Raw genomic sequence first — 230,686 nt, forward strand, 5'->3', positions numbered from 1 at the left:
GTTCAGACGTGTGCTCTTCCGATCTATGTAAGTATTTTTTCAGGTATTGTCCTTAAAGCAGCTGCTACTGAATTCCGCTGTCTAAAAACATTCATTCTTATCCTGCCGATACTTTTTATACCGAACGACAAATCTAATTCATTTGTCGCTTCAAATTTCTCTTTTTGCTTATCAGTCAAAAGAGAATAAATCAGCCGTTGACATACATCAGGCGTAAGTTTTTCAAAATGCGAATGGAATACCTCGCCGTCAATTCTTAACATTGGAGGTGCACCGACAGTAAGATGCAAATCAGAAGCATTTTTTTGAATTATAAGTTTCAATAACTCGTCCATACTTAACATAGTCGTTTTACTCCTTAATTAGTGTCTTTTGAAAAAGTCCTTAAAAATATCATTATTCTGCATCTGCAAAAGTAATTCTCATCATTTCTTCAACAGTTGTTACACCCGCAAGAACTTTCCTTAGTGCTGCTGCCCGAAGAGTAGTCATGCCATTTTCAACTGCTGCCTGTTTGATTACATGAGTAGATGCTCTGTCTAAAATTAATTCCCTTATTTTATCAGTGATTTCCATTACTTCATAACACGCTAAACGCCCGCGGTAACCGGTATTGGAACAATTATCACAACCTCTGCCTTTAAAAAGTTGTATTTTTTTGGCATCCCCAACTTCTTTCCGTGACATAGCGGACGAAATAAGCACATCTGCCGGAAGCTCATATGATTCTTTACAATCCGGACATATCACACGAACCAACCGCTGTGCTACCACCATAATAACAGTTGATGTCGTTAGAAACGGTTCTATTCCCATATTGTTAAGACGCGTAACAGCACCGGGCGCGTCATTTGTGTGAAGTGTCGAGAAAACAAGATGACCCGTTAATGCAGCATTGATTGCTATTTCTGCAGTTTCGGTATCACGAATTTCACCGACCATTATGATATCAGGATCCTGACGTAAAAATGATTTTAATCCGGCTGCAAATGTAAGTCCTATATCCGGTCTTGCCTGAACCTGATTTATTCCTTCCAAAACATATTCAACCGGGTCCTCGATGGTGGATATATTAACATCCGGCTGATTTAACTGGGCAAGCGTAGAATAAAGAGTAGTTGATTTACCTGAACCTGTCGGACCCGTTACCAGAACAATTCCATAAGGAATGTTCATATTTTTTTGATAAACGGCAAGCGTGTCCGGCTCATAACCGAGTTTCGATAAATCAAGACACAACGATGACGCATCCAAAATACGCATAACAATCTTCTCACCGAAAGCAGTCGGAAGAACCGATACACGCAAATCCACTTCTTTATTCAAAACTTTTATTTTTATTCTTCCATCCTGAGGAAGCCGTCTTTCTGCAATATCAAGACTTGACATTATTTTCAAACGGGATGCTATCGCATTTTGTGTTCTTTTAGGAGGTGCTGCAACCTCATGCAGCACACCGTCAATTCTATATCTTACACGAAGTGATTTTTCATATGGTTCAATATGTATATCGGAAGCTTTTGCTTTTACTGCACCGGATAATAACAAGTTAACTATTTTTATTACCGGAGCATCTTCACCTTCTGCCTCAAGTGATGTAATATCTTTTCCTGCGTCAACTTCCTTTACAATATCAACATTTGCATCAACACCCTGAACTTCCATATCCTTTACTATGTCATCCATTGATGCTTTACTACCATAGTATTTTTCTATAGCTGCTTTTATCTCTGCTTCAGAGGCAATTACCACATTTATTTCACAGCCGGTCATAAGCCGTAAATCATCGGTTGCAAAAACATTTAGCGGGTCTGCCATTGCAATTGTAAGTACATTGTTTTCTTTTGCAATCGGAATAAGATTCTGGTGTCTTACTACTGATTCAGAAACAGATTTTACAATGTCTTCGGCGATTTGACCATATTCGGAGAGTGAAACATAAGATACACCGCACTGTTTACCTAAAAACGCTAAAAGAACATCCTCAGTTATATAACCTAACGACATCAGAATAACACCAAGTTTTCCACCACGTCTTTTTTGTTCTTCGGTGGCATCCTGAAGCTGCTGGGGCGTAATTATCCCTACATCCACCAGGAGGTCACCAAGTTTCTTTTTTAAAGCCATGTTTTTTACAGCCATAAATTCCTCTAATTGATACTCCTCGAATTATAAAGGATTTTTCGTATTTTGTCAAGCACTTTTAACTTACAGAATCCTCAATAATGGAATATTTTTTTTGGTTGCTATTTTCACTGCTTCATCATATTCTACGGTTTTTTTCTCTAAATATTTCAATTTTGCAATTTTATAAACACCTTCTTTCTTTCTTTTTAATATCCAACGCGATACCGGAACTCTTCTAATGCCTAATGTTGTCGTTTCAGAAAAAATAATATCGGCAATTTTTAATTCATTTTCTTCTGTTGTAATTGCGGATAATATTATTCCCGGACGGCCCTTTTTTGAATAGATATTTGAAAACCATACATCACATGCACCGTTTTGCAAAAGCTTATTCTGAACATATGGAAAAATACGGGCATCCATATCGTCAATATTAGTTTCAAGAACTATTTTTTTATCATCCGAAAAGTACTTTTTTTCAGATTCACCTATGTAAATTCTTAAAACATTGGGCTTTTCAAAATCCAATTGTCCCGCTCCCGTGCCCGTTTGCAATATTCTCATTTCCGGTATTGGTCCATATTTTTCAGCTAATACTGAAATAATCGCAGCACCTGTTGGTGTTACAAGCTCATTTATCGTACTTGTTGAATATACAGGAATCCCTTTTATAATTTCAATTGTCGCAGGCGCAGGCACTCCCAGGTTCAACGGTGATGAATAAACTTTTTCTATTTTTAACGCTTCTAATCCGATAGCTGTGCCAAAAATATCAATAATCGTATCTACTTCTGCAATCTGATGAAAGTGAACAGAATCAATTAACGTTGAATGTACTTTTGACTCTGCATAGGCAAGTTTTGAGTAGATTTTTAAACCTTGTTGTTTGATATTTTCAGGAATTTTTGAATTTTTTATTATCTTTTTAACTTTTGAAAACTCTCTTATCTGTTCACCACCGGTCAAGTGTAAAAACTTTGCATGAACTCCATTTTTTTGAATATTGGAAAACTTCATGGAATATTTAGCAATTGGTATTTTTCTTAACAGGCTTATAAGATGTTTTTCATTAACCCCTGCATCAACAAGAGATGATAAAATCATATCACCTGAAATTCCGGACGAACAATTAAAATATGCTATTTTCATAAGTTAATACACAAATTTCGAAAACCTATTACACATATACTACCGCCTGGTCTTAACCTACCTACCGTCAGGCAGGTCTGTTTAATATTGTCTTTAATCGTTGTAATCAGGAATTGTTGGATTTTTCAACAATTTCTCATTTTATTTATAATATTTGCAATAATCCCCGCTCCAAAACCATTATCTATATTAACAACGCAAACGTTAGGAGAACAGGAATTTAACATTGTTAAAAGTGCAGAATAACCGCCTTTACCTGTGCCATAACCGGTAGATGTCGGAACACCTATAACAACTTTTGATACAAGACCGCCTACAACTGAAGATAAAGCACCTTCCATTCCGGCGCATACAACAACACAAGATGCTTCTATTATTATTTTTTCATGTTTGAAAAGCCGGTGAATTCCTGCAACACCAACATCGTATATCCTTTCAACCCTATTGCCAAGCAATTCAGCAACCACAGCAGACTCTTCTGCAACAGAAACATCTGATGTTCCCGCTGTTATCACTGCAATATAACCGTTACCGGATATTTTTACCGGGTTTACTGCTAAAATCTTCGCTTTTTCATAATATTTAAGATTATTTTTTGCAAACTTTTTCTTTATTTTCAAAGCCAATTTTTTTTCAATCTTTGTCACTATTAAAGGGTTCCGGCTTTTTACAAGTTTATTTATAATTTTCACAATCTGTTCTTCTGTCTTCCCCAGCGAATAAACTGCTTCAGGAAAACCCTGCCTGTGAAATCGTTCAGTATCCAGCATAAAATCACATTTCATATTTTCACCAATTCTCCAATTCAAGATTTGCTGACGGTTTTATTTCTTCTCCACATCCGCATTTCTTTATTTTAAAATATCCTGCTGAAGCAATCATAGCTGCATTATCTGTACATAAAACTATTTCAGGTATAAATAATTTTATATTCTCTGCCTTGCATTTTTCAACAAAAGTTGAACGTAATTGCGAATTAGAAGAAACGCCTCCGCCTAAAACTATTTTTTTAATATTGTATTTCACAGATGCCATAATTGTTTTTTTTACAAGAACATCAACACACGCCTGCTGAAATGAAGCACAAATATCAAGAATCTGCCGGTTCCGTTTTTTTATGTCAATTTTATTTGCAAAAATATAATTTATAATTGCAGTCTTGAGCCCTGAAAAAGAAAAATCCCAAGAATCATGCATATATGGTCTAGGAAATTTTATTTTTTCCGGATTTCCCTGTTTTGATAATCTATCTATTATAGGTCCTCCAGGGTAACCCAACTTCATAAATTTTGCAATTTTATCAAAAACTTCACCCACAGCATCATCACGGGTCCTGCCTAAAATTTCATATTTCCCCATATCTTTAACAAGAATCAAGTCAGTATGCCCTCCGGAAACGACAAGGGCAATGAACGGTGGAACAAGTGCTGATTCCTGCTTTCTATGTCTATCTGTTTTTATGAAACTGGCAAAAATATGCCCTTCAATATGATTTACACCGACAATCGGAACTTTTAATATATCTGAAACTACCTGCGCAGTTGTTGTACCAATAAGCAGTGAACCAATAAGTCCCGGACCTTTCGTAACACTAACAGCATCAATCTTTTTTATTTTTCTTAAAGCTTCTTCAATTACCACATTTATATTTTCAAGATGCTGCCGTGACGCAAGTTCAGGAACAACTCCACCGTATTTCTTATGAATCTTTATCTGTGACGATACAACATTTGTCAAAATAAATCTTCCGTCTTTTACAACAGCAGCCGACGTTTCATCACAAGAAGTTTCAATCCCAAGAATATTCATAAAGTAAAGTTTATAGAGTTTTAGAGTTATAGGGTTTTAGGGTTTTAACTCTATAACCCAATAACCCTATAACCATTATTTAACGGTTCCCTCGTTCTTAACATATTCCGAAACAGTTAAAAAAGAAATACCTGCTTTTTTAAATTCAGGAATAACTTTATAAAGTGCTAACGGAAGATTTTTTGTATGTATGTGTCCTATTGCTACACATCCGTCATTTTTCTCTACTTTTTTCTTTAGTAAATAAAGTTGTTTTAAAATGTATTCGAGATTGTCCTCGTTATCCAAAAAAACCTCGTTTCTTCGTGAGATTATATTCATATTAACAGCAACTTTATATGCGACAGATTTATTTGACGTACTTGAATCGACAAAAATAAGATTTTTTTGTTTTATAACGTTCAAAAATTCTGTAATTTTACTTTTATCTTGTGTAAAAGCACTTCCCATATGATTATTTACGCCTGTTACACCTTCAACATTTTTAAGATTTCTTAATACCATATTTTCTATTTCTTTAGCAGACATATTCAGTAAAATTGCTGCCTTGCCGGGATTTACAGTTGGGTATCTTTCGGGTTCCATCGGCTGATGCAAAAAATATTCCTGATTGTTTTTTTTCAACTCGCTAACAAGATAAGCAGAATATCTTTCATAAGGAAGAATACTGTATGTAAGAGGAATATTCAACTTTAAAAAGCTTTCTAACTCATCTTTTTTATATCCTATATCATCAATTAAAATTGCTGCTTTTAATTTTACAGGTTTAGCCGGCAAAAATAAAATCTTATTTAAAATAATCCCGTTTTTTAAAATCAAAAGTAAATTATTTTTCCCGTCGAAATCAGTATTTACACCATAATATTCTTCAAGCCCAACTTTCACTTTTACAACTATATCAGCTATCTTTTTTGTATCAGTTTTTATATCTTTATTAACTTCAATCCACTTTGCGACTTTTGATTCTTTTTCAATACGGAGATTCCGTACTACTTCTTCGTTAGTTACCCCGGAATCTGTTAATATTTTGTTAATTTTAATGTCAATTTGGTTTGACAATGTAGAAAGATCTTCCGGTCTACTACGGAAATAGAATATAATTATAATACATATAATTACAAGAATCAAAAGTCGCCAGAGTTTTTTCATTCTTTATTTACCGATTAGAATATCTCTTACTTGTAAAATCTGTATCCCTCTCTCAAGAATTTCATCTTTTGCTTTTACATTTTGAACAATTGCAGTTGATGTTACAACATTGTAAGCGTCGGGCTTACCCGCTGCAGGTGAAACAGATTTTTTATCTTTATCTTTATCCTTTTCTTTACCTTTATCTTTAGCATTTGCAATTTCATCATCTAATTCCTGTTTCTGAAGTGCAATTTCTGTCTCGCGTGTAACATCGATAACTATATCAGGAGTTATTCCACCCGTTTTTTTCACTGGATCTCTATGAATACTTCTCCCGGATGGCGTATAATATTTTTGAGTTGTTAGTCTAAGCGATGCTCCACCTTCAAGCGGAAGAAGCGATTGGACAGAACCCTTACCGAATGACTGCATTCCTATAATAACTGCTCTCTTGTGATCTTGCATACAACCGGCAACTATTTCAGCCCCGGATGCAGAACCCTTATTAACTAAAACAACCATAGGAACATTTGCATAAGGAGCAGTTGAATCGCTGCGGTAATCCTGTCTCGGGAACTTTCTGCCCTGGGTAAAAACAATCAATTTATTTTCACCGACAAATCTTTTACAGATATCGACAGCAGTATTCAGCAACCCGCCCGGGTCATTTCTCAAATCAAAAACAATTGACTTCATACCTTGCTTCGTTAGCTCAGAAAGCGCAATGTCTAATTCTTCGGTTGTTTTTGCGTTCATTTCAGTAACCCTAAAATAACCTATGGTATCAGTAAGCATCTTCGCTCCTACAACCGTTACAACCGGAATATCTTCTCTCGTCAATGTTAAATCAAACGGTTCTTTATCTTTACGAAATAAAGTTATCGTTACCTTGGTGCCGGGGAGACCCCGCAATTTTTCAACTGCCTTATCTGTTGAAAGATCTTTGGCATCTTCGCCGTTAATTTTTATAATTTTATCTTCCGGTAAAATACCCATTCTCCACGCCGGTGTCCCTGGTATAGGTGTAACTACTGTAATCCAACCGTCATTTGATTCGGATATTCTGATTCCTAAACCCCCAAAATGACCTTCTGTATGAACTTTCATCTCTTTTGCTTCAGTAGGTTCCATGAACTGAGAAAAAGGGTCAAGTGTCCTCATCATTCCGTCAGCAGCACCGTAAATAAGCTTTTTCATATCCGGCTCATCTACATAACTTTCTCTTACATATACCAGTATCTGTGATAAAATCTTTATCTGGTTATAGACGTCATCAGAAGCTGCTTTGACCATGTCATACTTTAATAATGATACTCCTATTATTAAAAATAACACCAAAACTAAAAATCCTTTCTTTTTCTTAAACATTTTACCTCCTGTAAATTTTTACTTCAAAGCCTGTATGAAACTAATTGTCGGTCGGAGAATTTATGGGCTAATATATTTTAACCCTCATGCTGTCATTGCGAGCCCGCCAACGGTTCAGTGGCGGGCGTGGCAATCTCTATTTAAAAACTACGAGATTGCTTCACCTTCGGTTCGCAATGACACCAGTAATAATCTATATTTTAACTTCAACAACAACCTCTATTCTTAACCTTTAGTTTTGTGACCGGCTATTTTTACTTCAACCAGCTAAGCGGGTCCTGGGGTACACCATCTCGCCTTAATTCAAAATATAGCGATGCATCCTGCGTATAAACTGAAATCCCTACGATACCTATGACTTCACCTTTTTGTATTTCCTGTTCTTCTTTAACCATTATTTTATCAAGATTACCGTATATGGAATAAAACCCTCCTAAATGGTCAATAATTACCATTTTCCCATATGACTTAAACTCACCGGCAAAAACTACTTTTCCTTTATCTATTGCAATTATATTCTGACCAAGTATTGATTTTATTCTTATCCCGTTGTTAATTACCCAAGTATCCAGTTCCGGATGTTTTTGTTTGCCAAAAATTGATGAAACATTTTTTCTTAAATCAGATGTTTCACCTTCTATAGGCCAGGATATTAAACCTTTCTTTTTCGACATTTTAATCCTGGATAACCGTTCTTCTTCTTTTTGTTTTTCTGTTTCTTTAGCTTTTTTTTCTAAAAGATCTATTAATTCAGAAAGCATCGTTTCAGAGTCTCTTAAGCTGCCAATTTCCTGTTCATAAAAAATGCGTTTCTTAACAACAGTTGAAAGAAGCTGTTTTTTATCATTTTTTTGTCTTGAATATGTTTGTTCTGAAATACCTTTCTTTAATTCAAGATTTTTCAGTTCTTCCATCCCGCTTTCAAGTTTAATTTTAAGTGATTCATATTTGTTTACATTTTTTGCTGTTTGAAGATAAACGAACGATTTTTGTCTTGCTAAAAGCTGCAAGAATTTATAACGTTTTACCAAATCAGCCGATGAATTCGAAGAAAGCAATATCCTTGCCGAATATTCATCAGTAACCGGTCTTCCTACTCCCTGGATATATGCAAACCTTATCTCGTTTCTTAGCGTATCTTTCCACTTAATCATTTCTTTCTTTGTTATTTCTAACTTAATTTTTAAACCGTCTATAGATTTTTGCTGTTGAGCAATCAATATTTTTGTTTTTTGTAATTCAATTTTTGTTGATTCAAGGTTTCTTAGAATATTTTCAAGTTGTGATTCTATTGACGCTTCCTTTTTTTTTATAATTTTTACATTATCTTCTTTTTTAGAAATTTCTGTTTTAACCCCGGTCAGCTCTTTTTTACTCTTTTTTATTTTCTGTTTATATTCTTTTATCTGTTTATCATAATTATCAGCATAAGTATAACAAATACAAGAAAAAGCAATTATACTGAAATAAATAATCCCCGCTAAAACCTTCATGAATTGATTTTCAGTTTGCCGTTTTAAGCCTATTATTTTCTTTTTATTGTTTTTTTGAAAAAACATTTTTTGGTATTCTCAATGCTAAGCTTGCAACTATTACAATTATTAAAATTAATATAATTTCATATCTCGAAAAGAAAACCGGTGCCTTAAAATTTGGAACAAATAAATGTTTATAAATTATATTTAAGATATAAAAACCAATTCCTCCCCCGACAATTCCGTCATATATTCCGTGAATATATTCTTTTTTATTTGTCGACAAAAATACAGCAACAAATGAAATAATAATAAATAAGCTGAAAATAAGATTTCCAAACCTGCTTAAGTTTCTAAATACTTTATTTATCGCTAGCAGATTTTCAGCTTCAACTGAAGTGTAATATATTTCTTCTATACCGTCTATTAATTTGACTTCTTCTGCTACCCTTTTAATTGTCTCGGGATCTTTTTTCGTTAAATAAATATCGACTGTTGCGGGAAGCGGGTTTTCGTCAAGAATTTTAATTTGTTTGGCAAATTCCTGGTTTTTCTTAAACTCTTCAATCGCTTCTGCTTTGGAGGTATATTTTATTTTTTCTATTGTTTCAATATCGCTTATCTTTTTTAAAAGTTCGTCCTTTTGATTATCATTTTCTACATTATCGCTTATGAATGCAACAATTTCAACCCGTTCTTCAAGTAATGTAAGATAAGAAAACAGATTCTTTAAAACAAGTGAAAAAAATCCATAAAAAATCAAACTGACTAATATAAAAATAATTCCCAGTAACGATAGTTTTTTAATATATTTCATGATAATTTGTTCCTTTCAAGCTCTGAAATACACAATTCGGCTGTTTTTTTTGCCTTATTTTTTAAATCTTCCAATATTTCAAACGTTTTATTTATACCATTCTTTTTGCCTGATATTTCGTTTAGCGTATATTTATAAATATCTCCGGACGTAAACTCATTTATTTTCGCGGAGTTTTCATACCCAATCAGACTAAGGAAATTTGTAATTTTCGAATATCTTGATATAGGGACAAATGGTATCCCATACTTTGATGCAAGAATTAAACCATGTAAACGCATGCTGACAATTACATCCAGCCGTGAAAACAGCTTTAATATATCATCAATTTCTTCCCAGATAAAAATTTCTGTCTTTTGAGCAATCTCATTTTGTATCATTCTAAGTATTTTCAAATCTGATGTTTTCTGAAATGGTATAAAAATAATTTTTGTCCCCGTATTTTCCATGAACAACCTTGAAAGTTCGGAAAATATTTTTATATCCTTTTTCCAATTACCGGTTTTTCTGATAATTACACCTATTTGATTATTTTGTATATTATTGTTCTTTTTATACGGCTCTAAATCAAGCCCGAACACCGGATCTGCCGTAATAGTAATTTCTTTCCTTACCCCGAAAGATTCTAACATTTCTTTATCTTGTCGTGTACGTACTGTAATGCGGTTTACTTTATTAAAACAATTCTTAATAAAATATCTATTGAATAAATGCCTGATTTCACCAATACCTACAGCATAAACAAAAACAGTCTTTTTGAAAATAGCTGCAATAAATATTATTAAAAGGTAATACCATAGACTTAAAGAACCTGTCGTGTCCTGGAAAAGACCGCCGGCACCCGAAACAAGCATTTTACAATTTTTAATCTCTTTTAATATGGTAAAAAGATTCCATCTGTTAATTGAGCGCAAATTATATGTTATTGCCGTTTCTTTTGGTGTCGCTGACAATACAGTAATTTTTATCCCAGGCTTGTAAAATCTTAAATCATTTACTATTGCTTTAAGAATAAGTTCATCGCCTGTATTTTTGAAACCATAATAACCGGAAATAACTATATCAGACATTTGCTGTTTTACCAAGAAAGTATGAATAAATATAAATTAATATTATACCTAAAATTATCCCAAAACATATTCCGTTAAAACTTCTTAAAAGTGAAATATAAAATGGAGTATGAATATGGCAAAATGTATTTATTATTGAAATCTGCCCGATTATTCCAATAACAAAAAATGGTTTCCACATATAACTTTTTACATTATACTTAAGATAACTAGCTAACAGCATAAACGGGTGACCGATACAAAATTCCTTGAGACGAGGTCTGATATAAAATATTTTTTCCAGCAAAGAACGGAAAGTATCTTCCGTAGAAGTAATACTGCCGTAATTTCCGGTTCTCATGATATAAAAACCTGCTGCCAAAATCAAAACACCTAAAGAAAACAATTCAATATATAACACAGGTTTTTTTAGAAACCCATTAAAATTATCTTTAAATAACATATAACATATAAAAAGCACAGGCATAATTGAAGCTATCTTTACTCCGCTAAATAAATCAACTTCCAGCATAAAATTCTTCATTGATAAAACACCTGCAATTATAACTCCGGATAATAAAGAAATTAGTGTTAATATAAGAAAAGCAGCAACTGTCTTTAAAACAGGGGACCTCTTGGTGAATATAAAACTGAGATTTGGCAATAACAAAAATATAAATACCGGAGATAATAATGCTACAAGCAATGAAATGATTTTTAAAAAAATAGTGTATTTCAAAAGTTTAACGTTTATATCTTTTACCGGAGCAGGTCTTTCTATGTTAAATCCGGCTTCTTTCAGGACATTTTTTGATTGACGGATATATTCAATTGCATTCTCCAAATCAGTTTGTGCCAAATCAACAATAACTATCCTTACATTCCTTTCTAAGACTGCTCTTTTTATTCTTTCAAGATTTTTCTTATAATCCCCTTCCCATCTTGTCTTAAATACCCTGAATCCCGTAGATGTATTTTCCAATATTTTTCTAACTTCTTTCTGCTTGGCAAATTCAACAAGCCCGAAAGTATAATCAAAATCTTTTGGAATTTCCCCGTAAAAATCGTCAGATAAAATAACAGATAATATGCCCGGCGTTTTTACGGGCACTTTAGAAATATCTCCCTGTACAGACAAAACAATATTAAGATTCAGTTTTGAAGCATTTGAAATTTTTTCCGGCGACGGTCCATAATATTTTTCCTGTGGAAGTTTCTTGTATTTTATCTCGCCGCTTTCCTCATAATATTCTTTTGCTTTTTCATCTGATATTACGACCGTATTTATTCCGGCATTCTTAAAATCAACTAATTTCTCAACTCCGAAAAAGTTAGCCGCATCATCATATTCAATCGCTAATGCCACCGAATGGTTGTCTTCGTTATGAATTCTGTTTTTCAACGGTATGATGACCATGCATGAAAGTATAATAACAAAAACAATATAAATAATAACTATTTTTTTTAACATTTTTAAATCAAATATTCAGTATTCTTAAAATTAAAACTTTTAGTCAAACCTCTTTTTAAGATTATTTCTATCTCTCTCTAAATCGTCCGGGGTCTTTATCGGAATGAATCTTTTTTCTCTATCAACAACAACATATTTTGTCTTTAGCATTGCAGAAAGGTCACCGGTAAGCCGTTCAAACTGTATAACTTTTTTATCCCCGACCTTTTTTTCAACATAATAAAAAGGTAATGAAAAGGAGCTTTTTAGTGCACTTGCTTTAAAAACATAAGTTGCTGTGTTGAAAACAGAAATTGAATCCTGGTTAAAATCCGGAGGGAACTTGAACTGCTCTACAATTTCCACATGCCCGTCAACAACTGCCGGAGCACCGCCTTTATCTCCGGGATATTTTACGGCAAGTTCAGCGGTCATTTCCGATTTTCCTTCTATGTGGTACCCCAAAATCTGCTCGTCTATTGTGGCTCCAAGATTATCTACATTAGAATACCATAAATGTTCGCCGCCATTCTTAATAAAATCATTCAGAAAACCGCTTTTTTGAAACGCGTAAATAAAATCGCCGTGTCCCGGACCGTAATAACTGTCTTTTTCCGGCAAAAAATAACTCCCGTCAATATTCAATCGTTTTGCAATAAACTGACTAAAACACTTTATATTATTTTCAAGCCCGAAATAGCCGTTTTCTTTAAGATATTTAAGTGTCGAATTCTCTGTTGCAAAGCTATTCATTATGTAAATCGGAATTGAAACATTATATTTTAAGTTAACTTTTTTTATTTGTTCAAGTTTTATCTGTAAAAAACTCTTTTTATCATAAACTTCAACAATCCCTTTGACAACCCCGCCAAATCTTGTCGCCATCCCGCCGTTAACAACCACAATACCTAATTTTTTACTCTTTATTGCAGCAGCCCCAACCTCAGCCAATGTTTGTTTTGTATCCAAATCTTTCTCTGAATTAAAAAATTTTGTTTCATCAGGCGATTCCACCTTTCCCTTGATAATGTTATTTTTATCGGAAAATTCACCCGACAGAAACTTTTTTCTTAAATCCTCAAACAACTTTTCATCATAATTATATTTTTTCAAAATATCCATATATATTTTTTTTATTCTAAAACAAAAAGGAAAATTGTTTTAGTTATAGAGTTATAGGGTTTTTAGAGTTTAAATCCTAAAAACACTTTCTATAACCTTGCTTAACGAAATCCTTCTGACAACAGTTTATTTTACAAGACTCTCATAGAGTTTTTTTGTTTTTTGAGCAATATATTCCCAGGAAAAATATTTTTCAACACGTGCTCGCCCGTTTTCGCTGAATTTATTTCTTAATTTTTCATCTTTTAAAAGTCTATTAACAGCATCCGCTATTTGTTTTGAATTTTTCGGCTCGACCAGAATACCTGTTTCCTCCGGCATAACAACTTCTAAAATCCCGCCTGTTGCAGCAGCGACTACAGGTGTTTTACATGCCATAGCTTCAAGATTAATTATTCCAAACGGCTCATAAATTGAAGGACAAACAAAAACTTTTGCTGAACTATATAACTGAATATATTCTTCTTCTTTAAGTAATTTATGAATCCAAACAATATTCTTTTTCTTTTCAACTTTTTTCGTCATTTGTTCTTCATAATCCTTAGTATCAGCACCATAAGCACCGAAAACAATCTGGACGGGAATGTCGTCGGCAGCATCAATTAAATATTCCATTCCTTTCTGAGGCGTAGGCCTGCCTACAAAAAGTATATAATCATCTGCTATACCATATTCTTTTTTCAATGACGGGCTCAAAGGTGTATATTTCCACTTATTCAAGTCAACCCCGTTATGAATAACCTCAATCTTGTCAGGAGAAATAGTAAAATACTTAAGTATATCCTGTTTCATTAAACCTGAAACACCAATAATTTTATCTGCTGATTCTATACATATTTTTTCAATCCAGGCACTCAATTGATATCCTCTGCCTAACTGGTCTTCTTTCCAAGGCCTAAGGGGCTCTAACGAATGACAGGTTGCAACGAACGGAATGTTATATAATATTTTGGCAAGAAGTCCGCCAAAATGCCCATACCATGTATGTGTATGAACAACATCGGAATTAATATCCTCTAAAACGGAAATAAGATTTGTAGACATTGTTTCAAGAGTAGGTGAGAACTTTTTACCTTTTAATTTTTCCCAACCCTTATAGCCGATTGCTTTCAGTGTTTTTTCATCAATTTTCTGGTCTCCAAAACACCTTACTTCAACTTCCATTATTTTTGAAAGTTCCTGTGCCAAATACCTTAAGTGAACTCCTGCCCCTCCATAAACATATGGAGGATACTCTTTTGCCATCATTGTTACTTTCATTATTATACGCTCCTATTTTAATCAAGATATAACTATTTTAATGAATTAAACAAAAAATATTTTTTTATCTTCAAAAAACATCATAATTCACCCCTCATCTTTCATCTTCTCCCCTGTGGGGAGAAGAAAGAGTTGAGGGGTATGATTTTTTTATGTTTTGAATTAATGTCCAGGTGCTGTTATATAAGCATGAATAATTGACTGGAACTCATATTTTCTTGCTTCTATATTTATCGTGTTAGCATAATTTTCATCAAAAGTTTCACCGGTATAAACTCGCCATAAAATTTCGTTATTAAAAAATTCTGCTAATTCTCTTCTCGCATAGACATCATTGTGTTTTGTAACCTTTTCCCGTAACTCAAAGAATTTTTTTGAATGTTGTACTGCAAGTTCGTTTTGAGGTTCATTTTTTGTGGCGCGCCAAGGGCGCGCTACTACACGAAATATATAAACAGGTTCTTTGTGGGGTTCAAGACGAACATAATTTTCTCTGCCATGCCATACATACTTCTTACCGGTAATCAATTCTTCTACAATATAATCCGTATCTGATGAAATACCAAACTCTTCAACAGGTACGGTCACTCTTGCATTCTGAATTTCAAAAGGATTAACATTTACCGCAATTAGAATTATATTGTCTCCATATTTTTTTCCATAGAAAAATATATTGTCATTAATGGAATTGTAAATTCTTAAATTATCGTATTGTTGCAATGCAGGATTAGAGTTCCGTATTTCGTTGATTTTAGCTATATAATCTTTTATGTTTCCCTGTTTATTCCAATCCCAAACCTTATACTGGTATTTTTCCGAGTCGGCATAAGTTTCGGTTCTGGGAAAAGCATTTCCATCGCAAAGTTCATAACCGCTATAAATACCATACACTGAAGAAAGCGTGGAAGCGAGCGCGACTCTCATTTTGAAAGCAGGCTGTCCTCCCGACTGAATTATCGGCGGGCATATATCAGGAGTGTTGGTAAAATAATTTGCCCGTAAAAAATCCTTTAAATAAAAATTTGTTAATTTTAAGACATATTCTATCAATTCATTTTTCCCGTTCCGCCAGGTAAAATATGTGTATGATTGTGAAAAACCTACTTTTGCAAGTTCTTCAAGCTTCTCATAATTTGTGAATGCTTCCGCTAAAAATACGGTATCAGGATATTCTTTTTTTATATCACGTATGACCCACCCCCAAAACTCTGTCGGCTTTGTATGAGGATTATCAACACGAAAATGGGTGACACCCTGTTTCCTCCAAAACACAAAAATTGATTTCATCTCCTGCCACATCATATCTTTGTTCGGCGGATAAAAATTTAACGGATATATATCTTCATATTTTTTTGGCGGGTTTTCAGCATAGGCGATTGTTCCATCAGGTCTTTTGTGAAACCACTCAGGATGTTCTTTAACATATGGGTGGTCGGGAGAACACTGTAACGCAATATCAAGTGCGATTTCAATCCCAACTTTATTGGCTTCCTTTACGAAATGTTTAAAATCCTCAACTGTTCCAAGTTCCGGCTCCACAGACTTGTGACCACCCTGCTCGTTACCAATAGCCCACGGGCAACCGGGATCATTTGGTCCGGCATTTAACGAATTATTAGGTCCTTTGCGATGAGACCTGCCTATAGGGTGAATAGGCGGTAAATATATAACGTCAAATCCCATTTTTTTGATATCAGTTAACCGATTTTCGCAGTCAGTGAATGTCGCACTTTTCCCGGGTTGAATACCTTGTGAACGTGGAAACATTTCATACCAAGCTGCAAAACGTGCGTATTTTTTTTCAACCATAACTTCTAATATTTTACTGTAACCGGCAATTGTATATTGATAAAAACCCGGTGTTATCGGAGTAAATGATGCAGTATATTTTACACCCTCTTTAAGCATTAAAATCTCTTTCCATTTTTTTTCTGATATTCTTTTGTATCTTAAAACAGGATGCTCATCGCCTTCAATTTCACAAGAAACAATAAACCCCCTGTCAACCTCAGTTTTAACAGGATACAACCCACCTTCTATTTCCGGATACACATTTTTAATAATCATAAATATAAACCTCTTAACATTGCATTAATATCGCAAGTAAGCAAGAAATTTTCGCACAACCTAATCACAGAGCGAGGGAGTTGTTGAGCAGAACTTCACGGAGTTCCGCTTAAAACATTCAGCGGAACGAGTGAGAGTGCCAGCACAAGCTGGACACGGTTCTGCGAAACAAGCTCCCGAGCGCAAATCAAGAAAATTTGCTTGCGAACGTTTTTTTTAAGTTTCTCTCAAAAATTTTGCTGCTTCTTCCGGCGGTGTCGGATTTATATAAAAACCTGTTCCCCATTCAAATCCGGCAACTTTTGTTAATCGCGGCATCATCTCTAAATGCCAGTGATAGTATAGCGATTTTCCGCTACGGCAAGGTGAATTATGTATGACAAAATTATAAGGCGGGTCTTCTAACGTTCTGTTCATTCGCCCATTAATATCCCTTAAAATCATAGCAAGATTTACAACTTCGTGTTTTTGCAAATCCTCAAATACTGATGAATGAACTTTTGGAAGTATCCATGTTTCAAAAGGAAATCTTGACGCAAAAGGTGTAATACAAATAAAATCTGCGTTTTCAGATACAATTCTTACATTTGCTTCTGTCTCTTCCCTTATAATATCACAAAAAACACATCTTTCTTTATATTCATAATAGTTTCTGCTACCCACCAATTCCTGCTTAACTCTTACCGGAACAGTCGGCATAGCAATAATCTGTGAATGTGGATGCACAAGCGAAGCACCGGCAGCAGCCCCGTGATTTTTAAAAACTAAAATATACTCAAAACGTATGTCTTTTTTCAAATCAAGTGTCCTGTCACGCCATGCCCATATAATTTCTTCAACATCCTTATTTTCTATATCTGAAAATGCGGCATTATGTTTAGGTGTTTCTATAACAACTTCATGAGCACCTATCCCATCCATAAAATCAAACATACCCTCACCGCGCCTGCCAAGATTTCCTTCTACCCTTAAAACAGGATATTTATTAGGAACAACCCTGACCCACCAGCCCTTTTCGTCTTTTCTGGTCCCGGGTTCTCTAAAAGATAAAATTTCGGGAGGTGTTTTACTCTCATTCCCCAAACAAAAAGGACACCCGCCGTTACTAGTCAAAGAATCTTCGTGAATTTTTTCAACATCCGGCTGAACTTTTCCCCGTTCAGTTGTAATAATTACCCACCTGCCAATAACCGGGTCTCTTCTTAATTCAGGCATCTTTTTCTCCTATTGTAATTGTTAAAAATCAAACAATTCTAATCTGTGTAATCTCACTTTTAACCTGCCTACCGTCAGGCAGGTCTGTGTAATCATAGTTTTTGTGTCTCTTCAACAAAAACTAAGTTTTCCAGGGGTTGAATATTTACAAAACCCGCAGTTTTCCAAATACTTCATTGAATTTTTCAGCTCGCCTTTTGTTGCTGTTGAATATACTTCAGCAACAAGAATTGTTTCTTTTTGTATAAATTCTGATATTTCATTAAAATTAACTTCTCCGGTTCCCGGCGCTTTGTGGTCACGAACACCTGAAACATCATGCAAATGCATACCAATAAGCCGGCTAGAAAACATTCTTAGAAAATCAATGTGGTTTTTTACAATACCCTGCTTCTCGGCAACAACTGAATGTCCGACATCATACCACAAACCGAGATAATTCGTGTCAAACTTGCCGAGAATAACCGCATATTCCTCAAACGAAGGTATCTCATCCGCTATTAAACGATTTTCAATTCCTATTTTAACATTTTTTTTTACAGCATAATTTAAAATTTCGTCAAGCGACTTCAAAACATTATCCAGGAATAATTTTGATTTTATCTTTCTTTCACGCAAAAACATTTTCAACGTTTTACTATATTCACCGCTGCCTTTTGTATCTTTATATTTTTTTGCTAAAAGCCCCCCGGATAACTCCATTTCAACTTCACCTGAATGAACAACAACTGCATTTGCACCAGTATTACAGGCAATATCTATCGTCTTTTTTGTAAGTTCTACTGCTTTATCCCTTTCTTCTTTGTTAATTGCAGAAATATGATATGCATTGCAAAGAACCCTATCTTTTGGAACAAAATCAAGCTTGGGACAAAAGTTATGCACTGAAACGACTTTTAGATTTCCAGTTATATAATTAATAAAATCTTCAGGAACTTCTACACTTAATTCTACAGAACAAAACCCAAGCGACTTTATTTTATTAACGAGTAGTACCGGATCTTTATATTTTGAAATGTTATATACCGTTGAAAGAGCTATCATAATGTCTCAGGTTCTGAATTCTTTTCATGCCACTATCTGCCTTCCTGCTGTTGTTTCTGATAAAGTTCTATTAACGGCTGAGAAACAATAGAAGGTGCTTCTTCATAGTGTGAAAACTTCATTTTAAAACTCCCGGCACCCTTTGTAATTGAACGCAAATCCGTAGCATAACTTGAAACTTCCGATAACGGGGCAGTTGCTATTACTTTCTGTTTTTTACCAAGTCTATCCATACCCATAACCCTTCCTCTTCTTGCATTTAAATCACCCATAACTGCACCCATATAGTCATCAGGAATTACAACCTCTAATTCAGCAATCGGCTCTAAAATAACAGGTTTTGCTTCCGTTACACCCTTTTTAAGCGCCATACTTCCGGCAATTTTAAAAGCCATATCTGACGAGTCAACTTCATGATAACTGCCATCGTACAACGTGACACGCATGTCGGTTACAGGATAACCGGCAACAACTCCCTGCTCCATCGATTCTTTTACGCCTTTTTCAACTGCCGGAATATAATTTCTGGGTATTCTGCCTTCACGAATGGCATTTACAAATTCAAATCCTTTTCCCCTTTCCATCGCCTCAACCTTAAGCCAGCAATCACCATATTGTCCCCGCCCGCCTGTTTGCCTTTTATATTTCCCCTGGACTTCTTTAGTCCCTTTAATTGTTTCTCTATAAGCAACTCTGGGCGGTTTAAGTTCAACATCTATTCCATATCTTTCTTTTACCCGTGCAATTGCAATTTCTATATGAAGTGCTCCCAACCCGGATAGAATCAATTCTTTAGTCTCTTTGTTATAGTATGACTTGATTGTAGGATCTTCACGCATCATTGATTGAAGTGCTGATGCAACTTTTTCTTCTTCACCTTTTGATTTAGGGAATACTGCTTTACTGATACTCGGTTCCGGAAAAATTATAGTTTTAATCTTACTTATAGCCGATTCAGTCGCAGCAGTTACTGTTGCACGCGACTCATCACAAAGAATATCGTTTGTCTGAGTTTCCTTCAACTTTACCGAAACTATTATATCACCGGCTTCTGCTTCTGATATTTCCGTTTTCTTCTTACCCAACAATGTACATAACGTTCCCAATCTTTCTGTAGTACGGCGGTTGGCATTTTTAAGGTCCTGACCTTGTACAACTTTCCCCGAATATATTCTAAGGAAAGAAAGACTTCCCGTCTGCGGTTCAATAACACTTTTAAAAACTAGTGCTAACGCCTTGTCATAACCGGATATAATTTCCCCCTGCGGTAAAAAATCAGTTATGAAATTTGCAATCAAATCACAACCAACATTTTTAGTTGCACTCCCGCACAAAACAGGAATTACAGTCTTTGCCTTAATACCTTTTTTTAGTCCTGAAAACAATTCATCTTTTGAAATTTCTTTACCTTCAAGGTATTTTTCAATAAGAACATCATCACTGGAAGATACAGCTTCAACATATTTTTCTTTATAGCTGTTAAATTCAGCAGGAACCGTATCGCTAATCAAAGAAATTACCTTAGAAAAACTTGAACTGGTACCATCCGGTAAAAAAACAGGTATTGTTAAGCCACTAAATTCTTTTAACTGTTTTACAGTCTTTGCAAAATCCACATTTTCTTTGTCCAATTTATTAATAAAAATTACTTTGGGTTTGTCGCAATTTTCCCAGAGATATTCAAATGTTGCATCAATATCTGTCGCGGCATCTAATACAAAAATTACCGAATCCGCTACACTAATAGCAGAAATCGCCTCACCGATAAAGTCAGAGTATCCCGGTGTATCCAGAATATTTATTTTTACACCGTTATTCTCAAACGACATTAGTGAAGTATAAATAGAGGATATTCTTGAAATTTCGTCAGGATTATAATCACTTGTAGTATTTCCTTCCTCCACTTTCCCCAACCGGTTCGTTATCTTGGCATTAAACAAAATCGCCTCAACTAAAGATGTTTTTCCCGCTCCGCCGCTTCCTACAATCGCCACGTTCCTGATTTTTTCTTTAGCATAATTCATTTTTGCTCCTCTTCAACATTTAGTTCTTCAAGAGACGGAAGTTCTTCTGTTGATTTTAAACCAAAATAAATTAAAAATTGTTGGGTTGTCCCATATAGAAATGGAGTCCCTATTGTGTCCTTCTTACCGCTGATTCTAGCAAGATTTTTCTCGACAAGACTTTTTAAAACAGCACTTACTTCAACTCCCCGTATCTGTTCTATTTCCGCGCGTGTAATCGGCTGTCTATAAGCAACAATTGCAAGTGTTTCAAGTGCTGATGTAGAAAGCTTTAAGGTTATCTCTTCTTTGTAAAGTTTTCTTATAGAAGGTGCATATTCTCTTTTAGTCGAAAATTGCCATCCTCCCGCTATTTCCACTATATAGAAAGGTGATTGCCTGGATTCATACTCTTCGGATAGCTCCTGAATTGTTTTTTTTATTTCGTCTTCAGATTTTACACCTGTTATTGAAGCAATCGTTTCAATTTTCATCGGTCCCTGTGACACAAACAAAAGCACTTCTATTGTTTTTTTTAGTTCCATATTGAGATTTTTTTCAACTCCATTTATAATTTTTGTGAATCACTTTGCTCGTTAACCTTCCGATAAACCCTGATTTCGCTAAAATGATTATTCTGCCTTACATATAACTGCCCGATTTTTATCAACTCAAGCATTGCTAAAAATGTAACTATGATAGATACACGGGTTTCATCCTTTGCAAAAAGCGAATAGAACGAAACAAAACTTTTACCCTCTAAAAGTGAAAGTATCACTCTTATCTTTTGCTCAATCGTATATTCATCCTTTATTATTTCTTTTGATGATTTTTTTGCTTTTGCCAAAACACTTTTAAAAGCATCTATTAAATCAAAGAGCGTTACCTCTACACCGAAATCCTCATCAATAAATTCAGGCGTCACCTTGCGATAAAAAGAATCCTTTTGATTTTCAAGATTATTTCGAAGCTTATTTGCCGCTTCTTTATATTTTTTATATTCCAACAAACGTTTAACAAGTTCATCACGCGGGTCATTGAATTCATCTTCCTCTTCATCGTCATGCGTTGGTAAAAGCATTTTTGATTTTATCCTCATAAGTGTTGAAGCCATAATCAAAAAATCGCCAACGCTATCCAGGTTTAATTGTTTTATGATATCCAAGTATAAAATATATTCGGATGTAATTTTAGATATCGGAATATCGTAGATATCTAAATTATCCTTTTGTATAAGGTGAAGCAGAAGGTCCATCGGTCCTTCGAAAATTTCTAATTTTATTCCATATTCCATAGTTTCAACGCTTTTTTAATTTCTAAAATTGTTTGTGATGCAGCATTTTTTGCTTTAAGATTTCCATCTTTAAGTATTTGATTAATTAAATTAATATCTTTTCTAATCTCTTTTTGTTTTTTATGAATTGGTTCTAATGATTTTATTATCTCAGTTGCAAGTGACTGTTTGCACTTAACGCATCCGATTTTTCCATTTTTGCACATTTCCTCAATTTCTTTAAGGTTTTTAGAATAAATTTCACAAAGTGCAAAAATTGGGCATATATCAGGATGTCCTTTATCGGTCGGGTGAATTCTTGCGGGGTCTGTTATATAGGTCATGACTTTTTTTGAGATTGTATCAGGAGTATCTGAAATATAAATACAATTATTCAGTGATTTTGACATCTTTCTACCGTCATTACCTGGTATTCTTGGTGTCTTGGTGAGAATCGCCTGCGGTTCAACCAATATATTTCCATAGAGTAAATTAAATTTTCTTGCGATTTCCCTTGTTAATTCCAGATGAGGTAGTTGGTCTTCACCTACGGGAACTTTATCGGCTTTGTAAATTAAAATATCAGCCGCTTGAAGCACCGGATATCCCAAAAAACCATATGTACAAAGATCCCGAGTTTTTATTTCCTTGAGTTGTTCTTTATAGGTTGGACATCGTTCTAGCCATGGAAGCGGAGTAATCATTGATAGAATCAAATGTAATTCTGCGTGTTCTTGAATTTGGGATTGAACAAAAAACGTTGATTTTGACGGGTCAAGTCCGACAGCTAACCAGTCAACTACCATATCAACTGAATATTGTTTTATTTTATCTGTGTTTTCATATTCAGTTGTCAAAGCATGCCAGTCGGCAACAAAATAAAAACAATCATAATTTTTCTGAAGCTCAACCCAATTTGAAAGCGCACCATGCAAATGACCAAGATGCAGTCTCCCAGAAGGTCTCATCCCCGACAATACTCTCTGTTTCATATATAATCCAGTCTGTTACAAGTTAGGCAAAGCTTCGCTTTGCAGCTACAAACCAATTGATATTGTAGCCGCAGAGCGTTAGCTCTGCTAAATCATTGAAATCCTTATACTCGAGTTAACGCCGACCAAGGTCGGCAACTACATCATCATTGTAGTGGCAGAGCTTGCTCTGCCTGCATCTTTAATATTCTTACAAATATTTTAAATTTTGTCCCGCTCCAGTTCCGCGCCTGCCTGCCTGCCGGCAGGTTCCTTATCAGACACCCGTAAAAAGAAGCCCTTGCAAAACTGATACTATTGACCACAAAAAATTAAGAAAACCAAACGAAAGTAAAATAAATATTATAATAATTCCATATCTTTCAAGTTGGTTATATTTATAAGCAATATGTGAAGGTAAAAACGCCGAAAGTATTCTTGAACCGTCTAATGGCGGTATCGGAATAAGATTGAAAACAGCGAGCACTAAATTTATCTGAACATTAATGTATAAAAGTTTTATAATTAAATTATTAACCGATGAATAGGGGTCAGCACCTGTAATCTTGAAAAGCCAGATAATCAAAGCGGATAATATTGCCATTGCAAAATTTGAGCCCGGACCCGCAAGTCCGACTTTCGCCATATCTTTTACCGGATTATTAAGACGGTAATAATCTATCGGAACCGGTTTAGCCCATCCGATTAAAATTGGCGCATGAATAAGAATCAATAGCAACGGAAGTATTATTGTTCCCATCATATCAATGTGCGGGATAGGATTAAGAGTAAGACGCCCTTGCATTTTTGCAGTATCATCACCGTTTAAGTATGCAACCCAGCCATGACAACACTCATGAACAACAACCGCAAAAAACAAAAGCGGTATAGCAAGAATTAAATCAACATTAGAAATATTCATATTTTTATATTATATTCATCTGTTAGAAAATGTCAATAAAAAAATCCTCAATGTAGCAGTCGCATTACTATGCGACTTTAGTGAGGATTTCTTATTAATATCACAGTTCTAATATTTTATGCTAAACGAAACCTTGCGGATTTAGTGTATGCTTTCATTTTACCACTTAAGTTAACCAAGCTAACTCCTCTAAGACCCTAAGACTTTATAATTCTGGACTTCGAACACCTTTTCATTTTATCAGTCCTACCTTCCCGGTCTTCTTCCTGCCTGTAGCGTCTCTTATCTGATAAATATATACTCCTCTGGCTACTTTGTCTCCATCGTCATTCTTGCCATCCCACTCAAGCCAGCCAAGATTACCAAAGTCTGCCTCTTTGAGTTCCCTTGCCAATTCACCGGATACAGTGTATATCTTCATTTCACTGTTTATAGGCAGGTTTATTACCTTTAACTTACCACCTACCGCCATGTTAGGTTTATATGGGTTAGGATATACTTTCACATTACTCAGGTCTGTCGCAAGATAACTGCCCAATATACGATATGTTGTGAATCGTTTCACATTCGCTGTTATTGTCTTGTTTAGCTTGTCTACTATATGTACTCCAGGCACCAATTCCCACTCCCTACCGTTCCATGAATATATCCTTAATCCTTCTTCCTTTAATTCACCTATATCCACTAACGTGTATGGGATTGTTATGCTTATCGGCTTTGTAAATATATCTTCTTCCAATACCGATGTCTTATTTGTAAATGACAATCTTCCAAAATCATAACTTATGGGTTTCACGGTATCTACATATCTCGCTGCGTTTCTTACTACCGCCGGCGTCTTTGTCTTTATCACTGCCAAATTCCTGGTTTCTGTCAATACGTTTTCGCTCACTATTATCTTTAGTTTGTTTACTCCTTTTATCATTCCGCCATTGTTTCCTATTGGTTTTGCAAGATACATATCGTTGATATTTGTCAGGGTAGGCAACATGCTGTCTCCGGTAACTGATACTGTCTCTATTTCACTATTGAATGGTATTGATATCTCCCTTTCTCCTGTATCTTCTTTTGTCAGTATTGCGTCTGCAACGTTCAATATACCGGTTTTTGAGTTCTTTGTTGATAGTGTTAGTGTCCCGCTGTAATCCGTTGTGGGGTTATTGTCATTTGTATTGTATACTTGTGCTTTGAATTTCAAGCTTGATACTGTTATAGCTGGGTCTAATGACGCTGTATCTAATGTCGGTCCGTCTTCGTAGTAATATGACTTTAAGGTGTTACTGTACTTTATAATAGGTTTTGGTGGTGTAGCGAGTCCTGTTACTGTCTCAAGACGAACATCATCTATGTAATATGTATCGCCTGCAGTCGCATATGGCGTAAACCAGAACCGGAAACGTCCATCGGTTACCGGAGCTGTAAAGCCTGTGGTGATAAATTCGGTAGTAAATGTCTGCCAGCTTGTGCCAAGGTTCGCTGTGTAATTCAAACCGTAGTCTGTGTATGGGGTCCCATGCTTTAACAAGTGTACTGTTACGGCATGTCTGGTTGGCGAATAGGCTGTAAATATCAATCTATATCTGGTATTAGGGTTAAGGCAAATTCCTGTCTGGTATAATTGGATGTTACCATTGGCAGCGGTTATTGTACATTTGGCGGATTTGGCTCCTTCAAAACCTGGTGTTGTGCTAATAAATGTGCCTCCGCCACCTGCATAATATGCCCAGGAATCTGTACCTGATTCAAAGCCGGCATTTATAACATGATTTGTGCCGGAAGAAGTGCTTAGTGTGCTGAACGTATAATTTTCGCTTGTTGCTATATTGCCGGAACCATCTTTACTTGTTACATGGTAATAATATGTAGTACCTAACGTTAAGCCGGTTATGTTAACGCTATGGCTTGTTACTTTTGTTGTATCTGATGTCGTTGAAATACCATATAGTGTTGTTGTACTGTACTCTACCTGTGAATCGCTTGGTTCATTGGTGAGCCAATTTATTACTGCGGAATTCCAGGTTATATTGCTGGATGTAACGCTCGTTATTATGGGCGGGGTTGTATCAGGTGGGACTGTTTCAAGGTGTATATCGTCTACGTAATACACATCACCTGCTGCTGCATATGGGGCATACCACAACATTAAACGGGCATCAGTAACAACAGACGAAAATCCGGTTGTTACAAATTCGGTGGAATATGTCTGCCAGCTTGTGGTCAGGTTCGCCAAATAATTATCCAAACCATAATTGGTATATGGGGTGCCGTGTTTGAACACGCGCACTGTCATATCATGTCCTGTATTGGAATAGGCTGTAAATGTTAATTTATATCTGGTATTCGGATTAAGGCAAATTCCTGTCTGGTATAACTGGATGTTACCGGTGGATTTGGTTATTGTACATCTGGCGGACTTGCTACCTTCAAAACCGGGTGATGTGGTAACAAACGAGCCTGCTTCTTCGGTATAAAAAGCCCAGGATGTTGTGCCTGATTCAAAACTATGATTACTTATGAAATTTATGTCGCTTGTAAACGTATTGTCTTCGCTTGTTGAAAAATTACCTGATTCATCTCTGCTGCTTACCCTGTAATGATATACTGTACCAGGCATTAATCCTGTTATATTAGCACTGTGATTTGTTAACTTAACTGTACTTAACACTGTTGAGTTTCCATATGATGTTGTTAGTCCGTACTCCACCTGCGAATCGCTTGGTTCATTGGTTATCCAATTTACTAATGCGGAATTCCAGGTTATATCGCAGGATGTAACGCTCACTATTATTGGCGGGGTTGTATCAGGTGGAACTGTCTCAAGATGTACATCGTCTACGTAATACACATCTCCTGCTACTGCATATGGCGCATACCAGAACATTAAACGGGCATCAGTAACTACAGACGAAAATCCGGTTGTTACAAATTCGGTGGAAAATGTTTGCCAGGTTGTGGTCAGGTTCGCCAAATAATTACTTAATCCGTAGTTGGTATATGGGGTGCCGTGCTTGAACACGTGCAATGTCATATCACGGCCTGTATTGGAATATGCTGTAAATGTTAATCTATATCTGGTATTCGGATTAAGAACGATATCTTTTTGGTATAACTGGAGGTTACCGGTGGATTTGATTATTGTACATCTGGCAGACTTGCTACCATCAAAACCAGGTGATGTGGTAACAAACGAGCCTGCTTCTTCCGTATAAAATGTCCAGGATGATGTGCCTAATTCAAAACTATGATTACTTATGAAATTTATGTCGCTTGTAAACGAATTATCTTCACTTGTTGCAAGATTACCTGCTGTATCTTTACTCTTTACCCTATAATGATATACCGTACCTGATGTTAATCCGGTTATATTAACGCTATGATTTGTTACCTTAACTGTATCTAACACTGATGAGTTACCATATGATGTCGTTAGTCCGTACTCCACCTGTGAATCACTTGGTTCATTGGTTAACCAATTTATTACTGCGGAATTCCAAGTTATATCGCTGGATGCAACATTCGTCATTATCGGCGGGGTTGTATCACTCATCACTTCAAACTCTGTTGTTGCAGATGAAGCATTACCTGCTAAATCAATAATATTTACTTTGCAAGTGTATGTACCGGAAGAAACATTTTGCCCAATTGTATTTTTGCCATCCCACTCACAACTATAATTTCCAGCAGGTACAGCCAAATTACTTATAAGGGCTCTTGTTAGTACATCATTATTGTAAATTTCAACATTTATTACCGATTCTTTAGATAGAACAAATGAAATTTCTGATTTAATCCTTGCACCATCTGGTGATATTACTGCAGCAGATACCGATAAATTAGTTATCTGTGGTAAAGTGGTATCTCTTGTTATTGATGTTATTTTTGATTTAGGGCTATCAAACGGAATATTATTAAACCACCTCGTCGTTTTTGCAAATATTGGATTTGCTCCTTCTGAAAGCGAAATTTCTGCTGAAAATCTGCCATTACTATCTGCTTTTACTGTCTTCAAACTAGCACCGTCATTATATACTGTTACATCTGCAACAGCTTCTACTACGCCTGTAATTGTTATATATTGCTGGTTTGTTATTGTTGATATATTTGCGTCAAATTCAGGTATTGGCACTTGTGGGATTATTAAATACTGCGAAAATCCTACTACTTCACAACTTACTTCAAAAATATCGTTCTTCCCTGATGCATCTTTTTTCCACCCTAAACTTGTTAGTGTTGTTGGTTTTACTTTGCCATTACTGTCGACATGATATGCAGTGAGTTTTCCTATATCTACATTTGTAACTTCTTCAGGTAAAAATCGCACTGTTAAAACAGCAGGAGCAACTAATTTACCATTTCCATCTTTATTAAATTGTATATCTTTTGGTTCCATATCAAATAACGCACCAAGAGGCAGAGGCATACCTGTATCAACAATAATATCTGTATCTGACAATTTTACTGGTGTTATGCTTACAGTGGTTGGTTGTAATAATGAATCAGTGTAAAATTCTAAATATGCTTTGTTCCATGGTGCTGATACATATTTATGTTCGCCAGGAAATACTTGTTTACCAACATATACTGTTTGCTCTATTTCTTTTACACCATTACCGGCAAATACATATAACTTTATTTTGTACTCTCCATTAAGTCCTGATACATCCCAAAATGATAGTGTATTATTTGAAACAGGTTGAGTGGATATTACCGGTATGGTTTTCAATATTGTATCGCCTGTCTTTTGATAGAACATTGAATATCCCTTAAAATCACTCCCAAACGCACTACCTTTTATCTCAACAAATCTTTTTGGTGCCGCTTCATCTGTTGATATTTTTACGGTAAAGTCGTCATTAATATCATTACTATCTGTGTTTGATGCTTTGGTAAGTTTCTTATCCACTACCAAATCATTACACATAGTGCCGTCTGGATATTGCAATTTTATGTCCCATTGTTTTTGAGTATCATAATTATCTGCATCAATCCACACATAAGGATTGTCTATAGTAGTTCCATTTTGTTTCCAAAAAGTATATTTGTTTTTAATTTCATCGGGGTTATTCATATTTACCAAAGGATATGCTGCAGAAATCGTTATTGGTCTATATCGGTCAGCAACTGTTGGTTCAAAAGGTCCTTCTATTACAAAATCTGCTTGAAGATTATTACCACTATTATTAAATTCATTATTTTTACTAATGATCTTATGTTCTGGCAATCCTTGGTCATCTGTTGTCATATCCCATGATTCTTTCTCGTTGGTTGTCGCTTTTAATTCTAAAAGACCTCTTTCTTCTACTATTGTTTTAAGGACTTTAGGATTTGTTTGAGTCACAAATGTATAAGGAGATGATGACGGAATATAGTCATACGGTATTCTTATTTCTTCAATTGAATTGTAAGTATCGTGCCCATTATAACAAGTATTATTTACAGTTACTGAAGGTTCGTAATTTGCATTTATTTTTACTTCACGTAAAACAGGAGTTTTACTTCCATCATTTGTAGATAAAGTTGCTTTCCATCTGATGTATTTTCTTGGTGTTGAGTAAATTGGCTGACCAGGGGTTGCTGTTCTTTCAGATTCCCAACTATATCCATCATCACTCGTTTGAGTCGTATAAGTGATATTCGTTCCTGAAGGTTTGTATTCAGATACCTCAAAATTTCTCCAAGACGATGGTGCTGTTTTACAATCGTGTGCTTGAGAAATAAGTGTTCCAACTAAACCAAAATTCTGAGTGACATTGTATATTACTGGAGTTGTTTGTAAATCACGAGTAGCAAAATCTGCCCTCCATTTAAAATACCGTTTCTGACCAAGTGATGGCACTACTCCATTTTCCACTATTGGGGCGGCTTCCCAGTTAATATTTTCTCCAGAACTATTGTAGCTTGCAATCCTATATGTTATGTGAGCCCCTCCTAAATAACCTACATTATTTTCATCACTCGTTTGAAATAAGTTCCAAATTGGTGAATAAGAATATGTATCATGTTCTTGTGAAATAAACACACCTGTATTTTCATATCGTTTTTGGTATCCCTCTATACTATTAAGAAATAAATATGCACCATGATTTGAATTGTGGGGCTGCACAAGGATCTTAAAATATGGTGCATAAAATGGTGTGGGAACTTCTTCATCAAATGAAATATTTATACTAGAACCATGAGAAACTACCTGACTCCAATACTTGTAAGTTGTCCATGGGCCATTTGAACTATTGCCGTATTGCAAGTAGATATTAGCACCACAATTATTTCCATCTTTATGCCATACAGCAACACTTCCTACTACCCGTAATCTATAAAATTTATAATGCCATGGATATATAGGTGGTACACCTTGAGGAGGTCCTGAACGACCACAAACAAACGCCCAAGTGTTTCCATACCCAGCCCATGCAGGCCAGACAAGAGTACTATCATTTCTATCATTTGCATTTGTCCAAGATGAACTAGGAGCAAGCGGATAATTACCCGAAATATCATCGTATTGTTCATGTATTGCATCCACAACATATTGACTAAACTGAACTTTATTATCAGCAATTATAAGAGTAGGTGTTTTTTGCCCATTATAAAAAGTAGAAATATCATCATATTTTTTGGTACATATCTTAACATTACCCGACTCTGAATTTAGGTCAATATTACTTATGCCTCCTTGTCCAAAATCTTGTTGTGATGTTTGTATCCACGACTGTGCAGCATGTGTTTGCACAGTAGCAGAAAATGATTGCGGTGAATAATATTCCCCCTTTTTTACAGTTGCGGACCAGTTGAAATTAGAAGACCCTTGATTAACTGAATATGGTGCTGGTGAAGTAATTTCTGCTAACCCACTTCCTGGTCCTCCAATAACTGCAATTGAAACTGACGCGGAACCTTTTGTCTGGTCATCTACTGCAATAACATCTATCTTGCAAGTATATAACCCTTCTACAATACTACTCCAGACTGTTGTATACTCTGTCAACCCAGATGTAAATTCATTATCAACCATCTTTACAAGATTACCTACTGTATCATAAATAGTAATATATACTGTAGCTGCTTTTGTCAGTTCATATGTAATTTGGACTGGTTCATTTAACAAGACATCTGATTTGTCTGATTCAAATTTTGTAATCTTTAGTGGTTCTGTTATGGTTACATTTACATTTACACTAACAGATTTCTTATCCATCCCGAGACCGTCTATATCTACTGCTGTTAATTGTATCCTGTAAATCCCATTTTGCACATACTGTTTTCTAAAATCCTTACCATCCCACTGTATTGTTTCACCAGCAGTTTTATTAAAATATTCTGAATGTAAAATTACCGGACCAAATGTGTTGACATCAACCATCTTAAAAATATCCAGTACCACATTTGACTTTTTGCCGGTATTCTGCATTAAAGTATATGAGATATTCAATTTATCATTTATTGTGGTTATATTAAACACCTGGTCAGAAATAGGTGCTGTGATATTAAGTATCGGCTTGTCAGTTTCTGGAATTGTATTGTCCACTTTTACCGATACTGTTATTGCACTGTAGTTTGATGGCATAGCACTATCCTGTGCAACCAATAAAATTGTATAGGTACCATTTGGTAAAGATGATACATCCCAATACGCTAATGTTGAATTTAGTATTGCTCTGTATGATGCATTAGAATTTGGATAATTTACATCATTTGGACTTTGATTTGACACAGGTACTGGTATCGATTTCCATACATTCATATCTGGACTTATGTAATTGTCTGGTGTCGCATTACTATAAGTAGCATACCATACTTTGTAACACAAAAAGTCAATATTATCATTTACTACTGGATCTATTGCTATACCAACTATTTCTACTTGATTACCAACTATGCCATTAAATACTGGTGACACTATTTGGGCAGGTATCTGATTTTTTATTACATTTACCGTCTCTTCTGCTTTATTTCCTACTTCATCTGTTGTCTTTATTTTTATAACATAACTTCCATCACTTGCAAAACTGTTATCTTGTTTCTTTCCATCCCATGTATAGGAATATAACACATCTTTTTGTTTTACCTCGGATATTGGACTTCGGACTATCTGTCCTAATATATCTTCAACAGCTACCTCTACTGTTGCATTATCACTTATCTTATAATATGCTGTTACAGTATCATTTTTAAGTTCTGGATTAAATATTTGTATATTTGTGTAAAGTGTGGTTACAAATGACGGTGTTCTATCTATCTTAAATGTTTGCAATATTGGAATCGTATTGCCTATATTTCCAGATTCATCTGTTGCTTTTAATCCTAATGTATACTCTCCATCAGACGCAGTATTCCCCAACGCATCTGTCCCATCCCAAGCATATAGAAGATTTTGTGTTATATTCGGTGTAACTACAAAATCTGTTACTTTTGTAAACAATCTTGTTCCTGATGTAAAAGTAAAACTCACCTTTGCTGATGGTGAAAATCTATCAAATATATCAAATGATATATCTACACTTTTATCATTTTTAGTAAAAATATTATGGGAATAAGCACCAGGATTTATATATATACTGCCATTTGATACCTGTGGTGGTGTTATGTCTACAATTATATCGCCTTCATATACCTTTAAGTTCTCTGCCTCATCAACTGCTGTTATTTTACATTTGTAAATCCCTTCTGCTACTACTACCCCATTGGTATTTTTACCATCCCATATATCTAAATTTGCCCCTATATTCTTTGAAATACTATCAATAAGTGTTCTTACTAAATTATTCTGTAAGTCATATATTTTTATTGTTGTTTTAATCACTGTTGAGAAATTATCCGATAAAGTATAATCTATCGTTGTTGCCTCTTTTATTCCATCACCATTAGGTGAGAATGCAAGACAGGAATAACTCGTTATATCTGGTGGAGTTATATCGTATCTCAACGTAACTGTTGCATTTTTAGTGTAGTCAGTATTTCCAGCATTATCTTTAAGCCAGATATATAATATATTATTCCCTTCAACAACAGAGAAATTGGAAGTAAATGTTTGAGTATTAGGAATATAATTTGCAGGTTCCGTATTTAACTTATAATATGCTCCTGCTATTCCTGATAAATCAGAAGGAGTTGACCATGATATGGTAAATTGTGTCTGGTTTGTCCAACCGGATGGTGAAACAGATAAAGATTGTGGTTTATCTGGCGGGGTCGTATCTACTATTATTCCATCACTGCTAACCGGGGTCTCGGAACCAGCTCCATTTTTCGCTTTCACTGTAAAATAATAAATACCGTCATCTAAAGGTGAATCAAATGTCCTAGTTATATTACTAAGTGTTCCTGTTGATGTTAAAGCGATAATATTATACCATCCAGTATTCGGATATTGTGATGTTCCTATTGCATATTGATATTCCACAATTCCAGAGATATCCTCGGTAAAACTCCAATTACAAGAAAGTTGTGTGTTATTGTTTGTATATAACCCATCATTAATTGATACACACATTGGCGAAGTTGTATCAATCATTACACTGCCTCCTGTTAGCCATGCACTCCATCTACCTGCCCCATTTTGAGCACGAACTTTTGCAAAATATGATTGACCATGAATAAGACCATCTACAGTATAATTTGTTTGACTATTTGGAACATCTGCTTGTGCTATTAGGCTATCTGTGATGCTATTATAAATTGCAATATTAAAATTAGATATACCACTTTCCATATCGGTAGCAAAATCGCCTTCCCATGTAAATGTTACTGTTGTAGAAGAGGAATAGGCACCTCCTGCAAATCTTGGTGCCTTTGCAGGACCACTAGGCATTTCTGGGTCTGTTGTATCAAGATAAATTTCATCCTTTATTTCTACTATAGAAATATTTCCTGCTTTATCTTTATATCTCGCCCATACCGTTTTATTACCTGCTCCTGCTGTCAACCACCAAGGAGAATAAATATGTGTATACTCAATCCAATCTCCAATAAAAATTATTCCATCATAAGAAAACTGCATCCAACCAACTTCACTATTATCTGAAACTGTGGAATACAAACTAACTTGCTGACTACCTGTAAAATTTTCTAACGGTGCAAATGTATCTCTAATAAGTAAACTTCCAATCGGTGGGGTAACATCAATCATAAACTCTTTACCAATAGTTGGTGTAACATTTGTAGCAATATTCTCTCCAATATCTTTTCCACTTATGGTAACGGAAACCATTCCTTCAACACCAGGACCAGAAACAATATTTACTTCACCTTTATACACATTCCCTGATACAAGTATGGTTGCTACTTCTGTTTTATCATTCACAGTACCAGGAGCATCTATACTGAATGTTGGGTTGGCAGATAATTGTTCACTTGCAGTTATTTTTAGATAAATTGTTTGTGCTTTAGTTATTGGCTTTCCTGTATAAGTTGCTAATGGTTGTGTAAGATTTGAATCTGCAAAATATTCTACTGTGAAATTTGGTGGTATCATTGCTATTAAAGAGTAATCTAAATTATTAGCAAAAGCGTCTGTATTGCTTGGTATAACAATAACTTTGGAACAAGTTGTATCAAAATTGGAAATGGATACGGTATTACCAGTTTTATTTAAATCATTTTGTTCTTCTATAGTGCCATCCATTTTAACTTTCAACACTTTGCCACCCCATAATGGTGTAACTACTGATGAATCAAAATTAAGGAGAAGCGTTTGTGGAGTTGGTTTATCAGGTGCTGGACGAAATTCAAAATAGTGACTTGCAAGATGCATAACAGTATTAACTCCTGATGGGTATTGGTATTTAGCAGAAGTATCTAAAACTGTTATCTTCGGATAAGAATTACCTTCAATATAATATTTAGAAGCATCATAATTCCAAACAGTAAATGTCTTAAATTCATTAGATAAACTTGTTCCATGACCTGATATTAATTCGCTATCAATTGCCGACAAAGAATCGGTAGTTTTACATATATCCCAAATCTGGCGAATTATATCTTTCTCATTAAATCTCTCGGAAAAATATTTTGCAAAAATACAGGAACCGTATTCATTCCAATCATTTATATAATCCAATGATTGAGTAGAATTTGCAAACCAAGATGGCTTTCCAGCAAATCCTTTAAGATATTGTAAATAGTCATTTACATTAGGATAAATTTCATCTTCCATCCAGACAGATGTAGCTTCATTCCACCAATAATTATCATCTCTTGGATTATAACTACATTTAACAGCATGAAAAAACTCATGGGCGGAGGTAATCTGCATAGCATCTGTACCATGTGTATAAAATTTATCACCAATATAATCATTGTCTACCTGAATTATAGAACCTAAAATTGGATGTTTATATGCAGTGCTTCCATATGCGCCATTTCCTAAATTTAAAATATAAACAGGTAATTTATTTTCAATTACAAAATATTCTGATGGTGGAGATTCATAACCATATGAACCAGGTTTCACTATTTGGTTCCAACTATATTCAAAATACTGTCCAAAATTATATACATAATCGGGAATACCATTGTGTGATTGCCAACCTGCTGAATTGACCTGATTAACATCAGGATTTGAAATTGTATATGCTCTAAAATGAAACTTAAAATTAGTGGTTTTATAAACGCCGTAAGTGTAATATACATCTTTTATATTGCTAACATTACCAGCAACATCCCACACTTGTATCATTATATGATTTATTCCTTGGCGAAGATTAATATTATCAAACGATTTAGTATCATTTGTGCCATTTACGTATTGTTCTTTTGCTGGTCCTATTTCTGGTATTACCACTATTTTTTCCAATTGAATCGTATCTGACACAGTAACATTTATTGTTATTGTTTCATTTTCTCCTTGATTTTGGTCAGGAGGATTAAATGAGACCACGGTAGGTTTAGTTTCATCAAGTATAATGGAAGTGGAAACAAAGGATGATATATTACCTGCATAATCTTTAACTCTAAAATATATTGTTTTTGCACCTTCGCCAGTAGAATTAATATAATAAGATTTTGATATAGAATAATCTTCCCAAGTTGATGGCCAATTATTAGAATCCTCAGTAAATTGCATTTTCGCCACACCGGAAGTTGCATCACTTGCTAATAACGCTAATGTAATAATTCTATTATTAGTAAATCCCGTACCAGGAGAAGTAATTAAAACAGATAATCCACTCGGAACTGTTTTGTCTATCTTTACAGTTTGTGAATGAGTGGCTTCGCCATTACCAGTATTATCATATGACCAATAGTAAACCGTATGCTCTCCATTAGCCCCAATTGCGAATGGCGTAGTGTAAGTTTGAGCAGACAAGTCACCATCAACCAGGTAAAGCGTTTTATTAACTCCAGATGTTACATCATAAGCATTTAACGTTACCGTAACATCCGATTTATACCAACCATTTTCGCCGAATGTCCCTGATAAATTACAAGTTGTTGATGGCGAATATGTATCAAGGGTTATGCTATCATTTGTACTTCCTATATCAGTTGGGGAATAAGTAGTTACAAACACTTTCATATATACCGTTTTATTGCCATCTCCACTGCCTCCACCGTAAGCAGTCAAGTCCCAGCTGTATTTTATAGAACTTATTCCTTCCCAAGGGGACCATGACGAATTGTTGTTACTGAATATCATCCATTGAGCATCGGACGGTATATTACCGATGGTTAGCGTTGTGTATTTATAATTTGTATAATCAGCACCCGAGTTGATGTTCAAAGTTAAACCTATTACTCTTTGAGCGAAAGAAAATAAAAATACAAAACCTATAAAACATCTTAGTAAATAATAAAATTTAAATTTTTTATACATAAAAACTATTGTTTTTTCTTAATTAAAATAATATTTATTTCCTTTGTGCTGGTATTCCCATAACAATCAGTGGCAACTACTTTAACTTTATTTACTCCTTCTTTTTGAAGATATGGTTTAATATCATCCAAAGAATATACTTTTTTTCTGAAGCTAGTAGTAAAATTATATGGGGACCCAAAACTTATACGTTTGTTATTAGAATATGTGCATAATAATGTTGGACTACTATCTCCATATATAAACTTTATTGAACCATATATCTTGCCTTTCACATATTCTTCATATGGTATCTCATCAAACTTTTGCCCATCTTCTACACCTTCTATCTCTATTGTGGGTGGGGTAATGTCTGTTTTGGCTTTCGGTGGATAAACAATCCAAACACTATCAAAATCCTCTTGCATCGCAAACTTACTTCCTTCATTCTCTGCACCAATACTAACATTCCAGATTCCTGTTGATGGTAATACCCCCGTCTCACTGAAATTATATATATTTTGTCCAGGAGGACCATATAATTCTACAAGTCCAGGTTTATCTTTAAACTGTTCTTTAAATTCAAGATAATATTTTCTACCTCGTTCTTTTCCATACATCTTCTCTTGATATATTTCTTCCGGTAATATATGTTCCACTTTAGATAATTTTATCTTTTGTTTTTCTGTTATACTTACATCTCCAATTTTTATCCAAGCATTTGTTACATTATAAACCTCTGGCGTTTCTATTGTGCCTTTTATTACTATATTAGACGAATCTACCACTTCACTATCTTTTGGTTCAATTATCTTAACAATAGAACTTTGCTCGCTATAAAAATTTAATCTATTTTTCCATGTTATTATTTTTATTTTCTTCTTGTTCACCTCACTTAACTTATTCCATATATTTTCTAATTCTCGTTGAATATCTAATGTAGAATTCTTTTTCTGATACAATCGCATATTAGGCTTCTTATATTTTTGAGGTAAAGAATCAGGATCATTTATGCAGTAGAACTTATACATAAATGCCGTCTCTTCATCTATAATTCCTGCATGCCGATCATCTTCCACCAAATTCCACGACCTTTTTTCACCAGGGTTAGAAACCGCTTCCCTGGCAAACATTATGCCGATTCCTCCAATCAAATCAACAAATAAACAAATTAACACCCACTTGTTAAACAATTTTCTTATCAACATTTTTTTCACCTCTATTTTATCTAAAATATTATTTTATTTTTCCTAAATCTGTTTTAGTTTTATCACCAAGTTTTACTGGTTTTGTCTCTTCAAATAATCACTCGCTTCCAAAACTATAACCAATTGATACTCTTTGGTTTGGGTTAAGTGTTTCAACCAAACCAATCCCATAATCAACTTTTAATCCTTTCATTTGGAAACCTGCGCCAAGAGTAACCTTATCAATATCATATCCTACTTTATAGCCAAATCGCAGAAATACTGTTTCTTTGAAACTATACTCAATACCAATGTTTTCCCTTATATTACTTTCATTTGGTTTAACTGTGTCAATGGCAATCAAAAAACTGTGATTTTGTAATACCGTTTTATTATATGCTATTCCTAACCTTATGTTCATAGGAAGTGCGTCTCCCTGTTCAATGTACTTCAGTTTTGTCCCTACATTTTGAACAGCAAGTCCTGTTGAAAGTCCATCAACGGTTGTATAATATAAAATACCAAAATCCACTGCATATGCAGTCCCTGAATATGTTTCTACAAGTTTGGATGAAAGATACTTTGCAGTTAACCCTAATGAAAAATTATTGAAAATTTCTTTGCCATAACCTATTGTTCCAACTATATCCTGCTGTGCTTTAACATTCCTTGAAGTACCATCAAGATTATTCCATTCAAAATTACCACCATCATAATAAAGAAAACTTGCTCCAAAACTGCCTATTCCATTTGATGGCGTTCCTACCCATCCAACTAAACCGTAATTTTCATCTACTCTGCCTTTTAAATACATACTCGCTATTTCATTACCTTCTATATTTACCAAACCTGCCGGGTTATAATAAAGTGCATTTGTGTCATCACATACAGCAACAAACGCTTCACCCATACCTACAGTTCTGGCACTTACTGTCTGATTTAAAATCCTTGCACCGGAGGTACCAGAACCAGCATAAAGACAGGAAGTAGGGAGTAGGAAGTAGGAAGTGGTAAAGGCAATAAATAAAACCAGAGATTGCCACGAGCCAATTGACATCGGCTCTCGCAATGACTTCCTTTCTAAAATTTCTCTAAACATAACACACATCCTAAACATCAACGTTTATCAATTTTGCTTGGCACTCATTTCACAACGCAAATCTTTTTTGTTTGTTTGAATCCTGGTCCTTCTATATGAATATAATAAATTCCTGAAGCAACTACTTCTTCTTCACTATTTTTACCATACCAATTTTCTGAATATGTTCCCGCAACCACATCCTTATCAACAAGTGTTTTTATAAATACACCGTCTATCGTGTATAGTTTTATTGTTATATGTCCTGCCTGTGGTACACTGTAATAAACTTTACAAATATCACCTTTTATTGGATTAATCACATTATTTACAGGCAATATATGGTCTTGTTCAAGTTTTGCCTGATGCGAAGAATACAGATTAACCAAATAAATATCACCACCATAATTACAAACCACTTTTGTACCGTCGAGTGAAAATCTTGAGTTATCATACCCAAAAACATAAGATGCAGGAGTAAGTTGCTGCCTTTCAGAACCATCAGGATTGGAAATAACAATTTTACGATTCAATAAGGATTCATCAACATATGTAATTTTTGAACCATACCAGTCAATACCCCATTTAGTGAGTTGATAAACCATACCAGTTACTGTATCAATTACTCTATCATAATTAACAACTTTTGTAGCATCGGGAGACCATCCGATATCCCATATGAACCATATATTACCATCTTTTGTGATTTGTGTGTTTGTTCCATTCTCGTATATCCACAAATCACCATTATAATAATAGGCAACTTTAGAACCAGAAGGTGAGTAAATCGGATAAGACCCAATCGCAATTTTTTGTTTACTTGTACCATCACTGTTTATAATGTATGTTCCTGAAACACCGCTTATTGTCCCAAAGAAAACAACTTTTGTTCCATCTGATGAGAATGACGGTACACTATAGGAAACAAAATCAGGAAAAGAAACAAGTTTGATAAGCGAAGAAAAGTTACTAATAACAAGTTCAGTTCCTAAAATGAATGTAATTTTTTTATTATCCTGTGACCATCCGATATAATATGTTGGACTGGCGCTATCAACAGAATAAACCGAATTCCCATAAATATCTTTCACTTTTACATAATATCTACCATTATAAAGATAAGAATACGCAACTTTAGTGCCATCGGGCGATAATACTTCAGATAAAAACGATGTTGTGCTAGTTTCAATCAGTGTCTCATTTTTCCCATTCACATCAATAGACTTTAATTCTTCTCTGTCTTCATAATTAGCATTATAAATAATTTTTTGTCCAGCATCAACCAAATTAAAGTAATAAGATAAGGTATTATTTGTAAGATTTTTCTTATTAGTAGCATCTGTTTTTATCGTATATATATTTTGTTGACTGCCACAACCTATACGATCGTTGGTAGGTGAGAATGCAAAAAAGTCATAATCTTCAACAATTTTTATATTTCCGGTTCCATCACTGTTTATGATATAACATGAATTGGAATCAGCGTAATAATTATAACCGAGATAGCAAACCTTTGAACCATCAGGTGACCATTTAAATTTATAGTAGTAGTATCCAGCGGTTGTTGTTAACTGTATATTTCCGGTTCCATCAGGATTAATTGTGTAAAGGTAATCACTTGGAGAGGAACCATAACAGTAAACAATTTTATTAGTAGCTGACCAATCAGGGAAACTTCCATCACATAAATAATTTGGCGCACCACCTGTTGACGTTATAATATTTATATCACCTGAAAAATAATATACAATTTTATTACTATCAGGTGCCCATGAATAACCCGCCCAACACTCTGCAAGATACATATACCCTGTTCCATTAATATTTATTACTGAAAGCCTATTACTATCTTTAATAAATGCTATTTTTGTGCCATCAGGTGATACTTTAATATCTTCCATTGTTGATGTAGATGTATATATTACAGTTTTTCCTGAACCGTCATTATTCATAGTACATATAGAATAATTTAAAACGGTATCATTTGCTCTGACATATATAATTTTGCTCTGCCCGAAAATAAACTTTGCACCCAACTCAACATATTCATCATTCGTAATTTGTTTTTTATTAGAACCATCTGCCGACATAATGTAAAGGTCAACACCATTTTCATTATTCAGTGAATAGACAATTCCTGCTGATGACCAGTCAAAAGCAGTATATTCGGCACGGCTTCCGGTTAATCTTGTTGTCCAACCTGCAGTTCCTTTTGCTGTGCTTTCAATCGCAATCCCTGTAAAATTCTGGTCTGTTTGATTCGCTGAAAGATTAGAATAACTTTTACTTTCCGGTGAGAATGTATAATTTGTCTTTGTCGGTGTAACAGTAAAATTCCCTCCTTCAGAAATACCTGTGAATTTATAATATCCTGTTGCTGTTGTAGTCGAAAATCTTAAATCTGCACCAGTTAAACACACCAGAACACCATTGATTGCTGTCCCTGAATTATCTTTAACATAACCCGCTATTGCAAAAAGTTGAGGGGTAGAAACATCGGGTGCATCAATAGAATATGTGGCTCCAATTGCTAATGTATTCCATTTATCATATGCTTGAAAATAATATATATAATCAGTTCCGGAGGATAAATTTGTAGAATATGTAAAGAGTTTGCCATCAGAATATGAGGTATCGTTGACATCAACTTCGTTCATTATATAGGTTTTTGTTCCTTGCCAACTCGCACCTAATGCTGTGGATATTACAACTCTTGGATAATATGATTCTGGAGCATCATCATCGGCATCTGTATATTTTACTCTACATGTGAATATTGTTGAAGGACTGCCTGTTTCAGGATTTAAGCCATCAGAAGTATAATTTGTCTCACCTGTCCACGAAAGCACAGGTGCTGTATTGGTAGAACGATAATTAAGATACCCTGACCAACTATTATAAGAAAATTTAAGTTTCAGGTAATATATCTGTGATGATGTTGCATTATAATTAAATGGATCACCAGATGAACTACTTGCTACTTGATTTGTTCCTGCAGAATCGCTGTAGAGGTAAGCATTGCAATTATTGGAATAATTGGTAAAAGAAAAATAATATATTGTGCCTGCTGTCATTGATATCTTAAACCAATCTGTTGTATCTGTTGCAGATAAATCGTGTGGTCCATCTGATTGGGTAGTTGCGGTAGGTGTTATAACTGTTCCATTTACTGCATTATCATCTGTCGGATCCCATGCATCTGCATAAAGATAGGTAAAGAATATAAATTGAACTAAAAAAAGAAATAAAATGTATTTTATGCAACAGGGAAACTTTAATCTAATCTTCATATTCTTTACATCCAGTTTAATAATATCTGTTTTAAAATAATTATAAATATTTTAAGAACTTTGTCAAGTATTTTCCTTATTTAGCAAATTTTTATGTGCAATTATTAACACTATTTGCCAACTACTAGTTGATTATATTATTTTATGGTTACATTCTTAAATAATTTGTCAAGAGGTTATTTGTATATATTGTTGTGCAATTATCGATATAATTAATTAATAAATATTTATTTATTATCCCGATTTTTATTTATAGAATTTGTTATCGGGATTGTGTTCTCGGTCGTTTCAGCAGAGCCGACCTCCGAGCACTAACCCGATTTTTATTTATGGAATTTGTTATCGGAATTGTGTTTCCCCTGATACTACGGGATCATGTTCTCATCCGGGGCAGCAGCTCCGGATTCCGAGCATAGACTCGGTCGATGCAATTGCTCCGGACCATGTGTGTTAATTTTACTAAACTGCAATTATTCTGTCAATGACCTAATGCCACTTTTTTATGACTTTTTTCCACTATATGAAATTAATCGGTTCTGCATATTCAAATCCATTATAAAATAAAACAAACAATCATCCTCAACTATTAACATACTTAATTAGACGAACAACTTGCAAAAACTCTGCACAATATATTTTCTCTCGACAAGTCTCGGAATTATTTTTTAGCTTTCAGAAAAGGGGACAGAAAAAGAGGCCACTTATTTAGAAGAAATACTACTTTTTAAGGATTTCTATTGTTTGTATTTTTTAGGTAGGCAGAACTTTTCTATAAAAGTGATTTTTTGTTCTTTTGTGAAATATTTTAGGAGTTTTTTTAAGCGTTTTTCAACAGGTTCTTGTTTTGGAGAGATTGCTGAGATATTCAAACTATTATCAATGATTTTCAAAATACCCCGCTTTTTAAATTCTTCCAGGATTTTTTTGGCTTTTTGTTCTTCCAGTGCTTTTACAAATTCATCCCTTATACGCGGTGCTGAAACCAGTGTTAGCAAGTTTCTCTTTATTGCAGATATCATCCATTTTTCTGTATTTTTTTCAAGCTTAAAACCAAAACGATGAGCATACCTTATTGCCCTTAGAATTCTGGTTGGGTCATCTATAAAACTGTTACTATGAAGCACACGAATTTGTTTTTTTTTAATGTCTTCTAAACCACCGTGTAAATCAATAATGTTATTAATTGCCAAGTTAGATTGCTTCGTCGCTCTGCTCCTCGCAATGACTACACTCTTTTTGTCATCGCGAACCGAAGGTAAAACAATCTCATAAACTTTGAAATTCCTAAACATCAAGTTAGATTCCCACTTTAGTGGGAATGATGAATCTTGGGAAAGCGGAAAGGCGAGGGCGTTGATTGTGAAATCACGGCGGAATAAATCGCTTTTCAAATTAGACGGGAAAACAATCGGCATTGAAGCGGGGGTTGGGTATTTTTCTGTTCTTGCTGTTGCAATGTCAATTACAAAACCATTTTTTAGCTTAAGGGATGCTGTTAAGAATTTTTTATATATGTTAAGTTTTCCGCCGAGTTTTCCATGAATAACTTTTGCAACAGCTAATCCATCACCTTCTACCACCAAATCCAAATCAATACTTTTTAGACCTAATACTTTATCACGAACATATCCGCCAACAATATAAATTTTACAATTAAATTGTTTTTCTGTTTTTCTTATAATTTCTACATAATTATTGATTTTATTAAACCCCATATAAAACTCAGTCCTACTACAAGAATGGCAGAACCAATTATTGAACCTATTGTCAAACATATATATGATTTTTTCCTATTAAGATGCATCAAGTGGCTGACTAAGACTGCCGAATACATACCGCCGAAATATACAGGAAGTGCAGCTAAAATTGTTATTCCCAAATAACCTAATCCCCTAACCCTCTTTACCATTCCGGTTTTTTCCACATTCTCCTGCGACGGGAATCTTTTTGATATTAAGATACCTAATTTTTTATTTACACCGGCACCTTCTAATATATAAAAATATATGAACATCTGGATTATATCACCTGCTATCGCAATGAAAAATGCACCCCACCAGCCAAATCCTGTAACAATACTTATAGGTATAACTATAAACCTGTTAAATAAATAATGCAAAAGATTTAATATAAATGCTATTTCAATCATAAATTAAAAACTCTGTCGGCTGCGCATTTCACTTAATCGCTGTCTTGCTTCTTCTTCAGAAATAAAAGATATGTTTCTTATTGATACGGAAACCAGTGATGCAACTGAAGATAAAAGTATTAAATCGTTCCTTGTAAATGCTTTTTCATTGTTACTAGCAAATAATATAAAACCGAGAAATTTATCTTCAAAATAAAAAGCTGATGATATAAATGCTTTGCCATTTATGAAATCACTTTTCTGTTCAAAACTTTTATCATCGTTGATAATTATCTCTTTTTCTGATGCAATGCTATTCACAAAAGATTCTGTTCTTGGAATCGTTTCAACGGGTACTTTTAAATTAACTGATGAATGAACATCTAATTCATCCGTAAATTCATTATAAACCGATATTAATCCGCTATCTGCTTTTTTAAAGAGTTTAGCAACATTTGAAAAAACATCTGCTGTCATCTGTTTTAAGTTCTTTGAACTGGCAATGATTTTTCCTGTATCATAAAGCAGCGTGAGATGACTGTTTGTTGCTGAAAGCCGGCTTAATGTTGTCGACATAATTGCTGATAAAAGTTTCATTCCGGTATTCAGGTCGCTGGAAATAAGTTCTACAAATTTATTCTTTTTTATTTCAAGCAAGGTAACATCATCTATTGCCCGGACCGATGCAATTCTTGGTTTATCTTCAAAAAGCGACATTTCACCGAAATAATCACCGGTAGATAAAATGGCAAGAGTTTTTGTTGAACCTTCCGAAAGATGCTTAAAAACTTCAACTTTTCCTTCCGCTATCAGACAAAAAACATCCGCCGAAGATGATTCCTCAAAAATAACAGTATCTTTTTTTATCTTTCTTTCTTCCAGTATCTTTGATATATGTTTTAGGACACTATCCGACAACCCATTGAAAATTTCAACCGATTTAAGGTTCATTTCGTTCCCCCTGTCTTTTTTGCAAAATCTACCGATTGTATCTGTATTTTCAAATCTGACGGATTATTGCTTGTAGCAAGCGCTTCCTCCATAGTAATAACATCATTCTTATAAAGTGATAGAAGTGACTGGTTAAATGATTGCGTTTTGTAAAAAGAAGAACTATCTTCTATCGCTTTTGAAATTTGTCCTGTTTTGCTTTCTGCAATTAATGATTTTATAAAAGGTGTATTTATCATTATTTCCATAGCAACAACCATACCTTTTTCATCTTTTCTTTTAATAAGACGCTGTGCAACAACTGCGATTAGAAACAGTGAAACTTGAAATCTAACTTGTGATTGCTGTTCTACAGGAAATGAATCAATTATTCTATCAATTGTCTGTTTTGTGTCATTCGTATGCAATGTTGATATAACAAGATGTCCTGTTTCAGCAGCGGTAATAGCGGTTGAAATTGTTTCAGGGTCACGCATTTCGCCGACAAGAATAACATCCGGGTCCTGTCTTAATGCTGATTTTAACGCTGTTCCAAATGTTTGAGTGTCCATACCAATTTCTCTTTGGTTTATTATTGATTTTTTATCTGTGTGAACAAACTCAATCGGGTCTTCAATTGTAATAACATTTTTTTTGGATGTTTCATTAATTTCATTTATTATTGCCGCTTGAGTTGTTGATTTCCCGCTACCAGTGGGACCTGTTACAAGAACCAGTCCTTGTTTAGTCATAGCTATATCTTTCAATACAGAAGGTATGTTTAAACTATCAATAGAGGGAATTATCATGGGTATCATTCTAAATACAACCCCATAATTCCCCTTTTGTATAAAAAGAGCTCCCCTGAATCTTGCTATTCCAGACAGTTCACAAGCAAAATCATATTCTTTGTTTTCTTGCATTTTCTTTTCTTCATCAATCCCTATATATTTTGAAATTAACTCTTTTATCTTTGCAGACGTAAGTTTCTCACCGTCTACAAGCGGCTCAATATCACCGTGAATACGAACCATTGGAGGTAAACCGGCTTTTAAATGTAAATCGGTTCCTTTCTTTTCAATAACCAATTTTAAGAGTTCTTCAATATTCATTTTAATATACGCGAAACTGACCTGCCTACCGGCAGGTAGGCGCTAAATGTTTTACGCCTGTTTTGCGCTCCTCTTTACCTCTTTGTTATCCACTAAGCTCCTAATCGAAGAGCGAAGAAGTTGTTGAGCAGAACTTCACGGAGTTCCGCTTAAAACATTCAGCGGAACGAGTGAGAGTGCCCCGACGTAACGTCGGGGACAACGGTTCTGTGAGACAAGCTCCCGAACGGCTATCTGCCGGAAATTGCTGCTTTTACCATCTCCGGATTATGCGCTTTCGCTAAAGCATCTTCCATTTTTATCAATCCATCCCTAACAAGACCACCAAGAACTTTATCGAGAGATATCATTCCTGCTTTTGCCCCTACTTCTATTGTCTGATATAACTGGTGCGTTTTACCTTCTCTTATAAGATTTGAAATTGCAGGGGTAGCTATCATAATCTCTCTTGCTGCAATTCTCGAGTTACCATCAACAGTTTGAATAAGCGTTTGAGATATAACCGCTTGAAGTGAAGTGGAAAGCTGCATTCTTACCTGTTGCTGCTGGTGCGGCGGAAAAACATCAATGATTCTATCAACTGTTGAAGGAGCATCGGTTGTGTGAAGTGTAGCGAAAACAAGGTGCCCGGTTTCGGCAATTGTTATTGCTGCTCCGATTGTTTCAAGATCTCTCATTTCACCTACAAGTACTATATCGGGATCTTCTCTAAGAGCATGTTTTAATGCCGCACCGAAAGAAAGTGTATGTTGCCCGACTTCTCTTTGAGTAACAACACAACCTTTTGATTCATAAACAAACTCAATAGGATCCTCAACAGTAAGAATATGGTCCTTCCTGGTTGTATTTACAAGATCCATCAAACAAGCGAGCGTCGTTGACTTACCGCTGCCAGTAGGTCCTGTTACAAGTACAAGTCCTCTTGCCAAACCTGCAAGTTTTGTAATTGCTTCCGGTAAACGTAATTGTTCAGGTGACGGTATTTTAGAAGAAATTACACGGAGTACAGCACCAATGCCATTTCTGTGCATTAAAACATTTACCCTGAATCTTGAAACATTAGGTAAATTAAAAGAACAATCTAATTCAAGGTCTTCTTCAAATTTCTTCTTTTGTTCATCATACAACATTGAATAGATTAACCGCTTTGCTTCATCAGGATTTATTATATCGGCAAATCCTTCAATAGTCTTCATTTCACCGACATGGCGGCACATAGGTGGTTTGCCTACAACGATATGTATATCCGAAGCCCCCTTTTTTACTGCTGTAGTCAAAATGTCAAAAATTTCCATTTATCCTCCTGTATTTTATCTATATGAACAAATTAGGCACGCCAAGGGCGTGCTACTACAAACATTGATATTCTTATTCATCAAGATAGATTCCCACTTTCGTGGGAATGACACGCCATGATAGATTGTCATTCCCGAGTGTCTCAATCGGGAATCCACAACATCGAAATTCTTATGCATCAAGTTATGCCCGCCACTGAACCGTTGGCGGGCAACGACAAAAACATTGTAGTGGCAGAGCTTTGCAACTATATTTTACTGCGGCAATAGTTCGCTCATCGACATATTAAAGATTGACTGAAAACTGCAATTAGTACATATTCCTTTCTTTATGTCGCAAAAATCTTTAAATATTTGTAAAAGTCCCTGTTGAAAACGCTCGCCCCGTCCCGTAATATCTCCAAAACCTATTTTCCACGAAGTAAGCCGTGCCGTCCGGTTAGTTGCTATTATAGGTTGTTTTAACCACCACTGATAAATAATTTTACCATCTTTTAATGTCTGAATTTTTGCAATCGCCAAAGGTAAAAATACATTTATAAGTATCAGCAGATTTCTTTCTTCTCCGATTAAAGCAACAGGTTTTAAAAACTTTTTTGAATTAAATGTAGTTCTGAAAAACCAAAAATTAAAAGAATCGGCAGTATCTATTTTAATCTCTTTTAAGAACTCCTTTAACTTCAAGTTACCCGAGATAATCTTATCGTAAAAATCCTGGAATATTTTATCAAAACCATTATTGATATGTTTAGAAATAACCAGACTCGCAGCAGCTAAACGACGATATGGAAAATTATATGGTCTTATTCCCCTGAATTTCCAGGACTCTTTTTTAATTATTTCACCCGGTAAAATCTGCTGTCTCAGGACCTTCCATATTTTCTTTATCTTTAATACATATTTTTCAGCTTCATCATCAAGCTTTTCCATCTTGTCTATTTCCGGAATAAGACCGCATACTCCATAAAACAGTGCCTGAATTCTAATTGGTTTTTCTTCAAACTTTTCTAATTTAATTACTTTTTCTATCCGCTCAAGCGGTAATATCTCAGCCAACTTCCTGAAATTTTCCCTGTTCTGACCGTAACCAAGCCCGCCAATAATACCTTTGTAAACTATTTGATTTATTGATTCGCTTGACATTCTTCTTTTAAGCTCTTCACTTTTAAGTTTTATCCTTTCATCCCCGGCAATGCCAATTATATGTTCCAATAATGAATATTTTCTAAAAGAGAATGCAGCACATTTGCCGGCACGAACTTTGCTTGAATAAGGATAATTTTCAACATCAAAATCGCTATTTATGATTTCCAAATCATCATTTACATAATCAATCAATTCAAGAGAGGGAACTGCGCCTTTATTTTGAGTAAGTGTCTTTGATAATTTACTGCTTTGCCATAAAAAGACATGCAGGATAACATTATTAAAATTCTTATTTTTATAATGATTATGCTTTTTCCAGTATAAGGAATAAATATCAACCTCAATGTCACCTGTTATCTCCTGACCATCGATATTTATTTTAGCGTTCTTAAAATCAGGTCCCTCATCAAAATTCCACTCGCCCGGCGAGACTATAACAATATTTTTGCCGGCGATTGTTTTCAAACCTCTTCTTTCAATCTTTTGGTCAAACCATATCATTTTTACAAGTTTTTCAGTAACCGGTTGTTTGTCCTTATTATATAATTTTTCAGGTTCACGAATAGACAAGGATTCGTATAATTTCTTATATTTATTTGAGAAATCCTGAGGATTATGATATTTTACTTCATCAATATACTTCATATAAACGCTGATTGCCGCTGATGATTAACCGAACGCTGATGACCGCTGATTCCGGTAACGCTGATTAACACTGATTCTGATTAAACAAACGCTGATTAATGCAGATAAAACAACCCGATTCTTAAGTTTACCTTCCCTATATTGAGCGAGGAAGAAATTTCTGAAGAGCCTGAATTTGCGACCTATACCCAACAGGAGCAAATGTTAGAGCGACCTCAAGGGAGCGTCTCGAAGAAATTTGCTTCCGAGCGAATCTATTTTTTTACTTTAGGCTTTGGTTTCTCAGCTGGTTTATCATTTGGCTTGTCATTTGGTTTTTCAACATAAACCTTTCTCATTATATCACCGATTTGTATTTTATGAACAACATCAAGTCCTTCTATAACCTGCCCAAAAACAGTATATTGACCATCTAAAAACGACTGTGGACCAAGACAGATATAGAATTGACATCCGGCAGAATCAGGAGATTGCGCTCTTGCCATCGCTACAGTTCCGTCAAGATGTTTCCTTTTGTTAAACTCTGCTTTTATCTTATAACCCGGGTCACCGGTACCATCACCTTTTGGACACCCGCCCTGAATTACAAATCCCGGAACAACCCTGTGGAATTTTAAACCATCGTAAAACTTTGCATTAGCAAGCTTTTTAAAGTTTGCAACAGTGTTTGGTGCATCTTGTTCGTAAAATTCAAATTTTATTACCCCTTTATCCGTTTTAATTACAGCAATTTCTTTCATCTGCTTTTTCTCCTTTCCACAAAGATTATTAAAAACCAAACCTGTAAAACTAAAAATCATCAAACCTATTTTAAACTTTTTCCACATTCCATTCTTCACTATCTGATTCATAATTCCTCCTCATTTTTAATAAACTCGACCAATTCATCAAGCCCAAAAAATACTTCAATTTTATAATCCGCTAAAAACATATTGTCTGATTTCTGTTTAACTGTCTCGTAATCGATTTTTGCTTTTTCTCTTAATTCGTCGCGATTGTCTTTACAGTCGTGATTATACACATAAAACAAATATCGTTTTTTTTCATCATGATACAATAGAAATCTTTCCCAGTAGAAAAGTAACCCACAATATGGACAAACGACTACATTCAGCAACCCGTTTAACATCATCTCTTTTAAATCGGGGTCAGTAGTAACGTTTATGGAATCCCATAAATCCCATTCGAATTCCTTTCCACAGGAACATTCAACATTTTGCTTATTGCTGTATGACATATATGCGGAATTATATAAAAAAAATATTAAAAAGTAAAATAATAAAGTTCCCCGCAGCAAACTGCGGGGTATCAAATTGCCACCCCGCACAGTTTTGTCGTAGACAAAACTAGACGTGGGGGTTCTCCTTTCCTTATCCCCGTCAAGTGAAACTTGACGGGGTATTTGCTGAAGGAGAATAAAAAAATTTATTCTATAAGCCGTTTAAAATAATCTTTTATTATTGTTTCATATTTTTGCGGATATTTTTGTCTGAGTGATTCAATTATTGATTCCCTGAATTCTTTTGGCGGCTTATATTCGTCGATTGAAGGTATTTTTACGAAACCTTCCCTGAACCCCGTATAACCGCCTTCTTTATTACCTCTATTCCCGCGTGTTCTAAATTTACCACCCATCCCCATTGAACCTTTGCCCCCCATACTACTCGCCTGTCCCATTTGACTTAAAGCGCCTTCTAACCCCTCTTTACCACTTAACAAATCATTGAGCGCTTTTTTTTCAAAATCAACTGCTGACGGGTCATTGGCGTTTGAAAGTTCATCACTAGCCGAACCCATCGCTTCCTGGGACGATAAAATCTTTTTGGCAGCATCTGACGGTATGGAAAGCGTCTTGCTTAATATTCCAAGGACTTTTTTGTGCAGTAATTGTGCCTGTTTTTGATTTAATTTTTGTGTTTTTGACAGTTGATTATGCTTTTCTAAATCGTTTTCTGTAAAAATACTTGTTTTTGGCGGTGCAAATTTCTTCAATTCATTAAGAATCTCCTGTTCAATAGTTTTGCTTGATAAAACATATTCAGCAGATTTTTTAATATTTACATTTTTGGATATATTTTCAAGTTCCGCTATTATTGTTATTAATAATTCATTTGACTTTTCAATTTTTTCATCGGTAAATTCCTTTAAAACAATTCCCATCTGGGTTTCAGGCTGGACATAAAGATTAAAAACAGACGGATGTGTTGTTGTGCTTTTTTCAATAATTGTTTTTGAATCGTTGAGTCTGGACATTGCCAATTTCTGTTTTTCTACAAGTTTTTTAAGCAATTCTTTTTGCAATGACAATATCTTCTTTGCCCGTTGCATGTCCAATTCCTGAGTACTATTCAAAATCTTCCGCTGTTCTTCTACTATCTTGTCCAGGTCATTAAGCGATTCTTCTGTTTCCTTTTGAAGTTTCTGCTGTGCACTGCTTGTTGTTGAATTTGAAGAATTTTCCATTGTATTAAGGATATCGGATATTTGCTTGCTGAGTTTTTCAGCAAGCTCTATCGCTTTATCAATATTACCGGATTGAAGAGACCACTTCATTTCATCTGCTGCCGATCTCATTTCAGTAAGATCTATTTTTTTCACATTCTCATCGTTTGCAAAATCTTCCGGTAATTTTTGCGGCATTTCTGAAACTTTTTTTGATAATTCTTCCATCAGCTTGGAAAGTTTTTCATTTGCTTCCTGAAGTTTTTTCATCTTTTCCGGATCTGAAAAATTTTTCATATCTTTAAGATTTTGTTCTATATCTGACGAAGTATCCGCCATATCTCTTACAGTGGAAAGCATATCTTCCATTTTTTGTTTTTTAGCAATATCTTCTGAAAATACACCCAGTCTTTTAAGTTCTTCTATTATTTCATCCTGTACCCGTTCCGCATTATCATATTGTTTATTAGAAAGCGAATCCTCAGCTTCGTTCATTTTCTGTTCCCCGATTGTCTTTGCCGCTTCAAGTAAATTTTTATACTCTGAATATGCATTATAATCAGTTAACGGATCGTTTGCCATTTTTTCCACTGTCTTACTGAATTCATCTGTTGCTTTATTCATTAACTCCTGTGCATTTTTCTGCATATTAGCAGCATTTTCAATATCACGTTTAGCAAGTGATGTTCTGCTCTGAAGCTGTCTGGATAATATTTCCTGCAATTTCCTATTGAAATCAGATATTTCATCTTCTATAATTTTGTGTTCCATTTCATATGACATAACCTCAATACTATATGTTTTTGAATTTCCGGTTAAATGAGCAGGATAAATATTATTATCTGCAACTTCAAGACGATATTGGATTACATCGCCCGGTTTCAACCCCAAATCAGCTACTGATATTTCATAATCATCTAATATTTTCTGTGTAGGTTTTATAAATGATTTTATTTTCACCTGTTTTTTAAGCGTTAAATAGTCTATATTGATTTCTGATATCCCGAAATCATCTTCTGCGGAATAGATAATTTTTAATTTTTCATTTTCCGAAACTATAATATCGCAGGCAGGAGCAACTATTTCAATAACAGGCGGACTGTTTTTAGTTACGCTAACCTTGTACTTCACGGGTTGCCTGTAGATATCCCCGTCAATAGAAACTGCTTCTATCCAGTATTCAGTTTGATTTTGTATTACAAATTGGGAAGTAATTAGATTTTTAGAAATATCCATTTTATTTTTTTCATTCATATCGGTTATCAAAAATGCTTCTTTGGCTTTTTTATTTGTCTGTGCAGTGATTTTAACCGTAGTACCTACCGGCGCTTCTATATCGCTTTCTTCAACAATTTTGTCCGGTAATCCTATGTATGAAGGATATATATATTCAAGTTTTATATCAGCGATTGTAAACGGCGAAGTTATTTTCACATCATACTTATGTGATTTATTGTCCAATACTACGACATAATATTCTGTATTATCTGTTATTTTTTCAATAGCCTCCGCATATTCGCCTTTACCTGTTTTTTTCATTTTCTTTTTATGCCATTCACTGTTAGCTTCTCTAAAATAAAGATATGGCGTTGATTTGTCAGGTTTAACAACTGCACGAATATTCACATCACTACCAAGATTAACTGAAATATCTCCTGGCAAAACTGCAATTTCCATCGCCGAAAGAAAAGGTATTAAATATCTTTTTAATTGAAGTGAATTGAAAAATAAAGCAAAATTCACCAGGAAAATTAAAAATACAATGATAATATTTTTCAATGGTTTGAAATCTGTGAATTTTTTTAATAAATCCTTAGAAATTTTTGATGATGTGATTCTTACGAATTCTTCGGCAAATAACGATGATGTTTCGGAATATTTATTATTTTTAAGTTGAATTGCATTTATCAAGTCATCTTTCAATGTGCTGTTTTTTTTCTGAATCAAAATCGCTATATCTTCATTTGCTGTTTTTAAATAAATTATTTTTAGTATTATCTTCATAATAAATACTATTGAAAACACAATCATTACCAGCCATAGAGAGACTCTTAATGCATATGACGATAAATTAAAAATATCGGCAAAATAATTTATAAACACAATAAAAAACAAGAATATGAAGATTTTTGTAATATTTTCAACAATATACAAAAACATTATCCTCTTCTTTGTCTTTGATATTAAATTATTTATATTATCCATAATTATTAAATATTATGTGGCTATTGAAAAATTTCTATTTTATTAATTTCCCCTTTGCTATTTCAAGATACTTTTTTGCTTCACTGTTATTTGGATTATTTTTAATTACAGTTTGTAATTCAACAATAACTTTCTTCCAATCGCTTTTTTGCCAATATAAAATTGCGAGCTCATAATGTACATCTGTATAATTTGGATTTAAACGTAAAGCCTCTTTGAATTCTTTTATTGCAGCATCAGTGTTGTTAACGCGGGGGAACATTCTGCCTAGATTAAAATGAATATCAGCATTATTTGTCATATCATAAACAAATATAGAATACCCTATTTTATCTACAGGTTCGTATTTTTTTAACCAATCGAAAGCATGAATATCACCTAAATATAAACCTTGCAGATAAGTGGCACTTACAGCTAAAAGATTCTGTCCCTTTTTATTTACATAATCAACTTCCGGAGAACAGACAGGCGTTAGTATATGCTGTCCCTTTAGTCCATAGTACATTGAGTCACCTTGTCCAAAATAACACTCTACTAAATTTGCCGGTTTTACTTTATCAATATATTTTTTAAGACCCTTTAAATCCTGCCCCCAGTCAAGATTTGATTCTACAACATATTTCCACCCGTTCTTTGGTCCGCCGATAAACTCATTAAAATATGCCAGATGATGAGGGAATATACGTACAGCCGAATAAAGATACCACAGACAAAGAAATAACACTGCCATTTTTTTTACTATCTTGCTATTTGCATTAACTGCGTTAAAAACATTAACCACACTTCCTGCCAATACAAAAAGGAACGGGTAAACAGGCAGTATATATCTTAATCCTAATTGTGTTTGACTTTTAGATGCACTAACAAAAAATATAAATGCCGGAAGAAAAACAAATATTTCATCATTATTCCACAAGCATTTCATATGCTTGTGGCTTATTTTTATCAAACTCCAAAACAACAATATTATAAATGGAACCGGCGTTTTTATTAAAAATGCTATTATAAAATAATACCACCAACCGCCTGACGAATAGCTTCCCATTAGAAAATTAGGATTTCCTGCTTCTTTTGTTTTAACAATTATAGATGAAAAAACGATACTTATTCCTTTAAAATATGAACCTATACCTGTCACCCTGTAGGATAATAAAATAACACAACATGCAATAATAACAGAACTTATCAATCTCCACCATTTTTTGTTTAATTTATTATATTCAAAACCTGCTAAAAGCATAAATACAGGAACAAGCACTATACTCGAGACTTTTGATACCTGAGCCAAACCAAAACAAAACCCTACTAATAAAGCATTTAACCAAGTTTGTTTTTTAGAAAATTTCCAGAAAAAATATACACTTAAAAATATAAAAACCGTTACCCCAAAATCCGTTGTTGCAATTCCAGAATGCGATATAATGTCAGCTGAGAAAGAATAAAGAAATAATGTCAATAACCCCGCCTTCACCCCATATAACCGGCTTGAAAATTTGAAAACAAAAAAACCCAGCAAAAGAGCCAGAATAAATATCGGTATTCTGCCAAGAAAAAGTATTTTATCAGCACTTGTTGTATTTTCATATAGGAACTTTTTTCCGTAAGCAAATAGTTCTCCGGCATTGTCTTTTAAATTTTCCGGAGGAAGAGGCGGAAGTTTTAATTTAAGCGGTAATAGAAAACTTGCAGATAACATTCTCAAAAAAGGCGGATTATTCGGTGCAAAACTAAAATCCCCTGTTTTTAAATTATAATACCCTACAGCTAAATAATGCGGTTCGTCATAAACCGGGCATTTCGTCCATGGACCAAATGCAACCTGGAGTCCAAAAACAATAAAAAGAAACATAATAATCAGCAATTCAATCTTTCTATTCATATATTAAGAAACACGAATTATCACGAATGTTATGACACATCACGAATTTATCACGAATATTCGTATCCTATTCGTGATTTTTTGGTTATTCGTGTTCATTCGTGTATTTGAGCGTTTTTCCTTGCCATGTAAAGATATTTCTGGGCATCGATATTGTTTGGATTGATTTTTAGAGTTTTTTCAAGTTCTTCAATAACTTTATCCCATTTATTAAGACGCCAATATGCCACTGCCATATTATAGTGTGCATCCATATAATCGGATTTAATTTTGACTGCTTCGTTATATTCGGAAATAGCTTCATTAGTTTTGTTTTGTTTTTCATAAATAGTCCCAAGATTATTATAAACAATTGCCCAATCGTAAAGAATTGAATCAACCACTTCCGGAAAAGACTTATATTCAATTGCATCATTGTACATTTTTGTATAATATTTTATTGATTCCTTATAGTAATACTCGGTTTTTTCTAAATCATTTTTTTGATAATAAAGCCAGCCGAGATTATAATATATAGAAGGATAATCTTCTTTTATTGATATTGCTTCATTAAATTTTATTATTGCATCTTTTTCTTTATCTTCCCTCATAAAGAAAAGACCTGCTTTGAACAAAGAATCGGCATATTGTGAGATAATTTTCTGTGTAAAAAAATCCGGATATGCAGATGCATTGAGAACGCTTCTCTTTATGTAAAATTCCACAAAATTAACCGGCTTATCAAATACTGTTTTTATATCTTTTACCTGAAAAACCAGCCCATAAGGATAAACATAATATTTCTGACCAAGCATTTCGTAATCTTCAACATCACTTGTAAAACAGACATTCCTGTTTTTATTGAATATATAAAACTGGGAAAATGTATCCGGATTATTTAATGAAAAAACATCCGTATTTTTATATTTTTTTAACGTTTCCTGATACCATTTACTTCCCGAAAGTCCTTTTGCTATAACTGTAATATCATTACGTTTATTTTCCACATACTGTAAATACCATTCTGAAAAAACCTGAATATCTTCTCTTGATATAATTATTGAATTGGCCGGAAGAGACCTGAAAACGTTCCTTGCAAAATCGTATGCAGTAAAATTATTACGCATATTTTGTTTACCTATATTTAATGTAAATAACCATATTGGAATTATTAAAAAAATAATAGAAACCGTTTTTAACTTTCGGGACACAAAATATATCCCGAAACCAAACCACAAAGCAAGCATTAAATCAGAAATTAAATAGTGCGGTTCCACAATTGCAAGTGCATACGGGTTAGGCGGCATTTTAGCAATTGTAATGAAAAAAGGTCCTGTGATAATGTAAATCATTAATGTTGATATCAAAAAATCCTTTTTTGCTTTATACAAATATAAAAATCCAAAAAATACTATCGGAATACCAATAATGGTAAATAGATTAAAAGTTCTTTCTAAATAGACCTTCATTCCCGAGTAAAAAACATCACTGATTTTATATCTTGTGGAGATTAAATCCAATGTTTTCCCGTGCGTTTTACGGGTAATTGTATCCATTACTGTCTGTATATTATCGGGTTTATTCCAATTTAGATATGGCTGAGTTTTTGACCTTGCAGGCAAAAATGCAAATATAGAAAAACCAAGAAAAAACAGAATTACATAAGTAATTATATTTTTAATTGAAAAAAGGTTTTGTATTTTACTCTTTACAACCCAATATAAAATCCCGGGAACAATTAAAATTATCTCAATACGGTTGCCTGTCGCTAGCCCTAACAGGAAAGAAACGAGTAACAAGTAACGAGTAGTGAGTAATAAATAAATTATCAATACAATAAAAAAGATGTTTAGAGTATACATTTCCGCGACTACTGAAACAGACCATAAGGTCTTGGAAAAAGCAAAAATAAGAACAGGTAAGCAGGCGGATAATAAGAAAGCGGGATTGTGCGATTGTGGGATTGTGGAATAGAGAGAGTGCGGGATTGCGGGATTGTGGGATTGCGGGATAGAAAAAGAACAGGTCAACTGCTTTATAATCAAATATATGATACTACAAGTTAAAGCGCCAAAAACAGCACTCATGCAGTTTACACGATAGGCTATATTTCCGAATGGAATTAAAATTGTAAAGATTTTTCCAAGAACCACATATAACGGATACCCGGGCGGGTGAGCTATTCCATACTTGTAACAAACAGATACCATCTCTCCTGCATCACGATAGATTGCAACCGACGGGAACAATGTATAAACAAACACCCAAAATGTTAATAAAAACAAGAAATAAATCATAATCTTTTTTTAGCTATTTCCAGATAATTTTTCACATCAGCTCTTTCCGGATTTATCTGTAAAACTTTTTCAAATTCTTCCACCACACCCTGCCAGTTTTTCATATCCCAGTATAAAGCTGCTAAACTATAATGTGCATCTTCATAATTTGGGAATATTTCAATGGCATTTTTAAACATTAATATCGCCGTATTTTTTTGATTAGTTTCAATATAATACTTTGATAATGTAAGATAATAAAAATAAGCTAAAATAGCATCACGAAACCTCGAATACTTTCCTCTTAATGCATAAATATAAGAAAAATCATGTTGAGGCATTTCCTTGTTAAGTGAATATAAAAGCCCTGCATTATAAAATTTCATATCACTGAAATAATCAGGATTTTCAGCTAAATAATAAGTGCTTTTCCCGCTATCTAAAATCATTTTTCTTTCAATCGGCAACCTAACCATCCGCCTTTCACTACCCTTAATCCAATAATACCTATCACCATATATGTTGGGAAAAACACTTGCATTACAGTCAAAAACATCTACTGTCGGCCTTCTTTTTTCAACTATTTTCTGATATGCAAGAATAAATACAGATTCATCTGCTTTATCCAGAAAAAGCAATGAGTTATTTGAAACAGTTTTCAAAATATTTTTGCCGAGGTCAAACGGGAAGAAATTGTATCTTAAATTGTTTCTTTGAAAGTTTGCCGAAAACTGGAAAACCAAAAATCCTGTTATAAAAATATAAGCCACGAACGTGCAAACCGCTTTATGGTAAACCCAGGTTGTTTTATCGACTATATACTTTACCCCCATACCAATCCATATTGCGAATATTATTACTGAAGGTATGTGAAAGGGTTCGAGCAGGTCTCTCGTAGAATCATCTACAGGTTTATTAGCCAAAAACATAAAAATTGGTCCAGAAAAAAAGAAGATTAAAAATAGAAACCAAAAATATTTCTTTTCTTTTTTATAATTATAAATAAAACCGGTAATTCCTAAAATAGATCCAAAGACAGTAAATGAATCTACGATATTTTTAATATATTCCCAAAGCTGCTGCATCAGCAGAGGCAGGGGTCTAAATAAATATCCCCCTTTCTCTTCAATATGCATTACACCGCCGTATCCTATCCTGAAAACTACTCTTAAAAAATTTATAAACTTACCGGGATTGTCCCAATTGGCTATCGGATTTTGGCGGGAACGAATAAACAAATATAAATATAGTGAAAAACCAAGTAAAAAAAATAGCGTCCAATGTCCGATGTCCCTGCCCCGTGGCAAGGCGGGCGATGTCCAATGTCTTAAAGGTTTATTTTGAACTGAGTTTGCTCCGCTCAAAACAGGATACTTAGGACTTTGGAGTATTAAATATAACATACCGGGAAATAAAAGTACTAGTGTATGGTGGTTACAAAGCCCTAAACCGAATAAGAAAGAAATGAGTAACGAGTAACGATTAACGAGTAATAAATAAATAATCAATATGACAAAAAACGCGTTTAATGTGTATATCCCGCCTTTTGTCTGGACACATTGAGACCAAAATATATTAGAAAAAGCTAAGAAAAAGGCGGATAAGAAAGCGGGAAAGCGGGAAAGTGGGAAAGCGGGATTGTGCGATTGAGAGATAGCGGAATCGTGGGATTGTGCGATTGTGGGATTGTGGGATAGAGGGTCAGCGGACGAGCTGGTAAGATGCTTCATTAACAAATACATTATACCGCAGGTTAATGCTCCGAAAAAGACGCTCATGCAATTTACACGATATGCTATGTTTCCATAAGGGATTAAAATTGTAAATATCTTCCCAAGCAACACATACAACGGATATCCCGGCGGGTGACTAATACCCAAAACGTACGAAGAAGTTATAAGTTCGCCACTATCGCCTGTACATACAGTAGGTGAAGAAGTGAATAGTAATATTCCTAAGTTTATCAAAAATACTATTATCATTTTTTTAGTATTGCCAGATACTTTTTTGCTTCGGAATGAGCAGGATTAAGCTGTAATACAGTTTCAAATTCTTCAACAACACCTTTCCAGTATTTTATTTTCCAATAAGCAACACCCAGATTATAGTGTGCATCAACATAATAGTATTTTAGCGATATTGCTTTTTTATATTCGGATAATGCTGCTTCATTTTGATTTGTCTTCTCATACAAAACACCAAGATAACAATGCGGTTCCGCAAGCTCCGGACTTGCTTCCGAAGATTTCATATAATCGTCTTTTGCTTCTTCATATTTATTTATTTGGAATTTTTCATACCCCCTTGTCAAATAAATAAATGCAAGATTATTCCTGATGTTTTCATCGTAGGGATTTATTTCAATACCTTTTCTATATCTTACAATTGCCTCTTCAATAAATCCTTTTTCTTTGAGTGAAATTCCGATATTATTATAAACCCATTCTACATCTCCGCCGTTTTGTCCGGCTTTATCATATTCTTTTAACATTTCATCATTTTTCTTGTCTTTATAATATTTTTCAGCAAGAAAATAGTGGTATTGCGAAGAAACATCTCTCAAAAGGTATTCACTTAAATAATTTTTATTATCTATACCACGAGTTACATATACCTGCCACAAATCATAATTAACGTTCAGCGGTTTTGCTTTATATATTATTCCTGAAATATCAGATTTGACATCCCTTAAATTTGAAAAACTACTACCTAACGAAAAACATATAGGTCTTGCTTGTTTTAATAGTTCTCTTTGAACATACTCCCTTCTTTCCTGCTTTTGTTCTTTTGTAAGTTGAAAGAAATCATCACCATAAACATTCTTAAATAAAAGTCCGGTATCGGTATAAAAAGAAACATCTAACCGTTTTTTTAGGCACCATTGCTGGTAAGACAGAAGAAACATCTGATTATCACCTGAAGAGAAAAAATGTGAATTTTTGGGAAGAGACTTTATAATATTTGAAGAATAATCATATGCTACAAAATTATTTCTTTTGCTATTATAATTAAAATTCATAATGACAGGTAAAATCAAAAGGCAGGAAAATAAAGAAAGTTTTAAATATTCAGAAGGTTCCCCCCTAGTTTTGTCTAACGATAAAACTGGCAGGGGGGTACTTTTTTTGAATTTATTAAAGGTAAAAATGCGAAAAAAGTAAAAAAAGCCAATCCCTAGCCAAATAGCCATAACGGTATAGGCAGGTAGATAATAAACTTCTACAACGGATGTTTGCTGCGGATTGAATTGAAATCTTAAAATAAAGATTAGACCTAAACCGTTTAATAAAAATAATCCTACAGTAAGAATACATATTTTTTTACACGATTTATAAAATTTTATTAAACCAAACAATACAAAAGGTAACATATAATATGTGAATTGTTCACCTGCAAGTTTAAAATAATGTTTTATAAACAACAACTTTGTCGAAAATGTAACTTTTTGTCCGAATTCATATGATTTATATTGAACACGCCTGATATGTGCTATAAAATTATGCAATGTTCCTGTATTTCCCTGATTCATTAGAGGATTTTCCAAAGACCGGACAGGCATAGATACCAGAATCGTCAAAGCCAGCAATATAAAAAATATACAAATAATAATATTAGCAAAAGGTTTATTTTTCCCAAAGAGATTCTTCCAGTAAAAAACTAAAAATGCAATTAGCAATAATCCGGAAATATAATGTCCTGCTATGCTTAATCCCGCAATAAAAGAAAACAAATAAATATTTTTATTTTTCAATACTGATATATAGATAAGTAATACAATAAAAAACGAAGTTAGGGTATATATACCGCCTTTAGCTATAACACTTTGCGACCAGAAAGTTTTAGAAAAAGCTAAAAATAACGCAGGAAGACAGGCGAATAAGAAAGTGGGATTGTGGGATTGTGGGATTGTGGGATAGCGGAATAGCGAAGCAGAAGATGAGGAGATAAGCTGTTTCATAACCAAATACACAATTCCGCATGTTAATGCGCCGAAAACGGCGCTCATTATGTTTAATCTATATGCAATATTTCCGTAAGGTATTATGAATGTAAATATTTTTCCAAGCAATACATACAATGGATACCCGGGCGGATGAGTAATACCCAAAGTATATGCCGCAGTTGCAAATTCTCCGCTATCACCCACATAAACTGTAGGGCATAATGTTATTAGATATATCCCTAATGATAATAAATACACTAAAATCATTGCAGACCGCTTCTCCTTCGTAAAAACCATTCAATTGAAAGTAATATAATTAGAAGAATATAGATTATAGGCTTATTCCAAATATTTATTTCATATAAAAGATCTGACTGTGTTGTCCGTGGCTTAATCTCTAGTTTATTAAAATTAAACTCTTCAATTGACATAAATTTGCCATTAGTCAAATCTGCTACTTCTTTCATAAACGGTTCATTAACAAAATTTGATTCTAATTCTTTTGAGACGTCAAAAACATTTAAGGATATGTTATCATTTCCCAAAAATTTCTTATTATAATACGCCTGCGCTTCTAACTTATACTCGCCTGCTAAATTAATTTCAGTGCTAAACTCATACTCGCCATTCTCAATTCCCGGAGGGACAGCAATAGATTCTTTTTTACCGTCAGGTGTTTGTATTCTTACACTTACAATTGCATTATCTACGGGTTTAAAGTATTCATCCTTTACTCGCATTTTTATCTTTGCAATATCGCCTATATTATAGTTATTTTTTGCTATTATAGCCACCTGTTTCATTGATGCGGCATTCGTCAACCATTTTATTGACTGTCCGAAAAACTTTACGTAATTATATGAGTTATCGCTACCAAGCGCCAAGCGCCACATAGATGGAGTAAGAATACACATAACCCTGCCTTTATCTTTTTCTTTAATTGTAATAACCGGATATTTTGATTTTTCGGTTTCAGCAAGAACAATGGTTTTTTCTCTGACTGCAGCAATATTTACACTATCCAGTTCCGGCATGTTTTTCCAGATAGCATCATTAGAAACCGGGTCATCTACGAGTCTCATTATGCCATGTTCGGGGTGCAAAACGTTTAATCCATATTTAGCCGATGAAATATCAGAAGACGGGGTTATCGGTAAAATTTCATTAATCGGCGTGTTTTGATATATGTCCAATGGCACTTCCCCGCCGATTATTAAAAGTGCTTTGCCGTATTCAGTAACAAAATTTTTAATATTCATAAGATACTGTGTGCTGATAGGAAATTTAAAAAAATTAAAATTATCAAATATAAGCAAATCAAAGTTAAAGATTTCCCTTGAAAATATTTCTTCAACAGGAAAAGGAATAAGCGAAAGCTCGTTATCTGATACAGCAACAACATTTTCAGGATTTCGCAATATTACAAACGATACAAGTTCAACATTGGGATTATTTTTAAGAGTGTTCCTCAGGAAAGAATAATTAAATGACGGCTGCCCGCAAAGATATAAAATACGTATTTTTTCCGGTTCAACATTCAGGACAAACTTTTTCTTATTATCCGAAAAATCTTTTTCCCCCTCATAAGTAGGTATTTCAATTACATAAGAAACCGAACCAGCTTCTTCAGGTATAACTTCAAAAGGGACTTCGAATACACCGTTGTTTTCAATATCCAATATTTTAGTTTGCAAAACGATTTTATTGCTGGTTTTAAGAAAAATTGATATTTTTTTACCTATAAAACCGGTGCTGTTTATATTCGCGACAATTGTAGTGTTAACATTTCTAAAAACAATATCCGGTACTTCAACATTACCAATTGAGATATTTTTCTGTAGATTAGAAATTTCCGGAATAACAGCAAAAACAGGTATTTTCAAATCACCCAGCTCGCTTAACACTTCTTTTGAATCTTTATTGATATTTTGATTCCCATCTGAAAATAAAATTATACTATCAATATCTTTGCCTATAAAATCAGTTTTTATCTTTTCTAATGCTCCGGTTATATCCGTTTTCTTCCCTTTAGATTTCAATGATTCTACTTCTTTTTCAGAAACATTCCTTATATTATCTGAAAATGCAAAGAAGAACGGTTTAACTTTGTTATTTTTAACAAGTTGCAAATTTACCTTACTTTTTATTTGTTCAAAACCTTTTTGACTTATATATCCCATGCTTTGAGAATCATCGATTAAAGCAATAACCGTAGGAATATTTCTTTTTTTATATACCTTTTTAACCGGCTGAAAAACAAGCAGAATTATAACTATAAATATCAGTATCCTTAAAATCAAAAGTATTTTCTTTATCATATATTTCCACTAAAAATACAATAGTTTTTTGTCGGGTACATTTTCGTTCGAGATTGCTTCGCTAACGCCTACCTACCGTCATGCAGGCTCACAATGACAAATCTGCCTGTCATTGCGAACTGACTCATCGTGAAGCAATCTCATAAGTTATTATACAAATCAGTCCACCTTGAATTCATAATTTCAACTAACTTAATTTTCTTATTTCTTGAACCCGCTTTTATTTGTTTTTCTCTGCTTATTGCATCTACTGGATTTTCAAAAACTTCATAATAAACAAGTTTATTAATGTTGTATTTTTCAGTGAAACCTTTTACAATTTTATTTTTATGTTCATAAACTCGCTTTTTTAAGTTGCTTGTTATTCCCGTATAAAGAACTGTATTGTTCTTGTTTGTTAAAATATAAATTGAATAATACTTTTTCATTTGAGATTGCCCCATAAAAGGGATTTACAACTTCGTCATCCCAAACATTGAGATTGCTTCGCTACGCTCGCAATGACTTCATGTTTAACAAACATTTTAAACAACACTTGTGTCTATTCATCTTAGTTTGTTTTGTATAAATGATTTGTGTATGCTGTCGGACTTGTATGTACCGGTTAAAGCATACATTATAATATTAAGTGTTAATTTCTTGGCTTCCCACCTCTGCTGTTCTTCGCAAGGATAAATATAATTACCAAGATTGTCTTTTTCCCATGCACCTAATAAATCATTCTGTGAGTATATAATGCTATAGCGTTCACCTATTTTGCAGCCTTCCAAATATCTATTTACAACAATTCTTCCTGATGTATTTTTTAACAAGTAAAAAGATTTAAATATTGCATCGTTCATAGGTATTTTTTCAAGCGGATTTTCAGAAAGCAGTTTTGCAATAGTAGTCCTAATTAACTTGTCAAACCCAAAACCTTTTTTACCTGATGAATCATCAATAAAAATCATTCCACCACCTTGTATATACTTTTTAAGCATCTTTAACTCATTATCCGTCAATTGCGGAAAATCAGAGTCACCTGTAATTACAATAAAGGGCGACCAGAAAAGTTCCTCTTCTGTTATCCTGATAATCCGCCTCTGCGGCACAACCTTCACGCTTGTTGTCATGACCAGGTATTCCGAAATTCTATCCCATGCTGTTTGCCGCATATCCCATTTACCCGCATATTGCAGCTGGCTAAAAACAAATTTGCCCCCTTGCTGGCAGTAAAGATTGTCCGAAGTCCAAAGTCCGAAGTCCGAAGTCAATAAAACCATAACAAAAATAAATATGAACCATTTAGCATGACATTGGACATTGGACATCGGACGTTGGACATTTTTTTTATTTATCATACCTTCCTCAAATTAGCTAGTATGGTTTCCAGTATGGCAAATACTAATAAAGCCCATATGAAATACTTTGTTATTTCATTCCCATATAAAATACTTTTTAAGTTCTTTTTAAGATGTGCATCTGCTGTTATAATACCTATAAACATTTTATTAACTATTTTTTTTATTTTCGATACATTCACCTTAATCAAATCCGATTCACCCGAAGACACATCTAAATTAACAGCTAAAAATTCACTCTTATTGTTTTTATATTTAATCTCATAAACACCCGGTTCTTCAAACGCAGTGTCAATATAACCTTTAATATTTTTTCCCGAAGGTGTAATAATTCCTGATATTGTCTTCTCACTTTTACTCAGGTATTTTTCCCCGATAACTGATGTTTGAATTAATGCTTCATCTTTTGTAATATATGTAAAAAGCTGCTTAATAATTACCGGAAATATTGGTTTAACCGGCATATCAGAATATGAAAGGTTTGATGAAACGGTAAAAACAAAAACATTATTTGTACCTTTCATTAGAAACGGGGTGTTGTCGGAGAATTTTAATATCACTTCCGACCCGTTCTTTGGAATTGATAAAAACCGTTTTGATATTATTATATTCTTTAAAATCTCGCTGTTTTGAAACGGTCCAAAATCCGATAATTCACCGCCTGATACTACTGCCGATAATTCGCAAGGTAATAAAAAGGAAAGCGTAGTATTGTAATTTTCAATTTTTATATTATCTCCCAAAAAGAAAACTATACTTTTTCCTTTTAAAATAAAATCGTTTAATTTAACTATACTATTTCTGCTAAAGTCCGAGATATTACATAAAAATATCATATCGTAGTTATCTATCTGTTCGTCATCAAGTTGAATATAATTTATTACTTTTGCTGAAGTATTACTTGCTAATGCTGTTTTCAAGAAAAACACCTCACCTTTAAAATCAGAAAACTGCGGATTGCCGTCAACCATTAATACTTTCGGTTTTTCATGAAAATTAAATGCAAAATAATGTTTATTATCCGGCAAAAGCTTGTCCGGTTCTAACTCCATAAAACATTTATGGATTCCGGATGAAATATTTTTCATGCTAATTACCATCGTATCATCTTTCCGGGAAAGCGGCTCAAAAAACAGTGATTTATACTTCTTATCATCTATATAAATATCGCCGTATATTTTTTTCTTGTTATCTGAATAATTAGATACCATAATAGAAATATCATTACCGTCATTTTTAACATCTGATACGGCAAAATTTTCCGGACTATTATCACCGATATCTATGCATATAACTTTATAATTGCCGTCTAACACATAATTTTTTTCAGACCATCCATTTTCAGAAAAATCACTTATTAAGATTATCCGTTTCTCACTTTGCTTATTTTGGAAATATTTCGATATTTCGTTTATTGCACTTATTGTATTTGTTTTCCTGTATGTTATTTTAACATTAGTTAATTCTGACAGGAGTATTTGTTTATCAGTTGTCGGATTTTTTACTATCGGGGAAATACTATCAGAAAAGGTGAATATTGATATTTTTTCCTCAGGTCTTAACATATCAAGAACCTGCCCGGCAACCATTTTGGCAGTTTCAAGCCGGGTCTTACCATCCTTGTAATAATCCATTGAGTAGGAATTATCTATAAGCAGTATCGTCTCGGAATTTTCCGAAGAAGAAACATAATGCATAACAGGTCTTGCAAAAATCAGGGTAAGAATGACAATTAATAAACATCTTATTAAAAGAAGCAGGTATTGCTTAATTCTAAATATTCTTATAGTACGACTTGCGGCGAGTTTCAGAAATCTTAAATCACCAAAATTTATGTTCCTTTGTTTTTTTTTGGAAAGCAAATGAATAATTATGGGTATTGAAGCGGCGAGTAAACCTATTAAAAAAATGGGATTGAGGAAAAACATAATTTATACTTCAAAACCAAGTTAGGTACACCAAGGAACTATGTCATAATTAACGGTTTGTCATTGCGAGAGCCAATTTATTGGCTCGTGGCAATCTCGTCACCGACGGACTACCTTTTATGAGATTGCTTCGCTAACGCTCGCAATGACATTGTGACACAGTCTCAAGGACGTGCAACTACTAACATTGAAATTTCTATACATCAAGTTCAAGCAGAGCTAACGCTCTGCAGCTACAATTTTATGGTTATTGTCAATTTGGCGCAGAAAACTTCATAATTTCTCTCTTTTTGAAAAGTAATCAGTTAATGCTATGTCAAGCGGGGTTGATGTATTAAAAAAAGAATAATCAATATCTGCTTTTTGAAATTCCGTTCTATATTTCCCGACAAACTCTAAGATGAGTTTTTGATATTCCTTTTTAATAATTTCCGGCTCAGTAACCAAAAAATCACTATTTTCCATACTTTTGAACAAAACGTTACCCCCAAAATCCAAAATTTCCTCCATCTTGTCCATAATATGAAAAACAATAACTTCATGTTTGGCATATCTGTAATTTTTTACCGCTTTGATTATTTTATCCTGTTCATCAAACAGGTCTGAAATCAGGATAATAAGTGCTCTTTTTTTAAGGTTTTTTGAAAAATCCAAAAGTATTTTCGAAATATCAGTTTCACCACCTGTAGACAGGTATGAAAGTTCGTCAAATATAACGGATAGATGATTATAACTGGAACGCGGCGGAATATTTTTTCTTATTCCCGTATCATATACGACAAGCCCGACCGAATCACTTTGTTTTATCATCATATATGAAAGTGAAGCAGCAAGATACGATGCATATTCCAATTTAGAAATCCCGTTAGACTTATATCCCATTGAACCACTCGCATCAAGCAAAAGATATGCCTTTAGATTTGTTTCTTCTTCATATTGTTTTATGAAATACCTGTCCGACCTCCCGTAGATTTTCCAATCAAGATGTTTCAATTCGTCACCAAAAGAATATTCCCTGTGCTGGGCAAATTCAACAGAATACCCCTTGAACTTGCTTGTATGAAGCCCGGATATAAAACCATCAACAACAAATTTTGCTTTTAAAGCCATTGTTGAAAGTTTTGCAATTACTAACGGGTCAAGATAAGATTTCGTACTCATATTATTTTGCAGAAAGAAACATTCTCCTTGACAGTTCCGGTTAAATCAAAGCAGAAAAGATTGCTTCATTTTGGTTTTATATTTTCTAAAAGTTTCTTAATAATATCTTCGGTAGTTATCCCTTCTGCCTCCGCCGTATAATTTAAAATTAGCCGGTGTCTTAAAACAGGGAATGCAACCACTTTTATATCTTCCACAGAAACAGTATATCTATTATCAAGCACAGCCCTGGCTTTTCCGGCAAGTATAAGATTCTGTGAAGCACGCGGACCCGCTCCCCAGTTAATCCACTTTTTTACAAAATCAAGTGATGAATTTTTCGGACGTGTTTCAGAAACGAGTTTTACTACATAATCCACCACATAATCGCTGACCGGAACTTTCCTTACAATTTCCTGTAGTGTTAATATCTCTTTAGCGTTCAATAAATTTTTTATTTCTACCGGTAATATTCCTGTTGTTTTACGCACGATTTCTTTTTCATCATCAACATTCGGATAATCGATATTTATCTGGAAAAAGAACCTATCAAGCTGTGCTTCCGGTAAAGGATATGTACCCTCCTGTTCTATAGGATTTTGCGTTGCAAGAACAAAAAACGGCGATGGTAACGGATATGTTTGACCGGCTACTGTCACCTTATATTCCTGCATTGCCTGGAGAAGCGCCGATTGTGTCTTCGGCGGGGTCCTGTTTATTTCATCAGCAAGGACTATATTTGCAAAAACAGGTCCCTTTATAAACTTAAAATTCCTTTCGCCGGTTGAGACATTCTGCTGAATAACTTCTGTCCCTGTTATATCTGAGGGCATCAAATCAGGAGTAAACTGAATTCTTGAGAATTCTAAATCAAGAATCTGTGATATTGTTGAAACTAAAAGTGTTTTAGCAAGACCCGGAACTCCGACAATAAGGCAGTGTCCTTTAGCAAAAACTGAAATCAAAATCTGGTCTATAATGTCCTGTTGTCCTACAATGACATTTCTCAATTGTTCAAGAATCTCTTTTCTCGCCTCAACAATCTTCTCAACAAGTTTTATCTCACCTGTTTTATCCATGATACTATGCTCCTTTTAAATATAATTTGAACTGCGTATCGATTAAATTTAAAATAACAATTTTCACTCAATAAATTCATCAAAATTGTATTTGTTTTATTATACAAAATACTTGACTTTTATTCAACAGTTTGTTAATATAAAATAATGGGAAAAATATATTTTGATTATAATGCCACTACTCAGGTTCATCCCGAGGTTCTTGAGGCAATGCTTCCATATTTTAAGAATCTTTACGGTAATCCTTCCAGCGTTCATCATTTTGGCCAGGAAACAAGGAAAGCAGTTGAAGATTCCCGGGAAAAAGTCGCAAATTTTCTTGGAGTTGAAAATGTATCGGAAATAATATTTACTTCCTGCGGGACCGAATCAAATAACCATGCCATAAAAGGTACTGCTTTTGCCTTAAAAAATAAAGGAAACCACATAATTACTTCCAAAATTGAACACCATGCTGTTTTTGAAGTATGTCGCTACCTGGAAAAACATTTTGACTTTACAGTAACATATCTGCCGGTTGATAAATATGGTATCATAAATCCTGATGATGTAAAAAAATCAATTACTGATAAAACAATCCTCATATCTATTATGCATGCTAACAACGAAATCGGGACAATCCAGCCGATAGAAGAAATAGGCGAAATTGCCAAGAAAAATGAAATAGTATTTCATACCGACGCAGTCCAGTCAGCCGGAAAAATCCCTGTTAATGTAAAGAAACTTAATGTTGATTTGCTTTCAATTTCCGGTCACAAATTTTATGCCCCCAAAGGTATCGGTGTCCTTTACATAAAAAAGGGTACAAAGTTACATCCGCTTTTACACGGTGGAAGTCATGAAAAAAACCGTCGGGCCGGAACTGAAAATGTTCCCTATATTGTAGGTATCGCAAAAGCATGCGATATTTTGCAAAAAACTATGGAAGAAGAAAACAAAAGGTTACAGAAATTACATGAAAAACTTGAAAAAGGTATCTTCGATAAAATTGAAAGTGTGCAATTAAACGGTCACCCGTCAAAGAGGGTTCCAAATACATCTAACTTTTCATTCAATTATATTGAAGGCGAAGGTCTTTTACTTTCATTAGATCTTGAGGGGATTGCAGCATCAACAGGCAGTGCTTGCAGTTCGGGAACGCTAGAACCATCTCATGTCCTGGCTGCTATGGGTATTAAACCGGAAATAGCGCAGGGCTCATTAAGATTTTCAATCGGACATTTCACAACTGAAGCAGATATTGATAAACTTTTGGAAACTTTGCCTAAAATAGTCGATCGACTACGCTCAATATCACCCTTATGGGAAGATAAAATAAAAGCTAATAAAAATCTAAAATAAAATAAGTGAATTGATGTAGGCAGAGCAAGCTCTGCCACTACATTATTGATGTAGTTACCGACCTTGCCTGTCCGCCAAAGTATTAGTGGCGGAGTCGGCGTTAGCTTATTAATTTTAATAGGAGATATTATGCAATATTCTTCAAAAGTAATGGAACACTTTAACAATCCGAGAAACGTAGGTGAAATACCGGATGCTGACGGGATTGGTAATGTCGGTAATCCGGTCTGTGGCGACATAATGCGGCTTTATATAAAGGTTAAAGACGGTGTGATTATTGACGCTAAATTTAAGACGTTCGGCTGCGGGGCAGCTATAGCGACATCATCAATGGTAACAGAAATGGTAAAAGGCAAAAATATTGATGAAGCATTAAAAATTTCAAATCGCGCAGTTGCAGAAGCGTTAGGCGGACTTCCATCTGTCAAAATGCATTGTTCGGTTCTCGCCGAAGAAGCACTTCGTGCCGCTATTGATGACTACTATAAAAAACTCAAGAAACAAAAATAGTCATAGAGTTTGTAGAGTTGTAGGGTTCATAGAGTTAAAATCCTATAATCCTATAACTCAATAACTAAACAAGTCCCTCACTCGCGATTAAAAAAATAATATTTCTTTCTCATTTAGAATAATTTGTTTTATACAGACTTCCGTTTTTCTATATGATAATTGATAGAAATCTATGAAAAAAAAAGTTTTAATGTTAATGTCGGGTGGGGTTGATTCCTCACTTGCTGCATATATTCTTAAAAAAGAAGGATATGAGGTTATTGGCTGCACAATGCGGCTTTTTTTGTGTAAAAACAATACTTCGGGGAAACAGTGCTGTTCTCCTGATGACATAAACGTTGCCAGATTAACTGCACAGCAACTTGGGATAAAACATTATGTAATTGATAAAACAGATATATTTAATAAGCATGTAATTGATAATTTTATTTCTGAATATTTTAAAGGCAGAACGCCAAATCCTTGTATCGTCTGTAATTTGAAAATAAAATTTGATTTTATGTTAAGATTCGCAAAAGGATTAGGGTGTGATTTTCTGGCAACCGGTCATTATGCAAAAATAGAAAAAACTAATGCCGGATATTTATTAAAAAAGGGTATTGATAATATGAAAGATCAATCATATTTTCTTTATGGTCTTACCCAGAAAAACCTACCCCATATTTTATTTCCGTTAGGTGACTATAAAAAAACTGAAATCAGAAAAATGGCTAAAGAATTGAATCTTAAAGTTGCGGATAAAAAGGAAAGCCAGGAAATATGTTTCGTTGAAGGTGCTGATTACCGCGGATTTTTGAAAACGCAGATTAACGCAGATAAAATTAAAACAGGAAATTTCATTGACACTTCAGGAAAAATCTTAGGAATTCACAAAGGATTACCATTTTATACAATCGGGCAGCGGCATGGTCTCGGTTTATCGGTTGGTTATCCCATATTTGTTACAAAAATTGATACAGTTAAAAATGAAATTACGGTCGGCAAAAAAGAAGATTTATTAGGAAAAGAATTTTCGTTAGAAGATGTTTCGTGGACAACTCATAAACCAAAAAAATTCCCTATTGCAGCAAAAGTAAGGATTCGATATAAAAACAAAGAATCAAAAGCAAAAATATTTTTAGACGGACGGGATGTTAATGTTGAGTTTAGTTTACCGCAAATGTCGATTACTCCGGGACAATCTGCAGTGTTTTACAAAAAAGACATGGTTTTGGGCGGCGGGCTAATAAAGAAAGTTTCAAACTGAGACACTCGATGTAACAATCAAGCTTATTTTTTTGACCGGAACTGCTTTTTAAGATAACTTACCCCTATTTGACGAGAAAGGACATCCAATACTTTATTTGGCTCTATAAATCCCCTTTCAACTAAAACTTCTCCTAATTTTTTATTATAGTGAGATTCTGTTTGTAAGCTCAGACATTCTTCAAGCTGTTCCTTTGTTATATAATTAAGTTGTAGTAAAATTTCACCAAATAACTTACTAATTTTTGAATCTTCGTCTGATTGTTCATCTTCTGCTTTATTTACATCGGTAGTCATACTACCAAAATCCAGTCTAATAGATATTTTTTTATTGTTTTCATCAAAACCGCTTATTTTTATAAATTCTATATTTTTTTTCTCTTCAGAGCTACTGATTGCTACGGCAACTAAACCTTTTAAATCAAAAATATTTAAAGGCTCTTTTTCGTTATAAAGAAAAACCTGACACTTGGGATGTTTAATTCGCATTATTTAATAGTTAATCTTTGAATTAGGCACGCCAAGGGCGTGCAACTACAAAACTATAACTAAATTGTAGTTTCACGCCCTCGGCGTGATAACATTGAAATTCTTATACATCAAGTTAAGCCCACCATTGAACCGTTGGCGGGCAACTACAGACCAATTGATATTGTAGCCGCAGAGCGATAGCTCTGCTAAACATTGAAATTTCTGTATATAGAGCGCTACAAAAAATGTATTGCTGATGTTATTGTGCCGGATATGATAGGTAAAATAAAACTGCCAAACAACCGTTTCCATATCGGATAATTAGAATCCATTATTTTAAAGGATAGTGAAGAAGCAACTAATATTTGCAGCGGTATAAAGAACAGATCGTTTCCTACATCAAGCCAGAGATTTCTTTTTAATAGAAAACGCAAAATAATAGCTGCTATAGAAAAGATAAATAAAGAAAACCTCGAAAAAAACCAACCAAGCCTATTCATTAAAGATGCTAACCTGTGAATTCCTGTGAATTTTGAAACGAATGTAACAAGAATGATAATAAAACCAAAAAACGTAATATCTGAACCAGATTTTAAAAATACTGATTTAATATAATTTACAATCTTTAAGTAAAATCTATCAATCGTATTTTTAATATTTTTTACCGGATCTTCCGCTTTCGCAGAAGATAAATCTGTAAATTTATCCAGTATCGGTGAAACGACTTCGACCTCTACCATGGGTTTTTCAGCAGAGAACCCGAGTTCATTCTGCAAACTCTTCAGATTTTCTATTTGTTCTTTATCTACTTCTTTCTGCGATAAATTTATATTGTTTTCTTTTAAGGATTTTATACTTTGCTTAATATCACCTGTGGTTTTTTTCAGAATATCAGGAACATATATAGAAAAACTAGTTATCGCTATTAAAAATACTAAAAATATAAGTTTCATTGATTTCTATTTTAAGGCCATTGTGTCTTGTTCCAAAAACCCAATTGCCCTATCAATAGCATGAATAAATGCAAATCCCTGTCCCGGTTTTTCAAGGTTACCTGATTTAACAATTTCATCGAACACGTTGTTAGTTTGCCCTTTTTTTGTCACGATAAGAATAACTTCTTTTTCAGGTGTGATTATTTTGCCCCAAAAACCAAGTTTTTGCCGTATTCCCGTCCCTCTTGCATAAAAAATAGTTGCACCCTCAGCACCGGCTTTCATTGCATCTTTTACAACTTTGTCAGCTTTCCCTCTTTGAACAATACATGTAATAAGATTAAGATCACTCATATTTTTCTAGTAATCGATATAGCACGCCAAGGGCGTGCAACTACAATTACAGTCCTCATCAAGTAAATAATGATAGTAAGCTAATTTTTAGTCAGCACCATCAAATTTCTCGGCACTTCCGGATGTTTCCGGCTTTTTTATATCTACCTCAACAACTTTGACATACTTTTTAACTATTTTATCAGTTTTTACGACATTGAGTTTTTCATAAAGAAAGACAAACTTCTTTTCCAATTCGGACATAATTTCTTCTCTGATGTTTTTATCAATTGACCATATCTCTTTTTTGAATTGACCCCATGCTTTCTTTCTGGTTTTATAGAAAAATTGCGTGTCAGATTGCCCCTCTTTTCTTTCCGAAGCTGCGCTGACTTTAAGCCACTCATACATTTTGTTTTTCAAATCTGCCGGGAATTTCGGGTGGTCAAAAACCATATTCTGGAACTCTGTTGCAAGATGAACTTCAGCAGTTCCGGTTTTCGGGAATTTATCAAAAAGCTCCGCCGGAAGAGTTGATGCACCATGCTGGACACAACCCGCAAGCCCGTACTCTTTCTGAGCAATTTTTGAAAGTTTCTCAAGCGTGTCGAAATCAAGTTTTACCTTTGCAATAGTACCGTCCGGAAGGGGAACACCGCCATGGGTAGTGCCTGTCTGCACGGCAATTTTTGAAATACCTATTTTATCTTTGCCAAGTGTTTCATAATACCCGCTGATATATGCGCGCAGTTCTTCTTCATTTGAATTTTTTCCGCCAATTTCCCCTATTTCACCGCCAAGCATAACTGTCACACCCTTCGGCTCAACTGAGCGGATTAAATTTGTAAGTTTCACTGCAACATCGTAGTTTGTTTTCTGCTGTTCTTTTACTGTAGGTTTTGACAAATCAACAAGAGTTGAGGTATCAAGATCAATTGAGTAAAAACCTGCTTCAACTGATTCAACAACCAGTTTATTTATTCCTTCAAGTTCTTTTGCCGGATTTTCTTTATACCCCTTTTCTTTAACCTGAAAATGGTCGCCCTGAATGAAAACAGGATATTTATAATCCTCTTTAAGTGCAGCCGCAAGTACAGCTGAAACAAACTCAGACGGCTTCTGGTCACAATATCCGACTTCGCTTCTCGCAATCTCAAAGAGTATTGCAGCTGATTTTGTCTTTTTTGCCGCGCGAAATGCTGCACGGGACATATCATAAGCCATTCCGCGAATATTCATTGCAGGAACAGAAAAACCGGAAACCTCGCCTTTTCCCATCGCTTTATAAAGCTCGTAAAGTGACGACGGTCCTATTCCTTTTTCCTGTGCTTTTTTTCTAATAAGATACCGGCAATACTTCTTTGTCTCATCATCTCCAAAAACTGCATCCCATGCCAACGAATCAACATCATTGTACTTATCCATTTACTCCCTCCCAAACGCTGATTACCGCTGATTTACTCGATCGCTGATTACCGCTGATATACTCAATCGCTGATTACTGCTGATACTTTCAATCGCTGATTACCGCTGATTTACTCAACCGCTGATTACTGCTGATACTTTCAATCGCTGATTACTGCTGATAATTTCGATTGCTGATTACTGCTGATACTCTCAACCGCTGATTACTGCTGATTATTTGCGGATATCTGCTTTATTTTTCACCTGTGGATTTCTGCGTTTTATTTCTTTAAATTCACCTATGTTCCTGAATTTTTTATATCTTTCTTCTAAAAGCTTGTCTATAGTTAATTTTTTAAGTTCTGTCAGATGCTTTTTTATACTTAAACTCAGTGCTTTTGCTATTTCATCCACATTCCTATGAGCGCCACCTAACGGTTCTTTTATAATTTCATCAATCATTGAAGCTTTTTTCAAATCTTGCGCGGTAAGTTTCAATGATTCTGCTACTTCAGAAATTTTAGAGTTACCGTCTTTAAATAAAATCGCTGAGCACCCTTCAGGCGAAATAACAGAATAAATAGAATTCTCAAGCATCAACAAACGGTCGCCTATGGAAATCGCAAGTGCCCCACCGCTACCGCCTTCCCCAACTATACAAACAATAATTGGAACTTTTATCTGAGACATCTCCAGGAGATTCCTGGCAATCGCTTCCGACTGCCCTCTCTCTTCCGGACCTATTCCGGGATATGCACCGGGAGTATCAATAAATGTTATAATCGGTCTTCCAAATTTTTCAGCAAGTTTAAAAATGCGAAGTGCCTTTCTGTAACCTTCCGGATTTGCCATTGCAAAATTTCTCATCATATTTTCTTCGGTAGTCCTGCCTTTCTGATGTCCGACAACGGCAACCGCTTCACCGTTAAATTTTGCAAACCCGCAAACGATTGCCTTATCCTCGGCAAACCTTCTATCGCCGTGAAGCTCAATAAAATCCGTCATTATTAAATTTATAAACTCAAGCGTATGAGGTCTGCTGGGATGCCTCGCTATCAAAACCTTTTGCCACGGAGTAAGCGTTGAATAAATTTCAATCTTTAGATTTTCACATTTTTCTTCAAGTTTTTTAATCTCTAAAGAAAAATCCTGCTTGTGCTCTTCAGACATTTTCTTTAATTCTAATATTTTGTCTTCAAGTTCTATAACAGGTTTTTCAAAATCAAGAGTACTTATTTCATTAGCCATATATTTACAAGTTAGTCCTCGCTTTGCTCGACATTTCGCAGAAACGCGGAGATTTCGCAAAAACCGCAGAAAAAGTCTCTTTTTTTTTGCGTAATCTGCAAATATTTTGTGTTCTCTGCGATAAATTATTTAAATTCTTATACTAAAAATTACCCTTATACCTGATTATTACTAACCTTTCAGATCCGGGACCTTTAAAAAGATTTCTCCCTGCTAATTCCACATCAACGTTATTCGTAATAAGCAATTTTATTCCCAGATTGGCGCGATTTCCCGGAGTAGACCGGATATTATCATATTCTCCAAGAAGAAGAAGTTTGTTTTCTACTCCATAGTTTACTCCAACGAACCCGAATACTCCTTCTTTATCAAAATCGTATATATTACATCCAAAAGTTGTTTCAAAACCCGGGACAAGAAACTCTCTGGTCAAAGCTAAATAAACGCCTTTTTCCCTGTACTGGTATTTATCTATATCTTTATTAAAATTCCCATAACCCTGACCATCATATCCGATAGCAATTGCAGGAATCATCAACCCGCCGGAATAAACTCTTGCCTTAAAAAATATTGCCGGCGGCATTGTATCAACCTTTGTAGAACCGGCCCCGATAAGATGATTAATATCCCACGACATACCAATATTAATCGGTTTAAAAACTCCGAAAACCATCCTTGAAAGAACCCCGCCGGAACCATACATACGAAAACTTAATTCGTAATTAGAGTATTCCACAACCTCCGCAGTCTGAATGTCAATTATCTCCGAAGGTTTAGGGGTTTCGGAGAAAAGACAGTCCGAAGTCCGAAGTCCGAAGTCCGAAGTCAATAATAATATAAAAAATGCAAATATTAACCATTTATATTTGACATTGGACATTGCCCGCCTTGCCACGAGGCAGGGACATTGGACATTGGACAATTTTTTATATTTGACATCTATTTTTCTCATTTCTTAATCTCCTTCTTCACTGCTGGTTTCACTGCCGGCTTGGCTTTTGGCGGCTGCCAACCAAGCTTATATAGTGATACTTTTGCTGCTTCTTTTATATTGTTATTCAAATCAGTATTATATATTTTTTCAAGAACGGGTATTGCAGAAACATCTCCAATATTTCCAAGAGCTTCAATCGACTGGGTCTTTATAGTTTCATCTTTATCATTTACGAGATCCTTTGCAACCTGAAGCCCTGACTTATTTCCGATTTTTCCAAGTGCAGAAGCGCCGGCAATCTTTATCGATTTGTCATCATTTTTCAAAAGTGCTTCTAAATCCGGTTCAGATGATTTATCTTTTAATTCACCCGATGCTTTAATTAATTCTAAAATCAACCTTTTATATTGAACTTGCCGGTAAGAATCTGTTTCATTTTTTATTGCTCCAAGCGATATATTTAATGTCTCTTTTATCATAGGTGCTGATTTTGCATCACCAATCTTACCTAACGCCTGTGCTGACAAAAGCTGTACATCCAAATTTTTATCTTTTAGTAACGGGATAAATATATCAACCGCTGATTGTGAACGCATATTCCCCAAGATTAAAATCGCTTGTGTTCTCACAGAGCTATCCGGGTCATTTTTCACTCTTTCTACGAGAGGTAATTGTGCTTTTGGATCTCCGATATAACCAAGCGCAATACATGCACTTTGCCTTACCTGCGGTTCTTTATCATTTAATAATGCAATAATCTTATCCGTTGCTGACTGTTCCCTCATAAGACCAAGTGCCTCACAAGCAGCAAGCTTCACACCCGAGTCAGAATCATTAAGCGCTCCAATTAAAACGGGGACGTCCTTCGAATCTCTTAACCTTCCTATATTATCAACAGCTGTACGTCTTTTTGAGGACTCTGTTGATTTTAACATTTGGTAATAATCAACAGGTTTTGCAACAGGTTGCGAAACTACCATTGTAGAACCAGTCTTGGTTACCGTACCTGATTTTTGTGGTGTTGCAGTCGATTGTGTAGGCTGAGTTTTTATAACTTGTGGTGACGTAGATTGTAAAGGTGTAGTTTGTGGTGTTGAAACCTTTGGTGTTGTAGCCGGTTGCGTTGTAACTGATGGTGTTGCAGTAGGTGGTGTTGTAACCGATGGTGTTGCGGCCGGTTGCGCTGTAACTGATGGTGTCGTAGCCGGTGGTGTTGTAACTGATGGTGTTGCTGCCGGTTGTGTTGTGACCGGTTGTGTTGTAGTTTGTGATGTTGTTGTCTGCGGTGCTACGGCAAATAACTTTGAAACAAAAACGGTAAAAATAATAAAACCAACTAACTTCTTAGACATAAACATTCCTCCTTTTAAAATCGTGTAATGTACAATGTTGTATGTATAATGAAATAACCAGAAAATACTTTTTATTTATCTTTTAATAACATCTAATTTCGCCAGTCAATATATTTATTAAAATTTCCCGGCAACAAACTATTCTCCATACTCTTTTGTGAAAACAGATATCTTCCGTCACAAATAAATCCCAGCTCATTCCAATTAATTTCATTCATATTTTCACAAAGTTCTCTTAGATCGAGTTTCTGATTATGCGGAAATATTGCCAATACTGAACCATCATAATTAATACACTTATGAATAAAAAACGGTTTAGCATTCCGGGTTTTGCAATTCACATAAATTCTTTTCTTTTTCGTTAAATAATGACTGCGTCCCCAAGTCCACCAATTTGATTCGTCAAATTCTTTTATTCTACGCTGTAACAAAATATTCTTATATTTATCTAAATATTTAATCTTTTTATTAAAAATCACTTTTACCGTTTTGCCTGTTTTACAAGTGCCGGAGTAAACGAAATCTAAATTTCCGTACTTACTGTTTATAAAAACTTCATTGTTCCCGCTTACTGCACCTACTTTTACATAAAATATATCACTAAACTTTACAGGATAAACATTTTCGGTAAAAAGCAGCTGCCCGTTATAAAAAACAAAATTTTTACTACTGTTTGTCTTCCGGCTAAAATCATTTTTCTCAAATCGCCATATTATACAATTAGGGCTGAAACCATTAAATATTTTTCTATCTCCCAAATCAACGACATCTGTAATTGTTCCGTTTTCAAAAATAAATTTGTTTAATTTAATACTTGATGTGGCTTTCAAAAAATCACGAGGCGTAATAAAAATCAATTCTCCGCTATCCTTTAAGTGTTTAATACATTTTTCAATAAAAAACAAGTAAAGATTACTCCGTGAATCGAAAATACTGGAATTTAATTTCTTTTTTGTTGATGTTAAAATATCACGGTAACGAACATACGGCGGATTTCCGATAATTGTATCGAATTTATTATCCAACGAATAATCGAAAAAATCTATATTCAAAGAACGTCCCCTGTTGCAGACCGGATCAATTTCAATCCCCACGCAACCCGGGATACTATTAACAAATATATTGTCTCCGCTTGCCGGTTCTAGAACTTTACCATATTTTTTTCTTAATTGCAGCATCCGGCATACAACGGAAGGAGGTGTAAAAACTTGACCTAGTTGCGATATTTTATCCATTTTCTGTTTTAGTATTATATTTTTAGTTAAACATCATGGTTTGCCAAGGGCAAACAACTACAATAGCACCGCAAGGCGGTGCGGCTACGTAATTCAAACCCAAATAAGGTGCAACTACGTAATTCAGACCCAAATAAACGGGCCGGATAAAACCGACTGCTATATCCAATAATATGGGTTTATTAGCTATACAATTTAGCAAAAAACAAGAGTTTTGTCAAGAAAATTTAACGACACCTTTACCCAATATTTTCTCTATACCTGATATAACCGTATCGTTGGGCTCGACTTCTATATTTGTAAGAATTTTTGTATTATTTTTATTTAAATGACCTATCAGGTTGAACTCAACATTAGCTATCCCGTGATGGTGTTTTAAAAAATCCTTCAATTTTTCAAGTGTTGATTTTTCAAGAGCAACACTATTAGCTGTAATAGTAATTTTGCGAACAAGTATTTTCCTTGCCTGCTTGAAAGAAACTAATTCCTCAGCAATTATCTCGGGTGGTTCAGTTTCAGTATTTAATCTCCCGGAAACAACCAGCATTTCATCCATTTTTAAAGTATCTTTGCCGTATTCATTAAAAAGTTTAGGGAAAACAAGAACATCTATTTCATCATCTAAATCTTCTAACTTAAATCTTGCGTATTGTTCTTTCTTTTTAGATACCATACGCCTTAAATTAGCGACAATCCCGGCAACGCGAACAATTCCGCTGCCTCCGTTAGAATTTTTCTTGATTTCTGAAATATTTGTTTTGGTATAGATTTTTATCTCATCTGAATATTTTGCCAGTGGATGCCCTGATAAATAAAACCCTAATACTTCTTTTTCGTTCGCTAAAAACTGGTGTTCATGCCATTGCTTTTCTTTTGGTAAATCGTCAAACTTATCATTCATATCTGCCGCTTCGTTAGACGGTGTCATTAAATCAAAAAGCATCGACTGTCCGCTTTCCCTTTGTTTCTGATTCCTTGCGCTAATAGAAATAATATTTTCTGTATTTTCACAGAAAACATCTCTCATTGGAATATTTCCTCTTTTAGGCAAAAGTTTATCGAAGGCACCTGCCTTGCAAAGCGATTCAAGCACTTTTTTATTAACACTGTGGAAATCTATTCTTGCTGTAAAATCGCTTATTGATTTAAACTCCCCATTTTTTTCTCTCTCTATAATTATTGCTTCAATAGCACCTTCACCGATATTTTTTATTGCTACCAAACCGAATCTTATACCTTTTTTCTTATTACCCTGCTTTTGTTCATCAACAGAGTTACCGGATTCAGGCATATTTACCGATTCTATTGCAAATTTTGAATACGATTTATTAATATCCGGCGGGAAAATATCTATTTCAAAATCTTCCGCGTCTTTAATATACTGAACAATTTTATTTTCAGTTTCTTTACTTATACTGGTATGCCCTATTTCAGAAGATAAAAGAGCCGTAAAAAATTCGATGGGATAATTTGCTTTAAGATATGCAGTCCTGTAGGTTATAAATCCATATGCAGCAGCATGGGACTTGTTAAATCCATATTCGCCAAAACTTTTTATATTAGTAAATATTTTTTCTGCAACTGCCCTTGTAAATCCTTTCTTTTTTGCACCGTCAATAAACATTTCCCTGTATTGTTCAATTAATTCAACATTTTTTTTGGACATTGCAGACCTGAAAGTATCGGCTTCCGCAAGAGACAGTCCGACCAGGTCAGTCGCTATTTTCATAACCTGTTCCTGATAGACAATAATGCCGTATGTTTCTTTTAATATACTTTCCATTATAGGGTGTTCATATTTGAACTTTACTTTTTGATGATATCTTGCAACAAATTCATCAAGCATACCGCTGCCTATCGGACCGGGTCTGTAAAGTGCAATTAACGCTATAATATCTGAAATATGTTTAGGTTTCAGTTTTTTAAGTAAATCCCGCATGCCTGATTTCTCAACCTGAAAAACACCGTCAACCTTTGCATCAGACAGTAACTGAAATGTTTTTTTATCATCTAAAGGAAGGTTTTCTATATCGATATCAATCTTATGCTTTTTTCTTATAAGTTCGACAGCATCACGAATAACCGTAAGTGTTCTTAATCCGAGAAAATCCATTTTTAAAAGACCCATCTTTTCAAGAAGTTTACCTTCATACTGCGTGGTTACAACATCGTCGGATGTTTTTGATAACGGCACGTAGTTGGTTACGTCGTCTTTTGCTATCACTATTCCTGCAGCATGAACTCCTGAATGCCGTTTCAACCCTTCAAGTTTAAGCGAGATATCCACCAATTTTTTTATTCTTTCATCTGATTTATAAAGTGCCTGAAGCTCAGGAACCATTGAAAGCGCCTGGCTTAAAGTTATGCCCAATACTTTGGGAATCATGCCCGCAATCTTATTGACTTCGGTAAGCGGGATTGAAAGTACTCTGCCTACATCCCTTATTACACCTTTAGCCAGCATGGAACCGAACGTTATTATTTGTACAACTCTGTCGCTGCCATATTTAGTTCTTACATAATTTATTACTTTTTCACGCCCTTCATCAGAAAAATCTATATCCAAATCAGGCATTGTTATTCTGGAAGGATTTAAAAAACGCTCAAAAAGAAGTCCGTATTTCAGCGGGTCAACATCAGTAATACCCAAAAGATACGAAACAATTGAGCCGGCGCCGGAACCTCTCCCGGGACCGACAGGTACATTGTTCTTTTTTGCATACTGGATAAAATCCCATACAATTAAAAAGTAACCGGAATATCCCGCATCCGAAATAATTTTCAACTCGTGTTCCAGCCGGCGTTTTATTTCGTCTGTGACTTCGCCATAGCGTTTTTTCAAACCATCTTCACAGAGCTTCCTTACATAAGAATCCAGCGTAAAACCACTTTCAACAGTATATAAAGGAAGATAAAGTTTTCCAAAGTCAATCTGAAGATTGCATTTCTCTGCAATGGCAAGTGTATTTTTTGTAGCATCAGGAACATCTTTAAAAACAGCAATCATTTCCTCGGGTGTTTTATAGTAAAATTGATTAGTTGCAAACTTCATATGTTTGGGGTCATCAAGCGTGGATGCAGTACCAATACAAACCAAAACTTCATGAGCTACCGAGTCTTCCTTTTTTAAATAATGACAGTCATTTGTAGCAACAACCGGGACAGACATTTCTTTTGAAAGTGCTATCAACTTTTCGTTACTTACTTTTTGTTCAGGCATTCCATTTTCCATCAGTTCAATATAAAAATCATCTTTAAAAACCTGTTTATAAAAATCAACAGTTTTCTTAGCTTCGCCAATCTTTTCTTCACTAAGAAGCATAGCTATCTCGCCACGAAGACAACCGGACAAGACAACAAGTCCCTCAGAATATTTTTCCAAAAGTTCTTTGTCTATTCTCGGTTTATAATAAAAACCATTAAGATAACTTATTGATGTTAATTTTGTCAGATTTTTATAACCGGTCTCATTTTTACATAGAAGTGTTACATGATAATTTTTTTCACCCTGAGTTCGGTTTTTATGTGATTTTGAGGCGAGATACGCTTCAATCCCTATAATCGGTTTTATACCTGCTTTCAGACATCCATTGTAAAATTCAATAGCACCAAACATATTGCCATGGTCGGTAATGGCAAGTGCAGAAAACCCATATTCTCCCATTGTCTTCAATAACATTGCAGGATTACCTTTATCGTCCAAAATACGGCAGGCACCATCTAAAAGAGAGTATTCTGTATGATTATGAAGGTGAACAAACTGGGCTTGTTTTAATTTTTGCGACATGTAAACATTTTACATTTCATAAAAGGAAAGTCAAGTTTTGGGAGTTAAGAGTCGAGCTTATTCGTAATCCTAATATTGTAGCCGCAGAGCGTTAGCTCTGCTTGTTTCATATAAAGATGTTCTCCAAAAGCAAAGCTTCGCTTTGCCGCTACAAAGCCGCTGCAAAAAGGAAAATGAATCTCCCTGCAGCAAGCCGCAGGGTATCAAGGTTCTCCTTTTCTTTATCCCCGTCAAGTTTCACTTGACGGGGTATTGTGAAGGAGAAAATTTGATTGTTATTAATTGTGAATCGGTCTGTAAAAGACAAGAATGATATTTGACGGAAGTTTACCAGAGGTCACGGACACTGCACAGCACCAATTGGTCGTCGCCAAGAATTCCTGCCATAGCACCTTGAGCAACTAACACACTACGTAAAAAAACTTTTCTACCACCGGGATTACCTACAATAACTACCTCAAAACCACCGGGGAAGTTGCCGGCAGCAATTGCATACTGTGGAACAATTTTAGGAGCACGTGCCCAAACAGTAGGAACAGAACTATTAGGTGATATGCCATATTTATAACCACTGCCCATTATACCTGTAATCATTTCTGTTAAAACTTTACATTGAAATTTAGGTATTTTATAAGTAGGGTTGACAATTGGTGTCATATTACCTGCTCCGTCCAAAGTCCAAAAAGCTACGGAAGAAACTTCTTCTGATGCGTTCCAGGCATAAACAACATTGTTTGGAGGAGCGACTAGACCTTTAATGGTTTCTGTCCTTGAAGCTAGCGGGATATTCATTAATTGATAATAGTCGGCATATAAAACACTTCGCCATTCAACAATCCTGTAACTTTGCCTATCGGTTATTGACCTCGGATTATCAGAAGTCAGGTAATAATAGTTAAACCTATACACATCTATAGTATGAGTGATATTATTAACTGCATCAAATACACTTTTTGCTGAATCATTAGTAGCAAAAAAAAGGCTATTACCGACAGAAGTAGGACTGGATACTAAAGTTCCGGGAGCGACAATAGCACCCTCTTCAATTTTTGGCAGGTGACTATCGCTTAATCCTTTAGGACAACCTGCAACCGTAGAAGTATCTATTCTTGTTGAATAGTCATTACCTGTCGGGCTATTATCAAAGATTCTTTTACATTCGGATAACCTCAAGTATATCCGGTTAAGCGTCTCCTGATTAGTTTTCTTTAAAGTATTTGCTACTTCAAAAGAAGTAAAACCGCGTGTAACATTAATAAGCAACATGCTTACACCGGGAACAATTATAAGGAAAATAGCTAATGAAATAATTACTTCAATTAAGGTAAGCCCTTTTCTTTTCATATTTTACCTTTGAATATAAATTTGGATTTGGTCATAACTGTAATGTAAATCAAGATTTCGCCTATAACACTCCACGCGTACTATATATGAACCTTTTGGAAAAAGCGCTGCATCTGATACATCCCAGGAATAAGAGGTACCATTGTCATGGAATGTATCCTTATGTCCTGCAGTAGTTAAACTATTATCATCGCAATAATGCCATGTCGCACCCCTGTCGCTGGAATATTTTATACTATATACAAGCGGTGTCGTCTCGCTATACGAAGGAGCTAAAGTAGTATATTCCTCAGTATAATCTTCATTGCCCCACCGTTTCCAGTTTATACTTGATTCAATAATAATTGGAAAAGTACTAAATGTAGAATGAACATTTGTAGGATTTGTTATAGCTACTAAAGGGACCTGAGAAATCCAATCTTGCCCGGTATATAGACCTGCGTCTAAAAATGTTCTAAATACTGACGTTAAAGCAAACTTCCCTATCTGAGCAGCTCCAAAATTTGCCTGAATTGCGAATCCGGAAACTGATAAATAAAAACTGCTAACCGTACCGGAACTCACTCTTACTGTGGAAGAAGCGGTACAACCAGCTCTTGTAGAATCATAATAAGTTCTGGAAACACCACCAACCACAGGAATTGAAAGGATAGTTCTTTGACTGCTATAAATAGCATCATTCCATTCATCAGGTTCATCTCCAGTATCATCAAGTTTAAACGGTCTGTCAGCCAATATTGCGTCCAGTAAAGGAAAACTAAAAATAGTTGAAATATATGTTCCCAATGCCGTTATATTTCCATTTCCACCATACATATGCCTAAAGTATTTTCCCGGAACACTTCCACCATTTAAAAATGTTGTACATCCTCTATCCGCTGTCACAGTTAGTCTATTTGTATTAAAATCACCAAAAGTAGTATATTGTGCACGATAATATTCATTAGGAGATATACCTGTTGGTAAGTTACCGTTAATGTTCCATTGTGTTGCAAATACATTATCTGGGTATAATTCTCCCAACCAGTATCTTGAGTACCAGTTATTATCTTTCTTAGCAACTATACGACTATTAGGATGACGGGAAGTGGTATCTGTAACACCACCATAAAATGGAGCGGATACCCCAGAACCCGGCCATATCTCATCTACATATATAACACCTACTCCAGAACCCGTAATCCATGGTAATTCTCCAAACGCCATTGAATTTTCTATAGGTTCAGTATTACTTCCAAATTCACCCCCTAACCCATAGTAAAAATAACAGAAACCGTTTATAGATGACCATATTGCCTGGGTCCTTAATAGTCCTTGACGGTATATTGAGAAAATTCTTGGAATATCAATCTCAAGTTGACCATTCCAGCCATTTTGCGTTTTATCAAAACCATTGTAATCGTTAGGACCAGAAGGAACAGCAGCAAAATACCAATTATAGCCATGTCTTTGTTTAACATCTGCATAAGGACAATGCCGTGCATCACCTAATAACTGATATTGTTCAGTAAGCGGTGGAGTGACTCCTACCCAGGTATATGTTCTTGATAAATTACTTGGTTTGTTAAGAGGTGTCCCTGTTGTAAGGTCATTTCCAATACGGGTTTCAAAAGTATTCATTCCATTTAGCGCACCAAGTGTATTTGTAAATTTTATAATCCATCTTGCAGTATTTTTGGGTCTTTGATGATGATTATCAGTAAGATCCTGACTAAAATCATTTCCTACAGGACAAGGAATATATTCCAAACCATATACCCATTGTGCTACAGATAATCCAGTATTATCTGGCGCTTCTGGATGCCTTAATGGAGTATTATATAGTTTAATTAAAGTAGTTCCTACGATAGGATGACTAACTTCATATCTAGCAGGGTCTTCAGTAACCACTGAACTTTGATAATTAACAGAATCACTCCCAACAATTCTTGTTACCTCAATTGACCCTGTAGGAATATTTTTATCAGGTATAAAAACCGTCGCAACCGGTAAAGTTGGATTACCCGGATGGCTGCCCGGATCCATAAAATACGCATAGACTCTCAACGTTATATTAGAATTGTTAGGATACCGTAAGTTTTCAGGATGTGATACCACACGCTCATACGGAAAACTCTGTGGGTCTTTAGCAGCATCTGAATAATTACGGATAGGTGGTACAGGCAGAAGTTCTCCGTGTAAATTTACTAATATTATATTTTTATTACTATTAATATCTCCTGAATTCAGCTCTTCTAATAACATTCTTAAACTTATTTCAGGTGGCGGGTTACCTAAGGGTGTCGCAGCAACTGCGGCGTTATAAATCCGTAACTCATCAGGATATCTTACCGCATTATTATACCTGTCACTCATAGCATAACTTTTAGCATCTGTAACCGGACCATTTTTAGGTACACCGTCAACATTTACCCTGCATTGCATTCTATCAGGATCATAAAAGTAATATTCGCCACCATCTACTTTCTGAGTTTTCCCGGGATAAAGATAGACAGATGGCATAACAATACTACCCGTAAAATCAGCTCTATTGATATAAGGGAGATATTGCTGGTCCCTGCCATATGAAAGACGTGTAATCCAGTGGGTTCGTATTTCAAACCCTGTACATCTTGTTTGCAAATCTTGTATTATACCTTCAAACATAGGTCTCATTGTCCATAAATTAGTCCACCACCCGGGAACATTTTCTATCGCTAAAACATATAAATCCATAACCTGCGTAGGAACATATGGCGACGAAATTGTTTTTAAAATACTCATTGTTTCTGCTAATATTTCCGGAGATGCTGACGGATTGGAAGGTGATGATCTATATACCCTGACATATACTTTACGGACAAAAGATTCTTCGGGAACTTTAAACACAGATATCCGTCTAACATATTTCCAACCATTACTAACGCTTACATTATCGCTTGATACTGTTGATGGGTCGGTTACGTTTTTATCTGTAGTTAATACAGGTTTATATGCAACACCATCGTCATAATCGTCTAAAACATTGATTTTCTCTTTTTCTGAACCTGAAACAAGCGACCTTAATTCTTCCATCATCTGTATTACTTTTTGAGTGGCAAACGCCTTCTCTTTTATTCTAATTGTTTGCCTGCTCATAAAATATTGTATTTTCATTACTGATAATACAATTATAACAAGTATTACCATAGTAATCACTAATTCCACTAAAGTAAAACCTTTATTATTAATTTTGGTGTTCATAATTGTTTTTGAGTCCGCTGAAATAACCGATATTCCCTGATTTCACAAATTAAAGTCCATATTTTTCAGACTTTCTCGCGTAGGGGTGGGCTTGCCCACCCTTCATTATCAGAAAAACCTTATCGGGCGACCAAGCCTGCCTGACGGCAGTCAGGGTCGCTAACTACAGGGCTTGCCAAGAGCAAGCCACTACGAAACTTTCGTACGATTACTATCTAAAAATTCGGGATGCTTAATGTCCGATGTGCCGATTTATTCTCCCTATATTGACATATTCGTTGTCTGACTGCAGTTAATATATTATTATCATAATCAATTTCTGTTATATCACTGGTACTTAAATTATTTAATGTCAAACCGCTATAAGCTATTACACAACCGGTTATATCACAGGGTGGATTAATTGTGATAGTTCCACTTACATATATAAGCCCGCTAAACAAACTGCTTGAGCCGGCACTTACTGTAAGATTACCATTCACAACTAAAACCCCGCTTGCTTTTAATGGTCTTGATAAGTCAAAAGTAGCATCTCCGTCGATATATATAAGCGACATATCAGGTAAAGGATTCGGCAAAGAATTTACACTACCAACCGTAAAATCAGCCAGTGATTTTAACTCAATAGTTGAGATTCCAAGTACATATTTTATAGTTGGGTCATTTAAAACTACCGAATATAAAGAACTTCCAATTACCGTACCGCCACTAAGAAGCGGTGGTTGTCCTAAAAAACGTCCGCAAGCAGTACCACTACTGCCACCATTTATTCTACCATTTGGGAATAGATTGACAGTCTCATGTCCTGCAGTTCCTCCGTCTTTTACAATAAAAGCGCAGGCGGGTATTTGTAAATTCATCCTGATGATTTCAGTCGACATCTTACATTTAGCAACTATTTCATTTGGAAATATATTAAAAGGTATCGCTGCTTTGCGACGATAAACATAACCGGTACTAACTATAGACCATGCAAGACCATCACCTTTTTGTTCAGTTCCATTAAAACGTTCTGCGGTAATATCTTGTGCAGCATCAGGAACAATAGTTTCTGACTGACGTTTAACTTCATATCTTGCCCACCTTATACCGTTTTCACTTAATTCATATTCTTTAACAAGACCCATGTTTTCATCTATAGTATCCAATTTTACTTCTTTTGGATTAAATGCCCCGTCTTCCCAAGAATGAAGCGGTGAATGACTACTGTTGTGTACCGGCTGTGCTTCTTGTCTTTTAAACCAAGAAATTGCATCTACTAAACCGGATTTTGCAACATTTTCAGCTTCAGCTACTGTATTTTGTTGTTGTTTGCTTTCCCTATAACTGTTAGTTATAAGTTGCGCTCCTGTAAGAATAAGTATCATCACAGCAAAAAGCAAAACGACAACTGTGAGTAGTGCGACACCTTTATTTGATTTATGATTATTGGGATTAGGATGGAAATTCATATTATTTTGGCACCGCGAAGCGGTGCGGCTACAATTATGATACAACATATCTTGATTAGGAGACTTTTTCAACTGTTTCATCTCTTAATAAAAAGCTGTAGTTGGTTATAACTGTAGTGTAAATCAATAGTCTCCCTATAACATTCCACACGGATTAAGTAAGAACCTGTCGGAAAATCTGCTGCAGGTACATTCCACGTATAAGTTAATGGAGGAGTAGTAACAAAGTGCCCTGAATTTTTTTCTCCCGGAGTAGTATCACTATCGCCATCACAATAATGCCATGTCGAACCTTTATCGTTGGAATATTTCAAACTATATTTAAGTGTTGTCGCTTCAGTATAACCGGCAGGATATTCTTCGGTATAATTATTACCACCCCATCGTTTCCAATCATTGCTCCATGCGATATTAATTGAAGTAGGATTAGTAAATGTATTACCAACATCTGTTGGACTGGTTATAGTTAATAATGGAACCTGAGAAATCTTAAATTCAGGAATAGCAGGAGATAAAACAGTACTGTATAAACCACCATCTAAAAACGCTCTAATTATTGTCATCAAACATAACTTTCCTATCAGGGCTGAACCAATTCCATACTGCCAAGCCAACCCATTAATTACAAAATAAAAATTATCAGTACCTTTGCTTACTCTTAGTGTTGAACTTGTACTCCAACTACCTGCAGGAGGACCGGCAAAATCAGTATTATAATAAGTTCTCGGGGTACCGGAAATAGCAGGAATTGAAAGAGTAGTCCTCTGACCTTGATAATCAAGATCACCCCACTCGGGAGGGAAATCCGTATTAACGTTAAGATTAATAGGGTAATCAAGCTTTAATAAATCTTGTGGTAGAGAAAAATTGAACATATTTGCAAGAGCTGACCCTAAAGGGTCAACTCTATGCGCATTATTATTATCACGGTATATCTGTTCAAGCGGACCAGAACCTAATCCTGTAGGTCCTCCGTTTGCAAACGATTGAAGTCCCCGGTTTAGGGTGAAAGGATCTCTATTTCTATCAAAAACAGCACCGGGTATATCAAGATATTTTGCACGATAAAATCTATCGGGAGTTGTACCTGTCCGTAAATTCCCATAAGTATTCCAATTTGCATATTCACTATCAGGATATAGCTCTCCTAACCAGGGCTTTGAGTACCACGACAGATCTTTCATAGCAGCTATGCGAGCAGTTTCAACCCTAGTATGATCAGTGCAAGAATCATAATCAGAAAGGACAGGACTCACACCAAGCCCAGGTATCATTTCACTAACATACTTTCTACCCGTTGAACCATCCGTAACAAATGGCAGTCTATTAAATACTATACCATTACCAAGAGGAGCATAACCTTCAGACCCGAATTCGCCTCCTATACCATAAAAACTAAAAGTCGCCGCACTTATACCTGTCAATATCGCCTGTGTTTTCAATAGTCCTTGACGATATGTCTGGTTAAATCTTGGTAAATCAATATCCGTTCCCCTATATATCCATGTAGACAACCAACCATTAGTTGCTTTACTAAATCCTTGATAATCTGCTGCAGGAACCGGCGTAAAATACCAATTGTAGCCACTACTTTGTTTAACATCTGAATAAGGACAATGCCGCGGATCACCCATAAATTGGTATTTCTCTGTAGCCGGAACCGCCGGAGTTGGACCTACCCATGTATATGTTCTTGATAAATTAGGAAAATCTGTTGTTGTATTATTTCCAATACGAGTTTCAAAAGTATTCATTCCATTTAACGAACCGGCTGTATTGGTAAATCTTATAATCCATCTTGCTGTGTTTTTGGGTATCGCGAGAGGACAAGCAAGGTCACGACTAAAGTAAGGAGCAGGAGTAATAACAGGATCTTCTACCGGACAAGGAATGTATTCTAAACCATACAACCATTTTGTTGCAAGTAATCCGCGACCACTTGGGTTCGGAGGATGCCTTAACGGAGTATTATATAGTTCAATTAAAGTATTTGTTAATGGAATAGGATGACTAACATGATAGTTAGCAGGGTCAGTCGCAGGTAAATTTGAATAATCAACTGTACTACTCCCAATAATTATGTTTACATGTATTGACCCTGTAGGAATATCTTTATCAGGTATAAAAACCGTTGCCACCGGTAAACTTGGTAAAACCGGAACATACGGATGGTTGTTTGGATTCATAAAATACGCATAGACCCTCAAAGATATATCTGAATTAATAGGATAATTTAATTTTTCAGGATGAGATACAACACGCACATCAGGAAAAGCCTGCGGGTCTTTAGCAGCATCTGAATAATTGCGGATAGGAGGATATGGCGTCTGTTCTGAGTGTAAATTTACTATTATTACATTCTTCCACTTATTGTGAATGACAGGATCATCGGAATTCATTTCTTCTATTAACATTCTCAAACTTACTTCAGGTTTTGGAAATATTGAATCATAAATTCGTTTCTCATCAGGATATCTTAATGCATGATTAAACCTGTCACTCATAACATAACTTAAAGGATTTGTAACAAGTGGATCAATATAAGGACTTGCAGCTGCATCTAATCTTACTCTGCCTTGCATTCTATCAGAATCAAAGTAAAGAAAATCACTATTATCTATCGCCCTGCATAATCCCGGGTAAAAATAGACAAATGGCATTGGAATATCGCTCGTATGATTAGTTTTGTTAACATAAGGAACATATTGTGTGTCCCTGCCATACGAAAGGCGGGTAACCCAATGAACCCGTAATTCCAAACCCGGACACCTTGACTGTATATCGCTTATCATCCTTTCAAACATTGGCTTAAGTGTAAAGAAAAAAACAGAATACCCGGGAACATTTTCTAATGCTAAAACGTATAAATCAAAAACTTGTGTAGGAACATACTTTGTTGTAATTGTTCTCAGGATACTCATCGTTTCTGCTAATGTTTCGGGGTGCGTTGGGTCAGAAGGCAATGCCTTATATACTCTGACATATACTTTACGGGTAAACGCATCTTCCGGAACTCTAAGAATAGTTACACGCCTTAAATATTTCCAACCGTTATTAATGCCAATATTATCGCTTGATACTGTTGACGGGTTGGTTATGTTTTTATCCGTAGTTAATACAGTATTATATGTGTTACCATCGTCATAATCATCTAAAACGTTAATCTGTTCCTTTTCTAAACCTGTAACAAGTGACCTTAATTCTTCCATCATCTGTATTACTTTTTGAGTAGCAAAAGTTTTTTCTTTTATTCTAACAGTCTGATTACTCATAAAATATTGTATTTTTGTTATTGACAATACTATTATGACAAGTATTATCATAGTAATAACTACTTCTATTAAACTGAATCCTTTGTTGTTAATTTTGATGTTCATAATAATTTTTCCGCGTAGGGGTGGGCTTGCCCACCCTTTATCGGGCGACTCCGCCACAAAGCATTGGCGGACAAGCAAGGTCGCCCCTACAACAACTTAACCGAGCAAGCTCGGTAACTACAACTACACCAGACCTTGGACATTGGACTTCGCCCGCCACTAAACATTGGCGAGGTAGGGACATCGGACAATTGTCACCTAAAAATTCGGGATATCTAATCTCCGGATTGCTGATTTGTTTTCCCTGTATTGACATATTCGTTGTCTAACTGAATCTACTATTGATTGGTCATAAGCAATTTCTGCTACATCAGTAGCAGCTGTGTTAGATAATGTTAAACCGCGATATGCTATAACACAACCGCTGATATAACAAGGCGGATTAATTGTCGCAATTCCACTTACATATATTACTCCACTATATAAACTGCTTGTATTAATATCTATTGTAAGATTACCATTTACAATTAAAATACCACTTGACCGCAATGGTCTTTCTGCAGTAAAATTAGCATCACCGTTGATATATATAAGCGCCATATCCGGCATAGGACTAGGTAAATCACTGACACTATTAACTGAATAATCAGCCAACGCTCTCAATTGCAAAGTTGAAACCCCAAGAACAAAAGATACAGTGTAGTCAGTACCCGGGTATGATTGATACTGCGGAGTACCCAATACTCTACCAGTTGCAGCAGTAGAAATGGCGCTATAATCAACAATAAACGGAGTTGTTCCCAAGGAACGACCACAACCAACAACTGAACCTGCATTTACTTTAGCATATTTTTCTATTATAACTTTTGCGTTTGATGTAGGCGGCGGGGCAGTACCTCCATTGTTCACAAAAACAGCGCAAGTTGGAACTTGCAAACTAAGCCTTATAATCTCAGTTGATATTTTTGACTTAGAAACTATTTCATTCGGAGGGACATTAAAAGGTACAGCCGGATTATGACGACGATAAACATAACCGGTACTTACAAAAGACCATGCAAGTCCGTCTCCTTTTTGTCCGGTACCCGGATTAAAACGTTCCGAGGTAATATCATGTGCTGCTTCCGGATCATATGGAAAGTTATATGGAGCAACGGTATCTAATTGCCGTTTAATTTCATATCTTGCCCACCTTATACCATTTTCACTTAGTTCATATTCTTTAACAAGTCCTATATTTTGATTAATAGTTTCTGTGCTTGTATTAGGATTAAAAGCTCCATCTTCCCATGTATGAGGTACTGGTGCTGAATAGCTACTATGTACCGGCTGGTTTGGTTGTCTTTTAAACCAAGCAATAGTATCTACTAACCCGGATCTGGCAACATTTTCAGCTTCACCCACTGTGTCTTGCTGGTGTCTGCTTTCTTTGATGCTGGTTGTTATAAGCTGTGCGCCTGTAAGTATAAGTATCATCACAGCAAAAAGCAAAATTACAACTGTGAGTAGTGCGACACCTTTATTTGATTTATGGTTATTTAGTAAGGTCATTTTGTTTTGGTACCCACATATAGCACGCCAAGGGCGTGCAACTACAAATTATAACCGAGCAAGCTCAGTAACTACAACCATATCTTGACATAGCACCGTAAGACGGTGCGACTACAACTTTTAATCTAACAAACCTGCCTGACGACAATTATGCCCGGTAACTACAACTAAATCTATTTTTTTGCTTGCCAAGGGCAAGCAACTACATATGCGACGTAAAAAATAAAACCAAGTTACTGAATTCAGAGAAAATTAATTAGTTAATTAGTTAATTAAGTAATTCCAAATACCTAATTCTCTAATCTCTAATTAACTTTATCAATATTCGGCAACCTGGCAAGCTGATAGTTTTTTGTCGTGTATCGGCAACCTGTTAGCTTTAAGTAACTATCTTAGCCCTCGGTTTTGCGTACTCACCCTGATTTCTCAGGGGTTGCCTTTTTCGCCGCCCTTGGCTAATTTCGCCACTTGGCGGAAGTCTTCAAATACTTCTTGATACCTTATTATAAAGTATAACTTATTTCCTGTATTTTGTCAAGTTTTTTTGGAGTGGTTTTTTTTAAAGAAAATCATGCAGACCAAGGTCGGCAACTACATCAATATTTTAGTAGTAACTCCTTACTCCGTGAATAAAAAAAAGGGTAGGAAAACCCTACCCTTTTTTTATAACTATTTTTCTATTGAAGCTGTTTTTTCCATTAATACATTCCGCCGCCCATTCCGCCACCCATTCCACCAGGAGGCATCATAGGTGCTTTATCTTTTTCGGGAATATCTGTTATGAGACACTCGGTTGTTAATAGAAGCCCTGATATTGATGCTGCATTCTGTATGGCAGAAATAGTAACTTTTGCAGGGTCAATAATACCGGCTTTAATCATATCTACGAACTCGCCCGTCTCAGCATCCAGCCCGAAATTAACGTTTGACTCTTTCCGTATCCTTTCAACAACTACAGAACCTTCCGCTCCGGCATTTTCTGCAATTTGTCTAATAGGCTCTTCAAGAGCGCGTTTAACTATGTTTATTCCGGTTTGTTCATCTACATCAGTGCTTTTGAGTTTTTCAACTTCTACAATTGCACGAAGTAGAACAACTCCGCCACCGGGAATAATACCTTCTTCTACTGCTGCACGGGTTGCATGCATTGCATCTTCAACTTTAAACTTCTTCGACTTCATTTCAGTTTCGGTAGATGCACCTACGTTAATAACTGCAACTCCACCGACTAATTTAGCAAGCCGTTCCTGAAGTTTTTCTTTATCGTAATCAGATGTTGATTCTTCAATCTGTTTTTTAATCTGGTTAACACGTTTCTTTATGTCTTCTTTATTTCCTGCTCCGCCGACGATTGTTGTGTTTTCCTTATCGATAACGATTCTTTTTGCAGAACCTAACATTTCCAATCCGATTTTTTCAATTTTCAAACCAAGCTCTTCGGCAATCACCTGTCCTTTGGTAAGAGTAGCTATATCTTCAAGCATTTCTTTTCTTCTATCGCCAAAACCCGGTGCTTTTACTGCTGCACATTTAAGTGTACCGCGAAGTTTATTAACAACCAGCGTAGCAAGCGCTTCACCTTCAATATCTTCAGCAATAATCAAAAACTGCTTTCCGGTCTGTGCTATCTTTTCAAGTAAGGGAAGAAGGTCCTGCATTGATGAAAGTTTTTTGTCACTTATGATAATGTAAGCGTCTTCCAAAACTGCTTCCATTCTTTCAGCATCAGTAACAAAATAGGGTGAAATATAACCCCTGTCAAACTGCATACCTTCAACGACATCAAGTGTAGTCTCTGCTGATTTGCCTTCTTCAACAGTTATAACACCGTCTTTACCGACTTTTAATATTGCATCAGCGATAAGATTTCCTATATCTTTATCATTAGCGGAAATTGTAGCTATTTGGCCAATTTCATCTTTCGCCTTTCCAAGATCATCTTGAGGAATTTTCTTTGCAACTTTTTTTATGTAATTCACTGCTACTACTACTGCTTTATCAATTCCCTTTTTTACATGAATTGCATTAGCACCTGCCGTAATATTTCTTAAACCCTCAGTAACAATTGATTGGGCTAAAAGTGTAGCAGTTGTAGTACCGTCACCAGCTACATCGTTTGTTTTTGATGCAACTTCCTTCACAAGTTCTGCACCCATATTTTCAAACGGATCTTCAAGTTCTATCTCTTTTGCGATTGTTACACCGTCGTTAGTTACTGTCGGAGAACCATACTTTTTGTCAAGTATAACATACCTGCCTTTTGGTCCCAGCGTAACTTTTACCGCATTTGCAAGTTTATCAACTCCTGATTTTATTGCTCGCATTGCTTCATCTGAAAACTTCAGTTGTTTTGCCATTTTACTTCTACCCCCTATACGCTATACACTGATTACCGCTAATTTTTTTAACGCTGCTCGCCACTGATTTTTATCTGCGAACATCTGCGCCTTTTATCTGCGGTTATCTGCGTTTTAACCAACTATCCCTAGTATATCATCTTGATGCATTATGAGATATTCCTTATCTTCAATTTTTATTTCTGTTCCGGAATATTTACCGTAAAGAATTTTATCACCTGACTTTACATCCATCGGAATCTTCTTTCCCGAATCGTCAACTTTACCGGGACCAACCGCAACAATTTCTCCTTCCTGCGGTTTCTCCTTCGCTGTATCAGGAATAATAATTCCACCTTTTTTCTGTTCCTTTTCTTCTAACGGTTTTACAATAACCCTATCACCAAGCGGTTTTATCTTCATAGCCATAACTCAATTCACCCCCTTTCATTTATTTACTCTTAGATGCAACTCTGTTAAAAAAGTTTCAAAGAACTGTTAGTATACTTAATAAAATTGCATTGTCAACCTAAAACTTCAAACCAAGACCAAAATCAACTCCCATGTGGTCTACTAGATATGTAGCTGCTACATTTATATATGTGAATGGAATCAGTGAAAAATTTACACCACCGACATATCTTGTCGCAGTTGTAGTAACATTGAGATTCAAAACCTTTCCGACACTAACCAATTCAGCAGTTGCAAAATCCGTTTTAAGATTTGTACTATCTAAAGCAATTCCAATATATGGCTCTATCATAGGAATCTTTATAGAAAAAATGCCGGAAAGCGAATTGACACTTGCTTTGAATGTTGAATATTTCAACTGGTTATAAGAATACATGGCAGATAATCCCATTTTTACAACTGCAAATTCTTTTTCAATAATACCGTACTTTACACCAGCACCGAGCATTTCAACACCTTGTGTTTTAGGAAAACCTCTAAGCGTAATATCAAAACCCATAGGAAGCCCTTTAGAAAGCTGGATAAACGGTAATCCGTACGGCTTTTTCCCAAGATTAGTTTTAAGAATAATATCGTCATCGGAAGGTTTCATAGATGAAGCAGTAGCAATTCCGACATCAATACCCGGCACGAGTCCAAGCGTATTTCCTGAGTGGAACATACCACCTGCTAAAACCGAACCCAAATCTTTCGCTAATGGTTTCACATATGTATTCTCAAGCTTATTGATAAGTTCGTCAAAACCAAGCGTTGCCGAAAAACCATAACCCGAAACTAAAATACAAATTACAAAAAAACTAAAAATCTTTTTCACAACTTTACCTCCTTTGAAAAATGTGTAAAGTGTGATGTGTGATGTGTAATGAAACAACACTCATCATACCTGTTTAACACATAACTAAATTATTTGTTTTGCAAATTTTCAAAAACTATTTTAAGACCTTGTAGAGTAAGGTCTTCATCAACTATAAAATTTTCCCAAGAGGTCTTAGAAAAATATTTTGAAATAAAATTTGAATAACCACCCGTTAAAATAATTTTTAACTTTTTACTATTTGAAAAGTCACCCTTAATCCTTTCTACCACCTCCTTTATCAAACCAATATGTCCATAAAATATTCCGGACAATATTGCTTCTTCCGTATTTTTACCTATAACATTATCAGGTATCCGAGGTTCTACTTTTGGAAGTTTTGCTGTTCTTTCATATAAAGAACCGGCAGACATCTTAATTCCCGGTGCAATCACCCCGCCTAAATACTCGCCTTTTTCAGAAATAACATCAAAAGTAGTGGCAGTTCCGGTATCAATAACTATTGAAGGAGTACCATACAACTCATTTGCTGCAACAACATTGACAAGCCGGTCAGTACCAACTTGTTTGGGATTTTTTAACTTTATTTCTACTCGAACATTTTTATAGTTAACAACTACAGGTTTTTTTAATTTTTTCCCCACTCTTGAAGTCAGGCTTGGAACAACGGATGAAATTATAGCCCTATCAGAACCAAGATATGGAATTCTATTGAACTTTCCTGAAAGTACTTTCCTTTTTGAGATTAATTTTCCATTTTCAAAGAACCCGAAATTAATTGTTGTATTCCCAATATCAACCGCAAGTAGTTTCATTGTAAAGGTTTTATTGTAAGAAGGGATGCTTTGCCGGATTTAAGATGGAGCGTTCTCTTATTATATTGGTCGTTTATTTGTTTTCCATCAACCAAAAAAGCATATTTATATTCACCCGGCGAAAGCAAAACCATAGCTTCCCAAAAAAAGTTTACACCTTTTTTCATCGGATTTGCTTTTTTATCCCATTTATTAAAATCACCTATAAGAAATACATTTTTAGGCTTTGAACTTCTATAACGAAAAATTATTTTCCTTTTTTGTAATTTATCCGACCCGTTTGCATTATTGACAACAGTCTCCGGTTTTACTGAAGTAGGTACATTTGAATTAGCAAACCTATCAGATTTAGAAGACGTTGCTGTTGGCGTGGCTATTACTACCTCAACCTTTCTTATCTTTCCGCTTTGTTTATCAGATAGTTGCGAAAAAGATTCTCCGGTTGCGGTAGTTTGAAGAACCGGTTTTTTTACATTTCTCTCTTTGAGATATAAAAGCCAGCTACCTATTAAAATTAAAACAATCCCGACACCAAATCCCACATACGAAATAATTTTCTTATCCATTTTTATTTTGTAACTCAAGGTTAATCTTCATTTCTACCTGTTCCATCTTTTTCTGAATACCGTCTATTTTTCTTGAAATATCTTCCGTGTGTTCTGTAAGATTAGAAATTACCGGCACAAGCGCATCCACTTTTGACGGTTGATTTTGGCCCTGTGTCGTTTTTAAATCATCTATTTTTGTTGATATTTTATTAAAAACAGCCTGAACAGATGATTCAACATCCTCCCTGAACATGTCCATTTTTGCAGTAAGCTCATCTATTCTTTCCTCAACTAACCCGATAATCATCGTTTTATCCTGCTGTGAAAAATCCTCTGCCGTTTGCCTTTTCACTTTTTCCAAAAGAAGTAAAACAACAGATATTGTTATAAAACATAATCCTATTGCAATTATTATAACAAGCCATATAGCATTCAAATTATTGAGACCGTTCAAAATACCCATATTTATTTATTCTTTGATTCCCTGTGATTTACAACAAGATACTTTGATTGTCATTCCGCACTTGATGCGGAATCCAATATTTTTTCTGGATTGCCACTGGAGTCTAACCTATAGATTCCCGCTTTCACGGGAATGACAGACTTATAAACATATTATATTAAATTTTTAGGGAAAATCAACATGGTTTTCAACTTTTGCAATATTTTTTGTACTTCTCAAATATTTCTTTATCAGTAAATCTAAAATGATAATTTTCAAAGTTTTTGATTATCCTGTTTAAAATATTTATAATAGTCCACTTTTTTCTTGTAATTTCTTTCATCGAAATCGCTATATTTTTAAGACTTTTAGGGATTTTATTGTTGATATTTATTCCGACACCGATTACAACCCATTCAGCATTACTTTTACTTATGGAACTTTCCGTAAGAATTCCTGCAATCTTTTTATGTTCTTTCTTTACTTTTCCGGTATCTATTTTAATCATAATATCATTCGGGGGTTTAATAAAGCAGGAGTATCTTTTATTTTTCATCCGGGTAACCGAACAGGTATTTTTAAAAACATCAATTATTGCCAGTGCCATTTTATAGGTCAATAACTGGATTTTTTGCGGTTTATCCAAGATAACCGGTTTAAGAATTATCGAGAAATAAAGTCCCCCTTTACCCGAATCCCATCCCCGTTCAAACTGCCCCCGCCCGTTTAACTGTTTTTCAGAAACAATAATTGTTCCCGTAACAGATTTTTTTGCAATTTTTTTGGCATAATCCTGGGTTGAATCTATTTCTGAAAACCAAATTATATTTTTACCGAAATATTTAGTGTTTAGTTTTTTAACTATCATTTTTGTATTCTATTTAGCTTAGAGGAACTTTATTGCGGCTTGCCAAGGGCAAGCCACTACATTCTTTATACAATATTTCCAACAAACTAATCTATTTAGCTATTTCCAAGCAGATATCAAGTGATGGTGCGGAATGAGTAATTTTACCTATTGAGATTCTATCAGGTTTAAGAGATACTATTTTTTTTATGGTTTTAATACTGACATTGCCTGATATTTCTATTTCAGAATTTGAATTTTCATGGATATATTTTATCGCTTTTTTCATTTCGCGGTAATTCATATTATCAAGCATAATTATATCGGGCTTTAATTTTACAAATATTTCCACTTGTCTGATATTTTGGGCTTCAATCTCAATTTTTATTTTTGGATTTTCTTTCTTTAATTTCTTAACTTTAAACTCCAAACCTGCCTTGCCGGCAGGCAGGTCCTCAGCCATTTCTAAATGGTTATCTTTTATTAAAACCATATCCGAAAGATTCAACCGGTGATTGTACCCTCCGCCGCACCGAACAGCATATTTTTCTAATTCTCGTAATAAAGGCGTCGTTTTTCTTGTATCATATATCTTTGGACATTGGACATCGCCCGCCACTAAACATTGGCGAGGCAGGGACATCGGACCTCGGACTATTTCTACATATTTTCTTGTTAATGTTGCTATTCCTGAAAGGTGTTGCATGAAATTCAAGGCAGTTCTTTCACCGGTCAAAATTGCTCTTGCCTTACCTTTCAATTCCGCAACTACTTGCCTATTCTTAACTCTTTGACCTTCCTTGACATTCTTTTTAAAAATAATTTTTTTATCCAATTGTTGAAAAACCATTTTTGCCATATCCAAACCGCAAATTATTCCGTTCTCTTTTACCATAATTTCCGCAGAAATTATTTTATCTTTTGGTATAAACAAGTTCGTGGTAATATCACCTTTTGGTGTATCTTCTTTTAACGCAAGCTTTATTAAGTTCATAGTGTTTAGTTCGTAGTTCATAGTTTTTTGCTGATAGATTCCCGATAGAATCACTCGGGAATGACACTGTTGCTTTTTCAACAGTGTCATTTTATCAAATTTTCTTTTTGTTTGCAACTTGCATCTCTTTTAATTCAAAAACCTTGTCCCTTAACACGGCAGCGAGTTCAAAATTAAGATTGTCGGCAGCGTCTTTCATTTCTTTTTCAAGTTGTAAGATAATTTCAGGAATGTTTTTCTTTGAGGCATATTTTATTCCATCCTCTCCCAATAGTGTTAATGACTCTTTTTTTGCGTTGTATTGGAATTCTTCGAGCTCATTAATTGCTTTTATTATTGATTTAGGCGTAATATTGTGTTTTTTGTTATATTCAACCTGTTTTTGTCTTCTACGGCTCATCTCACTTATCGCCCGTTGCATTGAACCTGTTATATTGTCAGCATACAAAATTACAAAACCATTTATATTTCTTGAAGCACGACCTGAAACCTGAATCAAGGATGTTTCGCTTCTTAAAAAACCTTCTTTGTCGGCATCCAAAACAGCGACTAAAGAAACTTCCGGTAAATCAAGTCCTTCTCGCAAAAGATTTACTCCCACCAGAACATCAAATATTCCTTTTCGCAAATCGCCAAGAATTTCGATTCGCTCAAGCGCTTCAATATCAGAATGAAGATATTTAACCCGTAACTTTTTTTCAAAGAGGTAATCTGCAAGGTCTTCTGCCATTCTTTTTGTAAGCGTAGTTACTAACACCCGTTCTTTTTTTGCTACACGTTTTTCTATTTCAGCGATTAAATCATCTATTTGATTTTCTGTCGGTTTAATCACAATTTCCGGGTCAATAAGTCCAGTAGGCCGAACAATCTGCTCAACAATAACACCTTTTGATTTCTTTAATTCATATTCTGACGGGGTTGCTGAAAGATAAATTACATTCTTAACAATTGATTCAAATTCTTCAAACTTTTGAGGACGGTTATCCAGTGCTGACGGCAAACGGAATCCAAACTCTATAAGTGTTTCTTTTCTTGCTTTATCGCCATTATACATACCGCGAATCTGCGGAACTGTTACATGAGATTCATCTATAACGGTAAGAAAATCTCCCGGAAAATAATCTATTAAACAGCCAGGACGGCTTTCGGCAGGGCGCCCCGAAAGATGTCTTGAATAATTTTCAATTCCATGACAATATCCCATCTCACGCATCATTTCTATATCGTAGTTTGTTCTTTGCTCAATCCGCTGTGCTTCAAGTAATTTTCCTTCTTTTTTGAAAAATTGGACCCGGTCCTGTAACTCTCTTTTTATTTCTTCAATTGCTTTTTCTAATCGTGGTTGTTCAGTAACAAAATGTTTGGCGGGATAAACAAAATAACGAGAGGCGTTAGAATCTCCGATGTCCGATGTCCGATGTCTGGATGAAGACAAAGGGCGTTCTTGTGTTCTTGTGTTCTTGTGTTCTAGAGTCTTTCCTGTCAAGGGGTTTATTTCGGTTAGCTTTTTTACTTCGTCGTTGTCAAATTCAACACGTACTGCTGTCTCGGCATTTGCAGGGAATATTTCTACTATATCACCCCGGACACGGAATTTTCCTCTACTAAAATCAATGTCATTTCTTTCATAATGAATACCAATAAGTTCTTTCAGTAGAAAATCCCGATGTAATGTTTTACCTTTTTCAATAACAACACACATTCTCTTAAAATCGTCCGGAGAACCGAGATTATAAATAGCAGAAACAGATGCAACAACTATTACATCATTTCTTGACAAAATAGAAGAGGTTGCTTTCAATCGTAACCTGTCTATGTGGTCGTTGATTGACGCATCTTTTTCAATATAAGTATCAGTTTGTGGAATATATGCTTCGGGTTGATAGTAATCATAATATGAAACAAAATATTCCACAGCATTTTCCGGAAAAAATGATTTGAATTCGGAATAAAGTTGTGCAGCAAGTGTCTTATTATGCGAGATTACAAGGGTTGGTTTGTTTATCTGAGCAATTACGTTTGCAATAGTAAATGTTTTTCCGGAACCGGTTACGCCGAGTAGAACCTGATTAGAAGAACGGCGTTCTAATGTTCTAATGTTCTGATGTTCTTGGGTTCTAATTCCTTCAACAAGTTGATTGATTGCTTCGGGCTGGTCGCCTGCAGGCTTGAATTTTGATACAAGTTTAAAGGTGTTCACAAAAATATTACAAATTCCAGTTCGGGCTAAGCTCTTTCCAAGAACTTCTTGAAGGTCTGCTGCTGTTAAATAAAATGTTTGATGCAGCAACCGGGTCATAATATATATCAAATGTCCCTGTTCCACTCATAGTGCCAATAACTATAACACAACCGACAAAACCGGGATTGCCGGAATACGTCATGTTGCCTCCTATATGAGCAAAACCTTTAAACAAAATTTTAGTTAACGCAGCAGTTGGTTTGCAAGTATGCAATCCGTTATCAATATTAATCCCACTACCAGTTTCATATTGTCCCGTCGCGGAAGTATCGTTACAATATTCCTGATATTCTTTCCATGCATCAGGAGGAACATTCACTGTAGGACTGCCCGCTCCGTTTCCATTACCATCCAAATTGCCTCTAACAATTAGATTGCCTGCCAAATATGAGTTTTTGAATGAACAGTTACCGGTTATGTAATATGTTCTTGTAGTTGCATTAGTCAAATTTTTAAATTCACCACTTCCCACATAATAAGAACTTCCTGCCGGTGTTTGTACTGCACCAGCTAGTGCAGGCGCTCCGGTGACTTTTTGTGCTTCAAGTGCATAATCGTTAAATCTAATATCCGGTAAATCCGGAACATCGTAGCCAGCATGCCATTCGGCAAGTTCTTCATCAGCAAGAGAACCGTATTTTGGCAGTGCACCTGATGTATATCTTGGAGTAATGTAACCCCGTGCATATTTTCTGGGAAATAAGGCACCACAAGTAATGGTGGAAAGCGAATACATAGGACCCCAATGTATTTGTGCATTACCACCGACATTTATAGCCGCCGCATTAAGAGCACCCTTTACACACGTTTTAGCATAAACTGCCTGAATAGTCCTGAATTCCGCAGTAGCTAAATCCTTACCGGACGCGGTTATTGTTACTTCATTTGAATCAGGACCGCTAGACAATTTTACTTTGTAATAACCACCTTCAACATCGGAAAATATAGTTTGACCATTATAATCAGAAACAACTGCTCCGGCACAAACTATATCCCAAATCCCTGTCTCATTTAATTTAAAAACCCCTCTGTCGAGCCCTGCCTCAGCTAAATGAAACGCTCTCGTAGTTTTTGTTTCTCTCACTGTCCATTTTGCTTCATTACCTGACATAAAAACAAGTGCAGGAATTACAATACCAACAATCATAGCAATAATGAGCATAATGATGACAACTTGCCCTCTAGAGGCGGGAAGTGGGAAGTGGAAAGTAGAAAGTAGTTTTTTGTTTTTCATTTTGCCTCCCATTTTCTAATTAAACCTGTAAGCATTCTTCCAATTTTACAAGTTAAATCCATAATTTGTTGAGCTTCCTTTGTTTCTAAATATTTTATTCTTAAACATATTACTGTCTGAGTTTCTAACTTGCTTAAAGAACCTCTTGCCATATATAAAAATTGTTTAAATTATGTTTTGCTTTGCCGGGATGAACCTTCAGCGATATTGGAAGCTACTGATACTGATGCTCTCCTCATTTGAGATGTAAGTCCATAAATTTCACTTTGAGGAAATTTTCTGGATATCTTATATATCATTTCAGAAAGTTGAATTGCTATTTGCCAAACTTCCAAATTTTCGTGTGGTCTTCTATCCACTTTCTATCCTTTACTTCCCACTCCCCATTTTCCACTTCCTACTTCCTACTCCCTACTTCTCGCCTATCTCAGTTCATTATCCGGACCTTGGCTACTGATAATTGAAGTGCTTTTGTGTGGGCTGAATATGTCTTTTTCTCAAAGGTAATTGAGATATTTACAATAGAATCTTCTGACGTTTGCGGATAAGTAAATTGAACACTTCTCAGTGATCTTGCAAGAACTCTTGTGGAGTTTATAACCTCATAAAAATCTCTACCATCTTGATAATATCTATATTGCTGATTATCATTTGTGAATGTTATTCTCGAAAATGGCGGATTACTACCCTGATTATATGCCGGATATCTATCAATAACAACAGAAGAAGCATCTGCTTGTCTTAAGTTCTTGTTCATTGCAGAAATACAAGTTCTGGCATCTCTCTGAATTTCACCTTTTGCACTAGAAAGTTGCCAAAATTGAATCCATTTCAGGAACAATGACCCAAGAGCCATAGCTAATATAGAAATAGTTACTATATTTATCATAAGCTCAATAAGGGTAAAGCCCTTACTACAGCGGGAATGCGGATAAGCGGATAAGCGGATAAGTTTCATAATCGTTCTCTACGATTCCTAATTAAACCATATAAAAGTCGACTAACATCCCCTATTCTATCAAAAATATAAGTCTCCTGAAAAAATTTCAATTCAAGCGAAAGCTGTAATTGAGTTTCTAATTCTACTAACGATCCTCTTGCAATAATAAAAAATTGTAATTTCTCTCTTCCACTATTTCTTGCGGCTCCCTCAGCAATATTACTTACTACAGAAACTGCAGCTCTTTGTATCTGTTGAACAATACCAAAACGTTCTTCTTTTGGAAATTTTTCTGTTATTAAGTAAACTTCTTTTGCAAGATTAAATGCTTTTTGATAAGCAATCAATTTTTTATGTGGTGCCTCTATAATTTTTATCTCCTTAATCTTTCTTACCCGCTTACCTGCTTACCTGCTTATCCGCCTAAATTACGGCCATTGAAAATCTACTGTTACTGTTGGATACGTATCGTTAACAAGTGTAGGAGTTACACCTGTTTTCGATGTCGTTATAACACCTGTGTCACCGGTAATTTTTGTGTACCAAGCACGCATATTATATGTCCATCCTTTTCTTACTGCAATTTCATAAGTCCCATCTGATATTGAAATTGTTCCATAATAAACACTTGTACCACCTCTAAAAGATGAATCTATAGGGGGTGGTGCATCAGCAGGTACAACATCAATTGTTGCAACAATTAAAACACCTGTGGTAATATTACCACCTATAGCTGTATCACTAACTCTTCCTGTAATTTTTCCCCATGCGGATGTAATTTTAAAATTTTTACCGGATGACTCAACACCGGCAGTAACGGTAACGGGAACCGTCCAAACAGGATCTCCACAAATGTATGAATCCGCTTCATCCAGAACAGGATATAACTGATAATCGGTTGCTGTTTTCGCACCCTTTATTATATAAGTACCGTTTGTCCCAGAAACCACATCTTTTGAAAAACTAGCGGCGGTACTTGTTGTTCTTATAGTAATATAAGGCAAAAGTCCTCCAGTAGCATTGTATGTTGTCCCGGATATCCAGCCGGCAGGATATATTTTCAAATCTGGGTTAATGGTAACCGATTTCCCAAAATTCACCTCAACTGTTGCGTTGGCAGCATCTTCCGAACTGCCGGATGTCCATTTTGCCCCGTCAGGTGTGGAAGTATAATCCGGGTTGGCTATAACTGTATAGGAACCAACATCTACAGCAAAACCATAATAACCACTTGAGTTAGTGGGTGCGGAATAACTACCGGCGGAAACTGTTATACCAGAAACACCGGCTAATGTGTCACCCCTTATAACCCTGCCTGAAATAAATCCACCCTCGGATGTGGATGAAAGTATTATATCACACCTTGTATTACCACCGGTCGTTATGTTATTATCCGGCACAAGTCCGGATAGAGTTAAAGACGAAGAATAAATAGTTACTGTTCCAGTGGCTATACCAGTAAGATAATAATAACCGGTTGAGGAAGTTGTCGTTGTATTTGAAAGCCCGTCATTAGCTGAAACAACTGCCTGAAATACCGGTGTCCCAAGAACAGGTATTTCGGAATTGTTTGTATTTTGAGGATTAGCGTATGCATGGTGATAAACCCAGTCGGTGGAATTATTGTTTGTATCATAAGCATTGCCGTTTGTATCACCAACCATTTTTACCCAAGTATATGTTGAATAAGAAAGCCGTTCTATACTATCGTCGTTATCAAATTCTGCAACATTAAAAAAATTTCCTTCTACAGCTTTAGTTGCATGGTTGGCACCCGGTGACCAAGCAACACTATCAATCCAGACATCTGTTCCTCCCAATGAGGCGTCTGCTGCAAGAAGACCTATTCCTCCTTCTCCATTCATAACAGAAGTTTTTATTATATCTTGTCCACCTGCAGAATAACAAAAATCTGCAGTTACTCCATTCACTGCCTGTTGGCTTGCAATTAAAACATATCCATGTGATGGGACACCGCCATTTATACCAATATTATTAGTTAAAAAAGGGAAATCTGCACAATTATTGGCAGAATCTACATATCTCAATTTGAACATGAAAATAGCACCACCACTCATAAGTCGTATCCAATATGTCGTAGGATTATAAAGTTCTACATATTCCGTAGTATTGTCGGTAAGACCGCCGCAAACTTCTGATATTACAAGGTGGTCTCTTTTGTAGACAAATCCGTTTGCATTCCCTATTTCTTTTGCTGTTAATTGAATGTTAGTTTCTGCAGAAACTACGATATTGGCGGACTCCTTTGGCCAGTAGCCTGCTCTTGAAACATTTAGTTGGATGGTAGCTGGCGAAGTGGTTTTTATCATATAGAAGCCAGTAGTGGATGTTAAATCGTTTCTATTGATATCCTGGACTATTTCAACATTAGCACCTGAAATTCCAACCGGAGTTCCAGTTGTTGTAACTAATCCATAGACCTTTCCACTAAGCGTTTTTCTATTAGGGTCATCTCTTAAATTATATAAGACAAGTGATTTATTTTCTGCGCCTTCTACCCACTTAACCTCCATCTTTATTTTTTTTATACCCTCATCCTCCGCAGTTGCAGTCATTGTAGAAATTTCTGTTCCTGATTCCCGTGCTTTCCAGACAGTTGTATATCTTATAAAATTAGCATCACCGACTCTTAAAGATTCGGGCGTATAATCAACATTTGTATTGTCATAGCCGTAAGTCATAAGATCACTTTCTGAAGTTGTCAAAAGCCGTGCATAAGAAACATTTTTTAATGTTTCAATTTTTTCTTGTGCCAGATTGTTTGCAATAGTTCTGGTTTTAGAAGTAATAAGACCTTTACCAATTGTGCCAAATGTTGTAATTATACCCAATATAACGATACTGATTACAAGGATAGTAACCATTATTTCAACTTGGGAAAAACCGTAGATTGAAAGATTAAAAGATTTAAAGATTAAAAAATTGCGCTTTTTCATATTATTTTGCTACTAAAACTATAACACAAAAATCAAATAAAGTCAAGAGGTTTTCATTTTTTAACGCCATGGATACCATTTTCTCTCAATTTCGTCTTCATATTGTTCATTTTTCTTCTCCCTGGAAGATGGTTTTATTCTTATATTAAACCAAAATTCATAATTATTTGATCTACTAATTGTAGGTACCAGCGGTGCCCTGTCCACGTACGAAAAATCTATCTCCCAACAGTGAAGGTCTCTGTAAATATTAATCGCTCTTTCATAATACTGGACATTGTAAATATCATTTTTAAAAGTTGTCTGCATTTTATAAGCAAACTGCCAATTCCTTGTGGGTCTAATGCCCATCTCGCCTAAAAATGTCAGGCTATCCGGGGTAGCACGGTTGTAAGAAACATCATTCCTTAAATATATATTATCTTTTTCCCTGAATTTTATATTTGAACTAAACTGCACTGAATTAGGTTTTTCATATAAAACATTATAATCATTTTTGTAATAAATATTCCAAAATTTATACGGGCTGTAATCCAGTTCGGAAGTAACACCATCCCACCGATTAACGAAATATTTAATTCTTTCATATGGTCTTTGACGGATATCGAGCCCTGTCCATAACCGTATCGTCATATTATCTAAATATATAGATTGGGTTGTCCTCAATTTATTAACAAGGACACCTTTGTATTCATCCTTCTTTTTGTAAAGTTCCTGTTCAAAATGATGACCAAACTCGTGATTAAGAAAATAAAACGAACGAATACTTAAATTCACATCAGTTCTATAAACATTTCTAAAAGTATCTTTTAAATCAAGTTTGGTTTTTCTGTCCTGCCAGTATACAACATAACCGGCGGAAGGCGTAAGCGTGACGCTTCTAGTAATCCGCAACGGACTTGTTAAATCAAAATTGGAATCTCCTGTAGTTAGATAATAATCCGGTACTCTTGACCATGCCCTTAGTAAATTTGCCCCAAACCCGTAATAAAGCGGCAAGTTTTTTATCTTTGTCTGCCTAAGAGCATAAGACAATGAAGGAACTGACATACCGGTAAGAATATATTTATTTTCTTTTAAGCTAAAAACATCCAATCGTGAAAATAAAATATTAGTACTTGACTGGTTTGTATTTCTCGTAAATGCAACCGAGGAATTCAGATCCCCGTAAATCCTTATCCAATCCTTAGTGTAAAAATTGTTAAATGACTGATCACTTGCCATATTTGAATTTATCCGTGCAGTCCAGTTATGCGATAAATCCTGCCAATGATAAATTCGTGCATTCCATCTTTCCAGAAGGGTATCTTGTTCTTTTATGTGATAACCATAAACAGAACCCTCAACTTTACCGGGAACTCTATAATTAAACTCTGTTCCGGTTCCCCAGCCCTTGTAGGTAAAATAATCAAGATAAAGTTTACCATATACCGCATTTGAAATTGGATAACCTATAAATCCTTTTGAAAAATAATTATCACGCTGGCTATAACCGTGTTTAAATTCAACCCTTAGTTTTTTTTCTTTTAGTGATTTGTAATAATAAGGAAGTTCTCCGGAAGGAACATCGTCCAGATAAAAAACAACATTTAATGCAGTCATTTTTTGATTTATAATTACATGGACTTTATTTGCATAATACCTGTAATGGGGGTTTTCAGCATCACACGTTGTAAAAAATACTTTTTCAAGAAAAAGCTCGCGCTTATCAATATTCACTTCTGCTGATTTACAAATTAGAGATGTATCACCTACCTTTAATCTTACATTATCCGAATAGATTGCCTTCTTATTTATTCTATCATATTCAATATTTTCAGAAGTAATGTTAATTTCCTGCTCAGCATAATGGAAAGAAGCAAGAAGCAAGAAATAAGAAATAAGAAATAAGAAAAATCTATAAAATTTATTTTTCATTTTGATGAACACTTATTGACTAGCGGAACCCTATTCACAACCTATTACTAGACAAGTTAGATTGCTTCGTCGTCCCGCTTACAGCGGGGCTCCTCGCAATAACTATATTCTCTTTGTCATTGCGAACCGAAGGTGAAGCAATCTCATGAATTTTCGTATTACTATACAATAAACTATCTTTCTTTTGACAGAAATGCGGCACCGATTGCTCCCAGGTTTTTATTGTTGCTTGATTTTATTATTTTTACATGTTCAAGCGGTGTCTTAAATGTGCGTTTTTTTAAATCTCTCTTCAGAATCTTTTCTATTAAATCCCAATTATTAGAAATTCCGCCGGAAAAAGTAATCATATCAGGATTAAAAATATTTACCAGGCTACCCACACCGGCTGCAAGATATTCCGACACTTTATTAAATATACTTTTCGCTTTTTTATTACCTTTTCTTGCCTCATCAGCTATTATTGCCGGGGTAAGATTTTTTTTATGGAATCCAACCTTTTTAGCAATGTTCATTATTCCTTTTTTACCGATATAAGTCTCTAAACATCCGTTATTACCGCAGTTGCATTTTGGACCGTCCGGATTTATTGTTATGTGCCCTACTTCACCGGCAGTACCTGTTGAACCCCTGTATAGTTTGCCGTCTATAATTATTCCACCGCCTATACCCGTGCCAAGTGTTATTGTAATTAGATTCTTATATTTTCTTTCGCCGTCCAGAACATAAGAACCATAAGCCGCACAATTAGCATCATTCTCTACTATGGTTGGAACTTTCATTTTACTTTCAAAATACTTTTTTAACCGGACATTTTTCCATTTAAGAAGATTCGGAGAAAACCTGAGAATCCCGTTTTTACTATCGATATCCCCGGCAATTCCAATACCTATTGAATCAATCTTACCAAAAGTCTTCAATTCTAAAACTATTCTTCCAAGTATAGCTCCCGGATATTCTGATGTCGTGGGAATCTCAACCTGTTTTTTTATATGCCCATTTATATCACTTAAAATAATCAATATTTTTGTGCCGCCTATATCTATACCGACTAAATTCCCGGACATTTCATCCCCTCTGAAACCGTATATATTGAGCCGGCTATACAAAAATCTTCCGATTCTTTTTTTGCAAATCCGATCGCCTGCTTTATACCGTCACAAACAAAAACATTTTCTTTTGAAATATATTTCAAAAACTCGTTTTTTAAAATCCGGGTATTTAAGGCACGGATACTTTTGGGAGCAATAACAAAAACTTTTTTAACATCGGGTGATATTTTTCCAACCATTTCTTGATAGTTTTTATCTTTTAGAACCCCAAACACAAAATTTATTTTTCTGCCAAAATATTCCCTGATTGAATTATGAAGCATTGAAATCCCGGACGGATTATGTGCCCCGTCTAAAATAACTTTAATTTCCTTTTGTTTAATTTTTACCTGCCTTATCTCAAATCTCCCGGGCCAAACAGTTTTTTTCAAACCATCAACAATGTATCTTTCAGGAATATTCAAAAACCTGCAAGCGGTTATTGCCAAGTTAGCATTCTGTTCCTGGTGTTTTCCAAAAAGCGATATTTTATAATTTCTATTTTTTTGCACTTTTAAAATATTTGCATGCTTTGTTTTTGCAATTTTCCTTATTACTCTAAGGGCTTCGCCCGATGCACTTGTTATAACAATTCCTTTTTCCTTTATAATCCCTGCTTTTTCTCCTGCAATATTTCCCAAGGTATTCCCAAGATATTGAGTATGTTCTAGAGATATATTTGTGATTATGGAAATTAAAGGAGTTTTTAAAACATTGGTTGCATCTAATCTTCCTCCAAGCCCGACTTCTACTACTGCAAAATCAACTTTCATTTTTACAAAATACCAAAAAGCCATTGCTGTAAGAAATTCAAAATAGGTAAGTGAATACCGGTTATCTATGATTGAATACTCCGAAGTAAATTTTGCAAAATCATCTTCGATGATTTTATTACGATTTACCTGAATCCGTTCTCTGATATCTAATAGATGTGGGGACGTGTAAAGTCCGACCTTATATCCTGCTTTCTGTAAAATTGTTGAAATGTAAGCACATACAGAACCTTTGCCATTAGTACCCGCAACATGAATAATTTTTATTTTATCCTGAGGATTACCTATAAAATCTAAAAATCCTTTAATACGCTGTAATCCAAATTCATACCTGAATTCATCTAAATTATTTACAAATTTAACTGCATTACAGTAATTCATTTTTTACACCACTTACAATACTATCAAACTAAGCCCGCCACTGAACCGTTGGCGGGCGACTACAATTTATATTGTAGCCGCAGAGCGTTAGCTCTGCTAAACATTGAAATTCCTATACATGAACATAATGGCAGGTTAAACGGAGGCTAATTTAACAACTCTATGATTTTCGAAATTGTATTTTTCAATTCCTTTCTTTCAACAATCATATCAATTTGACCGTGCTCAAGCAAAAACTCTGAAAGCTGAAATCCTTCAGGGAGTTTCTGCTTAATTGTTTGTTCTATTACACGGGGACCGGCAAAACCAATGAGTGCCTTCGGTTCGGCAACAATTACATCACCTAACATTGCAAATGATGCAGAAACGCCTCCGGTTACAGGATGTGTCAAGATAGATATAAATAGTAGTCCCGCATTTGACAGTTTTGCAAGTGCAGCAGATGTTTTTGCCATCTGCATCAGCGAGAACATACCTTCCTGCATTCTTGCCCCGCCTGAAGAAGATAAAATTATAAAAGGAGTTTTTTTATCAATTGCCAGTTCTGCTGCTCTCGCAATTCTCTCACCTACAACACTCCCCATACTGCCGCCCATAAAGCTAAAATCCATAATACATGCGACAGTTTCTCTTCCATTAATTTTCCCGGTTCCCGTAACAACCGCTTCGGAAAGTTTGGTCTTGGTTTTTGCATGTCTTATCTTTGATAAGTATTTTTGGGTACTTTTAAAGGCAAGAGGATCGGTTGTTTCTAAATTTTCATACATTTCCTTAAAACTGTCTTTATCTAAAAGCTGGTCTATCCGCTGTCTTGCTGAAAGATGGAAATAATAGTTACATTTGGGACAAATATAAAAATTTTCCAGCAGTTCTTTGTTGTAAATTATGCTCTGGCAACTATCGCATTTTCTCCACAGACCGTCAGGAACTGATATTTTACCATTCGGTTCTTCTACCGGCATAATTACCTCCCTGTTAAAACCATATTCTGCTTTTCATTTTTCTGTATTAAAACTTAAACGTTTTACAAATTTCTCTACTGACTTTTTCCTGCGTATTAAATCTATTATAGCGCTACCGACTATAAACCCGTCACAGTATTTCCTCAGATTTTCTATGTGTCCCGAATTGGATATCCCGAAACCCACTAAAAGCGACTTCGTTGTTTTTGTTCGAAGTTTCTTTAAAAAAGGTATCAACTCACCGGATATTTTATTTCTTGCTCCGGTTACACCTGTTACTGCAGTAACGTAAACAAAACCTGTTGATGATTTTGCGATTCTTATCGCTCTTTCTTTACCGGTTGTAAGCGCCACTAGCGGGATATATGCAATTTTACTGATTTTTGATAAATCCCTTATCTGCCGGCTTTCTTCATACGATAAATCAGGGATTATTATCCCATCAACACCGGTTTTTTTTGCTTCGCTGAAAAACTTTTTTAAACCAAAATTATATATTGGATTTAAATACCCCATAATTACGATGGGCACTTTTGTTGTTTTTCTGATATTTTTTACTATTGAAAAAATATTACTAATATTTATATTTTTTTTTAACGCTTCCTGCGATGAATATTGAATTGTGGGTCCGTCAGCAATTGGGTCCGAAAACGGGACTCCTAACTCAATTAAGTCAACATATTTTTCTATTCGTCCAATAAGTTTTTCGGTTGTCTTTATATTTGGATAACCCGCTGTTAAAAAGATAGACAACGCTTTTTTATTTTGTTTTTTTAATTTTTTCAATAAATTTTCTATTCTTGTCATTTTTCGGTAAGTCTTAATTACACGGAAATGTCATTGCGAGGAATGAAATGACGAAGCAATCTCATAAGATTGCCACGAGCCAATAAATTGGCTCTCGCAATGACAGCAGTGCTGTCATCAATCTAATCCGAAATTGTTAACCTTTTTAACAATTTCATTTATGCATATTACTAAATACTATATCTAAATCCTTATCGCCTCTGCCTGAAAGACACACTATTACTACTTTATTTTTTGCCTTTTTTGAAAGTCTTGGTAGATATGCTATCGCATGTGAAGATTCTAATGCAGGAATAATTCCTTCGGTCTCTGAAAGTAACTTAAAACCATTTAACGCCTCATTATCCGTAACTGATACATATTCCGCCCTGCCTGTTTGTTTATAAAAAGAATGTTCCGGACCAACGCCTGGATAATCCAATCCTGCAGAGATGGAATGTGTTTGTGAAATCTGCCCGTCTTTATTTTGCAGTATAATACTTTTAGTGCCATGTAAAATTCCGGTTTTACCTCTTTCAAGTGACGCTGAATGTTTTCCTGAAAACAATCCTAAACCACCTGCTTCAACACCAATAAATTTTACAGATTTGTGTTTATAAAAAGGATAAAATAGTCCAATTGAATTTGACCCACCACCGACACAAGCAAGCAGGTAATCCGGAAGATGTTTTTCAACTTCTAAAATCTGTCTTTTTGCTTCTTTTCCTATAACTGACTGGAAATCCCTCACTATCATCGGATAAGGGTGCGGTCCAACGCAAGAACCTATAATATAATGAGTTGTTTTTATATTTGTTACCCAATCCCGTAGTGCTTCGTTTATTGCATCTTTAAGAGTTTTTGAGCCGGAATTAACAGGCACAACTTCTGCTCCCAACATTTTCATTCTAAAAACGTTTAGTGCCTGTCTTTTAATGTCTTCGCTACCCATATAAACAACACATTTAATACCGAAAAGAGCGCAAACTGTCGCTGTTGCTACCCCATGCTGCCCGGCTCCTGTTTCAGCGATAATTCTATTTTTACCTATTCTTTTGGCAAGTAATGCCTGCCCCAGTGCATTGTTTATTTTGTGCGAACCTGTATGACACAAATCTTCTCTTTTAAGATAAACCTTTAGTCCTAGTTTTTTGGAAAGTCTTTCGGCAAAATACAGAGGTGTAGGCCTGCCGGCATAATTTTTTAAATAGTAATTTAGTTCTTTTTTGAAACTTTTATCAATTTTTGCTTTCTTATAAAAATCTTCAAGTTCAAAAATAGCAGACATTAATGTCTCCGGAACAAATCTTCCGCCAAATTGACCAAAATAACCATTTTTATCAGGTAACATAATGATATATTATACAAAAAACAGTAAAAAACACAATAAAAAAACCCTCCACAATTTAACATATTAAGTAAGGATTTTATAAGTACTGAGTTTTTCTATACTATGAGATTGTTGAAAAATCAAACATTTGTCATGCTGAACTTGTTTCAGCATCTCATTCACTTACTAAAACCAAGACCCCGAAACAAGTTCGGGGTGACACTATTAGACTTTTTCAACAATATCAATATAGAAAACCCCTAACAAGATTATTTATTCTTATTTTTGCCTTAAAATTCTATTTATTGCTGAAAGATATGCTTTTACAGATGCTTCTATAACATCGGTAGATGTACCGCGACCCATATAAACTTTTCCTTTATGCTCGACTTTCACTATTGCTTCACCAACTGCATCTTTGCCGATGCTTACAGATTTCAATGAATAATCAATAAGTTTGAATTTAAGTCCTATAATTTTCTCTATCGCTTTATACGAAGAATCAACCGGACCATCACCTGATGATTCAGCTGAAAATATTTTTTTATCTTTTTTTAATTTAATTTTAGCAGTTGGCTTTACATTAGTACCGGAGGATATGAAAACATCGGACAATTCATAAATTGGCGATTCTTCAGCTAACCCGTTTTCAATAATAGCTTCAATATCTTCATCATAAACGCTTTTCTTTTTATCGGCAAGTGTTTTAAAATCAGAAAACGCTTTTTCAAACTCTTTTAATTCGAGCTTGAAACCTAATTCCTTTATCTTTTTTTCAAATGCATGCCTGCCGGAATGTTTCCCTAAAACAAAATTTGACGCTTTAAGACCTATTGATTGCGGTGTCATAATTTCATATGTTTCGGCTTTTGCAAGAACACCGTGCTGGTGAATTCCCGCTTCATGCGCGAAAGCATTAATGCCGACAATTGCCTTGTTAGGCTGAATCATCATGCCGGTTAATGATGAAACTAATTTTGACGTTTTTGATATCTCCGTTGTTTTTATATTTGTTTCAAAATTAAAAAGTTTCTTTCTAGTGTGAAGACACATTACCGATTCTTCAAGAGATGCATTGCCGGCACGTTCACCAAGACCATTTATGGTACATTCGATTTGTCTGGCGCCATTTATTACAGCAGAAATTGAATTGGCAGTGGCAAGCCCTAAATCATTATGACAATGAACAGAAATAACTGCTTTGTGGATATTAGGAACTTTTGAAAAAAGCTTTGATATTATTTCCCCGAATTCAGACGGCATAGAATAACCTACAGTATCAGGAATATTGACCGTAGTGGCACCTACATCTATGACCGCTTCAACTACCCTGCATAAAAAATCAAAATCGCTTCTCGCTGCATCTTCCGGAGAAAACTCAACATCAGAAGTTTTATTTCTGGCATATTTTACCGATTCGACTGCTCTTTGAAAAACTTCTTCCGGCGCCATTTTTAACTTATATTTCATATGAATCGGGCTAACTGCTAAAAATGTATGTATCCGGTTTCTATTCGCATGTTTAACTGCATCAAAACAAACATCTATGTCCTTTTTCAATGCTCTGGCAAGACCACAAATTACAGGACCTTTAACTTTTTTAGCAACCAGTGATACCGCTTCAAAATCACCGTCAGATGCAATTGGGAAACCTGCCTCTATAACATCAACACCAAGTACAGAAAGTTGTTGTGCGATTTCTAACTTCTGTTTGGTATTCAGGGAAGCACCCGGTGATTGTTCTCCATCTCTTAAAGTAGTGTCAAAAATAATTATTTTTTCCATAAAGTTAACTACATCTGTCCGCTAAAAATGTTATAATATCCCCTCATCTTTCATCTTCTCCCCTGTGGGGAGAAGAAAGAGTTGAGGGGTGTGTAATTGTTTCTTTTTTCTTGCGTAAACGAAATATCCGTGTTATATATTCAACAATTCCTGATAAAAAATATAAAATATATATTAAAAAAATAGCATTTTGAGGGTATATAAATATTAAAATGATAGAAACTATTAAAAGAACCAGCAGCTGAAACGAATGCGGATGTGAAAAATTTATTTTCTTAAAATTGGAATACCTTATTTTCGATATAAGAAAAATGGATATGAGCACCATTAAAAACGGCATTGTTTTGAAAAACATCGGCATTCTTTTCATGATAAGTGGAATAGTTTTTGCAGTAAGTTCCTGCCCTTCTGCAAAAGGTTTAAAAAGCTCATACGAAAGAACAAACGAAGCGATAATACCGCCGGCAGCAGTTGTCGGAAGTCCTTCGAAATGTGTAGATATTTCTTTAGTCTGATGCGCTATTGAATTAAATCGCGCAAGACGAAGTGCAGAAGTAATTATAAAAAATGCTGAAATCGCCAAACCGATTTTTCCCATGTCTTTAAGATGTATCTGATACATAAGAAATGCAGGTGCTACGCCAAAAGATAAAAAATCAGCAAGAGAATCAAGTTCCATGCCGAAAGAACTCTCCGCGTGCATAACACGGGCAACCCTGCCATCTGTTATATCCATTATAATTGCAATAAAAATAGCCCATGCAGCAGCTGAAAAATTTAATGAAATGGAATAATGTAGCGAAAAAAAACCTGCAACTATATTTAGTATCGTAAACAAGCTGGGTAAAAGATAAATTCCTCTTTTCATTTTTTAATTTGCCCTATTACAGTTATACCGCCAACGACTTTATCACCTATAGAAACATTCACTGAAACGTTTTCCGGAAAATAAATATCCACCTGGCTTCCAAAATGTATAATTCCGATTTTATCGCCTTGCTTGACAGGTTGATTTAACTTAACCCATAAGTCACATTTTCTGGCAACTATTCCGGCGATTTGTCTTATCAATATTTTGGTTTTTCCTTCAATACCAACCACATTTTGCCGGTTTTTTACCGAGGCTTCTATATGGTTTGCAGGTAAGTATTCGCCATACTGTTTATGTATAAATTTTATATCACCGGAGACCGGAGTTCTTTGTAAATGAACATTGAAAACTGAAAGAAATATTTTTACAATTTTCGCTTTGCCTTTTATAAATAACGGTTCTTCAACATTGGAAATTTCAAAAACGGTACCATCAGCAGGCGATAAAATATTATTTTCGTCAAATTTAATATTTCTAACGGGGTCTCTAAAGAAATAAAAACAGAAAAGGGCTAAAACGAAGAATATTGCACTTAAAATATAACTAAAATAACTAAAAATTCCTCTTGAAACAAAAAATATCAAAGAAAAAATAAAAAGCGAAATAATGTAACTAAAACCTATTTTTGCCATCGTTATATATTAGTTGAACGGTTAAATAATTAAAAAACAATTATTTTATCACTTAACTAATTACCTTCAAGTGTTACTTTTATTCCGGGACCCATAGTAGAAGAAATTGCAATACTTTTTATATATTGTCCTTTAGACGTGGCAGGTTTTAACGCTATTACTGTTGAAATTACTGCTCTTGCATTTTCAACAATTTTATTTTCATCAAAAGATAATTTACCTACAACCGAATGCACAATACCTTGCACGTCATTTTTAAACTCTACACGTCCTGCCTTGATTTCTTTAACTGTTTTTGCAATATCAAAAGTTACTGTTCCTATCTTCGGGTTTGGCATAAGACCGCGAGGACCCAAGATTTTACCCAGTTTACTAAGTTCTTTCATAATATCAGGAGTTGCAACAATGGCATCAAAATCCATCCAACCTTTTGATATTTTTTCAATCATATCCTCACTTCCAAAAAAATCTGCGCCGGCTGTTTCTGCTTCTTTTACTTTTTCACCTTTTGCAATAACAACAACTTTCTTGGTTTTACCGGTACCATGAGGCAGCGAAACTGTTCCCCTTACCGTCTGGTCAGTTTGCTTTGCGTCAATACCAAGACGAACTGCAATTTCAACTGTTTCATCAAATTTCGGTTTTGCAAATTGCCTGAGAATTTTTACTGCTTCTGCCAGAGAATACAATTTTGCTCTGTCTACGAGTTTTTCACTTTCTTTCATACGCTTTGACATAACATCTCCTTTACTTTAACCGCTATTTTAGATTACATTCGCTATTTATGTTTTTTCTTCCATAACGCTTTCATTTTTTTCATTTCATCATTAAGTTTTATCGGTGACGGTGATGTCAAAGATGCTTTATCAGTAATCCATCCGCCGTCAATCGTCAATTTAACGGGTTTACGTTTTACAGCTGGAAGTATATCAAACTTTAAGTGTGGCTCCTTCTGATACCAATAAGCGACAGAAGACCATTCGTTAGAAAGATGGTTTCCGTGGCCATGCTCTATCGTTACTTTTATTTCCTTCTTAAATCTGACAGGATTTTCTATATGAAAAACATATGATGTTTGATAATAACTACCTTTATCCGGAGATTTAAGCATTGTTTCTTCAAAAACTGAACTGCCATTTCTAAGAAATGCATTAGATTGCATACCCCACGCCTGGTTAAAATAATCTTCACTTCCGGTTCCGTGCAGGTCCGGCGGCCATTTGTAACCGTCAACCCAAATCATATCATCACCTTCACCCCACCATGTTCCCTGAAAATTAGCAACAGAGATATTACAACCGATATAATGCCCGGTACCTTTAGCTTCAAGAATAACATAATTATTTTCCCAAGCTAAACGTTCCTTGTTGACAATATTGGCTTGGGGTGTATTTACGCTAATTTCATGTCCCCAACCGTCACAGGGATTTTTTCGCTTGAACTGTGCATGAAAATACGCTATATCTTCACTATGCGGTTTATCATATAACTCATAATCAACATAGAAGTATTGTCCGTGTTCTTTTTTACCTTCGTTAACCAGTTCAATTCTTGCAGATTTATTAAACGGCATAGGGCAATAACAATTCAATGCACAGCCATGATTAAACTTATTATTACGTCTAGTTGAAGCAGTAAACAGTAAAGATTGATAAGAATTTACAATTTCGTTACCAAGCCCGAAAAAATCCCCCAAAGGGCACAAAACACTCGGATTCTTTTCACCATCCCAATAGATTTTGATAAGCACGTCACGGTAACCATCCCGCTGGGTCATCCAAATATGTGTTATGCAACCAGTTCCTTTGATGTCAGCTAAAACACGTGTTTCTCCCGGTTTAATAGTCCAAGCATCATTATTTCTACCGCTTTTATCCCACGATGAACAACGGAGCGTCTTTGCACTTTTGATTTTAGCTATGTCTAACATTTTACTATCTCCTCCTAAACTCGTATTTAAATTACTTCTATCCCCATTGATTTTGCTGTACCTTCTACTAATTTTACTGCTGCCTCAACAGTGGATGCGTTTAAATCCGGCATTTTCTGCTTTGCAATTTCCTCAACCTGCTTCTTGGTAATTTTTGCTATTTTCACTTTCTGGTCACCGGACGCTTTAGCAATATTACAAGCTTTCTTCAAAAGCGCAGAAACCGGCGGAACTTTCGTTATAAACGTAAATGACCTGTCATCAAAAACAGTAATTATTACTGGCACTAACATTCCCGGCTCAGCTGTTTTTGTTTTTTCATTGAATTGTTTGCAAAAATCCATTATATTAACGCCATGCTGTCCTAATGCTGGTCCGACCGGAGGAGCAGGATTAGCTGCACCGGCAGGAATTTGAAGCTTGATTTGTGTTTTAACTTTTTTAGCCATAATAACTCCTCTATAATTTTTCTACCTGCAAGAAATCCAATTCTACAGGTGTTGAACGACCAAATATGGAAACCATAACTTTCAGTTTTCCTTTTTCTTCATTTACTTCTTCAATAATACCGATAAAATTAGCGAAAGGTCCTTCTATTATTCTAACAGATTCTTCTTTTTCAAAAATAATTGCCGGTTTCGGTTTTAACGGGGGTGGTGCTTCTACAAGATTAATCACATTTTTAACCTCGTCCTCCGGGAGGGCTGTCGGTTTTAAACCACCCAAGAAACCGCTAACACCGGTAGTATTCCTGACAATCCAGTATGTTTCATTATTTATTTCCATCTGGATAAAAACATAACCGGGATAATATTTTCTTTTTTTTGTTATTTTTTTATTTTTTTTAACTTCAACGACTTCCTCTGTCGGTATTAACATCTGCCCGAACATATTGTTAAGATTTAAATTAGCTATTTGTTTTTCCAGTTCATTCTTAACTTTCTCTTCATAATTTGTCATTGTATGTATCACATACCAGTTTAACGCCATAATCACTACACTCCTTTTATTAATTACCAAATAGTATAAAAGTTAATACTTTTAGTTATTTTTTAGCCAAGCAGCCATTTAATCACTATAGAAAGTAAAAAGTCAATCAATCCTATGAAAATAGCAACTGCTACTACAAGAACTGAAATAACAATGGTAGAAGCAACAACTTCTTTTCTGCCAAGCCAAGTAACTTTTTTTAATTCTTCAACTGCTTCTTTCAGAAACTGAATAATTTTTTGAACCATATAAACACCTTTTTATCCGGGGGAAGAGGGACTTGAACCCCCAGTCCCGGTTTTGGAGACCGGTCGTTTGCCAATTAACGGATTCCCCCATTTGTAAGACAGAGATTAGAGATTAGTGATTAGCGAATTAGTAACTGCCACACCTCAACAACTTCTAAAATCTCTTATTTTGTTTCTTTGTGTAATGTATGTGCTTTGCAAAACTTACAGTACTTTTTCATTTCTATTTTTTCAGTTGTCGTTTTCTTGTTTTTCCTGGATGTGTAATTTTTGTTTTTACATTTCGGACAAGCAAGAATTATTATTTCTCTCATCTTTAACTCCTATTAAGCTGGGAACGGGATTTGAACCCGTGACCTCTTCCTTACCAAGGAAGTGCTCTACCAACTGAGCTATCCCAGCAAGACATAGCTTTATATTTTTGTAATTTTACCAAATCAATTAGTTTTTGTCAAGTTTTTTCTAGGATAGTTGGGTTGGACTGCATTATTACAATTGAACACTACTAATACTTAAGGTGGATATTGTCTTGCTATTTATACTATTTTTTTGTCAATTACTATGGTTTCTTTTTTATCTCTGCCGTTGGATATCATCGAAAACTTAACTTTTACGAGTTCCTCAATTTTTTTAACGTATTTTTGGGCATTCTTTGGCAGATTTTTAAATTTATTGATTCCTTTTATGCTCTGTTGCCAACCGGGCAACTCAATATATACAGGACTGCAATTTTCAATGACTTTCTTTGATAAAGGAAATTCTTTAAATGTTTTCCCGTTATGCTTATACGCTATACATACCTTTATTTTTTCAAAATCATCCAATACATCAAGTTTTGTAAGCACCATAGAACCGCATCCGTTTATTCTTAATGCATATTTCAATGCAACGATGTCAAGCCAGCCGCATCTTCTTGGTCTGCCGGTTGTAGCACCAAATTCTTTTCCTTTACTCCGCATATGTTCACCCACGTCATCTTTTAGTTCTGTAGGTAAAGGACCCTCGCCGACCCTTGTTGTATATGCTTTTACAATACCCAAAACCTTATCAATTTTTGTAGGACCTATACCACAACCGGCACAAACCCCACCGGCAATAGGATTAGAAGAAGTAACATAAGGATATGTACCAAAATCAACATCCAATAGCGTACCCTGGGCACTTTCAAATATTACGTTTTTATTTTTCTTAACTAAATCATTTATAAGATAAGACGTATCAACAACATATTCTCTTACTTCGTTAACTAATAAAGCACGTTTGCTTAGAATTTCTTTTTTGAGATCTGATACATTACACGTGCTTTCAAGAATGGCTTGTTTTTCTTTCAGGTTTTTTTCAAGCAGTTCGTTAAACATTTCATCATCAAGATAATCACACATCCTTATACCGGTCCTGGCATATTTATCCGAATACGCGGGACCTATACCTTTCTTAGTTGTACCTATATTTTGAACTTTTTCTCTTATACCATCTAAAATTTTATGATAAGCTAAAATTGTGTGGCATGTAGATGAAATGAAGAGACGGCCTTTTACTTTAATATCTCGTTTCTGTAAAAAATTAATTTCTTCTATAAGTGATTCCGGATCAACAACAACCCCGTTACCGATTATACATTTCTTGTTACTTTGCAGTATCCCGGACGGAATTAAATGCAAAACAAATTCTTTGCCGTCAAAAACAACGGTGTGCCCTGCGTTGTTTCCTCCCTGGTATCTGACAATATAATCTGCCTTTTCACTTAAATGATGTACAACCTTTCCTTTCCCTTCATCTCCCCATTGTAATCCAATAATAACAAGTGTTGGCATTCGTTTCTCCCCGATATATCTAAATGTTGTTCCAGTCAAATCCAGGCTGTTGTTGGTGTCATTGCGAACCGAAGGTGAAGTAATCTAATTATTTTTACACAGAGATTGCCATGCCCTTTCAGGGCTCTCAATGACGTCTCATGTGTTCCGTAACAGCTTCTAAATAAAACTTTAACTATATACCTAACTTTTTCAAAGCTGTTTTTACGTTCCTTACATAATATCTGACATCAAAACATTTTTCTATTTCAGCATCTGTCAAATATTCTTTTAGCGGTTTCTTATCCTTGAATCCGTTTCTACTAAGTTCCTGGATAATGGGATAAATTTTTTCTCTTGCGAATCCTTTATTAACTACTGCCAACAATAATCGTTGTGAAAAAATAGCGCTGTTACTCAAAAGATTTTCTTTCATGTTTTCAACATTAACATTGAGGTTTCCTATAACATAGTTCATTTTATTCAGCATGTAGTCAAGCAATATTGTGGAATCCGGTATAATAATTCTTTCCGTAGAAGAATGTGAAATATCCCGTTCATTCCACAGTGCTATATTTTCCAATGATACCAGCGCATTCGCTCTAATAACCCGCGATAAACCGCACATTTGCTCACAAATAACAGGATTTCTTTTATGCGGCATTGCTGAAGAACCTTTTTGTCCTTTAGTAAACGGCTCTTCTAATTCTGCAATTTCTGTTCTCTGCAAACTTCGTATTTCAGTAGCAAATCTTTCAAGAGACGCCGCAATTACTGCGAGCGTTGAAAGAAACTGCGCGTGCCTGTCTCTTGGTACTATTTGAGTTGAAACAGGTTCCGGATACAATTTAATCTGTATCATAACATACTCTTCTATTTTCGGCGATAAATGTGCATATGTACCAACTGCTCCTGATATTTTGCCGAATGATATATTTTCTTTTGCTGTTTTGAGCCGTTCAATATCTCTTAATATTTCAGTGTACCAGCCTGCAAGCTTAAATCCAAATGTTATCGGTTCAGCGTGAATGCCATGTGTTCTTCCGACCATCAGCACATCCTGATATTTTGCAGCTTGCTTTTTTATTGTTTTTGAGAATTTTATCAAATCATCAATTAAAATATCAGAAGCATCTTTCAGCTGCAATGCAAGTGCTGTATCCAAAACATCGGAAGAAGTAAGCCCCTTGTGGATATAAACAGATTCTTTACCGACACTTTCAGCAATTGAAGTCAAGAATGCAATCACATCATGTTTTACAGTATTTTCAATTTGCTTTATCCGCTTAACATTAAATTTTGCTTTGCTTTTTATCTTTTTCAATGCAGATGCCGGAATTTCACCGTATTTATTAAGCGCTTCGCATGCCGCAATCTCCACATCAAGCATTTTCTGGAACCTGCTTTCATCAGTCCATATCTTAGACATTTCCGGCAAAGAATAACGTTCAATCATTTATCGTTACACTCCTTACACGAATAATACATTACGAATTTTATCACGAATTATCACTAATAAAACCTTGTTTGTATTCGTAGCATATTCGTGATGTTTTTTGCTGTTATTCGTTTATCTTCATTCGTGTTATAATAATTTTTAATGCTTCGGGATATGCTGTGTGTTCTTGTTCAAGTACTCTTTTTTGTAAAGTTTCCGGTGTATCGCTACTAAGAACTTCAACCTTTCTCTGTAATATTATTTCTCCACGGTCATATTCTTCATCTACGAAGTGTACAGTACAACCTGAAACTTTTTCTTTTGCTTTTATAACTGCTTTATGAACATTTATACCATACATACCCGGTCCGCCATATTTTGGAAGTAACGCCGGATGAATGTTTAAAATTTTACCGTGATATTTTTTTACAAATTCTTCTGAAAGTTTTAAAAGAAATCCGGCAAGACATATTAAATTAACTTTTTGTTTTTTTAGATATTTAATCGCTTCTTTATTAAAATCGCAACTTTTGGGGTCTATGAAAACCGATTCTATGTTTTCTCTTTTTGCCCGCTCTAACCCAAAAGCATCTTTTTTATTGCTTATAACAATTACTACTTCAGCATTAATATCTCCACTCTTACAAGCATCCATTATTGCCTGCAAGTTTGAACCACTTCCGGAAATAAGAACACCTATACGACAAACATGTTCTGATGTTCTGGTGTTCTGATGTTCAATATTCATAACATTAAAGTTTAAAACTTTGAAATTAGAGAACTTCAACAGCTTTGGGACCTTTTACTATTTCGCCGATAATAGTTGAATTTTTTAGCAACTTCCGTATTTCTGTACTTTTACTGCTCTTAACTACCATTATCATTCCGATTCCCATATTAAGTGTTCTGTAAATTTCATAATCTGATATTTTGCCTTTTTTCTGTATAATCCTGAATATTTCCGGGACATCCCAAGTATTCTTATTAATTACTACTTTGCAATTGTCAGGCAAAACTCTTACTATATTATCATAAAACCCGCCACCGGTAATATGGCAAATTCCCAAAACTGACGATTGATACTTTCTCAAAACATTTAAAACTTCACGAACATATATTTTTGTTGGAGTTATAAGTACTTTGCCGTATTTTTTTAATTCTTTTTCTGAAAAAACTTTCCTAACCAGTGAAAAACCGTTTGAATGAAGCCCCGATGATGGAATACCGATAACTAAATCACCTTCTTTTATTTTAGAGCCGTCAATAACATCTTTTTTATCAACACTCCCGACAGTAAAACCTGCCAAATCATAATCATCACCCTTATAAAAACCCGGCATCTCCGCTGTTTCTCCACCCAATAATACACATTGTGCCTGGTCACAACCTTCTTTTATTCCTTTAATCACCTGTTTCGCTATATTTAAATCTAATTTTCCACAGGCAAAATAATCCAGGAAAAATAACGGTTTTGCACCGCAGCATAAAACATCATTAACATTCATAGCAACAAGATCTATTCCGACCGTATCATGCTTTTTAATTATTTGCGCAATTTTAAGCTTGGTCCCAACACCATCACAAGAAGCCGATATAAACTTATTGTTGTCAACCGGGAAAAGTCCTGAAAACCCGCCGATTGTCGGATTAAGTTTTTTTATCCAATCCACCAGACTATTCGCCTTATCAACATCCACCCCTGATTTTTTGTAAGTTATCATTGTTTTATTTCTCCCTTAAAAATTGTGTAATGTGCAATGTGACATGTGTTATGTAAAAATAAATAGAGATTAAAAATATAGAAATTTACTTCGTGAAATTTATTGAAACTTATAGTAATTTGTTGTAATTTATTTTATTTCTACCAATTTCCATATATTTCTTAATTTCTATCATATATTCTAATTCTCTAACTATCTAATTTCTAACCCCAAATCCTCCCATGACTCATTTGTTAAAACTATATTTTATTAATTATTTCATATTCCTGCTGCCAGGTTTTACTACGGGTATATTTTTTTTACATAACGGGCAATCTTCGGGTTTATAAGTCTCTATTTTTATCTTCATTACTGATATTGCAAAATCTTCCAGACCAGACCTGTCAACAACACACGCTTTACCTATAACTTCACCGCATAAAGATTCAACAAGTTTACTCACTTCATTTGTAGACCCGCCGGTTGTTATAACATCTTCGACAATTACGCACTTTTCTCCACCTTTTATGTCAAATCCCCGCCTTAAAGTCATTACGCCATTTTCCCTTTCACAAAAAATTGCACGACATTTCAATTGCCTAGCAAGCTCCTGCCCTATAACAATACCACCGATTGCAGGACTTACGACAACATCAACTTTTTCAGTTTTAATTTTTTTTACCAGTTCCTTTGCAATTTTTTTCGTAATTTCAGGATATTGCAATATTTTTGCACACTGCATATATTTATCAGAATGCAGACCGCTTGTCAATAAAAAATGCCCTTCCAACAACGCCTCTTTCTCTTTAAACAGTTTTAATAGATTCATGCTATTTCCTTTAATATTTCTTTTGCCGACGATAACGGGTTACCTGATTTTATTACAGGCCTGCCGACTACGATATAATCGGCTCCTTTTTCTTTTGCTTCCTTTGGGGTCAGTGTTCTTTTCTGGTCGCCTTTTTCATCTTTTTCTGTCCGGATACCGGGTACGATAATCTGAAGTCCGCCGATTTTTTTAACTATGTCTATTTCTTGCGGTGAACATACAACACCATCAAGTCCGGTCTCTTTTGCCAATTTGGCTAAATCTTTTACTTGTTCGCCAACTGTCTTGTTTATTCCAATTCCCTTTAAATTATTTTCATCAAAACTTGTAAGAACTGTTACTCCCCACACAAGCGGTCTGTTTTTTATCTGTGAAACCGCCTTAAGCATATCGCTGCCGCCGGAAGTGTGTACCGTCAGAGAAAAAACTTTTCTTTCACCTGCGATTCTTACTGCATCGGAAATAACACTGGGTATATCATAATATTTTAAATCAAGAAACACTTTACAACCCCTGTTGTTTATCATGTCTATTATTTTTGGACCTTCAGAAGTAAAAAGCCGTGAACCCACCTTGAATATCTTTACGTCACTTTTCAAAAGGTCAACAATTTTTTCTGCCTGAGAAATATTATCAACATCAAGAGCAACAATTAGTTCCATAGATTCACCCTAATTTTTCACGAATAAATGCAAACATCGCGAATTAATTACGAATATTTATTAACATCTTAATTACTACTACTTACCCCCCTCATCTTTCATCTTCTCCCCTGTGGGGAGAAGAAAGAGTTGAGGGGATAGCGAACAGATTCGATTTATTTATTCGTGTGATTCTTTAATTTTTCTATAATTCTTATCGGTATATTTGGGTCTATTAAATTACCGGTTCCAACTTGTATGGCTTTTGCACCTGCTTTAAAATAATCTAAAGCGTCATTTACATTCATTATTCCGCCAATTCCGATTACAGGTATTTTTACCGATTGAGAAACTTCGTATACTTTTTTAAGTCCTATATGTTTTATGCAAGGACCTGACAAGCCGCCGAACACAGGAGATTGTGGGATTGTGGGATTGTGAGATTGTGGAAAAAACAAAACAGGGACAGTGTTTATTAAAGAAACGGCATCGGCACCTGCATCTTCGGCCGATTTGGCAATTTCAAAAATATCTGTAACATCCGGCGATAGCTTTACAATAAGAGTATGTTTTGTATTCTTCCTGACTGACTTTACGACCTTGTAAGTATCAACTTTATATTTTGAAATTATTCTTCCTTTTACGTTCGGACAGGAAATGTTCATTTCAATTCCGGATATATTTTCTTTATTCAATGCTCTTGCAATCTCTACATATTCTGATTCTTTTTCCCCTGCTATGCTTACAATAACCGGTGTTCTGGTAATTTTATTTAGTTCCGGCAGTTTTTCAGTTAAAAATATTTCCAATCCGACATTTTGCAATCCAATAGTATTTATAATCCCATACGGGACTTCAAAAGTTCTTGGCTGTGAATTTCCTAACCTTGGTTTTAATGTTATTGTTTTAGTAACAATTGCACCAAGTTTATCCAAGTCAACTAAATCCTTGCATTCAATACCATACCCGAATGTTCCGGAAGCAACCATCACAGGATTTTTAAGTTTTATATTTCCAATTTTTACCATATTATATCTTCCGCATCAAAAACAGGCCCGTCCTTACAAACACTTTTGTATTCAAACTCTTGATTCTGAACTTTAGACATTGGACATTGGACATTGGACATCGGACGCCGTATTTTTACTACACATCCCATGCAAGTCCCTATACCGCATGCCATTTTTTCTTCAAGGGAAACAAAACATTTTAAATTATATTTTTTTGATATTTTTGCTATTTCTTTAAGCATTGGTTTGGGACCGCAGGAATAAATGACAGTAGATAGGGAATAGGGGTTAGCTATTAGGTAAGAACTAAAAAATTTAGATATCATACCTCTCTTGCCGTAAGAACCGTCTTCTGTGGAAACTATAACTTTGCAGCCGTATTTTTTAAATTGATTTTCAAACATTACATCTTTTTTGATTTTGGCACCGATAAATACTACAGGTTTTATATTTTTAAGTGCAAATGATTGAGCAAGGAACAAAAGTGAAGCTACACCGGTACCGCCGCCGACTAAGACAGGAAGCCCTCCACTAAACCTTTGGCGGGCAAGTGGGAAGCCCTCCACTAAACCTTTGGCGGGCAAGTGGGAAGTAGGAAGTGGAGTATAGCCGTTGCCAAGAGGACCGAGGATGTTGAAAATATCACCTCTTTTGGCTTTCGATAATATTTCTGTTCCTTTGCCGACTACTTTAAATAATATATCAAATGTATTGTTGCTTGTTCTGCAAATACTGAAAGGACGTCTCAAAAACGTTTTTTCATCATCTATTTTGAGCATAATGAACTGACCGGGTTTTGAATTCCTGGAAATTTTTGGGTTGGTGAAAGTAAGCAAAAAAAAATCCCCCGATAGTTTTTTATTAGAAATTAATTTAGTATTAGTCTGATACAATCTGCCCTCCATCTACAATTACTTTTCCTGCTACTATAGTAGTCGTTGCAAAACCGCTTAACTTCATTCCTATAAAAGGCGAATTTTTACATTTTGATTCAAATTTTTCTATAATTTTGGTCTTGTTTAAATCAATTATTGTAATATCTGCATCGCTACCGGCTGACATGCTGCCTTTTTTTAACCCGAGTGCTTTTGCCGGATTGCATGTTAATTTGGATATAGCATCATTTAGTGAAATTATTTTTTTATTAACAAGATTTGTTATGACCAAAGGAAGAACTGTTTCTAACCCAATGATACCAAAAGGTGCAAGCTTAAATTCTTGTTCTTTTTCTTCGGCTAAATGCGGAGCATGGTCGGAAGCAATGCAATTTATTGTCCCGTCAGCAAGTCCTTCACAAATTGCCTTCACGTCTTCTTTGGTCCGAAGAGGCGGATTCATTTTTGTATTTGTATTATAATCAGTTTCTTTTACATATTCGTCAGTAAGCGAGAAATAATGCGGAGCAGTTTCTGCCGTAACATTTATCCCTCTTTTTTTCGCTTCTCTTACAAGTTCTACGGAATGTCTTGTTGAAATATGTGCAATATGCAACCTGCCCCCTGTAAGTTCGCAAAGTGCTATATCTCTTGCAACCATAATCTCTTCTGCCTGTTTTGGAATTCCCTTAAGTCCAAGAACTGTTGAAATATATCCTTCATTAATCTCACCGTTTGCAGATAAGTTCGTATCTTCGCAATGCGAAATCAATGTAAGATCCAGCATTTTTGTATATTCCAACGCTCTTCTCATTATATTGGCATTCATAACAGGTCTGCCGTCATCTGAAATTGCTATAACTCCCGCACCTTTCATTTTTCCTATTTCAGCAAGTTCTACGCCGTTACTGCCTTTCGTTATTGCACCTACCGGAAAAACATTTATTACTCCTTCTTGTTTAGCTGTCGCCAATATAAATTTTACACCGGACACGGAATCTACTACAGGCTGAGTATTAGCCATCGCACAAACTGTCGTAAATCCGCCCATTGATGCTGCCCGTGTTCCTGATTTTATTGTTTCCTCATCTTCCCTGCCCGGTTCTCTTAAATGTGTATGAATATCAATTAATCCGGGTACTACGATTTTTCCTTTTGCATCAATTACTTTTACATTTGACTTGTTTTTGGAAATTTTACCTACAGAAATTATTTTACCGTTCTCTACAAGAACGTCCGCTTTCTGATTAAACTTATTTGCAGGATCACAAACAATTCCATTAAGAATTAATAATTTCACCTTGACCTCCGTCTCCACCTGCTAGTAAATAAAGAACTGCCATTCTTACCGCAACCCCGTTTGTAACCTGTTCTGTAATTACCGAATTTTTACTATCGGCAATGCTTGACGATATTTCAATACCTCTGTTCATAGGACCGGGATGTAATATTAAAAGATCTTTTTTAGCATTGCTTAATTTACCGGAATTAATCCCGAAAAGTTCGCTATATTCCTCAAGCGTAGGGAAAAGATGCTGTTCCTGTCTTTCCTTTTGTATTCTTAAAATATTTATTACATCCAATTTATGAATAATTTTTGAAATATCGTGATGAACTTCAACGTTCATCTTTTCAACTTCCATTGGTATCATAGTTGACGGTCCAATTACAAACACATTAGCTCCCAATTTATTTAATCCCCAAATATTTGATTTGGCAACTCTTGAATGTGAAATGTCTCCGATAATTGCAACATTCAGACCTTTTATTTTCCCCTTCTTTTCCATTATAGTAAACATGTCTAAAAGTCCCTGGGTAGGGTGTTCATGCATCCCGTCACCTGCATTTATAATAGAGGCGGATATTGTTTTTGCAATAATATGTGCAGCACCTGACATGCTATGCCTGATAATAACGAAGTCGGCTTTTAACGCTTCAATCGTCTTTGCAGTATCTATAAGTGATTCACCCTTAACAACAGACGAGGAAGCTACGTTTATATTTACAGTATCAGCACTTAACCGCTTTGCAGCAAGTTCAAAAGATGTCCTTGTTCTTGTTGACACTTCATAAAAAAGGAGAACAACCGTTTTACCTCTCAATGTAGGTACCTTTTTTACAGTTCTCGTAAAAAGTTGTTTGAATGGTTTTGCAGTTTGAAGAATAAGCTCTATCTCTTCCTTGGATAGATACTCGAGTCCTAACAAATCCTTCTGTTTAAGTTTCATCTCTTCTCCTTCAATACAATGTTATCTTCGTTATCTATCTCTTTTAAATTTACACATATAAGTTCTTCTTTAGAAATCGGGAAATATTTACCGATAAAATCAGGTTGTATAGGCAATTCACGTCCGCCGCGGTCTATAAGAACTGCAAGCTTTATTGTCCTGGGACGCCCAAAATCAATTATTTCATCAATCGCAGCCCTGACTGTTCTTCCGGTATAAAGAACATCATCAATAAGAATAACATCTTTACCTGTTACATCAAACGGTATTTTTGTTTCTTTTACTACCGGCTGCCGGGAAATAGAGCTAATATCATCCCTGTAAAGCGTAATATCCAAAATCCCGAGCGGAACTGTTTTTTTTGTAATTTTTTTTAACTCGGCAACTATCCTTTTTGATAAATAAACTCCCCTTGTCTGAAGTCCTACAAAAACCAGATTTTCAATCCCGTTTGTTTTTTCAATAATCTCATGAACAAGCCGTTTCAAAGTTTTTTCTACTTCCTTGTCATTCATTATAACTTTTTTATAAACAAGTTTCATGCTCTATACCTCTTATATCCGACTTTTTTAAGTTTTAACGCTTTTTTGGAAATACCATTTGCAAGGTCTTTTCTGTAATTTAAAAGATTTCTTCTAATTTCCAAATCTTTTAATGCTAATATCTCAACTGCAAGAATTGCCGCATTATAAGCGCCCATTTCTCCGATTGAAACAGTTGCAACCGGAATACCCTTCGGCATCTGAACAATTGAATAAAGGGAATCAACCCCTAAAAGCGTTTCTGTTTTCATCGGAACACCAATAACAGGAACTACCGTAAAAGACGCAATAACTCCAGGAAGATGAGCTGCACCGCCTGCTCCGGCAATAATAACTTTAATTCCCTTCTTAGTAAGATTTTTTGAATATAATCTCACTTTTTCCGGTGACCTGTGAGCGGACATGATAGTCATTTCATATGGTATCTTAAAAAACTCAAGAGCTTCTGCACAATGCTTCATCTGTGGAAGATCAGAATCACTCCCCATTACGATACTTACTAATGGATTTTTCATATTGTTAGTCCTCCTGATAATCCCTTTTTAGCTATGTCTTTGCGGAAATGCATATTTTCAAATTTAATTACTTTAATGCTTTCATAAACTTTTATAATTGCATTTTCTAAAGATGAATCCACTGCTGAAACATTTAATACTCTGCCGCCATTTGTATAATATTTTTTATTTTCATATTTCGTGCCGGAGTGAAAAACAACAGCATCTTCTACATTACTTATACCGTAAATTTCTTTTCCTACTTCATATTTGCCCGGATAACCGCCTGATGTAATAACAACAGATACACAATAACCTTCATTATATTTAATTTTACACGCGTCAAGATTACCGTCAATAGTTAATATTATTAAATCCAGCAAATCAGTTTTCAATAACGGGAGTATTGCCTGTGTTTCAGGATCGCCAAAGCGAACATTAAACTCTAAAACTTTCGGACCGGCACCTGTTAACATTATTCCCGCATAAATTATACCCTTGAAATTAAGCGATTCGCTTTTTATTCCATTTAAAAAATTGTCAAATATCTTTTTTATATCTTTAGAATTTACAATCTTTACCGGAGCATATGCTCCCATACCGCCGGTATTTGGTCCCTTATCTAAATCATTGACCCGCTTATGGTCCTGTGACTGTATCAAAGGTAAGATAGTTTTGCCGTCACAAAAAGCAATTAGCGATACTTCCAGCCCTCTTAGTTTTTCTTCAATAATGACCTCTTTACCGGCATCACCAAAAACCTTATCTAACATTATTTTTTTTATCGCTTCTTCAGCCTCAGTTCTTGTGTTACATACAAAAACACCTTTACCTGCCGCAAGCCCATCCGCCTTGATGACACAAGAATCGACTTCCGGCGGAGTATTGAGATATTTTATGGCATCTTCGCATTTATTAAAAACTTCAAATGATGCTGTCGGAATATTATATTTCTTCATGAATCTTTTTGCAAAGACCTTGCTCGCCTCAAGCTGGGATGATTTTTTATCAGGACCAAAAATATCCAGTTTCTTAGTTTTAAAATAATCAACAATACCTTCTGAAAGCGGAAGTTCAGGACCAACAACAGTTATATCCACTTTATTATTAATAACAAACTCGGATATTTTTTTAAAATCCAGTATGTCTATTTTAGCACATTCTGCAATCTGGGAAATCCCACCATTACCGGGAATACAGAAAATCTTCTTTATATGTTTTGATTGCTTCAATTTCCAAATAATCGCGTGTTCTCTTCCGCCTGAACCTATAACCAAAATGTTCATAGTCACTCCACAGAATTATTGTAACAGTCCGATATTGTTTTTACTATTAAAAAATCTGGTTTTGAACGATTTAGAGACATTTAGGCGAATAAACCGTTAAAAATGTCTTGTTTAGTGAAAAACCATGATTTTCTAATAGCTATAGATTATAAATTCTTTTTTGCGTAATTTACGGCATTTTTAAGAATACAAAGTCCATATGGTTCAATATTTTTTTTTCTTGTCCAAAAAGGATTAAGATAGCTCGATACAAATCTTTCAGGATGCGGCATCAACCCGAATATATTACCCTGAGTATTTACAATTCCTGCAATGTTTTTAATTGAACCGTTCGGATTATACGGAAAACCTTTCTCTTCGCCAAATTCATCAACATATTTAATGGCAATCTGAGAATTCTTTTCTAACAACTCAACCGTTTCATCGCTACAAACAAATTTTCCCTCACCATGCGCAATAGGCAGTTGAATTATATCAGGCAGGTCTTTTGTCCAAAGACATCGGACACCAGACATGGGACTCCTGACTATTTTTAAATAAATCCACCTGCACTCGAATTTTCCGCAGTCATTATATGTAAGAGTTACCGACTGTTCCCCGTCTAAAAAAGGAAGAAGTCCTGCTTTTACTAAAACCTGGAAACCATTACAAATACCTATAATAAGATTCCCTTGCTCTGCAAACTTCGTTATTTCATTTTTTAGTTTGTATTTTAACTTGTTCGCAAATATCTTACCGGCAGAGATATCGTCGCCATATGAAAAACCACCGGGAATTGCAAGTATCTTATAATCAGAGAATTTCTTTTCTTTACTTAAAAATTTATTTATATGCACAATTTCAGGGTTTGCACCGGCAAGCTTGAACCCCTGATATGTTTCAGCGTCATTATTTGTTCCTGCTGTTTTTAAAACAACCACATTAACTTTTTTCATAACAGATACGCTAATAATTCGAATCTAACGCGAATATTCGCGAATATTAATATTTTCCTTTTTTGAATGTTTGCGAATATTAATTTTCTTCTTATTCGCGTTTACTAGCGCTTCCCTCACAAGACCGGCAAATAACGGATGAGGATTTAGCGGTCTTGATTTGAATTCAGGATGAAACTGGGTAGCAACAAACCATGGGTGATTTTTTATTTCTATAATTTCAATAAGACCATTATGCTTGCCGGCAATCACAAAACCTCGCGATGTTAATATTTTAATGTATTTATTATTAAATTCGTAGCGGTGCCTGTGTCTTTCAGAAATATTTTTCTTTTTATATGAACTATATGAAATCGTATTTTGATTCAAATCACAAGGATAACTTCCCAGCCGCATTGTACCGCCTTTCATCTTAACTTGTTTTTGCTGCAGCAATAAATCAATTACAGGATATTTGGTTTTTGGATTAAATTCGGTACTGTTTGCATTTTCTAATCTGCATACATTTCTTGCAAACTCAATAACAGCACACTGCATTCCGAGGCATATTCCCAAAAAAGGGATTTTGTTTTTCCTTGCATATTCAGCAACTTTTATTTTACCTTCAATACCCCTATCACCAAACCCTCCCGGCAGGATTATACCGTCAGCTGTCTTCAGTTCAGAATTTAATAATTTATTTTCCACATCAACAAATTTTATTTTTATATTTGTTTTATTAGGGAAACCGGCATGCAACAATGCCGAGCAAATACTTTTATATGCATCCTTTACCCCGATGTATTTCCCGGCTATGGCAATTTCTACTTCCTTTTTGAAATTTTTCTTACTTTCAACTAATTCCTGCCAGTCTTTTAAATTGTGTTTTTTAGGCTTAATCCTTAGATATCTCAAAATTATTTCATCCAGTTTCTGTTCTTTTAAAATAAGCGGTATTGCATAAATATTTCCTGCACCTACGTCTTTTTCTTCAATTACTGCTTCACGGCTGACATTACAGAACAAAGATATTTTTGCTTTTATGTCCTCATTCAGCGATTTTTCCGTTCTTGCTATTATTATATCGGGTTCTATGCCAATCTCTCTTAACTTTCCGACTGATTGTTGTGTCGGTTTTGTTTTTAATTCCTCAGCCGCTTTTATATATGGAATTAATGTAAGGTGTATGTATAATACATTCTCTCTTCCGATATCTATTTTGAATTGTCTTATCGCCTCTAAAAACGGAAGACCTTCTATATCTCCGACAGTCCCGCCTATTTCCACAATCGTAACTTCTGCAGTTTCAATTACTTTTCGTATCCTGGATTTTATTTCATTCGTAACATGCGGGATTACCTGTATTGTTTTTCCTAAATAAGCACCTTCTCTTTCTTTTCTTAAAACCGATTCATAAATTTGCCCTGCCGTAGCATTGTTTATTTTAGACATATTTATGTCTAAAAACCTTTCATAATAACCCAAATCTAAATCAGTCTCAGCGCCGTCTTCAGTGACATATACTTCACCGTGCTGATAGGGACTCATCGTTCCCGGGTCAACATTCAGGTACGGGTCTAATTTCAAAACATTTATTTTAATTCCTCTGCTTTTAAGAAGGACCCCGATAGACGCCGTGGTAATTCCCTTGCCTAACGATGAAACAACGCCACCTGTAACAAAAATAACTTTTCTAATCATAATTATTTAGTGTTTTCTGCCAGCATTCCTTTAATTCAAAAATATCTGAATCAATTATTTTTTTATCACCGGTCCCTTCAACAATAAATTTTTTCATAGAAGCGACTGTTCCGATTTTAGCAAAATTATTTCCTTTAAGAATTTTTTTAAACTCGGGTTCTTTTCCTTTCTTTACTTCAACAATAAATCTGCTGTTTGATTCCGAAAAAAGAATTTTATCATCCGACATTATACTTTCAACAGGCACATTTTTCAAGTAAATTTCCATTCCGAGTTCACCGGAGAAACACATCTCGCTGCATGCAACACCAATTCCACCCTCTGAACAATCGTGACAAGAGGCAACTGTTTCTCTTTCAATTGCTTTCTGTAATGCAATCATTTGCTTTAGGGCTTTTCCGGGTTCAACTTTCGGCGGGAATTCATCTTTTGTAATTCCTACAACATAAACAGGATTCCCCGCTTTTTTCAAATCCATTGTAATACACTTCCTGATGTCTTTAATAACGGATATTGCAGAAATTAAAAGAACGTTGGGTATGGAAATTAATTTTCCTTCGGGTAAAATATATTTATTATTCAAACTGTCTTTACCGGAAATAAACGGTGTTCCAAATACTTTTGCCATTTCAGAACACGCTTCTGCAGCCCGGACAAGACCACCGAGCTGCTCCGGCTTTTCCAACTCCCCCCAGCAAAAATTATCCAGAAGGGCAGTCCGGCTTAAATCGCCGCCGACAGCAATAACATTACGCAAAGCCTCATCTATAGCCGACTGTGCCATATAATAAGGGTCTATTTTTCCGTATAAATTTATACCGTTTGAAACAACAATTCCTTTATTTGACGCAGGAGACGGCTTTATTACCGCAGCGTCTGAAGGACCGTCACTCATTACTCCTACTAACGGTTTGATAACTGTTTGTGCCTGAACTTCGTGGTCATATTGGCGAATTACCCATTCTTTTGAACACACGTTCAGAGAAGACAGAAGATTTTTTAAAATATCTAAACTATCCTTTGTTTTAGCAGGAACATTAAAAGCAGCCGCCGGAATATGGTTCCACACAGCTTTTTTATTCATTTTTGGAATACCGTCATGGAGAAAATCCATATCCAGGCAACACAACATTTCATCTTTATAAAAAACCTCAAGTTTATTTGTGTTTGTAAACTCGCCTAAAACAGTCGCTTCAACGTCTTCATCAGAGAATACTTTTAAGATTTTTTCCAGATTCTTTTTTGGAACAGCCAGAACCATCCTTTCCTGTGCTTCAGAAATCCATATTTCCCACGGCTGTAACCCTTTATATTTTAGCGGTGCTTTATCTAAATATACTTTCGCGCCTCCTGACATAATAGCGAGTTCCCCGATTGCGGACGAAAAACCGCCCGCACCGCAGTCGGTAATTGCATTATATAAATTTTTATCCCTCGCCTGGAGAACCGTATCGGTAACTTTTTTTTCTACAATCGGGTTACCAATCTGAACAACGCTGGCTGAAATATTATTTTCAAGAGAAAGTGAAGAAAAAGTAGCGCCGTGAATACCGTCCCTGCCCGTCTTTCCTCCTACGGAAAGGATCAAATCACCGGCGATAACTTTCTTAAACGATTTTTTCTTGGGTAAAATTCCTACTGTCCCGCAATAAACAAGCGGGTTGAAAATATAACCTTCATCAAATATTATCGTACCGTTTGCCGTTGGTATACCCATTCTATTGCCATAATCCCGCACACCTGAAACAACACCCTTTAGAATCCTTTTCGGGTGTAGGACCCCGTCAGGAATTTTTCCAAACGGATAATCGGGAGGACCAAAACAAAATACATCCGTATTCATTATCGGCTTCGCGCCTAATCCCACGCCTAATATATCTCTTATTACTCCGCCAATACCTGTTCCTGCACCGCCATAAGGCTCAAGCGCCGAGGGATGATTATGTGTTTCAACTTTAAAAGCGATTGCGTTTTCTTTGTCGAATTCAATTACTCCGGCATTATCCTTGAAAACGGAAATACACCATTTCTTATTCAAATCTTTTGTTGATTTGAAAATGGTATCTTTCAGTAGATTATTATATACCTTCTTCTGGCTTTTCCCATCTTTCTTATACTCGTATTCTATAGTAGCTGTCAACATTTTATGCTTGCAATGCTCTGACCATGTTTGTGCAATAGTCTCTATCTCTATATCAGTCGGATTTCTTCCTTCTTTATTGAAGTATTTTTGTATTGTCTCCATCTCTTCAAGATTTAAAGACAATAAATATTCCTTACTGATTTTCTGCAATTCAGCTTTACCTGCTTTAAGTATATCAACAATATTTGTTTTCATTTTGTTATAGACCTGTCACTAACCCCTCACCTTTCATCCTCTCCCCATAGGGGAGAGGAAAGATATGGAGTATTAATGTTTAAAATGCCTGATTCCTGTGAATACCATTGCTATTTTATGTTCATTGCAGCCTGTTATAGAATCCTTGTCTTTTATGGAACCACCGGGCTGTATTATAGCGGCAACACCTATTTTTGCCGATTCATCCACTACATCCCTGAACGGAAAAAAAGCGTCGCTGGCAATAACAAGCGGTTGAGCGGACAAGTGAGTTAAAGAACCGGCGATTGACTGCATTTTAATATTAGCGATTTTTAACGCATCAATTCGTGACATTTGACCGGCGCCTATTCCGACAGTTTGTGTTCCTTTTACCATTGTAATTGTATTTGACCTAACATATTTGGCAACAGTATAAGCAAACTCTAATGATTCCAACATCTCTTTCTCCGGTTTTGTCTCCGTTACAACTTTCAAAGTCTCGTAGACTTTGTTGTCTTTAGTTTGTACAAGCATACCTTCCGAAATAGAACGGATCTCCGGGATGGAATCATCAGAATTATTAATAGATTTTACCAACAGCCGTAAATCTTTCTTTTGTGCAAAAATCTTTAATGCATCTTCTGAATATTCCGGTGCTATAATACATTCTGTAAATATTTTTATCACTTCTTTTGCCGTATCCCCGTCCACACTTTTATTGAAAGCAACTATGCCGCCAAACGCGGAAACAGGGTCACAAATAAAAGCGTTTTTATACGCCTCTAAAATATCTTTTGAAGATGCAGCCCCGCAGGGATTATTATGTTTTACAATTACACAAGACGGTTTTTGAAACTCGCATACAAGATTAAATGCGGAATTTAAATCAAGGTAGTTATTATATGATAATTCCTTCCCCTGCAATTGCTTTGAACTGTTCATCTGCCAATTACCGATTTTGTATATTGCTGCTTTTTGATGCGGATTCTCACCGTACCTTAAATCTGAGCTTTTTTTAAGTCCAATCGATATTTTTTCTGGAAATTGTTCTTTGGTAAAGTAACTTGAAATGACAGAATCGTAATAGGCAGTATGCCTGAATGATTTCGCCGCTAGTTTCTGCCTGAATGCCAAATCATCTTTTGAATCTTTTATAGCGGTTATAACTGAAGAATAATCTTCCGGTTCACAAACAACCAAAACACCTTCGTGATTTTTGGCAGCTGCTCTCAGAAGCGTAACCCCGCCGATATCTATAGTTTCAATTGACGGTTCCGCTTCAAACGGGTATAAATTAACCGCAACTACGTCTATAGTGTCAATCTCTAATTTCTTTAATTCATCCAGGTGTTTTTTATTTCTCATTGCCAAAATACCCGCATGAATTTTCGGATGTAATGTTTTTACCCTGCCGTCAAGCACTTCCGGAAATCCTGTGATTTCTTCTACAGCGGTAACTTTCAGTCCGGCATCTTTTAAAGCTTTTAACGTCCCGCCTGTTGAAATAATTCTAAAGTCCAGCTTCTGAAGTTCCTTTGCAAAATCAACAACACCTGCTTTATCCGAAACACTCAACAGCGCAGTCTTAACACTCCCCATAACTTCCTCCATAATTATTTTATTATACTACAAAATATCTCAAGAAACATTCCCGCTAATTATATTATATGCCTGTACAACTGTATTTGATAAAATTCCTTCGGCTATTTTTTTTACTTCTTCCTTTGATAAATCACCTTCTAATGAATATCTTTTACCGGTTCTTACAAATAATTCCTTTTTTATATTCATGTCATCTATCCCGATTTTTATCGTTTCCGCAACCGAGTCGGTAACCCCGCCTTTATAATAAACCTCAACTGCTAATTTTCCACTTTCGTTTTCCAAAGAAAAATTTATGAACAGTAATTGTGTAAGCGGGTCTACGAGTAAATCTTTGGAAATTTCTTTGATTTCCTGAAATGATATATCTCCGGATATTTCATAAATCTGAGCTATTTTAACAGAAATTATATTCTTTATGCCCGAAATCAGAATATCTTTTTTGATTCTTTCCGATTCCGCATCAAAAAATTCTTCCTTGTGTTTTACTAATATTTTATAACTAGCCACATATTCTCCTTTGAACTTCCTGGTATCTTTCCCTTGTCTTACTAACAATATCTTCCGGTAAGGACGGAACCGGCGGTTGCTTGTTCCAATTGATTGAAATTAAATAGTCACGGACAAACTGCTTGTCAAAATTTTCCTGAGATTTCCCCGGAGAATATTTTTCTTTATCCCAAAATCTTGAAGAATCAGGTGTAAAAACCTCGTCAATCAGAATAATATCATCACCAACTATTCCAAACTCAAATTTTGTATCGGCTATTATTATTCCTCTCGACAAAGCATATTCTGACGCTTTTTTATAAATTTTAATACTTCTATCTCTGACAATTTCAGTAATTTCTTTTCCGACAATATCTCCGGCTTCTTTTTCCGTAATATTAATATCGTGCTGCCCGTCTGAAGCTTTTGTTGAAGGTGTAAAGATAATCTGCGGAAGTTTTTCGGATTCTTTTAATCCTTTTGGTAATTTAATCCCGCAAATAGAATTTGTTTTATTGTACTCGCTCCACGCACTGCCGGAAAGATAACCGCGTATGATTACCTCAATATCTATTCGTTTTGCCTTTTTAACTAACATCGTACGCCCTTCTAATGCACTTACCATATTAGCAGGAATAAATTGAGAGATATATTTAATATCAGAAGAGATTAAATGGTTTTTTGTTATGTCTTTCAAATAATCAAACCAGAAAAGTGAAATATTTGTCAATATCTTTCCTTTTTCCGGAACTAATGTCGGCAAAATATGGTCGAAACAGGAAATTCTGTCAGTAGCGACAATAAGTAATTTATCGCCTTCTATATCATATACATCCCTGACCTTTCCATGATAAACATTTTTAAATCCGGTCAAGCCGGTTTCAGATGAGGTGATACCCGTCATTTTTTCTCCTGTTTTAATTTTTCTCTTGCCTCGGCAAAAATATCTTCTGCAAATTCACTATTCCATGTTCTTTCTTCAAATCTTCTTTTCTCAACTGTATCAAGAAATCCTTTAAATTCATTATAATAACTTCCGTAAATATGAAAACTGTCTGCCATGTCAGTATATCTTCCTATTAGAACTTCTTTTTTAATTTTTTTAGATATGCCTTCAGCAACAAGTTTTTGTAAATCAGTTAAAGCAAAAATATTCATAAACGCCGCTTTATACCCGTCTCTGGAACGCCAATGCGTATCCATGTTTAAAACCGGTTCATTTTTTTCATTTTCAACTACCCTAAACCATAACCTTTGGAGACACGGAGGGTCGTATGTCTGAGGGTCGGTTGCTACATTCCAGGTTATTGCCTGTGCCCGTCTGGTATAAAAAGTTTTTGATAACTTATCAATTATATAATCTATCTGGTTGATTATTTTATTCTCCGTTTTATAAGCAAAAATTCTTTCATGGTAAGTATATGTCCATTTACCCTCAGCCGGGTTAATCCAGTGGTCGTGGACACCATTTACTACTTCCTGCCTGTATATCTCAAGAGTATCAAGTCCTGCCGGAAAACATCTGTGTATTCTCGGTTCTTTTAACGGATTATGACATACCATTATCATTGTACAATCCTTACTCAGGGGGTCACCGGGCCTGTCATATTCTGTCTTTATTTGTATACCTTCCTTCCACGTTTTTACTACTGCTTTTTCCCATACCTCCGGTAAAGTCTCACCTTCAACTAAAAAAACCGGTATGTTCCCGTCAGTATTCATTTTATTCGCTCCTTTTACTAAAAATCAATTTCAATACCATCTTCTATTGTTTTTGCATAGTTTCAACAAAAGCCATAATGTTTTCAACCGGAACATCAGCTTGTACTGCATGTGCAGGTGCCAAAATATACCCGCCATTCTTACCCAATTCTTTTAATTTGTTCATAACATCTTTTTTTACTTCGTCAACTGTTCCACGAGGCAGAAGTTCCTGGGTGCTAATCCCGCCGTAAAACGAAAGATTATTCCCATATAGTTTTTTAATTTTATAAACATCCATAATTTCAGGCTGAACCGGATTAAGCACGTCTACCCCTATCTCAATTAAATCCGGTATTACACACTCAATATTCCCGCAACTATGCATGAAAACTATTTTATTTTTTTCCTTAATAATCCCGCACAATTTTCGTATTCCGGGTTTAATATATTCATTCCACATTTGAGGTGACATGATAAGACCGTTTTGTTGTCCCCAATCATCAAAGAACATTATGGCATCAATATCATATTGAATTGCCTCTTTAACTACTTTTTCAGTATATTCCATAATAATATCAATTAATTCGTGAACAAATTCCTTATTTAGAGCCATATCTACTAAAAAGTTTTCCATGCCTCTCAAAAACCACGCTCTCTGAAATATCGGAGAACTTAAACTAACCAACCTGAACCTATCAGGATTTTCCTTGCAGAATTTCTCAAGATATTTTCCCCTGCTCACCGGGACAGGAGCTTTGAATTTCTTTAAATTATCTTCTTTAAGCGGAGCATCTGCAACTACCCCGATATCATCTCCCGGTTCCTTTCTCCATACAACTCCCCAGTCATCCATATATAAATTATTCCCTACTTTTTTTGAATAATAAATTTCGTCAATCGTTCCCTCGGAGGGACCTGTAACAGTACCTATATTTAACTGGGCTAAAAAATTACCCAGTTTTCCGCTGACTTCTTCGGCACTTGCCAGCCCTAAATATTTCCTTACTTTTTCCCGCATAGCTATAGTAAAATCTATATTATAAGGAACAATACCGCAATCTTTATGTTTCAGTGTTTCTAAAACTATTTCTCTTTTATTCATAACTTTTTACCAAATCTGTCAGCTAAAAATATTATAATATTCCCCTCATCTTTCATCTTCTCCCCGTAGGGGAGAAGAAAGAGTTGAGGAGTACTTTTTCACTATATCTACTTATTCCCATTCTATTGTTGCGGGTGGTTTTGAAGTAATATCATATACAACCCTGTTAACACCTTTTACCTCATTGGTTATTCTTGATGACACCGTCTGTAATATCTCGTGCGGCATTTCCGTATAGTCTGCTGTCATACCATCCAGACTTTCTACAATACGTATTGCAATCACATTCTCGTAACTCCTTCTATCGCCCTTAATACCTACTGTTTTTATCGGCAGAAGAACAGCGAATGATTGCCATACTTTATAATAATATCCGGATTTTTTCATTTCATTAATTAAAATATAATCTGCATCTTTCAATATTCTTAATTTTTCTTCGGTTATATCCCCTATAATTCTTACAGCAAGACCGGGACCGGGAAACGGCTGGCGATGTACAATTTCATCAGGAAGCCCTAAATCTTTTGCAATAACTCTCACTTCGTCTTTAAATAAATACTTTAAAGGTTCAACAAGTGAGAGTTTCATTTTTTCCGGCAACCCGCCTACATTATGATGTGATTTAATTATGGAAGAAGGACCTTTAACGGCACGCGACTCTATTAAATCCGGGTAAAGCGTCCCCTGAGCTAAAAATTCAACGCCTTTTATTTTTTTTGCTTCCCTGTCAAAGACGTTAATAAATTCCCTGCCGATGATTTTTCTTTTCTTTTCCGGGTCCGTAACACCTCTCAATTTTCTTAAGAAAATATCTTTTGCATCGATAATACGTATATTAAAACGATATTTTTGCTTAAATAACTCCCTCATTCTTTCTGTTTCTGTTTTCCTTAAAAGTCCGTTATCCACGAAAATAGCAAACAGATTCTTACCTATTGCTTTATGCAACATCATAGCCAGTGCAGATGAATCAATCCCTCCGGACATTCCGCAAATAACTTTTGAATTTTTTACCTGCTTTCTTATATAAGAAATCTGATTTTTAACAAATTCTTTTAAACTCCAGTTTCTTTTTGCTTTTACAATTTTAAAAATAAAATTTCTTAATATTTCTTTCCCGTATTCAGTATGAGCAACTTCAGGATGGAACTGAACGCCATATATATTTTTGCTCTCATTTACAATAGCGGCGTTACTTATATTGTCCGTATGCGCTATTCTTACAAATTCTTTCGGTAAAGTCTTAACTTTGTCGGAATGGCTCATCCATACATTAAAACTCTTTGGAATTCCGGAAAAGAGAACATTATTCTTATCAATAAATATTTTTGATTTCCCGTATTCATGCAAAGCACCTTTCACAACATTCCCGCCGAACATCTTCGCAGTCAGCTGCATTCCATAACAAATCCCCAAAATAGGTATCCCCAGATTAAAAGTATAAATATCACAAGAAGGAGAATTTTTAGAAAACACGGAAGCAGGACCCCCTGATAAAATAATCCCTTCCGGCGATTTTTTCAAAATTTCACTAATAGACACCGTGCAAGGAAGAATTTCAGTAAAAACATTCATTTCACGAATCCTTCTTGCAATAAGCTGAGTGTACTGCGACCCAAAATCAAGAATTATCATCATTTTGTTTTTTTCCTTTTTTAATCGAGGTAAGCAAGAAATTAATTGGGTTATTGAGTTATAGGGTTATAGAGTTTTAGGGTTTTAACTCAATAAACTCTATAACTATTCTTGCCGTGTGCAATTCAAACAAATTTTCCTTACTTAATCGTAAGCGAGCAAAAAATTTTCGAAGAGCCTAGATTTGCGACTACGCTTTCAAGAGCAAATCTCAGAGCGAGTTGGTGCCGAGCGACTCAAGAAAATTTGTTTGTGAGCGACTATTTACCCATACCCACACTTTGTGCTTTCTGCAAAACCTTACCTTCATGTTTTATTGAAGGCGCTATTATAATTTCAACAAGCTGCATTTCTTTTATATTCTTTGCACCAAGTGAACCCATACTGGTTCTTAAAGCACCGACAAGGTTCTGAGTTCCGTCATCTGTCTTTGCAGGACCTAAAAGTATTTCTTCAACACTTCCTGTAAGCCCCACAAAAACACCTGTTCCCCTTGGAAGATTTTTATGACTTGTCGCCATGCCCCAGTGGTATCCTCTACCCGGCGATTCTTCCGCTCTTGCTAAACCTGAACCAATCATAACTGCATCGGACCCGCAGGCGAACGCCTTGCAAATATCACCACCGGTAACCATCCCGCCGTCCGCAATTATTGAAACATACTTACCTGTTTTCTTATAATAAAAATCCCTTGCTGATGCACAGTCAATGATAGCCGTTACCTGAGGCACACCTATTCCTAAAACTCCCCGTGTGGTACATGCAGCACCGGGACCGACACCTACAAGAATTCCGCAACAACCGGTTTCCATCAATTCTATTGTCGGTGCGTAAGTAACAGTATTTCCTATTATTACCGGAATCTTTAGCGAGCTGCATATTTTCTTCAAGTCAACCTTTTCCTGCCTGCTTGAAACAAAGTTGGCTGAAGTAACTGTTGACTGAATGACAAAAACATCACAACCTGCTTCTTGCGCTATTTTAGAATATCTTTCAGCATTTTTAGGAATTGTTGAAACGGAGACCAAACCGCCGCCTTTTTTTATTTCCGACACCCGTTTAGATATTAACTTCTCTTTTACAGGTTCTGCATATATTTTTTGTATGATTTCAGTTGATTTCGTACCTTTTGTTTTGCATGCTTCTCTGATTTTTTCTATAACTTCTTCCGGATTTTCATACCTGGTTTGTACACCGTCTAAATTTAAAACAGCAAGACCGCCTAATTTACCAAAAGCTATTGCAAATTTTACATCTACAACCCCGTCCATTGCTGACGCTAAAAACGGTATTTTAAGTTTTAAATCCCCAATCCTGGTATTAACTTCCACATCATCAATATCAATTGTCGTTGTTGAAGGAACAAGTGCAACCTCGTCAAACCCATAAGCTCTTCTAGCTTCCCTATCTCTCCCAATAAAAAACGGCATAAACCTTCCTCCTTTAAAAAATGTGTAATGTGTTTTTGAAAGTTATAGAGTTTTAGAGTTATAGGGTTTTAGGGTTTAGAGTTTTAACAACCCTATAAACACTACAACGCTACGAACTCTATAACTACTTTTATTGATGTCCCGTGGAACCAAATCCGCCTTCGTTTCTTTTTGTTATATCTAAATCTTCCACTTCTTCCCATGAAATCTGTTCTACTTTACAAAGAGCTGCCTGCGCGATTCTTTCACCGCTTTCTATTTTAACTTCTTCATTAGAACTATTATACAAAATTACTCCGATTTCGCCCCTATATCCCGAATCTATAGTCCCGGGAGTATTTAATACAGTAAGACCTTTTTTCAATGCCAAACCGCTTCTTGGCCTTACCTGTATTTCATAACCTTCCGGAATAGCAACTTTTAAACCTGTCGGAACAAGTTGCCTCGCAAATGGTTTAATAGAAACTTCCTTATCCGCATTTATTAAATCAACACAAGAATCACCCTTGTGCTGATACTGTGGCAACTTTACTTCTTTCCTCAATTTTGTCACCTTGACTAACATTACTTCCCTCCACTGAATAATTTCCTTTATGCCTGTCTTTTAATTCTCCTATTTTCGACTTGTTCCAGTTAGGTATTCTTGAATAGTAACCGACTATTCTCGTTACCCCATAGACATTACTTGAGTTACACCTTAAGCAACTATCCTTTAAACCGCGAACCATCCTGTTACAATCATTACAGACTGTGAACTCCGGTGAAATCGTTATCTGTGCACATTTCGTGTTTTTCCATGTTTTCTCAATAAGATTCAAAACCGATAATGCCTGCGGTTTTTCTTCACCTATAAATGCGTGTATAATAGCTCCGCTTTCTATAAGCGAGTGGAACTGGCTCTGTTTTACTATTCTATCAATAATGCTTACAGGAGCACTTGCAGAAAAATGAACGCTGTTTGTATAGTAGTATTCATCCGTTTCTATATCACCCTTTATAACTTCTCTTGCTTGCGGATATCTCTGTAAATCTACTTTTGCCAACCGCCTGGCGGCTGATTCTGCAGGACTTTCTTCAAGCGCAAATTTTAAGTTATGCTTTTTCTCGTATTCCTTTGTTTTCAAGTACATAAAAGATATAATTTTCAAACCTAACCGGAATACATCCTCGCTTTCGTGAAGCTGTTTCCCTGTTAAATACTGAACACATTCATTAAGTCCTACCATACCTAATATATATGTTGACTTTTCCAAATCAACATACGGCTTGCCGTCAAGCGCAACTTTGCCTATCTGGTAAAGCGGCATGTTTCTGCCTGACATGAGTTTTTTTGCAAATCCCTTTTTCTGAATATGCGCTTTTACCGCTAAATCCATATCATCTGATATTTCAGTTAACAGTTTATCAATATTTCCTTTACCGGCACGATATGCCGCCTGAGGAAGATTTAATGTAATATTCTGAAACCCGCAAAACCGCATTGATTCCGGATGTTCAACCATATAATTATCCGTTATTTTAGTTCTTAAACGGCAGCATGCGGAAAGCGTAACCTCATCCCTGTCAAAAACAAAATAAGGCGTCCCGTTTTCCGAGGCAACAAGACATGCGTATTCAAGAATTTTTCTTTGGTTAGGATCTGAAAATGAATCATCATTTACGTGTAAATCACATTTTGGAAAAGCAAAAATATGGCCGCATTTATCGCCCCGTCTCCATACTTCAAGAAGAGCCATTGCAAACATTTGCGCCTGCTTTTCGTAATCAGCATAAGTCCTTCCCGTATATTTACCGCCGGGTCCTATAGCAGGTACATTTTTCAAGTATGCCGGTATTCCCGTATGTATATTTGCATCCAGAAACAATACCTGACCGCCGCGGGAAAATGCCGATTGCGAAAGCGAGAAAATTAAATACTGTGCTTCCTGAATCATTCCCTCGTAACTCATATCGACAAGATACGGTGCATAAAATATGTTCAAATATCCGACACCCAACGCTCCGGCATAATACGCTTGCATCGAAGCGAGAAATGTATTAAGGTGTCCGGTAAGTGTCCTTGCATGTTTTGCAGGAGAAGATATAACCTCAAGATTTTCTAATTCCAGTCCGTATTTTTTCAGATATTCAAGTGAGTGGCTTGAACAATAAACGCGTGTAGGATATCCCAAATCGTGCAGGTGTATACGGGCATCAAGGTGAGCATCAGCGACATCCCTTGAAAATATATTATTCAAGGAATACTGTTTAAGTGTGATTTCCGCTATAGCCAGATTTATCGCTTCCGGATTATGCTCTGCAATATTTGAGTTCTCTTTTCCTTTTGAAAATATAATCTGTTCCAAATTATATGTCGGAATACCCAAAGACATCTGCTTTTTTATTTTTGAAGCGTACCCGGCAGTAAGAAGTTCATTATCAACCATCTCTCTTAACAAGGAGGTCGTTATTTTATCAACACCGGACGATATAAGTCTTTTCTCGACATCGTGCGCAATTTTACGGGCATCGATATGCGAAATGCCTGCTTCTTTTACAAGCGCATCGGCAATCTTATTTTTATCCCAAAGAGAGGTCTCTTCTTCAACTTCTGCCTGAACTAAAAGAGATAAATCTGTCGTATCGCTTTTGTCTTTTCTCTTCGCTATCCTAATCCGTTTCCGCATCTCATTTTTTTCAACGCGCCTTCTCTGGTATGCCTGAAACGTCTGTTCAAATTTTTCCTCGACAAGAACTTTTTCTATAGCATCGCTTAATGTCTGTGTTGTAATCGTTTCCCCGGGAAGATAATTTGCTTTCAGAAATTTTGAAATTTTCCCCGCAATCCTCATTATTACTTCTTTATTTTCACTACCGCCTTCCTTGCTCGCCCTGGTAACTGATGCAATAACTTTTTTGTAGTCGAATGGTTCCAACCTCTCATCTTCTTTCTTCACAAAACTAAAATACTTCTGCATAACACATTTCCTCCATTCTTTCCATTTCCTTCTCCGAATATGGTTTGATTTTTATATATTCTTCGCTTAAAGTATTATGTGGAATAAATTTCTGAACGACATATCTTTTATATTTCGCCCTGCCGGTAACATCTTTTTGCGACTTAGCAGAACTTATCCTTTTAATAATTTCTTCTATATCTTCTATACTTACAATTCCCGGAACAGCAGTTGTTCTGAACGAATACCCGATAGATGAATTCAATAAAATATCTATTGTCTTGTTAATTGCATCCAAATCCACTTCTATCCCGCAGGCAGCATTGTATTTCTCTTTATTCAACGCTGTTTTAATATCCATTGAAACAAAATCAACAAGACCGGATGAAATAATGTCTTTTATAATATCAGGTCTCGAACCATTGGTGTCAACTTTTACAAGGAAACCGTTATTCCTGATTTCCAAGATAATATTTTTCAAATCTTTATTAAGAGCCGGTTCGCCGCCTGTAATAACAAAACCATCCACCCAATTCTTTTTATCTTTGAATTTTTGGAGTATTTCCTTTACAGATATCTTGTTTTCAATTTTTCCTAAGGCAAGGTCTTTATTTTGACACCAAGGACAACGAAAGTTACAACCCGACAGAAACAAAACACAAGATACTTTTCCCTCCCAATCAAGAAGAGATGTTTCAAGACAACCCGCTACACGCATTGTTCATTTCCTCTTCTGATGGAGCGGCTTTCCAACGCTTCAACTCATGCCCATCTTTTTCTACAACAATCGTAGGAACATCAAACGCGGTATAAATCGCTGCTTCAGTTAATCCATCAAGCGTATCCATATCATAATAAATAACTGCCGGCTGATTTTTAATATTTGCTTTATAACTGTTAATTTTTTCAGTTGAAGATTTGCATATACTGCAGTCTTTTTTACCAAAGATTTTAATTTTTATCCCGGACACATTCTGCTTTACGCCGGCATCAAGCACGGCAGTAGCACCGGCAGTGGCACGTGAAGTCTTAGACATCTTGATGAAATCAATCTTCTCCTGCGGCAACGAACAACTACCAGACTCACAACTTTTATCCGCCATCTCTTCCCCCTTGAAACAATGTGTACTGTGGATGTTTCTCAACTTTCCACTCCCTACTTCCTACTTTCTACTTCCCATTCCCTACTTCCCGCCTTCTTATTGCTCCTGCCTCTTAACCTTTTAAATTCCTTTAAAAATGTATCTATACTATCAAACTTCCTGTAAATCGAAGCGAATCTTACATATGCAACTTCATCAATTTTTCTGAGCCGCCTTAAAACCATCTCACCTATATCTTTTGAAGGCACTTCCATTATATAGTCACGCAACTCCATTTCTATTTCACTTACAAGTTTTTCTACGGTGTCTTCAGATACAGGTCTTTTAAGGCATGCTAATCTGATGCCTTTAGTCAATTTTTCTACATCAAAAGGTTCCCTTTTATTGTCTAATTTAATTACTGTCAGAGGTTGGATTTCTATTCTTTCGTAAGTAGTAAACCGTCTTTTACAACCTGTGCATTCCCTTCTTCTTTTTATTATTGAACTGCCTTCAATGGGGCGAGTATCGCTAACATCACAATCATTTTCTCCGCAAAATGGACACTTCATATCTACAACCTATACTATACCTTGATTTTTATTACACTAAATAGCAAACTTTCAATACAACTTGTGCTACGGTAGAGGTATTATATATACTACATATAGTTTGTCAAGTACTTTTCTTTTTGTTTGATTTTTTTTATTTCGAGGTAGGTTATTCTGCTTTATTTTGTATCGGTAAAATGAAAAAGAAAATAAATGTAAACAAATTTTTTATTTACATTATTTTTTTATGAAAATAAAAAAAAGAGAAAATAATTTTAAGTGTAGCGGCTGATTAAAGAAAGTTTTTATAATTTTATGCTAAACAAAACCTTGCGGATTTGGTGTATGCTTTCGTTTTATATATTTTATCACTTAAGTTGACCATGCTAACTACCCTAAGACTCTAAGACTTTATAACTCTGGACTTTGAACACCTTTTCATTTTATCAGTCCTACCTTCCCGGTCTTCTTCCTGCCTGTAGCGTCTCTTATCTGATAAATATATACTCCTCTGGCTACTTTGTCTCCATCGTCATTCTTGCCATCCCACTCAAGCCAGCCAAGATTACCAAAGTCTGCCTCTTTGAGTTCCCTTGCCAATTCACCGGATACAGTGTATATCTTCATTTCACTGTTTATAGGCAGGTTTATTACCTTTAACTTACCACCTACCGCCATGTTAGGTTTATATGGGTTAGGATATACTTTCACATTACTCAGGTCTGTCGCAAGATAACTGCCCAATATACGATATGTTGTGAATCGTTTCACATTCGCTGTTATTGTCTTGTTTAGCTTGTCTACTATATGTACTCCAGGCACCAATTCCCACTCCCTACCGTTCCATGAATATATCCTTAATCCTTCTTCCTTTAATTCACCTATATCCACTAACGTGTATGGGATTGTTATGCTTATCGGCTTTGTAAATATATCTTCTTCCAATACCGATGTCTTATTTGTAAATGACAATCTTCCAAAATCATAACTTATGGGTTTCACGGTATCTACATATCTCGCTGCGTTTCTTACTACCGCCGGCGTCTTTGTCTTTATCACTGCCAAATTCCTGGTTTCTGTCAATACGTTTTCGCTCACTATTATCTTTAGTTTGTTTACTCCTTTTATCATTCCGCCATTGTTTCCTATTGGTTTTGCAAGATACATATCGTTGATATTTGTCAGGGTAGGCAACATGCTGTCTCCGGTAACTGATACTGTCTCTATTTCACTATTGAATGGTATTGATATCTCCCTTTCTCCTGTATCTTCTTTTGTCAGTATTGCGTCTGCAACGTTCAATATACCGGTTTTTGAGTTCTTTGTTGATAGTGTTAGTGTCCCGCTGTAATCCGTTGTGGGGTTATTGTCATTTGTATTGTATACTTGTGCTTTGAATTTCAAGCTTGATACTGTTATAGCTGGGTCTAATGACGCTGTATCTAATGTCGGTCCGTCTTCGTAGTAATATGACTTTAAGGTGTTACTGTACTTTATAATAGGTTTTGGTGGTGTAGCAAGTCCTGTAACTGTCTCAAGACGGACATCATCTATGTAATATGTATCGCCCGCAGTCGCATATGGCGTAAACCAGAACCGGAAACGTCCATCGGTTACCGGTGTTGTAAAACCTGTGGTGATAAATTCTGTAGTAAATGTCTGCCAGCTTGTGCCAAGGTTCGCTGTGTAATTCAAACCGTAGTCTGTATATGGGGTGCCATGCTTTAACAAGTGTACTGTTACGGCATGTCTGGTTGGTGAATATGCTGTAAATATCAATCTATATCTGGTATTAGGGTTAAGGCAAATTCCTGTCTGGTATAATTGGATGTTACCATTGGCAGCGGTTATTGTACATTTGGCGGATTTGCTACCTTCAAATCCTGGTGTTGTGCTAATAAATGTGCCTCCGCCACCTGCATAATATGCCCAGGAATCTGTACCTGATTCAAAGCCGGCATTTGTAACATGATTTGTGCCGGAAGAAGTGCTTAGTGTGCTGAATGTATAATTTTCGCTTGTTGCTATGTTACCGGAGCCATCTTTACTTGCTACATGGTAATAATATGTAGTGCCTAATGTTAAGCCGGTTATGTTAACGCTATGGTTTGTTACTTTTGTTGTATCTGATGTCGTTGAAATACCATATAGTGTTGTTGTACCGTACTCTACCTGTGAATCGCCTGGTTCATTGGTTAGCCAATTTACTACTGCGGAATTCCAGGTTATATTGCAGGAGGCAACGCTCGTTATTATGGGCGGGGTTGTATCTGCAGGGACTGTTTCAAGGTGTACATCATCTACGTAATATACATCGCCGGCTACTGCATATGGGGCATACCAGAGCATTAAACGGGCATCATTAACAACAGACGAAAATCCGGTTGTTACAAATTCAGTGGAATATGTTTGCCAGCTTGTGGTTAGGTTCGCCAAATAATTATCTAATCCGTAATTGGTATATGGGGTGCCGTGCTTGAATATGCGCACTGCCATATCATGTCCTGTATTGGAATAGGCTGTAAATGTTAATCTATATCTGGTATTTGGATTAAGGCAAATTCCTGTCTGATATAACTGGATGTTACCGGTGGATTTGATTATTGTACATCTGGCGGACTTGCTACCTTCAAAACCGGGTGATGTGGTAACAAACGTGCCTGCTTCTTCGGTATAAAAAGCCCAGGATGTTGTGCCTGATTCAAAACTATGATTACTTATGAAATTTATATCGCTTGTAAATGTATTGTCTTCGCTTATTGCAAGATTGCCTGATTCATCTCTGCTGCTTACCCTGTAATGATATACCGTACCTGGCGTTAATCCTGTTATATTAACGCTATGATTTGTTAACTTAACTGTACTTAACACTGTTGAGTTTCCATATGATGTCGTTAGTCCATACTCTGCTTGCGAATCGCTTGGTTCATTGGTTACCCAATTTACTACTGCGGAATTCCAGGTTATATCGCAGGATGCAACACTCGTTATTATCGGCGGGGTTGTATCAGGTGGGACTGTTTCAAGGTGTACGTCGTCTATGTAATATACATCACCTGCTACTGCATATGGCGCATACCAGAACATTAAACGGGCATCAGTAACTACAGACGAAAATCCGGTTGTTACAAATTCGGTGGAATATGTCTGCCAACTTGTGGTTAGGTTCGCCAAATAATTATTCAAACCGTAGTTGGTATATGGGGTGCCGTGTTTGAACACGTGCAATGTCATTTCACGGCCTGTATTGGAATATGCTTTAAATGTTAATCTATATCTGGTGTTAGGATTAAGAACGATATCTTTTTGGTATAACTGGAGGTTACCGGTGGATTTGATTATTGTACATCTGGCGAATTTGCTACCATCAAAACCAGGTGATGTGGTAACAAACGAGCCTGCTTCTTCCGTATAAAATGTCCAGGATGATGTGCCTAATTCAAAACTATGATTACTTATGAAATTTGTATCGCTTGTAAATGTATTGTCTTCGCTTATTGTAAGATTACCTGATTCATCTCTGCTGCTTACCCTATAATGATATACCGTACCAGGTGATAATCCTGTTATATTAACGTTATGATTTGTTACCTTAGCTGTACTTAACACTGTTGAGTTACCATATAATGTCGTTAGTCCGTACTCTACCTGCGAATCGCTTGGTTCATTGGTTATCCAATTTATTACTGTGGAATTCCAGGTTATATTTCCGGATACTATATCTGTTACTACTGGCGGTGTTGTATCGCTAATCACTTCAAACTTTGCTGTTGTAGAAGACAAATGATTCCCAACCCAATCAGTTGCCTCAACGGTCAATGTCCAAAATCCATCATCAATTGATAGTGGCTCAATTGTTTGCCCATTATTCACTTGTATTGTCGTCCCTTCTTCCAAGTCAGTTAAATATGCATAATACGTCGGCGATGGGTCAAGGTTATCAGTAACTATATAATTTATCACTATTGTAGAAATATTAGCAACAAACCTTTCACTACCAACAGGCGAAATCAAAGTAATTTTAGGTGGTGTATTATCTACAACTAATGTTCCATTTACAAGTTTACTATACGATATCGGAATATATTTACTTACCGTGTCTGGAAAATCAGGTGTTACTTGAATATTAAAATAAGAACTGGCAGAATCTAATAATGTTATATCAGTTGGAATATTAAAAAGCAATTCCACTGTCTTTTTATTTTGTGCTGGAATTGTAATACTTGATACAATAGACATAAATTTTTCATTTGTATTAGTCATTAATTTTAATTTATAAATATCCTGGACATTACCTGTATTTTCAATATTAATATTAAATTTCCCAGTTTGTCCCGGTCCCGCTACTACAACAGATGAATCAATATTAATTTCAAAAGAATGATGTTCTTCAATAAGATTGGATATGGTAGGAAGAAAATTATATCCTGATTCTGTATGTGTAATAGATGCTCCTAAATCAAAGTCAATTACAGACAATAACACTTCATCTTTTTTAACTATAAAATTTTGATTTATATTTACTTCACTACTTAATAAATTCAAAGGTATAATTCCTTTTGTAATTTTATCAACTCCTAATACATTTTTTATTGTTGCCTTAAGTCCATTATAAGTTCCTGGTGGTAAGATATTTACTCCAACAGCTACAGGAACTTGTACTTCTTGAGTCGGTTGTAAGTCAATTACTGGTTGTGTGATATTAAAATCAATCCATTCTCCATTAGAATTCAATACGGCTAATTTACTGAAAATTAAATATATTTTAGAAAAATCACTTACAGGCTGATCAATAACAGAAATAATTACACTATTTACGTCGTGATATAAAGTAATTGACCTTTGTGCCTCGTTATTTCCCTCTTCTAATTCAGGAATTTCACTATTTGGGTCAACTCTTACTGTAAACAAATATGTTTGTGGGGTTTCAGTTACTGAAACAACTTTTTGCACCATTGTCACTCCACTACCAAACCCGGATATTTCATTAATAAATTGGTCGCTACCAATTTGTATTAGGTTAGGTGAACTACCTTCAAAAAATCTTACTCTAACATTTTTTGACTCAGCACCACCTATATTATTAACATTTGCTGTTATACTTAATGTAACCTCATCAACTCCAGGACCTTCTTTTCTAGAAATATCTATAAGTTCTTTTTTGATATATAAATCTGAACCTTGAGTAAAATTAAAATTATAAGAACCTAAATTTGCAACGGTATTAGCGGGATTTGAAACACCAGCTATTGCCTGACCTACAGCATTATTAATCACATATCCATTAGGCATAGATGGCTGACTTTCACCTCCACCCATACACATGACATTACTTACAAATAAATCCTTACCAGCATTGTTTACTATCATCCAATTTTCAGACCTAAATTCAAGTCCAGTATTCTCAACAGCAATAACTGTTAGATTATATGAACCGTCACTTAATTGTTTAGTATCAAATGTAAAAGTAAAAGGTGTAAACTTTGTGTCCGTTAAAACTTCGTTAATTAATAATTTACAAGAAACAATACTATTATTAGTTATATATGGTTGGATAGTTACTATACCTGAAACTACATCCACACCTGGAAACATTTGTGGTGAAATACTTGCATCAAACAATGTATCAAAATTATCTGTTACTGAATTAGAAAGTCCTGCTTGGTTTACCGACTTAACCATATAATAATTCTTACCGGGTGCAGAGAGATTGCTTATTTCTACCGTATGATTAATTGTATATTCAGAAGAAATCACTATTGGTTCACCAAGAGGTAATGTTGAATTATATCTTATACGAGTATCAGACGGGTCATCAGTAGTCCAACTGATAGTAGCACTATTATTAGTTACATTTGTTACTTTTAAGTTAGATATTACAGGTGGTGTGTTATCAATTTTTATATCTACAGTTGCCTGTGAGGTATTTGATGCATTATCTTCTGTCAATAATTTTATAGTGTATGTTTCACCATTAGCATTAGGTAAGACAGCAGTTGTGTCCCATGCAGCCAATTGACCATTTACCACTGGAATATTTGATTGTGTAATTTCTGTCCAACCAGTTGAACAATAACTTAATGTATACTTTTTAAGTTGTGATGGTTCAGTTCCATAATCCTGCGCTGTCCCTGATATTGTAACCATTCCACTATGCCAACTATTAGGTTCTGGTTGACTTATTACACTTACAGGTGGAATTATATCGTATCTTAACATTACCGTAGAACTGTTATTATTATCAATATTCCCAGCATTATCTTTAAGCCAGACATAAAGAGGTGTTGATCCTTCTTGAGACACTGTTACATTAAATGGTTTAGATGTGGTATATGTCCCATCAATATTATTCTGTGGTGCAGAACCCAACTTATAATAAGCTCCTGCTATCCCTGATAAATCAGATGGAATTGACCAGGATATTGTATAACTTGTTGTATTCTTCCAGGGTGATGGGTTTGAACCATCGCCGACTAAATTTATTGGTGCAGCCGGTGGCGTAGCATCTACTATTATTCCATCACTGCTAACCAGCGACTCAGAACCAGCACCATTTCTTGCTTTTGCAGTAAAATAATAAATACCGTCAGATAAAGGTGGAGCAAATGTCCTGATTACATTATTAACTATTCCTGCTGATGTTAAAGAAATAATATTATTCCATCCAATATTCGGATATTGTGTTGTTCCTATAGCATACCAGTATTGGGTTACACCTGACTCTGGATCTACAAAACTCCAACTACAAGAAAGTTGTCCATTATTGTTTGTATAATTTCCATCTTCAATAGATTGAACTTGTGGTGGGGTTAAATCAACAGTAATCCAAGGACTGTAATCTCCCCAACTACTGTAAAGTCCTGCATTGTTTCTCGCTTTTACTCTTGCACGATATAAACGTCCATGCTCACAATTGGGAACATTATAATTTGTAACATTACCTACATTCTGACTGAAATGAACATATCCATCATCACGAACCACTTCTAAATTGAAATCCCATATACCACTCTCAGGGTCTGAAGCAAAATCACTTGACCAATTGATATTTATAATGCTTGAATTGGAATACGATGAAACAACCGTTGGTGCTTTTTTACTCGGGTCTGTTGTCATTGGGGGTGGTGTAGAATCTTTAGAAATTGTATCAGATACACTTCCTGATACATTTCCAGCACCATCTTTAAACTGCGTATAAACTGTCTTTACACCATCTCCCACGGAAAGTAACCAACTATAAATACCACCAGAACTATAATTCTCCCAACTTGACCAACTTATATTGTCATTAGAAAATCTTAACTGTGCAACTCCGCTTGAATTATCTGACGCAGAAGGACAAACATATACAGTTCCGAAACACCAATCTTCACGAAGTGTTATTATATCTCTTAACACTATACTTCCTGTCGGTACTGTATAATCTGTATAAAAAGACCAACTTCTTGTCGTAGTATTACCTGCTTTGTCTTTTACAATTAAATCAACCCAGTTTAATCCTTCAGGTAAATCACTCGTTGGTGTGTAACTTACTGAATTTGCCCCAATAGTTGCTGGCATCGTGTTGCTATTAAGTTTCAGTATTGTGTTTGCTGTATCTATTCCACTACCAACATCTGAATAAGTTGCTGATATTGGTGGTCTTCTATTATTCGTGTATGACCAAGATATTGGTATTAGGTTTGTTATTACGGGTGGGGTTGTGTCTATGTCAGCAGTTGCTTTTACTGTGTTGTTTCCGAAAGAACTATTACTTGCAGGGAATGGACTTATAAGTATATTACCATCTTCATCAGAATTAGCAGATGTCGTGCAAGTTTGCCCTACCGTTGTTTCCCAATTAATTTTTCCAATCAACCCTGCCGATGGTGTTACCTTCCCTTTCACTGAAACATTAAGTAACGTAATTTTTTCATTTGCAGTCGGAATTAGTATATCTAATGTAGGAGCAGATTCAACTTCACTAACAAAAAATGCAAAAATTCCTACACTGAATAAAAACATTATAATAATTTTCCTTTTTAACATTTGATAATCCTTAAAAACATTGACTGTATGGACTTTTTTATTCATTTACTTTATATTCACTATCTTTCTTTTCTACTTCAATCCTTTTTATAATTTGACGAATAGATTCCTTTCGCTTAAAATCAACTTTTGGTAAATTTCTAAAAACATCTTCCAGATATGGTAAAACAAGTTTTCTTTCATCCCAAATAAAATAATCCTCTATTGCTCCATTTTTGATAGCATCCAGAGTTTTAACACCAGATTTTCCTCTAATCCAAGCATCCGAACCATGACCACTACCTGTTAAAATGCCCGTTAAGTAATTACATCTTTCTTTCATGGTAATTATTCCTTTCTTGTGCATATCTAACTTTAGATAATTTTTATAAGCATATTCACGAATGCCATAAAATAATTTGTCATCATTTAAAATATTAAAAAAAATATTTAAAGTCTCATTATCTTTCCAATTACTTAAAGATTCCATTGTTATTCTTACAATCCTATAATATTGTAAATCATGAATATAAGGAGACCTTCCTTTATATTTAGGTCCAGATTTTATATAATCATCGAGTATTATCAACAATTCCCTTTTAGCCTCTTCACTTTTAATTTTTCCCAAGGCAGTCAGCACCGCCTCTTTTACTCCTTCAGGAAATTCCATCCCTATTCTATAAGGCTCTTTTTTAAAAATTTCAACTAACAACTTTACTACCTCTCCTCCTCCTATTTCTCCTAATCTCATTACTGCAGCTTCTCTTAATCTTTCGTCAGGACTATCTAAGTATGGAGTTAATTTTAAAATTGTCGTGATTTCTTTCATTTCTTTAGGAATAATTATAGGTTTTTTCTCAAGCATATCCGCCAAACATATTCCTTTTGATAATGATAGCAATGCATAAAAAAAGAGCGGGAAAATAAAATATTTTTTCATAAGATTCTACTCCTATAAATTACCATATTGTTGTATGAGTGGACTGTTTACCTGGATCAGCCCAATCTTTTGAAGCAACTCCTTTCTTTCCATTTCCAGCCTTCATGCACATAAATTCTTGATCTCCATACCAATAATAATCAGAATTATTTCTTATTCCTTTAACATCGTAAGTATCTGGATTTTGGGGATTTGTACCAGAAACTGTAGTCTCATAATCATCAGGAAGTTCATCCCCATCAGTATCAACTTTCCCTGCCCATGCCCCTTGCCATTGATCATATACCCACTTATGATAAAGTTCATGAGCACATACTTCAGCAGCACAATCTATCCCTTTTGCTCCTCCAAAAGTAACTCCTCCTATAGTGTATTTAGTAGGATAATGTTCTTCTGATGCATCCGCACCAAGTCGAAGAGTACTAGGAGATATAAACTCACCATAACCAGAACATCCATATGTAAATTGACTCATATCAGGTACGACACCCCCCTCTTTCCAATAATAAAACCAATTAGGGACAGTAAACCAAGTAGCAATTTTTGGAAAAAAATATTGCACATTCACTGTTTTTGTAACCGTTTCGGCAAATACAATAATAGATATCAAACTTATAAAAATTAATATTACTAAACCTATTTTTTTCATAGAATTTCTATCCTTATTATTTATTTTACATATTACACTTCATCTTTGTAATATCCCCCTAACTTGTCTGTTGGTCAAAAAGGTTACTCCTGTAGACATTTATCATCGTTATAATCACCAAGTGAAAGAAACTGAAGAACAATAAATAATTGGTCGAATTTTTATTGGTTCTGGCTCTACATTAAGTCTTGGTCCATAAAAATATCTTACATCTAATTCAATATGTAATTGTTCTGTCGGAATAAGCTGTATCCCTAATAAGTAATAGGGACAGATTTTTAATATATCTTTTTGTATATTTTTATCTGGATTGCCATTGTTAAAAATATAATAGTGAATAGCATATTTATATACACCTGTTATATAACTTCCACCTAAACCTAAATATGGTGATATTCTCGCTGGATAATAAAAGTATTTTCTTATTCCCACCGTATAATTTATATGCTCTCTTTCTTCTTTATCTTCTCTCATTCCTTCACTGTAAATTGACTCTCTTTTAAATCGGCTGAAATCTGTTATAACACTTTCAAAACCCAATCCACCTCTAAGATTATATTTCCATATCATTCCAAACCCTAAATATCTTACATCTTTATAATAGTCACTAAATCCATTTATCAAACCAATTTCCAACCGTCTCCTCTGTCCACGAAATTTAATTGTATCTCCAGGTTCTATTTTTATCTTTGTCTCATATAGCTCACCTATTGATATCGCATCAGCGATTGCTTCTATCTCTACTTTGCCCTTGTAGTTCATACTGGAATCATAAACAATATAAACATCTCTTTCACGAACTTTATGAACTGACCCCTTATCTATTTCAACTAACTTTCCTTCTACCCTTCTTATTTTACCCCACTTCTTGCCTTTCTCTAATGATTTTTTCAATTCTACAAGTAAATATTCCAGATACTCTTCTTTTTTCGGTTCTTTAGTAATTATTTCTTTACGGTAGTAAATATCAACATCTTTATCTTTTTTTTTATTCAACCTCTTGTGAAGTTCTTTCAGTTCTTTTTCGCCAGTTTTAATTTCTTCTTCCCCATCAGCACCAACTCCATAAACATAAAATATAGGGGTAAATAAAAAAACACATACAACAATGAAAAAAGCACATAATTTTTTACTTTCCATTTTTTATATTTTCCTTATAATTTCATTATATAACACAATGCATAATATGGCGGTATTATACTACTGCCACCACCACTACTATTAGTTAAACTCACAGTATGACTATGACCACCAGAACCAGCCACAGTAATTATATGAGTATGATCTGCTGCCGGAGTACCATTGTTACTATTCACGGGAGGAGAACTGTAGTCTCTACCACCCATATTACCTGCATTACCAAATATAAATCCAGCACCATGTTCTGTCCCATCATTTCCCCAATCATCACCCGTCCAAGAAAAACCTGTCCCAGCATGAGAAAAAGGCAAAATATGCTTATGGCTACCAGCCATAATGGCATTAGCAGTATGAAAATGTAAACCATCAGTTGATGTTGATCCCGTTGCTGTATGTGTATGAGCAGCTATAGTTGAAGAACCTCCCGATGTATTAGGAGTATATACCATACCTGCACCTACTATAAATCTATCCATTAAATTTGGTGTGCCATTTGTTCCATCACATAAATGCCAACCAGTAGGAATATTTGCTATGGTACCAGACCACATTACAATACATCCTCGTGGAATTAAACCATACCCTATTGAAGTTCCAGTTTTTAACTCACTATTTATTTTTGAATTAGTAATAGAACCATCTTTTACATCATCTGCTATCTCTGCCTTAAAAGCATATCCCACACTAACTAACCGCTGTCTAGGAATTAGGACTTCTGGTACCCCATCTTTTATAACCGTAATTTCTAACCATAGATTATTTTCACTAAAAATATTTTTTATCCCAGTAACTCCTTCACCTAAAAACAACTGAAAAATACCATTTTTTACAATTACATTGGTATGTGCCTCTGTTCCCCATCTGATGCTACCACCAGTTGCACTATTAAATATAGCAAAATTAAGTGTATAAAGTCCATCTGGCTTATTTACACCACTTGCATCTGTCAATCTTCCTTGTACGCTTATTAATTCGGGTACTTCACTAAACACAAATTGAAAAGACAAAAATACAAAAACACAAATTGCCACACATAAAAAAACAGGTATCTTTCTCTCTGTTTGATTCGCAAAAAAACTCTTCCTTATCTTGTTTGATTGAAATAATTCTTTAAACATCTTTTGTTCCTCCTTTAAAAATATTTTAGTAGGTTCTTTAGTCAGGTAACATATTGTATCAATTATACTTATTTTGTCAAGTATTTTTATTATCTTGCAAACTTTTTTATGCAATTATCAACACTACTTGCCAGATGCTCGTTTGATTATATTATTTTATGGTTACATTCCTAAATGATTTGACAAGGGGCTATTTGTATATATTATTGTGCAATTATCGATATAATTAATTAACAACTATTTATTTATTATCCCGATTTTTATTTACGAAATTTGTTATCGGGATTGTGTTCTCGGTCGTTTCAGTAGAGCCGACCTCCGAGCACTAACCCGATTTTTATTTATAGAATTTGTTATCAAGATTGTGTTTCTCTTGATACTGCGGGATCATGTTCTCATCCGGTGCAAGTGCTCCGAGCTGCGTGTGTTAATTTTACTAAACTGCAATTATTCTGTCAATGACCTAATGCCACTTTTTTATGACTTTTTTCCACTGCGAGAAATTAAGTCCAGAATATTTACTTCGCCACATCTATTGATTCCCGATAGGAACACACGGAAATGACATATTACTTTGATAATGCAAAGAAGCTTGGCAACTACAATTGTTTGACATGTGGATAAGGATTTTTTTAATGGTCTTACTGCTTACTCTTATCGGTGTGTTTGCCTACGTCCAGGACTTTGCTGAGGAATTTTCTTGTTCTTTCTTTGTTTGGGGAAAAGAATATTTCTTGTGCTGTGCCTCTTTCGATGATTTCGCCTTTATCAAGGAGGATTATTGTATCGGAAATTTCCTTTACAAAACCCATCTCGTGGGAAACAACTACCATTGTCATTCCTTCTTTTGCGAGTTTTCTCATAACGTCAAGGACATCGTTTGACATTTCAGGGTCCAGCGCTGAGGTGGGTTCGTCAAATAACATTACTTTGGGGTTCAATGCTAATGCTCTGGCAATCGCCACTCTTTGCTGTTGTCCGCCTGAAAGCTGGTAGGGATAATTTCCTGCTTTTTCCAATAGCCCGACTTTTTTCAATAAATCTTTTGCTGTGTTTTCAGATTCACTTTGGCTTTTTTTCCTGACTATTTCCTGGGAAATCGTAATATTTTCTAAAACTGTTAAATGCGGGAACAAATTAAAATCCTGGAATACCATCCCGACTTCTTTTCTTATTTCAAAAAGGTTGGCTTTTGTTACCGGAATTTTATCTATTATTATTTCGCCCTCATCCGGGACTTCCAGCCTATTAAGACATCTTAATAGCGTGGTTTTCCCGGAACCGCTCGGACCTATTATAACGAAGACCTGTCCTTTTAGAACGCTAAAGGACACTTCTTTTAAAATATTGATTTTACCAAAATATTTTGAAACTTTGATTACTGATATCATTTTTTTATTTCACTGCTCTTCGCTGAAAAGGTACATATGGCACGCCGAGGGCGTGCAACTACAATTATTACAGCATATAAAGCACGCCGAGGGTGTACAACTACAACTATTACAGCACATAAAGCACGCCTAGGGCGTGCGACTACAATTATTAGAGTATCGGGACTTAATCAACTTTATTATTCGGATTACAATATTATTTCACTATTTTGTATTTCTTTTCTATTAAAGATACTACTTTTGTTAAAATCACTACCATGGCAAGGTATACCATTCCAACCATAAACCAGGTTTCAAAATCAACAAAATATTGTGTATAGAATTCCCTGCCTGCCCTGGTAAGTTCTCTTAAACCAATTATTGAAACCAGGGAACTATCTTTCAGGCAAGCGATAAATTCATTTGCTACCGGAGGTATAACTACTCGAAATGCTTGCGGGAGTACCACATATCTCATTGTCTGGATAGCATTCATACCCAGTGATTTACACGCATCATATTGCCCTTTAGGTATTGCTTCTATTCCGGACCTGAATATTTCGCCTAAATATGCGCTATAACATATGCTTATTGCAATAATACCGGCAGGAAATTGAGAAAGATTAAATAATTTGCCAAGCCCAAAATATATAAAAAATATCTGAACTAAAAGCGGTATTCCACGAATCATATCAATATACGCCATCGCTGTCTTTCTAAGTAAGGGACTGTGAGACGTCCTTACCAGCGCGATAATGATTCCCAAAATAACCGCTATTAAAAAGGATAATATCGTTATCTTTAATGTTATCGGGACAACAGGTAAGAGAAATTTTAATATTTTCCAATATATTGCAAATTCTCTTACAAAAAAATTTATCATTTACCACCTATTTGCCACTTGATTTCAAGTTTTTTTAAATCACCTGTTTTCTCAAGTTTAGCTATTGCGGAATTTACTTTATCAAGCAGTTCTTTATTATCTTTTCTTATAGCTATACCATAATATTCTTTTGTAAGTAATTTACCTACAGTTTTAAATTTACCGGGTCTTGTAATAATTATCGACTTGTTTGTAGGCACATCATTTATTATAGCGTCAAGTTTTTTATTTTCTAAATCTAAAAACGCGGCGCTTATATTATCAAAGCTTACAACTTTAGCATTTTTTATTTTTTTTGCTTCCATTTCACCTGTGGTTCCTAACTGGACACCTATCCGTTTACCAACTAGTCCTTCCAACCCCTTAATATTTTGTTCGTCTTTACTAACTGCTATTGACTGACCGGCTAAATAATATGGTTTTGAAAAACTAACTTCTTTTGCCCGGTCTTCAGTTATTGTCATTGCGGAAATCACAGCATCATACTTTCTCTGTTTTAACCCGGAAATAATCCCGTCAAACGGAACAACAATAAATTGCGGTTCTTTACCTATTTCTTTGGCTATCGCTGTCATTAAGTCAATATCAAACCCGACTACCTTGCCTTCACCGGCTACTGTCTCGAATGGCGGGTATGTTGCGTCGGTACCTATTTTAAGTACTTTAGTATTTTCAACCGAGCAGGCAGTTAAGATAACTACAAGCAGGAAAGAAAATAAATTAAGCGTTTTGGTGCAGATACTTTTCCCTTGGGATTTCCTGGGACACTTACGGGTTTGATTCAAAAACATTTGTTCCTCCCTCTTCATTAAATAACAAGAAACCAAATGCAAGATGTAAGATTCAAGAAGTAAGATTAGATTCTAACTATAAAATACCTTGTTCAACCTTAATCTTAAATCTAGAATATTCAGTAATTAATTTCAAATATGCAAAGCAAGCTTTGCAACTACTTTTTATACTTCTGATTGCCAAGGGCAATCTACTACGTTATATTCATACCATCGGGTGGGCAAGCCCACCCCTACAATATCTTTATATCTGCAAAGCGAGCTTTGCAACTACTTCATATACTTCTGATTGCCAAGGGCAATCTACTACGTTACATTCATACCATCGGGTGGGCAAGCCCACCCCTACGTGTAATTATATAATTAATTCAAACCTATTAGTTTAAGAGGGTTGTGGTAACATAGACATAACAGTTCTTTTTCTGTAAATTCACCTGTGCTCCTGAGATACTTTATACATTGAGTTATGGTTTTAGAAGAACCGCATAATGTATTACTGTCGAAAGAATGAATTGAACCGTCTTTTTTCAGTATAACATTATTTCCTGATGTTTTATATTTACCTACAGGCAGACCGGCAATCGGTGCCTGGTCGCTGATACATATACAATTATCAATACCTTTTGCCTTGATTAACGTCTTTATAAAAGACAGCGGCAGGTGGTTCCCGTCGCCAATAAACATCGCAGTAAGTTTGTCTTCGGACATTTGGTCCCAGATTTGGTTGGGATGTCTTGGAAGCATTGCAGGTATACCGTTACCAAGATGAGTACAGGCAGTAGCTCCAGCTTTAACCGCTAATTGGATTTCTTTTGTTGTCGCTAAATGATGACCCAGCGAAATGACGCAATTATATTTCTTTTTTATATATTCAATCATTTTGGGTGTATTCTTGCCTTCAGGAGCGATTGTAAGAATGGATATTTTATTTTCACATAAACCAAACAACCAATCGACATCATTTTTATTAATTGGTCTGACATACTTTTTATTATGCGCTCCTACAGCACCGTCTTTTTTTGAAATAAAGGGCCCTTCAAGGTGAAAACCGGGAATATGTCTTTTATATTTCTTTTCCTTCATCACTTTCAATATAATAGGTATGTTCTTCTCATATATATCAGGAGAATTAGTTATAATAGTAGGTAAAAATATCTCAGTGCCGATTGAAACCATTTCATCAATTGTTTTTCTAAAATTTTCTATTGTAAGGGCATCTGATGAATAATCTATTCCTTTATAACCGCCTAACTGAAGATCAACATAGCCTTTCATTTTTACCCTCTCCTTTTACCCTCCTACACAGAATAAATAAAGGGTAATCCGCCAACGCTTTAGTGGCGGATCTACATAACTTTTTCAATAACTACTAACGTACCACTCTTGACTTTTTTAAATACTGTCGGGTCGCCTATTATTTTTCCTAAAATATTTACTGCGCTGGCAGGTCTGATTTCGTCACCTTGACTTGCCGGTGTCCTGCCAAAAAAAATACAGAACGCTTTGCCGGGGAACCAATACGCGATTGTTCCTAAATCTACAATTTCTTTAGCATCTTCCTCATCACAAGAAACCGGAATAGCAAAATATATTTCGTCTCCCCACGTATTCGCTTTCGCTTTAATGGGTAGAGCGTCATATATAGTTCCTGCAGTCTGAGAATCATTTAATTCCGCCTGCATTTCCACTTTCCCTGCAGTGATTTTAATCTTTTTTAACATAATCACCTATAGTTTTCATTGAAAAAATCATAAAAACCACTTATAATTTCGCCCAGGCTTCTTTGAATGTCTGCTTGGCATTTTCAATAACTGACTCGCTTGTTTCATTTGAAAGCGGTTTCACTTCAAAACTCACTATTGGTTTTGTTCCTTTACTGAAAAAACCGATATCAAAAAGTACTTTTAAAAATTCCCTTAATTCCTCTACACCATTTTCTCCACCTTCAATTCCAAACCTGGGATGCTGGTCACCGTAAGCAGGATGGTTCTTGTCTTTAAAAACACAGTTGCCCATATGCATATGAGTTAAATAATCTGCGGCATTGGTCAAAGCGTCTTTTGTTGTTTCAAACTGGATTGGAAAATGCGATAAATCAAGCACCAATCCGAAATTATCACATTCTTTTCTCACTTCTTTAGCAATTTCTACGGCTTCCTTGGATGGACCAATTAAACTTTTTTTATCTATATCCCTGTCAAATGATTCAAGCTCAAAATTCAATTTCTTTTTTTTGGCATATTTGGAAAGATATTTTAATGAATCTACAAGAAGTTTTTTTGCCTTATCTCTATCTGCTTCTCCAGGGTCAGCACCGGAAAGAACAGCTACACCTACTGCTCCTAAATAGGATGCTTCATCTATACCTCTTTTTACTTCATCTATTGCTTTTTGACGTTCCACTTTATCCAGAGCACTCAAGTTAAACTTATTTACCAAGAGTCGCGGTTGAGCACCATATGCAACCGCCAAACCACTGCTTTTCAACAACTGTTTTACGCTTTCCCTGGTTTTATCGTCCTTAATCCACGAAATCTCAACAGCAGTAAAGAAACCATCGTCACAAATTTTCTTCAAAGTTTCCAATATCTGCCCTTCGCCTTTCATCGTCTGGGGATATGCCATGAAATGTATTACCCCCACTTTCATAAAATCATTCCAATTTTTTTCCATTTCTTCTCCCTCTTTCAAACAATTGCGTAATGTGTAAAGTGTTATACAATACCTTATGCCTTATAAGTTGTTGCTACTGTATCTCCGCCTTCACCGGTCCAGTTGGTATGAAAGAATTCGCCTCTGGGTTTGTCCACTCTTTCGTAAGTGTGAGCGCCGAAATAATCACGTTGTGCCTGGAGCAGGTTTGCCGGCAGCCGCTTACTGCGATAACCGTCAAAAAAGTTCAGCGCGGTACACATTGCAGGCACAGGTACACCTAATTTAACAGCTGTGGTTATAACTTTTCTCCACGACGGTTGTGCCTTTTCCACAATATCTTTAAAGAACGGGTCTAATAACAGATTTTCAAGTTTCGGATTTCTATCAAACGCTTCTTTGATTTTGCCCAGGAAAGCTGAACGGATAATACAACCTCCGCGCCACATCAATGCAATACCGCCGTAATTCAAGTTCCACTTGTATTCAACTGCAGCCGCACGCATAAGCTGATAACCCTGGGCGTAACTGATAATCTTGGAAGCGTACAATGCCTGACGGAGGTCGTCAACAAAGGTCTTTTTACCACCTTTGTACTTTTCGTTCGGACCGGATAATATCTTTGAAGCATTTACTCTCTCGTCTTTTAACGCCGATAAACACCTGGCAAAAACAGCCTCGCCTATAAGAGTTAACGGCTGGCCTAAATTTAACGCTTCTATAGATGTCCATTTGCCGGTACCTTTCTGCCCTGCAGTATCAAGAATAAGGTCAATCACCTCATTACCATCCTCATCTTTATAACCGAGAATATCTCTGGTTATTTCAATAAGATATGAATCAAGCTCGCCTTTATTCCATTCGGTAAAAACTTTATGCATTTTTTTGTTGGTCAAACCAAGCCCTTCTTTCATTATTTGGTAGGTCTCGCAAATCATCTGCATATCGCCGTATTCAATACCGTTATGGACCATCTTGACAAAATGACCTGCACCGTTTTCGCCTACCCATTCACAGCAGGGTTCACCTTTTTCTGTTTTAGCACATATTTTCTGAAATATCGGTTTGACATACTGCCACGCTTCCGGGGAACCGCCGGGCATAATGCTGGGACCTTTAAGCGCGCCTTCTTCTCCGCCGGAGACTCCAGTGCCAATATACAGCAAACCTTTTGCCTCACACTCTTTTGTCCTACGAATAGTATCGGGAAAATGAGAATTTCCGCCATCAATAATAATATCACCTTTTTCCATTACAGAAGCTACCTGGTCAATAAACGAATCTACAGCAGCACCGGCCTTAACCATTAGCATAACTTTACGCGGTCTTTTAAGAGAATCTATCAGCTCTTTAATAGAATGTGTACCTATAATGTTTTTACCTTTAGCCCGTCCCTGAACAAACTTGTCTACCTTCTCCAGTGTGCGATTATAAACAGCCACCGTAAAACCTTTGCTTTCTATGTTAAGCACCAGATTTTCACCCATTACTGCCAAACCAATCAAACCAATATCCGCTTTGTCCATTGCTCAAACCTCCTCATATTTTTTTATAAATATCCCCTCTGGGACCAATCAAGTGAATCGGGACTTCTTTCTTTAATTCATTTATTTCATAGATAATTCTTAAGTTGCCTATGCGAAATCGGTATAAGTTTTGCCCATGAATTCTTTTTATTCTACCACCAGGATGATAAAAAGGATTATCTTCAATATGCAGAAAACAATCCCTTAATAAATCTTGCGTTTTTTTATCAACTTTTTCACAATATTTCTTCGCCTGTGAAGATAAAAGGACTGTAAATTTATCCATTAAGCACTTTTCTCCATGGAGTATATTTGCCTTCCCTGTACTCTTTTCGTCCTTTTTCAATCAGATCCCACGATTTTAAACTAAGCTCATCTTCAATATATTCTACCACCATCTCTCTGATTAAAGTTGAAACTGATTTATATTGCTTTTCAGCGATGTCTTCAAGTAAACAAGCAAGCTTTACCGGCATTTTAACCCCAATAAGTTTAACTTTTGTTTCCATATTTTCCTCCCGTTAAACAAAGTATAACATAGTTTAATTGTTTTGTCAAGTACTTTTTTATTCTAACTTTTCAACCGATAAAGAATCTCGCCGGCTTTGGGGACGAGCAAAATTCCCTTGTCTTCTTTATCTTTATAATCTTCTATTTTTATCTTATCCGGATTCATATATCCCAAATTCACTTTACGGCATCGTTCTTCAGGTATTCCTGTCGCCAGGACTACATTAACTCTGGGTTTTTCTATCCCGTTTTCAAAACTGCCTATGCCTTTGACGTGAGTAGAATGAGCCAAAACACCCCACGGAAAATGTTTGAAATCATCCCATTGTTTTACAAAATAATCGCGGGTATGATAACCCACTTTGTCAATAATCTTACCATGGCTGTAACTTATTTCATTAATATGCGGAGCATAAATTATCAGGGTGCCGCCCTCCGCAACCACCGGTTCTAATTTATACATGCATTTACCTGCCGTCCACACATCATCATACATTTTCGGCGCACAGGAAAGAACGGTATTAAAAGGTTTGTCTTTATATATAATATGCAATTTATCGGAGAGGTCAGCGGCAGAAGACCATGCTTCTTCAGGAGAACCATAATATAAACCGGCAAGCTCCTCGCCTTTAACCACCAGACAAAAAGCGCTGCGTTTCACTTTCAAATGCGAAACCGCACAATCAATCACCTGGCGTACCGGCGTACTTTTATGCCCGTTTATCATGGGGTTTGTAATTATCGCTCCTAACCAATGAAAAAAATCGATAATTTCCTGACCTGCAATACCAGGGAATATATACTTATTACCCCCGGAAAAACCTACCACTTCGTGCGGAAAAACAGGTCCAATAATTAACAAATGGTCATAATCAAGCACCTTGCGATTAACAACTATTTTGACCGGCATTTTAAATTTATTATCAGTAATTTGAGAAATTGTTTCCTGCGGTATGGTTCCTATCAGGGTAAGCGCATCCGGTTCTTTCCAAAGATGATTGAAAAACCGGACTTTTGGATATTTTTGTTTATGTTCTTCAGCAGTTATCTCTACTCTTTGGTAAATTTGCTCGTCAGTCATAGGCGGATGAGTACCCAGGGCTATTAAAAAATCAAGTGTTGCTGCCCGGTGGGCGAGTAATCTATAAAGTATCTTAAACATCTGTCCTATAGGCGCAGTTCGTGTATGGTCAGGAATAATAACCAGTACTTTTTGGCCGTCAAGACCGGCGGATTCCACAGAATCAGCCATTAAACTGGCTATTTCTTCTTCCGCTAAAAATCTGTTTTCGTACCCTTTTCCGATAACCACGATAATATAACTCCTAACATTATTATAAATTCTATTTTTTGAAATATCCTAAATCTTTTTCTATTTCATATTCTTTTAACTTAACATCTTCTCCCTTTATCAACATTTTATCATTCTTTATTTTTAACTTCTCTACATTATTAAATTCAGGATAATGTTTTAATACTTGCTCCTTTACATTATACCTAATTATTCCATCTCCTCTTGTACCAATCCAAAGATATTTATTATCGCTTACTAATGTAGTCGGCCAATTGTACATATCTTTAGCAATATAGATTATATATGTTTCATTGTTCTCTTCATCATAAGCCCATGTTCCACCTTTGAAAATAGCATAATAATTGATCTTTCCAATTTTAAGAACATCTAAACGACTACTGGGATTAACAACATTCCCTTTATATTTTCTTATTTTTACTTTTCCATTAGTTATATACCCTTTATTGTCAATTACCCACACTTGTTCAGCATACTTATTATTGTCTAAATTATTTTTAACCATATCTGCTGTTAAAAACCGGTCAGGATATTTATTCTTAAAATAAGATATAAATATATTTTCTCTTGCTTTATCAAGGTTTTTAGAAGGTGTAAATTCCCATGTTGGAAATGTACCTGGATCTTTTAACCATGTAAAATCATACGTAAGGAATGCATTATCTTTAATATCAATTATATAACAAGCAGCAGCATCTACTCCTGTTCCTCCGCCATCACAAGATATAAATACCTCAGATATATTATCTTTGTTTAAATCTAATACCTCCCATGAGAATATATTATATGGTTTTACTTTAAAAGAAAAATTTTTATCAAGCGCAAATTCTCCATTTCTATTCTTACGAATAAGATATAAAAGAGAATAAGCGTCCATATCACGGGTCGCCGGTTGAATTATATCCGGTTGAACTATATATTCAGGCTGTACATCATTGTCTGTTTGAACAACAATTGCACTTGGTCTTGTGCCTATTTCACTTTTACTATTTGCCGACGATTTTACTAATTCTGGTGAAATAACTTTTAATAGATCTTTAAGAATAGTATCTGATGCTTCAATTGTTTTCCCGACAATTATTTTCTCTTGGCTGATAGTTTCAACACTTTTTAGTTTATAATTCAGTAACAATATAATTAATGCAAATAAAAAAGTTAATTTAAGTTTATTCATAACAATTAGTCATCCATGTAATCTTAGGACGAAGTCGCTTATTTTATATTAAATCCCAGAGACGTCAGAACTTCTGATAATTTTTTGTCATCCCTTGATAATTTAACGTCTATACTCTGAAATTCTCTACGAACCGGATATTTCTTTCTTAAGAGGTCAAAATAGGGACCTTGCTCATTTACCGGTAATTCAATAATTTTTCGTAATTTTTTGTCGTCTTCGAGAATATTATACATCTGACTCACCAGATTGTCAACCACGCTTTCAATCCCTTCTTTATCGTAACTATCATTATTAAAAACCAATGGCGGACGCGTACGGTCAAAAAGTATTTTGTCCGGATTCCATTGAACAGGAACTCCCAAAAATCGGCATAATTCCTCATAAACCATAAATGTGCCATTGACTTTACCGTCATAAGAATAACCCGCAATATGCGATGTACCTAAAGATACGAGTTTGACAAGTTCTGCGTCGATAGACGGTTCCTTTTCCCAGACATCAAGCACGACGGCGGATAATTTTTTACTCTTTAAAGTACTTTTCAGAGCATTATTATCTACCACCGAGCCACGCGAGGAATTTATAAGTATGCTGCCCGGTTTCATCGCAGCCAGAAAATCCTCGTTCACCAAATGATATGTAGCATCCTGCCCTTCCTTATTCAGGGGCACATGGAAGGTAAGTATATCTGCTTTCATAAGTTCTTTTAAAGGGAGATATTTACGGTCACCGGTACTTCGCGCCATAGGTGGGTCATTTAAAAGTACATTCATACCCATCGCTTTAACTTTGGTTACTACCCTGCTGCCGACTTTACCAACCCCGATAATTCCTAAAGTCTTACCTTTAAGTTTGAAATTCTTTTTTTGGGCTAAAAAAAGAAGGGCGGCAATAACATACTCTGCCACCGAATTGGCGTTGGAACCGGGCGCACTGACAAATTTTATATTTTTTTTGTTTAGATATGGAATGTTTACATGGTCGGTACCGATTGTAGCCGTCCCGACAAACCTGACTAAACTCCCATCCAGAAGCTCCGGTCCCACTTTGGTTACCGAGCGGACAATAAGAACTTCTACCCGGTTTTTCTTGATAATCTCGGAAGTTATAGAACGCCCGGGCATTATTATAGTCTGACCTAATGTACCAAAGGACTCTTTAACGAAAGGTATATTTTCATCAGATAAAATTATCATAATGATTTTCTATTACTTTTTCCAGGGCGGTGTGTCCGGTAAATATGCATCAAATTCGGCTATTAGTTTCTCTTCGTATTTTCCGGCATATTCGCCATCAGTGAACTTCTTCATTGACTCTTTATATAACCGTTCCCAGGAAGCGTCTTCATTACCAGGATTAATCGGATAGAAAAGGACCTGGTTTGCCCGTGCAGCTTTCATATCACCCGGCGCATCACCAATCATAATGACGTTGTTTTTATCATAACGCCCTTTTATTGCGATTTCAAGATGTTCTTTCTTTGTGCCCATCTCCTGCCCGGCTATTACTTTAACATATTTGTCTATTCCATGCTCCTGCCATTCCCGGACAAGCGCCTCACCCGGAGTAGCCGAGACAACAATTATATCAGCTACTTTAGACATCGCTTCCAAATTTTCCCTTACAAACGGGAAAGGAGGAACGCCGCGTACGAATCTGGTGACAGTATTATTAACTTCCTTTGACCATTTAAGTGTCCTTGTCAGGACAGGGTCATTAGTTTCTTTAACTGCTTTTTCCAAAGCAGGGTTACCCAGTTTAGTTTCTTTTTCCATCCACTTACGGAGAGAATCGACTTGCGGTAATTTAATCCCGCGCCTTTTGACTTCTTCACGTTCTTTTAAAAGATCAAAGACCATAACGAGGGCAGGGAAGCGGTTAATCCCTCGCCACTTGGAATACAGGTTTACAAATTCCGCAGCCTCACGGGCATATTTTGAAACAGCCTGCAAATCCCATTCGTTAATAATATTAGGGATAAAACATTCTTTGTGCTTGATTTCCATGGTATCAAAAGCACACCCGTCAGAATCAATACCCACCAGAAACTTCTTCTCATGTTTAAAATCTCTAAGCGCCTGTGCAGCATCAACCATGACTTTTTACCCTCCTTAATATTTGTGAAATGTGAAATGTGTTATGTGTAATGTGAAAAACAACTTTGAAACTTGCTTCGCGAAACTTATAGAAACTGATTGAAATTTATTGTGATTTTCTTTTTCTATTAATTTCTACCAATTTCTTAGTTTCTATAAGTTTCAATATCAATTTCTATTATTTTTTCCGGAAACCTTGTGGAATATATTCAGGGCATTTCTTGTCTGCAAATATCTGTTTGAACCTGGCAAAACGCATTCTGCCGTCGACCAGAGGTATACTTACCCAATCTTCACCAATTAGCGGGCGGGCGTATTTAATAAAATCGTCGGTAACATCAATTTTATTTTTTGCTAACCAGTTGGCGGGAAATGTCCGTTCTGAATTAGCAACCAGTTCTAATCCTACCTTACTATATTCAACATTATATATCAAACCTGGCTTCCTTAAAATAGTAGCCATATAACCGTTGCCGTCTTCAACTGCTATCATAACAGCTTTCTGTCCTACTCTGTAAGCTTCATCAAGGTCAATATTGGATGCATAGACCATAGCGTGACGTTGGTCGGTACCCGGCACCTGACCACGGGCTGAACCCCGTGCTTTAAGTCCTGCTTTATTAAGATAATTAACCACACTTTGTTCAACGGTTATTTTACTGGCGCTGAATTGAGTATGACCAAATGCGTCTTTGCTTTCACCAAGGTCACCTACATTATAACCTTCGCTGACTACCACTATCACACGACCCGCAGTTTTTAACTGGTCATTAACGTTATCAGCCATTTCTTTGATACCCAGTCCTGATTCAGCCATGTAAATCTGTAAAGGTATTTCTCTTTTTGGGTCAGCCAGCCTGGCTGCTGCGGGAATAAAACCTATTTTCCTACCCATAGCTTGAATAACCAATACAGGGTCAGCAGGAGAAGAACCTGCATTTTCTTCATTAGCGTTCTGGATATAACAAGTCCAGTACTTTGCAACACTACCGTATCCCGGTGTATGGTCGATAAGTTTAAATTCAGAATCTCCAACATCATTATCTATTGTTTTGGGTACACCGACAGCTACCAGTTCCAGACCTTTTTCGTGAGCCAGAACGCTTATCTTGTGGGCTGTATCCATAGAATCGTTGCCGCCGATATAAAATAAAAACCCGATATCGTGTGCCTTAAAAACATCTATTACGCGTCTCAAATCTTCCTGCTGGTCTTTTTTTAATTTATAACGACAGGTACCAATAGAACCGGCTGCAGGTGTATTTCTTAAAAGAGCTACTTCTGTTTCGTCCTGGGCACTTAAATCAAGCAGTTCTTCTTTGAGAATACCTTCTATCCCGTGATAACCCGCGTATATAGTGCCGAATTTATCCGGAAATTTTTTGCAGGTTTCAATTATCCCGCGAAGAGAATTATTAATTACCGGCGACGGACCGCCCGACTGTGCCACTAGTACATTTTTTAATTTCGCCATCTTAAACTCCCCCCTTTAAAAATTGTGAAATGTGAAATGTGTCAAGTGTAATGTAAAAATAGAAACAAGATGCAAGATGTAAGATACAAGATTTAAGAATCAAGATTCAAGAAGTAAGATTATATTCTAATCTTTTAATCTTGAATCTTCAATCTTTAATCTTCAGTCTCTTAATTATACACCGCTGAAGGCGGAAAATCCGCCGTCTACGGGGACTACTATGCCGGTTACAAAACTTGATGCGTCAGATAATAGCCATATAATTGTACCAACTAAATCTTCGGGATTACCAAAACGGGACATAGGGGTATGGGCAATAATGGTCTTGCCTCTCTCTGTCAGTTGTCCTGTTTTCTCGTCTGTTAACAAAAACCGGTTTTGATCACTCATAAAAAATCCGGGTGCTATAGCATTGACCCGGATATTTACAGATGCCAAATGCACAGCTATCCACTGTGTAAAATTCGAAACCGCTGCCTTAGCTGCCGAATATGCCGGGATTTTAGTAAGAGGGCGAAAAGCATTCATTGAAGAAATATTAAGGATTACACCGCCGCCCTGTTCTGCCATTATACGGCTGAAAACCTGGGTAGGCAAAAATGTCCCCAAAAAATTTAAGTTGAAAACAAATTGCACGCCTTCAGGAGCAAGGTCAAAAAAAGATTTTGAGTTTGCCGGCTGGGATTTTAAATCCTGTGGCAAAAGCCGTTCGCTGGAAGTAGTCGCCTTGGGACTGTTCCCTCCGGCGCCGTTGATTAAAATATTAGGCTTGCCATAAATTTTTAGGATTTGTGCACATGCCTGCTCAATGCTTGCGCGTTCCAGGACGTTGCATTCCAACGCCACAGCTTCTCCGTTTTTTTTCTTAATCTCATCGGCAACTTTTTCAGCAGCTTCTTTTTTCAAGTCCAGCACGACTACCTTTACACCTACTGAGCCTAACTTCTTGGCGATATCACCGCAAAGAACGCCACCACCGCCGGTAACAACCGCTATTTTCCCTTTCAAATCAAACATACTGTCATTAGACATAAAATCATCTCCTTTTTCAACAAGAAACAAGATGCAAGATGTAAGAAACAAGATTAAAGAAGTAAGATTCAAGAAGCAAGATTAGATTCTAATCTTTCAATCTTTTAATCTTTCAATCTTATAATTTCTTGCAGTGTACAATTTTTGTGATTATAGCATATTGCTTATTACTTGACAAGATTTTGCAAACCACTCCTATAACCTTGCATTTGTTGCTTGTAAACGTCTGCAGAATACTTTTATAATACCTACTGCAACTGTCGGTTGTTCATAAACTAAATCAAGGAATGGCTCTTGTGCTATAAGAAGACATACTGTCTTTTCCAATGCCCTGGCTGCTGCTGTATGCGGTAAATCAACAAATAAAGACAGCTCCCCGAAACATTCAGACGGCCCAAATATAGCTAAAACTATTTTATTTCCACCGCTGCTTCTCGAAATTTCTACTTTACCGGAAACAACAATATGCAACCCTGATTGTTGTGAACCTTCGGTAAATATTACAGTGTCCGGTTCTACTGTTTTTTCAAATGTTATTTTTGAAATTGCAAGTAATTCCTCACCAGACAGATTCCCGAATATGGGAAACTTTTTCATATGGAGAATCTTTTCCATTGTACTTAACATGTTTCCTCCCATTATGGTTTTTATATGAAAACTAAATACAAATAATATCGAAAGTTATTAAACCTTCTTCTTATAGATTTCTTCGCTCAAACTCAGTACCGGTGTTATCCCCAAAACGATGTGTAGCATTTTCCTGTCTTCAATTTTTTCTGCTTCTCTTACTTCACGGAAACTTTTGAGCATAAACACGTTAACAAGTAACCTTGCTGCGCCTGATATAAGAAATAAAGTAAGTAACGTTGAACCGAAAATTTCAAATTTTAAATGCGTCGCCAACCAGCCGCCTAAAGTTGCACCTAAAAAGACAAATACTCCGACAGTGAAATTATAGTATGCGGCACAACGGGCTCTCACTTCAGGTGAAGCTGCGTCAAAAATAAAATTTACAATTGCAAGATTAAAACCAACCCAAACATAACCGCCAAACGTATTTATAATAGTAAGGTATACCGGATTTTTTGAAAAAATCCAGAGAAGAGGCAGAATTGGAGTAAGTATTGCCGACGATTTAATCACCTTTACATTACCGTATTTATCTGCAAGTTTTCCCCAGAAAGGCACTAACAACAACCCCGCCAGTGCAGATGCCGAGACAATTATTGTATATGTTGCATATGTAAATTTAAGCTCTTTAAGCATATATACGATAAAAAACGGCGCTGCCAAAAATGCGGAAAAATTTATTAACGATACGAACAAAACAAATTTTGCAAAATTACTTTCAGATATCCGTTTGATAAACTGGAAATAAGTAAAATCCTTTTTCTCGGAAGTCCTAACAGTTAAATCATCCATCTTCCCGATGTATATCCCTGAAATAACCCTGCAAATCCCTGCAACTAAGAACAAAACAATAAAACCAACGAGTTTACTGGGAATAATAAACAAGAAAAATCCGGCAACAAAACTGCCGCATAAATTTATAAATCCTAAAACCTTACCGCGCCATGCAAAATATACACCATACTTATGTTTCTCAACTGTATGACTCATTAAACTTAACCAGACAGGTGCACTTATAGAACCGAATATTGTGTTTATTACAACAAGAAAAAGAAATGTTTCTACCCTGAACTGTAATGGGACTAAAAAAACAAAACCTGATATTGCAATAGCTATTCCCTGCAAAACACAAAATACCATAATACCTTTTACCCTGTTATTCATCCATTCAAAAACTTCAGTAGATTTTATCTGGACAAATGAACCGATTAACACCGGTATTGAGCTAAGTAACCCGATACTAAAATTACTTGCCCCCAGTAGTAAAGCAAAAGGAGCTATATAATTTAATGTAAAACCTAACATTATAGAAGCAAAAAGACCATCCATGAAAGAAACTTTTAAACTACTTTCCCTTGACATACAAGATTTCCTCACCCAAACTTAATATCGGCCTTATCCCCAAAACAATATGCATCATTTTCTTGTCTTCAATTTTTTCTGCTTCTCTTACTTCGTGGAAGCTTCTAATCATCAATATATTAACTAAAAATGTAGATACTGCTGACAGAAAAAATAAAGCAAGCAATTTTGAACCAAAAATAGTAAATGGCAGATGTGTCGACAACCACCCCCCTGAAAATGCACCTAAAGCAGCAAATAATCCAACAGTAAAATTATAATATGAGGCACAACGAGTCCTTACTTCATGTGAGGCAGCATCAAAAATAAAGTTTATAACTGTAAGAGCAAAGCCCGCCCAAAGATATCCGCCAAATGCATTTAAAATTATAAGGTATACCGGATTTTTTGAAAGAAGCCACATAGCGGTTGAAAACGGAAAAAGCACTACTGTTGATTTAATTATTTTTACATTACCGTATTTATCTGCAAGTTTTCCCCAAAAAGGCATTAACAGTAATCCTGCTAAAGCGCCGGACGAGATGATAATAGTATATGTTGAATATTTGAAATTAAGTTCTTTAAGCATATAAACTGAAAAGAAAGGAGCAGCAAGACACAGGGTAAAGTTTATCAGAGATACAAATAAAACAAATTTCACAAAATTACTTTCAGATGCACGCCTTATAAACTGGAAATACGAAAAATCTTTTTTCTCGGAAGTTTTTATGGGCACATCATCCATTTTACTTTGACATATTGCCGAAAAAACTCTAAGTATTCCGGCAACTAAGAATATTATAACAAAACCGGTTAACTTATTATGAATAATAAACAAAAAAAATCCGGCGATAAAACTACTGCACAAAGTTGAAAACCCAAGAATCTTACCGCGCCACGCAAAATACTCGCCATATTTTTGCTTTTCAACTGTATCACTGATTAAACTTAGCCATACAGGTACAGCTGTAGAAACAAATATGTCACTTGCTATAATAAGAAATACGTACGTTTCTACCTGAAATCTTTTCGGTACCAGAAAAATCAAACCTATTAGAATAAGGAAAATTGCTTCCGAAAGGATACCCCATGTTATATGTTTTACTCTGCTGCCTATCCATTTTAGGACTTCATTAGCTTTAAGCTGTATAATGGAGTTAACTAATGCCGGCAGTGAATTAAGCAATCCGATGCTGAAATTACCGGCCCCCAAAATTAAAGCAAAAGGAGTTATAAAATTAAAAGTAAGGCCAAATTTTATAGATGTAAAAAAACCTTCCATGAAAGACGCTTTTAAACTACTTTCTCTTGACATATAAAAACCATCCTGTATAACAACACCCTGCAAATTCTAATACTTTTATATCTAACCTCTTTTATGTACAGAACCAATTTTTTTGACTGCATCCAAAACTGTTTCTCTAATAAGAGTAGAACCTTTTTTTTCCGTTTCTTTAATCATTTCTTCTACAAAATCAGTTTCTTTAATTTCACCTATAATATAAATTGCACAAGCTTTCAACCACTCATCCTCTCCGTTAAGAAGTTCCAGAAGGATATCCCTGAAATACTTTTGCTTAAGTTTGAATTCCTTTTCAGCAATAATCAGCTTGTCCTGCGTAGTTATATCTTCTAAAAGCGGTATAGCAAGTCTTAATATATTACTATATTCCGTAGTAGTTGTCTCCAACATTTCTATTATTTGCGCCTTAATATTTTCATTCTTATCTTTTAATCTTCTAATGGATAAAGAAATTGCCTCGGATTTTTCCAGATAACTTATGACCCTGAGTACCTTTTCAATTTCTCTATTATTCCTTGTATTTAGAGTATCAATTAAAAGATTTATTCCCGGCGTTTTATTCCTCTCTGTTGAAAGACCTTGAATATAGACTATATTCTGGTATATTGACTTTATATGTGAAACACAATAATCTATAACTGCTTTTATTGTTTTTACTTCCCGTTTTTCCGCTAAAATTAAAATGATTTTATCTTTAATTATATTTTCTTTTGAGTTCTGCAGAGTACTTAGAAGACTATCCGTAATATTCGGCATCTTTACTAATGCTTTCGCGGTGACCATACGAACCGAACTTGTCTTATCTGCTAACATACGGATAAGTGCTTCTTTTGACCATTCGTCATTAATCTTGCTGAGACCTTCTATTGATTGAAGCCGGACTTTAAAACTTTTATCATATGAAGATTCTATTAAAAGCGGCAGTAACTCCCTGTCTCCAATCTGACTCAAAGAATATGTGGCACGTATACGGCTTTCTTCATCTGAATGAGAAAATATCTCTGCAATTAACCCTGCCGCTTTTGCATGGTCTCCATATTTCCAAAGAACAGTAGCTGTATTTATTCTTACTCTTGCACTCGGATCTTTTAAACACGGTTCTATTAAATCTTTTATATTAGAACCGCCAATTTCACCTAATGCTTCTACTGCATTTGCTCTAATTCTCTCATCTATATCTTCAATGTACTTGTTTATTATAAGTAACGGATATGTATCTTTTATATTTCCTAACGCTTTGATGATTGTCGCTTTTTTAACAATATCTATACCAGGTTTTGACAATAATTCCACGAGCGGTTTCAAAGCCGTTCTATCTTTTGTTTTCCCTAATGTTTCAATAGCAAACAAAGATATCTTAGGGTCTGTATCATACATCGCGTTCCTCAGAACCGCAAGATTTGTACCTTTTGTCAGATCTATCAAGTCTCCTATAGGAGTGGATTCTTCATGGTATGTTTTGGAAATAATGTTTTCAATAAACGCATTGTGATATTCTTGCCGTAATTTTAATGTAAAATACAACCAGGCAAGACCTAAGAAAACACCAAACAATGACGGCGATATTGCATTTACACTTCTAAGTACCAGCAACAAAACACCAGCTAATCCTGTACCTATGGGAATTATAAATCCTTCTACAACTGCTAACGCTTTCGACCTGTGTTTTTCATCAATTGGAGTAAATAAGACAGGATACGAGGAATCTATTAACGAATTACCTATAATATCTCTTATAAATTTTGCAAATAAAGCAGAAAGATACCCGAATCTGGCAACTAACGAAATAAAACCTGCTGTTATTACAGCAGGGAACACGAGCATGGTATTTCCAATACCAAGCCATCTAATTATTCTTGACGCTAAAAATATCTGGATAAGGAAAGTAACACTATAGAAACAACCAGAATAAATTCCATAAAATCTGGTTAATTTATCCTGGTCCGGATAAGTTAGATTCATTATTTTGTTAAACTGAAAATCAAGAAAATACACGGTGGTACTATACAACAGAAAACAAATTAATATTGTTTTTACCAGACGATTAACATACAAATAATTCGCCGTTTCAACCAACTCTTTTAGCGGATTGGACTTGGTTTGTTCAACAGGTTTTGTTTCTTGTTGGGAAAATATTTTCTTGCTGCTGCGAACAATCAAGAATAAAAAAAGCGCCCAGACAAGAAGCAGATTATCTGTTTTCAGGAAATCCACGCTATATCGGGCAATTAAACCCGCTACTATTCCGCCTAATAACCCGGCACCGACTATATACGAAAATATTCTCCTGCTTTCGCGGACATTGCAGACTTCTACTGCTATCGCCCAGAATTGAGTAAAAAATATCCATGTTATCAAAGACGCTACCACATAAAGTATTGAATACATCCAGACTACTTTAAGATAAATTAATACCCGCGCTATTAAAACTATTAATCCGAAGATTATCGCTATATTTTTGAAAAGTATTACTTTATCCATTTTATCCAATACTGCAAGATAAATAATGGTAGCTAAAAGTATTACAACCGCATTTAATATATATATATTCGGAAGGTATTCCACGCCTACCCTGTTAACGAACATCGAGGTGCTTACTATCGTACCGAAAGCAACAGAACATATTATCTGAAAATTTAAAACAGAAAAATCAAGCAGTTTTTGCCAGTCATTTGACTGTATCTGGAAAACATTCTGTATTTTATCTTTTATGGTATTTTTTTGAGAAGTTAACATTAGATATAAAAACCACAACAGGCTGAAGTGGTCCAGTAACGAAGTGAATTTTTAAAACTTTAATAATTTATACTTAGTTTGTCCGCAGTTAAAAAAATAGGACAACGGAGGGGGAGAGATTTGAACTCTCGATACTGCGATTAAACAGTATAGCGGTTTAGCAAACCGCCGCCATAAGCCACTAGGCGACCCCTCCTTAATGACAGTTATTAGTTACTTAGAGAATTAGTAATTAGTTAATGGCTGTTGGTTTTTATTTTACTAAAAAAACACCAAAAAGACAAGAAAATATTTAGTTTCGATATGACATAATAGGGAAGAAAGTAGTTACTGTCTATTTTCTAATATCCAGTCAAAATTAACAATGATAAGTGAAGAAGTTTGAAAAGATTTTGAAATATGTTATTTTACAGTAAGATTATCCTCAAGTTCCATTATTTTTTCTTTTGAAATTTCTTTAATTCTTTTTGGCACATCTCTTATGCTATTAAATGGTTCTAATTTTCTATCAATTATAATCAATCTTACTTGCACATTATCAAAACCCACTGCAATAAGTTCTTGTTCAGATGCAACATTAACATTGACCTTCCCAGATTTCTTAGATGATTTTATTTCTTTTCTTTTTGTAGCTTTTTCCCAACTTGTTGATATATCTTGAGACTCCTCTGGAAGATAGAAATATACTGCCATATTAGCCACCAACTCAACTCCGCTTACTTTAAAATCGTCCGATTTCATTCCTATTAAGACAGGCGAAAAATCCATAGCAATCGAAATTTGTTTTGCAAATGAATACTCCCCACCTAAAAAAATGGAGCCCTCAACACCATTACCTTTAATATCAAGCGTATTAAATGTAATATATCCGCCTTCAACCCCAGTGAAACAATTTATTTTTTTTTCAGAATAAAAGTTCCAATAACCCCGTACCGCATAAACACTTATCCCTTCGCCGGTAGCAATCCTGCCTTCACCTGCATATTTTGAAAAATTATATTTTACACTGAAATAAGGCCAACCAATTCCTACACCAACTTCACCGTAAAGGCAGTGAACAAGGAAACAAGAAAATAAACAAGTAAGCAAAAAATATTTTGAGATTGATAAAATCAAAATTTGTTTCATAAATATTCTAAAATTATTTCTTAAATATTCCACTGTTTTTTTGGATATTTTTTCTGACACATTTTTACCGGTCGCTATTTCTACTGTCTTATATGCGTTAGTCTAGGTCCACAGGTGTAGTTATATCCATCATCTCTACATCCCCAAGACCTAATTGACCCCAGTAGTTATCTCCCCATCCACAAAGTGTTCTATTTGTCTTTATTGCTATTGTGTAATCATAACCGCAGGAAACAGAAAACCAGTTGGTTGATGTTCCGACCTGAGTCGGCGTAACTCTACTTGTTACATCTCCAAGACCTAATTGACCCGAGTAGTTATACCCCCAAGACCAGAGCGTTCCATCTGTCTTTATTGCTATTGTGTGATTATAACCGCAGGAAACAGAAGACCAGTTGGTTGATGTTCCGATCTGAGTCGGTGTACTTCTATCTGTTAAATCTCCTAGTCCTAATTCACCCGAGTCGTTAGCTCCCCATGCCCAGAGCGTTCCATCTATCTTCCTTGCCATTGTATGATTATAACCGCAGGAAACAGAAAACCAGTTGGTTGATGTTCCGACCTGCGTCGGTGTAGTTTTACTTGTTACATCTCCAAGACCTAATTGACCCGAGTAGTTAGCTCCCCATGCCCAAAGCGTCCCATCTGTCTTTATTGCTATTGTGTTACTATAACCACTGGAGACAGAAGACCAGTTGGTTGATGTTCCGACTTGTGTCGGTGTAATTCTACTTGTTCTATCTCCAAGACCTAATTGACCCGAGTAGTTAGCTCCCCATGCCCAGAGCGTTCCATCTATCTTCCTTGCCATTGTATGATTATAACCGCAGGAAACAGAAAACCAGTTGGTTGATGTTCCGACTTGTGTCGGTGTACTTCTATCTGTTAAATCTCCAAGTCCTAATTCACCCGAGTCGTTAGCTCCCCATGCCCAGAGCGTCCCATCTGTCTTTATTGCTATTGTGTGATTATAACCACTGGAGACAGAAGACCAGTTGGTTGATGTTCCGACTTGTGTCGGTGTAACTATCATTTGTATTGTAGTTCCAAGACCTAATTGACCCCAATAGTTATACCCCCAGGACCAGAGCGTTCCATCTGTCTTCCTTGCCATTGTGTGAATATAACCACAAGAAACAGAAGGCCAGTTTTGAGTAGCTATAGCAACAACATTATTAATTACTTCACCTTTTTTATCCTTTAATTGTTTTACTTCATTTTTTATTGCAGAGATAATACCGAAATGTAATCCTTTTGAATAAGAACTAATGGTAAAGACCGAGAGTATTAAAAAACAAATTAAAATAAATTTTAGCGTTCGCTGGATAAAAAACTTATGCATTTGTACAAATCCTTTTATTTATTAGTTTTTCTTTAAAAACCCATATGTAGTATAGATATTTCATATGTTTTGTCAAGTAGGGAATGTATTCTCGCGACAAACCTTTTGGTTATCATTTTGGTTTTGCATATTCTATTTTCATAAACAGTTTGCCATATTCATTATCGTCAAATACTCTGTTCTGCTGTCTTGCATTAGTCCAATTGCTATTATAAACCTCATTTGCCTGCTTTTGTGCTTTCTCTTTTGCTTCCCTCATTTCCGCACCGACATATCCCAAATCACATGAAACACTGATTTCTTCAAGACCGGCTTTAATTCTGGCTAATGCATCGTTATTTATGGTTGCATGTTTACATTCGTGCCTCATTAACTCTCTCAGAAAAGTTTCCCAGTAATATAGTTCTTTTTCGTCCACCGTTTGTGGAATATGCCAATATGGCAGCAATACTCTGTTATAATGTGAAATATTTATATCTGTTATTTTTACTTTTGGCATCACATCATTTACAGGGTGAATTATATATGTTATTTTCGGGTTAATGGTACATGTTGCCAATGCCTTAGATTTATCCAAAACAGGACATACTTTTAACAGATAATCAAATGCTTCATCAAAATTATTTCCATATATGTCATAAAATTCATATACTAACTTTGTATAACCCATACCGGCATATAACGGCATTTCCCTGTAAAGCTTGAATCTATCCAATATCTTCTTATTCCCTTGCGAATCATAAATATATATCTCATCTGGTTTTAGTTCCTGTGGATTATACTCACTTTCCTCATATTTCAATATTTCGTTTTTGGGATATTTAATCGTCCCGTAGTAAACCTGTACTTCCATATATTCGCTATCAGAAGTCAGAACTTTCCCTTCCATTGTTTTTCCGTTTGTTAAATATATTTTGTCACAATATAAAATATTTTCAAAAAACACAAATATTAAAATTATTCTTATTACATTCTTCATAATATTTAACGTGTTGATTTCTGTTGGAATATGAAATAATCAGGCAAAATCCAAAATACAACAATGCTATTAAGTAACATAATGATGTTACTATTTTTTCTTTGGAAAATCAAGGAATTATCTTTATAGAAACGATTACACACCCACCACTAAACCGTTGGCGGGCAGGGATACGGCAAAGATGAGATTGCTTCACTTCGTTCGCAATGACTGGCGGTAATTTGGGTTGAATTTATGGGGTAAGTTACTGAATATCGGTGCTTTCATTCCACCATTTTTCAAATGGGGGTTTATTCGGAGTTTTCTTTATCTCACTATACTGCCCTCTTGCTAATGTATCCGTTGACGGCACATTAAAACAAGAAACAGCGGAGATTAGCCATCTGTCGTGAATGACTGACTTAATTTTATTGTCTGATATTACTCTCAATTCGCAGGTTATATTATTATTTTGTAATTCCTGCTTGAAATCTTTGAAGGAGTTTTCCAATCTATCGTCTACTTTATCATCGGACATCAAAATTTTTATATTTTTTACTTTTTTAACGTCTACGGAATCAGCTAATAGTTCCAATCCTATCTTTGAAAAATATTTATCAACCCAATAAATATGTTTTCTGCAAGACCTTATAATATCTTTAAAGTTTTTCTTGTTCGTGAATGGCTTTTCAGGTGAAATCAATATAGATTCAGGTGTCGTTGATGGAATGGAATATATTGCTTTAAATATCGTTTTGATTTTCTTGTCATGATTTTCTACTTTGTGTTCAAGAGCATCAATTCTGTTAGTGAATTTCTTACTATCAGAAACTATTCTCCTTATGTTTACGAATACACGCATAATGCCAATATTTACCTGAATAGCTCTCGGGCTTCTGAGAACACTGGACAACATTGCTACTCCTTGTTCAGTGAATGCTAATGGAAGTTTCCGAGTACCGCCCCATCTTGATATCGCATTTTGCGATATCAAGTTATCAAACTCTTCTTTAGTAAGTTGATACATAAAATCTATAGGAAAACGAGGCATGTTCCGCCTTACTTGTTCGTTAAGACGCCCTGTGGTTACTCCGTAAAGTTCTGCTAAATCTCTATCAAGCATGACTTTTTGTTCTCTTATTAAAAATATTTTACTTTCTATCTGCGACAACGGAACACTAACAATTAAATTTTTCTTTTTCATAATCTTTTTCTTAAACCCATTTTTTCTTTATTGGATATTCCAAATTGGAATATCCAATTTCTCATTTCTTCTTTAGTCATCTGTAAAGGGATAAGGTCTTGATTCTTGAATTGCTTAGAATTGCCTATCCTTTTTAATCATCAACCGTATTTTTGCATGCAATTATCTTACATGTACTAAAATCGCTATCTTTTATTCTTATTTTTGTAATTTTTTCTTTTTAGACCAACCGATTAAAAATAAAGCTCCGATTAAAAATGAAGGACCGGCAATAGTTAAACTCCAGATAAAAAAATACCATTTAAAAGGTGGGTGCATAAACATATTTATTGCCAGTGATGCCATATATAATACTCCTGCAACAATAAAAATGATTCCTCCGACGATTTCATGTTTCCAGGAGATTAATAAAACAACTGCTAAGACAATTGTCGGAATATTATGCATAAACAATCCTGCAATAGTTCCCCAGAATCCGTAATTTCCTTCAAAAATATCCAAAGAAAACATAGCCAGAAATAAAATAAATATTATAGCCAATATTCTTGGTATCCAAAATATATACTTTGTGATTTTTTCCATTTCTTATAGAAATATATTTCCTGCTATTTTAAAGCAGAACCGCAATACCCGCATTTTACTGCTTTAAGAGGAATGTTTAAAGCGCAAAACGGACACTCTTTTACTGTCGGAGCGGCGGCAGCGACTGTTTTATCAAATTTCTTTTTCAACAAATTAATCTGTTTAATCAGTATAAAGATAACAGCAGCAACCAATATGAAATCTATGACTATATTTAAAAACGCTCCATAGTTGATTGTTGGCGCGCCCGCTTTTTTTGCTTCAGCTAAATTTGCATAATCTGTTTTTGAAAGATTGATATAAAGATTGGAAAAATCCACATTGCCCAAAAGCAAACCTATCGGCGGCATGAGAATATCATTGACCAATGAAGTTATTATTTTTCCGAACGCGGAACCTATTATTATACCTACTGCCATATCTATCACGTTACCGCGTGTCAAAAATTCTTTAAATTCTTTAAATAAATTTTTAATCATTTGTCCCCCTAATAATTCAAGAGAAGCATGAATGGCGTTATTTTGTCAGTCCTTTCAAATGTCGCCGCGGGAATATTCGCATATTTTATCAGATAAGACGTTTTTAGCGAAAAATTCCTGGAAGGAACATTTCAAGAATTATTTTTGCCAAGTCATAACTAAAAGTATTTTTTTCGAATGCTCTCATTAAGTAAATACCAATACGCTAACAATCAATTTCTTACTCATAACTTTTTTCACTCACAAATAATTTACATAAATTCAAATTTTGTGCTTAACTTGCCTCTATAGAATACCCCACTGTTTAACAACTACTTTAATAGAGGCGACCAGCTTCATCTGCTGAACATGTTTTGACTAATTTTCCTTTAGCGTCAAACATGGAAATGCTACCGTCTTCGTTTGTTATTGCTTTGAATAACAATTTTCCTGTAGTATCTTTAGCTATAACGCAGTCGGAATGTTTCTCAAGAACAAAAGATGATTGGGGCTTGAATGAATCAAAAATATCTATCCTGACTTTATCTGATTCTTTCGAAGAAATAACCACCCGTTTATTCATGTTGTCCAGAGCAATCGTATCCTTACCGGGTACTTGCGCTATCGGATTTTTACCGGTCCAGAACTCTATCGTATTTAATATAACAACGTCACAAAAAGACGCGATGCTGTAAATCGGAACTATGTTAAGTCCCAGAAAAACCAACTCATTAACCCACTTACCACCTACGTTTTTGTTGAAATCGTAGACCTTTCTGGTAAGTTTAAAACCACCAAAACAACCTGAAAGGAAAACCACAACTAGAACCAATGCTAAATACTTCTTCATACTTTATTACCTCCTTTTTTTCAAACTATCTCAAGAATTTACCTGATTAAAGAAATTAACAGTGAGGTATCTCTATCGAGGTTCATTTAGTATTAAGATGTTTGCTATATTTGCTAAGTACAATTACTTTTACATGCTTCTATCCAATGAGCGATATTGAATTGCTTCGGCTATTTGCTGGGTTTCTATTGTTTCGGAACCGGTTAAATCAGCAATAGTTCTTGCAACTTTCAGTATTCTATCGTGTGCACGGGCTGAAAAACCAAGTTTATCCATTGCGTGCTTCAGGAGTTTTTTGCTGTCTGTGCTAATTTCACAATATGTTTTGATATGTTTTGATTCCATATGGGCATTACTATAAATGTTCTTCTCTTCTTTAAATCTTTTCTTCTGAATATCCCTTGCCTTTATAATCCTTTTTCTTATATCTACCGACGAATCTACAACCGTCGTATCAGAAAGTTCCTCAAACCTTACAGCAGGTACTTCTATATGCAAGTCAATCCTATCTAATAAAGGTCCGGATATTTTAGAAACATATTTTTGTATAACAAACGGGGTACAGGTACACTCTTTGGTCGGATGACCGTAATACCCGCAAGGACAAGGATTCATAGCGGCAACGAGCATAAATCTCGCGGGGTACGATAGCGATGCCTGTGCTCGTGAAACAGTAACAACACCGTCTTCAAGCGGTTGTCTTAAAACTTCTAGAACGTTTCTATGAAACTCCGGTAGTTCATCTAAAAATAAAATACCGTTATGTGAAAGAGAGACTTCGCCCGGGCGAGGGAATGAACCTCCGCCAATCAATGCTACATCTGAAATTGTATGATGTGGTGAACGAAAAGGACGAATTGCTATCAATGAAGTGTTTTTAGAGACAAGTCCTGTTATTGAATGGATTTTGGTGGTTTCAATCGCTTCTTCAAAAGACATCGGAGGTAAAATAGTCGGAATTCTTTTTGCAAGCATTGTCTTACCGCTCCCGGGTGAATACTATGTCAAAGAACTACGTTGAATAATAAATATTTACCACTTTACACCAAACGATAGCCGGTGGGTGTTGCCGAGGTCACTATAAGGTATGAAGGCATAGTCAGTGGAAGTATTCAAGATTCTTAACCCTATTCCACCACCAAAACCTTTAAAGTCAGTAAGTAGGGAGTGGGAAGTAGGAAGTAGGTAACCAAGACGGAATGCTAAAAGATTTATCGGAGCATATTCGGTGCCGAATGATACTTCCGTCTTGTTGTCTATTATCTTCCGCTTTACATCAAACGCTAATGTTACCGCTCTTTTGATTGTGTAGCCCAATCCTATTGTTGCAGTAAGCGGTAAATCGTACCCTTCTGATATAAAGGTCATTTTAGGTCCGATGTTCTGTACGGATAAGCCAGCAGACAGCGGATAAGCGGATAAGCGGGTAAGAAGTCCAATATCAATTGCTACTCCTGTTGCTTTTTCATCTGCTATGCTCTGCTGAATAATTTTTAAGTTAGTTCCTATAGAGATTGCTTCGGCTACGCCCCGCAATGACATAATTTGTTTACTGTAACTTATTGTGGTCGCTACATCGTACGCTGAAAAACTATTGGTCTTATTTCTATTCTCATCTCTTCCTTCTATTTTGCCTTGTGTAAGTGCTACTATACTTAATCCTATTGTTCCTATACTTGTTGGTCTTGCATAAGCTAAAAAATCATGATTGGTATCCGCAATCCACTTTGTATGCTGCCCTACTATCTCACTTTTATTTAATTGTGACAGTCCTGCAGGATTGTAACTGATTGCACTTACATCATTTGCCACTCCCACATATGCTCCACCCATTGATACTGCTCTCGCTGATGTACCGATGTTCAGGAAAGAGGCACCGGAATTAGACGCAGAAAGTAATGAGTAGTAAGTAGCGAGTAAAATAAAACTAAAAACTGTGATTAAGATTTTCTTATTCATAAATTCGTTATCTGTCATTTTATAACTGCGATCTTTTTTAACACTTTTATCGTTTTTTCACCACTCTTGTATGCACTTACTGTACAAATATATACTCCACTAGCTACATCGGATACATTCCAAAAGTATTCATATGCATACTTTTCATTAATAATTAATGGTTGTTCTCGTATTTCAGTAGAATCTATCAGTTTACCTGCTGTATCATATATACGTATTTCCACCCAATCAGCGATACCACATTCTATATGTATCATTGGCCATTTACCACGCTTTGCTGGGTTAGGATAGGAATACACTTCTCCAAGTTTAAATATTGGATCCACAGTCAATTTTATTACACCAATATGTTTTTTTAAGGTTTCTTCGTTAGATGATACTAAAGTAGAATCTGCAAAAGCATAAAGAACATTATTTGGATATGAACTAGCATAAATTGTTCCATCTTTATTTATTGGTAAATCTGTACCGTTAAATTTACCATCTAATTTCCATTTTAATGTTCCATTTAAATTCAAAGCATAAAGCCGCATTGAATCTGTAAAATAAATAACCCCATCTGCCCCAACACTAAAGTTATAACTTTTATCCACTACATTAGAATATGTCCACGCTATAGAACCATCCGGATTAAAAGCATAGGTATAAGGATACACAGACTGACTTAATAAAATTTTTCCATCACGAGATATACATGGGGGTAAATAAAAATTTGCTCCTTGTCCTACAGGATATTCCCATTTAACCGCTCCACTTTGAGTCAAAGCACATAAATTTGTTAAATAATTGCCATAAAAGTAGCAGAGATAAATTGTATTATCGTCTCCTATCGCTATAGAATAAGAATAAATTGATATATATTTTGACCATTTTAGTTGCCCATCGGGATAATAAGCATACAAATCACTTTTAGTACGTGTTGTATCTCGATACCCACTAACATAAATTGTCCCATCATTGCCAACAGCAAAATAAGAAATTCCTAAACCTGTAGCAACTTTCCATTTTAAATTACCATCAGAATTAATTGCATACAAAGATTCTTCTGCTTTTAAATAAATTGTTCCATCTTTTTCTATACATAAGTTTCCCCTAACACCCGTTGGAAATTCATATGTCCATTTTAGTTCCCCTGTTTGGGTATTTAAAGCATAAAGCTTATAAGGGTGATCTGTTATACAATATAATGTATCTTTCCATAGAGATAATGTTTGAGGGTGGAGATTCCCGTGAATGTTTAAAGTATAACTCCACTCCATTTCCCCTGTTGAGTTAACAGCAAATATTGTTCTAAAAAAAGCTTCGTAAATTGTACCATTATTATCTAAAACTGGTGATGTGGGAGAGCCTGAATTACCTGATACAAAAGCCCATTTCGCCTGCGGGGATTGCTGAGGACCTTTAAACTTACTTCTTCCTGTATGCTGAGCATCATTTCTAAACATTTGCCAAGGAGGTTTTTCTTCAACAACATCTATATCTACTGACTTCTTGCATTCATTCCCATTGCTATCTCTTGCTATTACATATATTCTATATTTTCCCGGTTCTAATTCACCAGTATCAAAATAACTATTTCCCGCAGTTGAATTAGTTACAATGTATTTATTAGTATGAGGAGATGATTGAATATCAGTACCTTCCGCATAAACAATTTTTGTTTTATTATTAGGTGGAAGACGATTGAAACGAATATTCGTCATTTCAGAAATTAAAGGATTTTGTAAATCTGTTGCTTTAAATATTTCATACCCTATCTCATAAATTCCAGCATTAGATGTCCCTAATGTAATTCCATCAACACAATCAGCAATAATATCTATTTTACCTTTAACAATATATGTACTATCCTCTTTATCAAATTCGTCAGGTATTTTATCATTGAGTGGGTCATAATCAGAAACTACTTGTATCGTTTTTATTGTTGGAGAAGCAGTGTCAACAAAAGGTGATAGACCACCTTGTCGTAGCGGATTTATAAATACTCCATTATAACTCTCAATTAAGTGAACATGATTTTGATTATTCGTAGTACCAATAAACGTCCCACTATTTATAAATCTTTCTTCTGCATTTGATCTTTTTGAAATTTCAACAATTTCATCACTAATATTTATATGAACATACTCAAATCTTCCTATCCAAATTCTCTCATTTATACTCCCACGTTCCTTAATTATTCCAACTGTACTATCTATTACTGTGTATACTCTTGAACCTTCTTGACCGGCGATATCCACACCAGTATGAAAATGGTCCCTCAAAATATTCCCTTTTTTTCTTACTTCTCCAAAAGTTCCCCAGATACTTTGTTGAGTATTTATTGGTGATGTAGCATTGGGATTTATACTACTAACAGGATACGAGTAAGAAAGCAAATTATTAATATTTAATGTAAATATGCTAGTTAAAATTAAAAAAGTTTTTTTCATTATTTTATTTCTTTTGTCCTAATAGAGAAATTTTATAATATCTTATCTCATTGCTAAATGATATAGCAATAATGTCATCACCAACAAATTCCAGTGACAAGGTTTTTAAATCATTTTTATTTCCACCCAGATTCCTTGTAAGTAATACTTCATTATTTTTAGTCGATATATTTAAAATTATATTTTCTTTATTTTTTTCTCGCCCAACATTGATTATATATTTCATTGAGATAGCCATTTCACAAACACTAAAGGGCATTTCATACTCTGATATAACTCCTGACGAAGTAATTACATAGGTTTTATTTAACCCTGGATTAACTACAAATTCACTGGTTTCGGAATTAAATTCTAATTGTGCTAATACTAAACGGATTCGTGAAAATATTTTTATAATCTCTCCACTACCACTTAATAAGAATACTCTATCTTCAGTATTGTTTTCTCCTATATTACTATCTTCTCCCAATAATATGCAGTCTCCAATTTCAGAAATTTGGATTGCTTCTGAACTTTGTTTTATATTTTCTAGTTTTTTTCTCCAAAGTTCATTACCTAAATTATCATAAAGAATAATATAAACTTCAGTATTTAATAAATTTTCGGATTCTTGTGGATAATAAGTAGCATATATAACAAATCTTTCGCCGTTCCCTGAATATTCCCCCTTAAAGGAATTTGAAATATCTATCCCAGAATTATTAAACACTCTAACACTTTTCACAACATTCCCTTTATTATCAAACATCCTAAAAGAACAATCTACATAATTAATTTCTACGCTTGTACCAGTATTTGAAATAACATGATTTTCACTGCTTGTAGAATCATATTTATAAAGAAGCGTTCCTGCTTTATCATAAACTTTAACTTCTGCCGATGTCTCGTCTTCTTTTTCTTCTCCACTTGGTAGCTCTTCGGTATCTACTACTACAAACTCTCCATTCTTAGAAAATATAACTCTATCTTGCTCCGTTAACTCTATTTCTTTTGCTATTTTTCCTTGTTCATTAAAAAATATCAGTTTATTTTCTACTTTCAATATTGGTTTTATCATCTCTGCAATTATTTCTGGCGGTTTACTTAATATTGATTCCTCATTTGCAGGAACAGTATCAAACCTCTGTTTCCAAATAAGTTTTAAATCAACTTTTTCTTTGGCATAAACAAGAAAATTTCCAACAGATAATACAAAAAACAATAAAGCAACTGCTAATCTTACTTTTTTAAACATATCGGTTAGCTCCTATTATTTAAATTTTTTACTTTTCAACCTACTCACTAAACACCGATTCTGGAATACCTGTATTAATTTGAACGTTATCATATAGAATTGTTGTGATTGTAGTATTTCGTTTTGCAATTAACTTATCAATAACCTTTTTTGGGAACCATATTTTTTCATTAACCAACTGATATTCTGGTATCTGTAGCAATCGCATCAGTTTGCCTGACTGAGTATAAATCTTAATTTCTGTAACAATCCCTTTAGAGTATTCTATTGTCCATTCCATCTTTGGAAAAGCATTATTTGTTTTATATGGTGTACCTATAAGAACATATTTTTCGGAATCCATATTTGTCGAACTTATAATAACATCAAATTCGCTTAAATAATCTTTAACATAAAAAATTATTCCAGGTTCCGGCCAAATCGAAATATGTTGTGATTGAGGTGTAGTTTGTCTTTCTTGAACAAATGGGACAGGGTTGTTTTCAGCCATCATTAAAAAACTTTTCTTTAACATTAAATCTACAATTTTTACTTTATCAGGTTTTTTCATGATGTATTCAATATTTTCTTTAAATGCATCTTGCCCCTTACTATTATCAATTGTTGTGGTAACACTAATTTTCATATCTTGAATCTGATCTATATTTGACTGAATTTTATTAATAATGTCTGGCACTTCAAGAGCAAATATATTGGATACCAAAAGAAAAAGAAGAATTTTACAATCAATCATTCGTATTAAAATATTTTTTAACATACTTTCGTACTCCTTCTGCCATCAAACCAATATTACTGAACTTCTTACTTAAATTTTTAATGAATTACTATTATTTGTTTAAAAAAACAATTCTTATCCCATAAAAAATAAAAAAACCAAATTACTTTTCGGGTCTCCATCAATTTCACTTTAATTAAAAATAACCAACATATTGCACAACTAACTATGCATTAATTATAAAGTATTTTCACTGTTTTGTCAAGTCATATTTACCTCAAATCTTCCTCAAATTTACTTCAAATGTTTGTCGTAGTATTTTACCGTTATTTTAACAACGTATATTCTACATCTTTTATTGTTATTATCTTTATTAGCACAATTTTTTCCTATTATTTTCTTTAGTTGATTAGAAATTCAGTAATTTTCATATATTCCTATCTAATGAGCGATATTGGATTGCTTCAGCTATTTGCTGGGTTTCTATTGTTTCGGAACCGGTTAAATCAGCGATAGTTCTTGCAACTTTCAGGATTCTATCATGTGCACGGGCAGAGAAACCAAGTTTATCCATTGCATGCTTCAGGAGTTTTTTGCTGTCTGCGCTAATTTCGCAATATGTCTTGATGTGTTTTGATTCCATATGTGCATTACTATAAATGTTCTTCTCTTCTTTAAATCTTTTCTTCTGAATATCCCTTGCCTTTATAATCCTTTTTCTTATATCTACCGACGAATCTACAACCGTCGTATCAGAAAGTTCCTCAAACCTTACAGCAGGTACTTCTATATGCAAGTCAATCCTATCTAATAAAGGTCCGGATATTTTAGAAACATATTTTTGTATAACAAACGGGGTACAGGTACACTCTTTGGTCGGATGACCGTAATACCCGCAAGGACAAGGATTCATAGCGGCAACGAGCATAAATCTCGCGGGGTACGATAGCGATGCCTGTGCTCGTGAAACAGTAACAACACCGTCTTCAAGCGGTTGTCTTAAAACTTCTAGAACGTTTCTATGAAACTCCGGTAGTTCATCTAAAAATAAAATACCGTTATGTGAAAGAGAGACTTCGCCCGGGCGAGGGAATGAACCTCCGCCAATCAATGCTACATCTGAAATTGTATGATGTGGTGAACGAAAAGGACGAATTGCTATCAATGAAGTGTTTTTAGAAACAAGTCCTGTTATTGAATGAATTTTGGTGGTTTCAATTGCTTCTTCAAAAGACATCGGAGGTAAAATTGTCGGAATTCTTTTTGCAAGCATTGTCTTACCGCTTCCGGGAGAACCAATCAAAAGTATATTATGAGCGCCTGCACAGGCAATTTCAATCGCTCTTTTGACAAAAGCCTGAGCTTTTACGTCTTTAAAATCAACGTCACAATGTGAAGATGCAGAAAAAAGTTTAATTAAATCAATTTTATAAGAAACAGGCGGTGTTGAAGACGAAATTATTTCTAATGCTTCCTTTAAATTTTCGGCAGGATAAACGTTGAAATCGTTAACAATCGCTGCTTCATTTTTATTTGCTTCAGGCAGAATCAAACCGTCATATTTTTCTTCTTTAAGTTTTATCGCTATCGGAAGAACACCATTGACTCTCCTGATTGAACCGTTCAATGAAAGTTCCCCGATAAGCGAATATTTTTTATCATTAACAATGGTTATCTGTTTTGTTGCAACAAGTATCCCGACTGCTATAGGTAAATCAAAAATTGCACCCTCTTTTTTTATTCCGGCAGGCGCAAGATTAACTGTAACTTTTTTTGTTGGAAAATCAAAACCGGAATTCTTTATTGCAGAAATCACCCGGTCTCTTGACTCTTTTACGGTAGTATCAGGTAACCCGACAATAGAAAAGGTAGGAAAACCGCTCGATATATCTACTTCAACCGTAACAATATAGCCATTTATACCATAAACAGATGCCGAATTAACCTGAGAAAGCATGATTTTCACTCCTTTTTGAGATTGTTAAAAATTTAACAATCTCTGATTACACCGATTAAAGACAAAATTACACAGATTAGATTCAGATACTAGTCTATGTAATTGTTTTTCACAATTACTGCCCCGATGTTGCTTCGGGGTGAATGTAATCAAGGCCGTTGATGACTTTTTCAACGAGCTTACTACAGATTTTCTTCTATAATTTCTTTTAATTCAGCAAGTGTTGGTAACTTGTAAATATCTCTTATGAAAATTCCACGGCGGGTATGTTTTCTCCATGATAAATATGCTACTTTATCAGATGAAGATAATTTAGGGAATGAAGAAGAAAAATAATTAGAACTAACAAGTATGTCCATTTTTTTATTTTTAATGTTTATACTATAAATCCCTTTATTTTCAAAAATATCTCTGATTTCAGCATCTTTATTGCGAGACTTTCCTTTTAAAGAACCTAGAAAAACAATTGATTCACCATTACTTGTAAATGAAGGATATTTGTTATAGAATTTATCAGATACAATTTCCTGTAGTTTTTTATCGCCGATAGTTATAATATAAATACCGCAAAAATCTAAAGAATCTATTCTACCATCTTTATTAGTATCACGACGCCGTGAAAGATAAACAATATTTTTGTTATCAAATGAAAAATCAGGGAAAGAATTATTATACTTATCTCCGGTAAGCCGGGTTGTTGTCCTTTTCTTAATATCAGTTATATATATTGCAGACGAATCTTTAAAATCAATTTTGCCGTCTTTATTAGTATCCTCCCGCCATGAAGAATATACAACATATTGTCCGTTACTGGATATGCAAGGCGAAGTGTTCTCATACATATCAGAAATTAATCCGCTGATTACTTTTGTTTTAATATCAACGGAATAAATACCGGAATTACCTCCGATACCGCGCCAACTGCAAAAATAAACTGATTTATTATCAGGCAAAAAAGCAGGTTTTTTATTAAAAGTTTCATCGGTTATTAAAAATTGCTCCTCACCCGTTTCCAAACTATAAATATATATACCGGCAGAATCCTTATTGTCAATTTTGCCATCACCATTTGTATCGCGCCTTCGGGACAGGTAGGTTATATATTTGCCATCAGGAGAAAAAGAGCAGTCAGAATTAGCATATTTATCTTCAACTATCAGTTTCTCGTTTTTACCATCAGAATCTATTATGTAAATACCACCATTGTCAAGATTGTTTATAAGACCATCGTTATTAGTATCACGTCTTATGGATACAAAAACTATCTTTTTACCATCTGACGAGAAATTTAAAAATGTATTATAGTACCGGTCAGACGATACTTTTTTAAAATTTGTAATTTCAGCAATATTCTTTACAACCTCTTCGTTCGGATTAAATTTAATACACTTAAGTAAATTTTCCTTTGTTTTAATCAAATCGTTCTTCTGAAAATATGCTTTTGCCAGATAAAACCGGAATTGTGCATTTTCCGGTTTATCGGAAACCATTGTTGAAAACAACCTGATTGCCTCATCAGCCTTACCGGTTTTTAAAAGAATTTTTCCTTTTTCCAATATTGACTTAAAAAATATCATAATTTACTTCTCACACAGTATAATTAGAAGGTGCAAAAACATTTTTTATATGTTCGACTTTACCGTTAAAAATTGAAATGATATCAAAACGGTAGTTTGTGTTCAGTGCATTTTTCTTTATGAAAATAAGAGCAGCACGGGTTAAGTGTTTTTGTTTATAAAAATTTACGGAAAGTTGCGGCACACCATATGTATCGCTATTTCTTGTTTTTACTTCTACAAAAACTATTGTATTTTTATCTTCAGCAATGAGGTCTATTTCCCCATATTTAGTTCTAAAATTCTCTTTGATAATTTTATAGCCGGATTCTTTAAGAAAATTTTTAGCAAGTCCTTCCCCTAGTTTCCCAAGTTCAGCGGACTGAGTCATAAATTCTCACCGGTTCAAAAGTTCTCCTGTGAATCTCACAAGGTCCATATTTTTTAATAGCGTCCATATGCAGCTTTGTCCCGTATCCTTTGTGTTTCGCGAAACCGTAATTTCGGAATTTTTTATCGAATTCTTCCATTATTAAATCACGGGTTATCTTTGCTATAATTGATGCCGCGGCAATTGATGCGCTTTTTGAATCACCTTTAACAATTGTTTTCTGATTGATTTTTATATTTATAGGCTGGTTACCGTCTATCAGAACCAAATCAGGAGGAACACTTAATTTTTCAACTGCAAGCTTCATTGAAAGTTTAGTCGCTTCCAGTATATTTATTCGATCAATCGTAAAATTATCAACTATACCGACTTGATACTCAATGAGATTATTAATTATTTCCTTATAAACGGCAAGACGTACCCGGGGAGAAAGTTTTTTCGAATCGTTCAGGTTTTTTATAAGTATATCTTTTTTCAGTATCACCGCTGCTGAAACAACAGGACCTGCGAGAGGACCCCGCCCTGCTTCATCAATACCTGCTATTAAACCATTTTTATAAAATTCTCTGTCAAAGCAAAACAAATTTTCCATTTAGGATAATACTAATTTGTTGCCGGTTGCTGAGCCGCTGCCTTTCCTTGCGATGAATGTTCTCCATCAGAACGTTCTTCAATTCTTGCAGATTTACCTGATAGTGACCTTAAGTAATATAAACGGCTCCTTCTTACTTTTCCCTGTTTAACCAATTCTATTTTTTCAAGACGAGGCGAACTAAGCAGGAAAACCCTCTCAACGCCGATACTGAAAGAAATCTTTCTTATTGTAACCGTTTTATTAAGACCGGAACCTTTTATCCTTAAAACAATACCTTCATAAATCTGGGTTCTTTCAGAATCACCTTCTATAATTTTGTAATACACTTTAACTGAATCACCCGGCCTAAATCCAGTGGTTTCCTTTTTCATAAACTTACTTTCAACAATACCCATCAAATTTTTCATTTTGTTCTCCTTTAAAAAATATTAAAATCTAAACTAATTTTGTTCCAGCAAATCCGGTCTTTTTTTGAATGTATTTTTAATTATACTCTCTTTTCGCCATTTTTCAATATTTTTATGATTGCCGGATAAAAGAACTTTCGGAACTTTTAATTCACGAAAATTATAAGGCCTTGTATATACTGCATTGGCTAATTTGTTATTCCAAAGTGAATCATTTTTTATGGAATCGCTTTTCCCTACAACATCAGGTATTAAACGAACAACAGAATCAACAACAACCATTGCAGGAATTTCTCCGCCGGTTAACACATAATCACCGACAGACAATTCCTCGTCAACAAACCTTAATAACCGCTCATCTACACCGCCATAATGCCCGCAAACAAATACTAAATGCTTATATTTTGAAAGTTCTAACGCTTTTTTCTGTGTGAAAATTTTCCCTTGCGGAGAAAGAAGAATTACTTTAAGTTTATCTTTTGCCTTATCCCTTTTCCGCATGCCGGATAAACCGGTAATTTTTTCTATCGCCTTAACGATAGGGGGAACCATCATAATCATTCCCACGCCACCGCCATACTGCTTATCATCTACCATCCTGTGATTACCTTCAGCATAATCACGGATATTGGTAATTTTTATTTTTACTATTTTTTTTTCTATTGCCTTCCTGATTATACTTTCTGAAAAAACAGATTCAAAAACAGAAGGAAAAAGTGTAAGAATATCTATCAACATTATTATTCTTCAATCTCAACCCTGCATTTTTCACCTTTTTTTGTAGCAGAAGCAGAAACTATTTGTCTAATTGCTTTTATTATCCTGCCTTCCTTACCGATAATCCTTCCCTTATCCGAATCGTCAACTTTTACCTTAATAATTTTCCCGCCATCAGAAGTGTTAATTGACACACTAACACCTGATGCTTTATCTACAAGCGATTTAACAATATATTCAACAAGCTCTTTCATAATTTATTCCCATTATCCCCAGATTTTTAAATTAACTATCCCATAACAAATTCCGGAAAGTTATTTAATCATGCACTTTTTTCAACCAAAACCTGACTTGCTTCCGGCAACTTTTTTATCAGCCCTTTTACCGTACTGGAAACAATAGCTCCCATTTTTATCCAGTGGTTTATCCTCTCAATATTTAAGAACATATTTTTTTTATCCCGGGGATTAAAACAACCCACTTCCTCAATAGCAGTACCACCACTTCTTTTCTTAGAAGCAATCACTATAACCCTGTAAATAGGATTTAGCGATTTGCCAATTCTCTTTAATTTAATTGCCACAGCCATCTTTACCCTCCTCATTAAAGTTAAAAAACATTTGCAACTTTGTTCATTTTTTTTATACTGTTTTTTATCCCGTATTCAGATTTAAAAACTGAATTGCCTGCTACAACAATATCAACACCTGCTTTTACAACATCTCCTATTGTACTAAAATTTATCCCACCGTCAACCTCTATTTTGTATTTTCTCCTGCCCGCAGACCGTTGTTTTTTTAATTCACTGATTTTTGGCAGTGCTTCCGGCATAAACTTTTGTCCGCCAAAACCGGGATTGACACTCATAACAAGAACTAAATCAACCTCATTAAGATACTTCTTTATTTTTGAAACCGGCGTAGACGGGTTAATGGAAATCCCTGCTTTTAATTTATGTTTTTTTATTTTTCTAATAATTTCCAGCGGTTTTTTTGCAGCCTCAATATGAAATGTAATCCAATCACTTCCTGCATTTGCAAACAGTTCAATATAATTTTCCGGATTTGATATCATTAAATGCGTATCTAAAATCATATCTGTGCTTTTTCTTAACGATTCTACAACAACCGGACCTATTGTTATATTCGGGACAAAATGACCGTCCATAACATCTACATGCAGAATTTTTATACCTGCATTCTCACATTTCTTTATATCCGCTTTTAAATCCGAGAAATCTGCCGATAATAGAGATGGTGCAATAGCTACTCTCATGTCTACTCCAATTTTATAGCAATCCAAAATTCAACTGATTGATTTTTATTAATTGCAATCCCTTCTTCAGGTGTCTGCTTGATTATTGTATTTTCTGCAACTGATGAATCACTGATTTTATTTATACTTTTTATCGTGATATTATTTTGTTTAGCCCAATTTTCTGCTTCAGTAATATTTTTACCGACAAAATCCGGAATTACCAAAACTCCTTCCGGAGGTATACCTAACGAAACCACTATATTAACAAGCCCGTTTTTTTGGATAGGAGAACGGGGTAAAGGACTTTGTGAAATTATCCTGTCTTTTTCAATGACCTCAGAATATTTTTCGTCCTGCTCTCCAAAATCCAGTCCATTCTTCCTTAAAAGCACCTGTGCAGTACGCACTGTCTGGTTTGTTAAATTCGGGACAAATATAACTTCACCGCCGGAAGAAACTATTATATTAATTGCCCTGTTTTCTTTTATTACACTTCCGGCAGACGGTGTCTGCGAAATTATCATACCGGCAGGCATATTAACATTAAAATCTTCCCCGGTTTTTTTTAAAAATAAATTCAACGATGACAACTCATCCAACGCATCAGCTATGTTCTTGCCGATAAGGTTTGGAACTATCCTGTCTTGTTTACTATGAATAAGAGCATTAATAAGACGATTTAACCCTACAAACCCGACGATACCTAATATAAGCAACAGTAAAATCCATTCAAGTATTTTTTTCATCTAATAAATGACTTTCGGCATTTTAATTTCAGAAAGTTTTTCCAACCGTTTTACTCTTTCTTGTATCGGAGGATGGGTTGAAAATAATTTTAAAAATGAACCACCGTGCAAAGGATTAACGATAAACATGTGAGCAGTTGATGGTTCAATTTTTGACGGTATCTGTTTGGAATAACTTTCCAGTTTTTTAAGCGCTGATGCAAGAAAAAGCGGTTTCCCTGTTAATTTTGCCGCACCTTCATCTGCACCATATTCACGAGACCTGGAAATTGCAAGTTGAATCAAAAGTGCTGCGATTGGCGCTATTATAGCCATCGCTAACAAACCAATCCCGCCGCCGTTCCTGTCCCTGTCGTTTCTTGAACCGCCGCCAAAAATTGCAGCCCACTGCACCATACGGGCAAGCATTGAAATTGCACCGGCCATTGTCGCCGCAATTGTCGCCACTAAAATATCCCTGTGCGTTATATGCGAAAGCTCGTGAGCAATAACCCCGGAGAGCTCTTCTTCATCGAGTATCTCTAAAATCCCTTTCGTTACAGCAACTGCCGAATGTTCCGGATTTCTTCCGGTTGCAAAAGCATTCGGAGTTTCCATAGGTAAGATATATACTTTCGGCATTGCAATATTCGCTTTCGTTATAAGTTTTCTGATTATGCTATATATTTCAGGTGCTTCTTTCTCCGATACAGGTTTAGCACGATACATTGCAAGAACAATCTTATCTGAAAACCAATACATAACAAAATTCATAACAGCAGCAAACATAAAAGCAGTCAGCATCCCGCGCTGCCCGCCAATAACGTTTCCAATAAAAAGAAAAAGAACCATCATCGTTAACATCAATAAAAATGTTTTAAAACCATTCATAAAAATCACCTCTATATTTTTTAATTATACGAAAAAAACCTGATATTGTCAAGATAATTTATCGCCGATTTTCAGGTTTTGTCCTTGCAGGAATGACCAGGCAGACATAATATTTTTTGAGGCAGGTTGAATTGATTTCACAAGTAAATAACCGGTGCCGCATTTAACAACAAAACCAATGTTTTTTTGAATTGAAATAACTGAACCTGGCACATAATCATCTTGTTGGTTACAAGATAATAGAAAAACTTCAGTTTCAATAATTTTTAATCTTTTAATCTTTAAATCTTTATCAATAATTTCCAAGTATGCACCGGGCCAGGGTTTTGTCCCCCGGACTAAATTACAAATATCTTCAGCAGATTTTTTCCAGTCAATTTTACCATTCTCTTTTTTCAAAGGAGGCGCAAAACTCGGTATACCAGCCTGAATTGTACCTTTTTCCCCGTTTTTTATCAGGGCAAGTGTTTCTTTTAAGACATCTATAGCAACCGGTATCAGCTTTTCTCGTAGTTTTATTGTATCGTCATCTTTACAAACCTGGATTTTTTTCTGAAATATTATTTTTCCCGTATCCAGTCCCTCGTCCATAAAAAAACTTGTAACACCCGTCTCATTTTCATTATTAATTATTGCCCACTGGATAGGTGCAGCACCCCTGTATTTGGGAAGAATCGAATAATGAATATTTACACAGCCCATCGGGAAAACATCAAGTAATATTTTCGGTAAAATCTTCCCATATGCAACTACTATTGCAAGGTCCGGTTTAAGACTTAACAACTCAAAAACAAAATTTTCGTCTTTAAGTTTAGCAGGAGTAAATACCAGCAAATTATTTCTACAAGAAAGCTCTTTTACGGGACATATCTGAATATTTAGATGTCTATTGGCAGGAGTGTCCTGTTTAGTAACTGCAGCTACTACAGTTTCATTTTTAAGTAAATATTCACAAATCGGTTTTGCATATTCCGGCGTTCCAAAAAAAACTATTTTCATCTCTTTTTAAAATATTCCTTTTTCAATTTCCATCTTTTGATAAGGCTAACCTTATCAAACAAAGCAATCCCGTTGAGATGGTCTATTTCATGCTGAAATACCCTTGCCATTAAGCCATCAACTTCCCATTTTACTTCTTTTCCATCATAAGTTATACCGGAAACTATTATCTTCTGTGCCCGCTTTATTTTTGCCGAGATACCCGGAAAGGAAAGGCAACCTTCTTCAATCGAGCACTTGCCAGTAGACGATAAAACACAAGGGTTAAAAAGTACTACCGGTTTTCGTTTTCCCTCCGGTTTTATATCTGCCACAAAAACACTTTTTAATTCACCTACCTGATTAGCAGCAAGTCCAATTCCATTGAAAAAATACATCGTTTCAATCATATCTTTTGAAAGTTTTAATAACTTCTCATCAAGCCGGGTAATTTCTGCTGTTTTTACCTTTAGTATTTTATCCGGATATTTTTTTATCTGTAAAATAGCCATATTATTGGTAGACCCTGAACATAGTTCAGGGTGACACTGTTAAATTTTTTTGTCAGTGTCATCTTATCAAAAAACTTACACAGTTTCAAGTGGGTCAATATCAAAAACTACATTTACTTTTTTCTTGTGATGAGACTCGTCTAATTCCAATAAACGACTACTAATGTCCGGAAAATCGCTTTCCTGAAACTTAAGGAGAATCTGCCACCTGTATTTCCCGGCAAGGAACGAAGTTATTTTTGGAACAGGTCCTAAAACTACCAAATTTTTTATTTTTTCTAATTTATCCGCTATTGCTTCTGATTCACAAATTACATCGTTTTCATTCTTACCTGATATTGTTATATTTATCATTTTAGAAAATGGCGGCCAGGAAAACTCTTTTCTAAATTCTACTTCATTCTTATAAAAACTCTCGTAATCAAACTCAGCAGCGTATTTTATGGCATAATGTTCAGGATTTTCTGTTTGAATCACAACCTGCCCTGACGAAGAACCCCGCCCGCACCTGCCTATAGAATGTGTTATCAGCGAAAAAGTCCTTTCAGCAGAACGAAAATCCGCAGAATATAAACCCGAATATGCATTGATAATACCAACTAAAGTCATATCGGGAAAATCAAACCCTTTTGCAACAATCTGGGTACCAATTAAAACACAGGGTTTGCCAGATTTCATAATATGAAACATTTCGGAATAGGTGATTTCCGAATCGGCGTCCATTCTTAACACTTTTGTAGTCGGGAAAAGTCCTTTTACAATTTCTTCAACTTTTTCCGTACCATACCCATAATAAATAACACTACTGTTACAGACAGGACAAGATTTATAAAAATCCTGTTTGTATCCGCAGTAATGACATAAAAGTTTTGCCGGATTTTTATGCGCAACTAACGGTATTGAACACTTTGGACACCTTACAATATTACCGCAACTGCTACATTTTATAATTGTCGCCCAGCCTCGTCTATTTATCAATAAAAAAACCTGTTTATTCTGCAATATAGCATTTGTTATAGCATACTTAAGTGGTTTTGTGATTGCAAATTTTTGTGTATATTTTAAATCAATGATACTGATTTTCGGCATAGGCCTGTTATCAATTCTTGCAGACAATTTTAAAACTTCTATCTCACCGGTTTTTGTTTCGTAATATGTTTTAATTGACGGGGTCGCCGACCCGAGAATTACAATGCCACTTTCTATTTTTGCTCTTTGTATTGCAACATCTTTAGCGTGATATTTAGGCGTCTGGATATTCTTATAAAAATCATCATCTTCTTCGTCAAGTATGAAAAGTTTGGGGTTTTTTAACGGTAAAAATATCGCTGAACGGGTACCTAAAACAATTTTAATCTTATCTGACTTAAGACGATTAAAAAAATCGTTCTTTTCCTTTTGAGTTAAACCACTGTGCCAAATACCTAATTTATCACCAAAACGTATACGCAATAATTCCCTGAATTGACTAAGCAGCGAAACATCAGGTACAAGGTATATTGCTGATTTATTATTATTAAGACACCATTCAATAGTTTGAACATAGATTTCTGTTTTACCGGAATCGTTCATCCCGTATAAAAGAAATGTTTTTTGACGTGATATTTGTAATGACAAAATTATTTTTTCAATCGCTGATTGCTGCTCTAAATTGTGTGTAATTAAAGAATCTGAAGAGAGCCGCCTGTTTAATATTTCTATTTCTTTTGACGGTAGTTTACTGGTCTGGGGTAGAATGAGGTTTAAGGCACTACCTAATGAACATAAATAATATTTAGAAATCCAATCTGCAAGCTGCATTAATTCATTATTTATAAACGGTTCATTATCAACAACTTTTATTATTTTTTTGAGCGATAATTCCGATTTTTCTTTAACCGCAACGACAAAACCGGTTAATTTTTTCTTATTAAACGGGACAACAACCCTGCATCCGATTTTAACATCAGTATCAGCAATATAATCAAAATTTTTATAAATATTTATAGGAAGCGCTACTTCTAAAATCATAAGAAAATAGGGTCGTTGGGTCTTAGGGTCGTAGGGTCGTGGGATAGCGGGATAGTGGGATAGAGAGATTGTTGGGTTACTCAATGACGTTATAACTCTATAACTCTATGAACTCTAAAACCCTATAACTCTTTTTGTTTTTTCAGTTCTGCTTTTATCTTTTTAATATCTTCCCAGGTTTCAACTTTCCAGTTTGGGTTCCTTAATAAGGCGGCCGGGTGGTAGGTCGGGATTAATTTAATTCCTTTATAATCGTAAAACTTACCCCGTAATTTACCAATAGGAATATCCATACCAATAAGCGTTTTAGCAGCAACACTGCCAAGCGCACAGATAATTTTTGGCTTAATCAGCTCAATCTGTTTTTCAAGATAGGGAATGCAAGTACTTATTTCTTCAGGATTGGGAGGACGGTCATTACCCCTGTTATCGGGATGAGACGGGTCAATCATAGGGTGACATTTAACAATATTAGCGATGAAAACATCTTCTCTTTTTAACCCTAGTGACTTCGGCTGAGTAATTATTTCATCCAAAAGCTTTCCTGCACGTCCTATAAACGGCCTTCCCTTCTGGTCTTCGTCAAAACCGGGACCTTCACCGACAAACATAAGCTCCGCTTTAGGATTACCCTCACCAAATACGGCGTTTTTCCTTGATGCTGAAAGATGACATTTTTTGCAGGTTCTTACTATAGCTGAAAGTTTCTTTAATCCTTCATCAACATTTGAACTTTTGTTAGATTCTTTTTTTGTTCTTTTCACATTTTCTCCCTTTTCTGAAGCAATTACGGTAGCAATTCCGTCTGCTTTCAATTGCTCAACATACTTTTTTGTCATATCAATCGTTTTGTTAAAATAAGTCATACTTCATATCACTCCGGTAAATATTAAATTACTACATTAGTGTCACTGCCACTCCTTCCATTTGCCTGTCATTGCGAGGGCGAAACCCGCGGCAATCTCGTCAGCAAAACATGAGATTGCTTCGCTATCGCTCGCGATGACACCAAAAAGAACTTATGGACCCTACCTTAATTAAGAAAGAGTCTTAAAATTTTCTAATTTATCAAATATTTTTTCCGCTAAAATATTTTTTGGTATATTTTTAAATTTATCAATACCGTTTTGCGTGATAATTGCACCTGTTGTCTTAGCGCTGTTAATTGTATTAACACCATTCGCTATTATCATATCCAATTTCTTCTTTTTAAGCTTTGCACGGGCGTTCTCTTCCAGGTTTTCAGTCTCAAGAGAAAAACCAATAACAAATGATTCTTGTGTTCGAATGTTCTTATGTTCTTGCACTACTGATAATAGAATGTCAGGATTAGGGATTAAATTCAATTTAATTGGTTTACCTGTCTTTTTTATCTTGTTTTTAGAAATTTTTTCAGCCCTGTAATCGCCGACTGCAGCACAGGAAATAAAAATATCGCATTGCTTAAAATATTTTTTTACCTGTTGAAACATTTGTAACGCCGAGACTACTTTTACAACTTTTATGCCTTTCGGCGGCTTTACATTTACAGGACCGCTTATTAATATTGTCTTTGCACCTCTTTTTTTTGCTTCTTCAGCTAAAAAATAACCCATTTTCCCGGATGAGTCATTGGAAATAAACCGGACAGGGTCAATATATTCCTTTGTAGGTCCTGCTGTAATTAAAACTTTCTTATTTTTCATATATAATTTCAGCCCTACAATTTCCCCCTCATCTTTTTTCTTTTCCCCAATGGGGAGAAGAAAGAGAGAAAAATATTTACTTATTTACTAATCTTAAGATACTCGTCCAAAAAATTCCAGGACATTTCGCGGGTACACTTGAACGTTATATGTCCGTCACCATGCACATATATCGCCAGTTTATCGTTTGCACCAAGCAGTTTATAAACAGGAAAAGCGGCATAGACGCATGAGAAAGCATTCATTACATCAGGTGATGCGCACGGATCAAAATATGTCTCTATCTCTAATAATGCTTTCGGGGCAATAAGTGAGATAAGTTCGTTATATTCCCATTGCGGTATCCCGCAATTTTTTTTCATATAATCAATTATTCTCGGGTTACATTCGGGATGAGGGGCCACAATTTTGTAAAGATAGAGACTGTTTGGCGTGATACCGGCAGAACTGACAGTTGCAATTACCCTTTCATCAAAAGCCGGCAGTATTAAAGCCGCTCTGCCACCTAAAGAATGCCCGAAACAGCCGATATTCTTACCTTTACTAAAACCAAGTTTTTCCAGCATATCCAGCGATAATTGCTGTTCAATCAAACGTCTTGAATCTAACGTCCACTCAGGGTATTTTTTGTAAAATTCATTCTGTACTTCATATAAATCTCTCTCTTTAAATTCAGGGGAATATGAATATTGGTCAGGTAAAATTACCACATATCCTCTTTCAGCAAGTTCAAGAGCATATACAGATTCCGGATAATTTTTAGGGTCCATCAGGCAGTATTTACCACCCATATTATTACCATGAATGGCAATTACAGCATGTGCAGGAAGCACTTTTTCCCCGCCTTTCGGTAGCAAGACAACAGCTTCATTCCACTCGTCTTCTATAACACGGTATTTATATACTATATGTGTAAGTCCGTATTCTTCGTATCTTTTTATTTCTTTATATTCCGGTTTCCTACAAATGCCCGCGGGAACTTTTCCCATTGATTCTGAAATACGTTCTTCTATTGTTTTTCTTATTTTAGGCCACTCGCTTGCTTTTGTACTTGGAAGAATCGGAGGTGACGGCATTATACTTTTTATCGTATGCTTGCTTACCCTACTCCAACCCGATGGATAAATCTTGCTCATTTTCTTCTCCCATTATAATATAGTTATTCAGTAAATAATCAGCGGTTTTTTAAGATTTTTTCTATCTCAGAAATGATTTGTCGGGGTTCTGACATTCTACCTATATCTTCATCACCACAGGCAAGTTCACCTTTTTCCGGACCAATAAAATAAAACCCGATTTTTTTAAGCTTTGAAATATTTTCCTGCGTAATCTGATTTTTATACATTTCAGAATTCATTGCCGGACAAATCACGACAGGACATTTTACAGAAAGAATTAAAGTTGTCAGTGCATCATCTGCTATACCTGCAGTAATTTTAGCAATTACATTGGCTGTCGCAGGTGCAATTAAAAACAAATCCGCTTTTTTTGCAATAGAAACATGCTCAATATCCCAATCAAATAAAGTTGAAAACATATCATCATAAACCCTGTTTTTAGAAAGTGTCCGGATTGTAAGAGATGTAACAAACTCAGCAGCATTTTTAGTCATAACAGGTAACACTGCAGCCTCTGATTTTACCAAAAACCGTATAATTTCACATGATTTATACGCAGCAATTGAACCGCTTATACCTACTATTATATTTTTATTCTTCAGTGATGACATAACTTTCGCTCCTTTTTTATTATGCTTTCTAACTTACTAAATGCTTTTTTAAGCGAATCATTAACAACTGTATAGTCGTAAAACTTCCTGTATTTCATTTCTTTCCTGGCGTTATGAAGCCGTTTTTTTATTTCTTTCTCACTGTCACGGTGCCGTTCCCTGAGCCGTTCAGACAATACTTTTGTTGACGGTGGTACAATAAATATCAAAAGTGCTTGCGGGTATATCTTTCTTATGTTCATCGCACCCTGGACATCAATATCAAGTATAACATCTTTACCTTTTTTAAGCTTCTCGTCAAGTTGTTTTTTGAGAGTTCCGTAGTGATGACCATGCACGAGAGCTGTCTCTATAAACTTACCCGCTTTTTTTTTCTTTAAAAACTCTTTTTCTGATATAAAAAAATAATCTCTGCCTTCTTTCTCTTTTGGCGATGGTGGACGGGTAGTGGATGAAACGGAAAAAGCAAGTCCTTTAATATCCTTAAGAATAAGATTAACCAAAGTTGTTTTGCCCGCACCTGAAGGAGCTGATATTACGATAGGAATCCCGTCTCTCATGTTAAATTATTATAATTTATATATCCCGATTTGTCAATAATACTGAATTATTGCCTACTTCATAGAATTAAGAATTTTGAGGTTTTTCAGGAGTTGTTCTTGTAATTTATTATCAGGTAAGCCTAAATCTGCTGCAATATTCCAGTATTTCAACGCATTTCTCCTATCTTTTTTTAAATAATAACAGTTCCCGATGTTATTGTATACTTCGCCGTAATTTCTTAAAGCAATCGAAATATTATACGATTCTATCGCTTTGTCAATCAGGTTAAGTTTTCTGTATGCCTCACCTAAATCATATGCCGTTCTTTCAGAATGATAGTAATCCATCTTTATCGCTTTTTCATAATCAGTAATCGCACCCTGAAAATCATTAGCAAAAAGGGCATTGTCCCCTTTTTTTCTGTAAACGTCACTTGCAAATTGAGGTATTACTATCTTGTATAATAAAATAACAAAAATTATCAGGAGAATTACATGGATAATCGGATTTAAGTGACTCTTAGAAATATGTTGTAAATATTTTTCTTTGCTTTCACCTACTAACGACACGCGGGGTACATATGATTCCATAATCCCGAAAAATACAAACATTGCTGAAACAACTGGCACTATTGAAAAAGGGAAATTTGTCAATGCATAAATAAAAACAGAAAACACTCCCGTAAAAAGTCCTAAAAGCATATTAAATCTGGATTCATCCGATTTTATTTTTTGATATAACAATTCTACACTATAATAGAAAAAACTAAAAAAGATAAATAAAAAGGCGGCTAATCCAAAAATACCCGTTTCGGCGAACCGCTGCAAAAACTCATTATGAAGATTTGATTCACTTGTACTTTGTATTTGTATATCTCTTTTAACTTTTGCCTGATAATTTGCAAAGTTAACTTTTAAGTTACCCGCACCAATACCTAAAACAGGGTGGTCTTTTATCATTTCCCAGCCGGTTTTCCACTTAAAAATCCTCTCGTTTACCGAAGAGTCTTTAGTCTCAGTATTTATAATTTCACCAACAAAGCTTTTTATTGAGTCATATTTGCTAATTGATATAATAACCATTGCCGAAAACAACAGAGAGAACCAGAAAGTACCCCTGAACATTCTTCTTGATGCTGCAAATTTTATTCTTGTATAAATCATCTGCCAAATAATAAGACATGCAATTGATATTAAAAATGCAATCCATGCTCCGCGGGTCCTGGCAAGCCATATATTAAATACAATCAGAAAACAAAAAATCATCCAAAAAATATGCACTAATGGTTTCCTTGTTGAAATCATTTTTGTAAAAATTAAAGGAAATACCAGTAAAAGATAACCGGAAAAAAAGTTAGGGTTACCGAAAGTTGAGAAGGGTCTGCCGCTGAAGTTAGAAAGCCAGTTAATAATATCAAATCCGAGATATTGCAGTAAGCCATATATGTTGGCAATAAATGTCACTATGATTAAAACGTTTAATACTGCCATTGAATACTTCTCAGGAAATCTTCTTACAGTAAAATATATTGATGTTAAAATAACCCAGAAAAGCAAAAACTCGTAAACCAATTGTGAATGAACTGCGTTTATTATAGAAAGTATTATTGCAAGCAAATATAAAACCAGAGGAAAACCAAGCCATGTATTTTTTGTATTCTTAAAGATATTTGATTTTAGTTGTTGTCTTTTCTCGAACATTTTTAATATCAGCAACAAAGCAAGAATCAAACCATAAAAACTAAAAACCAAATCCTTAATTAAAAAATTATCCTTTGTCCCTGTATAAAATGCCAAAGGAGTCAGCAAAACAATTATTTGAATACATAAAAAAGATATTTTATTAGTCATAGTTTTTGTGCTTTTTTAAACAAAAACTAAATTAATCGCTTAGAAAACTCTTAGAAGATGAAGTCAAACTATCCAGTTTTTTCTTACTATCCGCTTCCACGTAAATACGGATAACCGGTTCTGTTCCCGATAACCGCAAACCTACCCAGGAACCGTCTTCAAGTATAAACTTATAACCGTCTAATTTATTTATATTTACAACCTTTAGCGAGGATATTTCAGCAGGCGGGTTTTTTTCAAGTTTTGTTTTTATACTGTTCATTTTCTCTTGCGGGAGATGAAAATTAAGACGAGTCGATAAAATTGTCCCGACTTCTTTATAAATCTGGTTTAAGATTTTCCTAAGCGACTTTTTGTTTATTGCGACCATCTCTGCCGCTAAAAGACAAGCTAAAATCCCGTCTTTTTCGGGAATATGTCCAAATATTGTAAGCCCTCCGGACTCCTCGCCGCCTATAATCATATCCTCTTTTGTCATTACTTCACCTATATACTTGAAACCTACAGGGGTTTCCCTTACCGTAATGTTATATTTCTTAGCGACTGCATCGATTAAATGCGTTGTCATAACAGAACGGGCAACTACACCTTTCCACTTTCTTGTTTTAACAAGGTGGTCAAGTGAAAGTGCTATCATTTCATTTGGTGAAATAAAACTGCCGTCGCTGTCAATAATACCAAAACGGTCGGCATCACCATCAGTTCCAAGTCCTAAATTATATTTTTCTTTCTTCAATATACTTAATAGTTCCGTCAAATTCTCTTTTGATGGTTCAGGTGCATGACCTCCAAAAAGCACATCCCTGTAATTATGCAGTATTTTTACTTTGCAGTCAGCATCCTCAAGAATTTTATCAAGATACCCGCGGGCTGTACCATAAAGAACATCCAGGACTATTTTGATTTTTGATTTTTTTATCGCTTTTAAGTCAATTAACTCTTCAATTCGCTTTATATAGTTCTTTTCCGGTTCAATTTCCTGTATAAGATTTCTTTTTTTACCTTCCTCATAATTTATCTGCTTGATTTCACGTCCTGTCCCTTGCTCCCCAAGTTCCTTACACCTGTTTTCTATCGCTTTTGTCGTTTCGGGTAGTGCAGGACCTCCCCATGAAGGTGAAAACTTTAAACCGTTATATTCCGGCGGGTTATGGCTCGCAGTGAAATTTATACCTCCGCTGGTTTTTCTTTTTAAAATCTCATATGATATCGCAGGTGTCGGACAATCTCTCTTGGTGGAAAAAACAGTAATTTCATTAGCCGCTAAAACTTCAGCAGACGTCCTTGCAAAATTTTCAGAACAAAAACGGGTATCATAACCTATAATGACAGCGGGTGGGCGGGTGAGCGGGTGAGCGGGTGAGTGAGTTGATGAGGTTTTTGTCTTTTGACTTTCACTTATCTGCTTATCTCCTAATCCGCTTACCTGCTTTATATAATCCGCTATTGCCTGGCTGACAAGTTTTACATTATCAAAAGTAAAATCATCCGCTATTATCCCGCGCCAACCTGAGGTTCCAAATTTAATCATTTTCATACTCCTTAAACTGAATACCTAATCTTTTTCTTTTAAGTTAGTAAATTTTACTATGACTTCAGAAACACCGTTTAGCACCACCGAAATTATGTAAACCAAAATTGCTAATGCAACTGATACAAAAACAGCAAAAAGAGGATTTTTAAATAATAAGAAAACGAAAATTATCAAAACCAAAACTACCCCGGCAACAGATGATAACCACGACAAGAATTTGAATGCATTGGATATTCTTTCAAGCGACCTATAAGGTGTAATTTTCAATTTCTCAACCGGTGCAGCGACCTGCAACGCCTTACCACAAGTTTTACAATACCATGCTCTTAAAGAATTCTGAGTATTACAAATATCACAATTTTTTAAAGTAACTTCTACTAACGGTTTTCTGTGAAAAATATAAAGTTTTTCAACAAGCCCAAGTATAAACCATAGATTTATACCGACAACAGCACCTGCTAACGCTTCAATAAATTTTTCGGAAATCCAGGTTGTTCTGTCTATATCTATCAATAAAGATGCATATAGCTCAGAGCCTAAACCACCGCCAATCGCACCGCCTATAAGACCCGCAATCATACCAACCAGTATTTTATTTTTATTTTTTTCTATTATACCGCTAGTCATTCCAATAAAAATGCCGGCAATTGCCCACGAAAATGAATGTGAAATTGAATAAGCAAACGCATAACTCGAAAATGCATCGTAAACCACCCTGTTAATTAAGCCGCCAATAACACCGCCAATGCATCCAAGAATACCTCCGAGAAACGCCTTGTAAGATGAATGCTCAATAATACCGCCGACATTACCTAAGAAAGCACCGCCAATCGCACCACCAACAACCAAATGAACCACAATAGAAGATGACGAACCTATTGCACGGCTTAAAGCGATAGAAAGAACCCAACCAATAATTCCTGCAAACATTCCGCCTAAAGCGCGTCGCATAATCCAGCTAAAAGTTCCTACAACGCTTAATAATTGTTGACTTCTAAGAGTTACTGCAAGACCGCAACGATAGCAATACTTATCACTTGTCTCCGTAACATTACCGCAACTTGGACAAATCATCTTTTTCCTCCTATAATTTCTAACGCTTTCTTATGAATTTTCGAATTTGAAGCAAAAAGAGACCCGCCGAATAAATACCCGCCATTACCAGAAAAATCCGAGACGTTACCTCCTGCTTCTTTCACTATAAGTGCTCCCGCAGCGACATCCCATGGTTTCAATCCTTCTTCCCAGAAACCTTCAAAACGGCCACATGCAACATAACATAAATCAAGAGCAGCAGAACCAAGCCGCCTTACCCCTTCCGCCTGCTCATTGAATTTTCCAAATATTTTAATCAGTTTTCCCTGATTTTTCATATAATTACTATACGGGAAACCAGTAACAATCAGCGAGTGCTTTAAATCTTTTGTTTTTGAAACATTTATTTTTTTACCGTTAAGATACGCACCTTTACCCTTAATTGCATGAAAAAACTCTTTACTAACAGGATTATAGACAATACCGAACAGTGCATCGTTCCCGTTGTAAAGCGCAATGGATATTGAAAAAATCGGGAGCCCGTGCATAAAATTTACTGTTCCGTCAATCGGGTCAAGAATCCACAGAAGCCCGTTATGATTTTTTTTCTTTTTATTGCAGCTTTCCTCGCATAGAAATTCTACTTCCGGAAATTCCTTTTTCAATAGAGATATTATTAATTTTTCCGACTTTTTATCTGCAGTCGTAACAGGGTTCCTTTCACTTTTATAATTAACCTTAAATCCTCCCAAAAAGTATTTTTTCAGGATTTCGCTTGACCTGAAAACCGCCTTCCGGGTTGCTTCAAAGTATTTTGAAATATTATTCATTGTTTTGTGGTTCGACAAGCTCACCACGAGCTTGCTATGTATTGATAGTTTCGATTATATAAGATTATATTTTCACTGTCAATATAATAACTCAATTTTACGTAAAATTTTAGACAGGATTGCAGAATTTATCTATTTGTAAAATAAAAAAGCCAATTTATCAATTGGCTTTAGGAATTACAGACTATATCATGATTATTAAGACAATTATCCACGATATACTTCTTTTCGATGAGCGATTCTTAAAATTAAAACTACATTCTGTCCCAAAGTGTATATTATCCGGTAGTCGCCTATTCTTAAACTATATAACCCGGCAAAATCACCGGTTAAACGTTTGCCACACATAGGATTTTTTGTTAACTCTTCTTCAATTTGTTTTGCTATTTTTATTCGCTGAAAATGGTCAATATTTTTGTAGTCTTTAGCAACTGATTTTTTGTATGTTATTTTATTTTGCAATTAAACCTCTCATTTCTTTACTTGAAATAGTTTCATCCTGCGGATCATTTAACCTGTCAATTGCAATCTGACAATCAGCATATTCTTTGACATATGTTTCCAGCGCTTTCCTTATAATAAAAGTCTTAGTTCGCTGAAGTTTTTTAGATATAGAGTTGACTTCATGTAGTAAAGATGCCGGTAAACGAAAAGCGGTTAATATCATAATAATCCTCCTTTTGCTATATAAGTATAACATAGTATAACAAATTTGTCAAGCACTTTTTTGATTTCACAGATAAAACATATTTCTTTTTGAATATCCCTCTACCTATTAGACAAACAACTTTTATAAATTTTGTGTTGATAGTGAACTATATTTTTATTTTCTTCACAACATTGCTTGCCGAGGGCAAGCAACTACATTTTCAAAACAAATAGATTTTCTAACAGAAAGTGAAAAATCACTATACAACTCAAAGTAATTTCATTTTCTACAACATTTTTAGATTGCTTCGCTTCGTTCGCAATGACAAGAAAGTATTGGGATTTGTTGGGAAGGTCGCAAATTAAATCTTTATTCTTATTATATCGCCGTCTTGAACTACATAGTCTTTGCCTTCAAGGCGAATGATGCCTTTTTCCTGCAATGCTTTTTCCGAGCCGTATTTTTCAAGTTCTGAGAAGTTGAAGACTTCTGCTTTTATGAACTTTTTTTCAAAATCGGTGTGTATCTTGCCGGCGGCTTTTTGAGCTGTTGTCCCTCTCTTTATGTTCCATGCCCTTATTTCTGTTCCAACTGTTGTATAAAAGGTTATTAAATCAAGCAATTTGTAACTTGCTAAAATCAAATTTCCAAGTTCAGATTTTACTTCCAATTCTTTCTTTTCTTCTTCGGTAAGTTCCTGAATTTCATCTTCAAGTTTTGCATTTATTGGAATCAACTGATAGGGAATAGAAGATAGGGAATAGGTAGTAGAATCTTTTACGTTTGCAATATAGATAACAGGTATAGTAGATAATAATTGAAGATTAAAGATTAAAGAATTAAGATTAACCGATATGCCTTTATCGATTGAATCTTTTATTTTGTAAAGAACTTCGAGCTCGTCTTTTGCTTCTTTAATTCCGCATTTGGCTCTTGGTGAAACGGAAGATATTTTTTTAACGACTACGTCTAAATCTGCAATGGAAAGTTCTGTTTTTATAATTTCAATTTCATCTGACGGATTACAATTTTCCCTGAAACACCCTACAACATGGACCACAGCGTCCATTTCCCTTATATGTGATAAAAACTTATTCCCAAGCCCTTCTCCTTTTGATGCGCCTTTTACAAGACCTGCAATATCAACAAATCTTATGGTTGTGGGTGTGAGTTTTTCCGGTTTGTATATTTCACCTAATTTTTTGAGGTGCTCATCGGGGACTGCAACGATTCCTATGTTCGGTTCTATGGTTGTGAAAGGATAATCAGCAACAACGGCGTGTGCATTTGTCAGTGCATTAAAGATGGTAGATTTACCAACATTGGGAAGTCCAATAATTCCTATTTGCATAGATTAAAAACAAGGTAGAGAACAAAATGTTTTTTAATTTTCTCCCCCTCATCTTTCATCTTCTCCCCTTTGGGGAGAAGAAAGAGTTGAGGGGTAATTATTTTTTAGGTTTTGCTATAGATAAATTTGAAAGATTTCTTTTCGCTAGTTCAAAATTCGGGTCGATAGATAATGCCTTATTATAACACTCTCTTGCTTCATCGATACGGTTTAACCGCATATTTACATAACCAAGATTATTCCAGATATCTTTGTTTGAAGAGCTGATAAAAACTGCACGGTGATAAATATTTCTTGCTTGCTCATATTTTTCAGAGAAAAGATAAATATTGCCTAATCCCATAACTGCATCCAGCGAAAATGGATTTATAAAAATCGCTCTTTTGTAATTTTCAACAGCGATATCAAACTCTTTCCGCTGGGCATGAATAGTTGCCATATTAAAATATATTTCATCATAACCCGGGTTTGCAGCTATTGCTTCGTTATACATAAATATTGCTTTTTTCTGATACTCGTCCAGTTGAGAAATTGCATTTGCCTGTCGAAATTGCGCAGCCATTCGTGCATAAGCATTTGCAAGTTCATAACTATTATTGACTTCTAACCGGTGTAACTTATACGCTTTCTCTAAATATGGAACCGCCTGTTCTATAGGAGTATTGGACCTTTTGGAAAGTTTGAAACCGGTGAAATAATTTTCCTCTGCAATGAATATACTAACATACATTTTTACTAATATCAGGAAAAACCCGATTAAAATCCATGATAATATTTTTGTAGTAGAATTGTGATTTAATACTTTCTTTTCTGCTGTGCCGAAACCTGCTAAAATACCAAGATTCATCCAAAAGAAAAAACCCGGTATCACAAAATATAATGTTACATTTACTATATTATCAACAAGCATTCCTATTATTCCGGCAAAAATACCGACAGCAATCGTTTTCTGAAAATCAAGTTTTATATTTTTAATTTGATGTATTCCAAATTTAATAATACAAAAAATAACCCACAAAAATATACCAAGTCCGATAATCCCTATTTGTGAAAGATTTTCAAGAAAAACATTATGGGCGTTATTAGCATGGGTCCTCTGTGTCAACATTGGATGTATTAAATAACGCTGCTGATAAAAAGGAAACAATGTCTCAAATAATCCCCACCCGCATCCGAGAACAGGATTTTGTTTTGCTATATCCCATGCAGAAAGCCATATTAAAAACCTTTGATATGCTGCAGGACCTGATTTCTCTATGCTAAATATACTGGCGACTCTGTCCATTGTATAAAAACCAAATGTCTTTGTTTCATTTTGCCATCTTACAGGAATAAACATAACTAAAACAACAACCAGAATTAGACCATAAAACCATTTTTTGGCAGCTAATATTTTTTCTTTGAACGAAAATACAATAATAATAAATGCTGCCCCTAAACCAAGCCATGATGACCTTGCCATGGTACAGAAAAGAGCTAAAATCATATCTATTAATAAAATAATATATAAAAATTTTTCATATGCTGATTTAGTAAAAATAAATGACGTAAAAGCCAGCGGAATCATTAAAACAAGAAAGCTGGATATAAAAACAGGATTGCCAAACGTAGATACACATCTTTTTATTCCATATGGATTTACTATTTGCTGCCAGATAGGTTCTATGTCAAAATATTGTAAAATCGCATATGTACTTGCAATAAATGCAACAAGATATGATAAGGTGAGTATTTTTTTTATCGTTTTTTCGTCTCTTATGATATTTACTGCCACATAATATGCTAAAACACAATTAATCAGGATGTATAGATTATTTCTCAAACCTTCCGACCATACCACGCTGGTATATCCCGGAATTATGCCAAAACCGGCTACTTCATATTTTACGAAAAACGCTCTTATAAATGTAAATATAATAAAACCTAAAAACACTAAAATCGGCAAATCTAATCGTGTGCGATAAAAAACAATTTTATTATTTTTAAAAGAATTAATAAGAAACAGGATAAAGATAAAAAGGAGTGAAATATACAAGATTGTTCCTTGTATTACATAAGGATTTCTGGTAACATTTGTAAAAAAAATAAGCGGGCAAACAACAATAGCAAAATATAATATGCTTTTCATTATTTTTTGGAAGGTATTCCCTGAAGAATGGCAGGATTACTTTTTGAATATTTATTCCACAGATTTTGTGCCTGTGTATTTCTGCCTGTTTTTTCGTATATTATGCCAAGATTTCTTATTGCATCGGCATTATTCGGATCAATATCCTTCAGTATTTTATTATACATAGCTTCGGCAGCAAATACTTTTTTCTGAGCAAAATAAATATTCCCGAGATTTAACCATGCATCCGGTCTTAATATGTGATATTTTACTAAATTATTATAAGTGTTAATATCCATAGTAATTAGAGTAAGATAATAATAAAACCAGTCATTTCTGGCAATAAATCTTTTAAATGTATCCTCTGCATTTTTCCAGTCTTTTACCTGGGCATATGCCATACCCAGTGATTGATATGACCTTTCAAAAACAGGGTCTAATTTCTGATATTTTCTATAATCAGCAATGGCATCCTGCCACTTACCCATTTTAGAATGAACCATTCCCATTTGCATGAAAATTTGTACATAATTTGGCGCAAGTTTTAGTACATCATTATATTTATTTATTGCTCTTTCAAGATCACCAGGTTCGCCTCTATCGTTATATACATTACCCATAAAATAATGGGTCATTACATAATCCGGATTGTATTTTAAAACTATCTCATAATTTCGAAGCGCCTCTGACCAATCGCCTCTTTTTGAATTAAAAATAGCAATATTGTGATATACATCAGCCATGAAAAATCCACAGAAATATTTTACAAAATAAATGCAAAGAAGCAAAATACCTATTTGAACCACATTCATAAATTTTGGTTTTTGTTTTTGCGGAACAATTATATTCTTTGAGCTGGGTACCTGAGGAAGTGAAAGTATACCTATCATTCCAAGTGCAAGCCAGAAAACTACACCCTCAGAAACAAATCTCATGCTTACACACATAAAATTATGGGTAAGCTGTGAAATAACACCGGAAGAAAAACCAATCAAACCATGAATTACAAACTTTGATTGCGGTTGAGCTGTTTTAAGCCGGTTTACAGCTGCCGTCATAAACGTTATTATAATCAATACAAAAATTCCAAATCCGATAATACCTTCATCGTAAAGCAATTCAATGAATTCATTTTCCGGATGGTCGCTTTCAGTATTTGAACGACCTTCCAATTGAATTACTTCCGGTCTTCTATAAGCAGGATACACTGCCTTGAATGTCCCAATACCCGACCCTATTAAAGGATGAATTATCCTCTCTACCGGGTTGTTTGATTTAAGCGGTGAGCGGTCATACAGATAAGAACCCGGCTGTGGAGTCCTGTTAAACATTTCCCAGGTTCCAAGCCAAGTCGCTGTCCTGAACCTTACTGAATCGACACGTCCAATAGTAAGAATTAGCACCCCTATCACCATAGCAGTAAAAACTGCTAACGACATTCCAATTAAAACTTTTCTAATAGTCTCTTTTTTCCCGTGTGCTAAAAATGCAACTGCAAAAAATGAAAATGCAATTACTCCGGCAGAATAAGCTATCCATGCAGCTTTGGAATAAGTAAAAATAATACAAAAAACAGTTGAGATATAGAACAAAATCATAAATTTAGAAAATCTTACAAATACAAAAGATAATATTATAGGGGCAACAACAAGTAAAAAATCACCATAGAAATTAGGATTACCAAAAGTTGAAAATATCCTTGTCGAGAACGCCTGTCTCCATATAAAAGGATCTAAACCTGTAGCGGGATTCGGCGGGTAAAATCTATCAAAAAACTGAATAATTCCATAAAATACTGCAATAAAAGCACCAGCCAAAAACCAGTTAACAAGACGCCTCTGATGCTTCTCGCTTCTGAATTCTGATACTATTATATAAAAAAGAAAAATATAAAAAACTCTTCTGCTAAACTCGTCATATGTAACGAACCAGTTCTTTAGCGGTGAAATTGATGCTGATAATGTTCCTGATAACAGAAAAAGGGTAACCGGCAGGATTAAGTGAAAAGAACCTTTTGGAAATGGATTTTTCCAGCTCTCAATTAACTTTATAAAAAATACTGTCATCAAAATTGTGCCGCCTACCTGACAAATAGTTATTTTTATCTGGCAAGAATCATATGTCCTCAAATAAAAAGCATCCGCCATGAGAAGATAAAAAATCGGCGTAAAATAAAGCATAATTTTCCGGCACACATCAATAATTGTTTTGTTCATAAGTATTAATCATTCCTCAAAATTTAAAAAGTATCATATAAGCCGGCGAGTGGAATTGAACCACCGACCTATGGTTTACGAAACCATTGCTCTGCCCCTGAGCTACGCCGGCAACCTGCTCGGCAGCAAATTTTTCTGAAACGTTCCCTTGTGGTCACTCTGAGATTTGCTCCATGAAGGAAAAGTCGCAAATCTAGGTTCTGAAAAATTTCTACCTTCGCTTACTATTACTTCTTACTATTACTTATAGTACTCTGCAGAATTTCCTTGTTTCGTTTCTATTATAAATTATGGAAAATTACTTTAATAATCGCAAAGTGATGGAGAAATTTTTTTTACCCTAATCGAAAGCGAAGTAATAAATTTATCCAGACCCTCGAGGAGCGACTTTTTCGTTCCAGGAGCGACGACAGAGTGAAGCCGATAGGGCGATCGGCTGAGCGTGTCTGGAAAATTTATTTCTGAGCGTAAATTTGCCACGGGACGGAATCGAACCGCCGACGCAAGGATTTTCAGTCCTTCGCTCTACCAGCTGAGCTACCGTGGCATTTATTTTAATTATCTTTCAAACAATTACTTCTGCGATTATAATAAAAATAATATGTTTGTCAAGTTTTTTACTAACTATTTTTCCCTCTTTATTGTTGGTAAATATGCAAGGTCGGCATTTTAATGAGATTTTGTGATTTTTTTGCTTTTAGGATCCAAATATTCTCCAGTCCAACAATAAAGACACAATTTTTCCCGCGGCAGACCGACAGATTTCACTAAATTATCTATAGTTTGATATCTTAAGGTAGTAGCATCCAAATCCTTAGTAATCCAGTCTATCATTTTTTTATATTTTTTGGATTTATGATTTGTATATTCTTTTATATCCCCGGATTTATTACCTTCAATAGCGTGAATAGCTTTTCGTGCTGCAAGTTCATCTATACTCCGCGTGGAAAGATTAAACTTACAAGGAAACATCAATGGCGGGCAGGCAGGTCTTACATGAATCTCTTTTGCCCCAGCTTCCCAAAGTTTTTTTATGGTGGAATTCTTTAATTGTGTTCCCCTTACAATTGAATCTTCGCATACAACAATCCTGTTATCTTTAATTACTTCCTTTATGGGTATAAGTTTCATTGTCGCTATATGGTCACGTTTTTCCTGCGAAGGCGGAGTATAACTTCTGCCATACCCGGACGTGTATTTTACTAAAGGCCGTCTTAAAGGTTTTTTAGACTCCATAGCGTAACCTATTGCATGTCCCATACCGGAATCAGGCACACCGGAAACTAAATCTACATCTATATCGCGGTCACCTTTTGCTAAACATCTGCCGCATCTTTCCCGTACTATCTCTGTGTTAATACCTTCATAATTTGAAGCAGGAAAACCGGTATAAATCCACAAGAATGTACATATTTGATTCAGATTGATACCCTCTTTTTTTTGAACTATGCCTTTTTCAGTTAATAATACTATCTCCCCAGGTTCAATATATTTTTCAATTTTGAATCCGGTATTTGGAAAAGCTGCTGTTTCAGAAGTTACTGCTATTTCATCTTTTCGCTTACCGATTATAAGAGGCGTATATCCAAACCTGTCTCTGGCGGCATATACACCATCTTTATTTAATAATAAAAGGGAACAGGAACCGTCAATTGCATTAAACATTTTTTCTATCCCATCCACAATGTTCTTTCCTTCAGTTATCATCTTGGCTACTAATTCAGTAAGATTAATAGTACCACGGTTTACTTCACTGAAAGTTATTCCTTTAGCCAAAAGTTTTTTTGATAATTCTTCAGCGTTTTCTAAAAACCCGTTAGTAACTATACAAAATGAGCCAAATTTTGAATTTAAATAAATAGGTTGTTCATCAAAAGCAGAGATTACTCCTATACCTTTGTTACCCTTCAGATTTTTATAATCTTCATGAAACTTGGATTTAAACTGACTCTGGCTTATGTTATGTATTTGTCTGGTAAAATTTTCGCCCAAGACAGCCATTCCTCCATATTCCGTTCCCAGGTGAGAATGATAATCTGTTCCGTAAAACAAAGTCTCTTTACATTCACCTTTGGAAACTACCCCAAAAATCCCGCTCATTATTTACCCCCAAGGTAAGCACGCCAAGGATCTACGACAACTACAAATATTGATCAATGCATAAATTGACCAAATATATTACTTAATCTTCAATTTCTACTTCGGTGAGCTTTTCATAAAATTTAAGAAAATCTTTTTTTTCAGGTGATTTATCATCCATCGCCATTAAAGTCATTGCTATGTCCGGATGACGATTTAAAACACCGGTAATCATATATGGTATGGAATATCCCCATTGAATCTCTTTGTTAAGCGGTAATATCTCTTTACTTACAATATCAAGAAGCGGGCGAATATCAAATTTTGGATTTTTCAGAAAACTTATTAAAAGTTCAAGCGGGCAGTTCCCGGCAGCACGCCCAAGACCATAAAGAGTACCGTCCAGATAATTGGCACCGCGAATAATACCGGCAATTGTATTAGCAAACCCTAATTGCTGGTGATTATGACAGTGGACACCGACCTCTTTATTTTTAAGATACTTCTTAAACTTATCTACATAAAAATCAATATCTTCACTGTAAAGAGCCCCGAAACTATCTACTACATAACATGCCGATATTTTTGTTTCCTCTTCTATCTGCTGTAATGCTTCATCGAGCTCCCGTTCAAGAGCAACTGAGATAGACATAATATTTATTGTTGCCTCATATCCTTTATCAGTCGCATTGTTTGCAAGCTTAATCGCTTTATCAACGTCTTTAACATAAGTTGCGACGCGGATTACATCAACAACGCTTTCTGATTTAGGAAGAACATCATCAGGAACCGCCTTATGGGCATCCTGCATAATCGCTATTTTTGTTTTA

182 protein-coding genes, 5 tRNA genes, 2 pseudogenes and 1 riboswitch (1 of these 190 cut by a window edge) are annotated in these 230,686 nt (G+C 35.2%); of the genes and pseudogenes, 3 read left to right on the forward strand and 186 right to left on the reverse strand.

Features of this window, described 5'->3' with window-relative positions; all coding sequences use genetic code 11:
• Positions 1–23 precede the first annotated feature (23 nt).
• The 44 genes from PHE88_04665 to PHE88_04880 form a co-directional block, all read right to left on the reverse strand.
• The gene (locus PHE88_04665) at positions 24–344 is read right to left on the reverse strand and encodes a hypothetical protein (protein MDD5687108.1); all 321 of its coding nucleotides are present in this window, start codon (positions 342–344) and stop codon (positions 24–26) included.
• A gap of 52 nt (positions 345–396) precedes the next feature.
• Positions 397–2,142, reverse strand: a complete 1,746-nt coding sequence (gene pilB / locus PHE88_04670) for a type IV-A pilus assembly ATPase PilB (protein MDD5687109.1) — start codon at positions 2,140–2,142, stop codon at positions 397–399.
• Positions 2,143–2,208: 66 nt separating this feature from the next.
• Entirely contained in the window at positions 2,209–3,276 is a 1,068-nt protein-coding gene (larC, locus tag PHE88_04675; GenBank protein ID MDD5687110.1) for a nickel pincer cofactor biosynthesis protein LarC, read from the reverse strand.
• A 125-nt stretch (positions 3,277–3,401) separates the two neighbouring features.
• Positions 3,402–4,061 (reverse strand): nickel pincer cofactor biosynthesis protein LarB, encoded by a 660-nt coding sequence (gene larB, locus PHE88_04680; GenBank protein MDD5687111.1) that lies wholly within the window; start codon positions 4,059–4,061, stop codon positions 3,402–3,404.
• 4 nt (positions 4,062–4,065) lie between these two features.
• Positions 4,066–5,085: a tRNA (adenosine(37)-N6)-threonylcarbamoyltransferase complex transferase subunit TsaD gene (gene tsaD / locus PHE88_04685; GenBank protein MDD5687112.1), complete on the reverse strand. Its 1,020-nt coding sequence runs from the start codon at positions 5,083–5,085 to the stop codon at positions 4,066–4,068.
• 75 nt (positions 5,086–5,160) lie between these two features.
• On the reverse strand, positions 5,161–6,234 hold the full coding sequence (locus PHE88_04690; protein ID MDD5687113.1) for a divergent polysaccharide deacetylase family protein: 1,074 nt from the start codon (positions 6,232–6,234) through the stop codon (positions 5,161–5,163).
• 3 nt (positions 6,235–6,237) lie between these two features.
• Positions 6,238–7,584: a S41 family peptidase gene (locus PHE88_04695; GenBank protein MDD5687114.1), complete on the reverse strand. Its 1,347-nt coding sequence runs from the start codon at positions 7,582–7,584 to the stop codon at positions 6,238–6,240.
• Between the two features lie 254 nt (positions 7,585–7,838).
• Positions 7,839–9,143: a peptidoglycan DD-metalloendopeptidase family protein gene (locus PHE88_04700; GenBank protein MDD5687115.1), complete on the reverse strand. Its 1,305-nt coding sequence runs from the start codon at positions 9,141–9,143 to the stop codon at positions 7,839–7,841.
• Positions 9,121–9,876 carry a permease-like cell division protein FtsX gene (locus tag PHE88_04705; GenBank protein MDD5687116.1) on the reverse strand — a complete coding sequence of 252 codons (756 nt, stop codon included), beginning with the start codon at positions 9,874–9,876 and terminating at the stop codon, positions 9,121–9,123. The genes PHE88_04700 and PHE88_04705 overlap by 23 nt, the downstream gene beginning before the upstream one ends.
• The gene (csaB, locus tag PHE88_04710) at positions 9,873–10,946 is read right to left on the reverse strand and encodes a polysaccharide pyruvyl transferase CsaB (GenBank protein ID MDD5687117.1); all 1,074 of its coding nucleotides are present in this window, start codon (positions 10,944–10,946) and stop codon (positions 9,873–9,875) included. The genes PHE88_04705 and csaB overlap by 4 nt, the downstream gene beginning before the upstream one ends.
• Positions 10,939–12,396 carry a DUF5693 family protein gene (locus tag PHE88_04715; protein ID MDD5687118.1) on the reverse strand — a complete coding sequence of 486 codons (1,458 nt, stop codon included), beginning with the start codon at positions 12,394–12,396 and terminating at the stop codon, positions 10,939–10,941. Before PHE88_04715 ends, csaB begins: the two co-directional genes overlap by 8 nt.
• A 39-nt stretch (positions 12,397–12,435) precedes the next feature.
• On the reverse strand, positions 12,436–13,497 hold the full coding sequence (locus tag PHE88_04720) for a UTP--glucose-1-phosphate uridylyltransferase (protein ID MDD5687119.1): 1,062 nt from the start codon (positions 13,495–13,497) through the stop codon (positions 12,436–12,438).
• Positions 13,498–13,623: 126 nt separating this feature from the next.
• Entirely contained in the window at positions 13,624–14,757 is a 1,134-nt protein-coding gene (glgA, locus tag PHE88_04725) for a glycogen synthase (protein ID MDD5687120.1), read from the reverse strand.
• Positions 14,758–14,919: 162 nt separating this feature from the next.
• Positions 14,920–16,824 carry a DUF3416 domain-containing protein gene (locus PHE88_04730; GenBank protein MDD5687121.1) on the reverse strand — a complete coding sequence of 635 codons (1,905 nt, stop codon included), beginning with the start codon at positions 16,822–16,824 and terminating at the stop codon, positions 14,920–14,922.
• A 216-nt stretch (positions 16,825–17,040) separates the two neighbouring features.
• On the reverse strand, positions 17,041–18,039 hold the full coding sequence (gene galT, locus PHE88_04735; protein ID MDD5687122.1) for a galactose-1-phosphate uridylyltransferase: 999 nt from the start codon (positions 18,037–18,039) through the stop codon (positions 17,041–17,043).
• A 111-nt stretch (positions 18,040–18,150) separates the two neighbouring features.
• On the reverse strand, positions 18,151–19,083 hold the full coding sequence (locus tag PHE88_04740; protein ID MDD5687123.1) for a TIM barrel protein: 933 nt from the start codon (positions 19,081–19,083) through the stop codon (positions 18,151–18,153).
• Between the two features lie 32 nt (positions 19,084–19,115).
• A complete protein-coding gene (locus PHE88_04745) occupies positions 19,116–21,107 on the reverse strand; it encodes an elongation factor G (GenBank protein ID MDD5687124.1) in 1,992 nt (663 codons plus the stop codon).
• Positions 21,104–21,631 (reverse strand): SMC-Scp complex subunit ScpB, encoded by a 528-nt coding sequence (gene scpB, locus PHE88_04750; GenBank protein MDD5687125.1) that lies wholly within the window; start codon positions 21,629–21,631, stop codon positions 21,104–21,106. Before scpB ends, PHE88_04745 begins: the two co-directional genes overlap by 4 nt.
• Before the next feature lie 23 nt (positions 21,632–21,654).
• Positions 21,655–22,380, reverse strand: a complete 726-nt coding sequence (locus tag PHE88_04755) for a segregation/condensation protein A (GenBank protein MDD5687126.1) — start codon at positions 22,378–22,380, stop codon at positions 21,655–21,657.
• Entirely contained in the window at positions 22,365–23,351 is a 987-nt protein-coding gene (gene trpS / locus PHE88_04760; GenBank protein MDD5687127.1) for a tryptophan--tRNA ligase, read from the reverse strand. The genes PHE88_04755 and trpS overlap by 16 nt, the downstream gene beginning before the upstream one ends.
• Positions 23,352–23,607: 256 nt before the next feature.
• Positions 23,608–24,252, reverse strand: coding sequence for a site-2 protease family protein (locus PHE88_04765; GenBank protein ID MDD5687128.1), 645 nt, complete (start codon positions 24,250–24,252; stop codon positions 23,608–23,610).
• Between the two features lie 232 nt (positions 24,253–24,484).
• Positions 24,485–37,063 carry a carbohydrate binding domain-containing protein gene (locus PHE88_04770; GenBank protein ID MDD5687129.1) on the reverse strand — a complete coding sequence of 4,193 codons (12,579 nt, stop codon included), beginning with the start codon at positions 37,061–37,063 and terminating at the stop codon, positions 24,485–24,487.
• A gap of 5 nt (positions 37,064–37,068) precedes the next feature.
• The gene (locus tag PHE88_04775; protein ID MDD5687130.1) at positions 37,069–38,250 is read right to left on the reverse strand and encodes a hypothetical protein; all 1,182 of its coding nucleotides are present in this window, start codon (positions 38,248–38,250) and stop codon (positions 37,069–37,071) included.
• A 97-nt stretch (positions 38,251–38,347) separates the two neighbouring features.
• Positions 38,348–39,328 (reverse strand): PorV/PorQ family protein, encoded by a 981-nt coding sequence (locus tag PHE88_04780; protein MDD5687131.1) that lies wholly within the window; start codon positions 39,326–39,328, stop codon positions 38,348–38,350.
• A 44-nt stretch (positions 39,329–39,372) separates the two neighbouring features.
• Positions 39,373–42,597: a hypothetical protein gene (locus PHE88_04785; GenBank protein MDD5687132.1), complete on the reverse strand. Its 3,225-nt coding sequence runs from the start codon at positions 42,595–42,597 to the stop codon at positions 39,373–39,375.
• Between the two features lie 734 nt (positions 42,598–43,331).
• On the reverse strand, positions 43,332–44,312 hold the full coding sequence (locus PHE88_04790) for a hypothetical protein (GenBank protein ID MDD5687133.1): 981 nt from the start codon (positions 44,310–44,312) through the stop codon (positions 43,332–43,334).
• Positions 44,282–44,746, reverse strand: coding sequence for a small multi-drug export protein (locus PHE88_04795; protein MDD5687134.1), 465 nt, complete (start codon positions 44,744–44,746; stop codon positions 44,282–44,284). Before PHE88_04795 ends, PHE88_04790 begins: the two co-directional genes overlap by 31 nt.
• A 3-nt stretch (positions 44,747–44,749) precedes the next feature.
• The gene (locus PHE88_04800; GenBank protein ID MDD5687135.1) at positions 44,750–45,676 is read right to left on the reverse strand and encodes a cyclic nucleotide-binding domain-containing protein; all 927 of its coding nucleotides are present in this window, start codon (positions 45,674–45,676) and stop codon (positions 44,750–44,752) included.
• The gene (locus PHE88_04805; protein MDD5687136.1) at positions 45,673–46,767 is read right to left on the reverse strand and encodes a type IV pilus twitching motility protein PilT; all 1,095 of its coding nucleotides are present in this window, start codon (positions 46,765–46,767) and stop codon (positions 45,673–45,675) included. Before PHE88_04805 ends, PHE88_04800 begins: the two co-directional genes overlap by 4 nt.
• A gap of 230 nt (positions 46,768–46,997) precedes the next feature.
• Positions 46,998–48,062 (reverse strand): type IV pilus twitching motility protein PilT, encoded by a 1,065-nt coding sequence (locus tag PHE88_04810; GenBank protein MDD5687137.1) that lies wholly within the window; start codon positions 48,060–48,062, stop codon positions 46,998–47,000.
• Positions 48,063–48,317: 255 nt separating this feature from the next.
• The gene (locus PHE88_04815; GenBank protein MDD5687138.1) at positions 48,318–49,853 is read right to left on the reverse strand and encodes a DUF2851 family protein; all 1,536 of its coding nucleotides are present in this window, start codon (positions 49,851–49,853) and stop codon (positions 48,318–48,320) included.
• 254 nt (positions 49,854–50,107) lie between these two features.
• A complete protein-coding gene (locus tag PHE88_04820) occupies positions 50,108–50,704 on the reverse strand; it encodes a peptidylprolyl isomerase (protein ID MDD5687139.1) in 597 nt (198 codons plus the stop codon).
• Positions 50,701–51,090 carry a CpXC domain-containing protein gene (locus PHE88_04825; protein ID MDD5687140.1) on the reverse strand — a complete coding sequence of 130 codons (390 nt, stop codon included), beginning with the start codon at positions 51,088–51,090 and terminating at the stop codon, positions 50,701–50,703. Before PHE88_04825 ends, PHE88_04820 begins: the two co-directional genes overlap by 4 nt.
• 188 nt (positions 51,091–51,278) lie before the next feature.
• Entirely contained in the window at positions 51,279–54,455 is a 3,177-nt protein-coding gene (locus PHE88_04830; GenBank protein ID MDD5687141.1) for a DUF4175 family protein, read from the reverse strand.
• Positions 54,456–54,534: 79 nt separating this feature from the next.
• On the reverse strand, positions 54,535–56,379 hold the full coding sequence (locus PHE88_04835; protein ID MDD5687142.1) for a glycosyltransferase family 39 protein: 1,845 nt from the start codon (positions 56,377–56,379) through the stop codon (positions 54,535–54,537).
• A 95-nt stretch (positions 56,380–56,474) separates the two neighbouring features.
• Positions 56,475–58,655: a DUF2723 domain-containing protein gene (locus PHE88_04840; GenBank protein ID MDD5687143.1), complete on the reverse strand. Its 2,181-nt coding sequence runs from the start codon at positions 58,653–58,655 to the stop codon at positions 56,475–56,477.
• Positions 58,652–60,616, reverse strand: coding sequence for a DUF2723 domain-containing protein (locus PHE88_04845; protein MDD5687144.1), 1,965 nt, complete (start codon positions 60,614–60,616; stop codon positions 58,652–58,654). The genes PHE88_04840 and PHE88_04845 overlap by 4 nt, the downstream gene beginning before the upstream one ends.
• Positions 60,613–62,844, reverse strand: a complete 2,232-nt coding sequence (locus PHE88_04850) for a DUF2723 domain-containing protein (protein MDD5687145.1) — start codon at positions 62,842–62,844, stop codon at positions 60,613–60,615. The genes PHE88_04845 and PHE88_04850 overlap by 4 nt, the downstream gene beginning before the upstream one ends.
• On the reverse strand, positions 62,841–64,895 hold the full coding sequence (locus PHE88_04855) for a hypothetical protein (protein MDD5687146.1): 2,055 nt from the start codon (positions 64,893–64,895) through the stop codon (positions 62,841–62,843). Before PHE88_04855 ends, PHE88_04850 begins: the two co-directional genes overlap by 4 nt.
• Before the next feature lie 140 nt (positions 64,896–65,035).
• The gene (locus PHE88_04860; GenBank protein ID MDD5687147.1) at positions 65,036–65,323 is read right to left on the reverse strand and encodes a GIY-YIG nuclease family protein; all 288 of its coding nucleotides are present in this window, start codon (positions 65,321–65,323) and stop codon (positions 65,036–65,038) included.
• A 117-nt stretch (positions 65,324–65,440) separates the two neighbouring features.
• Positions 65,441–66,235, reverse strand: a complete 795-nt coding sequence (locus PHE88_04865; GenBank protein MDD5687148.1) for a DUF4159 domain-containing protein — start codon at positions 66,233–66,235, stop codon at positions 65,441–65,443.
• On the reverse strand, positions 66,232–68,163 hold the full coding sequence (locus tag PHE88_04870; GenBank protein ID MDD5687149.1) for a BatA and WFA domain-containing protein: 1,932 nt from the start codon (positions 68,161–68,163) through the stop codon (positions 66,232–66,234). Before PHE88_04870 ends, PHE88_04865 begins: the two co-directional genes overlap by 4 nt.
• Before the next feature lie 273 nt (positions 68,164–68,436).
• Entirely contained in the window at positions 68,437–69,324 is an 888-nt protein-coding gene (locus PHE88_04875; protein MDD5687150.1) for a DUF58 domain-containing protein, read from the reverse strand.
• Between the two features lie 65 nt (positions 69,325–69,389).
• A complete protein-coding gene (locus PHE88_04880; protein MDD5687151.1) occupies positions 69,390–70,382 on the reverse strand; it encodes a MoxR family ATPase in 993 nt (330 codons plus the stop codon).
• 147 nt (positions 70,383–70,529) lie between these two features.
• Here PHE88_04880 and nifS point away from each other — a divergent pair, with 147 nt between their 5' ends.
• The 3 genes from nifS to mnmA all read left to right on the forward strand — a co-directional run bounded on the left by nifS (position 70,530) and on the right by mnmA (position 73,479).
• Entirely contained in the window at positions 70,530–71,723 is a 1,194-nt protein-coding gene (gene nifS / locus PHE88_04885) for a cysteine desulfurase NifS (GenBank protein ID MDD5687152.1), read from the forward strand.
• A 129-nt stretch (positions 71,724–71,852) separates the two neighbouring features.
• The gene (nifU, locus tag PHE88_04890; protein MDD5687153.1) at positions 71,853–72,233 is read left to right on the forward strand and encodes a Fe-S cluster assembly scaffold protein NifU; all 381 of its coding nucleotides are present in this window, start codon (positions 71,853–71,855) and stop codon (positions 72,231–72,233) included.
• 172 nt (positions 72,234–72,405) lie between these two features.
• The gene (gene mnmA / locus PHE88_04895) at positions 72,406–73,479 is read left to right on the forward strand and encodes a tRNA 2-thiouridine(34) synthase MnmA (protein MDD5687154.1); all 1,074 of its coding nucleotides are present in this window, start codon (positions 72,406–72,408) and stop codon (positions 73,477–73,479) included.
• Between the two features lie 23 nt (positions 73,480–73,502).
• Here mnmA and PHE88_04900 read toward each other — a convergent pair whose 3' ends face one another.
• The 142 genes and pseudogenes from PHE88_04900 to PHE88_05605 all read right to left on the reverse strand — a co-directional run.
• A complete protein-coding gene (locus tag PHE88_04900; protein ID MDD5687155.1) occupies positions 73,503–73,967 on the reverse strand; it encodes a hypothetical protein in 465 nt (154 codons plus the stop codon).
• A 218-nt stretch (positions 73,968–74,185) separates the two neighbouring features.
• Positions 74,186–74,902, reverse strand: a complete 717-nt coding sequence (locus tag PHE88_04905) for a hypothetical protein (GenBank protein MDD5687156.1) — start codon at positions 74,900–74,902, stop codon at positions 74,186–74,188.
• Between the two features lie 6 nt (positions 74,903–74,908).
• Positions 74,909–75,238 (reverse strand): P-II family nitrogen regulator, encoded by a 330-nt coding sequence (locus PHE88_04910; protein ID MDD5687157.1) that lies wholly within the window; start codon positions 75,236–75,238, stop codon positions 74,909–74,911.
• Positions 75,239–75,325: 87 nt separating this feature from the next.
• A complete protein-coding gene (locus tag PHE88_04915) occupies positions 75,326–76,642 on the reverse strand; it encodes a class II fructose-bisphosphate aldolase (GenBank protein ID MDD5687158.1) in 1,317 nt (438 codons plus the stop codon).
• 213 nt (positions 76,643–76,855) lie between these two features.
• Positions 76,856–77,869, reverse strand: a complete 1,014-nt coding sequence (locus PHE88_04920) for an acetyl-CoA carboxylase carboxyltransferase subunit alpha (GenBank protein MDD5687159.1) — start codon at positions 77,867–77,869, stop codon at positions 76,856–76,858.
• 142 nt (positions 77,870–78,011) lie between these two features.
• Positions 78,012–78,821, reverse strand: coding sequence for a hypothetical protein (locus tag PHE88_04925; protein ID MDD5687160.1), 810 nt, complete (start codon positions 78,819–78,821; stop codon positions 78,012–78,014).
• A complete protein-coding gene (locus PHE88_04930; protein ID MDD5687161.1) occupies positions 78,818–80,155 on the reverse strand; it encodes a HEAT repeat domain-containing protein in 1,338 nt (445 codons plus the stop codon). Before PHE88_04930 ends, PHE88_04925 begins: the two co-directional genes overlap by 4 nt.
• A 92-nt stretch (positions 80,156–80,247) precedes the next feature.
• Positions 80,248–81,390, reverse strand: a complete 1,143-nt coding sequence (locus PHE88_04935) for a class I SAM-dependent methyltransferase (protein ID MDD5687162.1) — start codon at positions 81,388–81,390, stop codon at positions 80,248–80,250.
• A 217-nt stretch (positions 81,391–81,607) separates the two neighbouring features.
• Positions 81,608–85,177 (reverse strand): DNA polymerase III subunit alpha, encoded by a 3,570-nt coding sequence (locus PHE88_04940; protein ID MDD5687163.1) that lies wholly within the window; start codon positions 85,175–85,177, stop codon positions 81,608–81,610.
• Positions 85,178–85,504: 327 nt separating this feature from the next.
• Positions 85,505–86,521, reverse strand: a complete 1,017-nt coding sequence (locus PHE88_04945; protein ID MDD5687164.1) for a prepilin-type N-terminal cleavage/methylation domain-containing protein — start codon at positions 86,519–86,521, stop codon at positions 85,505–85,507.
• Between the two features lie 3 nt (positions 86,522–86,524).
• Entirely contained in the window at positions 86,525–89,743 is a 3,219-nt protein-coding gene (locus PHE88_04950; GenBank protein ID MDD5687165.1) for a type II secretion system protein, read from the reverse strand.
• Between the two features lie 215 nt (positions 89,744–89,958).
• Positions 89,959–91,194 (reverse strand): hypothetical protein, encoded by a 1,236-nt coding sequence (locus tag PHE88_04955; protein ID MDD5687166.1) that lies wholly within the window; start codon positions 91,192–91,194, stop codon positions 89,959–89,961.
• Between the two features lie 77 nt (positions 91,195–91,271).
• Positions 91,272–94,571 (reverse strand): prepilin-type N-terminal cleavage/methylation domain-containing protein, encoded by a 3,300-nt coding sequence (locus PHE88_04960; GenBank protein MDD5687167.1) that lies wholly within the window; start codon positions 94,569–94,571, stop codon positions 91,272–91,274.
• A gap of 198 nt (positions 94,572–94,769) precedes the next feature.
• Positions 94,770–96,062 (reverse strand): hypothetical protein, encoded by a 1,293-nt coding sequence (locus PHE88_04965; GenBank protein MDD5687168.1) that lies wholly within the window; start codon positions 96,060–96,062, stop codon positions 94,770–94,772.
• A 361-nt stretch (positions 96,063–96,423) separates the two neighbouring features.
• Positions 96,424–96,510, reverse strand: a riboswitch (cyclic di-GMP riboswitch).
• 250 nt (positions 96,511–96,760) lie between these two features.
• On the reverse strand, positions 96,761–98,419 hold the full coding sequence (groL, locus tag PHE88_04970; GenBank protein ID MDD5687169.1) for a chaperonin GroEL: 1,659 nt from the start codon (positions 98,417–98,419) through the stop codon (positions 96,761–96,763).
• A gap of 114 nt (positions 98,420–98,533) precedes the next feature.
• Positions 98,534–98,821, reverse strand: a complete 288-nt coding sequence (gene groES / locus PHE88_04975; GenBank protein ID MDD5687170.1) for a co-chaperone GroES — start codon at positions 98,819–98,821, stop codon at positions 98,534–98,536.
• A gap of 106 nt (positions 98,822–98,927) precedes the next feature.
• Positions 98,928–99,683, reverse strand: a complete 756-nt coding sequence (locus PHE88_04980; protein ID MDD5687171.1) for a hypothetical protein — start codon at positions 99,681–99,683, stop codon at positions 98,928–98,930.
• An 89-nt stretch (positions 99,684–99,772) separates the two neighbouring features.
• Complete coding sequence (locus PHE88_04985; protein ID MDD5687172.1) at positions 99,773–100,498, reverse strand: type III pantothenate kinase; 726 nt, start codon at positions 100,496–100,498, stop codon at positions 99,773–99,775.
• On the reverse strand, positions 100,495–101,064 hold the full coding sequence (locus PHE88_04990; protein MDD5687173.1) for a hypothetical protein: 570 nt from the start codon (positions 101,062–101,064) through the stop codon (positions 100,495–100,497). Before PHE88_04990 ends, PHE88_04985 begins: the two co-directional genes overlap by 4 nt.
• Complete coding sequence (locus PHE88_04995) at positions 101,057–101,509, reverse strand: hypothetical protein (protein MDD5687174.1); 453 nt, start codon at positions 101,507–101,509, stop codon at positions 101,057–101,059. The genes PHE88_04990 and PHE88_04995 overlap by 8 nt, the downstream gene beginning before the upstream one ends.
• Positions 101,510–101,696: 187 nt before the next feature.
• Positions 101,697–102,356 carry a biotin--[acetyl-CoA-carboxylase] ligase gene (locus PHE88_05000; GenBank protein ID MDD5687175.1) on the reverse strand — a complete coding sequence of 220 codons (660 nt, stop codon included), beginning with the start codon at positions 102,354–102,356 and terminating at the stop codon, positions 101,697–101,699.
• A gap of 91 nt (positions 102,357–102,447) precedes the next feature.
• Positions 102,448–103,329, reverse strand: a complete 882-nt coding sequence (gene nadC, locus PHE88_05005; protein MDD5687176.1) for a carboxylating nicotinate-nucleotide diphosphorylase — start codon at positions 103,327–103,329, stop codon at positions 102,448–102,450.
• A 94-nt stretch (positions 103,330–103,423) separates the two neighbouring features.
• Positions 103,424–105,529 carry an excinuclease ABC subunit UvrB gene (uvrB, locus tag PHE88_05010; protein MDD5687177.1) on the reverse strand — a complete coding sequence of 702 codons (2,106 nt, stop codon included), beginning with the start codon at positions 105,527–105,529 and terminating at the stop codon, positions 103,424–103,426.
• A 7-nt stretch (positions 105,530–105,536) separates the two neighbouring features.
• Positions 105,537–106,805, reverse strand: coding sequence for a hypothetical protein (locus PHE88_05015; protein ID MDD5687178.1), 1,269 nt, complete (start codon positions 106,803–106,805; stop codon positions 105,537–105,539).
• A pseudogene (locus tag PHE88_05020) lies at positions 106,802–107,164 on the reverse strand (four helix bundle protein). Before PHE88_05020 ends, PHE88_05015 begins: the two are co-directional and overlap by 4 nt.
• A 68-nt stretch (positions 107,165–107,232) precedes the next feature.
• Entirely contained in the window at positions 107,233–107,694 is a 462-nt protein-coding gene (locus tag PHE88_05025) for a hypothetical protein (GenBank protein ID MDD5687179.1), read from the reverse strand.
• Positions 107,695–107,759: 65 nt separating this feature from the next.
• A complete protein-coding gene (locus tag PHE88_05030; GenBank protein MDD5687180.1) occupies positions 107,760–108,092 on the reverse strand; it encodes a four helix bundle protein in 333 nt (110 codons plus the stop codon).
• Positions 108,093–108,173: 81 nt separating this feature from the next.
• Positions 108,174–110,702 (reverse strand): carboxypeptidase-like regulatory domain-containing protein, encoded by a 2,529-nt coding sequence (locus tag PHE88_05035; GenBank protein MDD5687181.1) that lies wholly within the window; start codon positions 110,700–110,702, stop codon positions 108,174–108,176.
• A 60-nt stretch (positions 110,703–110,762) separates the two neighbouring features.
• On the reverse strand, positions 110,763–112,619 hold the full coding sequence (locus PHE88_05040; protein MDD5687182.1) for a hypothetical protein: 1,857 nt from the start codon (positions 112,617–112,619) through the stop codon (positions 110,763–110,765).
• 173 nt (positions 112,620–112,792) lie between these two features.
• A complete protein-coding gene (locus PHE88_05045) occupies positions 112,793–113,686 on the reverse strand; it encodes an ROK family protein (protein MDD5687183.1) in 894 nt (297 codons plus the stop codon).
• Entirely contained in the window at positions 113,671–114,864 is a 1,194-nt protein-coding gene (locus tag PHE88_05050; GenBank protein ID MDD5687184.1) for a bifunctional folylpolyglutamate synthase/dihydrofolate synthase, read from the reverse strand. The genes PHE88_05045 and PHE88_05050 overlap by 16 nt, the downstream gene beginning before the upstream one ends.
• A gap of 146 nt (positions 114,865–115,010) precedes the next feature.
• Positions 115,011–115,826, reverse strand: a complete 816-nt coding sequence (gene accD, locus PHE88_05055) for an acetyl-CoA carboxylase, carboxyltransferase subunit beta (protein ID MDD5687185.1) — start codon at positions 115,824–115,826, stop codon at positions 115,011–115,013.
• A 33-nt stretch (positions 115,827–115,859) separates the two neighbouring features.
• Positions 115,860–116,633 (reverse strand): tryptophan synthase subunit alpha, encoded by a 774-nt coding sequence (gene trpA / locus PHE88_05060; GenBank protein ID MDD5687186.1) that lies wholly within the window; start codon positions 116,631–116,633, stop codon positions 115,860–115,862.
• 154 nt (positions 116,634–116,787) lie between these two features.
• A complete protein-coding gene (trpB, locus tag PHE88_05065) occupies positions 116,788–117,969 on the reverse strand; it encodes a tryptophan synthase subunit beta (protein ID MDD5687187.1) in 1,182 nt (393 codons plus the stop codon).
• A 252-nt stretch (positions 117,970–118,221) separates the two neighbouring features.
• The gene (locus PHE88_05070; GenBank protein MDD5687188.1) at positions 118,222–119,727 is read right to left on the reverse strand and encodes a 2-isopropylmalate synthase; all 1,506 of its coding nucleotides are present in this window, start codon (positions 119,725–119,727) and stop codon (positions 118,222–118,224) included.
• Positions 119,728–119,770: 43 nt separating this feature from the next.
• Positions 119,771–120,595 carry a CDP-diacylglycerol--serine O-phosphatidyltransferase gene (gene pssA / locus PHE88_05075; GenBank protein ID MDD5687189.1) on the reverse strand — a complete coding sequence of 275 codons (825 nt, stop codon included), beginning with the start codon at positions 120,593–120,595 and terminating at the stop codon, positions 119,771–119,773.
• The gene (locus PHE88_05080) at positions 120,592–121,230 is read right to left on the reverse strand and encodes a phosphatidylserine decarboxylase (GenBank protein MDD5687190.1); all 639 of its coding nucleotides are present in this window, start codon (positions 121,228–121,230) and stop codon (positions 120,592–120,594) included. The genes pssA and PHE88_05080 overlap by 4 nt, the downstream gene beginning before the upstream one ends.
• 56 nt (positions 121,231–121,286) lie before the next feature.
• The gene (gene rplA, locus PHE88_05085) at positions 121,287–121,967 is read right to left on the reverse strand and encodes a 50S ribosomal protein L1 (protein ID MDD5687191.1); all 681 of its coding nucleotides are present in this window, start codon (positions 121,965–121,967) and stop codon (positions 121,287–121,289) included.
• 41 nt (positions 121,968–122,008) lie between these two features.
• Entirely contained in the window at positions 122,009–123,160 is a 1,152-nt protein-coding gene (locus PHE88_05090) for a DUF2961 domain-containing protein (GenBank protein ID MDD5687192.1), read from the reverse strand.
• Positions 123,161–123,186: 26 nt separating this feature from the next.
• Positions 123,187–123,609 (reverse strand): 50S ribosomal protein L11, encoded by a 423-nt coding sequence (gene rplK, locus PHE88_05095; GenBank protein ID MDD5687193.1) that lies wholly within the window; start codon positions 123,607–123,609, stop codon positions 123,187–123,189.
• A gap of 10 nt (positions 123,610–123,619) precedes the next feature.
• Positions 123,620–124,150, reverse strand: a complete 531-nt coding sequence (gene nusG, locus PHE88_05100) for a transcription termination/antitermination protein NusG (protein MDD5687194.1) — start codon at positions 124,148–124,150, stop codon at positions 123,620–123,622.
• A 62-nt stretch (positions 124,151–124,212) separates the two neighbouring features.
• The gene (gene secE, locus PHE88_05105; GenBank protein MDD5687195.1) at positions 124,213–124,398 is read right to left on the reverse strand and encodes a preprotein translocase subunit SecE; all 186 of its coding nucleotides are present in this window, start codon (positions 124,396–124,398) and stop codon (positions 124,213–124,215) included.
• A gap of 17 nt (positions 124,399–124,415) precedes the next feature.
• Positions 124,416–124,487: transfer RNA gene (locus PHE88_05110), tRNA-Trp, on the reverse strand.
• 75 nt (positions 124,488–124,562) lie between these two features.
• On the reverse strand, positions 124,563–124,712 hold the full coding sequence (rpmG, locus tag PHE88_05115) for a 50S ribosomal protein L33 (protein ID MDD5687196.1): 150 nt from the start codon (positions 124,710–124,712) through the stop codon (positions 124,563–124,565).
• 15 nt (positions 124,713–124,727) lie between these two features.
• Positions 124,728–124,800 (reverse strand) — tRNA-Thr (locus tag PHE88_05120).
• A gap of 134 nt (positions 124,801–124,934) precedes the next feature.
• Positions 124,935–126,212: an adenylosuccinate synthase gene (locus PHE88_05125; GenBank protein MDD5687197.1), complete on the reverse strand. Its 1,278-nt coding sequence runs from the start codon at positions 126,210–126,212 to the stop codon at positions 124,935–124,937.
• Between the two features lie 175 nt (positions 126,213–126,387).
• The gene (gene purB / locus PHE88_05130) at positions 126,388–127,647 is read right to left on the reverse strand and encodes an adenylosuccinate lyase (protein MDD5687198.1); all 1,260 of its coding nucleotides are present in this window, start codon (positions 127,645–127,647) and stop codon (positions 126,388–126,390) included.
• Between the two features lie 106 nt (positions 127,648–127,753).
• Positions 127,754–128,377: a phosphoribosylglycinamide formyltransferase gene (purN, locus tag PHE88_05135; protein MDD5687199.1), complete on the reverse strand. Its 624-nt coding sequence runs from the start codon at positions 128,375–128,377 to the stop codon at positions 127,754–127,756.
• A gap of 25 nt (positions 128,378–128,402) precedes the next feature.
• Entirely contained in the window at positions 128,403–129,350 is a 948-nt protein-coding gene (gene purM / locus PHE88_05140) for a phosphoribosylformylglycinamidine cyclo-ligase (protein ID MDD5687200.1), read from the reverse strand.
• A 253-nt stretch (positions 129,351–129,603) separates the two neighbouring features.
• A complete protein-coding gene (pyrE, locus tag PHE88_05145) occupies positions 129,604–130,158 on the reverse strand; it encodes an orotate phosphoribosyltransferase (protein ID MDD5687201.1) in 555 nt (184 codons plus the stop codon).
• The gene (gene pyrF / locus PHE88_05150) at positions 130,155–130,820 is read right to left on the reverse strand and encodes an orotidine-5'-phosphate decarboxylase (protein ID MDD5687202.1); all 666 of its coding nucleotides are present in this window, start codon (positions 130,818–130,820) and stop codon (positions 130,155–130,157) included. The genes pyrE and pyrF overlap by 4 nt, the downstream gene beginning before the upstream one ends.
• Before the next feature lie 155 nt (positions 130,821–130,975).
• Entirely contained in the window at positions 130,976–131,827 is an 852-nt protein-coding gene (locus PHE88_05155; GenBank protein MDD5687203.1) for a dihydroorotate dehydrogenase, read from the reverse strand.
• On the reverse strand, positions 131,821–132,702 hold the full coding sequence (locus PHE88_05160) for a dihydroorotate dehydrogenase electron transfer subunit (GenBank protein MDD5687204.1): 882 nt from the start codon (positions 132,700–132,702) through the stop codon (positions 131,821–131,823). The genes PHE88_05155 and PHE88_05160 overlap by 7 nt, the downstream gene beginning before the upstream one ends.
• Positions 132,689–133,984, reverse strand: coding sequence for a dihydroorotase (locus PHE88_05165; GenBank protein ID MDD5687205.1), 1,296 nt, complete (start codon positions 133,982–133,984; stop codon positions 132,689–132,691). Before PHE88_05165 ends, PHE88_05160 begins: the two co-directional genes overlap by 14 nt.
• Positions 133,965–134,912, reverse strand: coding sequence for an aspartate carbamoyltransferase catalytic subunit (locus PHE88_05170; GenBank protein ID MDD5687206.1), 948 nt, complete (start codon positions 134,910–134,912; stop codon positions 133,965–133,967). The genes PHE88_05165 and PHE88_05170 overlap by 20 nt, the downstream gene beginning before the upstream one ends.
• A complete protein-coding gene (gene pyrR, locus PHE88_05175; GenBank protein MDD5687207.1) occupies positions 134,909–135,454 on the reverse strand; it encodes a bifunctional pyr operon transcriptional regulator/uracil phosphoribosyltransferase PyrR in 546 nt (181 codons plus the stop codon). Before pyrR ends, PHE88_05170 begins: the two co-directional genes overlap by 4 nt.
• The gene (purE, locus tag PHE88_05180; protein MDD5687208.1) at positions 135,451–135,969 is read right to left on the reverse strand and encodes a 5-(carboxyamino)imidazole ribonucleotide mutase; all 519 of its coding nucleotides are present in this window, start codon (positions 135,967–135,969) and stop codon (positions 135,451–135,453) included. Before purE ends, pyrR begins: the two co-directional genes overlap by 4 nt.
• Complete coding sequence (gene purD / locus PHE88_05185; protein ID MDD5687209.1) at positions 135,966–137,234, reverse strand: phosphoribosylamine--glycine ligase; 1,269 nt, start codon at positions 137,232–137,234, stop codon at positions 135,966–135,968. Before purD ends, purE begins: the two co-directional genes overlap by 4 nt.
• A 146-nt stretch (positions 137,235–137,380) precedes the next feature.
• On the reverse strand, positions 137,381–138,169 hold the full coding sequence (gene purQ, locus PHE88_05190; GenBank protein ID MDD5687210.1) for a phosphoribosylformylglycinamidine synthase I: 789 nt from the start codon (positions 138,167–138,169) through the stop codon (positions 137,381–137,383).
• Positions 138,170–138,193: 24 nt separating this feature from the next.
• On the reverse strand, positions 138,194–139,846 hold the full coding sequence (locus PHE88_05195; GenBank protein ID MDD5687211.1) for a CTP synthase: 1,653 nt from the start codon (positions 139,844–139,846) through the stop codon (positions 138,194–138,196).
• Positions 139,842–142,187, reverse strand: coding sequence for a phosphoribosylformylglycinamidine synthase subunit PurL (purL, locus tag PHE88_05200; protein MDD5687212.1), 2,346 nt, complete (start codon positions 142,185–142,187; stop codon positions 139,842–139,844). The genes PHE88_05195 and purL overlap by 5 nt, the downstream gene beginning before the upstream one ends.
• A gap of 72 nt (positions 142,188–142,259) precedes the next feature.
• Positions 142,260–143,768, reverse strand: coding sequence for a bifunctional phosphoribosylaminoimidazolecarboxamide formyltransferase/IMP cyclohydrolase (gene purH, locus PHE88_05205; GenBank protein MDD5687213.1), 1,509 nt, complete (start codon positions 143,766–143,768; stop codon positions 142,260–142,262).
• Positions 143,769–143,807: 39 nt separating this feature from the next.
• Positions 143,808–144,281 (reverse strand): phosphoribosylformylglycinamidine synthase subunit PurS, encoded by a 474-nt coding sequence (locus PHE88_05210; protein ID MDD5687214.1) that lies wholly within the window; start codon positions 144,279–144,281, stop codon positions 143,808–143,810.
• Positions 144,274–145,164: a phosphoribosylaminoimidazolesuccinocarboxamide synthase gene (locus tag PHE88_05215; GenBank protein ID MDD5687215.1), complete on the reverse strand. Its 891-nt coding sequence runs from the start codon at positions 145,162–145,164 to the stop codon at positions 144,274–144,276. Before PHE88_05215 ends, PHE88_05210 begins: the two co-directional genes overlap by 8 nt.
• Positions 145,161–145,982 (reverse strand): thymidylate synthase, encoded by an 822-nt coding sequence (locus PHE88_05220; protein MDD5687216.1) that lies wholly within the window; start codon positions 145,980–145,982, stop codon positions 145,161–145,163. The genes PHE88_05215 and PHE88_05220 overlap by 4 nt, the downstream gene beginning before the upstream one ends.
• Before the next feature lie 43 nt (positions 145,983–146,025).
• Positions 146,026–147,066, reverse strand: a complete 1,041-nt coding sequence (locus PHE88_05225) for a uroporphyrinogen decarboxylase family protein (protein MDD5687217.1) — start codon at positions 147,064–147,066, stop codon at positions 146,026–146,028.
• A 111-nt stretch (positions 147,067–147,177) separates the two neighbouring features.
• Complete coding sequence (guaA, locus tag PHE88_05230) at positions 147,178–148,704, reverse strand: glutamine-hydrolyzing GMP synthase (GenBank protein MDD5687218.1); 1,527 nt, start codon at positions 148,702–148,704, stop codon at positions 147,178–147,180.
• Between the two features lie 257 nt (positions 148,705–148,961).
• The gene (locus PHE88_05235) at positions 148,962–150,131 is read right to left on the reverse strand and encodes a GuaB3 family IMP dehydrogenase-related protein (protein MDD5687219.1); all 1,170 of its coding nucleotides are present in this window, start codon (positions 150,129–150,131) and stop codon (positions 148,962–148,964) included.
• A 130-nt stretch (positions 150,132–150,261) separates the two neighbouring features.
• Complete coding sequence (gene dut, locus PHE88_05240; GenBank protein MDD5687220.1) at positions 150,262–150,696, reverse strand: dUTP diphosphatase; 435 nt, start codon at positions 150,694–150,696, stop codon at positions 150,262–150,264.
• On the reverse strand, positions 150,632–153,088 hold the full coding sequence (nrdD, locus tag PHE88_05245; GenBank protein ID MDD5687221.1) for an anaerobic ribonucleoside-triphosphate reductase: 2,457 nt from the start codon (positions 153,086–153,088) through the stop codon (positions 150,632–150,634). Before nrdD ends, dut begins: the two co-directional genes overlap by 65 nt.
• Positions 153,072–153,785, reverse strand: coding sequence for an anaerobic ribonucleoside-triphosphate reductase activating protein (locus PHE88_05250; protein ID MDD5687222.1), 714 nt, complete (start codon positions 153,783–153,785; stop codon positions 153,072–153,074). The genes nrdD and PHE88_05250 overlap by 17 nt, the downstream gene beginning before the upstream one ends.
• On the reverse strand, positions 153,763–154,170 hold the full coding sequence (locus tag PHE88_05255) for a hypothetical protein (GenBank protein ID MDD5687223.1): 408 nt from the start codon (positions 154,168–154,170) through the stop codon (positions 153,763–153,765). The genes PHE88_05250 and PHE88_05255 overlap by 23 nt, the downstream gene beginning before the upstream one ends.
• A gap of 53 nt (positions 154,171–154,223) precedes the next feature.
• On the reverse strand, positions 154,224–154,721 hold the full coding sequence (nrdR, locus tag PHE88_05260) for a transcriptional regulator NrdR (protein ID MDD5687224.1): 498 nt from the start codon (positions 154,719–154,721) through the stop codon (positions 154,224–154,226).
• Positions 154,722–155,138: 417 nt separating this feature from the next.
• Entirely contained in the window at positions 155,139–162,773 is a 7,635-nt protein-coding gene (locus PHE88_05265) for a carbohydrate binding domain-containing protein (GenBank protein ID MDD5687225.1), read from the reverse strand.
• Positions 162,766–163,647, reverse strand: coding sequence for a HEAT repeat domain-containing protein (locus tag PHE88_05270; protein ID MDD5687226.1), 882 nt, complete (start codon positions 163,645–163,647; stop codon positions 162,766–162,768). The genes PHE88_05265 and PHE88_05270 overlap by 8 nt, the downstream gene beginning before the upstream one ends.
• 19 nt (positions 163,648–163,666) lie before the next feature.
• Complete coding sequence (locus tag PHE88_05275; protein ID MDD5687227.1) at positions 163,667–164,296, reverse strand: hypothetical protein; 630 nt, start codon at positions 164,294–164,296, stop codon at positions 163,667–163,669.
• 114 nt (positions 164,297–164,410) lie between these two features.
• The gene (locus tag PHE88_05280) at positions 164,411–165,436 is read right to left on the reverse strand and encodes a hypothetical protein (protein ID MDD5687228.1); all 1,026 of its coding nucleotides are present in this window, start codon (positions 165,434–165,436) and stop codon (positions 164,411–164,413) included.
• Positions 165,437–165,450: 14 nt separating this feature from the next.
• On the reverse strand, positions 165,451–166,668 hold the full coding sequence (locus PHE88_05285) for a hypothetical protein (protein ID MDD5687229.1): 1,218 nt from the start codon (positions 166,666–166,668) through the stop codon (positions 165,451–165,453).
• Positions 166,669–167,195: 527 nt separating this feature from the next.
• A complete protein-coding gene (locus PHE88_05290) occupies positions 167,196–167,945 on the reverse strand; it encodes an amino acid ABC transporter ATP-binding protein (protein ID MDD5687230.1) in 750 nt (249 codons plus the stop codon).
• A 196-nt stretch (positions 167,946–168,141) separates the two neighbouring features.
• Positions 168,142–168,807, reverse strand: coding sequence for an amino acid ABC transporter permease (locus tag PHE88_05295; protein ID MDD5687231.1), 666 nt, complete (start codon positions 168,805–168,807; stop codon positions 168,142–168,144).
• Positions 168,804–169,598: a basic amino acid ABC transporter substrate-binding protein gene (locus tag PHE88_05300; protein ID MDD5687232.1), complete on the reverse strand. Its 795-nt coding sequence runs from the start codon at positions 169,596–169,598 to the stop codon at positions 168,804–168,806. The genes PHE88_05295 and PHE88_05300 overlap by 4 nt, the downstream gene beginning before the upstream one ends.
• A 363-nt stretch (positions 169,599–169,961) precedes the next feature.
• Complete coding sequence (locus PHE88_05305) at positions 169,962–170,873, reverse strand: hypothetical protein (protein ID MDD5687233.1); 912 nt, start codon at positions 170,871–170,873, stop codon at positions 169,962–169,964.
• Positions 170,874–170,944: 71 nt separating this feature from the next.
• The gene (locus PHE88_05310; GenBank protein MDD5687234.1) at positions 170,945–171,319 is read right to left on the reverse strand and encodes a cyclophilin-like fold protein; all 375 of its coding nucleotides are present in this window, start codon (positions 171,317–171,319) and stop codon (positions 170,945–170,947) included.
• A 40-nt stretch (positions 171,320–171,359) separates the two neighbouring features.
• The gene (locus PHE88_05315) at positions 171,360–172,271 is read right to left on the reverse strand and encodes a sugar phosphate isomerase/epimerase (GenBank protein ID MDD5687235.1); all 912 of its coding nucleotides are present in this window, start codon (positions 172,269–172,271) and stop codon (positions 171,360–171,362) included.
• A gap of 53 nt (positions 172,272–172,324) precedes the next feature.
• Entirely contained in the window at positions 172,325–173,776 is a 1,452-nt protein-coding gene (gene gnd / locus PHE88_05320; protein MDD5687236.1) for a decarboxylating NADP(+)-dependent phosphogluconate dehydrogenase, read from the reverse strand.
• Between the two features lie 13 nt (positions 173,777–173,789).
• On the reverse strand, positions 173,790–174,062 hold the full coding sequence (locus PHE88_05325) for a type II toxin-antitoxin system RelE/ParE family toxin (GenBank protein MDD5687237.1): 273 nt from the start codon (positions 174,060–174,062) through the stop codon (positions 173,790–173,792).
• Positions 174,055–174,285 (reverse strand): DUF6290 family protein, encoded by a 231-nt coding sequence (locus tag PHE88_05330; GenBank protein ID MDD5687238.1) that lies wholly within the window; start codon positions 174,283–174,285, stop codon positions 174,055–174,057. The genes PHE88_05325 and PHE88_05330 overlap by 8 nt, the downstream gene beginning before the upstream one ends.
• Positions 174,286–174,347: 62 nt before the next feature.
• Positions 174,348–175,598 (reverse strand): lactate racemase domain-containing protein, encoded by a 1,251-nt coding sequence (locus PHE88_05335; protein ID MDD5687239.1) that lies wholly within the window; start codon positions 175,596–175,598, stop codon positions 174,348–174,350.
• Between the two features lie 31 nt (positions 175,599–175,629).
• Positions 175,630–176,772, reverse strand: coding sequence for a hypothetical protein (locus PHE88_05340; protein ID MDD5687240.1), 1,143 nt, complete (start codon positions 176,770–176,772; stop codon positions 175,630–175,632).
• A gap of 38 nt (positions 176,773–176,810) precedes the next feature.
• Positions 176,811–177,971 (reverse strand): 4-phosphoerythronate dehydrogenase, encoded by a 1,161-nt coding sequence (locus PHE88_05345; GenBank protein ID MDD5687241.1) that lies wholly within the window; start codon positions 177,969–177,971, stop codon positions 176,811–176,813.
• A gap of 12 nt (positions 177,972–177,983) precedes the next feature.
• A complete protein-coding gene (locus PHE88_05350) occupies positions 177,984–178,871 on the reverse strand; it encodes an HAD hydrolase-like protein (GenBank protein ID MDD5687242.1) in 888 nt (295 codons plus the stop codon).
• Positions 178,872–179,049: 178 nt separating this feature from the next.
• On the reverse strand, positions 179,050–180,345 hold the full coding sequence (locus PHE88_05355) for a diphosphate--fructose-6-phosphate 1-phosphotransferase (protein ID MDD5687243.1): 1,296 nt from the start codon (positions 180,343–180,345) through the stop codon (positions 179,050–179,052).
• A gap of 174 nt (positions 180,346–180,519) precedes the next feature.
• Entirely contained in the window at positions 180,520–181,377 is an 858-nt protein-coding gene (locus PHE88_05360) for an SDR family oxidoreductase (GenBank protein ID MDD5687244.1), read from the reverse strand.
• Positions 181,378–181,572: 195 nt separating this feature from the next.
• A complete protein-coding gene (locus PHE88_05365; GenBank protein MDD5687245.1) occupies positions 181,573–182,004 on the reverse strand; it encodes a cyclic nucleotide-binding domain-containing protein in 432 nt (143 codons plus the stop codon).
• 57 nt (positions 182,005–182,061) lie between these two features.
• The gene (locus PHE88_05370; GenBank protein ID MDD5687246.1) at positions 182,062–183,369 is read right to left on the reverse strand and encodes an MFS transporter; all 1,308 of its coding nucleotides are present in this window, start codon (positions 183,367–183,369) and stop codon (positions 182,062–182,064) included.
• Positions 183,353–184,663 carry an MFS transporter gene (locus tag PHE88_05375; GenBank protein MDD5687247.1) on the reverse strand — a complete coding sequence of 437 codons (1,311 nt, stop codon included), beginning with the start codon at positions 184,661–184,663 and terminating at the stop codon, positions 183,353–183,355. The genes PHE88_05370 and PHE88_05375 overlap by 17 nt, the downstream gene beginning before the upstream one ends.
• A 51-nt stretch (positions 184,664–184,714) precedes the next feature.
• Positions 184,715–187,387 (reverse strand): HEAT repeat domain-containing protein, encoded by a 2,673-nt coding sequence (locus tag PHE88_05380; GenBank protein ID MDD5687248.1) that lies wholly within the window; start codon positions 187,385–187,387, stop codon positions 184,715–184,717.
• Positions 187,388–187,492: 105 nt separating this feature from the next.
• Positions 187,493–187,583 (reverse strand) — tRNA-Ser (locus PHE88_05385).
• Positions 187,584–187,789: 206 nt separating this feature from the next.
• Entirely contained in the window at positions 187,790–188,575 is a 786-nt protein-coding gene (locus PHE88_05390) for a hypothetical protein (protein MDD5687249.1), read from the reverse strand.
• 37 nt (positions 188,576–188,612) lie between these two features.
• Positions 188,613–189,857, reverse strand: a complete 1,245-nt coding sequence (locus PHE88_05395; protein ID MDD5687250.1) for a hypothetical protein — start codon at positions 189,855–189,857, stop codon at positions 188,613–188,615.
• A gap of 112 nt (positions 189,858–189,969) precedes the next feature.
• A complete protein-coding gene (locus PHE88_05400; GenBank protein MDD5687251.1) occupies positions 189,970–190,836 on the reverse strand; it encodes a DUF922 domain-containing protein in 867 nt (288 codons plus the stop codon).
• Between the two features lie 244 nt (positions 190,837–191,080).
• On the reverse strand, positions 191,081–192,019 hold the full coding sequence (locus PHE88_05405) for an ORF6N domain-containing protein (GenBank protein ID MDD5687252.1): 939 nt from the start codon (positions 192,017–192,019) through the stop codon (positions 191,081–191,083).
• Between the two features lie 198 nt (positions 192,020–192,217).
• On the reverse strand, positions 192,218–192,601 hold the full coding sequence (locus PHE88_05410) for a hypothetical protein (protein MDD5687253.1): 384 nt from the start codon (positions 192,599–192,601) through the stop codon (positions 192,218–192,220).
• 23 nt (positions 192,602–192,624) lie between these two features.
• Positions 192,625–193,080: a large-conductance mechanosensitive channel protein MscL gene (gene mscL, locus PHE88_05415; GenBank protein MDD5687254.1), complete on the reverse strand. Its 456-nt coding sequence runs from the start codon at positions 193,078–193,080 to the stop codon at positions 192,625–192,627.
• Positions 193,081–193,396: 316 nt separating this feature from the next.
• Complete coding sequence (locus PHE88_05420) at positions 193,397–193,909, reverse strand: DUF3332 family protein (GenBank protein MDD5687255.1); 513 nt, start codon at positions 193,907–193,909, stop codon at positions 193,397–193,399.
• Between the two features lie 129 nt (positions 193,910–194,038).
• A pseudogene (locus PHE88_05425) lies at positions 194,039–194,902 on the reverse strand (YifB family Mg chelatase-like AAA ATPase).
• Between the two features lie 39 nt (positions 194,903–194,941).
• Positions 194,942–195,868 carry a PorV/PorQ family protein gene (locus tag PHE88_05430; protein ID MDD5687256.1) on the reverse strand — a complete coding sequence of 309 codons (927 nt, stop codon included), beginning with the start codon at positions 195,866–195,868 and terminating at the stop codon, positions 194,942–194,944.
• Between the two features lie 14 nt (positions 195,869–195,882).
• Positions 195,883–198,300, reverse strand: a complete 2,418-nt coding sequence (locus PHE88_05435; protein MDD5687257.1) for a PQQ-binding-like beta-propeller repeat protein — start codon at positions 198,298–198,300, stop codon at positions 195,883–195,885.
• Between the two features lie 4 nt (positions 198,301–198,304).
• Positions 198,305–199,534, reverse strand: coding sequence for a hypothetical protein (locus PHE88_05440; GenBank protein MDD5687258.1), 1,230 nt, complete (start codon positions 199,532–199,534; stop codon positions 198,305–198,307).
• Positions 199,535–199,574: 40 nt separating this feature from the next.
• A complete protein-coding gene (locus PHE88_05445; protein MDD5687259.1) occupies positions 199,575–200,291 on the reverse strand; it encodes an outer membrane lipoprotein-sorting protein in 717 nt (238 codons plus the stop codon).
• A gap of 385 nt (positions 200,292–200,676) precedes the next feature.
• Positions 200,677–202,206, reverse strand: a complete 1,530-nt coding sequence (locus PHE88_05450; GenBank protein ID MDD5687260.1) for a YifB family Mg chelatase-like AAA ATPase — start codon at positions 202,204–202,206, stop codon at positions 200,677–200,679.
• Positions 202,207–202,388: 182 nt separating this feature from the next.
• Positions 202,389–203,783: a DPP IV N-terminal domain-containing protein gene (locus PHE88_05455; protein MDD5687261.1), complete on the reverse strand. Its 1,395-nt coding sequence runs from the start codon at positions 203,781–203,783 to the stop codon at positions 202,389–202,391.
• 10 nt (positions 203,784–203,793) lie between these two features.
• Entirely contained in the window at positions 203,794–204,153 is a 360-nt protein-coding gene (locus tag PHE88_05460; protein ID MDD5687262.1) for a YraN family protein, read from the reverse strand.
• Positions 204,137–204,745, reverse strand: coding sequence for a ribonuclease HII (locus PHE88_05465; protein MDD5687263.1), 609 nt, complete (start codon positions 204,743–204,745; stop codon positions 204,137–204,139). Before PHE88_05465 ends, PHE88_05460 begins: the two co-directional genes overlap by 17 nt.
• Before the next feature lie 11 nt (positions 204,746–204,756).
• Complete coding sequence (rplS, locus tag PHE88_05470) at positions 204,757–205,155, reverse strand: 50S ribosomal protein L19 (GenBank protein ID MDD5687264.1); 399 nt, start codon at positions 205,153–205,155, stop codon at positions 204,757–204,759.
• 33 nt (positions 205,156–205,188) lie between these two features.
• Entirely contained in the window at positions 205,189–205,893 is a 705-nt protein-coding gene (trmD, locus tag PHE88_05475) for a tRNA (guanosine(37)-N1)-methyltransferase TrmD (protein ID MDD5687265.1), read from the reverse strand.
• Positions 205,894–205,895: 2 nt separating this feature from the next.
• Positions 205,896–206,126 carry a KH domain-containing protein gene (locus PHE88_05480; protein MDD5687266.1) on the reverse strand — a complete coding sequence of 77 codons (231 nt, stop codon included), beginning with the start codon at positions 206,124–206,126 and terminating at the stop codon, positions 205,896–205,898.
• A gap of 68 nt (positions 206,127–206,194) precedes the next feature.
• On the reverse strand, positions 206,195–206,461 hold the full coding sequence (rpsP, locus tag PHE88_05485; protein ID MDD5687267.1) for a 30S ribosomal protein S16: 267 nt from the start codon (positions 206,459–206,461) through the stop codon (positions 206,195–206,197).
• Positions 206,462–206,481: 20 nt separating this feature from the next.
• Entirely contained in the window at positions 206,482–207,147 is a 666-nt protein-coding gene (rpe, locus tag PHE88_05490; GenBank protein ID MDD5687268.1) for a ribulose-phosphate 3-epimerase, read from the reverse strand.
• A 2-nt stretch (positions 207,148–207,149) separates the two neighbouring features.
• Positions 207,150–207,875 carry a PASTA domain-containing protein gene (locus tag PHE88_05495; protein MDD5687269.1) on the reverse strand — a complete coding sequence of 242 codons (726 nt, stop codon included), beginning with the start codon at positions 207,873–207,875 and terminating at the stop codon, positions 207,150–207,152.
• The gene (gene htpX, locus PHE88_05500) at positions 207,876–208,745 is read right to left on the reverse strand and encodes a zinc metalloprotease HtpX (protein ID MDD5687270.1); all 870 of its coding nucleotides are present in this window, start codon (positions 208,743–208,745) and stop codon (positions 207,876–207,878) included.
• Between the two features lie 48 nt (positions 208,746–208,793).
• Complete coding sequence (fmt, locus tag PHE88_05505) at positions 208,794–209,744, reverse strand: methionyl-tRNA formyltransferase (GenBank protein MDD5687271.1); 951 nt, start codon at positions 209,742–209,744, stop codon at positions 208,794–208,796.
• Positions 209,741–210,235 carry a peptide deformylase gene (gene def / locus PHE88_05510; GenBank protein ID MDD5687272.1) on the reverse strand — a complete coding sequence of 165 codons (495 nt, stop codon included), beginning with the start codon at positions 210,233–210,235 and terminating at the stop codon, positions 209,741–209,743. Before def ends, fmt begins: the two co-directional genes overlap by 4 nt.
• Before the next feature lie 75 nt (positions 210,236–210,310).
• Positions 210,311–212,245, reverse strand: a complete 1,935-nt coding sequence (gene priA / locus PHE88_05515; GenBank protein ID MDD5687273.1) for a primosomal protein N' — start codon at positions 212,243–212,245, stop codon at positions 210,311–210,313.
• Positions 212,246–212,367: 122 nt separating this feature from the next.
• Positions 212,368–213,111: a uracil-DNA glycosylase gene (locus tag PHE88_05520; protein ID MDD5687274.1), complete on the reverse strand. Its 744-nt coding sequence runs from the start codon at positions 213,109–213,111 to the stop codon at positions 212,368–212,370.
• A gap of 171 nt (positions 213,112–213,282) precedes the next feature.
• Positions 213,283–213,930 (reverse strand): phosphopantothenoylcysteine decarboxylase, encoded by a 648-nt coding sequence (locus PHE88_05525; protein MDD5687275.1) that lies wholly within the window; start codon positions 213,928–213,930, stop codon positions 213,283–213,285.
• An 80-nt stretch (positions 213,931–214,010) separates the two neighbouring features.
• Positions 214,011–215,066: a dienelactone hydrolase family protein gene (locus PHE88_05530; protein MDD5687276.1), complete on the reverse strand. Its 1,056-nt coding sequence runs from the start codon at positions 215,064–215,066 to the stop codon at positions 214,011–214,013.
• Between the two features lie 38 nt (positions 215,067–215,104).
• Positions 215,105–215,659 (reverse strand): flavoprotein, encoded by a 555-nt coding sequence (locus PHE88_05535; GenBank protein ID MDD5687277.1) that lies wholly within the window; start codon positions 215,657–215,659, stop codon positions 215,105–215,107.
• Complete coding sequence (gmk, locus tag PHE88_05540) at positions 215,647–216,219, reverse strand: guanylate kinase (protein ID MDD5687278.1); 573 nt, start codon at positions 216,217–216,219, stop codon at positions 215,647–215,649. The genes PHE88_05535 and gmk overlap by 13 nt, the downstream gene beginning before the upstream one ends.
• Positions 216,220–216,273: 54 nt before the next feature.
• Positions 216,274–218,052, reverse strand: coding sequence for an O-antigen ligase family protein (locus PHE88_05545; protein ID MDD5687279.1), 1,779 nt, complete (start codon positions 218,050–218,052; stop codon positions 216,274–216,276).
• Positions 218,053–218,083: 31 nt separating this feature from the next.
• The gene (locus PHE88_05550; protein MDD5687280.1) at positions 218,084–219,589 is read right to left on the reverse strand and encodes a phosphoglucomutase/phosphomannomutase family protein; all 1,506 of its coding nucleotides are present in this window, start codon (positions 219,587–219,589) and stop codon (positions 218,084–218,086) included.
• Between the two features lie 18 nt (positions 219,590–219,607).
• Entirely contained in the window at positions 219,608–220,660 is a 1,053-nt protein-coding gene (locus tag PHE88_05555) for a hypothetical protein (protein MDD5687281.1), read from the reverse strand.
• Positions 220,657–221,451, reverse strand: coding sequence for an inositol monophosphatase family protein (locus PHE88_05560; GenBank protein MDD5687282.1), 795 nt, complete (start codon positions 221,449–221,451; stop codon positions 220,657–220,659). The genes PHE88_05555 and PHE88_05560 overlap by 4 nt, the downstream gene beginning before the upstream one ends.
• Positions 221,452–221,658: 207 nt before the next feature.
• Positions 221,659–221,913 (reverse strand): type II toxin-antitoxin system RelE/ParE family toxin, encoded by a 255-nt coding sequence (locus PHE88_05565; GenBank protein ID MDD5687283.1) that lies wholly within the window; start codon positions 221,911–221,913, stop codon positions 221,659–221,661.
• On the reverse strand, positions 221,903–222,118 hold the full coding sequence (locus tag PHE88_05570; protein ID MDD5687284.1) for a DNA-binding protein: 216 nt from the start codon (positions 222,116–222,118) through the stop codon (positions 221,903–221,905). Before PHE88_05570 ends, PHE88_05565 begins: the two co-directional genes overlap by 11 nt.
• 343 nt (positions 222,119–222,461) lie before the next feature.
• Positions 222,462–223,451, reverse strand: a complete 990-nt coding sequence (gene ychF, locus PHE88_05575; GenBank protein MDD5687285.1) for a redox-regulated ATPase YchF — start codon at positions 223,449–223,451, stop codon at positions 222,462–222,464.
• A 97-nt stretch (positions 223,452–223,548) separates the two neighbouring features.
• Positions 223,549–225,579, reverse strand: coding sequence for an O-antigen ligase family protein (locus tag PHE88_05580; protein MDD5687286.1), 2,031 nt, complete (start codon positions 225,577–225,579; stop codon positions 223,549–223,551).
• Positions 225,579–227,777: a tetratricopeptide repeat protein gene (locus PHE88_05585; protein ID MDD5687287.1), complete on the reverse strand. Its 2,199-nt coding sequence runs from the start codon at positions 227,775–227,777 to the stop codon at positions 225,579–225,581. Before PHE88_05585 ends, PHE88_05580 begins: the two co-directional genes overlap by 1 nt.
• A gap of 40 nt (positions 227,778–227,817) precedes the next feature.
• Positions 227,818–227,889 (reverse strand) — tRNA-Thr (locus tag PHE88_05590).
• Positions 227,890–228,251: 362 nt separating this feature from the next.
• Positions 228,252–228,324, reverse strand: a tRNA-Phe gene (locus tag PHE88_05595).
• 122 nt (positions 228,325–228,446) lie between these two features.
• On the reverse strand, positions 228,447–229,877 hold the full coding sequence (locus PHE88_05600) for an amidophosphoribosyltransferase (GenBank protein MDD5687288.1): 1,431 nt from the start codon (positions 229,875–229,877) through the stop codon (positions 228,447–228,449).
• Between the two features lie 82 nt (positions 229,878–229,959).
• On the reverse strand, positions 229,960–230,686 hold the 3' portion of the coding sequence (locus tag PHE88_05605; protein ID MDD5687289.1) for an aldolase catalytic domain-containing protein. It continues 242 nt past the right edge of the window; the window shows 727 of its 969 coding nt (coding positions 243–969); its start codon lies off the right edge, out of view — the gene reads right to left on this strand; it ends in the stop codon at positions 229,960–229,962.

The sequence above is a fragment of the Elusimicrobiota bacterium genome, assembly GCA_028718185.1.
Taxonomy (GTDB): domain Bacteria; phylum Elusimicrobiota; class UBA8919; order UBA8919; family UBA8919; genus JAQUMH01.

Bases quoted from the DNA above. Each gene is read 5' to 3' on its own strand.
- PHE88_05570 (MDD5687284.1), bottom strand. From the start codon at position 222,118: ATGATATTAACCGCTTTTCGTTTACCGGCATCTTTACTACATGAAGTC.
- PHE88_04830 (MDD5687141.1), bottom strand. From the start codon at position 54,455: ATGTTTTTGTATATTGTTGAAAATATTACAAAAATCTTCATATTCTTG.
- pyrR (MDD5687207.1), bottom strand. From the start codon at position 135,454: ATGAAACTTGTTTATAAAAAAGTTATAATGAATGACAAGGAAGTAGAA.
- PHE88_04810 (MDD5687137.1), bottom strand. From the start codon at position 48,062: ATGGAAATTTTTGACATTTTGACTACAGCAGTAAAAAAGGGGGCTTCG.
- PHE88_05305 (MDD5687233.1), bottom strand. From the start codon at position 170,873: ATGAAAGGCTATGTTGATCTTCAGTTAGGCGGTTATAAAGGAATAGAT.
- purL (MDD5687212.1), bottom strand. From the start codon at position 142,187: ATGAAAACAAATATTGTTGATATACTTAAAGCAGGTAAAGCTGAATTG.
- PHE88_05250 (MDD5687222.1), bottom strand. From the start codon at position 153,785: ATGCGTGTAGCGGGTTGTCTTGAAACATCTCTTCTTGATTGGGAGGGA.
- rpmG (MDD5687196.1), bottom strand. From the start codon at position 124,712: ATGAGAGAAATAATAATTCTTGCTTGTCCGAAATGTAAAAACAAAAAT.
- purH (MDD5687213.1), bottom strand. From the start codon at position 143,768: ATGGGGAGTGTTAAGACTGCGCTGTTGAGTGTTTCGGATAAAGCAGGT.
- PHE88_05395 (MDD5687250.1), bottom strand. From the start codon at position 189,857: ATGCATAAGTTTTTTATCCAGCGAACGCTAAAATTTATTTTAATTTGT.
- PHE88_05215 (MDD5687215.1), bottom strand. From the start codon at position 145,164: ATGACGGGTATCACCTCATCTGAAACCGGCTTGACCGGATTTAAAAAT.
- PHE88_04920 (MDD5687159.1), bottom strand. From the start codon at position 77,869: ATGGCTAATGAAATAAGTACTCTTGATTTTGAAAAACCTGTTATAGAA.
- PHE88_05445 (MDD5687259.1), bottom strand. From the start codon at position 200,291: ATGTTAAAAAATATTTTAATACGAATGATTGATTGTAAAATTCTTCTT.
- PHE88_05400 (MDD5687251.1), bottom strand. From the start codon at position 190,836: ATGAAGAATGTAATAAGAATAATTTTAATATTTGTGTTTTTTGAAAAT.
- PHE88_05530 (MDD5687276.1), bottom strand. From the start codon at position 215,066: ATGAGCAAGATTTATCCATCGGGTTGGAGTAGGGTAAGCAAGCATACG.
- PHE88_05525 (MDD5687275.1), bottom strand. From the start codon at position 213,930: ATGAAAAATAAGAAAGTTTTAATTACAGCAGGACCTACAAAGGAATAT.
- PHE88_04825 (MDD5687140.1), bottom strand. From the start codon at position 51,090: ATGTCATACAGCAATAAGCAAAATGTTGAATGTTCCTGTGGAAAGGAA.
- PHE88_05295 (MDD5687231.1), bottom strand. From the start codon at position 168,807: ATGATAAATTTTTTTGTAAGAGAATTTGCAATATATTGGAAAATATTA.
- gnd (MDD5687236.1), bottom strand. From the start codon at position 173,776: ATGGACAAAGCGGATATTGGTTTGATTGGTTTGGCAGTAATGGGTGAA.
- PHE88_04870 (MDD5687149.1), bottom strand. From the start codon at position 68,163: ATGTTTTTCCTCAATCCCATTTTTTTAATAGGTTTACTCGCCGCTTCA.
- PHE88_05270 (MDD5687226.1), bottom strand. From the start codon at position 163,647: ATGAAAAAATATTTTATTTTCCCGCTCTTTTTTTATGCATTGCTATCA.
- PHE88_05430 (MDD5687256.1), bottom strand. From the start codon at position 195,868: ATGAATAAGAAAATCTTAATCACAGTTTTTAGTTTTATTTTACTCGCT.
- PHE88_05585 (MDD5687287.1), bottom strand. From the start codon at position 227,777: ATGAACAAAACAATTATTGATGTGTGCCGGAAAATTATGCTTTATTTT.
- PHE88_04695 (MDD5687114.1), bottom strand. From the start codon at position 7,584: ATGTTTAAGAAAAAGAAAGGATTTTTAGTTTTGGTGTTATTTTTAATA.
- dut (MDD5687220.1), bottom strand. From the start codon at position 150,696: ATGTTAGTCAAGGTGACAAAATTGAGGAAAGAAGTAAAGTTGCCACAG.
- PHE88_05535 (MDD5687277.1), bottom strand. From the start codon at position 215,659: ATGTCATCACTGAAGAATAAAAATATAATAGTAGGTATAAGCGGTTCA.
- PHE88_05235 (MDD5687219.1), bottom strand. From the start codon at position 150,131: ATGCCGTTTTTTATTGGGAGAGATAGGGAAGCTAGAAGAGCTTATGGG.
- rplA (MDD5687191.1), bottom strand. From the start codon at position 121,967: ATGTCAAAGCGTATGAAAGAAAGTGAAAAACTCGTAGACAGAGCAAAA.
- trpS (MDD5687127.1), bottom strand. From the start codon at position 23,351: ATGAAACAGAGAGTATTGTCGGGGATGAGACCTTCTGGGAGACTGCAT.
- purB (MDD5687198.1), bottom strand. From the start codon at position 127,647: ATGATTGAACGTTATTCTTTGCCGGAAATGTCTAAGATATGGACTGAT.
- PHE88_05365 (MDD5687245.1), bottom strand. From the start codon at position 182,004: ATGTTAAGTACAATGGAAAAGATTCTCCATATGAAAAAGTTTCCCATA.
- PHE88_04800 (MDD5687135.1), bottom strand. From the start codon at position 45,676: ATGAACCTTAAATCGGTTGAAATTTTCAATGGGTTGTCGGATAGTGTC.
- gmk (MDD5687278.1), bottom strand. From the start codon at position 216,219: ATGAGAGACGGGATTCCTATCGTAATATCAGCTCCTTCAGGTGCGGGC.
- trmD (MDD5687265.1), bottom strand. From the start codon at position 205,893: ATGTTGATAGATATTCTTACACTTTTTCCTTCTGTTTTTGAATCTGTT.
- priA (MDD5687273.1), bottom strand. From the start codon at position 212,245: ATGATTTTAGAAGTAGCGCTTCCTATAAATATTTATAAAAATTTTGAT.
- PHE88_04850 (MDD5687145.1), bottom strand. From the start codon at position 62,844: ATGATTTTAGTGTATTTATTATCATTAGGGATATATCTAATAACATTA.
- PHE88_05310 (MDD5687234.1), bottom strand. From the start codon at position 171,319: ATGTTAAAAAAGATTAAAATCACTGCAGGGAAAGTGGAAATGCAGGCG.
- PHE88_05370 (MDD5687246.1), bottom strand. From the start codon at position 183,369: ATGTCAAGGGAAAGTAGTTTAAAAGTTTCTTTCATGGATGGTCTTTTT.
- pssA (MDD5687189.1), bottom strand. From the start codon at position 120,595: ATGAAAAGAGGAATTTATCTTTTACCCAGCTTGTTTACGATACTAAAT.
- guaA (MDD5687218.1), bottom strand. From the start codon at position 148,704: ATGATGATAATTCTTGATTTTGGGTCGCAGTACACTCAGCTTATTGCA.
- PHE88_04840 (MDD5687143.1), bottom strand. From the start codon at position 58,655: ATGATTTATTTCTTGTTTTTATTAACATTTTGGGTGTTTGTTTATACA.
- PHE88_05330 (MDD5687238.1), bottom strand. From the start codon at position 174,285: ATGGAAACAAAAGTTAAACTTATTGGGGTTAAAATGCCGGTAAAGCTT.
- fmt (MDD5687271.1), bottom strand. From the start codon at position 209,744: ATGAAAATAGTTTTTTTTGGAACGCCGGAATATGCAAAACCGATTTGT.
- htpX (MDD5687270.1), bottom strand. From the start codon at position 208,745: ATGAATGGTTTTAAAACATTTTTATTGATGTTAACGATGATGGTTCTT.
- PHE88_05465 (MDD5687263.1), bottom strand. From the start codon at position 204,745: ATGGAAAATTTGTTTTGCTTTGACAGAGAATTTTATAAAAATGGTTTA.
- PHE88_05520 (MDD5687274.1), bottom strand. From the start codon at position 213,111: ATGACTTATTTTAACAAAACGATTGATATGACAAAAAAGTATGTTGAG.
- PHE88_05325 (MDD5687237.1), bottom strand. From the start codon at position 174,062: ATGGATAAATTTACAGTCCTTTTATCTTCACAGGCGAAGAAATATTGT.
- PHE88_05040 (MDD5687182.1), bottom strand. From the start codon at position 112,619: ATGAAAAATAAATTTTATAGATTTTTCTTATTTCTTATTTCTTATTTC.
- mnmA (MDD5687154.1), top strand. From the start codon at position 72,406: ATGAAAAAAAAAGTTTTAATGTTAATGTCGGGTGGGGTTGATTCCTCA.
- PHE88_04815 (MDD5687138.1), bottom strand. From the start codon at position 49,853: ATGAAGTATATTGATGAAGTAAAATATCATAATCCTCAGGATTTCTCA.
- PHE88_05360 (MDD5687244.1), bottom strand. From the start codon at position 181,377: ATGTCTAATGACAGTATGTTTGATTTGAAAGGGAAAATAGCGGTTGTT.
- PHE88_04730 (MDD5687121.1), bottom strand. From the start codon at position 16,824: ATGATTATTAAAAATGTGTATCCGGAAATAGAAGGTGGGTTGTATCCT.
- PHE88_04690 (MDD5687113.1), bottom strand. From the start codon at position 6,234: ATGAAAAAACTCTGGCGACTTTTGATTCTTGTAATTATATGTATTATA.
- PHE88_04900 (MDD5687155.1), bottom strand. From the start codon at position 73,967: ATGCGAATTAAACATCCCAAGTGTCAGGTTTTTCTTTATAACGAAAAA.
- PHE88_04795 (MDD5687134.1), bottom strand. From the start codon at position 44,746: ATGATTGAAATAGCATTTATATTAAATCTTTTGCATTATTTATTTAAC.
- PHE88_05045 (MDD5687183.1), bottom strand. From the start codon at position 113,686: ATGTCCGGGAATTTAGTCGGTATAGATATAGGCGGCACAAAAATATTG.
- PHE88_05380 (MDD5687248.1), bottom strand. From the start codon at position 187,387: ATGTTAACTTCTCAAAAAAATACCATAAAAGATAAAATACAGAATGTT.
- PHE88_05280 (MDD5687228.1), bottom strand. From the start codon at position 165,436: ATGGAAAGTAAAAAATTATGTGCTTTTTTCATTGTTGTATGTGTTTTT.
- PHE88_04780 (MDD5687131.1), bottom strand. From the start codon at position 39,328: ATGTTTAGAGAAATTTTAGAAAGGAAGTCATTGCGAGAGCCGATGTCA.
- PHE88_05345 (MDD5687241.1), bottom strand. From the start codon at position 177,971: ATGATAATTTTATCTGATGAAAATATACCTTTCGTTAAAGAGTCCTTT.
- PHE88_04950 (MDD5687165.1), bottom strand. From the start codon at position 89,743: ATGAACACCAAAATTAATAATAAAGGTTTTACTTTAGTGGAATTAGTG.
- PHE88_05375 (MDD5687247.1), bottom strand. From the start codon at position 184,663: ATGTCAAGAGAAAGTAGTTTAAAAGCGTCTTTCATGGAAGGTTTTTTT.
- PHE88_05545 (MDD5687279.1), bottom strand. From the start codon at position 218,052: ATGACTAATAAAATATCTTTTTTATGTATTCAAATAATTGTTTTGCTG.
- PHE88_04905 (MDD5687156.1), bottom strand. From the start codon at position 74,902: ATGAAACTTATATTTTTAGTATTTTTAATAGCGATAACTAGTTTTTCT.
- PHE88_04835 (MDD5687142.1), bottom strand. From the start codon at position 56,379: ATGAATAGAAAGATTGAATTGCTGATTATTATGTTTCTTTTTATTGTT.
- PHE88_05300 (MDD5687232.1), bottom strand. From the start codon at position 169,598: ATGTTTTTGAATCAAACCCGTAAGTGTCCCAGGAAATCCCAAGGGAAA.
- def (MDD5687272.1), bottom strand. From the start codon at position 210,235: ATGGCTATTTTACAGATAAAAAAATATCCGGATAAAATACTAAAGGTA.
- larC (MDD5687110.1), bottom strand. From the start codon at position 3,276: ATGAAAATAGCATATTTTAATTGTTCGTCCGGAATTTCAGGTGATATG.
- pyrE (MDD5687201.1), bottom strand. From the start codon at position 130,158: ATGAATCTATTAAAACTGTTTAAAGAGAAAGAGGCGTTGTTGGAAGGG.
- accD (MDD5687185.1), bottom strand. From the start codon at position 115,826: ATGCCGGTAGAAGAACCGAATGGTAAAATATCAGTTCCTGACGGTCTG.
- PHE88_05035 (MDD5687181.1), bottom strand. From the start codon at position 110,702: ATGAAAAAGCGCAATTTTTTAATCTTTAAATCTTTTAATCTTTCAATC.
- PHE88_04845 (MDD5687144.1), bottom strand. From the start codon at position 60,616: ATGATAATAGTATTTTTGATAAACTTAGGAATATTACTATTCACTTCT.
- PHE88_04990 (MDD5687173.1), bottom strand. From the start codon at position 101,064: ATGGATAAGAAAATTATTTCGTATGTGGGATTTGGTGTCGGGATTGTT.
- PHE88_04860 (MDD5687147.1), bottom strand. From the start codon at position 65,323: ATGAAAAAGTATTATTCAATTTATATTTTAACAAACAAGAACAATACA.
- PHE88_04775 (MDD5687130.1), bottom strand. From the start codon at position 38,250: ATGTTGATAAGAAAATTGTTTAACAAGTGGGTGTTAATTTGTTTATTT.
- PHE88_05050 (MDD5687184.1), bottom strand. From the start codon at position 114,864: ATGAATTACTGTAATGCAGTTAAATTTGTAAATAATTTAGATGAATTC.
- PHE88_05000 (MDD5687175.1), bottom strand. From the start codon at position 102,356: ATGATAGTTAAAAAACTAAACACTAAATATTTCGGTAAAAATATAATT.
- PHE88_05290 (MDD5687230.1), bottom strand. From the start codon at position 167,945: ATGATATCAGTAATCAAAGTTTCAAAATATTTTGGTAAAATCAATATT.
- PHE88_05560 (MDD5687282.1), bottom strand. From the start codon at position 221,451: ATGAATAATATTTCAAAATACTTTGAAGCAACCCGGAAGGCGGTTTTC.
- PHE88_04720 (MDD5687119.1), bottom strand. From the start codon at position 13,497: ATGGATATTTTGAAAAAATATAATTATGATGAAAAGTTGTTTGAGGAT.
- PHE88_05460 (MDD5687262.1), bottom strand. From the start codon at position 204,153: ATGACTCAGTCCGCTGAACTTGGGAAACTAGGGGAAGGACTTGCTAAA.
- larB (MDD5687111.1), bottom strand. From the start codon at position 4,061: ATGAAATGTGATTTTATGCTGGATACTGAACGATTTCACAGGCAGGGT.
- trpA (MDD5687186.1), bottom strand. From the start codon at position 116,633: ATGACAAGAATAGAAAATTTATTGAAAAAATTAAAAAAACAAAATAAA.
- PHE88_05015 (MDD5687178.1), bottom strand. From the start codon at position 106,805: ATGAAAAACAAAAAACTACTTTCTACTTTCCACTTCCCACTTCCCGCC.
- PHE88_04740 (MDD5687123.1), bottom strand. From the start codon at position 19,083: ATGATAGCTCTTTCAACGGTATATAACATTTCAAAATATAAAGATCCG.
- PHE88_05155 (MDD5687203.1), bottom strand. From the start codon at position 131,827: ATGGTAAAAATTGGAAATATAAAACTTAAAAATCCTGTGATGGTTGCT.
- csaB (MDD5687117.1), bottom strand. From the start codon at position 10,946: ATGTCTGATATAGTTATTTCCGGTTATTATGGTTTCAAAAATACAGGC.
- PHE88_04940 (MDD5687163.1), bottom strand. From the start codon at position 85,177: ATGTCGCAAAAATTAAAACAAGCCCAGTTTGTTCACCTTCATAATCAT.
- PHE88_05225 (MDD5687217.1), bottom strand. From the start codon at position 147,066: ATGAATAAAAGAGAAATAGTTTTAGAAACACTGAAACATAAAGATTGC.
- PHE88_05170 (MDD5687206.1), bottom strand. From the start codon at position 134,912: ATGAAACTTAAACAGAAGGATTTGTTAGGACTCGAGTATCTATCCAAG.
- PHE88_05090 (MDD5687192.1), bottom strand. From the start codon at position 123,160: ATGTTAGACATAGCTAAAATCAAAAGTGCAAAGACGCTCCGTTGTTCA.
- PHE88_05440 (MDD5687258.1), bottom strand. From the start codon at position 199,534: ATGTTTAAAAAAGTAAGATTAGCAGTTGCTTTATTGTTTTTTGTATTA.
- tsaD (MDD5687112.1), bottom strand. From the start codon at position 5,085: ATGAATATTCTTGGGATTGAAACTTCTTGTGATGAAACGTCGGCTGCT.
- secE (MDD5687195.1), bottom strand. From the start codon at position 124,398: ATGGTTCAAAAAATTATTCAGTTTCTGAAAGAAGCAGTTGAAGAATTA.
- PHE88_04930 (MDD5687161.1), bottom strand. From the start codon at position 80,155: ATGTCTAAGAAGTTAGTTGGTTTTATTATTTTTACCGTTTTTGTTTCA.
- PHE88_05455 (MDD5687261.1), bottom strand. From the start codon at position 203,783: ATGATATTTTTTAAGTCAATATTGGAAAAAGGAAAAATTCTTTTAAAA.
- PHE88_05070 (MDD5687188.1), bottom strand. From the start codon at position 119,727: ATGGAAAAAATAATTATTTTTGACACTACTTTAAGAGATGGAGAACAA.
- glgA (MDD5687120.1), bottom strand. From the start codon at position 14,757: ATGAAAGTAACAATGATGGCAAAAGAGTATCCTCCATATGTTTATGGA.
- nrdR (MDD5687224.1), bottom strand. From the start codon at position 154,721: ATGAAGTGTCCATTTTGCGGAGAAAATGATTGTGATGTTAGCGATACT.
- PHE88_04715 (MDD5687118.1), bottom strand. From the start codon at position 12,396: ATGTTAAAAAAAATAGTTATTATTTATATTGTTTTTGTTATTATACTT.
- PHE88_05600 (MDD5687288.1), bottom strand. From the start codon at position 229,877: ATGAGCGGGATTTTTGGGGTAGTTTCCAAAGGTGAATGTAAAGAGACT.
- PHE88_05580 (MDD5687286.1), bottom strand. From the start codon at position 225,579: ATGAAAAGCATATTATATTTTGCTATTGTTGTTTGCCCGCTTATTTTT.
- PHE88_05125 (MDD5687197.1), bottom strand. From the start codon at position 126,212: ATGCCAACACTTGTTATTATTGGATTACAATGGGGAGATGAAGGGAAA.
- nifU (MDD5687153.1), top strand. From the start codon at position 71,853: ATGCAATATTCTTCAAAAGTAATGGAACACTTTAACAATCCGAGAAAC.
- purN (MDD5687199.1), bottom strand. From the start codon at position 128,377: ATGAATATTGAACATCAGAACACCAGAACATCAGAACATGTTTGTCGT.
- PHE88_05495 (MDD5687269.1), bottom strand. From the start codon at position 207,875: ATGAAAAAAATACTTGAATGGATTTTACTGTTGCTTATATTAGGTATC.
- nrdD (MDD5687221.1), bottom strand. From the start codon at position 153,088: ATGCAGAAGTATTTTAGTTTTGTGAAGAAAGAAGATGAGAGGTTGGAA.
- rpsP (MDD5687267.1), bottom strand. From the start codon at position 206,461: ATGGCTGTGGCAATTAAATTAAAGAGAATTGGCAAATCGCTAAATCCT.
- purQ (MDD5687210.1), bottom strand. From the start codon at position 138,169: ATGAAAAAAGTTAATGTGGTTGTTTTAAAAACAGCAGGAACAAATAAT.
- PHE88_04745 (MDD5687124.1), bottom strand. From the start codon at position 21,107: ATGAATTATGCTAAAGAAAAAATCAGGAACGTGGCGATTGTAGGAAGC.
- PHE88_05450 (MDD5687260.1), bottom strand. From the start codon at position 202,206: ATGCTTTCTCAGGTTAATTCGGCATCTGTTTATGGTATAAATGGCTAT.
- PHE88_04960 (MDD5687167.1), bottom strand. From the start codon at position 94,571: ATGAACATCAAAATTAACAACAAAGGATTCAGTTTAATAGAAGTAGTT.
- groL (MDD5687169.1), bottom strand. From the start codon at position 98,419: ATGGCAAAACAACTGAAGTTTTCAGATGAAGCAATGCGAGCAATAAAA.
- PHE88_05355 (MDD5687243.1), bottom strand. From the start codon at position 180,345: ATGGCGAAATTAAAAAATGTACTAGTGGCACAGTCGGGCGGTCCGTCG.
- rpe (MDD5687268.1), bottom strand. From the start codon at position 207,147: ATGAGAGTAGCTATTGCACCATCTCTATTATCGGCAGATTTCTCGGAT.
- PHE88_04765 (MDD5687128.1), bottom strand. From the start codon at position 24,252: ATGAATATTTCTAATGTTGATTTAATTCTTGCTATACCGCTTTTGTTT.
- PHE88_05220 (MDD5687216.1), bottom strand. From the start codon at position 145,982: ATGAATACTGACGGGAACATACCGGTTTTTTTAGTTGAAGGTGAGACT.
- PHE88_05025 (MDD5687179.1), bottom strand. From the start codon at position 107,694: ATGATAAATATAGTAACTATTTCTATATTAGCTATGGCTCTTGGGTCA.
- pyrF (MDD5687202.1), bottom strand. From the start codon at position 130,820: ATGGAACTAATTGTTGCTCTTGATGTTGATAATATTTCTCAGGCAGAA.
- PHE88_05265 (MDD5687225.1), bottom strand. From the start codon at position 162,773: ATGAATAAAAAAGTCCATACAGTCAATGTTTTTAAGGATTATCAAATG.
- PHE88_04755 (MDD5687126.1), bottom strand. From the start codon at position 22,380: ATGGAATATGGAATAAAATTAGAAATTTTCGAAGGACCGATGGACCTT.
- PHE88_04705 (MDD5687116.1), bottom strand. From the start codon at position 9,876: ATGAAATATATTAAAAAACTATCGTTACTGGGAATTATTTTTATATTA.
- PHE88_05275 (MDD5687227.1), bottom strand. From the start codon at position 164,296: ATGAAAAAAATAGGTTTAGTAATATTAATTTTTATAAGTTTGATATCT.
- purM (MDD5687200.1), bottom strand. From the start codon at position 129,350: ATGATAACTTACAAAAAATCAGGGGTGGATGTTGATAAGGCGAATAGT.
- PHE88_04925 (MDD5687160.1), bottom strand. From the start codon at position 78,821: ATGAGAAAAATAGATGTCAAATATAAAAAATTGTCCAATGTCCAATGT.
- PHE88_05255 (MDD5687223.1), bottom strand. From the start codon at position 154,170: ATGGCGGATAAAAGTTGTGAGTCTGGTAGTTGTTCGTTGCCGCAGGAG.
- rplK (MDD5687193.1), bottom strand. From the start codon at position 123,609: ATGGCTAAAAAAGTTAAAACACAAATCAAGCTTCAAATTCCTGCCGGT.
- PHE88_04910 (MDD5687157.1), bottom strand. From the start codon at position 75,238: ATGAGTGATCTTAATCTTATTACATGTATTGTTCAAAGAGGGAAAGCT.
- purE (MDD5687208.1), bottom strand. From the start codon at position 135,969: ATGAAAAATCCATTAGTAAGTATCGTAATGGGGAGTGATTCTGATCTT.
- PHE88_04785 (MDD5687132.1), bottom strand. From the start codon at position 42,597: ATGAAGATTAGATTAAAGTTTCCCTGTTGCATAAAATACATTTTATTT.
- PHE88_04855 (MDD5687146.1), bottom strand. From the start codon at position 64,895: ATGATAAAGAAAATACTTTTGATTTTAAGGATACTGATATTTATAGTT.
- PHE88_04770 (MDD5687129.1), bottom strand. From the start codon at position 37,063: ATGTATAAAAAATTTAAATTTTATTATTTACTAAGATGTTTTATAGGT.
- PHE88_04965 (MDD5687168.1), bottom strand. From the start codon at position 96,062: ATGACCTTACTAAATAACCATAAATCAAATAAAGGTGTCGCACTACTC.
- nifS (MDD5687152.1), top strand. From the start codon at position 70,530: ATGGGAAAAATATATTTTGATTATAATGCCACTACTCAGGTTCATCCC.
- nadC (MDD5687176.1), bottom strand. From the start codon at position 103,329: ATGAACTTAATAAAGCTTGCGTTAAAAGAAGATACACCAAAAGGTGAT.
- purD (MDD5687209.1), bottom strand. From the start codon at position 137,234: ATGAACATTTTGGTTATAGGTTCAGGCGGAAGAGAACACGCGATTATT.
- pilB (MDD5687109.1), bottom strand. From the start codon at position 2,142: ATGGCTGTAAAAAACATGGCTTTAAAAAAGAAACTTGGTGACCTCCTG.
- PHE88_05410 (MDD5687253.1), bottom strand. From the start codon at position 192,601: ATGGAAAAAATCACAAAGTATATATTTTGGATACCAAGAATATTGGCT.
- groES (MDD5687170.1), bottom strand. From the start codon at position 98,821: ATGAAGATAAAACCGCTTGGTGATAGGGTTATTGTAAAACCGTTAGAA.
- nusG (MDD5687194.1), bottom strand. From the start codon at position 124,150: ATGGCGTTAAACTGGTATGTGATACATACAATGACAAATTATGAAGAG.
- PHE88_05350 (MDD5687242.1), bottom strand. From the start codon at position 178,871: ATGGTTGATGCTGCACAGGCGCTTAGAGATTTTAAACATGAGAAGAAG.
- PHE88_04935 (MDD5687162.1), bottom strand. From the start codon at position 81,390: ATGGATAAAATATCGCAACTAGGTCAAGTTTTTACACCTCCTTCCGTT.
- PHE88_05420 (MDD5687255.1), bottom strand. From the start codon at position 193,909: ATGAAGAAGTATTTAGCATTGGTTCTAGTTGTGGTTTTCCTTTCAGGT.
- scpB (MDD5687125.1), bottom strand. From the start codon at position 21,631: ATGGAACTAAAAAAAACAATAGAAGTGCTTTTGTTTGTGTCACAGGGA.
- PHE88_04955 (MDD5687166.1), bottom strand. From the start codon at position 91,194: ATGAATTTCCATCCTAATCCCAATAATCATAAATCAAATAAAGGTGTC.
- PHE88_04700 (MDD5687115.1), bottom strand. From the start codon at position 9,143: ATGTTTTTTCAAAAAAACAATAAAAAGAAAATAATAGGCTTAAAACGG.
- PHE88_05435 (MDD5687257.1), bottom strand. From the start codon at position 198,300: ATGAAAAAAACTTTTTTAATTTTAACTAGCATATTTACATTAAATATT.
- PHE88_04665 (MDD5687108.1), bottom strand. From the start codon at position 344: ATGTTAAGTATGGACGAGTTATTGAAACTTATAATTCAAAAAAATGCT.
- PHE88_04820 (MDD5687139.1), bottom strand. From the start codon at position 50,704: ATGAATCAGATAGTGAAGAATGGAATGTGGAAAAAGTTTAAAATAGGT.
- PHE88_04915 (MDD5687158.1), bottom strand. From the start codon at position 76,642: ATGGATAAGTACAATGATGTTGATTCGTTGGCATGGGATGCAGTTTTT.
- PHE88_04790 (MDD5687133.1), bottom strand. From the start codon at position 44,312: ATGGGGTTTAATAAAATCAATAATTATGTAGAAATTATAAGAAAAACA.
- PHE88_04880 (MDD5687151.1), bottom strand. From the start codon at position 70,382: ATGGATAAAACAGGTGAGATAAAACTTGTTGAGAAGATTGTTGAGGCG.
- PHE88_04875 (MDD5687150.1), bottom strand. From the start codon at position 69,324: ATGAGTACGAAATCTTATCTTGACCCGTTAGTAATTGCAAAACTTTCA.
- galT (MDD5687122.1), bottom strand. From the start codon at position 18,039: ATGCCTGAATTAAGAAGAGACCCGGTTATTGGCAGGTGGGTAATTATT.
- rplS (MDD5687264.1), bottom strand. From the start codon at position 205,155: ATGAAAAATTTGATGGGTATTGTTGAAAGTAAGTTTATGAAAAAGGAA.
- PHE88_04985 (MDD5687172.1), bottom strand. From the start codon at position 100,498: ATGAAACTACTTGCGGTTGATATTGGGAATACAACAATTAATTTCGGG.
- PHE88_04805 (MDD5687136.1), bottom strand. From the start codon at position 46,767: ATGAATATTGAAGAACTCTTAAAATTGGTTATTGAAAAGAAAGGAACC.
- PHE88_05555 (MDD5687281.1), bottom strand. From the start codon at position 220,660: ATGATTTGTCCAAGTTGCGGTAATGTTACGGAGACAAGTGATAAGTAT.
- PHE88_05340 (MDD5687240.1), bottom strand. From the start codon at position 176,772: ATGAATAAACTTAAATTAACTTTTTTATTTGCATTAATTATATTGTTA.
- PHE88_05315 (MDD5687235.1), bottom strand. From the start codon at position 172,271: ATGGAAAAAAATTGGAATGATTTTATGAAAGTGGGGGTAATACATTTC.
- PHE88_04945 (MDD5687164.1), bottom strand. From the start codon at position 86,521: ATGAAAAGAAAAGGGCTTACCTTAATTGAAGTAATTATTTCATTAGCT.
- PHE88_05550 (MDD5687280.1), bottom strand. From the start codon at position 219,589: ATGAAAATGATTAAATTTGGAACCTCAGGTTGGCGCGGGATAATAGCG.
- PHE88_05405 (MDD5687252.1), bottom strand. From the start codon at position 192,019: ATGAAAAAGAAAAATTTAATTGTTAGTGTTCCGTTGTCGCAGATAGAA.
- PHE88_05480 (MDD5687266.1), bottom strand. From the start codon at position 206,126: ATGAAAGAGCTTGTTGAATATATTGTTAAATCGCTTGTAGATAAAGCA.
- PHE88_05080 (MDD5687190.1), bottom strand. From the start codon at position 121,230: ATGGCAAAAATAGGTTTTAGTTACATTATTTCGCTTTTTATTTTTTCT.
- PHE88_04995 (MDD5687174.1), bottom strand. From the start codon at position 101,509: ATGGGTATTTTGAACGGTCTCAATAATTTGAATGCTATATGGCTTGTT.
- ychF (MDD5687285.1), bottom strand. From the start codon at position 223,451: ATGCAAATAGGAATTATTGGACTTCCCAATGTTGGTAAATCTACCATC.
- mscL (MDD5687254.1), bottom strand. From the start codon at position 193,080: ATGATTAAAAATTTATTTAAAGAATTTAAAGAATTTTTGACACGCGGT.
- PHE88_04865 (MDD5687148.1), bottom strand. From the start codon at position 66,235: ATGATAAATAAAAAAAATGTCCAACGTCCGATGTCCAATGTCCAATGT.